Source organism: Thalassotalea sp. Sam97 (assembly GCF_041379765.1).
GTDB lineage: Bacteria > Pseudomonadota > Gammaproteobacteria > Enterobacterales > Alteromonadaceae > Thalassotalea_A > Thalassotalea_A maritima.
Window position 1 is genome coordinate 1,844,735 of the sequence record NZ_CP166919.1, and the last position, 230,686, is coordinate 2,075,420.

203 protein-coding genes and 3 rRNA genes are annotated in these 230,686 nt (G+C 43.5%); 70 read left to right on the forward strand and 136 right to left on the reverse strand.

Features of this window, described 5'->3' with window-relative positions; translation table 11 throughout:
* Positions 1 to 129: 129 nt before the first annotated feature.
* Positions 130 to 936, forward strand: coding sequence for an exodeoxyribonuclease III (gene xthA, locus ACAX20_RS08320; RefSeq protein WP_371185356.1), 807 nt, complete (start codon positions 130 to 132; stop codon positions 934 to 936).
* 48 nt (positions 937 to 984) lie between these two features.
* Positions 985 to 1,818, forward strand: a complete 834-nt coding sequence (gene rlmA, locus ACAX20_RS08325; protein ID WP_371185358.1) for a 23S rRNA (guanine(745)-N(1))-methyltransferase — start codon at positions 985 to 987, stop codon at positions 1,816 to 1,818.
* 140 nt (positions 1,819 to 1,958) lie between these two features.
* Here the strand turns inward: rlmA and yfbV are convergent, their stop codons facing one another.
* Complete coding sequence (yfbV, locus tag ACAX20_RS08330) at positions 1,959 to 2,396, reverse strand: terminus macrodomain insulation protein YfbV (protein ID WP_371185360.1); 438 nt, start codon at positions 2,394 to 2,396, stop codon at positions 1,959 to 1,961.
* 761 nt (positions 2,397 to 3,157) lie between these two features.
* Between yfbV and ACAX20_RS08335 the strand changes: the two genes are divergently transcribed.
* From ACAX20_RS08335 to ACAX20_RS08390, 12 genes are all read left to right on the forward strand, one after another.
* Positions 3,158 to 3,550: an ACT domain-containing protein gene (locus ACAX20_RS08335; RefSeq protein ID WP_371185361.1), complete on the forward strand. Its 393-nt coding sequence runs from the start codon at positions 3,158 to 3,160 to the stop codon at positions 3,548 to 3,550.
* A gap of 31 nt (positions 3,551 to 3,581) precedes the next feature.
* The gene (locus ACAX20_RS08340) at positions 3,582 to 3,932 is read left to right on the forward strand and encodes a Spx/MgsR family RNA polymerase-binding regulatory protein (RefSeq protein ID WP_371185362.1); all 351 of its coding nucleotides are present in this window, start codon (positions 3,582 to 3,584) and stop codon (positions 3,930 to 3,932) included.
* Positions 3,925 to 5,070, forward strand: a complete 1,146-nt coding sequence (gene dapE, locus ACAX20_RS08345; protein ID WP_371185363.1) for a succinyl-diaminopimelate desuccinylase — start codon at positions 3,925 to 3,927, stop codon at positions 5,068 to 5,070. The genes ACAX20_RS08340 and dapE overlap by 8 nt, the downstream gene beginning before the upstream one ends.
* A 35-nt stretch (positions 5,071 to 5,105) precedes the next feature.
* Complete coding sequence (locus ACAX20_RS08350; protein ID WP_371185364.1) at positions 5,106 to 5,837, forward strand: M15 family metallopeptidase; 732 nt, start codon at positions 5,106 to 5,108, stop codon at positions 5,835 to 5,837.
* A 29-nt stretch (positions 5,838 to 5,866) separates the two neighbouring features.
* Entirely contained in the window at positions 5,867 to 6,019 is a 153-nt protein-coding gene (locus tag ACAX20_RS08355) for a hypothetical protein (protein ID WP_371185366.1), read from the forward strand.
* Positions 6,020 to 6,144: 125 nt separating this feature from the next.
* Positions 6,145 to 6,942, forward strand: a complete 798-nt coding sequence (gene tcdA, locus ACAX20_RS08360; protein ID WP_371185368.1) for a tRNA cyclic N6-threonylcarbamoyladenosine(37) synthase TcdA — start codon at positions 6,145 to 6,147, stop codon at positions 6,940 to 6,942.
* A gap of 163 nt (positions 6,943 to 7,105) precedes the next feature.
* Entirely contained in the window at positions 7,106 to 8,356 is a 1,251-nt protein-coding gene (locus ACAX20_RS08365) for a M24 family metallopeptidase (protein ID WP_371185370.1), read from the forward strand.
* A gap of 18 nt (positions 8,357 to 8,374) precedes the next feature.
* Positions 8,375 to 9,040 (forward strand): sulfotransferase, encoded by a 666-nt coding sequence (locus ACAX20_RS08370; RefSeq protein ID WP_371185371.1) that lies wholly within the window; start codon positions 8,375 to 8,377, stop codon positions 9,038 to 9,040.
* An 80-nt stretch (positions 9,041 to 9,120) separates the two neighbouring features.
* On the forward strand, positions 9,121 to 9,672 hold the full coding sequence (locus tag ACAX20_RS08375) for a septation protein A (protein ID WP_371185372.1): 552 nt from the start codon (positions 9,121 to 9,123) through the stop codon (positions 9,670 to 9,672).
* Positions 9,672 to 9,974, forward strand: coding sequence for a YciI family protein (locus tag ACAX20_RS08380; RefSeq protein WP_371185373.1), 303 nt, complete (start codon positions 9,672 to 9,674; stop codon positions 9,972 to 9,974). The genes ACAX20_RS08375 and ACAX20_RS08380 overlap by 1 nt, the downstream gene beginning before the upstream one ends.
* A gap of 227 nt (positions 9,975 to 10,201) precedes the next feature.
* Positions 10,202 to 10,756 carry a YeeE/YedE thiosulfate transporter family protein gene (locus ACAX20_RS08385; RefSeq protein ID WP_371185374.1) on the forward strand — a complete coding sequence of 185 codons (555 nt, stop codon included), beginning with the start codon at positions 10,202 to 10,204 and terminating at the stop codon, positions 10,754 to 10,756.
* Positions 10,753 to 11,280, forward strand: a complete 528-nt coding sequence (locus tag ACAX20_RS08390) for a DUF6691 family protein (protein ID WP_371185375.1) — start codon at positions 10,753 to 10,755, stop codon at positions 11,278 to 11,280. Before ACAX20_RS08385 ends, ACAX20_RS08390 begins: the two co-directional genes overlap by 4 nt.
* Before the next feature lie 240 nt (positions 11,281 to 11,520).
* Here the strand turns inward: ACAX20_RS08390 and ACAX20_RS08395 are convergent, their stop codons facing one another.
* The 4 genes from ACAX20_RS08395 to ACAX20_RS08410 all read right to left on the reverse strand — a co-directional run bounded on the left by ACAX20_RS08395 (position 11,521) and on the right by ACAX20_RS08410 (position 16,547).
* Positions 11,521 to 12,291, reverse strand: a complete 771-nt coding sequence (locus ACAX20_RS08395) for a CPBP family intramembrane glutamic endopeptidase (protein ID WP_371185377.1) — start codon at positions 12,289 to 12,291, stop codon at positions 11,521 to 11,523.
* 242 nt (positions 12,292 to 12,533) lie between these two features.
* On the reverse strand, positions 12,534 to 13,517 hold the full coding sequence (glsA, locus tag ACAX20_RS08400; protein ID WP_371185378.1) for a glutaminase A: 984 nt from the start codon (positions 13,515 to 13,517) through the stop codon (positions 12,534 to 12,536).
* A gap of 8 nt (positions 13,518 to 13,525) precedes the next feature.
* Positions 13,526 to 14,971: a DcaP family trimeric outer membrane transporter gene (locus ACAX20_RS08405; protein WP_371185380.1), complete on the reverse strand. Its 1,446-nt coding sequence runs from the start codon at positions 14,969 to 14,971 to the stop codon at positions 13,526 to 13,528.
* Between the two features lie 505 nt (positions 14,972 to 15,476).
* Positions 15,477 to 16,547 carry an AI-2E family transporter gene (locus ACAX20_RS08410; RefSeq protein WP_371185382.1) on the reverse strand — a complete coding sequence of 357 codons (1,071 nt, stop codon included), beginning with the start codon at positions 16,545 to 16,547 and terminating at the stop codon, positions 15,477 to 15,479.
* A gap of 164 nt (positions 16,548 to 16,711) precedes the next feature.
* Here ACAX20_RS08410 and ACAX20_RS08415 point away from each other — a divergent pair, with 164 nt between their 5' ends.
* Complete coding sequence (locus ACAX20_RS08415) at positions 16,712 to 17,617, forward strand: TIGR01777 family oxidoreductase (protein WP_371185384.1); 906 nt, start codon at positions 16,712 to 16,714, stop codon at positions 17,615 to 17,617.
* A 165-nt stretch (positions 17,618 to 17,782) separates the two neighbouring features.
* On the opposite strand, the gene ACAX20_RS08420 is transcribed toward ACAX20_RS08415, so the two are convergent.
* Positions 17,783 to 20,293 carry an ABC transporter permease gene (locus ACAX20_RS08420; protein ID WP_371185386.1) on the reverse strand — a complete coding sequence of 837 codons (2,511 nt, stop codon included), beginning with the start codon at positions 20,291 to 20,293 and terminating at the stop codon, positions 17,783 to 17,785.
* Positions 20,293 to 21,015 carry an ABC transporter ATP-binding protein gene (locus ACAX20_RS08425; protein ID WP_371185388.1) on the reverse strand — a complete coding sequence of 241 codons (723 nt, stop codon included), beginning with the start codon at positions 21,013 to 21,015 and terminating at the stop codon, positions 20,293 to 20,295. Before ACAX20_RS08425 ends, ACAX20_RS08420 begins: the two co-directional genes overlap by 1 nt.
* Here ACAX20_RS08425 and ACAX20_RS08430 point away from each other — a divergent pair.
* From ACAX20_RS08430 to ACAX20_RS08440, 3 genes are all read left to right on the forward strand, one after another.
* Positions 21,014 to 21,628, forward strand: a complete 615-nt coding sequence (locus tag ACAX20_RS08430) for an arylesterase (RefSeq protein WP_371185390.1) — start codon at positions 21,014 to 21,016, stop codon at positions 21,626 to 21,628. The two genes, ACAX20_RS08425 and ACAX20_RS08430, sit on opposite strands and share 2 nt — an antisense overlap.
* Before the next feature lie 134 nt (positions 21,629 to 21,762).
* Complete coding sequence (locus ACAX20_RS08435; RefSeq protein ID WP_371185392.1) at positions 21,763 to 22,257, forward strand: DUF2306 domain-containing protein; 495 nt, start codon at positions 21,763 to 21,765, stop codon at positions 22,255 to 22,257.
* Positions 22,258 to 22,370: 113 nt separating this feature from the next.
* A complete protein-coding gene (locus ACAX20_RS08440; protein WP_371185394.1) occupies positions 22,371 to 22,805 on the forward strand; it encodes a hypothetical protein in 435 nt (144 codons plus the stop codon).
* Between the two features lie 28 nt (positions 22,806 to 22,833).
* On the opposite strand, the gene ACAX20_RS08445 is transcribed toward ACAX20_RS08440, so the two are convergent.
* From ACAX20_RS08445 to upp, 5 genes are all read right to left on the reverse strand, one after another.
* Positions 22,834 to 24,207, reverse strand: coding sequence for a DASS family sodium-coupled anion symporter (locus ACAX20_RS08445; protein ID WP_371185396.1), 1,374 nt, complete (start codon positions 24,205 to 24,207; stop codon positions 22,834 to 22,836).
* Complete coding sequence (gene nagZ, locus ACAX20_RS08450; RefSeq protein ID WP_371185398.1) at positions 24,201 to 25,241, reverse strand: beta-N-acetylhexosaminidase; 1,041 nt, start codon at positions 25,239 to 25,241, stop codon at positions 24,201 to 24,203. Before nagZ ends, ACAX20_RS08445 begins: the two co-directional genes overlap by 7 nt.
* Positions 25,242 to 25,253: 12 nt before the next feature.
* Positions 25,254 to 25,877 (reverse strand): TetR/AcrR family transcriptional regulator, encoded by a 624-nt coding sequence (locus tag ACAX20_RS08455; protein ID WP_371185400.1) that lies wholly within the window; start codon positions 25,875 to 25,877, stop codon positions 25,254 to 25,256.
* 417 nt (positions 25,878 to 26,294) lie between these two features.
* A complete protein-coding gene (locus tag ACAX20_RS08460) occupies positions 26,295 to 26,660 on the reverse strand; it encodes a hypothetical protein (RefSeq protein ID WP_371185402.1) in 366 nt (121 codons plus the stop codon).
* Positions 26,661 to 27,073: 413 nt separating this feature from the next.
* On the reverse strand, positions 27,074 to 27,700 hold the full coding sequence (upp, locus tag ACAX20_RS08465) for a uracil phosphoribosyltransferase (RefSeq protein ID WP_371185404.1): 627 nt from the start codon (positions 27,698 to 27,700) through the stop codon (positions 27,074 to 27,076).
* 282 nt (positions 27,701 to 27,982) lie between these two features.
* Here upp and ACAX20_RS08470 point away from each other — a divergent pair, with 282 nt between their 5' ends.
* Positions 27,983 to 30,337, forward strand: coding sequence for a sugar-binding protein (locus ACAX20_RS08470; RefSeq protein WP_371185406.1), 2,355 nt, complete (start codon positions 27,983 to 27,985; stop codon positions 30,335 to 30,337).
* Positions 30,338 to 30,423: 86 nt separating this feature from the next.
* Here the strand turns inward: ACAX20_RS08470 and ACAX20_RS08475 are convergent, their stop codons facing one another.
* A complete protein-coding gene (locus ACAX20_RS08475; RefSeq protein WP_371189623.1) occupies positions 30,424 to 31,062 on the reverse strand; it encodes an MBL fold metallo-hydrolase in 639 nt (212 codons plus the stop codon).
* 171 nt (positions 31,063 to 31,233) lie between these two features.
* Between ACAX20_RS08475 and ACAX20_RS08480 the strand changes: the two genes are divergently transcribed.
* Positions 31,234 to 32,136 (forward strand): phospholipase A, encoded by a 903-nt coding sequence (locus ACAX20_RS08480; RefSeq protein ID WP_371185408.1) that lies wholly within the window; start codon positions 31,234 to 31,236, stop codon positions 32,134 to 32,136.
* A gap of 290 nt (positions 32,137 to 32,426) precedes the next feature.
* The gene (locus tag ACAX20_RS08485; RefSeq protein ID WP_371185410.1) at positions 32,427 to 33,764 is read left to right on the forward strand and encodes a sodium-dependent transporter; all 1,338 of its coding nucleotides are present in this window, start codon (positions 32,427 to 32,429) and stop codon (positions 33,762 to 33,764) included.
* Positions 33,765 to 33,904: 140 nt separating this feature from the next.
* On the opposite strand, the gene rmuC is transcribed toward ACAX20_RS08485, so the two are convergent.
* The 3 genes from rmuC to ACAX20_RS08500 form a co-directional block, all read right to left on the reverse strand.
* Complete coding sequence (rmuC, locus tag ACAX20_RS08490) at positions 33,905 to 35,686, reverse strand: DNA recombination protein RmuC (RefSeq protein ID WP_371185412.1); 1,782 nt, start codon at positions 35,684 to 35,686, stop codon at positions 33,905 to 33,907.
* A gap of 236 nt (positions 35,687 to 35,922) precedes the next feature.
* Positions 35,923 to 37,947, reverse strand: a complete 2,025-nt coding sequence (locus ACAX20_RS08495) for a prolyl oligopeptidase family serine peptidase (RefSeq protein WP_371185414.1) — start codon at positions 37,945 to 37,947, stop codon at positions 35,923 to 35,925.
* A gap of 165 nt (positions 37,948 to 38,112) precedes the next feature.
* Positions 38,113 to 39,642 carry a fumarate hydratase gene (locus ACAX20_RS08500; protein WP_371185416.1) on the reverse strand — a complete coding sequence of 510 codons (1,530 nt, stop codon included), beginning with the start codon at positions 39,640 to 39,642 and terminating at the stop codon, positions 38,113 to 38,115.
* Between the two features lie 304 nt (positions 39,643 to 39,946).
* Between ACAX20_RS08500 and pabB the strand changes: the two genes are divergently transcribed.
* The 4 genes from pabB to ACAX20_RS08520 all read left to right on the forward strand — a co-directional run bounded on the left by pabB (position 39,947) and on the right by ACAX20_RS08520 (position 44,907).
* On the forward strand, positions 39,947 to 41,371 hold the full coding sequence (gene pabB / locus ACAX20_RS08505; RefSeq protein WP_371185418.1) for an aminodeoxychorismate synthase component I: 1,425 nt from the start codon (positions 39,947 to 39,949) through the stop codon (positions 41,369 to 41,371).
* 353 nt (positions 41,372 to 41,724) lie between these two features.
* Entirely contained in the window at positions 41,725 to 42,297 is a 573-nt protein-coding gene (locus ACAX20_RS08510) for a CoA pyrophosphatase (protein WP_371185420.1), read from the forward strand.
* A gap of 131 nt (positions 42,298 to 42,428) precedes the next feature.
* Positions 42,429 to 43,805 (forward strand): L-serine ammonia-lyase, encoded by a 1,377-nt coding sequence (locus ACAX20_RS08515; RefSeq protein WP_371185422.1) that lies wholly within the window; start codon positions 42,429 to 42,431, stop codon positions 43,803 to 43,805.
* Between the two features lie 250 nt (positions 43,806 to 44,055).
* Positions 44,056 to 44,907, forward strand: a complete 852-nt coding sequence (locus ACAX20_RS08520) for an ADP-ribosylglycohydrolase family protein (protein ID WP_371185424.1) — start codon at positions 44,056 to 44,058, stop codon at positions 44,905 to 44,907.
* A 124-nt stretch (positions 44,908 to 45,031) separates the two neighbouring features.
* On the opposite strand, the gene ACAX20_RS08525 is transcribed toward ACAX20_RS08520, so the two are convergent.
* The 3 genes from ACAX20_RS08525 to ACAX20_RS08535 all read right to left on the reverse strand — a co-directional run bounded on the left by ACAX20_RS08525 (position 45,032) and on the right by ACAX20_RS08535 (position 46,807).
* Positions 45,032 to 45,346 (reverse strand): DUF6693 family protein, encoded by a 315-nt coding sequence (locus ACAX20_RS08525; RefSeq protein ID WP_371185426.1) that lies wholly within the window; start codon positions 45,344 to 45,346, stop codon positions 45,032 to 45,034.
* Positions 45,347 to 45,456: 110 nt separating this feature from the next.
* Positions 45,457 to 45,798: a hypothetical protein gene (locus tag ACAX20_RS08530; RefSeq protein ID WP_371185427.1), complete on the reverse strand. Its 342-nt coding sequence runs from the start codon at positions 45,796 to 45,798 to the stop codon at positions 45,457 to 45,459.
* Between the two features lie 37 nt (positions 45,799 to 45,835).
* On the reverse strand, positions 45,836 to 46,807 hold the full coding sequence (locus tag ACAX20_RS08535; protein WP_371185428.1) for a hypothetical protein: 972 nt from the start codon (positions 46,805 to 46,807) through the stop codon (positions 45,836 to 45,838).
* 239 nt (positions 46,808 to 47,046) lie between these two features.
* Here ACAX20_RS08535 and ACAX20_RS08540 point away from each other — a divergent pair, with 239 nt between their 5' ends.
* Genes ACAX20_RS08540 through ACAX20_RS08555 form a run of 4 tightly spaced genes read left to right on the forward strand, consistent with a single transcriptional unit; the run spans position 47,047 to position 48,708 of the window.
* A complete protein-coding gene (locus ACAX20_RS08540; RefSeq protein ID WP_371185429.1) occupies positions 47,047 to 47,406 on the forward strand; it encodes a VOC family protein in 360 nt (119 codons plus the stop codon).
* 27 nt (positions 47,407 to 47,433) lie between these two features.
* Complete coding sequence (locus tag ACAX20_RS08545; RefSeq protein WP_371189624.1) at positions 47,434 to 48,027, forward strand: DUF2238 domain-containing protein; 594 nt, start codon at positions 47,434 to 47,436, stop codon at positions 48,025 to 48,027.
* A gap of 13 nt (positions 48,028 to 48,040) precedes the next feature.
* The gene (locus ACAX20_RS08550) at positions 48,041 to 48,388 is read left to right on the forward strand and encodes a 5-carboxymethyl-2-hydroxymuconate Delta-isomerase (protein ID WP_371185430.1); all 348 of its coding nucleotides are present in this window, start codon (positions 48,041 to 48,043) and stop codon (positions 48,386 to 48,388) included.
* A gap of 56 nt (positions 48,389 to 48,444) precedes the next feature.
* On the forward strand, positions 48,445 to 48,708 hold the full coding sequence (locus ACAX20_RS08555) for a hypothetical protein (RefSeq protein ID WP_371185431.1): 264 nt from the start codon (positions 48,445 to 48,447) through the stop codon (positions 48,706 to 48,708).
* A gap of 29 nt (positions 48,709 to 48,737) precedes the next feature.
* Here the strand turns inward: ACAX20_RS08555 and ACAX20_RS08560 are convergent, their stop codons facing one another.
* From ACAX20_RS08560 to ACAX20_RS08630, 15 genes are all read right to left on the reverse strand, one after another.
* Complete coding sequence (locus ACAX20_RS08560) at positions 48,738 to 49,541, reverse strand: tRNA-uridine aminocarboxypropyltransferase (protein WP_371185432.1); 804 nt, start codon at positions 49,539 to 49,541, stop codon at positions 48,738 to 48,740.
* A gap of 21 nt (positions 49,542 to 49,562) precedes the next feature.
* On the reverse strand, positions 49,563 to 50,042 hold the full coding sequence (locus ACAX20_RS08565; RefSeq protein ID WP_371189626.1) for a YcgN family cysteine cluster protein: 480 nt from the start codon (positions 50,040 to 50,042) through the stop codon (positions 49,563 to 49,565).
* A gap of 214 nt (positions 50,043 to 50,256) precedes the next feature.
* Positions 50,257 to 51,297 (reverse strand): lytic transglycosylase domain-containing protein, encoded by a 1,041-nt coding sequence (locus ACAX20_RS08570; protein WP_371185433.1) that lies wholly within the window; start codon positions 51,295 to 51,297, stop codon positions 50,257 to 50,259.
* 5 nt (positions 51,298 to 51,302) lie between these two features.
* Positions 51,303 to 51,593: a YcgL domain-containing protein gene (locus ACAX20_RS08575; RefSeq protein WP_371185434.1), complete on the reverse strand. Its 291-nt coding sequence runs from the start codon at positions 51,591 to 51,593 to the stop codon at positions 51,303 to 51,305.
* A 181-nt stretch (positions 51,594 to 51,774) separates the two neighbouring features.
* A complete protein-coding gene (gene rnd / locus ACAX20_RS08580; RefSeq protein ID WP_371185435.1) occupies positions 51,775 to 52,917 on the reverse strand; it encodes a ribonuclease D in 1,143 nt (380 codons plus the stop codon).
* 141 nt (positions 52,918 to 53,058) lie between these two features.
* Complete coding sequence (fadD, locus tag ACAX20_RS08585) at positions 53,059 to 54,714, reverse strand: long-chain-fatty-acid--CoA ligase FadD (RefSeq protein WP_371185436.1); 1,656 nt, start codon at positions 54,712 to 54,714, stop codon at positions 53,059 to 53,061.
* A 328-nt stretch (positions 54,715 to 55,042) separates the two neighbouring features.
* Complete coding sequence (locus ACAX20_RS08590; RefSeq protein ID WP_371185437.1) at positions 55,043 to 55,918, reverse strand: alpha/beta fold hydrolase; 876 nt, start codon at positions 55,916 to 55,918, stop codon at positions 55,043 to 55,045.
* Positions 55,919 to 56,072: 154 nt separating this feature from the next.
* On the reverse strand, positions 56,073 to 56,792 hold the full coding sequence (locus ACAX20_RS08595; RefSeq protein ID WP_371185439.1) for a M50 family metallopeptidase: 720 nt from the start codon (positions 56,790 to 56,792) through the stop codon (positions 56,073 to 56,075).
* The gene (tsaB, locus tag ACAX20_RS08600; protein WP_371185441.1) at positions 56,792 to 57,493 is read right to left on the reverse strand and encodes a tRNA (adenosine(37)-N6)-threonylcarbamoyltransferase complex dimerization subunit type 1 TsaB; all 702 of its coding nucleotides are present in this window, start codon (positions 57,491 to 57,493) and stop codon (positions 56,792 to 56,794) included. Before tsaB ends, ACAX20_RS08595 begins: the two co-directional genes overlap by 1 nt.
* Positions 57,494 to 57,658: 165 nt before the next feature.
* Entirely contained in the window at positions 57,659 to 59,644 is a 1,986-nt protein-coding gene (locus ACAX20_RS08605) for an ATP-dependent DNA helicase (protein ID WP_409351152.1), read from the reverse strand.
* A gap of 214 nt (positions 59,645 to 59,858) precedes the next feature.
* The gene (locus ACAX20_RS08610) at positions 59,859 to 60,641 is read right to left on the reverse strand and encodes a hypothetical protein (protein ID WP_371185443.1); all 783 of its coding nucleotides are present in this window, start codon (positions 60,639 to 60,641) and stop codon (positions 59,859 to 59,861) included.
* A gap of 52 nt (positions 60,642 to 60,693) precedes the next feature.
* Positions 60,694 to 60,960: a hypothetical protein gene (locus ACAX20_RS08615; RefSeq protein ID WP_371185445.1), complete on the reverse strand. Its 267-nt coding sequence runs from the start codon at positions 60,958 to 60,960 to the stop codon at positions 60,694 to 60,696.
* Between the two features lie 60 nt (positions 60,961 to 61,020).
* A complete protein-coding gene (locus ACAX20_RS08620; RefSeq protein WP_371185447.1) occupies positions 61,021 to 61,242 on the reverse strand; it encodes a hypothetical protein in 222 nt (73 codons plus the stop codon).
* 604 nt (positions 61,243 to 61,846) lie between these two features.
* On the reverse strand, positions 61,847 to 62,617 hold the full coding sequence (locus ACAX20_RS08625; RefSeq protein ID WP_371185449.1) for an ankyrin repeat domain-containing protein: 771 nt from the start codon (positions 62,615 to 62,617) through the stop codon (positions 61,847 to 61,849).
* A 138-nt stretch (positions 62,618 to 62,755) separates the two neighbouring features.
* Positions 62,756 to 63,139, reverse strand: a complete 384-nt coding sequence (locus ACAX20_RS08630) for a hypothetical protein (protein WP_371185451.1) — start codon at positions 63,137 to 63,139, stop codon at positions 62,756 to 62,758.
* 324 nt (positions 63,140 to 63,463) lie between these two features.
* Here ACAX20_RS08630 and ACAX20_RS08635 point away from each other — a divergent pair, with 324 nt between their 5' ends.
* The 10 genes from ACAX20_RS08635 (at position 63,464) to ACAX20_RS08680 (ending at position 72,138) form a co-directional block, all read left to right on the forward strand.
* Positions 63,464 to 63,766: a hypothetical protein gene (locus ACAX20_RS08635; RefSeq protein ID WP_371185453.1), complete on the forward strand. Its 303-nt coding sequence runs from the start codon at positions 63,464 to 63,466 to the stop codon at positions 63,764 to 63,766.
* A 555-nt stretch (positions 63,767 to 64,321) separates the two neighbouring features.
* Positions 64,322 to 65,224 (forward strand): ATP phosphoribosyltransferase, encoded by a 903-nt coding sequence (gene hisG / locus ACAX20_RS08640; RefSeq protein ID WP_371185455.1) that lies wholly within the window; start codon positions 64,322 to 64,324, stop codon positions 65,222 to 65,224.
* 2 nt (positions 65,225 to 65,226) lie between these two features.
* Positions 65,227 to 66,543: a histidinol dehydrogenase gene (hisD, locus tag ACAX20_RS08645; RefSeq protein WP_371185457.1), complete on the forward strand. Its 1,317-nt coding sequence runs from the start codon at positions 65,227 to 65,229 to the stop codon at positions 66,541 to 66,543.
* Positions 66,540 to 67,742: a histidinol-phosphate transaminase gene (hisC, locus tag ACAX20_RS08650; protein ID WP_371185459.1), complete on the forward strand. Its 1,203-nt coding sequence runs from the start codon at positions 66,540 to 66,542 to the stop codon at positions 67,740 to 67,742. Before hisD ends, hisC begins: the two co-directional genes overlap by 4 nt.
* Positions 67,739 to 68,833 carry a bifunctional histidinol-phosphatase/imidazoleglycerol-phosphate dehydratase HisB gene (gene hisB, locus ACAX20_RS08655; protein ID WP_371185461.1) on the forward strand — a complete coding sequence of 365 codons (1,095 nt, stop codon included), beginning with the start codon at positions 67,739 to 67,741 and terminating at the stop codon, positions 68,831 to 68,833. Before hisC ends, hisB begins: the two co-directional genes overlap by 4 nt.
* 8 nt (positions 68,834 to 68,841) lie before the next feature.
* On the forward strand, positions 68,842 to 69,471 hold the full coding sequence (gene hisH, locus ACAX20_RS08660; protein ID WP_371185463.1) for an imidazole glycerol phosphate synthase subunit HisH: 630 nt from the start codon (positions 68,842 to 68,844) through the stop codon (positions 69,469 to 69,471).
* Positions 69,471 to 70,208, forward strand: coding sequence for a 1-(5-phosphoribosyl)-5-[(5-phosphoribosylamino)methylideneamino]imidazole-4-carboxamide isomerase (gene hisA / locus ACAX20_RS08665; protein ID WP_371185465.1), 738 nt, complete (start codon positions 69,471 to 69,473; stop codon positions 70,206 to 70,208). Before hisH ends, hisA begins: the two co-directional genes overlap by 1 nt.
* Positions 70,190 to 70,966, forward strand: coding sequence for an imidazole glycerol phosphate synthase subunit HisF (hisF, locus tag ACAX20_RS08670; protein WP_371185467.1), 777 nt, complete (start codon positions 70,190 to 70,192; stop codon positions 70,964 to 70,966). Before hisA ends, hisF begins: the two co-directional genes overlap by 19 nt.
* 71 nt (positions 70,967 to 71,037) lie before the next feature.
* Positions 71,038 to 71,655 carry a bifunctional phosphoribosyl-AMP cyclohydrolase/phosphoribosyl-ATP diphosphatase HisIE gene (hisIE, locus tag ACAX20_RS08675; RefSeq protein ID WP_371185469.1) on the forward strand — a complete coding sequence of 206 codons (618 nt, stop codon included), beginning with the start codon at positions 71,038 to 71,040 and terminating at the stop codon, positions 71,653 to 71,655.
* Positions 71,656 to 71,676: 21 nt separating this feature from the next.
* Entirely contained in the window at positions 71,677 to 72,138 is a 462-nt protein-coding gene (locus ACAX20_RS08680) for a GNAT family N-acetyltransferase (protein WP_371185471.1), read from the forward strand.
* Between the two features lie 80 nt (positions 72,139 to 72,218).
* On the opposite strand, the gene ACAX20_RS08685 is transcribed toward ACAX20_RS08680, so the two are convergent.
* A complete protein-coding gene (locus tag ACAX20_RS08685) occupies positions 72,219 to 72,764 on the reverse strand; it encodes an energy transducer TonB (protein WP_371185473.1) in 546 nt (181 codons plus the stop codon).
* A 255-nt stretch (positions 72,765 to 73,019) separates the two neighbouring features.
* On the opposite strand from ACAX20_RS08685, the gene ACAX20_RS08690 reads away from it, so the two are divergent.
* Positions 73,020 to 73,421: an MAPEG family protein gene (locus ACAX20_RS08690; RefSeq protein WP_371185475.1), complete on the forward strand. Its 402-nt coding sequence runs from the start codon at positions 73,020 to 73,022 to the stop codon at positions 73,419 to 73,421.
* Between the two features lie 103 nt (positions 73,422 to 73,524).
* Here ACAX20_RS08690 and ACAX20_RS08695 read toward each other — a convergent pair whose 3' ends face one another.
* The 4 genes from ACAX20_RS08695 to ACAX20_RS08710 form a co-directional block, all read right to left on the reverse strand.
* Positions 73,525 to 75,207, reverse strand: coding sequence for a L,D-transpeptidase family protein (locus tag ACAX20_RS08695; RefSeq protein ID WP_371185476.1), 1,683 nt, complete (start codon positions 75,205 to 75,207; stop codon positions 73,525 to 73,527).
* Positions 75,208 to 75,711: 504 nt separating this feature from the next.
* Positions 75,712 to 76,356: an adenylate kinase gene (gene adk, locus ACAX20_RS08700; RefSeq protein WP_371185478.1), complete on the reverse strand. Its 645-nt coding sequence runs from the start codon at positions 76,354 to 76,356 to the stop codon at positions 75,712 to 75,714.
* A gap of 291 nt (positions 76,357 to 76,647) precedes the next feature.
* A complete protein-coding gene (locus ACAX20_RS08705; RefSeq protein WP_371185479.1) occupies positions 76,648 to 76,983 on the reverse strand; it encodes a YegP family protein in 336 nt (111 codons plus the stop codon).
* Positions 76,984 to 77,284: 301 nt separating this feature from the next.
* Positions 77,285 to 78,004 carry an SIMPL domain-containing protein gene (locus tag ACAX20_RS08710; protein ID WP_371185481.1) on the reverse strand — a complete coding sequence of 240 codons (720 nt, stop codon included), beginning with the start codon at positions 78,002 to 78,004 and terminating at the stop codon, positions 77,285 to 77,287.
* A gap of 193 nt (positions 78,005 to 78,197) precedes the next feature.
* Between ACAX20_RS08710 and ACAX20_RS08715 the strand changes: the two genes are divergently transcribed.
* Together ACAX20_RS08715 and ACAX20_RS08720 are read left to right on the forward strand one after the other, a co-directional pair.
* Entirely contained in the window at positions 78,198 to 79,307 is a 1,110-nt protein-coding gene (locus tag ACAX20_RS08715) for an HlyD family secretion protein (RefSeq protein WP_371185483.1), read from the forward strand.
* Positions 79,297 to 80,316, forward strand: coding sequence for a DUF2955 domain-containing protein (locus ACAX20_RS08720; protein WP_371185484.1), 1,020 nt, complete (start codon positions 79,297 to 79,299; stop codon positions 80,314 to 80,316). The genes ACAX20_RS08715 and ACAX20_RS08720 overlap by 11 nt, the downstream gene beginning before the upstream one ends.
* Before the next feature lie 110 nt (positions 80,317 to 80,426).
* On the opposite strand, the gene htpG is transcribed toward ACAX20_RS08720, so the two are convergent.
* The 3 genes from htpG to ACAX20_RS08735 form a co-directional block, all read right to left on the reverse strand.
* Positions 80,427 to 82,370: a molecular chaperone HtpG gene (gene htpG / locus ACAX20_RS08725; protein ID WP_371185486.1), complete on the reverse strand. Its 1,944-nt coding sequence runs from the start codon at positions 82,368 to 82,370 to the stop codon at positions 80,427 to 80,429.
* Positions 82,371 to 82,797: 427 nt separating this feature from the next.
* Complete coding sequence (gene recR / locus ACAX20_RS08730) at positions 82,798 to 83,397, reverse strand: recombination mediator RecR (RefSeq protein WP_371185487.1); 600 nt, start codon at positions 83,395 to 83,397, stop codon at positions 82,798 to 82,800.
* A 90-nt stretch (positions 83,398 to 83,487) separates the two neighbouring features.
* A complete protein-coding gene (locus ACAX20_RS08735) occupies positions 83,488 to 84,840 on the reverse strand; it encodes a GntP family permease (RefSeq protein WP_371185489.1) in 1,353 nt (450 codons plus the stop codon).
* A gap of 352 nt (positions 84,841 to 85,192) precedes the next feature.
* On the opposite strand from ACAX20_RS08735, the gene ACAX20_RS08740 reads away from it, so the two are divergent.
* Together ACAX20_RS08740 and ACAX20_RS08745 are read left to right on the forward strand one after the other, a co-directional pair.
* Positions 85,193 to 85,498 (forward strand): hypothetical protein, encoded by a 306-nt coding sequence (locus ACAX20_RS08740; protein WP_371185490.1) that lies wholly within the window; start codon positions 85,193 to 85,195, stop codon positions 85,496 to 85,498.
* A 37-nt stretch (positions 85,499 to 85,535) separates the two neighbouring features.
* The gene (locus ACAX20_RS08745) at positions 85,536 to 85,844 is read left to right on the forward strand and encodes a hypothetical protein (RefSeq protein WP_371185492.1); all 309 of its coding nucleotides are present in this window, start codon (positions 85,536 to 85,538) and stop codon (positions 85,842 to 85,844) included.
* Between the two features lie 86 nt (positions 85,845 to 85,930).
* Here ACAX20_RS08745 and ACAX20_RS08750 read toward each other — a convergent pair whose 3' ends face one another.
* Together ACAX20_RS08750 and ACAX20_RS08755 are read right to left on the reverse strand one after the other, a co-directional pair.
* Positions 85,931 to 87,289, reverse strand: coding sequence for a M17 family metallopeptidase (locus ACAX20_RS08750; RefSeq protein WP_371185494.1), 1,359 nt, complete (start codon positions 87,287 to 87,289; stop codon positions 85,931 to 85,933).
* 280 nt (positions 87,290 to 87,569) lie between these two features.
* Entirely contained in the window at positions 87,570 to 88,055 is a 486-nt protein-coding gene (locus ACAX20_RS08755) for a VOC family protein (RefSeq protein ID WP_371185496.1), read from the reverse strand.
* Between the two features lie 142 nt (positions 88,056 to 88,197).
* Between ACAX20_RS08755 and ACAX20_RS08760 the strand changes: the two genes are divergently transcribed.
* Complete coding sequence (locus tag ACAX20_RS08760; protein ID WP_371185498.1) at positions 88,198 to 89,097, forward strand: LysR family transcriptional regulator; 900 nt, start codon at positions 88,198 to 88,200, stop codon at positions 89,095 to 89,097.
* Positions 89,098 to 89,126: 29 nt separating this feature from the next.
* Here ACAX20_RS08760 and ACAX20_RS08765 read toward each other — a convergent pair whose 3' ends face one another.
* The 6 genes from ACAX20_RS08765 to ACAX20_RS08790 form a co-directional block, all read right to left on the reverse strand.
* Positions 89,127 to 89,468: a Fis family transcriptional regulator gene (locus ACAX20_RS08765; protein ID WP_371185500.1), complete on the reverse strand. Its 342-nt coding sequence runs from the start codon at positions 89,466 to 89,468 to the stop codon at positions 89,127 to 89,129.
* Between the two features lie 24 nt (positions 89,469 to 89,492).
* Positions 89,493 to 89,918, reverse strand: a complete 426-nt coding sequence (locus tag ACAX20_RS08770; protein WP_371185502.1) for a GNAT family N-acetyltransferase — start codon at positions 89,916 to 89,918, stop codon at positions 89,493 to 89,495.
* Between the two features lie 235 nt (positions 89,919 to 90,153).
* Positions 90,154 to 91,782, reverse strand: coding sequence for an AMP-binding protein (locus tag ACAX20_RS08775; protein WP_371185503.1), 1,629 nt, complete (start codon positions 91,780 to 91,782; stop codon positions 90,154 to 90,156).
* A gap of 10 nt (positions 91,783 to 91,792) precedes the next feature.
* Positions 91,793 to 93,490, reverse strand: a complete 1,698-nt coding sequence (locus ACAX20_RS08780) for an FAD-binding protein (RefSeq protein ID WP_371185505.1) — start codon at positions 93,488 to 93,490, stop codon at positions 91,793 to 91,795.
* A gap of 10 nt (positions 93,491 to 93,500) precedes the next feature.
* Positions 93,501 to 95,204, reverse strand: a complete 1,704-nt coding sequence (locus tag ACAX20_RS08785) for a class I adenylate-forming enzyme family protein (protein WP_371185506.1) — start codon at positions 95,202 to 95,204, stop codon at positions 93,501 to 93,503.
* 13 nt (positions 95,205 to 95,217) lie between these two features.
* The gene (locus ACAX20_RS08790) at positions 95,218 to 96,312 is read right to left on the reverse strand and encodes an MBL fold metallo-hydrolase (RefSeq protein WP_371185508.1); all 1,095 of its coding nucleotides are present in this window, start codon (positions 96,310 to 96,312) and stop codon (positions 95,218 to 95,220) included.
* A gap of 381 nt (positions 96,313 to 96,693) precedes the next feature.
* Between ACAX20_RS08790 and ACAX20_RS08795 the strand changes: the two genes are divergently transcribed.
* Together ACAX20_RS08795 and ACAX20_RS08800 are read left to right on the forward strand one after the other, a co-directional pair.
* Positions 96,694 to 97,446, forward strand: a complete 753-nt coding sequence (locus ACAX20_RS08795; RefSeq protein WP_371185510.1) for an electron transfer flavoprotein subunit beta/FixA family protein — start codon at positions 96,694 to 96,696, stop codon at positions 97,444 to 97,446.
* On the forward strand, positions 97,443 to 98,369 hold the full coding sequence (locus ACAX20_RS08800) for an electron transfer flavoprotein subunit alpha/FixB family protein (RefSeq protein ID WP_371185512.1): 927 nt from the start codon (positions 97,443 to 97,445) through the stop codon (positions 98,367 to 98,369). Before ACAX20_RS08795 ends, ACAX20_RS08800 begins: the two co-directional genes overlap by 4 nt.
* 153 nt (positions 98,370 to 98,522) lie before the next feature.
* On the opposite strand, the gene ACAX20_RS08805 is transcribed toward ACAX20_RS08800, so the two are convergent.
* The 5 genes from ACAX20_RS08805 to ACAX20_RS08825 form a co-directional block, all read right to left on the reverse strand.
* On the reverse strand, positions 98,523 to 98,942 hold the full coding sequence (locus ACAX20_RS08805; RefSeq protein WP_371185514.1) for a hypothetical protein: 420 nt from the start codon (positions 98,940 to 98,942) through the stop codon (positions 98,523 to 98,525).
* Between the two features lie 145 nt (positions 98,943 to 99,087).
* Positions 99,088 to 99,573: a hypothetical protein gene (locus tag ACAX20_RS08810; protein WP_371185515.1), complete on the reverse strand. Its 486-nt coding sequence runs from the start codon at positions 99,571 to 99,573 to the stop codon at positions 99,088 to 99,090.
* Between the two features lie 390 nt (positions 99,574 to 99,963).
* On the reverse strand, positions 99,964 to 101,166 hold the full coding sequence (locus ACAX20_RS08815; protein WP_371185517.1) for an acetyl-CoA C-acyltransferase: 1,203 nt from the start codon (positions 101,164 to 101,166) through the stop codon (positions 99,964 to 99,966).
* 15 nt (positions 101,167 to 101,181) lie between these two features.
* Entirely contained in the window at positions 101,182 to 101,637 is a 456-nt protein-coding gene (locus ACAX20_RS08820) for a MaoC family dehydratase (RefSeq protein ID WP_371185519.1), read from the reverse strand.
* A 2-nt stretch (positions 101,638 to 101,639) separates the two neighbouring features.
* The gene (locus ACAX20_RS08825; protein WP_371185520.1) at positions 101,640 to 102,422 is read right to left on the reverse strand and encodes an SDR family oxidoreductase; all 783 of its coding nucleotides are present in this window, start codon (positions 102,420 to 102,422) and stop codon (positions 101,640 to 101,642) included.
* A 222-nt stretch (positions 102,423 to 102,644) separates the two neighbouring features.
* Here ACAX20_RS08825 and ACAX20_RS08830 point away from each other — a divergent pair, with 222 nt between their 5' ends.
* A complete protein-coding gene (locus tag ACAX20_RS08830) occupies positions 102,645 to 104,024 on the forward strand; it encodes a DUF1329 domain-containing protein (protein WP_371185522.1) in 1,380 nt (459 codons plus the stop codon).
* 15 nt (positions 104,025 to 104,039) lie between these two features.
* Positions 104,040 to 105,677 (forward strand): DUF1302 domain-containing protein, encoded by a 1,638-nt coding sequence (locus tag ACAX20_RS08835; protein ID WP_371185524.1) that lies wholly within the window; start codon positions 104,040 to 104,042, stop codon positions 105,675 to 105,677.
* A 574-nt stretch (positions 105,678 to 106,251) separates the two neighbouring features.
* On the opposite strand, the gene ACAX20_RS08840 is transcribed toward ACAX20_RS08835, so the two are convergent.
* The 5 genes from ACAX20_RS08840 to ACAX20_RS08860 form a co-directional block, all read right to left on the reverse strand.
* A complete protein-coding gene (locus tag ACAX20_RS08840; RefSeq protein ID WP_371185526.1) occupies positions 106,252 to 108,420 on the reverse strand; it encodes a TonB-dependent receptor in 2,169 nt (722 codons plus the stop codon).
* A gap of 207 nt (positions 108,421 to 108,627) precedes the next feature.
* Complete coding sequence (locus ACAX20_RS08845; protein ID WP_371185528.1) at positions 108,628 to 109,725, reverse strand: Rieske 2Fe-2S domain-containing protein; 1,098 nt, start codon at positions 109,723 to 109,725, stop codon at positions 108,628 to 108,630.
* A gap of 94 nt (positions 109,726 to 109,819) precedes the next feature.
* A complete protein-coding gene (locus tag ACAX20_RS08850; RefSeq protein WP_371185530.1) occupies positions 109,820 to 111,178 on the reverse strand; it encodes a spinster family MFS transporter in 1,359 nt (452 codons plus the stop codon).
* A gap of 315 nt (positions 111,179 to 111,493) precedes the next feature.
* Positions 111,494 to 113,890, reverse strand: coding sequence for an RND family transporter (locus ACAX20_RS08855; RefSeq protein WP_371185532.1), 2,397 nt, complete (start codon positions 113,888 to 113,890; stop codon positions 111,494 to 111,496).
* 3 nt (positions 113,891 to 113,893) lie between these two features.
* Positions 113,894 to 114,871, reverse strand: coding sequence for a WD40/YVTN/BNR-like repeat-containing protein (locus ACAX20_RS08860; RefSeq protein ID WP_371185534.1), 978 nt, complete (start codon positions 114,869 to 114,871; stop codon positions 113,894 to 113,896).
* A gap of 182 nt (positions 114,872 to 115,053) precedes the next feature.
* Between ACAX20_RS08860 and ACAX20_RS08865 the strand changes: the two genes are divergently transcribed.
* From ACAX20_RS08865 to ACAX20_RS08875, 3 genes are all read left to right on the forward strand, one after another.
* Complete coding sequence (locus ACAX20_RS08865; protein ID WP_371185536.1) at positions 115,054 to 116,277, forward strand: acyl-CoA dehydrogenase family protein; 1,224 nt, start codon at positions 115,054 to 115,056, stop codon at positions 116,275 to 116,277.
* A gap of 9 nt (positions 116,278 to 116,286) precedes the next feature.
* Positions 116,287 to 117,318: a 2Fe-2S iron-sulfur cluster-binding protein gene (locus tag ACAX20_RS08870; RefSeq protein ID WP_371185538.1), complete on the forward strand. Its 1,032-nt coding sequence runs from the start codon at positions 116,287 to 116,289 to the stop codon at positions 117,316 to 117,318.
* A gap of 78 nt (positions 117,319 to 117,396) precedes the next feature.
* Positions 117,397 to 118,557: a helix-turn-helix transcriptional regulator gene (locus ACAX20_RS08875; RefSeq protein ID WP_371185540.1), complete on the forward strand. Its 1,161-nt coding sequence runs from the start codon at positions 117,397 to 117,399 to the stop codon at positions 118,555 to 118,557.
* Between the two features lie 122 nt (positions 118,558 to 118,679).
* Here ACAX20_RS08875 and ACAX20_RS08880 read toward each other — a convergent pair whose 3' ends face one another.
* The 7 genes from ACAX20_RS08880 to ACAX20_RS08910 are packed head-to-tail and all read right to left on the reverse strand — an operon-like array spanning position 118,680 to position 124,817.
* Complete coding sequence (locus tag ACAX20_RS08880) at positions 118,680 to 119,471, reverse strand: enoyl-CoA hydratase (protein WP_371185541.1); 792 nt, start codon at positions 119,469 to 119,471, stop codon at positions 118,680 to 118,682.
* 15 nt (positions 119,472 to 119,486) lie between these two features.
* Complete coding sequence (locus tag ACAX20_RS08885; RefSeq protein WP_371185542.1) at positions 119,487 to 120,254, reverse strand: SDR family oxidoreductase; 768 nt, start codon at positions 120,252 to 120,254, stop codon at positions 119,487 to 119,489.
* Between the two features lie 2 nt (positions 120,255 to 120,256).
* Positions 120,257 to 121,285, reverse strand: a complete 1,029-nt coding sequence (dmpG, locus tag ACAX20_RS08890) for a 4-hydroxy-2-oxovalerate aldolase (RefSeq protein WP_371185543.1) — start codon at positions 121,283 to 121,285, stop codon at positions 120,257 to 120,259.
* Between the two features lie 10 nt (positions 121,286 to 121,295).
* The gene (locus ACAX20_RS08895) at positions 121,296 to 122,213 is read right to left on the reverse strand and encodes an acetaldehyde dehydrogenase (acetylating) (protein ID WP_371185544.1); all 918 of its coding nucleotides are present in this window, start codon (positions 122,211 to 122,213) and stop codon (positions 121,296 to 121,298) included.
* Between the two features lie 15 nt (positions 122,214 to 122,228).
* Positions 122,229 to 123,020: a fumarylacetoacetate hydrolase family protein gene (locus tag ACAX20_RS08900; RefSeq protein WP_371185546.1), complete on the reverse strand. Its 792-nt coding sequence runs from the start codon at positions 123,018 to 123,020 to the stop codon at positions 122,229 to 122,231.
* 10 nt (positions 123,021 to 123,030) lie between these two features.
* Complete coding sequence (locus tag ACAX20_RS08905) at positions 123,031 to 123,828, reverse strand: SDR family NAD(P)-dependent oxidoreductase (RefSeq protein WP_371185548.1); 798 nt, start codon at positions 123,826 to 123,828, stop codon at positions 123,031 to 123,033.
* Positions 123,825 to 124,817 carry a flavin reductase family protein gene (locus ACAX20_RS08910; RefSeq protein ID WP_371185549.1) on the reverse strand — a complete coding sequence of 331 codons (993 nt, stop codon included), beginning with the start codon at positions 124,815 to 124,817 and terminating at the stop codon, positions 123,825 to 123,827. The genes ACAX20_RS08905 and ACAX20_RS08910 overlap by 4 nt, the downstream gene beginning before the upstream one ends.
* A gap of 262 nt (positions 124,818 to 125,079) precedes the next feature.
* On the opposite strand from ACAX20_RS08910, the gene ACAX20_RS08915 reads away from it, so the two are divergent.
* Both ACAX20_RS08915 and ACAX20_RS08920 read left to right on the forward strand, forming a co-directional pair.
* A complete protein-coding gene (locus tag ACAX20_RS08915; protein ID WP_371185551.1) occupies positions 125,080 to 126,519 on the forward strand; it encodes an aldehyde dehydrogenase family protein in 1,440 nt (479 codons plus the stop codon).
* 353 nt (positions 126,520 to 126,872) lie between these two features.
* Complete coding sequence (locus tag ACAX20_RS08920) at positions 126,873 to 127,076, forward strand: hypothetical protein (RefSeq protein WP_371185553.1); 204 nt, start codon at positions 126,873 to 126,875, stop codon at positions 127,074 to 127,076.
* Between the two features lie 15 nt (positions 127,077 to 127,091).
* Here ACAX20_RS08920 and ACAX20_RS08925 read toward each other — a convergent pair whose 3' ends face one another.
* The 21 genes from ACAX20_RS08925 to ACAX20_RS09025 form a co-directional block, all read right to left on the reverse strand.
* Positions 127,092 to 128,030: a LysR family transcriptional regulator gene (locus ACAX20_RS08925; RefSeq protein WP_371185554.1), complete on the reverse strand. Its 939-nt coding sequence runs from the start codon at positions 128,028 to 128,030 to the stop codon at positions 127,092 to 127,094.
* A gap of 166 nt (positions 128,031 to 128,196) precedes the next feature.
* Positions 128,197 to 128,679, reverse strand: a complete 483-nt coding sequence (locus ACAX20_RS08930) for a DMT family transporter (RefSeq protein ID WP_371185555.1) — start codon at positions 128,677 to 128,679, stop codon at positions 128,197 to 128,199.
* Positions 128,676 to 129,119 carry a DMT family transporter gene (locus ACAX20_RS08935; protein ID WP_371185556.1) on the reverse strand — a complete coding sequence of 148 codons (444 nt, stop codon included), beginning with the start codon at positions 129,117 to 129,119 and terminating at the stop codon, positions 128,676 to 128,678. The genes ACAX20_RS08930 and ACAX20_RS08935 overlap by 4 nt, the downstream gene beginning before the upstream one ends.
* On the reverse strand, positions 129,116 to 129,631 hold the full coding sequence (locus ACAX20_RS08940) for a VOC family protein (protein WP_371185558.1): 516 nt from the start codon (positions 129,629 to 129,631) through the stop codon (positions 129,116 to 129,118). The genes ACAX20_RS08935 and ACAX20_RS08940 overlap by 4 nt, the downstream gene beginning before the upstream one ends.
* Entirely contained in the window at positions 129,631 to 129,990 is a 360-nt protein-coding gene (locus ACAX20_RS08945) for a carboxymuconolactone decarboxylase family protein (RefSeq protein WP_371185560.1), read from the reverse strand. Before ACAX20_RS08945 ends, ACAX20_RS08940 begins: the two co-directional genes overlap by 1 nt.
* Before the next feature lie 717 nt (positions 129,991 to 130,707).
* A complete protein-coding gene (locus ACAX20_RS08950; RefSeq protein WP_371185562.1) occupies positions 130,708 to 130,947 on the reverse strand; it encodes a hypothetical protein in 240 nt (79 codons plus the stop codon).
* An 8-nt stretch (positions 130,948 to 130,955) separates the two neighbouring features.
* Complete coding sequence (locus ACAX20_RS08955) at positions 130,956 to 131,411, reverse strand: DUF3465 domain-containing protein (protein ID WP_371185563.1); 456 nt, start codon at positions 131,409 to 131,411, stop codon at positions 130,956 to 130,958.
* Positions 131,412 to 131,618: 207 nt separating this feature from the next.
* Positions 131,619 to 132,503, reverse strand: coding sequence for an SDR family oxidoreductase (locus ACAX20_RS08960; protein ID WP_371185565.1), 885 nt, complete (start codon positions 132,501 to 132,503; stop codon positions 131,619 to 131,621).
* Between the two features lie 16 nt (positions 132,504 to 132,519).
* Positions 132,520 to 133,674 carry an acetyl-CoA C-acetyltransferase gene (locus ACAX20_RS08965; RefSeq protein WP_371185567.1) on the reverse strand — a complete coding sequence of 385 codons (1,155 nt, stop codon included), beginning with the start codon at positions 133,672 to 133,674 and terminating at the stop codon, positions 132,520 to 132,522.
* A gap of 2 nt (positions 133,675 to 133,676) precedes the next feature.
* Positions 133,677 to 134,738, reverse strand: a complete 1,062-nt coding sequence (locus tag ACAX20_RS08970; RefSeq protein ID WP_371185569.1) for an acyl-CoA dehydrogenase family protein — start codon at positions 134,736 to 134,738, stop codon at positions 133,677 to 133,679.
* A 10-nt stretch (positions 134,739 to 134,748) separates the two neighbouring features.
* On the reverse strand, positions 134,749 to 135,912 hold the full coding sequence (locus tag ACAX20_RS08975) for an acyl-CoA dehydrogenase family protein (protein ID WP_371185571.1): 1,164 nt from the start codon (positions 135,910 to 135,912) through the stop codon (positions 134,749 to 134,751).
* Positions 135,913 to 135,921: 9 nt separating this feature from the next.
* Positions 135,922 to 136,671: an enoyl-CoA hydratase family protein gene (locus tag ACAX20_RS08980; RefSeq protein ID WP_371185573.1), complete on the reverse strand. Its 750-nt coding sequence runs from the start codon at positions 136,669 to 136,671 to the stop codon at positions 135,922 to 135,924.
* Positions 136,672 to 136,673: 2 nt separating this feature from the next.
* A complete protein-coding gene (locus ACAX20_RS08985; protein ID WP_371185575.1) occupies positions 136,674 to 137,798 on the reverse strand; it encodes an NAD(P)H-dependent flavin oxidoreductase in 1,125 nt (374 codons plus the stop codon).
* Positions 137,799 to 137,800: 2 nt separating this feature from the next.
* Positions 137,801 to 138,703 carry an enoyl-CoA hydratase gene (locus tag ACAX20_RS08990; RefSeq protein WP_371185577.1) on the reverse strand — a complete coding sequence of 301 codons (903 nt, stop codon included), beginning with the start codon at positions 138,701 to 138,703 and terminating at the stop codon, positions 137,801 to 137,803.
* A 14-nt stretch (positions 138,704 to 138,717) separates the two neighbouring features.
* Complete coding sequence (locus tag ACAX20_RS08995) at positions 138,718 to 139,521, reverse strand: CoA-transferase subunit beta (RefSeq protein ID WP_371185578.1); 804 nt, start codon at positions 139,519 to 139,521, stop codon at positions 138,718 to 138,720.
* Between the two features lie 12 nt (positions 139,522 to 139,533).
* The gene (locus ACAX20_RS09000) at positions 139,534 to 140,406 is read right to left on the reverse strand and encodes a CoA transferase subunit A (protein ID WP_371185580.1); all 873 of its coding nucleotides are present in this window, start codon (positions 140,404 to 140,406) and stop codon (positions 139,534 to 139,536) included.
* Positions 140,406 to 141,305, reverse strand: a complete 900-nt coding sequence (locus ACAX20_RS09005) for a VOC family protein (protein WP_371185582.1) — start codon at positions 141,303 to 141,305, stop codon at positions 140,406 to 140,408. Before ACAX20_RS09005 ends, ACAX20_RS09000 begins: the two co-directional genes overlap by 1 nt.
* A 401-nt stretch (positions 141,306 to 141,706) precedes the next feature.
* Positions 141,707 to 144,040: a TonB-dependent receptor gene (locus ACAX20_RS09010; protein WP_371185584.1), complete on the reverse strand. Its 2,334-nt coding sequence runs from the start codon at positions 144,038 to 144,040 to the stop codon at positions 141,707 to 141,709.
* A 607-nt stretch (positions 144,041 to 144,647) separates the two neighbouring features.
* On the reverse strand, positions 144,648 to 145,580 hold the full coding sequence (locus ACAX20_RS09015; protein WP_371185586.1) for a MaoC/PaaZ C-terminal domain-containing protein: 933 nt from the start codon (positions 145,578 to 145,580) through the stop codon (positions 144,648 to 144,650).
* 2 nt (positions 145,581 to 145,582) lie between these two features.
* Positions 145,583 to 146,794: a thiolase family protein gene (locus ACAX20_RS09020; RefSeq protein ID WP_371185588.1), complete on the reverse strand. Its 1,212-nt coding sequence runs from the start codon at positions 146,792 to 146,794 to the stop codon at positions 145,583 to 145,585.
* A complete protein-coding gene (locus tag ACAX20_RS09025; protein ID WP_371185589.1) occupies positions 146,794 to 148,641 on the reverse strand; it encodes a long-chain-acyl-CoA synthetase in 1,848 nt (615 codons plus the stop codon). Before ACAX20_RS09025 ends, ACAX20_RS09020 begins: the two co-directional genes overlap by 1 nt.
* A gap of 201 nt (positions 148,642 to 148,842) precedes the next feature.
* Here ACAX20_RS09025 and ACAX20_RS09030 point away from each other — a divergent pair, with 201 nt between their 5' ends.
* The 3 genes from ACAX20_RS09030 to ACAX20_RS09040 are packed head-to-tail and all read left to right on the forward strand — an operon-like array spanning position 148,843 to position 153,029.
* Positions 148,843 to 149,682 (forward strand): alpha/beta fold hydrolase, encoded by an 840-nt coding sequence (locus ACAX20_RS09030; RefSeq protein WP_371185591.1) that lies wholly within the window; start codon positions 148,843 to 148,845, stop codon positions 149,680 to 149,682.
* 17 nt (positions 149,683 to 149,699) lie between these two features.
* Entirely contained in the window at positions 149,700 to 151,817 is a 2,118-nt protein-coding gene (locus ACAX20_RS09035) for an FAD-dependent oxidoreductase (protein ID WP_371185593.1), read from the forward strand.
* Between the two features lie 24 nt (positions 151,818 to 151,841).
* A complete protein-coding gene (locus ACAX20_RS09040) occupies positions 151,842 to 153,029 on the forward strand; it encodes a dienelactone hydrolase family protein (protein ID WP_371185595.1) in 1,188 nt (395 codons plus the stop codon).
* A 410-nt stretch (positions 153,030 to 153,439) separates the two neighbouring features.
* On the opposite strand, the gene ACAX20_RS09045 is transcribed toward ACAX20_RS09040, so the two are convergent.
* Positions 153,440 to 153,997, reverse strand: coding sequence for a lipocalin family protein (locus ACAX20_RS09045; RefSeq protein ID WP_371185596.1), 558 nt, complete (start codon positions 153,995 to 153,997; stop codon positions 153,440 to 153,442).
* Positions 153,998 to 154,141: 144 nt separating this feature from the next.
* On the opposite strand from ACAX20_RS09045, the gene ACAX20_RS09050 reads away from it, so the two are divergent.
* Positions 154,142 to 154,654, forward strand: coding sequence for a DUF962 domain-containing protein (locus tag ACAX20_RS09050; protein ID WP_371185598.1), 513 nt, complete (start codon positions 154,142 to 154,144; stop codon positions 154,652 to 154,654).
* A 96-nt stretch (positions 154,655 to 154,750) separates the two neighbouring features.
* Here the strand turns inward: ACAX20_RS09050 and ACAX20_RS09055 are convergent, their stop codons facing one another.
* The 15 genes from ACAX20_RS09055 to ACAX20_RS09125 all read right to left on the reverse strand — a co-directional run bounded on the left by ACAX20_RS09055 (position 154,751) and on the right by ACAX20_RS09125 (position 174,163).
* Entirely contained in the window at positions 154,751 to 156,133 is a 1,383-nt protein-coding gene (locus tag ACAX20_RS09055) for an NCS2 family permease (protein ID WP_371185600.1), read from the reverse strand.
* 496 nt (positions 156,134 to 156,629) lie between these two features.
* The gene (locus ACAX20_RS09060) at positions 156,630 to 157,769 is read right to left on the reverse strand and encodes an acyl-CoA dehydrogenase family protein (RefSeq protein ID WP_371185602.1); all 1,140 of its coding nucleotides are present in this window, start codon (positions 157,767 to 157,769) and stop codon (positions 156,630 to 156,632) included.
* A 14-nt stretch (positions 157,770 to 157,783) separates the two neighbouring features.
* Entirely contained in the window at positions 157,784 to 158,971 is a 1,188-nt protein-coding gene (locus ACAX20_RS09065) for an acyl-CoA dehydrogenase family protein (RefSeq protein WP_371185604.1), read from the reverse strand.
* A gap of 9 nt (positions 158,972 to 158,980) precedes the next feature.
* Positions 158,981 to 160,147, reverse strand: coding sequence for an acyl-CoA dehydrogenase family protein (locus ACAX20_RS09070; protein ID WP_371185606.1), 1,167 nt, complete (start codon positions 160,145 to 160,147; stop codon positions 158,981 to 158,983).
* A complete protein-coding gene (locus ACAX20_RS09075; protein WP_371185608.1) occupies positions 160,148 to 161,332 on the reverse strand; it encodes a lipid-transfer protein in 1,185 nt (394 codons plus the stop codon).
* 1 nt (position 161,333) lies between these two features.
* Positions 161,334 to 161,768 carry a MaoC/PaaZ C-terminal domain-containing protein gene (locus tag ACAX20_RS09080; RefSeq protein WP_371185610.1) on the reverse strand — a complete coding sequence of 145 codons (435 nt, stop codon included), beginning with the start codon at positions 161,766 to 161,768 and terminating at the stop codon, positions 161,334 to 161,336.
* Entirely contained in the window at positions 161,752 to 162,858 is a 1,107-nt protein-coding gene (locus ACAX20_RS09085) for an acyl-CoA dehydrogenase family protein (RefSeq protein ID WP_371185611.1), read from the reverse strand. The genes ACAX20_RS09080 and ACAX20_RS09085 overlap by 17 nt, the downstream gene beginning before the upstream one ends.
* Positions 162,859 to 162,868: 10 nt before the next feature.
* Complete coding sequence (locus ACAX20_RS09090) at positions 162,869 to 163,846, reverse strand: OB-fold domain-containing protein (protein WP_371185612.1); 978 nt, start codon at positions 163,844 to 163,846, stop codon at positions 162,869 to 162,871.
* 41 nt (positions 163,847 to 163,887) lie between these two features.
* Positions 163,888 to 164,658, reverse strand: coding sequence for an SDR family oxidoreductase (locus ACAX20_RS09095; RefSeq protein WP_371185613.1), 771 nt, complete (start codon positions 164,656 to 164,658; stop codon positions 163,888 to 163,890).
* Positions 164,659 to 164,982: 324 nt separating this feature from the next.
* A complete protein-coding gene (locus tag ACAX20_RS09100) occupies positions 164,983 to 165,633 on the reverse strand; it encodes a c-type cytochrome (RefSeq protein ID WP_371185615.1) in 651 nt (216 codons plus the stop codon).
* Positions 165,634 to 165,638: 5 nt separating this feature from the next.
* Positions 165,639 to 166,952: a molybdopterin-dependent oxidoreductase gene (locus ACAX20_RS09105; protein WP_371185617.1), complete on the reverse strand. Its 1,314-nt coding sequence runs from the start codon at positions 166,950 to 166,952 to the stop codon at positions 165,639 to 165,641.
* Positions 166,953 to 167,716: 764 nt separating this feature from the next.
* A complete protein-coding gene (locus tag ACAX20_RS09110; RefSeq protein ID WP_371185618.1) occupies positions 167,717 to 168,877 on the reverse strand; it encodes an IS256 family transposase in 1,161 nt (386 codons plus the stop codon).
* 206 nt (positions 168,878 to 169,083) lie between these two features.
* Positions 169,084 to 169,198: ribosomal RNA gene (gene rrf, locus ACAX20_RS09115) — 5S ribosomal RNA — on the reverse strand.
* 176 nt (positions 169,199 to 169,374) lie between these two features.
* Positions 169,375 to 172,256 (reverse strand): 23S ribosomal RNA (locus ACAX20_RS09120).
* A gap of 367 nt (positions 172,257 to 172,623) precedes the next feature.
* Positions 172,624 to 174,163 (reverse strand): 16S ribosomal RNA (locus ACAX20_RS09125).
* The 16S, 23S and 5S rRNA genes sit together here, the layout of an rRNA operon.
* Before the next feature lie 1,161 nt (positions 174,164 to 175,324).
* Here ACAX20_RS09125 and ACAX20_RS09130 point away from each other — a divergent pair.
* A complete protein-coding gene (locus ACAX20_RS09130; protein ID WP_371185620.1) occupies positions 175,325 to 177,097 on the forward strand; it encodes an amidohydrolase family protein in 1,773 nt (590 codons plus the stop codon).
* A 55-nt stretch (positions 177,098 to 177,152) separates the two neighbouring features.
* Here ACAX20_RS09130 and ACAX20_RS09135 read toward each other — a convergent pair whose 3' ends face one another.
* The 3 genes from ACAX20_RS09135 to nhaA form a co-directional block, all read right to left on the reverse strand.
* Positions 177,153 to 177,503, reverse strand: coding sequence for a carboxymuconolactone decarboxylase family protein (locus ACAX20_RS09135; protein ID WP_371185621.1), 351 nt, complete (start codon positions 177,501 to 177,503; stop codon positions 177,153 to 177,155).
* 280 nt (positions 177,504 to 177,783) lie between these two features.
* On the reverse strand, positions 177,784 to 178,242 hold the full coding sequence (locus ACAX20_RS09140) for a hypothetical protein (protein WP_371185623.1): 459 nt from the start codon (positions 178,240 to 178,242) through the stop codon (positions 177,784 to 177,786).
* Between the two features lie 219 nt (positions 178,243 to 178,461).
* Positions 178,462 to 179,796, reverse strand: coding sequence for a Na+/H+ antiporter NhaA (gene nhaA / locus ACAX20_RS09145; protein WP_371185625.1), 1,335 nt, complete (start codon positions 179,794 to 179,796; stop codon positions 178,462 to 178,464).
* Between the two features lie 601 nt (positions 179,797 to 180,397).
* Between nhaA and ACAX20_RS09150 the strand changes: the two genes are divergently transcribed.
* Positions 180,398 to 181,780 (forward strand): lyase family protein, encoded by a 1,383-nt coding sequence (locus tag ACAX20_RS09150; protein ID WP_371185627.1) that lies wholly within the window; start codon positions 180,398 to 180,400, stop codon positions 181,778 to 181,780.
* A 536-nt stretch (positions 181,781 to 182,316) separates the two neighbouring features.
* On the opposite strand, the gene nagA is transcribed toward ACAX20_RS09150, so the two are convergent.
* Genes nagA through ACAX20_RS09170 form a run of 4 tightly spaced genes read right to left on the reverse strand, consistent with a single transcriptional unit; the run spans position 182,317 to position 186,900 of the window.
* Positions 182,317 to 183,516 carry an N-acetylglucosamine-6-phosphate deacetylase gene (gene nagA, locus ACAX20_RS09155; protein WP_371185629.1) on the reverse strand — a complete coding sequence of 400 codons (1,200 nt, stop codon included), beginning with the start codon at positions 183,514 to 183,516 and terminating at the stop codon, positions 182,317 to 182,319.
* The gene (locus tag ACAX20_RS09160) at positions 183,509 to 184,459 is read right to left on the reverse strand and encodes an ROK family protein (RefSeq protein ID WP_371185631.1); all 951 of its coding nucleotides are present in this window, start codon (positions 184,457 to 184,459) and stop codon (positions 183,509 to 183,511) included. The genes nagA and ACAX20_RS09160 overlap by 8 nt, the downstream gene beginning before the upstream one ends.
* Before the next feature lie 14 nt (positions 184,460 to 184,473).
* A complete protein-coding gene (locus ACAX20_RS09165; RefSeq protein ID WP_371185633.1) occupies positions 184,474 to 185,598 on the reverse strand; it encodes an SIS domain-containing protein in 1,125 nt (374 codons plus the stop codon).
* Between the two features lie 21 nt (positions 185,599 to 185,619).
* Entirely contained in the window at positions 185,620 to 186,900 is a 1,281-nt protein-coding gene (locus ACAX20_RS09170) for a D-tagatose-bisphosphate aldolase, class II, non-catalytic subunit (RefSeq protein ID WP_371185635.1), read from the reverse strand.
* 272 nt (positions 186,901 to 187,172) lie between these two features.
* On the opposite strand from ACAX20_RS09170, the gene ACAX20_RS09175 reads away from it, so the two are divergent.
* Positions 187,173 to 189,908 (forward strand): TonB-dependent receptor, encoded by a 2,736-nt coding sequence (locus ACAX20_RS09175; RefSeq protein ID WP_371185637.1) that lies wholly within the window; start codon positions 187,173 to 187,175, stop codon positions 189,906 to 189,908.
* A gap of 116 nt (positions 189,909 to 190,024) precedes the next feature.
* Here ACAX20_RS09175 and agaR read toward each other — a convergent pair whose 3' ends face one another.
* Positions 190,025 to 190,798, reverse strand: a complete 774-nt coding sequence (gene agaR / locus ACAX20_RS09180) for a transcriptional repressor AgaR (protein WP_371185639.1) — start codon at positions 190,796 to 190,798, stop codon at positions 190,025 to 190,027.
* A gap of 203 nt (positions 190,799 to 191,001) precedes the next feature.
* Between agaR and ACAX20_RS09185 the strand changes: the two genes are divergently transcribed.
* Complete coding sequence (locus ACAX20_RS09185) at positions 191,002 to 192,354, forward strand: sugar MFS transporter (protein ID WP_371185640.1); 1,353 nt, start codon at positions 191,002 to 191,004, stop codon at positions 192,352 to 192,354.
* Positions 192,355 to 192,669: 315 nt separating this feature from the next.
* On the opposite strand, the gene ACAX20_RS09190 is transcribed toward ACAX20_RS09185, so the two are convergent.
* A complete protein-coding gene (locus ACAX20_RS09190; protein WP_371185642.1) occupies positions 192,670 to 196,527 on the reverse strand; it encodes a DUF5011 domain-containing protein in 3,858 nt (1,285 codons plus the stop codon).
* Between the two features lie 407 nt (positions 196,528 to 196,934).
* On the opposite strand from ACAX20_RS09190, the gene ACAX20_RS09195 reads away from it, so the two are divergent.
* Both ACAX20_RS09195 and ACAX20_RS09200 read left to right on the forward strand, forming a co-directional pair.
* Positions 196,935 to 197,333 (forward strand): hypothetical protein, encoded by a 399-nt coding sequence (locus ACAX20_RS09195; protein ID WP_371185643.1) that lies wholly within the window; start codon positions 196,935 to 196,937, stop codon positions 197,331 to 197,333.
* Positions 197,334 to 197,614: 281 nt separating this feature from the next.
* Positions 197,615 to 198,178: a recombinase family protein gene (locus tag ACAX20_RS09200; RefSeq protein WP_371189628.1), complete on the forward strand. Its 564-nt coding sequence runs from the start codon at positions 197,615 to 197,617 to the stop codon at positions 198,176 to 198,178.
* A gap of 284 nt (positions 198,179 to 198,462) precedes the next feature.
* Here ACAX20_RS09200 and ACAX20_RS09205 read toward each other — a convergent pair whose 3' ends face one another.
* The 4 genes from ACAX20_RS09205 to ACAX20_RS09220 all read right to left on the reverse strand — a co-directional run bounded on the left by ACAX20_RS09205 (position 198,463) and on the right by ACAX20_RS09220 (position 201,918).
* Positions 198,463 to 199,449: an ATP-binding protein gene (locus ACAX20_RS09205; protein ID WP_371185645.1), complete on the reverse strand. Its 987-nt coding sequence runs from the start codon at positions 199,447 to 199,449 to the stop codon at positions 198,463 to 198,465.
* Between the two features lie 186 nt (positions 199,450 to 199,635).
* Positions 199,636 to 200,874, reverse strand: a complete 1,239-nt coding sequence (locus ACAX20_RS09210; protein ID WP_371185647.1) for a Y-family DNA polymerase — start codon at positions 200,872 to 200,874, stop codon at positions 199,636 to 199,638.
* Positions 200,871 to 201,275: a LexA family protein gene (locus tag ACAX20_RS09215; RefSeq protein ID WP_371185648.1), complete on the reverse strand. Its 405-nt coding sequence runs from the start codon at positions 201,273 to 201,275 to the stop codon at positions 200,871 to 200,873. The genes ACAX20_RS09210 and ACAX20_RS09215 overlap by 4 nt, the downstream gene beginning before the upstream one ends.
* Positions 201,276 to 201,405: 130 nt before the next feature.
* Positions 201,406 to 201,918 carry a hypothetical protein gene (locus ACAX20_RS09220; protein WP_371185650.1) on the reverse strand — a complete coding sequence of 171 codons (513 nt, stop codon included), beginning with the start codon at positions 201,916 to 201,918 and terminating at the stop codon, positions 201,406 to 201,408.
* Between the two features lie 1,026 nt (positions 201,919 to 202,944).
* Here ACAX20_RS09220 and ACAX20_RS09225 point away from each other — a divergent pair.
* Positions 202,945 to 203,232, forward strand: coding sequence for a hypothetical protein (locus ACAX20_RS09225; protein ID WP_371185652.1), 288 nt, complete (start codon positions 202,945 to 202,947; stop codon positions 203,230 to 203,232).
* A complete protein-coding gene (locus tag ACAX20_RS09230) occupies positions 203,232 to 204,515 on the forward strand; it encodes a tyrosine-type recombinase/integrase (RefSeq protein WP_371185654.1) in 1,284 nt (427 codons plus the stop codon). The genes ACAX20_RS09225 and ACAX20_RS09230 overlap by 1 nt, the downstream gene beginning before the upstream one ends.
* A gap of 139 nt (positions 204,516 to 204,654) precedes the next feature.
* Here the strand turns inward: ACAX20_RS09230 and ACAX20_RS09235 are convergent, their stop codons facing one another.
* From ACAX20_RS09235 to ACAX20_RS09260, 6 genes are all read right to left on the reverse strand, one after another.
* Complete coding sequence (locus ACAX20_RS09235; protein WP_371185655.1) at positions 204,655 to 204,981, reverse strand: YbaB/EbfC family nucleoid-associated protein; 327 nt, start codon at positions 204,979 to 204,981, stop codon at positions 204,655 to 204,657.
* Positions 204,982 to 205,123: 142 nt separating this feature from the next.
* Positions 205,124 to 207,523, reverse strand: a complete 2,400-nt coding sequence (gene dnaX / locus ACAX20_RS09240; protein WP_371185657.1) for a DNA polymerase III subunit gamma/tau — start codon at positions 207,521 to 207,523, stop codon at positions 205,124 to 205,126.
* A gap of 75 nt (positions 207,524 to 207,598) precedes the next feature.
* Complete coding sequence (apt, locus tag ACAX20_RS09245; protein WP_371185659.1) at positions 207,599 to 208,147, reverse strand: adenine phosphoribosyltransferase; 549 nt, start codon at positions 208,145 to 208,147, stop codon at positions 207,599 to 207,601.
* Between the two features lie 200 nt (positions 208,148 to 208,347).
* The gene (locus tag ACAX20_RS09250) at positions 208,348 to 208,731 is read right to left on the reverse strand and encodes a response regulator (RefSeq protein ID WP_371185661.1); all 384 of its coding nucleotides are present in this window, start codon (positions 208,729 to 208,731) and stop codon (positions 208,348 to 208,350) included.
* Between the two features lie 462 nt (positions 208,732 to 209,193).
* Entirely contained in the window at positions 209,194 to 209,595 is a 402-nt protein-coding gene (locus tag ACAX20_RS09255; protein WP_371185663.1) for a hypothetical protein, read from the reverse strand.
* A gap of 226 nt (positions 209,596 to 209,821) precedes the next feature.
* A complete protein-coding gene (locus ACAX20_RS09260) occupies positions 209,822 to 209,998 on the reverse strand; it encodes a hypothetical protein (RefSeq protein ID WP_371185664.1) in 177 nt (58 codons plus the stop codon).
* 1,218 nt (positions 209,999 to 211,216) lie between these two features.
* Here ACAX20_RS09260 and ACAX20_RS09265 point away from each other — a divergent pair.
* On the forward strand, positions 211,217 to 211,948 hold the full coding sequence (locus ACAX20_RS09265) for a transposase (RefSeq protein ID WP_371185666.1): 732 nt from the start codon (positions 211,217 to 211,219) through the stop codon (positions 211,946 to 211,948).
* A 266-nt stretch (positions 211,949 to 212,214) separates the two neighbouring features.
* Here the strand turns inward: ACAX20_RS09265 and galU are convergent, their stop codons facing one another.
* Positions 212,215 to 213,051, reverse strand: coding sequence for a UTP--glucose-1-phosphate uridylyltransferase GalU (gene galU, locus ACAX20_RS09270; protein ID WP_371189630.1), 837 nt, complete (start codon positions 213,049 to 213,051; stop codon positions 212,215 to 212,217).
* Between the two features lie 507 nt (positions 213,052 to 213,558).
* Here galU and ACAX20_RS09275 point away from each other — a divergent pair.
* From ACAX20_RS09275 to ACAX20_RS09285, 3 genes are all read left to right on the forward strand, one after another.
* The gene (locus ACAX20_RS09275; protein ID WP_371185668.1) at positions 213,559 to 214,431 is read left to right on the forward strand and encodes a universal stress protein; all 873 of its coding nucleotides are present in this window, start codon (positions 213,559 to 213,561) and stop codon (positions 214,429 to 214,431) included.
* Positions 214,432 to 214,531: 100 nt separating this feature from the next.
* Complete coding sequence (tviB, locus tag ACAX20_RS09280) at positions 214,532 to 215,806, forward strand: Vi polysaccharide biosynthesis UDP-N-acetylglucosamine C-6 dehydrogenase TviB (RefSeq protein WP_409351154.1); 1,275 nt, start codon at positions 214,532 to 214,534, stop codon at positions 215,804 to 215,806.
* A gap of 47 nt (positions 215,807 to 215,853) precedes the next feature.
* The gene (locus ACAX20_RS09285; RefSeq protein WP_371185671.1) at positions 215,854 to 216,963 is read left to right on the forward strand and encodes an SDR family oxidoreductase; all 1,110 of its coding nucleotides are present in this window, start codon (positions 215,854 to 215,856) and stop codon (positions 216,961 to 216,963) included.
* An 86-nt stretch (positions 216,964 to 217,049) separates the two neighbouring features.
* On the opposite strand, the gene ACAX20_RS09290 is transcribed toward ACAX20_RS09285, so the two are convergent.
* The 12 genes from ACAX20_RS09290 to ACAX20_RS09345 all read right to left on the reverse strand — a co-directional run bounded on the left by ACAX20_RS09290 (position 217,050) and on the right by ACAX20_RS09345 (position 230,493).
* Entirely contained in the window at positions 217,050 to 218,966 is a 1,917-nt protein-coding gene (locus ACAX20_RS09290) for a polysaccharide biosynthesis protein (protein ID WP_371185673.1), read from the reverse strand.
* Between the two features lie 884 nt (positions 218,967 to 219,850).
* A complete protein-coding gene (locus ACAX20_RS09295) occupies positions 219,851 to 221,017 on the reverse strand; it encodes a nucleotide sugar dehydrogenase (protein WP_371185674.1) in 1,167 nt (388 codons plus the stop codon).
* A 5-nt stretch (positions 221,018 to 221,022) separates the two neighbouring features.
* Positions 221,023 to 221,589 carry a sugar transferase gene (locus ACAX20_RS09300; RefSeq protein ID WP_371185676.1) on the reverse strand — a complete coding sequence of 189 codons (567 nt, stop codon included), beginning with the start codon at positions 221,587 to 221,589 and terminating at the stop codon, positions 221,023 to 221,025.
* 10 nt (positions 221,590 to 221,599) lie between these two features.
* Positions 221,600 to 222,487, reverse strand: coding sequence for an NAD-dependent epimerase/dehydratase family protein (locus tag ACAX20_RS09305; protein ID WP_371185678.1), 888 nt, complete (start codon positions 222,485 to 222,487; stop codon positions 221,600 to 221,602).
* Positions 222,488 to 223,234 carry a glycosyltransferase family 2 protein gene (locus ACAX20_RS09310; protein WP_371185680.1) on the reverse strand — a complete coding sequence of 249 codons (747 nt, stop codon included), beginning with the start codon at positions 223,232 to 223,234 and terminating at the stop codon, positions 222,488 to 222,490.
* Between the two features lie 20 nt (positions 223,235 to 223,254).
* The gene (locus ACAX20_RS09315; protein ID WP_371185681.1) at positions 223,255 to 224,640 is read right to left on the reverse strand and encodes a phosphomannomutase CpsG; all 1,386 of its coding nucleotides are present in this window, start codon (positions 224,638 to 224,640) and stop codon (positions 223,255 to 223,257) included.
* Positions 224,641 to 224,785: 145 nt separating this feature from the next.
* The gene (locus ACAX20_RS09320) at positions 224,786 to 226,186 is read right to left on the reverse strand and encodes a mannose-1-phosphate guanylyltransferase/mannose-6-phosphate isomerase (RefSeq protein WP_371189631.1); all 1,401 of its coding nucleotides are present in this window, start codon (positions 226,184 to 226,186) and stop codon (positions 224,786 to 224,788) included.
* A gap of 120 nt (positions 226,187 to 226,306) precedes the next feature.
* Positions 226,307 to 226,768, reverse strand: a complete 462-nt coding sequence (locus ACAX20_RS09325; protein WP_371185683.1) for a GDP-mannose mannosyl hydrolase — start codon at positions 226,766 to 226,768, stop codon at positions 226,307 to 226,309.
* Between the two features lie 13 nt (positions 226,769 to 226,781).
* Entirely contained in the window at positions 226,782 to 227,744 is a 963-nt protein-coding gene (locus tag ACAX20_RS09330; RefSeq protein ID WP_371185684.1) for a GDP-L-fucose synthase family protein, read from the reverse strand.
* A 1-nt stretch (position 227,745) separates the two neighbouring features.
* Positions 227,746 to 228,873, reverse strand: a complete 1,128-nt coding sequence (gmd, locus tag ACAX20_RS09335) for a GDP-mannose 4,6-dehydratase (RefSeq protein ID WP_371185686.1) — start codon at positions 228,871 to 228,873, stop codon at positions 227,746 to 227,748.
* Positions 228,870 to 229,982 carry a glycosyltransferase family 4 protein gene (locus ACAX20_RS09340; protein WP_371185687.1) on the reverse strand — a complete coding sequence of 371 codons (1,113 nt, stop codon included), beginning with the start codon at positions 229,980 to 229,982 and terminating at the stop codon, positions 228,870 to 228,872. The genes gmd and ACAX20_RS09340 overlap by 4 nt, the downstream gene beginning before the upstream one ends.
* Complete coding sequence (locus ACAX20_RS09345) at positions 229,972 to 230,493, reverse strand: hypothetical protein (RefSeq protein ID WP_371185689.1); 522 nt, start codon at positions 230,491 to 230,493, stop codon at positions 229,972 to 229,974. Before ACAX20_RS09345 ends, ACAX20_RS09340 begins: the two co-directional genes overlap by 11 nt.
* Positions 230,494 to 230,686 lie beyond the last annotated feature (193 nt).

Consider the following 230,686-nt stretch of genomic DNA (forward strand, 5'->3'; position numbering starts at 1 on the left):
TAGTGAATTGATTTATAAAGACTAAATTTATTTCCAAAAAAATTCATTATTTAACCCCAGTAAGAGCATTTTAGCGACCAGCAATACCTGTTAAACTCTTGCCATCTAAAGTAGACAAAAATAACAGTCATGAAAGTAATCTCTTTTAATATAAACGGGCTACGTGCTCGACTACACCAATTACAAGCGGTCATTGATAAACATCAACCAGATATTATCGGCTTGCAAGAAATCAAAGTACACGATGAAGCTTTTCCGCTCGAAGCGGTTGAGGCCATGGGCTATCACGTCTACTTCCACGGTCAAAAGGCTCACTACGGTGTCGCTATGTTATGTAAAAAGCCACCAATTAGCGTCCAAAAAGGCTTTCCAAGCGATACGGATGAGCACCAAAAGCGCATGATTATGGTGACAACACTGGATGATGATGGCAATAAAGTTACCGTCCTGAATGGTTACTTCCCGCAAGGTGATAATATTAATCACGAGACAAAGTTCCCATATAAACGTCAATTTTATCGAGATTTAATGACGTATCTAAACGACAATCACAACAAGGACGAACAATTGATTGTTATGGGTGACATTAATATTTCACCTATTGACTTAGATATAGGTATTGGTGACGTTAATCGCAAACGCTGGTTAAAAACGGGTAAGTGCAGTTTCCAACCTGAAGAAAGACAATGGTTATCCACGTTGCTTGATTGGGGGTTCATCGATACTTTCCGCCAACTCAATCCAGATACCATCGATCGTTATTCGTGGTTTGATTATCGATCTAAAGGATTCGATGATAACCGTGGTCTGCGTATAGACGTTGTCTTAGCAACGCCATCACTAGCTGAACGTTGTATTGAATCAGACATCGATTATGAGCTACGTGGTATCGAAAAGCCATCTGATCATGCACCTATTTGGTCTACTTTTAAATAACACGCAAGTGACAATCAAACGACACGACAACATAGTGAAATCACACTGATGACGGATGTAACACAGCCTTCTTTTACCGCACCGAACTACTTGTGCCCGATATGCCAAAGTGCACTTGAACAGCATGACAAACAATATGTCTGTGAAAATAGACATAGTTTTGATATTGCCAAGCAAGGCTATGTCAATTTATTACCAGTACAGTTTAAACACTCACTGAACCCTGGTGATAACAAAGACATGGTGATGGCTCGACGCGCCTTTTTGTCCGCAAATTTTTATCAACCTTTGCGCGACAGCATCGTAGCCCTGCAACAAAAGTATAAGCCAAATGGCTGTATTGTTGACGCTGGTTGTGGTGAAGGTTATTACACGCACGCTCACAAGAGTGCGACCACTCAAGTGTATGGGGTGGACATTGCTAAAGAAGCCATTAAATTAGCGGCCCGTAGTTACAAAACTTGCCACTTTAGTGTTGCATCCATAGCCCAGTTACCATTTGCTAATGGCTACGCCGATTGGTTATACAGTGTATATGCACCAATTAAAGCGGTTGAATTCCATCGCTTGCTCGCTGATGATGGTTACTTGTTAACGGTTACCCCTGGTGCCAAGCATTTGTGGGAGCTTAAACAATTGATATACCAGGATCCGCGTGAGCACAATCAAGAAAACCATCACATTGAAGGCTTTACGTTGTGTGATGAACAACACTTACGCTATGAAATGGCGTTTAACCACGGCGAGCAAGCGTTGACGTTGCTGGCAATGACACCATTTGCCTTTAAAAGCAGTGAACAACTGGTTGAGTCATTATCCAAAGTGAGTAACTTCCGCTGTCAGGCTGACTTTACTATCCGTTTATATCAAAAAACACCTTAGCAGATAATCATCAGGCGCTTGCTTTGCTCGCAGAGCGCCTCACCTGTGCATACGTTAAACAGTTCTCATCTATAGACGGCAAGAAACAATATCTCATTAAATCTAGGTCTACGATTAACCGCCACCTCATGCGCCAAGCTTTACGGGTGTTGGTTGTATGAATAATTGAGTAATTTCGCAAGATCGTAATAGGTCGGTCGACTTTGCTTAAGTTTGATGTGTTGTTGGCCTTTGTCTTTTATCTGCAGTTGCAGTTTTTCCAGGCCTTGTCGATACCAAATAGCAAGAGCTTGAGGCAAGCGCTGTTTAGCCTGTTTGGCCATCAGGAATACCGCTTGAACGGGCATCGAGGCGATAAACAATCCGTAAAATATCGCGACCCTTAACTGCTCTATACCAATAAACATTAATGGCAAGATCGTTGCCAGCAAAGCAAGCGAATAGGCATACTTTATGACAAAGCGACTCATCATCACCGCTTGATACTGCGAAAAATAGTTGCCAAGCTCAGGACGCTCCGGCCAGGCCTTTATATAGTCTCGACCTAGTTTGTACGTATCTGCTACGGTTGGTTGCATAACGATTACTCTTTTCAAATCTCTTCACTGATGACTGACTAAAAGCGAATCCAGATCGCTCACTGAACAAATACGCCCACAAGGTGCTGTATTGTAGGCGATAATAGACCCATATAGATAGCGCCATACTCTAGTACAGTATCTTATTAAAGATACCATAAACGAGGCTATTTCGAATAACAATATTGCCCCTAGTTTGTTACTTTGCGTGATAAATGTTTCGATAATTTATTTTGCAAATGTCTCGCTCAACGTATGTCCGCACAATTCTCGACCAAAAGATTTTAGTCGAATGGTTAAAATCCACCTAAAAAAAGATCTTTTTTAACCACTTTCACTGTCAAATTACGATAATCCCGTTCAACAATGTAAAAAAGTAAGAATAATGTATTTATACACAAACACCCCTGCAGGGTATTTTTTAACCACCCGTGAAAAACCCATTTAAATGAACAACTTACAAACATGAACATAGGATATGTACAATGTTATCCACATTTTGTGTGGATAATGGATCGATAACCCACACACCTAAACCTTAAAATAAACAAGCTTATTTTGTGATTTTTTTGTTTGTTTTATTAAAAACGTTCAAATTAACGATCCAACATCAAGAAATGGACAAAATATCATAACCCTATACAAAACCATTAAAGCCTGCGTTATAGTAGCCTAAATCGGTGAACAGCCTGCAAGCAACATGATCATGGATATACACTACTTTTCTGACGCAGGTAAGGATCAATAAACAAGGATAAACTATGGCCAATCAAACGCTCCAAGTGCTAGAACAAACGTTTTCGATTCACAGTTTTACACCACAAACCGCACTTCCAACCCAGGTGTTTAGCTCTGATGTATATTTCATCGCCAAAACACACGATGAATTGTCTATCGTGGTCCCTAGTGACAACACGTTAAATAGCCTTGAGCAAGAGCACGATTGGCGTGCGTTAGAAGTATTAGGGCCTTTAGGCTTTTCTTTAACAGGTATATTATCCAATATCTCTGCTGTTTTAGCAGACCAAGCGATCAGTATCTTTGCCATATCCACCTTTGATACCGACTATATTTTGGTAAAAAATGACACTTTAGAGCGTGCCATTAATGCCTTGCGCCGCGCTGACTATCTGGTTATCAACAACGATAAATGATCTTAACAAGTAACAATAAAACGAGAAGCCTATGACAATCATCTACGGTATTCACAACTGCGACACAGTAAAAAAAGCATTAAAATGGTTAGATAAAAATAACATTGACTATACCTTTCATGATCTTCGTAAGGACGGTTTAGATGCGCAATTACTCGATCGCTTTTTCAGCATGGCCGACAGTGATCAATTGATCAATAAGCGCAGCACGACCTACCGCGGCCTCGATAACGCAATAAAGAACAACCTGACCGAGGATGTGGCAAAACAGGTCGCTAAAGAGCAAGTCACGTTATTAAAACGTCCCTTACTTCTGCACAATGAGCAACTGCATTTAGGGTTTAAAGATCCATTGTATCAAGAGATTTTCAACAATGACTAAAGTCTCAGAAGTCGTCACCCTCACCGAAGAATTGATTAGCCGACCGTCTGTGACACCACTGGACGAAGGTTGTCAGCAATTAATGGCTGAGCGTCTATCGGCTCTTGGCTTTGATAACGAGTCCATGATATTTGCCGATACTACTAATATGTGGTCTCGTCGTGGCAACCAATCGCCAGTATTTTGTTTTGCGGGGCATACCGATGTTGTGCCAGTGGGTAATCTCGACAAATGGCATTCGGATCCATTTACGCCAGTCATTAAAGACGGTTGGTTGTACGGTCGCGGTGCGGCGGACATGAAAGGTTCTTTGGCGGCAATGATTGTTGCGACAGAGCGTTTCGTTACAGACTACCCTTACCATAACGGCTCGATTGCTTTTTTAATCACCTCGGATGAAGAAGGCCCATTTGTTAACGGTACCACCCGGGTGATTGACACACTCGAAGCGCGCAACGAGAAAATTGATTGGTGTATTGTCGGTGAACCATCAAGCACCGATAAATGTGGTGATGTAGTAAAAAACGGACGCCGAGGCTCAATTACCGGCGATTTAACCATCCACGGTGTACAAGGCCATGTCGCCTACCCACACTTAGTGAAAAACCCTATTCACCAGTTTGCACCTGCCCTTACTGAATTAAGTGAATATCAGTGGGATCAAGGTAACGCATACTTCCCGCCAACCAGTTTGCAATTTTCAAATATTCATGCCGGTACTGGCGCAACCAATGTGGTTCCTGGTGAACTGCATGCGGTGTTCAATTTACGCTATAGCACCGAAATCAATGATGACATCATCATCAATCAAGTCACCGAAATTTTAGACAGCCACCAGCTAGATTACGATATTGAATGGACGTTTAATGGTCAACCGTTTTTAACCGAGCCTGGTGCCTTGCTCAGTGCCGTAGTCAATGCCGTCAAGGAAACCAACGGTGTGATCGCGACCCCGTCAACGTCGGGAGGCACCTCCGATGGTCGTTTTATCGCGCCAACCGGTGCGCAAGTCGTTGAGCTTGGCCCGACTAACGCAACCATTCATAAAGTTAATGAATGTGTCAACGTTAACGACTTAGAGGATCTGGTTGAAATGTACTATTTGATCATGAAAACGTTATTGGTCGATCATACTTAACGTAAACACTATCTGATGAGTTAACCGTCGCTATCATGAGCAAACTACCCATTTATACAGAGAAACTCAAAAACAACCGACAACAGCAAGCGTGTGGTTTATGCGACGATCATATTGTTTATATTAACCAAGGCATTGGTATACATCGCGATATGCAAGCGGCGTTTTTACAAATGCAACAAGACGCCGCGCTAGACGACATCGACTTACAAATAGCCAGTGGTTTTCGAGATTTTACTCGGCAACTGCATATCTTCAATGGTAAACTTAGCGGCCAGCGTTCGGTGAAAGATCTCGACAACAACGTGGTTGATATACAGCAATTAATGCCAGAGCAAGCATTGTATGCGATATTGCTTTACTCGGCTTTGCCGGGAGGTAGTCGCCACCATTGGGGCTGTGATATCGACGTATTTGATGCAAATGCGTTAAATACAAACACCCTTGCACTTGAGCCTTGGGAATATCAACAAGGTGGACCCATGCATAAGCTATATCAATGGCTATGCAAGCATGCAAATCGCTACGGCTTTTATCACCCCTATCAATACTACCAAGGGGGCGTAGCAGCTGAGCCTTGGCACTTGTCGTATCAACCGCTCGCGAAACTCTATGAGGACGCATTAGACCTTGATACGCTAAGGCAGACAATCAGCCAGGCTGATATCTGCGAAAAACAACTTATACTCAACAACCTTGCGCACATTTACCAGCAATATATTTGCAATACCTGTGCCTTTGGAGACAACACATGGCCACCTGGCTGATTATCCTTGTTTGTGTTTTGGTGCTTTTTATGATCATCGGCAACATATCATTAGTAAAAAAAAGTGCGACCCCGCTGCGGAAACAAAGTCTCAATGACTTATCAGAAACCTTGCCTCGAGCAGGTGACAAACGAGCGCAAGAATTAGCACAGGCAAAACGTGAGCGACAACAACGTTATTAAGCACGGTTATGCTCTTACGAGGGGAATAACCAGCGCTTAGCAGTAATAAACGGCAAGCGAACAGTTTTTCTTTATCTGCATTATCGCTATAATATCCGCCCTTTTTATTTCTAGTTATTTACATTATGTCTGATTATGCGCTGCGATTTGGTGGTATTGAACGCCTCTACGGTAAAATGGCAATGGCCGACATTCAACAGGCCCATTTTTGTGTGATTGGCATTGGTGGTGTCGGCTCTTGGGTGGCTGAAGCGCTCGCCCGTAATGGTATTGGCCATATTACGTTGATCGATCTGGATGATATTTGCATCACCAACACCAATCGTCAAATCCATGCCTTAGCTGACACCATTGGTGAAAGTAAAGTTGACATCATGGCAGAACGTATCAAGCTTATTAATCCAGACTGTCAAGTAACACAAATCGATGATTTTGTTACTGAAGAAAACTTGCGTCAGTTAATTACCACACAATTCGATTACGTTATTGATGCCATTGATTCTGTCCGTGTAAAAACCGCCCTGCTTAACCACTGCAAGCGTCAAAAAATCCCAGTTATCACCATTGGTGGTGCTGGTGGTCAGCTTGATCCAACCAAAATCGATATCGTCGATTTAAGTAAGACATATCAAGACCCGCTGCTTGCCAAAGTGAAAAATCAGTTACGTCGTAATCATAATTTCCCAAAAGATAGCAAACGCAAGTTTGCCATCGACGCCGTGTTCTCGACAGAGCAATTACGCTATCCAGCCCAAGACGGTTCGGTATGTCACGCAAAGCAGCAACAAGATGGCGCCATGCGCCTCGATTGCAGTGGCGGCTTTGGTGCAGCAACGCACGTCACGGCGAGCTTTGCTTTTTTTGCAGTCGGCAGAGCAATGGATAAATATCTGGCAAAAAAAGCGCGTCAACGCCAAGCTTAATAATACGCCTGCAACGGTTAAATACGAGCGATATTTCGTTTTATTGCTCTAGGATACCGTGACAGGACGCTGTAGCATAACGCTTTATCGTGACAGCAAGCGACCGTCACTATACAGTACATGCCATTAAACCAATAACAACATCACAATACATGGGGTAAACATGCAGCAAAATAACCAATCGCTAACGCAACTTCACGATAACGGTATCGGTGGGTCGAGCGCCGAAGTCGAGCTCGCTAAACTGAATATCATGTGTGCCGATATTAAGCCTATTTCGGTTGAAGAATATCAATGTCGTATCAAAAAGGCGCAAGCAATAATGCAAGCCAACGGGATTGCTGCAACCTATATCAACGCAGGGACGAACCTATATTACTTTACCGGAACCCGCTGGTATGCCTCTGAGCGCCTTGTTGGCGCCATAATACCGGCATCTGGTGATGTTCAATATGTCGCACCGCACTTTGAAATCGATACCCTAAAGCAATATATGACCATCGATGGTAGCGTCAACGCATGGCATGAGCATGAAAGCCCCTATCAAACCGTCATCAATACCTTAGCCTCTATGGGGGTTGATGAAGGTCAGCTTGCTATCGATGAATCAACCGCGTTTTTTATCGCTAATGGTATTCAACTTGCTGGCACGCAGTTTACCCTCATTGACGCTAAGCCGATCACCGCGGGTTGTCGAATGCAAAAGTCAGATAGCGAAATTGCGCTATTGCAACGTGCTAAAGACATGACCTTAGAGGTACATAAAGCGGCAGCGCGTATTTTACGCGAAGGTATCACCACAAGTGAAGTTGAAGCGTTTATCGACCGTGCTCACAGGGCCCTTGGCGCACCGCAAGGCTCGTATTTTTGCATTGTATTATTTGGTGCAGATTCAGCCTATCCGCACGGTGTCGCTAAGCCTAAAACGCTAGAGCAAGGTGACATTGTTCTGATTGACACCGGCTGCCAAGTCGAAGGGTATAATTCCGATATTACTCGCACCTACGTTTTTGGGGAGCCAAACGAGCGTCAGCGTCAAGTATGGCAACATGAAAAGCAAGCGCAACTGCAAGCCTTTGCCGCGGCGCAAAATGGTGCACCATGTGCAAACGTCGATATTGCCGCGCGCGATTATCTTATTCAACAAGGGTATGGACCAGAGTACAACCTACCCGGTTTACCGCACCGCACGGGTCACGGTATCGGCCTCGACATTCATGAATGGCCATACCTGGTCAAAAGCGATCATACGCCATTAGCCAAAGGGATGTGTTTTTCAAACGAACCTATGTTGTGTATTCCAGGTGAATTTGGCGTTCGTCTTGAAGATCACTTTTATATGACAGAGCACGGCCCTAAGTGGTTTACTGAGCCGGCATACAGTATTGATGATCCGTTTGGCTACAACCGTTAAACGCAGACGAAACACCGCATGACTGCCATTGAAGCCAACCAAGGCAAAATATTCATCATCGGCTTACCACGTACGGCAACCACCAGCGTCTGTGTTGCCATGCTCAATTTAGGTTACCAAGTAGCACATACCTGCTATACCTCACGCTGCTTAACCAACGCCGAGGTCATTGCTGATACCCCGGTATTTAGTGAATATGCGCACCTAGATGCCATGTACCCTAATAGTCGCTTTATTTACCTAGAGCGTGAGCTTAGCCTTTGGGTGCCGTCAATCAAACAATTATTGGCACGCATGGCAACCAATGTATTACGCCAAGATGGCGGTTTAAATACCTTTATTAAACACAGCTTTACCAAGGTATTTAGTCCTTTTACCGAAGAAAATATCGCTGATGACACGTTTTTAAGCGATTGTTATCAACGACATCAAGCGGACGTGTTAGCATATTTTGCTCAGCGTCCGCATGATTTACTGCGCCTTGATGTGAGCGACGACGACGCCTACAGCAAGCTACTCAGCTTCTTAGGTAAAGCAGCGCCACAAGATGGTAACTTTGCACGCATTAATGTCGCAGGCAAAGTGATCGCATGGAATAAAGTACGTCATTCTGGCAAAATAGAGTCAACGGAAAATGGTCGAATCGATAAACATCTGTTTACAAAGCTTGTGACCGAAAACTAGTTTTTTCTGGTAAATTAAGGTAAAACGGCAACCCTCAATGGCGGTAAAACGTCAAATTTTTAATTACTGAACATAACGATATGATTGCTTTACTTGAATACATTCCTCTTATTGTCTTTTTCGTGTTTTACAAAACACATGATATTTTTGTCGCCACCGGTGCGTTAATCATTGCCAGTGTTATCCATATGGCAATTTTAAAAATTAAAAAACACCCAATCCCAACACGTCAGTGGGTCATTTTTTCGTTAATCGTTGGTTTTGGTTTACTGACCATCGCCTTTAATGATGATGCCTTCATCAAATGGAAAGTCAGCCTTATTAACGGTTTCTTCGCTATCGCATTATTGGTTGGCAAATACGTATTTAATAAAAACTTACTGCAAAGCTTTTTAGGGGAGCAGTTCCAATTACCAGAGCATATCTGGACTAAGTTTAATTTGGCGTGGGTAAGCTTTTTTATTATCTGTGCTGTCCTTAACTGGTACGTCGCGTTTAATTTTGATCAACAAACCTGGGTAAACTTTAAAGTATTTGGCTTAACCGCAATGACCTTTGTGTTTTCCATTGTCTCGGTTATGGCGATATACAAACACTTACCGACGGAAGAAAAAACCAAGGAAGATAACTAATGTTATATATGATTTACAGCGAAGACGTTGATAACTCCTTAGAAAAACGCCTTAGTGTGCGCGATAAACATCTGGCCCGCTTAAAAGACATGCAGCAGCAAGGTCGACTAGTAATCGCTGGTCCCTTACCGGCCATTGATTGTAACGATCCTGGTCAGTCGGGTTTTACCGGTTCGTTACTCGTCTTAGAATTCGATTCGCTTGCGGATGCAAAAACCTGGGCAGAGGCCGATCCGTATATCGACGCTGGTGTCTACAAAAATGTCACCGTCAAACCCTTTAAAAAAGTGTTAGGCGCGTAATAGCGACGATAACCACAACGAGCCAGAGCAAATGCTCTGGCTTTTTTGTATTGGTTTTCAGGTCCTTGTCATCAGCGCGGCCCTATTGCGTCTAACCCCTACCAATAACATGCTCTACACCTTATCCCAGCTAGACTTTTCAGGTTACGCAGTGCCGCTCAAATTAGACCTTATATCGCTTTTCAACCATACTTAACAGGCGAAACCATTTTCTATGGAGGTTGCTTATGACTTTAACATGGAAAAAAGGCGCCGTTGCTCTGGGGTTAGTTTTTTTAATAGCCATTGTGTTGATTAAACCCATCGGCGTATCCACCCAATTTGTTATTTTTGATGGGATTCTCGCTAGCCCTTTTAACGACGAATTAATTATCGAAGATAACAACAGCAAATCAGGTTACAGTAGCTCAAATGCCTACCTTGCCAAGTCCGATGGTAAATACGCACAAGCCATTGCCAACCCCATCAACTATGGCTTAGTGTTTGTCATTAGCATGATTTTTGGTGGCTTTTTAGCATCTCGCCACCATAAAGAGCCTGACTTACCCAAAGCCCATGTCGAGCGTTTTGGCCATTCCCCAGCAAGTCGCTACAGCATGACCTTTATCGGTGGCTTTATCGCCTTATTTGGCGCTCGTTTAGCCGGAGGCTGTACATCAGGCCATATGATGAGCGGTATGATGCAAACGTCACTCAGTGGCTACTTATTTGCGCTCACCGCATTTGCGATAGCCATTCCAACGGCAATCATCGTTTATAAAATGAAGGGGGATAAATCATGACTCTGATCCTCGCCATTGTCCTTGGCACCCTATTTGGTTATGCCTTGTATCGTGTTGGTGCCACCCATGCCGATAAAATTCTCAACATGCTCGCCTTAAAGGATTTAGGTCTTGCGAAAACCATTCTTGCAGCGATTGGCTTATCATCTGCCTTATTTTTCGCCGGTGTAGCTTTTAACGTCTTTGATGTTGGGCATATGAGCATTAAAACCATGTATTTAGGCGTTTTCGTTGGTGGTGCATTATTTGGTCTTGGCTGGGCGTTATCTGCTATGTGCCCTGGCACTAGTCTGGCGAACTTAGGCGCGGGGCGCAAAGATGCGGTATTTTTTGTCGTCGGTGGTTTGCTTGGCGCAGGCGCCTTTACCCTAGTTTATGAGTGGCAATCAGGTTTTGGTCTATTCGAACCGATATTTGGCGGAAAAACCTCGCTCGCTTCATCGCCAGAAACATTATGGATTGGTATTGCGATAGGTCTTGCAATGATTGTCGCTGCATTTTTACTCCCCAATCGATTACGTTAGCGACAGCATGATACCATCTTTGACCTTATAAATTAGGCTACTAGGTGCCGGTTGTCTGTGTGATGTCGCTGCTGTAAATTTCCTTATATTTACAGCAGCTCTTTCATAACATAGGTGATCTTTACCGTAAGGGTCACCCTACGGCTACACGTTCACAAAGGTGGCATGAGTTTATCAAGATCATAGCGATGATACCTGTATGACACTATCGCTTCACGTAATGCGTCAATGATTACAGCGTTATTTCTTTGAATGACAGAAAATTAGGCCTAAACCGACAAGCCAAACCAAAATAATAAGCATCGTAAACGGCATAATGGAGCCTGAAAATTCAGGGATGATTTTAAACACATTAAGCGAAAGATTGACGGATGTGTGAAACAAAACAGCCAGTAATACGCTGTTGGTTTTCTCATACAAGTAGCCCATCACCAATGCAGCCCCAACAACCCACATAAAAAACAGCTCGAACGGCAACCCTTCAACAACACCCGTATCAAAGTAATAGCCGGTTAGGTGCCAAATCGCCCAGACGCATCCCACTAACAAAGACGCAGCAAGTAAACCATATCGGCGGCGAAATAATGGCTGCAAATAACCACGCCAACCGAGCTCCTCGCCAATACTGATCAACGGAATAAATAGCAATTGAGCAATCGATAAACCACTGAACCACGTGCTATAAGTGATCTGTCCGCTTAGCTCAGTGACAAGCATGGTTAGGTAAATAAGCGCAGGTATTAGCAATGTCGCGAGCGCATAATGGCGCCAAGATGCCTTATAAGCAACATATTGACTAAGCAATTGTTTAACTTGCCGCCCGCCGCCTTCAAGGTAGCTAAACAGCACGGCAATAATTGCCGGTCCAAAGAGGCCAATTAACACCGCAGGCTTGCCGATTTCGCCCTGCTGAACGAAGTACAGTACCAACAGCATCAACAACATGGTCAATGCCAAAAATAGCAAAGGGGTTTTCATCGAGAAAGGCGGGTAAGCGATATTGTTATTCATCTTGTGCTCCAAAAGTATCTAGCATTACCCTGTTGAAGCAAGTTTTATTCCCATCAATAAATAGCCAATAAAATCAATGAATTATTTTGACAATTAAAGTGATATCGCACAGTAAACAACCCTAAGTTGGTGAATTAAGCGAGAAATTAGTCATATAGGCAATGGCATAACGGCAGGGTAAAACGGGCCAGATAACACCATATTCTAATAAGACAAAAGCCAGAGCATACGCGATTTGTTTATTAAAACACGTTGGCTCCGAGTTGCTCAGCAATATAATCAATCGCTTTTTGCGCTCTCACACTGTTACCGGCATCATCTAAACGAGGTGAAAACACCGCAATTGAAAACTGTCCTGGGGCAACAGCAATAATACCACCACCAACACCGCTTTTCGCTGGTAAGCCAACATTATAAGCCCAATCACCACTGGTCTCATACAAGCCGGCAGTGGTCATCACCGCTAATAAATGTTCGACATTATCTTCACTCATCAGTTGTTTGTTGCTGACTGGATGTTTACCGCCATTGGCAAACGGGGCAGCCATCATCGCTAAATCTTTCGCAGTTACCCCAACAGAGCACTGGCGTGTATATAAATCTAAATTCATTGCCACGTCTCCATAAAAGCGTTTATGCGCTTTTAACAGTTGAGCAATTGCCATATTACGATCGTTGGTTTTCGCTTCGGATTCATAAACCGACTGCAATACCGGTAGCTTGGCAATGGCAAATTGATTGTACCAAGTCGAGACGTCTTGCCATTTACTGCGCTCCTCACCATTGAGTAAACTCATCGTCGCAATCGCCCCAGCATTAACTAATGGATTCATACTGCGCGCTTTATTAAGCTCAATCGCTAAAATTGAGTTAAATGGTAACCCCGTGGCATTAACCCCTACTTTCTCAGCAACGACATCGGCACCTTGCTGCTCTAATGCCAACGCCAATGTGAATACTTTTGATATCGATTGGATCGAAAACCGCTCATCAACATCGCCATAGCTATAAAGCTTACCGTCTGTCGTGACTAAGGCGATGCCAAACAATTCGGGATCCACCTCGGCCAGTGCGGGAATATAGTCTGCATTTGCACCCGAGGTATCATTTTTGTATAGGTTATGAGCATCTGCTAGGACTTGCTCAATGTTTTTATCTTTACTGGTATTTGCACACGCCGACAAAGGCATAATGCAAATGATAATTAACAGCCATCTTGTCATCATATGAATTCCTAGTATTTGAATGCGAATGACGTCTGCAAACGCGTATTATCGTCATTGTTGCCAGCTTTACTCTCGACTTCGCCCCACTGCAACTCGATGCCAATTTTTGCCATCGAGATAGGCGACCATATAAAGTTTGCGGTGCTATATAAACTCTTATGAAATGCATTATCAAATTGACTGGCGATATTCTCAACTTCAACATAAGCAACGCCAACGGCACTGCTCATGCTCTCGTTCCATTGATGATCTAAATACACAAAACCACCAAATGCTTCAATTGCTTGCAGTTCACCCTCGCTGTTAACCCCTGCATCCGCACCACCGGTTTGCTCGGCATAAAAGTTACAACACGGATCATTAAGGTACTTACTTATGCCTTTACCATAGGCAAGTTGATATTTAATACTGTCCTGATCAGATGCTTGATAAGCACCTGTTAGGTTAATCCCCCAAGCGAACGTGCTATCGCTGGCGTTTCCGCCATCGCTAAACTCGGCTTGATAGCCCAGTTTTCGTAATACAAAGGAGCTTTTAACGTGACCGAAATCTCCGCTGTTATAATAAAAACCAGTAATATCTGGCCATTCATTAACTTCATCGTATTGATAACTGCTGGGATCAAGCGTATTTGGCAAGGCAAAGTCTGAGTCGGCTCGCTCTATCGATATCGCGATTTTTTCCGCATCACTCAATGAATAGGTATAACGAACTTGAGGCTGTCGTGCAAAGACCATGGCATTTGGCCCCCAATAATCAAGCATATTTGGAAACGAATCAATGTCCATAAATCCGGTAAATGTTTGCCCCGCACCGAGACTGCCAAGCTCGCCCCAAAGGTGCAACAGATTAAAACTCGCATTACCATCGGCCTGAAACATATCAAACTCAAACCTGGTTTTCATTTCACCATATGCGGTAGGAGTAATACTTTTCACATACAGTTTGGACTGACCTGCAGTTAATAATGTGTTGTCATCGACCGTATCGGCCTCGTAGGCAATTGAAGAGAGTTGAAAGCCTGCTCGGTTTGTCATTTCGCCATGATTGTAAATGGCATCCACCCAAATTTGCCCGCCAATTTGTAAGCGGGTATCGGTATCGCTTAAACGAATACTTCGTTCAGGTGTTTTATAGTTGTGGCTAGAGCGTTGTCTGAACGCTCGTACAGCACGAAAAGAAGTGGTGTTATTTTGAGCTTGCTGTCGATTTATCTTTTGCTCTTGCACTCGCTCTTGAACTTGCTCTTTTAAATCGTCTATTTGTGCATCTTTATCGACGATGATCTGCTCCAATAAAGCAAGTCGCCGCTCGAGGGCAGTTAAACGCTCATCGATGTCTTGCTCATTAGCGAACGCCGTTGCAGAGTATACGCTCAAGCTTACCGTCGATAAAACAAAACATACTTTCGCCTTCGCCAATGCGGACGATATGGGGGATGTGTTTATTACCATTAAATATCCTAGCGTCGCTGTTATTCGAATAGATTTATTCTTTGTGAATAAGCGTGCGATCAAGTTTAGGATACAGAAAGAAAACCCGCCAATAACAGCTTAACCTTATAAGATCAAAGTGTTGTTGAAACATTAAAGTGTTGTTGAAAAATCGTCCCCGCAGCCAATGGCGTAAGACGTCGATATGGCCCCAATTATTTTAACCTCCGTATCCACTATTCGTATCACTTTAACTCGATAGCAAGAACGAGACTAGCCCAATAAAGCTCAAGCAATACGAAAAGTCCCCAAAACCAAGATTTGTTTTTAATGGCTTTAAACATTAAAAATATGGTCAGTAAAAAGACACTGAATACAACAATCAAGATTTGATTTACCTTTACTACATTAACGGTCGTTACAATACATGGAACAAAAGCCCAGATGATTCGCCCAAGGCTCTATAATCAAACGTAACTGTTTCTATATCCGCGCCCTTTCAACAAACTTAGCTCAATTTCTCGGGCTATTGTTCTTGTTGCATAAGCGCCAGCTCTCGTTCGGTTTGCTGTTCGTCACCGAGCATAACCGATAGCCATTTACCCTCTTCCGACGTTTCAAGCGCAATTTTAATGATCATCGTCAGTGGCACACTTAATAACATGCCCACCGTTCCTAATAACCAACCCCAAAAAATTAACGACAGGAAAACCACCAAGGTTGACAACCCCAAACCTTTGCCCAAAAACCTTGGCTCTATCATATTGCCCATCACGGTGTTAATGGCCATATAACAACCGGCGACAATGATGGCGATGGTTGGGTCGAATTGAACAAACGCCAACAATACCGCGGGAACCGCTGCAATGATAGAGCCGACGTTAGGGATATAATTAAGCAGAAACGCTAACACGCCCCAGAGGATAAAAAAGTCTATACCGATGATCCAAAGCAGCAACGAAACTAAACAACCTGTAAGTAAACTTACCCAAGTTTTAATGGCAATATAACGATTGACCGATTCTAAAAAGCGATCAATGCGCTCGATTTTCATTTCTGGATCATCCCACGCCAAGTGCAATTTCGCTGGAATGGTGCTCGATTCAAACAACATAAATACCACAGTCAAAAGGATCAAAAACGTATTGGCCATGATGTTACCAAATCCAGACAGCATATCTGTAGCAAACCGCATCGCTACACCAGGATCTAAGTAAGTCATGAATACTTCAGATGATACATGAATATTGTAATCGGCGAGTTTATCAATCAAGCTGGCAAATTTAGTCGTGATTTGCTCGCGATACTCAGGCATTTTGTCATTGAGCTCGGTTAAAGAGTTACCAATCAAGCTCGCCAACGACATGCCGATACCAACAAAAACCACCAAAATTAAAATAATCGCGAGCGCCTTGGGTATGCGATATTTTTCCAATTTTGCCACGAGCGGATTACACATTATGGCAATAAACAATGACAGTAAAAATGGGATAAGTATATTGCTAGCGGTTTTTATGCCCGCCATTATGATCACCAAACAGGCCATGATCAGCAGAGCTTTTACACTCGTGGTCTTATTGATTGTTGCTAAGTTCATAATTATTATCAGTATTGTCAATTAGCATTACATTAACAAAGAAGTACGAAAAGGTACACTCAAAGACACCGTTTTCCGTTCACAAAGAATTGATTACGCGCACGATTTTATGCTGAGTGTTCTACACTGAATAATAACCTATCTATGGAGTCTCACTAACAGGCATGCAAAATGTATTGATCACTGGCGGTACAGGCCTTATTGGCTCAACGTTTATCGAACGATTCCACGCAAAATATCGGTTTTGGGTACTAACCCGACAACGTACGGCAGCCGATCGATTATTTTCTCATAGTGAGCATGTGACGTTAATTCACGATTTAAACGCGCTCGACAACCTTGATGATTTTGATATTGTTATTAATTTGGCGGGTGAGCCCATTGCCGAAAAACGTTGGAGTGTTAAGCAAAAGCGTAAAATTTGCCAGAGTCGCTGGGAGTTAACGCACGAATTGTCGCAAAAAATAAACGACAGTAATAGCCCGCCAACCGTGTTTATCTCAGGCTCAGCTATTGGCTATTATGGTCGCCAAAATAGTAACACCATTGATGAAGAGTGTGCGCATTGTTATAACGAGTTCAGTCATCGCTTATGCCAAACGTGGGAACAAAAAGCCCGCTTATGTGACGACGTCACTCGCGTTTGTTTGCTACGAACCGGGATTGTTTTGGACGCTGAACATGGTGCGTTAAAAAAGATGTTACTCCCTTACAAAATGGGCTTTGGAGGGCGGTTTGCCAGTGGCAGTCAATATATGTCGTGGATCCATATTGATGATATGGTTAGAGGCATAGACTTTTTGATCAATAACGACCAATGTCGCGGCGCCTACAATTTAACAGCACCAAACGCAAAAAGTAATCGAGCCTTCAGTAGAACATTAGCCAACGTATTAAACCGTCCAAATTTTACCACCATGCCCGCATTCATGCTGAAATTAATGTTTGGCGAAATGGCTGATTTATTTTTATTTGGCCAAAACGTCTACCCTAAGCGTTTATTAGATGCTGGTTTCAAATTTACTTACAGTGATTTAGAGCCGGCACTGGCATCGTTAGTAAAGAAATAACGGGTCCTCAGGTGCATCTGCAGGCTAAATCATTACCCTAAACGTTGCCACCTAGCTACGTTGACTTGTCTTAACATGTTGTTTTAAAGAGCGGTTGAAAGCAAAAGCCCGATAGCGTGCCCGGGCCTTTGATCATGGTAGCTTTTACCATGTTTTATGACATCGCTATAACGTGCGACGGATTAACGTAACACTGGTTAAGTTCAACAAGCGGTAACAACTGAATAGCCCCATCAACCCAACAAAGATGCCACCGGCGACAATACCGAGTAACCAATAACTTAAATGCCAGGTTGCTTGCATGTCAAATACGCGGGTTTGTACCACATATACCGCAACTTCCATCGCCACACTGGCTAACAAGCCAGCAATCGCGCCCAACACGACAAATTCGAGTAATGTCGCGGATTTTAATAAACTTCCGCGAGCACCGAGGGTGCGCAAAATAGCTAACTCACGCTCTCGTTCTTCCATCGAGGCTTGCACTTGTGCAATCAATACTAGCGATCCAGCGATAAGTACCAGCATTAAGATCAACTCAACCGCAATAGATACTTGGTCTATCACGTCACGTAATTGCAAAATAAGCGCTTCAACATCCACCACACTAATGGTTGGGTATTGACTCAAAAATTGTCGCATATCGCGCTTTTTATCTTCTGGTACATGAATAGAAGCGATGTAGGTTGCAGGAAAGTTTTGCAGTACCGAGGTCGAGAAGATCATAAAGAAGTTAGGCTGCATGCTTTGCCAGTTTACTTCACGCACGCTGGTAATCGGCACGGTTACCTCTTGGGCACCAATTTGAAAGGTTAACTTATCGCCAATACTCACGCCTAAACGATCCGCTAAACGTTGTTCTATGGATACTTCAGATTGCGGAGCGCTTGGGTCAAACCAACGTCCCGCGACGACCCTATTTTCTTTAGGCAGTTGATCATGCCAGGTTAAGTTCAATTCTCGACCAATACCTTGTCGACCACGATCAGAACGATTTTCATCTTCTTTGCTGGTACGTCGTGTTACCGTCTCATCATTGATGGCCGCCAAACGTCCACGGACGATAGGGTATAAATCACTGGCCACCATTTGGTTCTGCTCAAGAAACTGTTCAACCGCATCAACCTGTGGTCCGGTTACATTAACGAGAAACTGATTCGGGGTGTTTTCAGGTAGCTGCCCCTGCCATTCATCAAGTAAATCATTACGAACCACCAACATCAGAAGCAACAATTTGATAGCAACCGTAAAACTGATCAATTGCACATTATTTTGTTTTCCACGGCGTTTAAGATTGGCCATCGCCAGATGCAGACCTTGGCCAGCATGGGAGCCCACTTGCCGTCCTGCGTTAACCAATAAACGACCTAAAAATACCAACACCAACATAGCTAAGGCACCGCCGATCATTAGGGCTAAGGTCAGTACCACATCGCGACTAAATAGCCACAACAAGATAAACACGGCCAATACCGGCGGTACATTGCCTAAAATGCCACGATCTTTATCAAACGACGTGAAACCACGTATTACCGACAATACCGGCGTCGCGATCAACGATTGCATCGGCGTTATCGCAAACGCAAAGGCACACAATACACCGGTGAAAATCGCAACAAAAAACGGATAACTACCTAAACTGGTTACTGGCGCCGGTAAATACGGCTCAATAAAATATAAGCCCAAGGTTAACAACCCCGCCCCCAACAGCAAACCACAGACAATCGAAAACGCACACAAAGCACTCCAATGCAGTAGGTACAACCGTCGAATGTGAGGCAAACTAGCGCCCATGGCTTTAAATACGGCAACCATTGGCTGATGGCGTTGTCCATAACGACGCGAGGCGACGCTAACGGCAACACTCGCTAAAACAATGCCTAACATACTGCCCAACGACAGGTATTTTTCCGCTCGATTGAGCGCCTGTGCCAACGGAGACTGTTGCGAGGTGATATCGTACCAGCGCTGGGTCTCTAGCACTTGCGGTTTAAGCCAGTCGCTAAACTGATCGATATCGTCTTTGTTACCGGCAAATAAATAACGATAGGTGAGACGAGAGCCAGGTTGGACAATGTCCGTCTTCGCAACATCGTTCCAATTCATCATCACCCGCGGGCCTTGCGTAAATACCGAAAACGATGTGTCGGGCTCTTGTTCAATAACGCCCGCGACAGTAAAGGTGGCAACACCAATTTCTAACGACTGTCCTACTTGCAACGACAGTTTTTCAAGAAGCGATGTCCCAACCCATACCGTGCCCACATCAGGGGCAGACAGAGCTTGTGCCCCTTGCCCCTTGTCGATCAGTAACTCGCCACGCAGTGGGTAGCCTTCACTGACGGCTTTAACCGAGCCAAGCACCATCTCGTCGCCAGCAAATACCATGGATGAGAATAACAGCATCTTCGCACTGTTAAGTTGCATCTGTTGCGCCGTCGCTAAGAAGTCATCACTCACCGGGCGAGATGATTGCAACACCCGATCTGAGGCGATAAAACTGTTGCTTTTACTGATTAATGCTGAGCGGATCTGCTCACTAAACCCAGCCAGAGAGAAAACCGAAGCGACCGCCAAAATGATCGCGAAACAAATGATGGTTAGCTCACCACGGCGTAATTCGTGTCTGAATAAGCGCAATGAGTGTTGCGCCCACATTGGTAATGCGCTACTCACTATACAACCTCCGCCATCGCCACCACGTTGTCAACAAATTCGCCTGAGCGCATGGTTAATTTGCGCTGACAGCGAGCGGCAAGTTGATTATCATGGGTCACCAAAATAAGGGTTGTCCCTTGTTGTTGGTTTAATTCAAACAGCAGCTGATTAATGGTTTCACCCGTATTGGTATCAAGGTTACCCGTGGGTTCATCCGCAAATAAAATATCAGGTTTGGCAATAAAAGCTCGAGCAATGGCCACGCGTTGTTGTTCGCCGCCCGATAACTGCCCCGGATAGTGGCTAATACGATCACCCAAGCCTACTCGTTCTAACATCGCAATCGCCTCTTGCTTTGCAGTATCAGAGCCCGCAAGCTCAGCTGGCAACATCACATTCTCAAGTGCAGTGAGACTATTGATCAACAAAAAGGATTGGAAAATAAAGCCAACGTGTTGTGCCCGCACCTGACTACGCTGCTCTTCGCTGTATTGATGCAAAGGCAAGCCTTTTAAATAAATTTCACCAGAGCTTGGAACATCTAACCCGGCCAATAAAGATAATAATGTGGTTTTACCTGAACCTGAGGCGCCAATGATTGCCAAGGTTTCGCCAGGCTTGACTTGCAAGTCAATACCTCGCAAGATTGTTAACTCATCGTCCTTGCCAGAATGTTGGCGAGTATCAACTACTTTGGCCACGTTAAGGCATTCAAGTATATATTTGGATTGTTCACTCATGCTTAAAAAACTATCTCTTATCGTCGTTGTTATTATTACCTTTACGTTAAGCCAAACCGTTTTGGCTCACAATAGTATTTTACTACTAGGTGATAGCCTAAGTGCAAGTTATGGGATGGAACAAAAACAAGGCTGGGTTCACCTATTGAACCAACAACTCGAACAAGACAATGCAAGTTATCGTCTCGTCAATGCCAGTATCAGTGGCGAGACCACAGGTGGCGGTTTAGCAAGGCTAGACAACATTTTGGCCAGTAATGACATTGATGTTTTACTGATTGAATTAGGTGGTAACGATGGGCTTCGCGGCTTTCCACCGAAGCTTATCAAAAATAATTTGTTACAAATAATCAGCAAGGCACAGCAACAAAATATCCGTGTTTGGTTATCACAAGTAAAAATTCCACCGAACTACGGTGTTCGCTACAACCAAATGTTTGAACAAGTATTTGTCGATGTCGCTGAACAAACAGGCGTGACGTTACTGCCGTTTTTCATCGAAAGCGTTGCAACACAAGATGGCTTAATGCAAAACGACGGTATTCATCCAAACGTTGAAGCGCAACCGATTTTAGCCGACGAAATGCGATCAATCATCGAAGCGGCCTTATAAAACCAGCACCAAGATAGATGAGCTGGTAATAGCAAAGAATGAAGCCTTGGCCGATTTTTTCTGTCCATCGCCAATAAAAGTGAAATTGGTTTACTTAGGTTATGTGAAGGATCATCTAAACAGGATAATTAAAAATGGAGTTTTTCTTTCAAAGTACATTAGGTGGGTTTCATACGCTATCCGCTATCGTCGCCCTAATTACTGGTGCTATGGTCTTTTTACGCAAAAAAGGCAATGCTCAACATAAAGTCTACGGTTACACGTATGTAGTCGCCATGTTGGCGTTGAATATCTCGGCAATACCATTACAAAACTTGTTCGACGGTTTGGGGTGGTTCCATCTGTTTATCGTCATCAGCCTGCCCTATATTATCTGGGGTATGTATTACCCACTCTTTGCTCGCAGTAATCCCAACTGGATGGTTAATCATTTTGAAATATTATCCTATAGCTATATAGGGTTATGTGCTGCGTTTATTGCCGAAGTGGTTGTGCGATTGCCTTTACAGGCCATGGTCGGCAATGTTAACCAATTTATCATCGGTGTGTTTGTCATTGCGTTTATCTGCGCTGTTATGGGTTATCGGGTTATTCGCAGCTACAAAACAAAACACTTTGCACAGTCGTGAGTTCACAAAAGTCATTCAAATGATCATATTCAGTGTTGGCATAATTATCTTCTGGTGCTTTAATGAAATACATGTAAGCGCTTCATATTTAAAGCAAAAAAAGAGGAAAACTCATGACCAACCACTTAAAGCCCGCTCCGAAATGGTTTGTTCCTGTTGCAGCTATCGCTCTGGTATGGAATCTTATCGGTGTGATGGCGTTTTTTACTGGACCTGCCAATAACCAAGCTGCGCTGGCAGAGCTACCAGCCGTTCAGCAAGTGTTCTTTGCTTCAATGCCCACATGGGTATTAATCGCCTTTGCTATTGCCGTCTTTGCAGGCAGTGCTGGATGCCTTTTTCTGGCACTCAAAAAACGTTTTTCGGTGATTTTATTTGCGCTGTCTCTGCTAGGGATTATCGGCCAACAAATACACGCCTTTGTGTTAAATGATGGCCTCGATATCTTTGGTCAGAACGCCTTGATTATGCCGATATTAGTCTTGATTGTCGCCATCGCACTACTGCAACTTAGTCAATATGCGAGCAAACATCACTGGCTCGATTAACGCGAATTGATATGGCGTAAGATTGACATTAAGTCAGTAATAGATAACTCAATAAGGCAACAAGCGTTGATACCACAAAACTCAGCAATGCACCTTCAGTGACCATTTGCCTGATGCTGATCTGCTTAGTACCATAAGCAATCGCATTAGGTGCTGTGGCAACAGGCAACATAAAAGCACAACTGGCACAAATGGCTGCGGGGATCATCAATACTTTCGCATCAAAGCCTATCGATATTGCCGCGACAGCCAGCACAGGCATTAACAAGGTTGCTGTGGCAGTGTTACTGGTAATTTCAGTAAGATAGGTCACCACCCAGCACAGGATCAATAACATCGCTAATAAAGGTAAATAGGCTAACGATGCTAACCAATTACCAAGCATATCACTCAGACCCGAGGCAACGAACCCTTTAGCGATAGCGATACCTCCAGCAAACAACAGCAGCATATCCCATGGAATAGTTTTCGCGGTTTGCCAGTCGAGCAGTCGTCCGCCTTTGCCATTACTTATGGCAAACATCAACACCACGGCTGTTAATGCAACGGTACTATCACCAATACCTAAGACACCAACTAAGCCAGTCCAACCACCAAATGGCTCTTTACGAAATACCCAAGCAAGCGCAGTGAATGCAAATACCGTCAGCGCTCGTTTCTCTTCAACACGCCAAGCACCAGGTTTGGGCATGACAACAGGAGTTGACAAATGAACACCGCGACTTAACCATAACGCCATCAAAGGGACAGCCAATAACACCACGGGGATCCCGATTTTCATCCACTCTAAAAAACCAAACTCTATACCGGTTTGCTCTTCGTAAATACCCGCAAAAATAACATTTGGTGGCGTACCAATTAACGTACCGACACCGCCAACACTCGAAGCATAGGCAATACCTAAGATCAACGCGACTTTCAATTTGTCGTTATCAACGTGATTTAGCAGCGCTAACGCCATGGGTAACATGATCAACACCGTGGCGGTGTTGGATATCCACATGCTCAAAAAAGCCGCCGTAAGCATAAAACCTAAAATCAACCGTTTACCGCTATGAGTACCAATCCAGCGCACCATATATACCGCTAAGCGTTCATGAGCACCGCTTTTTTCCAGCGCCTTTGAGAGCATAAATGCGCCCATCAATAGCAAAATAACGTGCGAACCTAACGCCGAAGAAACGGTTTTATGATCGACCACCGAAAACATCGGTAATAGCGCAAAAGGTATGATAGAAGTCGCTGGGATTGGTAACGCTTCACTGACCCATAGGACAACAGTAAGTAGGGTGATCGCTGCAGTAACCGCGCTTTGATGGTTAAAGCCAAATGCTGATAACAGGCCATAACAGATCAACGCCAAAGCCGGCGCAATAAACAGAAAATGTTGACGTTTTAGCATGTAAACAACTTACCTCGACATGCTTGCCAGTGAGGATCCCTACGCAAACGTTGCCAATCTCGGCCATTTCGATTTAGCATGCTCTGCACTCGCTGAGTCGCTAGCGTATCGTCTGCATTTATATTCGCATTATTGATAGCCTCTATCGCACCTTGACGATCATTGCAAACCAACAGCATATCACAGCCAGCATCCGCAGCAGCTTCACAACGATCAGCGAAACTTCCAGCTGACGTTGCCCCTTGCATCGACAGATCATCGCTAAAAATCACTCCGTTAAAACCAAGCGACTTGCGCAGTACCTGCTGCAACCAATACCGGGAGAAGCCGACAGGTTTATCATCAACATCAGGATAGACCACATGCGCCGGCATCATCGCGGCTAACGCGCCCTCATCAATAAGGCTGTGAAACACCTGCATATCATGCTGAAATATCTCGGCTTTGCTGCGCATATCACGTGGCATGGCAATGTGTGAGTCTTCTTTGACGCTGCCGTGACCAGGGAAGTGTTTTCCCGTCGCTTTCATGCCCGCTTTGTTCATGCCTTGGATAAAAGCACGAGCTAAATTTGTCACAACTTTAGGATCTTTAGCAAAGCCTCTATCGCCTATCACATCGGAAATGTCATCTACATCGAGTACCGGTGCAAACGAGATATCAATACCACAAGCTTGTACTTCGCTGGCCATTAAAAAGCCAAATGCGCTGGCTAGCAATTTGCTATGCTCGAGTACGTAATGTGGCGTGCTCATATTAGATAGCTGTGACTGACTATGGCGATGAATGGCACCCATCGCTGGAATCGCGGATAAGCCGTCACGAAAACGTTGCACTCGCCCACCTTCATGATCCACCGCAATCAACAGGTGTTCATTAACAGCTTTTATTTGCGCTGTTAATTGGCATAACTGTTCAACACTGTCAAAATTTCGGCTAAATAAAATAAGCCCACCAACATGAGGATGGGCCAATAATTCTTTATCTTCAGCGGTAAGCTCTCTACCTGGAACGTCAATCATCAATAATGACATAATGTTTCACCTTTAGCGGATCGGTGCCCCCACGCCAGCGGCAATATAAGGAATAATGCGTTCAATCACACCTGCAACATCGACCTTGTTACCAAAATCGTTATCGGCAATATCAATCAGCGCTGCCGATGATGACATAGTGAATACAACCGTGCCCATGGTAAAGTGCAAGCGCCAAAAAATGTCTTCCGTGCTTAATTCTGGATACGCGCGATGCACGGCCGCGACAAAATTATTTAAAATACCTGGATAGTTGGTAGTAATGAACCAGCGTAAAAAGCCTTGGTTATCAACATAACTGCGACCGAGCAATTGTAAAAAGATGCTGGTACCGTTTTCTCTAAAATCGTTTAACGCTAATAATGGGGCAGAAAATGCGGTGAATACGTCATACAAGTCGGGTTTTTGCTGTTGTTCATTCACTTGCTTTAATGAGGCTACGAGAGGTTCAGAAAGCTCATCTAAGTAACGCTTCATCAGCGCTTTAATCAGTTCTTTTTTAGAGCCAAAGTGGTAGTTAACCGCAGCGAGGTTCACGTCAGCTTCACTGGTGATTTCTCGTAACGATGTTGAGGTAAAGCCATTCTCAGCAAACAAAATTTCTGCCGCGTTTAATATCTTCGTTTTTGTATCCATAACTTCTTGTACCACTAAAACCGAACATTTCGGAACATTTCAAACACACGTTTAAAATGACAGCTCACAAGAACTCTGTCAACCTTAAGTTATTGTCTATGCAGATAAAGATTCTATTGTGCTTTTTTTGTAATCAGCCATAGCAAAATCGATTAAAAAAAGTCACCTAAAATAACGGCAAAACGGCGGCACTCGTCCATACTTAATTGTAGAGACGCACATAACATTTCTCCCTGGACCCATAAGCTCGATCTGTCAACTTAGCCTGTGGGTCTTTTTTTATATACGCTTTGTTATATGAACTTTTTATCGGTATTTTCATGTACGCCGTTTTTTATAGCGGTATAGAAGAATGCTGCCACTTTACCGAAAATAAAAACAAAAACTGTAATATTCCAAGGCAAACTACAAATTTAGTTACAGCTCATGTACAACATGCAACTCGGGCATAAATACGTCGAATATAGCTTTATTATCACTCATCGTAAAACACCAAGAATCCTCTATAGCGTCACGCTTGCTAACCCCTTCAAAGCCATAATAACTCTGGTACTGCACGCCTATTTTCACTTTACCGACATCACCGTCAAACATTGAATCGGTTACTGCAAACGAGGCCATATCAACGTGCGCGCGGGAACAGATTTGATGGGCAGTTCGCGCCAACAATTCGTTAAATTGCACTTTATTCTCTAGTAATTTATGAATAACAAGCTGCTTCAACGTATCATGGCAGCCGTTATGTTCTTTTTGCAAGTCAAGTTCAACACGCATTTTGTCCATCGCAAATTCCCCTAAAATGTTGTTCTGTAGGCAACAGCGCTTATTTGGCGCTTTGATAGAAGGCATCATATCACCAACCACCACAACCTGTAACCACCTATGAAACATTTCATCGCGATAAACATAACGATTGTATCAAAATCATTACAACTGCTATGTTCTACACAGACAGGCATCTGCGCCGTAGGTGAGATAGTTCAAAACAAGGTCATCGAAAAATATAGGGATCATGCAAAAGGGTAATGTAATCGACTCATAGGCAAACGCTAACGTCATAGGTGTTACAAACCTAGGTAAGCGTATCAATAAACGTGCACTGCTAATTATCATCGTTAATCAACAATCTCAGCCGATGTGTCAACCAACTATCAGCGATATGACAAATCTACGTAATTCTTGGTAATTACTGGTAACTACTTGGTGCCAAATATCTTATCACCGGCATCGCCAAGGCCTGGGATGATATAACCGTCCTCATTTAAGTGACTATCGATTGACGCGGTATATACGGCAATATCTGGATGACTGCGTTGTAGCGCTTCAATCCCCTCTGGTGCGGCAACCAAAACCAAGGCGATAATATGGCGACAACCGCGTTGTTTTAACAAATCAATGGTTGCAACCATTGAGCCACCGGTTGCTAACATGGGATCAATCACCAAAGCAATGCGCTCATCAATCTCACCAACGAGCTTTTCAAAGTAAACCACTGGTTCAAGGGTTTCTTCATCACGATACATACCAACAACCGATATGCGCGCATTCGGTATCAGTTTAAGAACACCATCCATCATGCCAAGACCGGCGCGCAATATCGGCACAACCGTCACTTTTTTGCCTTTTATTTGCTCTACTTCGATGGGACCGTTCCAACTATTAATGGATATTTTTTCCAGTTCAAATTGCTTCGACGCTTCATAGGTCAGCAAGGCCCCCACTTCAGAGGCAAGTTCCCTAAAATCACGTGTACTGATGCTGCCCTCGCGCATTAATCCAAGCTTGTGTCGAATTAATGGATGATCAACTTCCACCACAGTCATGTCTTTCTCCATCGGCTATGTCGATTTACCCATAGCATTGAGTATGGTCCATATATGACAAAGTGTCATGAACAATGACGAATGTCTCAACAAACTCGGCATCGTCTTCAAACTTCCTCCCGACCAATTATGAAGCAATTCACCAAGGTAAAGTTAACGCCATGTTAATGCGAATTCTTGGTGACAAGATTAACCGTAACATACCCGTTATTTATCGCATTAATGTTGAGATCAATAACCAAGGCATAGACAATAGCGCCTTTTTTGTCAGCCTAAGCTCTTATGTTAAAAACAATAATTTCCTTAACAACGGCTGCGCTCGTATCTTTTCATAGTTACGCAGGTGCACATTACAGTGACGACGCCATCGTCATTCCTCAACAAACCGGCACCATCAATGTCGACGGAAACCTATCCGACCCCATTTGGCAACACGCTCGCCGAGTGAAAATGAATAACATAACGAGACCTTATAACAATATTAAAAACGATTTTGATACTGAAGCCTGGCTAATATCTGACGACTCGACATTGTATATTGCATTCGTGGCTGAAGACCCTGAGCCGAATGCCATTCGTGCCTTTTACCGAGACCGCGATCGCTCATGGGGTGATGATTTGGTAGGTATAAAAATCGACACCTTTAATGATCAGCGCCAAGCCTATCGATTTTTATCCAACCCGCTAGGGGTACAAATTGACGGCATTGAAAATGAAGTAACCAAACACGAAAGTGATTCATGGGATGGCATATGGGAAAGTGCAGGTAACATCACCGACAAAGGTTATGTTGTTGAAATGGCCTTGCCGCTGCGCATGCTTAATTTCAATGAAGACCTAACAATGCAAAACTGGGGCATTGAACTGGTTCGTTACTACCCTCGTGACGTGCAACTGCGCTTGTCTAATATCTATATGGATCGCAAAAACGACTGTGAAATTTGCCAACATGTCAGCGCGACAGGTTTTAAACAAGCCAAACAAGGCGCTAATTTAACGGTTGCGCCATCGCTTGTGGCGAGTTCAAATCAAACACGTGATGAGAATAATCAATGGCAACAGAGCGACGATTACCAAGCTTCGCTCGACGTGCGCTGGGGGATCACGCCAGACGTTCTGTTAAATGCGACCATTAACCCTGATTTTTCGACCGTAGAGAGCGACAACGCGCAGTTAAGCATTAACAATACCTTTGCTTTATTTAATCAAGAAAAGCGCCCGTTTTTCCTAGATAACGCCGACTATTTCGACAGCAATTACAATCTCATTTACACCCGTAATATTAATGCTCCTAATTACGGTATCAAATTAACCGGCCGCTCTGATGAGCATACCTTTGCGTTTTTCGTTGCTGATGACGAAACCACCAATATTTTAATACCAGGTAACCGCAGTTCATCGTTTGCTGTCCTTGACGCTAACTCGCAATCGGGCGTGTTACGTTATCGTCAAAACGTCAATGCCGACGTAACCTTAGGCTTGACCAATACCTTTAGAACATCGGATGATTATTACAACGTCGTTACTGGTCTAGATGCCGATGTACGATTTAGCACCGCAGATCGGTTAAAGGTACAACTGCTACAATCAGCAACTCACTATCCCGACGAACTGTTTGCCCAATTTTGTAACAGCGATGATCAACAAGACTGCCAACAAATGAGCGATACTCACTGTGATTTGAGCGGATGTGTATATAACGAGCAAGTACTGCGGACCAATAATAGCGACCGATTTACCGGTAATGCGGCGAAAGTCAGTTTTACTCACCGAAACCAACATTGGATGTATCGTGGCAATGTCGAGCGTCAAAATGCAGGCTTTCGTGGCGACCTAGGTTTCATTTCCCATGTTGACTTTAACAAAGTCGCATTTGCGGTCGAGCGTCGTTGGTATGGTTCACCAAATCAATGGTGGACTGAAGCAAAAATCTATTCTGATTGGGACATGACCCATAATGACAATCAGGAAATGATTGAACGTGAATGGGATGTTTTTGCGTCAGTGCATGGTCAATACGATAGTTGGTTGCAGATCGCATATACCCATCGCGATGTCGTCGGCTCTCGTCTAGACAAAAGCAACTTAGCCATCGATGGTAATACCACCTTATTCACGCAGGATGTATTGCGTTTTAATGCATTTGCACGTCCTATTTCTGGCATCTCCGTTGATACTGAGATCGTTTACGGCGATAAAATTGACTACCGCGATAACCGTGCAGGTAAAGGCATCGACTTTTTTAGCGGCCTAAAGTGGAACATCAACCGCCATATCGAACTGAAACTGCAGCATACGTTTAGTCAACTGGATGTCGCGGGCAGCAATAAATTTATTGCTCGCTTAACCGATTTGCGCGCCACTTATCAATTTAACGTACAAAGTTTTTTACGCTTAACCACAGTGTTCAACAATACCTCACGCAACCCTTATAATTATCTTTACGCCGATCCTGAAACCATTGATCGCAATAGCAAAAACTTAAGTCTGAAACTGTTGTATGGCTACAAGTTTAATCCGCAAACAGCGTTTTACTTTGGCTACAGTCAACAAAGTGTTGGTTATGAGCAGTTTTCAACACTTGAACAACAAGATAAAAGCTTATTTATGAAGCTCAGCTACGCCTACCTGCAATAACAAAGGCGGCTAATATTGAATAAAAAAGGAGCGAATCATCGCTCCTTTTTTATTGGTTTATTTGTCATGTCTGGGTTAGCACAAAATTACACACTATCACCAACATATGGATTGGATCGACGCTCTTCACCAAACGTGCCCATAGGCCCATGGCCCGGAATGAACTTCACGTCATCTCCAAGTGGCCATAGTTTGGTTTTAATCGCATTGATTAAGGTCGCATGATCACCCATCGGGAAGTCGGTACGACCAATCGATCCACGGAATAACACATCACCAACTTGCGCTAATTTCGATTTTTCGTGATAAAAAATAACGTGCCCTGGGGTATGACCTGGGCAAAAATATACGTTCAACGTCTCGTTACCCACGGTGACCGTGTCGCCGTCCTCAAGCCAGCGGTCAGTGCTGAATTTACGCGCACCTGGAAAACCAAACTGCTGTACTTGTTGCTCAAAAATATCGAGCCAAAACTGATCACCTTTATGTGGGCCTTCAATTGGCAGAGTGAGCTTATCGGCAATATCTTGCGTACCACCAGCGTGATCAACATGGGCATGCGTTAATAACAATTTGGTTAAGGTGATGCCAAGTGCATCAACTTCAGCAAGGAGCCTCTCGACTTCACCACCGGGATCAATAATCGCTCCTTGCATGGTCTCATCGCACCAGATGATGGTGGCATTTTGTTGAAATGGGGTGACGGGAATAATTTTAAACTGCAACATCGTATCACACTCTTACAGGCCTTATATTTGTGAATCCATAAAGGCGGTTTCGTTTTGCTGATTATCATAAAGAGCTATGCCGATTTACACCAGTCTTTTATAGGTAAATAATTGTTATTACGATATAATTACAAGACACTGATGATCAATTAATAACAACAAAAAGCTATGGACCACCCACTCTATCGTCTTGCCATTCTGATAACCGTTATGTTTGGCCTACTCATTCAACCAGCAGCGGCCAGCGACAGTGAGTCGTCAGTAACAGAGCAAGTCGACGCTAAGCCAGCATCTCGTTACGATACGCGCTACTTTATTCTTAAACCGCACAAGCGAAATTATGTATTGCCCATAACCGGCACCGATAATTTTCATGACGACGCATACGAAAATATCCCGCTATTTTCTGATAACTTTGAAGACATCGAGGCGAAGTATCAACTTAGTCTCAAATTCCCATTAATCGACCCGAGTTTTTTATTTGATAATGACAGTTTTCATTTTGGCATTACCATACAATCATGGTGGCAGATTTATGCTGATGACATTTCCAAGCCATTTAGGGAAACCAATTATCAACCTGAATTATTCTACCGTGCTCCGACTCCATGGCAGCCGTTTGGTGGTGATTTAGTTTTAGGTATTGGCTTAGAGCATCAATCTAATGGTCGTTCGCAAGCATTGAGCCGCAGTTGGAATCGTCTGTACGGTGAAGTACTTTTCACCAAAGGTAACTTTAAAACCTATTTTAAACCGTGGTATCGATTGCCTGAAAATGAAAAAGATAATCCAAATGATGCCGATGGCGATGATAACCCAGACATTCGTGATTATATGGGCAATTACCAGATTGAATTTGAATATTTATGGTATGACGTAGGTTTAGAGGTCATGTTACGAAAAAACTTCACTTCACATAAAGGTGCCGTAGAGGTGGGGGTAACCTTTCCTATATGGAGTGGTCTGCGTGGTTATATGCAATATTTCAATGGCTATGGTGAGAGTTTAATCGACTATAACCACAATCAACAAAAACTTGGCTTGGGGATCATGTTCGATACCTATTTTTAGGCTTAAACCATGCACCTTGTATCAATATGTACAACTCACCCTACAATGATATGCTAGTGATATGTTAGCGACATGTTAGAAACCCGACATGTCGCTAAAAAACTCCGATTTTATCCCCTAAATACAAAGTTTTACTTGCTTAACATCGCTAAATACGGTGTTATTAAAAGCTAGATTTATTTTGACGTTAACTGGTCCTGTACCTATCGACTTTGCTCGCTAAGCATCTCGATATTAATCACATTTTACATACGTCAAAGTCACTTCGATTCAAATAATAAGAGCATTATATGGTTTCATCAACTCGCGACTCATTTCATTCACGTATAGGTTTTGTGCTTGCAGCAGCAGGCTCGGCAATAGGCCTTGGTAATGTTTGGGGGTTTCCTACTCAAGCAGCGAATAATGGTGGTGGCGCGTTTGTTTTTGTTTACTTAATTGTTACCTTATTATTGGCATTCCCTGCACTGTTTACGGAAATTTATTTGGGCAATCAAGCGCAGAAAAATCCGGTTGGTGCGCTTGAAGATGCCTGTCAAAGTGTGTCTCGAAAATTAGGTCGATTTGCCGGCCTATTTGGCCTACTCGGTGCGGTATTGATGCTGAGTTTCTATTCTATTGTGGCCGGCTGGATGTTGTCACACGCCCTATCACCGCTTATGGCGCTACTCAATTTTGATTCGGTGTCGCAATGGTTAGCCAACTCTAGTACAGCAAGAAACATTGCCTTTACCCCTATTTTTATCATCTTAAGTGCGTTAATTATCAACCGTGGCGTACATCGCGGTATTGAGCGTTGGTCATCACGCTTAATGCCGATATTGTTTGTGCTACTACTTGGTTTAATTGCCTACATCTTGCAACAACCTGGTGCGCTTGACGGTGTCGCTATGTACCTTACCCCAGACTTTTCACAAGTGACGGATCCTAAGCTGGTGGTATCCGCTATGGGCCAAGCGTTTTTCTCGCTATCTATTGGTGTTGGTGGCATGATGGTATATGGCTCCTACATGAAAAAAGATGCCAATATTGGCCGTTTAGTGTTATCAATTGGTTTACTCGATACACTCATCGCTTTCTTAGCTGGTTTACTGATCATCCCAACCTTATTTGTTGCTCAGCACCTAGGCCAACAAGTTTTTATAGATGGTCAACTCGTTGGTGGTCCGCAGTTGATCTTTTCAACGCTACCAACCCTATTTGCCTCAATGGGTGAGATTGGTTTGTATGTGTCGCTAGTATTCTTTTTATTGATGTCGATGGCTGCATTAACATCAACGATTTCCTCAACCGAAGTTCCGGTATCGTACCTGGTAGAAGATAAAAAATACTCTCGCCTAAAAGCGACGTCCTTAGTGTCCTTCATTGTATTGGTCGCAAGTATGACCCTAGTATTCAACTTTGAACAATTGTTTGGCGCTGTCATTAACTGGGTTAATTCATTTCAGCTACCGATTATGGGCTTATTTTACTTTATCGTGGTGGGTTGGATATACAAACGTGGTAATAAACTCGCTGATCATGCCCAGCTCAAAGGCAATATGTGGTTGAAACTGTGGGCAAATTACTTACGCTTTGTTTGCCCAATTCTTCTGTCACTGGTATTTATTAACGTCATCTCAGGGTAATCTACCCCATAATTGGCCATATAAATAAAACACAAAAGCCACTTATTATCATTAATAAGTGGCTTTTTCTTTGTTCTGCTGCAGTGAGCTATCGCGATAAGAATCTCAATGGTGGCAATCCGTCGAGTGATCTGACGTCGTTATACGTTAACGACCTTTGGATCAACGCTGTTATACCCAGGTTCGTCATTTGCCTCGGTTTCCTGCGCAGTTGGCAACGCCGCGCTGATCTGTGGATGATCAGCACCTAACTCCAGATTGGCCTTTTCAACCAACGCCGCTGGTAGTTCACTTTGTACCGCAACACCTAATTCCTTAAACTCAGACGCCTGCTTGATCAAATTACCGCGACCACTATATAACTGGCCATAAGCCTTGTCGTAAATATCTTTGGCTTTATCGAGCTGTTTACCTACGCCATCCATGCTGGTTAAGAACGTATTGAGTTTGGCATAAAACTTCTCAGCCCGATTGGCAAGTTCTGCCGTGTGCTTATTCTGCTCTTCAAAGCGCCACAATTGACGAACTATATTCAAACTGGTCAATAACGTGGTTGGCGTGGCAATCAAAATATTGCGCTCAAGCGCCGTTTGGAACAAGGTTTCATCGGCTTTTAATGCTTCGACATAAGCGGATTCAACCGGAATAAACATGACCACAACTTCTGGCGAATTAAGTCCGGGTAATTTGTAGTAATCTTTATCTGCCAGTTCATTTAAACGATCACGTACCGCCTGTGCGTGCTCTTTTTTCGCCAGCGTACGCTCAGCATCATCTTCGGCATTAACAAAACGGGTATAAGCGCTTAATGAGGTTTTCGCATCAATAACCAAGTGCTTATTCTGTGGGAGATAAACCACTGCATCTGGACGTAATCGGCCTTCTTCCGTAGAAAAGGTTACCTCGCGTTTATAGTCTTTATCTAAACGTAGCCCTGAATTATCAAGCACGTTTTCTAGCATTAACTCGCCCCAGTTGCCCTGCACTTTCTTTTGTCCTTGCAAAGCGGTGGTCAGTTTGCTGGCTTGTTCGGTGATCTCTTTGTTGAGTTTTTGTAAATTCTCTAGTTCAGTACGCAGTTTCACGCGTTGCTCTGACTCTTTACTGTGGATGTCTTCGACTTTATTTTTAAAGCCTTGCAACTCTTGATGGATAGGCTGCAAAATATGTTGCATGCTTTCGGTATTCATATCCTTAAACGCTTTACCTTTACGCTCAAGGATATCATTGGCTAAGCGTTCAAACTCTTTCTTCAGTTCGTCTTTACTGTCTTGCAATAATTGTAATTGCTGATCAAAATGCAATTGTTTGGTTTTCATTTCGGTTTGCAGACGCGCATTGCTCTGTTCCACTTGATGATATGACTGTTGCAGTTCAATTAAGGTTTGTTTGGTCTGCTTAAGCTCGTCTTTTGTTGTCTGTTTATCGTCAGTAGTGGCAATGAGTTGTGCTTCTAATTCTCGTACATTGGCTCGCGCATCACTAAGGTCTTGTTGGCTGCGATTAAGTAGCGCGTTTTTTTCCATTAGCTCTTTACTGACCGTTGCATAGACCTCATTAACCGAAGCCAGTTTACTTGATAACCCAGCCTCGCGTTGTTGTGCTTGTTGTCGCTGCTCGCGCTCGTTGCTTAATGTTTCTTGGCTAGTCGTTAACTCCTGTGCTAATCGCTCTCGCTCAACCAACAAGGCTTGTTTTTCACTAACTGATTTGCCAAGTTGAACTTCTAGTGCGGTATTGCGATCGTTGAGATCCCGCTGTATTTGCTCCAACTCTGCTTTCGTCAGTTTTAGTGCTTCCAATTCCGTGTTCACAGAAGACAACGCCAGTTGATTTTTTTGATTCTGTCGTGTCGCTAACCAATACGTCAACACCATAACCAGTAGCAGCGCTAATAAAAAAGAGATATACAAAGTCGTCATAAATTACCCATAATAAAACCAAACCACACAACTGTATATAATCACAGTAACACATGAGGAATGCAAATAATTTTATTGAGTTACAGGTATTTATTTTACATGCGCCTGAATAGACTCAGCGGTTAACTTGCCCATTAACCGCCCCATAAAAAATCCCAGCGTGCCAATTAGCAAAACGCTGGGATTATCGTAAATAACCTTAAAGGGTTAGTCTATCACTTGGATGATGACCTGAGTTATTGCTTCAGGTACTTCTCCATCCAAGCAAATACTTCACGGTACCATTCTTTTAAATTATCAGGGTTACGAATATGGTGATCTTCATCTGGGAACATCACCAAACGTGAATCAATGCCTTTGCGTTGTAAGGTTGTAAAGGCGCCAAGACTTTGTCCGTACGGTACACGGAAATCCAGCTGACCTTGGATAACCAACATTGGCATTTTCCAGTTATCAACAAAGCGTGATGGATCAAATTTGTCGTAAGATTCTTTGTTTTTCCAATAAGGACCACCGAAGTCGTGCTCAGGGAACCAAAGCTCTTCGGTGACATTATAAAAACTCTTCATATCGAACAAGCCCGCATGGTTAACAATACAGTTAAAACCATCTGACCAATTACCCATGATCCAGTTCATCATGTAACCACCGTAAGAGGCCCCAAGTGCACAGGCTTTATCACGGTTTAGCCATGCTTCTTTGCCAACGATATAGTCCATACCCTTTTGTAAATCTTCTAATGGCTTACCCCCCCAATCACCGGTGATTGAGTCAGTAAATGCTTGGCCATAACCGGTAGAGCCGTGGAAGTCGATCATTACCACACCGTAACCTTGAGCGGCCCATAGTTGCGCATTCCAACGATAGTGGAACATATTACCAAAGCTGCCTTGTGGACCACCATGCACTAAGAACGCTATAGGATAGGTTTCACCAGCTTTAAAATTAGCAGGCTTTACCCAGTAACCGTGCACATCTTCGTTATTCCAGCCTTTGAACGTAAATTGCTCAAAATCACCCATAGTGACGTTTGCTAAGATGTCTTTGTTAACTTCTGTCAGCTGTTTTAACCCATAGCCATCTTTGCGAATACTGTAAATATCAGCAGGGCTTGCGAGATTATGACGAGTGAAATATACGGTATCAGCTGAAATTGAAACATTACCGGCATAACCGTCGTTAAATAGACTGGTCACTTCGCCAAAGTTCAGGTTGATTTTGAAAATCGATTTTTGGCCAACGTCTTGTGCCACCGCGATAACCGAGCGGTTATCGGTATCAAACTGGAAACTGGCAATCGAGCGGTCCCATAGCTCTGCGACTTTCTTTACTTTGCCGCTACGTAATTCTTTCACCGTAAGAGTAAATTTATCTGACTCATATACTGGCGTGCTCATGGCTTTCCAAGCTAAGAACTTACCATCGGCAGAATAGCGAGGCATCGCATCCCACGCTTTGTTATCGACCGTCAAGTTGGTTATTTCGTCGTTGTTTAAATCAAATTCAAAAATATCCCAATTCGTTTGCCAGGCATGATCAACACCCGGTATTTTTGCAGAAAAGGCCAGTTTATCACCACTGACATTAAACGAAACTTGCCCCATGCCTGCAAAGTCAGTATCCCAGTCAACCATAATATCTTTGGCTTTACTGGTTACTTTACCTTGCTCAAGATCAGCGATAAAGATGTGACTATTGTACTCATCAAGCCATTCATCCCAATGACGCACCATAAGGTTGTCGTAGGCACGCGTGTTATGCTTTTTCGCAGCATCAGCAGCTTTAGCATCTAAGGTACATTGAAAATCAGCGCACCCTGGTTTTACAGTAAACGCAAATGCGCCTTTCTTACCATCATGGCTCAGCTTGTATCCTTCAACAGCCAATGGAAAATCAGTCACTTGACGTGCTTCACCGCCGCCGACAGGTAAGTACCATAGCTGGCTTGTGCCTGAGCGAGATGATAAGAAATAAATGCCCTTACCGTCTTTGTCCCACGTGACGGCACTTTCACTCGCTGAGTGCGAGGTCAGCTGACTAACGGCGCCACTTTCAATATCACGCAGATATAAATGGTTGCTGCCTTTTTGCTGACCTTTTCGAATACCGTAGACCAAGCTTTGACCATTTGGTGAGATGGCCACATTATGTACTTGATTTAAACTGTTTAAGGTATCAACAGTTAATACCTCTGATGTATTTGCCAGTGCTGATGCACTAGTGCCCAGTGCGAGCGACATCAATAATGCTTTTTTATTCATATTCAATTCATTCCCCAAAGCATGCGACGGTTCACATGTTGTGATCTTTGTTTAGCTGTTTAATTAAACGATTAACGCTGAATGTCATCGATATTGGTCTATTTATGTCTGCCTTAAAATGCAAAACGCACCTATATTGAGGTGCGTTTAACAAGATAAGACGAATTATTGACTCAATTTCTCATCAAGCTCTGCAATTTTCGCTTGCCAAATAGCAGGTCCCGTTACGTGTGCTGATTCGCCTTGGCTATCAACCGCAACCGTTACAGGCATATCTTCTACTTCAAACTCATAAATGGCTTCCATACCCAGCTCTTCAAACGCAACAACGCGAGATTTCTTAATTGCTTTTGATACTAAGTAAGCCGCACCACCAACAGCCATTAAGTACACTGACTTGTGGTTTTTGATGGTTTCAACGGTTGCTGGTCCACGCTCTGCTTTACCAATGGTGCCTAGCAAACCTGTTTCCGCCAGCATCATCTCGGTAAATTTATCCATACGCGTCGCCGTTGTAGGGCCAGCAGGGCCAACCACTTCATCACCTACCGCATCCACAGGGCCTACGTAGTAAATGAATTTGTTTTTGAAGTCAACGCCTTCAGGTAAACCTTCACCCGATGCTAATAACGACTGAATACGCTTATGCGCTGCATCGCGACCGGTTAAGATCTTACCTGACAACAACACAGTTTCACCGGTTTTCCAACTGGCGATGTCTTCTTTGGTGAGATTATCAACGTTAACACGGCGTACATTTTCGCCAACTTCCCAGGTCACTTCAGGCCATTCTTCTAATTTCGGTGGCGTTAAGTTCGCAGGACCTGAACCGTCTAAGTGAAAGTGAACGTGACGCGTTGCCGCACAGTTCGGGATCATCACCACCGGCTTTGATGCTGCATGGGTTGGTACCGATTTGATTTTCACATCAACAACCGTTGTTAAACCACCTAAGCCTTGTGCACCAATACCTAACTTGTTCACACGGTCAAAGATTTCTAAACGCAATTCTTCTTCCGCGTTTTGTGGACCGCGATCAATAAGCTCTTGAATATCGACCGGATCCATCAAACTTTCTTTAGCAAGCACGCCCGCTTTTTCCGCAGTACCGCCAATACCTATACCTAACATGCCCGGTGGACACCAGCCCGCGCCCATGGTTGGCAAGGTTTTAACTACCCAGTCTGCAATCGAGTCGCTTGGGTTTAACATCACCATTTTGGTTTTGTTTTCTGAACCACCGCCTTTAGCAGCAACCATCACTTCTATTTGATCACCAGCCACCATGTCAATGTGCACAACCGACGGCGTGTTATCTTTGGTATTAATGCGCTTACCGGCAGGATCGGCAACAATTGATGCGCGTAATGGATTTTCTGGATTGGTGTAAGCACGACGAGTGCCTTCATCAACCATTTGTTGCACGGTCATGTCGGTTTTATCCCACTTAACATCCATACCAATTTTCACGAAACAGGTCACAATACCCGTATCTTGACAGATTGGACGTTTGCCCGTGGCTGACATACGTGAGTTAATTAAGATTTGCGCAATGGCGTCTTTCGCCGCTTGGCTTTGCTCTTTGTTATATGCGACTTCAAGCGCTTTAATATAATCTAGAGGGTGATAGTAAGAGATGTACTGCAACGCATCTTCAATACTGTCGATAAAATCTTGTTGCTTTATAACGGTCATAATCTTCTCGTTTATGCTTTTGTGCGACCTTCGTGTCACACAGACACCTGAAATGATCCGGGAAATGCTTTCTCTCATGCCATTGAATATGCGCCATACGACAAGGCACTATGAACATAAGCGACCGCAGATAGCCCGACTTTTTGACAAAAATTTGCAGGTATCATACCTATCTATCGGCGTTATCTCAATAACCTATATTCAATATGTTAACCATGAAGACAATGCCTTTTTGCTTAATTCAATGGCGATGTTCTGCTACAATGCGCTGCATTAAATCTAAATTAACTTAAACGTCTGATTCGTGAACGCAAACCGACCAAAAAACGCTCACAGCGCTAGTGATTTTCAGTTGCGCACTAGGCCCTTGCCGTTAGTGGCTGACATTGAACTTGTTGCTAAGGCTTTCGCCAACCAAGCTTGGACTATCTGGCTTGACAGTGGCCATAGTGAACATCGTGATAGCTTATATGACATTCTGGTATTTGATCCAGATGTCACTATCACCACCAGTATCACCAGCAGCAAAGTAGTAAATAACCGAACCGGTGATTTATTGGTTAATAACGATGATCCATTAACCATTATTGATGAGCAAATGGCTAAGTTGTTTGTCGATGGTTGCGAAGAACAAGCCGATTTGCCTTTTGTTGGCGGTGCGGTTGGTTATTTTGCTTATGACTTAGGCCGTCGCTTTGAAAACTTACCAGCGACGAGTTTAATTGACATCAGTTTGCCGGATATGGCAATTGGTATTTACTCCAAAGCGTTAGTCTACAACCGTAAAACCAAGCAATATACCTTGCTGAGCTGGCATGACGATTTAGCTGATTTGGCCAAGATGATCACCAACACTATCAAGGCTGTGGATTGCGCGGAACAAAATGATAATCGCTTTCGTTTGCAAACCGACTGGCGGGCCAACATGAGCGAGTCAGCCTACCGGCAAAAATTCTCCCAAGTACAAGAGTACTTGCTCAGCGGTGACTGCTATCAAATCAATTTAGCGCAACGTTTCTCTGCGCTTTATCAGGGGGATGAATTTGTCGCTTATCAAACATTAAGGCAAGCTAACAATGCCCCCTTTTCGGCGTTTATGCGCCTTGAACACGGCAGTATTTTAAGTGTTTCGCCAGAGCGTTTTTTAAAAATTTCTGAGCAACGCGTGGAAACCAAACCCATTAAAGGCACGCGCCCACGCTCACACGATCCAATTATCGATAAGCAAAATCAAGACGATTTACAGCATGCGCCGAAAGACCGAGCTGAAAACTTGATGATTGTTGACTTACTGCGTAACGATATCGCCAAAGCCTGCGTTGCGGGTAGTGTCAGAGTGCCATCATTATTTGCTATAGAAAGTTTCCCTGCGGTGCACCATTTAGTTAGCACCATCGAAGGTAAACTTGCCGCTGATAAGCACCCAACGGATTTACTGCGAGGCGCTTTTCCAGGCGGCTCCATCACCGGTGCCCCGAAAATACGGGCGATGCAGATCATCGAAGAGCTTGAACCACATAGACGCAGTGTTTACTGTGGCTCGATTGGCTATATATCGGCCTGTGGCAAAATGGATACGTCGATCACCATTCGTACCCTCGTTTGTGAGCACAATACCATTCATTGTTGGGCTGGTGGCGGATTAGTGGCCGACTCGCAAGTTGATAGTGAATACCAAGAAACCTTCGATAAAGTGGCTAAGATCTTGCCTACATTAAAACAATTGTAATAGCCCATAAACCAAGCTGTTCATAAAAAGGTCTTGCCACTGCGATTACAATAAGCATTCAAAGCGCTAGGGCTTGTAGACCTTTATTTAATGATTAAACGGGGAGATAAGTTCGGTTTAATCAAGGCTAAAAGATGGTGTTTAGTCATCTAAATGGATCCATGTTGACGCAGAGTAAATCGATTTTAGCCTCAGCCCAAAAGGCAATGGCTATTTTTGGGGATAACCAAACGTTGCTCACTCTGCTTTGCTATTACAAAAAATAGCTCATTGTAGAAAATACAAATAAAGGTCAACACACCCTTTACCTTTTGCTATCCTCAAGATAACAACCCATAGTATTGTTATGGTTTATGGATAAGCAGCAGTTTTTACAAAAGTTTAGTTTTCAATCCCTTAATAAAATCGACAATGCCTATGAGCATGCCGGTCATTTGCGTCAAGCCAGTGTGTTGATCCCTATCGCGGTGACAAACAGCGGGCTGCAAGTTATTTTAACCAAACGTGCAGCTCACCTAAAACACCACCCTGGGCAAATCAGTTTCCCCGGAGGAAAAGTTGAAGCGAACGATGCCAGCCCGCTTGCTACAGCCCTACGTGAAGCACATGAAGAAATTGGCTTAGCCATAAGTGATGTCGATATCATTGGCCAACTGCAAACGCATCACGTCACCACGGGGTACGCCATCAGTCCATTTATCGGCTTTATTCCTGATGATTACCCATTTGTTGTCGACCCTGGGGAAGTAGCCGAAGTATTTCAGGTGCCATTCGAGCATTTTGTTAACGAAGACAATCATGTTTCATTTTATGTGCAACGGGCAAATCGTACGCATAATGTCCATTTTATGCCATATTTACACTACAACATCTGGGGAGCGACAGCGGCTATATTGAAAGATTTAGTAACGCATCTGAAAAGATAGTAATATTTGATAGATAGCGTTAAAATCCGAACATAATTTCAATAATACGGCGCAATACGAACTAATATTCATCCAGATGTTTATGCTGACGTTCATTATAAGCGCTCCCTAACAATTGTTCAGGTAACAAGATGATCAGTGTATTTGATATGTTTTCTATCGGTATCGGCCCGTCAAGCTCGCATACCGTCGGCCCAATGAGAGCGGCCAATCGTTTTATTGAGTCGTTAAAACAAGCGCAACAATTTGACCACGTAACCCGCATTAAAGTGGAGTTATTCGGCTCGCTTGGACAAACCGGTATTGGCCATGGTACGGGTAAAGCCTGTATCCTCGGTTTACACGGCGAAGCACCGGAAACCGTTGCTGTTGAAAAGATCGATAGCATTTTAGAGCAAACGGTTGCTAGCGAACAAATCATGCTCAACAACGAACGCTTAGTCGCTTTTCCTAAGGACGATGCGATCATTTATCATCGTCGTAAAACTCTGCCAGCGCATGCCAATGCCATGACCATATTTGCTTATGCTGGTGACGATATGCTACTTGATAAAACCTATTACTCAATCGGTGGTGGTTTTATTGTTGAAGACAATGAGTTTGAAAAAGAAAAAGACAAAGCTTTGTCATTGCATAGCAATATCGAGCGCCCTTATCGATTCTCAAGCGCCGATGAACTGCTGGGCTTGTGCGATGAAACAGGTCTTAGTATCAGCTCCATTATGATGGCCAACGAAAAGTGTCTAAATGATGAAAGCTACATTCGTGACGAATTAATCAAAATCTGGCAATGCATGTATGCATGTGTTGAGCGCGGTATGAATACCGAAGGTACCCTACCAGGAGGTTTAAAAGTAAAGCGCCGCGCCCCGAATTTATACCGATTATTGGCTGTCGAAAAAAGTAACGACCCACTTAGCGCCATGGACTGGGTCAACTTATTCGCCTTAGCTGTGAACGAAGAGAATGCGGCAGGCTCGCAAGTGGTTACTGCACCGACCAATGGTGCGGCCGGCATTTTGCCTGCCGTACTTTGCTACTACGATAAATTCGTTAAGAAAGTATCAGACGAAGATTGTATTCGATACTTATTAACCGCCGCCGCCATTGGTATTTTATACAAGACCAACGCCTCAATAAGCGGGGCCGAAGTTGGTTGCCAGGGCGAAGTAGGTGTTGCTTGTTCAATGGCAGCTGGGGCTTTAACCGAAATTCTTGGCGGTAGCCCAAAACAAGTGGAAAACGCCGCCGAAATTGGCATGGAGCACAACTTAGGGCTAACCTGCGATCCGGTTGGCGGCTTAGTGCAAGTGCCTTGTATTGAGCGTAACGCCATGGGTGCAGTAAAAGCCATTAACGCGTCGCGTCTCGCGATGCGCGGTACCGGTACGCAGAAGGTCTCCCTTGATAAGGTGATAAAAACTATGTGGGATACTGGTCAAGACATGAAGACCAAATACAAAGAAACATCGCGCGGCGGTTTGGCCGTTAACATCATTGAATGTTAATCGCCACTATCTCTAAATAACATGAAAAACGGTAGCAGTCGCTACCGTTTTTATTTGCACGACCAAGCAACTGTCAGTCATGATCACGCCAACCATAACCCATGCACCTTAACGATGGTCGAATATTCTTCTCTCTGTCATTTCCTGCTTGTATCGCAAGAGCCTTTTAAACTTGAAATAAACGTTGAAAGTCACCATGTAACAATAAGTTAACAACAGGGAATAATCGTTCAAATTACTGGGAAATGTCATGCTCATTGAACTAGCCATCGCCGATGCCTATGCGGCCGCATTCGAATTTACCGACCTTGATTATATTGATCAGCACCATTGCATGGCGCAATACCTCCCCCACCCTATTGATTACACAGAGGCTGGTCACTATACCGATGATACGCAAATGAGCATGGCCATCGCCGAATTGTTATTAATTCATGATGTTTGGCACCCCATAACCATTGCCGATCAGTTTGTTAAGGTTTACCACCGCGATCCCATTGTCGGTTATTCAAGTGAGTTTGAATCATTACTTACTGACGTACCTGATGGTGAACAATTGCTCGCAAAACTTAACCCGCACAGCGAACGAAATGGCGCAGCAATGCGCTCGGTACCGCTTGGCTTGCTCAGTGACAAAGAAGAGCTGATTGAAAAAGCCGAAATGCAAGCGAAAATCACACACGATAGCGATGCGGGCATATTTTCAGCAAAAGCCATCGCCTTAGCTGCACATTATTTTGCTTACAATCTTGGTGAAAAATCACAGCTTAACCGTTTTCTTGAAACAGAATTGTTTATGCCGGTGGATAATAACAAAACAACACCGTGTGCATGCGATGGCTATGATACCGTCGATGCGGTGGTCACGGTACTCATGAAATCGCGCTCGCTAGGTGAAGTCATTGATATCGCGGTTCGCATGGGTGGCGATACCGACAGCGTCGCCGCCATCGCTTGTGGAATCGCATCGCTATCAAAGCAATATCACAACGACCTATCAGAGTTTTTCTATCAAGACTTTATTGGGAGTAACCATAGCCAATATGGGGCAAGTTACTTATTGGACCTAGATAACAAGCTGCGTAACAAATTCTTAGCTTAAGCATTTTGTCAGAAAACCAACAAAGCCTCATTAAAAAGCAATAAAATAACTAACGACATTTGACGACCGATAAGCGCCAACCAAACGTTAGACAGTTGTCTTTTATTTTTTATTGGTGAACGAATTACTCTATTGTTGTATTGTTTAATGAGTAATTCCATACCTTGTAGAAGTAGAAAGCGTAACCTAGCCCCAACGTCAGCAGAGAAATAACAATCCAAAGAATTACGTGACCTATATTCCCGAACATATCGGTATGGCATAGCATTTTTCTTGGATTTCCGTTCTCATCAATAACCATGGTACGATTGATAACGAACTTTGAAAATGAATATGGGAAAAAGAATACAGCAATCCCAAACGTCAATAGGGTCAATATAAACCAAATAATTAAGTGTCCTAAAATATCAATCGTTCCAACATCCGCTTGAATTCTCATTTTTGCTCCTTGCTATCATTATTCTTTGACGATTTCGTATCAGCCAACAGGCTGACGTTTAAGTTACAGTTTGCTTGGTGATTATTCACGACGCATGCCGGACCGTGAAATTAGGCCTGCTTGCTTATATGCTGTTGATTTTCTGACAAGTTTGAAGGGCATTGCTGCTGATATTCAAGCCAATGCACAGTATTTTTATATATAACAATGCTACCGGCATATAGCGTCGTGGTTATTGGTAAGGAAAGCCCCACCACAGCGAGACAGGCAAGCGCGGCTTCATTTTTCATACCGTCGCAAATGAGCGGTAGGTCCTTACCAGCTTTGTCGTATTTTATTTTATAGGTATAACTGGTGGTATCACATCCCTTATGCGCTTTATCGATAACAGGTTTAGCCACACAACCATTAAGCAGCAGGAAAGCCGCCAACAGCCAATAGTGTTTGGTCATTAATTTTAGCTCCGGCAGCGCTTACATCTTTGCATGCTTAATCTTCAACAGAGCACACGAACGCTAATTTATCGCCTTGCTCATTTACCGCTAAGCGGGTTACTTTACCGCGGCAACTTGCGCTCATATCGGCAAAGGGTTGCCAATTTTCTGACATATCTTGTGGTGTTATTGGCGATTTCCAATCGTTATTTTGCATAATAACGTTACCATGTGCTGATAATAAACGACCATCCGGGTGCCAAGCATAGTACATGTTATCATCAGGTAGCGTGGTATGCTCTGATACCGAATTGGTGTCTGCGTTATACACCTTTAACTGCCAGCGCCCTTGTTTCTCCTTGGTATAGCTAAAACCTTCCTGGTTCGGTACAGAGCGTAACGTACGGCCAATATTGGTATCAACCAAGGTACTTTTTCCTGTGCGTACATCCGCTCGCTCGAGTCGCATCGGTTCACCAAGCACAAATAACAACAACTCATCAGCGTTTAGCCACACATGATAGCCAACGTCATACACTTCGGGTAACAAGACTTCTCCCATCAAGGTTTTTCCTTGCGGATCGCCACTGTTATACGGATAGCGGTGCAATAATTGCTTGCCAGAGCGCCCTACTCTGATCACACTAAAATGCTCACCATCTGGGGTAATCGTTGGCGAATATTCACTGGCTAATGTGTTGGTTAAATTAATCGTTTGCTGAGTAGTTAAGTCAAAACGCATACTGTCGGTTTGCACTTGCTGTTGTTCACCGTTATCAATAGAACCAATGGTAAACATCGACGTATACAACAAAGCTTTATCAACTTTTGAAAAGTGTGGCTGATTATCATAGCCCACTCGATTCGTAATATTACGTACATTCGTCACCTTACCTTCGACGATGTCCGCTACAATCAGCTCATCTTCCACAGCCTTTGCCGTCAATGTAAACGAAGACAGCAAAGCACCAGAAACTAACAGCGTCTGTACACTGCGACACGCGATATGACGAGATAATGAACTCAAACACGGCAAGCTAAACACAACAAGACTCCCATTTTAGTATTATTTTTATTATCAAATTGCGATATATGCATTAACTCTCAAGGAATATCAACTTAAAGTCAATGGCTTAGCACATTTAAAGCATGACACTGGCAACTCATTTACCTATATTCCCTGAGCCAGTATGATGTGCTTGGCTAGCAAAAGTAATATTGCTATGGTAGAGCAATACACACTTAGCCCATAGAGAAACAACAACCGTGACACAACATCATAAGATCAACTATGTAGAGCTACCATCTCAAGATCTCGATAAAACCAAGCAATTCTTTAGCACTGTCTTTGCATGGCAATTTGAAGATTACGGTCCCGATTACACAGCTTTTGCCAATCAAGGTATAGACGGTGGCTTTTTTAAAAGCGCGTTAGCATCAACCACTTCGCAAGGGGGCGCGTTAATTGTGCTGTACAGCGACAACCTAGAGCACACTCTAGGGCAAGTTAAAGACGCTGGCGGACATATTATCAAACCGATTTTTGATTTTCCTGGTGGGCGACGTTTTCAATTTTTAGAGCCTGGCGGTAATGAGTTTGCTGTCTGGTCCAAGCCTTTGCGCTAAGGAAGCGGCATGTTTACAAAGCAATATATCAAGTATGTTTGGCTCGTCATTTTTGTAACTACGCTTATTTGGTCAGGGATCGATCCAAAAGATCAATTCACCTGGTTTCTCGAGGTACTACCTGCGCTAATCGCGGCTGTTTTAATCATCGCTACATATAAGTCATTTAAGCTAACGCCATTATTGTATTTTTTCATATTGCTTCACTGCGTGGTACTGATGATTGGCGGTCATTATACCTATGCCGAAGTGCCTTTTTTTGACGGTTTGTTGGGTAGTGAACGCAATAACTACGATAAAGTCGGTCACTTTTTTCAAGGTTTTGTTCCAGCTCTCGTGGCCAGAGAAATTTTAATTCGTAACTCGGTAATTAATGGAAAGTACTGGTGCCACTTTCTGGTGATTTGCGTATGCCTAGCATTCAGTGCCTTTTATGAGTTGATTGAATGGTGGGTAGCACTGGCCAGTGGTGAGGACGCCGACGCCTTCTTGGGTACCCAAGGGTATGTTTGGGACACACAATCAGACATGGGCTTTGCCTTAATTGGCGCGATATGCGCGTTATTAGCGCTATCTAAATGGCACAACCATCAACTAAAACACAAAACAGCGCATTCATAATACAAGGATCCCCATGCCACATTTTATTATTCATTGCTCAGACGATATTCTCCAATCGATGCCACAGAGTGAGTTCAATCAACACGTATATTCTGTTGCAGCTCATTCTGGCCTATTTGTTTCAGGCGACATAAAAGTGCGGGTGCAAGCCTTTTCGACTTACTTAGTGGGTGAGCAACAACAGTCTTTTATCCATGTGTTTGCCAGTATCATGCAAGGCAGAACCGTCGAGCAGCGTGCTGCTTTATCAAGGGCCGTGGTCACAAAACTGACCTCATTGTTTCCAGATACACCGAACATCGCGATGAACGTCGATGAGTTTGAAAAGGCTACCTATTGTAATAAAGCAATGTTAGGGTAAATGTTCTATGGTCTGCGTAGTCTGTCTATAACGTACAATAAAATAGGAAAAATAACATGTATGAAGCGCTATTAGTGCCCATCATTTGTATGTTAGCTGGTTCGTTCTTTGTTGTCCGTAATTTGCTACACATACTGCATCAAGACAAATTATTGCATTATCTCAACACAAGTCCTAAGGCAATTTGCTTGGTTAAACATGTTGGTATCGACAAAGCCGCCACGATCGCAAAACGTTATTTACTACCAATTGGTATGCTCGTCGGTTTGGCTATTTTGGGGGTAGGTATCACCTCTTTGACGGTGATTGCATCGGCGTAATCACCGTGCTTGGCTACACGCCGCTGTTTTTATGTTCGCGTCTCTAATTGCTCAATGAATGCCATGTAACGTTCAATCGAACTGGGATCGCCTCTATTGGTTTGCATCACGCCGCGCTGATATTGATAGCTGAACAATTCAAACCACAGGTTTAAATGACAAGCGGCCTTGTTTTGCTCAAACAGCGCCAATGCGACAGCAGCAACTTCAGCCGTGGCTAACTGCCCTTCTTGCACCGCTTTGCGAACCTGATACCGCGAATCAAATACTCGCTCAATGCCGACATTAGTCATGGCTTTTATATCGACAAGTTGCTCAGCCAAGGCATCGACATTAATACTTAACATAGGTAAGTGGTGTAAATACGCACTCTTACGATACATTTTTTTTGCTTGTCGCCAGGTAGCATCAAGCAAAATCAGTAATGGCGTTTTATCCGTATCGACAATAGCATTAAGCTGTTGCTGACTCTCAAGAACGAGTTGCCCTGGGTTGGCGTAGTCTTTTGGAAACACCACAAACGGCTGATATTGAGGATCGGATATTAACGTAAGTAAACCTTCATTAACGTCGGTGCGATGCCACAAAAATGCATGCGTATCGTCAATCACATCGGCAATTAAACGACCGGTATTGCTTGGTTTTAACACCTCATCGTCATACATCAATAGCGCAAAAGCCACCTTAGTGTCGCTTACTTGTCGCCATTGGCAAATACAATACTGAATATTAAGGCGACACAGCTCACAGCGCTGAGTTTTCGCACCACGGGCTTTAAACGGACGCGTGCTTATCGATTTTCGGTATTGATACAGTTGCTGAACCGCATGCATGGTTAAAGACTCTAACTCGGTTTAATCGATATCGTCAGTTGGCCAAGTGACGATGTGATCTTCATAATCTTGCAGATCAACATCATCATCTTTAAATACTTTGCCACGTACCGACATGCCTGCTGTATGCATCGCCGATTTTTTGCCTTTGTTTAATAACGGGTGCCAGCTTGGCATACCTCGACCTTCGTGCAAACGACGGTAGGTACAACTTTGTGGCATAAAAAAGATATCTTGCAGGTTGTCTTTGGTTAGTTTTACACAATCTGGCACCAGTTTGGTTCGCTCTTCGTAGCGCGAGCAACTGCAACTGCGATCATTAAGTAGATGACAAACAACGTTGGTATAAATTATCTCCTCGCCTTCACGAATATAGTCGGTAGGCACCTGTATACCTTCATCTGGAAGCTCAGCATCATCAGGATGCTCTTCTTCAATGATTTTGTGCAAACAGCACTTACCACAACCATCACAGAGCATCTCCCACTCTTGCTCGGTCATTTCTTCTAAGCGTTTAGTTTGCCAAAATGGCTCGATGGTTTGCTTGGCCGATTTTTTCGGTGCTTGGCGTTGGCGATTTTTTTTACTCATGGTGTGTCTAATCGTATCAGTGACTGTAAAAAGCTAGGCTATAAAAATTAGGCTCTTTGTGTGCTGAGCATAGTCATTCACAAAGTGCCTAAGTATACCACTCACATGGCCATATCCGCAGGGGTTATTTATCAAATTTAATGCGGTCTGCGAGGTGACCAACTGACGTAACAAAGTAATACGATAGGTTCCAATGCATCAAAACCTTGTAGTTATCGTACGCTAAATAAGCTCGGCCTCGCTCACCGTCAGGAAAGACCATGGCCGCTTTGATGTCGACTTTCGGTAAATCACCGCCATTGTATTTTCTTACCCCAAGCTGTTGCCATTCACTCAAACTTTTCTCAGTGCGTTGCCAATGCGCTAACCATTTTTTTCGGCCACCAGTACGTTGCGGGATAGCCAATGAATAATCAAAGTTTTCCGGCAATTTCACTTGCCTTGCCCAGGTGATCTCGTCATTCCAACCCACGGTTTTTAAATAATTGGCAATCGACGCAAAAACATCCGAGGTATTGTTCCAAATGTCTTTTTTACCGTCACCATCGCCATCGGCGGCATACGCTAAAAACGAGCTTGGCATAAACTGGTTGTGGCCCATGGCACCAGCCCAAGAGCCTTGCATATCGTCAATGCTGATATGCCCTTGCTCTAAAATGGTTAAGGCATCAAACAGTTGGTTTTTGAAAAAGGTTTCGCGACGACCATCATACGCTAAGGTTGCTAACGCAGAAACCACATTGAACTTACCGGTAAAGCTACCAAAGCTCGACTCTAAGCCCCACAAAGCAACGATAAATCGCGGTTGCACACCATATTGTTTACCTACCGCGGTTAATTCTTTGCGGTACTTTTTCATCATTTCTTTGGCTTTTTTAACGCGGTACTCTGATACGCGTTTAGGGATGTAGGTCTCTAATGTTTCAACTTTCTCTGGTTGACTACGGTCGGCTTTAACCGCGCGCTTATGGTAAGTCACATTAGCAAAGCTACTTTCTACCAACTGCTCACTAAACCCTTTAGCAATGGCTTGTTGCTTAAGTTGGTCAACGTATTGTTCAAAACTCATCTCTCGGCTTTGATGAGTAGGTGCCGCTGTTGCCATCGTTAATGGTAACAACGTCGTGCTTGCAATAAGGGAGGCAGCCAAGAGGCGTGATAACATAATGCTTACTCCATATCAGTATCTTCAACACCTAAGTCTTTGCGGTGTTGTTTCAATAAATCTTCTTTCGGCGGTGGTAATTGCAAATAAAAGCCATTATCGGCAAGTTCTACACGGACTTTATCAATATCTGCCATGCCCAGTTTATCACGCTTAGCAAGATTGACTAAGGTCACCAACATTGGCGTGCCAAACATTTGCATTAATGGTTCAGGCACCTTGGAAAAATCATCTCGCTTGGTGACAAATAGGTAAGTGTCCGCTTTTTTAGAGCTCTTATAAACAACGCAAATCATAGTAAAGTGTTCACAACATCTGAAGTGGGAATGGATCTCAATATACCATTAACGCCGAACCGCTAAAAGTCCGACTCTAGGATATTGAACAAGTTCAACCAGAAGTGGTTAAATTATCGAAACGTTTGCAGAGCCTACCACCAATCGCGGGAGCGGCTCAACAACACGATTACGTCGTTAGTTACAACGACGCTAAAAACGTTCTAAGTTCGTCACCAATAAGCTCATCGCGCCAGCCATTTAGCAGTTCAACATCCACTAACTGTTGGCCGTTAATTTGCCAATGCCACATAAGTAACTGATGAATTTGTTTTTTACCGGCTAGAACGGCAGCATCAAGTCCCTTTTGTTCAGCAAGATCTTGTAGCTTAGTCTTAATTAACTTAAAGGTTGCTTTGTAATTGGGGTAACTATCAATGCGGGTAAGCTGTGCGGGGTATTGACTCGCATCAAGTTGATTAACATGCCTGAGCACATTCAACATTGCTTTGCCTTTATGACGTACATCAAGAATTTCAATACCTTCAATGCTCGCCATCGCACCAACATTTTTCGGATTACGTTGCGCTAGTGCGAACAAGGTGGCATCTTTCGCCACAAACGTTAGCGGTAAATTTCGCTTTACCGCTTGCTCATAACGCCAAGCCATTAAGTGTTGCAAACACGCCAGTTGCAACGGCTTAAATTTCCATGCGGACTTATTGTCTAGATAAAACGTCATCGGCTCAACTGGGCGAAACTTCTTCTCGATTTGGTATTCGCTTTCCGCTAACGCTTGCTGATAGAAGCCCGCCTGCTTAACATCGTCAATTATGCGTTCACTGATCTCAAACAAATGCGCTACATCTGCTGCCGCATACTGAAGCTGTTTGTCGCTTAGTGGGCGCTTTAACCAATCGGTACGCGACTCACTTTTATCAAGCTCGATGCCTAAGTAATGTTTTATCATGGCGGCATAGCCCATCGATAATCCATGACCTAAAAATGACATGGCAACTTGGCTATCTAGCATGTTCATAGGTCGACAATTGCCGCTGCGCAAAAACACTTCTAAATCTTCAGAGCACGAATGGATAAGCTTCATTACCTTAGGGTCTTTCAGCAATTGCCAAAACGGGCTTAAATCATCGATTGCCTCTGGATCGATAAGGGATAAATGCTCACCATCGAAAAGCTGCAGCAAGCCTAAATTTGGAAACAGTGTTCGTGTTCGTACAAACTCAGTATCGACAGCAACCAAAGGTTTACTTGCAGCCTGAGTACAGCATTGCACTAAACGGTCAAAATCATTGATATAGGTATATTGCACGGTAAATCTCGGCATTATTGGTTGCGCATCAGTGTCGTCATTGTTCACTTTAATGTCAACCGGATTTCATTCAACAAACGGCCGTTCATCACCAATTGCTGAAATACTATACAAACAAAAAAGCCCGGCACAAACCGGGCTCAATAAAACCTTAAGTTAACGTAGTTCACGTCGTAAAATTTTACCTACGTTGGTCTTCGGTAACTCATCTCGAAACTCAACCAGCTTCGGTACTTTATAAGCGGTTAAGTTAGCCTTACAGTGCTGAATAATATCTCGTTCAGTAAGATTAGGATCACTTTTCACCACAAATACTTTGACAATTTCACCGCTCACTTCATGCGGGACGCCAACGGCGGCACATTCAATAACCGCATCATGCTCGGCAACGACTTCTTCAATTTCGTTCGGAAATACGTTAAAACCAGAAACGATGATCATGTCTTTTTTACGATCAACAATCGTGAAAAAGCCATTTTCATCCATCGTCGCGATATCGCCGGTTGCGAGCCAACCGTCTTGTAAAATCTCGTCAGTCGCATCGTCACGTTTATAGTAACCTTTCATGACCTGTGGGCCTTTGACTTGCATCTCGCCTGGCTCGTTAATACCGACTTCTTCGCCCGCATCGTTGACAATGCGCACATCAGTCGATGGGGCCGGAATACCAATAGAGCCATTGAAACCTTCTTGGTTATACGGGCTAATGGTTACCAGTGGTGAACACTCGGTTAAACCATAGCCTTCCAGTAAACGGGTTTTAGTAATTTGCTGCCAGCGATCAGCTACCGGGCGTTGCACAGCCATACCACCACCCAACGATACTTTTAATTTACTAAAATCTAAGTCTTTAAAGCCCGGTGTGTTAAGCAAACCATTGAACAAGGTGTTTACACCTGTTAATGCCGTGAACTTATACTTGCCAAGCTCTTTGATAAAACCAGGCATATCTCGTGGGTTGGTGATCAATAAATTACAACCACCTAACGTTAAAAACGTCAAGCAGTTGGCGGTTAACGCAAAGATATGATACAGCGGTAGTGCGGTAACAATAAGCTCCTCACCTGGCACAAGAAGTGGCTTCAACACCCCTTTGGCTTGCTCTAAATTAGCAACCATGTTGCGATGAGTTAGCATCGCGCCTTTGGAAACGCCAGTGGTTCCGCCAGTGTATTGCAAAAAGGCAAGATCATCGCCCGTCATGGTTACTTCGTTAAACTTACTGGCATCGCCACGCCTAAGTAGATCGTTAAAGGCTACCGTATTTGGTAAGTCATACGATGGCACCATTTTCTTAACGTAACGTACCACCATATTAACAACAAAGCCCTTAACGGCACCAAGTCGATCGCCAAGCGACGTTAAAATAACATGCTCTACTGGCGTATCCGCTAATACTTTTTGTAAGGTATGGGCAAAGTTCTCAATAATGACAATGGCTTTTGCATCAGAGTCGATTAATTGGTGCTTTAATTCCCGTGCCGTGTAAAGAGGGTTTACATTAACAATGGTAATACCGGCGATCAAACCACCAAATAAGGCGATAGGATATTGCAAGCTGTTTGGTACCATAATGGCCAGTTTATCGCCCTTTTTTAATCCAAGGGTATTTTGCAAATAACTGGCAAAGGCTTTTGCTTGTTGCTCAAGCTCAGCATAGGTAATAGAAACGTCCATATTAATGAACGCGGTTTTGTCTGCGTATTGTTTTGTGTATTTAAAAAACATCTGCGCCAACGAGTCATATTTGTCCGCGTCGATTTCAAACGGGACGCCCGCTGGATAGCTTTTTTCAAGCCAAATTTTTTCCACAGCATTTCTCCTAGAACTCGGGATTATCACTAAAAGACAACCAAATAAAGCATCAAATAATGTGACTACTCATGGTTGTATTATCCCGCTATTTTTTATTGTTTAACTGACCATACGCAGCGAAATTTACACAAACCGCTTTCATTATAGTCAAGTCTATCATTTTGGTTAACGGTGTATCTTTCCACATTAGCGTAGAAATGCAAGAGGTAAGACCAGGAAAAGCGGTTGCAACAACACCGTACGCTGAAAAATCAACCAAATCCATTAAAAAACAAACAATTCTTAGCGTACACGTATGCACTCATATGTGCAAATAGTGAGGTTGTTACCGCATTTTTGGCGGATGCTCTAAGGTATTTTCGAGCACATTTACCAACGACTTCACTGATTGCATATGACAATGATGACCGCCATTAATCGTGTGTTGCTGAAAATGACCAATGTGTGTGGCAAATACGTCGACAGCGCTTTTAATGCTATTAAAACCCGTGTCGCCACGGATCAAGGTGACATTTGCCGAAATAGAATGCATCACCTTTATGGCTTGATGGATGCCCATTCTCATTAACGAAACGGTCCGTAATCTAGGATCTGATCGCCAGCGATAACCACCAGATACCGCTTCTAATGAACGGCGAACAATTGTGCGCGCATTAATTTCATCTAAGTCTGACACTCTAACCCGTGCGAGTACCGCATCGTCAATGGTTTTATGGATGCCACTTTGTTTTTGTCGCTGTGCTTGCCTAGATAACACACCACGCTGTAACAGTGCCGCCGGATCTTCATCTTCGGTTAATAGCCCGAGCGCTTCGATAAGAATAAGGTTGCTGACTTTATTGGCGAACGCGGCGGTAAATAAACTGGCTACCATGCCCCCCATGGAATGACCTATGATACTGACTTGTTCATCTGACAAGGCCGTGAGCACTTGGTATAGATCATCGACATAATCGACGAAATGATAATAATTATCGTCGCCTCGATGACTTGATAAACCATGACCAGGCCAATCTAAGGCAATAAAGTGATAAGCATCTAATAACGGATGATGAGTCGCGCTTAGCTCTTCAAACAGTGGTGCAAAACTTGCCGCGTTATCTAACCAACCATGTAAGCACAGCACTTTGGGTTTGACTGGGTTGCCTAACTGCAAGCCTGATAGCGTTAGATGAGGTAGAGTTACGGTTATATTATCCATTGTTTGCTGCGCTCCATGATTTCAAGCATCAATGACAAAAATCGTGTTTAACATACATGACGTGATAGAAAAAGTCATCGATAAAAAGGACGCTAACAGAACCGTAGCTCAAGCCCTGTGCGCATCTATTAACACCATCGTAGCGAGTGTTGTACTAGCCCTTAGATCTTCGGTGTTGCGTTAAAACAATACGATATAGCGAAAACAAACCGATAGCGAACCAGATAAGTATCCAGACGGCTTCAGGGATCAACGTCATGTCTGCCAACGCAGCACCATCACCTCGCTGGCGATTATCAATAAGGTACAAGGGGGATTTAATGCTATTAAGCAAAACGATTAGCCCCATCAACTTAATCACGACCGATAAAACATGTGCTTGGCGCACTTTCAAGCTCAGCGCAAAAAACGAGAAAATCACTATGCAAATCAACAAGGTAAGAAAATCTCTCACCCATAACAGGGTCGAAATCACGACCAGCGCTAACAACAAATAGGTTAAATATCGTGACAGCTGTGCCTTCACATTGGCTATCGAGAATATCAATAAGCCCCACACGCTGGCACCAAAATAGCCGCTAAAGGCAATAATCGCGCCGATCCCGCCTAGCGTGGTGCATAAGCCACCGCCATTGGTGAATAGCTGAATTTGCTTGATGGCACCACCTGTTGCAAGAGCCGCGATGCCGTGGCTTAACTCATGAAAGTAGGTTTCTAACCAATTAAATGGCAATGCCACAAATGGAATTTGCTCTATCGCAATCGCAAAAATCAACAGAACATAGACGTTAGACGCCCAACGATACCAAGGTGATGCTTGCGCTGTCGACTGTGGCATTGATACACGATGTTTAGCTGGGCGAGAACTGGTCATTATTCGCGACCAGGTAATTTTTTCCAAGTCACGGTATCGCGCACATAAACAGGTTGTGCGTGTTCGGCATCCACACCTTCCCCGTTAGCAAACATACTCGCACCTAATTTCAACATCGCGCTGGCGCGCGGAAATTGTAATGCTTCATCAATATGCGGTTCTGCTAAGGCTTTTAATGTATCACCGTACGCTTGCCATGCACTACCAACACCGGCTAACGAGTGACCTTTTACAGCTTCGGCGATATGATCGCTAATGCTCGCTGGAGGCATCACCGCCTCTTCCATCAGAGGCTGCATCAAGCCATGTTCATCTGCCTGATAAACACCAACATAGGCCTCAGCCATGCGAGCATCAATCGCGCTTAGTACTAACGCACTGCCATCTTTGTCATACGCTTGCTGTGCCATAGTTTGCAAGGTTGATACGCCAACCACTTTTAAATTAGCCGCAAAAGCTAGCCCTTGTGCGACACCAATACCAATACGTACGCCGGTAAATGAGCCCGGACCTCGACCAAATACCAAGCCTTGCATATCTGCCAAAGTACAGTTCGCTTCGGCTAACAAAGCGTCGATCATAGGGAGCAACAGTAAACTGTGTGACTGCGGTGCTAATTCAAATTTTTCATACTGTTTGCCATTAAATGAAATGGCTACCGAGCAAGCTTCGGTTGAGGCATCTATCGCCAGTAAATTCACGTTCGTTCTCTTTAATGTTCGAGCATTAGCCCCTGCATAATGAGCATGTTATTCGCTTAATATTGGGCCAATACATAAAATGAAGTATGTGTTTTATTGTAACCGAAATCATATCAAGCTCTAAAGCCCATTGATAATAAATTATCGGTTAACCATCAATATGCATCAATCGCTGATGGTTGATTCTGCTGGCTGATGCAGCTGTTTTAAAAACTTAACCGCTCGATGCAATTCTCGTGTGCGTTGCATATTGGGCAATGACGAAATAAAAACTTGCCCATAGGGACGGTTGACAATACGTGTATCGCAAATCGCCAGTACACCTTTATCATTCACATCACGAATCAATCGGCCAACCCCCTGTTTTAAGGCAATCACCGCATCAGGCAGTTGAATTTGTTTAAATGGGTCGCCTCCTTGGCGGCGAACATCATCGCTTTTAGCTTGCAATAATGGTTCATCTGGCGAGCTAAATGGCAATTTATCGATAATAACGCACGTTAAATTATCACCACGTACATCAACACCCTCCCAAAAACTTGCTGTCGCTAACAACACGGCCTTGGGATCAGCTAAAAACTGTTCAAGCAATTCCGATTTAGCCATCTGTCCCTGAACCAGCAAGGCGTTATCCACATCATTCGCCAGTAACTCTGCCACTTCGTTGAGCATCCGATAGGAAGTAAACAAAATAAAGCAATTACCTTGGCTGGCTTTCACCAACGGTATGGCAATATTAGCCAAGGCTTGTGCTCGATTACGCTCATGACTTTCAGGCAAGTAGCGAGGCACTAATAATAAAGCTTGTTGCTGATAATCAAACGGGCTGTCAAGACACAAGCGTTTTGCGTCAGTTAACCCAAGTGTTCGAATAAAATGCTCAAAATCACCGTCAACCGATAACGTTGCCGAGGTAAAGACGAATGTTTGCTGATACTTTTTCATGTAAGCAATGAATTTGTCGGCCACCGACAACGGGGTTTGATGCAATACCACATGACGGCGTGTTGTTTCAAACCATAAACTGCTTCCCAATGCGCCAACATCTTGCATCAGCTCGTACTTCGCCAATAACTGCGTACAACGTTCAAAGCAGTTATCGATAACTTCGCTTCGCGACACACACATTTTTAAAACGTCATACAAAAATTTTAAGTCATCGTACAACTGCGCAAAACCCCGTTGGAACTGTGTGTATTGCAGTTGTTCCCGCCAATTGCCACGGCGCGGATCTTGCGGAAACAATAAGCGAAAATCCCCCGCTGCTCGCGATAGTTTTTCTGCCGCTTTTAATAACTGTTGTACATCAGTAAGCTCTAAACGATATTGCTGTAAACAATCGCTCGCTAGCTCCAATATTTGTCGGGTTGAAAAGCTTTGACCAAAATATTCGCTCGCGATATCACCAATTTGATGAGCTTCATCAAACACCACCAAATCGGCTTCAGGGATCAACTCACCAAAACCGGTATCCTTAAGCGCCATATCGGCAAAATATAAATGATGATTAACCACAATCACATCGGCTTCGATGGCTCGCTCACGCGCTTTTACCAAATAACAATCATCATATTGAGGGCAGTTACGCCCTAAACAATTATCAATTGTGCTGGTCACTAAGGGCAATACGATGGAGTCTTCGGCAACATCAACCAGCTCACCGATATCACCTTGCTTGGTACTGCTCGCCCATTGGCGCACTTTGACCAAATCTTGCAAGCCGTTGGCATCTAAGGCGACCGCCGATGCCCGCTTACCAGGCGTGGATGAAAAATTTTCTTCAAGGCGAAATAAGCACAGGTAATTTGAGCGACCTTTAAGCAGAGCAACTTTTGCGCCGGATTTTAGCGCTTTTTTGACAAGTGGTAAGTCTTTATGAAATAACTGATCTTGTAGGGTTTTAGTACCCGTTGAGACAATGACTTTTTTACCGCTGGCCAGAGCCGGTACCAAATAGGCGAACGTTTTGCCGGTACCAGTTCCCGCTTCGACAACGAGTGGCACCTGTTGCTGCAAGCTACCAACAATCGCATTAGCCATGTCTTGTTGTGCTTGGCGAGGTTGATAACCTTGAATAACCTCGGCTAATTCGCCATCTAATGACAGAGCGCGCTCAACTTGCAACGCAAGCGTAGACGTGTAATGAGTCAAAGCTGTCCCACAAATATTACAAAACGATCAAACAATTAGCGCATTATAACAAGCTCTGCAGGCAATGCATTGATTATCTCTTACTAACTCATCTAATGACCGAGCTCACTCGTTTGAGCAATAAAGGGAGAGCGATTGGTTAATCAGAGGTTCAACGGCTGAGTTGCTTCAAGTGCGGGGCTTGAACATAACAGCCCCGAACTTAATTGGCTCGTTAACTACTTTGATCAGCCTTAAACATGATTTGCGCGTAAACATAAGGAATGCCATTATCCATTCTTTGTATGTTTAGTGGTCTATTGCCGTCTGTGGGAAACAAGATATTAGGAAAAGAATAAAAGCCTTTATATATTTGAAACCAAGTATTGGCCTCTCGCTCTATCCCTATCACATCACAGATGAGTTGTTTGCATGAAATATTTAAAATTTCAAAGCCAGCGGCCAATTCATGTTGAGTAATATACGCCCTAATATCCTGCTCCATTAAATACGACCAATTCGCGTCGTCAATATCGTCTTGCCGTAAACTAGGCTCATTCAACATATGATTATTATTGCCAATAGCAGACTTCATCGTTGAAGCTATTGATTCCGGGATGTTGTCATCGATAATTTGATCGAGTTTTTCTTTATGTTCAACAGACCATTGTTTCAGTTCTTGCTGAGCATAGCTATTTTCAATGGCGTAGCTCTCGCTAATATCATTTGACGGTGTGCTCGTATCTTCTGGCATGTTAGCAGGATTTGAAAGTGCCTTACTCTCTTGAGCAATCCTAGGCTCTAAAGTCTCTACATCACTCACTTGACTAGGTTCATGAACGACACTAGGCTCTGGTGTCTCCAAATCAGCCTCTTGGCTAGCTTGAACAATGTTCGATTGTTCTGAGTGATTAACTTGACTTATGTCCTGCGTTGTCTCATTTAGTATGGGGTATAACTGGTACCCTAAAACAGCGGACACCAATACAATAACCGCTCCGTTTAAATAACTTTTCATTTGTCTTCCTTTATCATTATGTATTACTTAAATTAGGTGTCTGACGCCCATACTAGGGATCTTTAGTTGTTTGTTCGCTTAAGTCGCCTCGATAGTTTTCAATGTTTTTGTGTCCACAATTTGTACAGATCACATGTAATTCTCTTAATTCCATGAAACCAGCTGTAGCGCCTGCGCCCCAACCAGCAACAAAAGCAAAAAGAAACTCTTTCACTTTCTCTTTTCTACTTTTTGCTTCGTTAAGCTGAGGATTAACAATAACTCTTGCATGCTCAGTATTTTGATTGCATGCCATACAAAAGCGTACTTCATTTTCCATATCGATAAAACATTTCCTATGGCTAAGCTAACGCCGTTTTAAGCGACGAGTAATAGCTTGTTAGGTTTGGTGTTCATTAATTTCGTTGAACTTACGTTTTAGATATTTGATGTTCGCATTTAGCTCTTTGACTTCTAACCTAGACTCGCGAAACAAATCCCGCACTTCCTTGAGCCGCTTTGAAATTAGAAATATGAATACTGGCACCAATATCCAGAGAATGACTAAGGCTAAATAAAAGAGCATGCCCATTATGCCCACGCCACCAAAAATACTTTCCATAGAAAACTTCTCCTTTTTGAAAACCTAACAGTATATTATGTAGACGTCTAAGTTACGGATACCTATAAACATTTAATTAACATACCAAGAACCACAGCTAATTCAAACAGTTAAAAACAAAATATAGCCGCTGACTTTCCTATATCAGGAGATTACTTACGATTCTCCGTAATATTGAGGGCATCTATCTAACGCCTATACCTCGCTCGAAGTAGGAGATTGAGCTTCACTAGTTTTTTATAAATTCGCACCTGAATTGTCAGCACTAAAAATACTAGAGGCAACAAAAACAAAATTTCTGAACCATGGCTTAAGGTACCGCTTTCAATCAGCGATTCAATTGGATAATAGCTCAGTATTAATATATAAAGAGCAATACACGAGAAAGGGAAACAAACGATGAATGCAATCCATAAATTGGCTTGTTGCTTGTTATTTTTGAAGTGCTTTTTTCCTATATCTTTCATTATGTAAAGTTAGCTGTTTGACCGTATCTCCTTCGCTCGCAACAGATGCCATAAATCTACATACTAATCAACAACTTACGCCATAACCGTGACCGACGACATGTGCTAGCAACGGTCTGTGAAAGACTATTCAAAAATTATGTGTTGTTAATGAAATTTATCACTTCATTCATATATTTCTCAGTATTACTGCCAGAAATAAATGCGCCTTCATGCTCTTTCAGGTGATATTTTAACCCACGTCCTACTTCATCTTTAATATAAGGATTTGCACCAAGCTTTAGCAACTCTATCACATAGTCATACCTTGCTAAGGTTGCTGCAACAAGCAAAAGTGTTTGGCCATTTTCATTAGTCGCTTCAATATCCGCTCCATTGCTTATCAAGAAATAGAATGTTTCACTCGCGCCTTTATTTTTGCCGACTTGAACCGTTTCAAAGAATGCCGGTTCAGAAAACAGACTTGCCTTAATATTCGGGTTGCTACCATACGCCAAGGCGAGTTTAAGCTTGGTGATGTCATTTCTTCTCGTTAGCCAGTGGAATACAGTGCTACCGTCTCCGTATATAATGTTTGGATTAGCTCCTAGCTCTAATAATGTTTTAAATCCCTTTGTATTTCTCATTGCCCAAAACAGTGGAGTAGCATTACGGCTCCCTTTGCCATTAACATCGACACCACTCTTAACTAAGGTACGAACTTTGTTTATGTCACCTTTCCCCGCCGCCCGCGCCAACATCCTTATACTGTCATCGGGGAACATGGTTTCTAAATCCATATATATTAGAACTGTTTGAGATACTCTTTTTTGGAATTCTGCCTCACTTTCGTCTAGCGTTACCCAAGGTCCCCCTTTAGAACAACCAGCGAGAAGAATAAAAACAATAAGCGAGAGTATTCTAGGCATCTTTGGGTCCGTTTAATAAATAATTTAAAGGTGTAACTCGCTCGTCATAGCCAAACAAGACTAAAATCAATTCAATAACTTACGCTATAAATGCGAGTAACGCAAAAGACGCCGAGGTTATCTACACAAAGTAGTGCATCACCCGTAAAACACTTCTTTAACTATGCTTGGTGTACACCCCTCGCTAAAACTGACCACGATAAAATGCCTACGTACCATCCCTGCATTGATGTTATACCAAGCCACAAGTTGTTCACCTTCTTGAGACACGTCCAGTGGGGCAACGAATGATGGCTCTTCCACACTATCTGATACTAACCAAACTGAGTATAAACTCTGACCTTCAACAGTATTTGGGAGATTTATAGTCACTATGTATTCGGAATCATTTAATGCAGTTTCGACAGTTACTTTATGTTGATGCCTGTCATTGTACTCATGCGCCATTGCTTCAGTTATTGAACAAGAATCGGCAAAAGAGAAGAACGATAATGTCGCTAGAAAAACAACTATCAATTTCACAATCCGACTCCGATTAAGACAATAAAGCATGTTGTTTAAGGGAAAATTTCTAGAAAGTGAAGAACTCATGGTTGATCAAAATCAGCGTTGGGCGACTTTATAAATTGTAAATACACATTACATGATGTTATTGTTAAAAAACAATACCTTATTGACATTTTTAGGCTGTTACACGATATCTAGGGTCGTTACCATACATAAAGGTCACTCGAGAACATTAACCCTTTAGGTGTTACAGCGAACTCTCAATAAACAAACGATAAGGAAGATACCGTGCTATTCACAGTTAAAAATATCAGAAACACATTAATACTATGCGTTGTTATGGCAGTAACAATGTTTGTCATGCGCGCTTTTTATTCGGAAGTTGAGCTAACGCCAATTAACTTAGCTCCTTATTTAGTGTCGGGCTTGCTAGGGCTCGCTTTGGTATTTTTGTATTTGTATGCTCTTCCTAGCCAAAGAAAAGATAGATTTCTCACATTTTTCATTCCTGGCATGATGTTGTTAGTCGTATTAATTAAAAGTGGACTATCTAATTTATGGCTAATTGATGAGCTAATGTGTTTAATAAGTTTTATCTGTGGTGGTCAAGAGATCTCAAAGCCAGCCGAAAAATCGTTATAGCAAGTCAATTACGCTCGGCGTTATATTTTATCGACCACTTGTATGGTTTGTTTCGATTTAAGGGAAGTGAACAATCCCACGCGACAGCTTAATTTCATTACGATATAACTACAGGTTATAAATTATGCAGTTTTGTTAGTTGTGAACCATAATCAGGCTGATAAGGTAAGGTTATAAATATATTGCTAAATAGCTTTTAAGCGTTAGTTATTTGTGTCATTAATAATACATAAGCGCGCTATTTATCAACCCAGAATAATTTCCAAGTTGACCGCACCGTCACATTCGGCAACAACACACGCAAATATAAAGGTAAACGACCATGAATAACATTTGGCTACATCATCACCATCATACACGCGATTAGCCCTACTGTTATTCGCTGAGGGGCTATAGTTGGGCTCTTCAGTACGGTATCAATATACCTGCCCCGAAAGAGTCCTATCTTTCGGGGCTTTTTCTTTTAATAGCCTGAAAAATATAGAAATATCAACAATACTGAGCTAATGGTGTCGATAATACGTAGTGCACCACAAACAATAAAAAGGGAAGCAAATGACCTTAGATAGCAACCGATTAACCATTGCCATACAAAAATCAGGACGACTTAGTGATGAATCGCAAACACTGTTTAAGCTGTGTGGTATGAAGCTCAATCTAACCGATAGAAAACTACTTGCGCATGTTGCTAATATGCCGATTGACATCATGCTCGTGCGTAGCTCAGATATACCCGGCCTTGTTATGGATGGCGTTTGCGACCTTGGTATCGTGGGCGACAACACCTTGCAAGAACACGCGCTCGATCGTCAACTTACGAGCGAGCCATGTGACTATGAAAAAATCACCTCGTTAAAATTTGGTGGATGTCGACTGTCAATCGCCTTGCCCGATGAATACGATTACCAAGGGATCGGCAGTCTTAACGGTTTACGTCTTGCTACCACCTACCCTCGCCTATTAAATCGCTTTGCTAAAGAGAACGACATCCAGATAAACATCGCTACGCTTAACGGTTCAGTCGAGGTTGCACCACGCGTTGGTTTAGCCGACGGCGTGTGTGATCTCGTTTCAACCGGTACCACCCTAGAAGCCAATGGCTTAAAAGAAGTAGAAGTCATCTTTAAATCCAAGGCCGCCTTAATCAAAGGCCCGAACACCTTAAACGACAACAAACAAGCCACCTTAGATACGCTACTGCCACGCATTAAAGGCGTCTTGAAAGCGCGTGAAAGTAAGTACATTATGTTGCATGCGCCAACCAATAAGTTAACTGAGGTTGCGGCGCTATTGCCCGGCTCAGAAACGCCAACCGTATTACCGCTAGCGCACACCACCGAGCGTGTTGCCGTACACATGGTATCTAATGAAAATGTTTTTTGGGAAACCATGGAACAATTAAAAGCGCTGGGTTGTAACTCGATCCTAGTGATGCCTATTGAAAAGATGATGGGGTAACTATGATCATTTGGTCAGAATTATCAATGCTTGAACAGCAACAGTTATTGCAACGTCCTGCCATCGCCGATAGCGAAAGCTTGCAGCAACAAGTTGCCAATATCATTAACAACGTTCGCGACAACAAAGACAAAGCGCTAAAAGCGCTTACGCTGGCTTTCGATAAAGTCGAGATTAACGAATTACAAGTTTCTGAAGATGAAATTAATGCCGCTGAATTACGTTTAAGCGCTGCGCGAAAAGCGGCGATAAATACCGCATATCAGCAAATTCAGCGCTTCCATGCTGCGCAACTACCCAAAGATATTGTCGTTGAAACAACACCTGGCGTTGAATGTGTCTTAAAAACCGAAGCCATTAACAGCGTTGGTTTGTATATTCCAGCAGGATCAGCGCCCCTACCATCAACAGTACTCATGTTAGGCGTACCTGCGCAATTAGCAGGCTGTCATCGAATTGTTTTGGTTTGCCCACCCGATCAGCAAGGCAATATCGCCGATGAGATCCTCTACGCTGCCAGCCTTTGTCAGGTAAGTGAAGTTTATCGTGTCGGTGGAGCTCAAGCGATTGCCGCCCTTGCATTGGGTACCGAGTCTATTGCTGCGGTTCATAAAGTATTTGGTCCAGGTAATCGTTTTGTCACCGAAGCCAAATCACAGCTAGCGCAGAAAGTCCCTGGTTTTACTATCGACATGCCGGCAGGCCCGTCAGAATTACTGGTCATTGCTGACGATACTGCAAACCCTGCGTTTGTTGCCGCTGATTTGCTGTCCCAAGCCGAGCATGGCACTGACTCACAGGTCCTTCTAGCAACAAACAGTCGCCCCTTATGTGAGCAGGTTGCGGTGCAATTGCAAACCCAGTTAGCTGACCTATCTCGACAAGATATCGCCACCAAAGCGCTTGAGCAAAGTCGCTTAGTCGTTTGTGATTCATTGCAACAAGCCTGTGAGTTAGCCAATCGCTACGGCGCCGAACATTTGAGTATTCAAACAGCGCAACCTGAAAATGAATTGGCGTTTATTTCAGGTGCCGGATCAATATTTGTCGGTCACTACACACCAGAGTCAGCCGGTGATTACGCCAGCGGCACCAATCACGTACTCCCCACCTACGGTTATTCAAAAGTGTTGTCGTCATTGTCACTCGCCGATTTTATGCGTCGTTACACCGTGCAAACATTAACCAAGCAAGGTCTTGAGAGCTTAGCGCCAACCATTGTCGAGCTCACAGATGCCGAAGGACTTGATGCGCATCAACGCGCAGTAACGATTCGCCTTGAAGACAGCACAAAGTACAACGATGAGGAACGCCCATGAATAAGTTCGATTATCGTCAAGCGGTTAGCAAGGCTTCCAATAGCAATATCGGCCAGCGCTTAGTTCGAGATGATCTCAAAGACATGGTGCCATATCAAAGTGCGCGTCGAGAAGTCGCCGGAGGCATTAATCAACACAAAACTTGGCTTAACGCCAACGAAAGTGGCGGTAGTGACTCGCTCGATATGTCATTAGCCGATATAAATCGCTATCCTGATTTTCAGCCGCAAGCCCTAATTCAAGCATATGCGCATTATGCTAAGCTCGCCTCTGATCACATATTGGCAACGCGAGGCGCTGACGAAGGCATTGATGTCCTCATTCGTACTTTTTGTCGAGCAAGCGCTGATAACATTATCATTTGCCCGCCGACTTATGGCATGTATAGCATCGCTGCTCGTAGCCAAAACGCAGGTATTATTAGCGTGCCATTAAAAGAAACCGATTCAGGTAATATGGCGCTCGACATTGCTGGCCTTACAGAGCACATCAACAACGCAAGGTTGGTATTTATTTGCTCTCCTAACAACCCAACCGGTGGCACAGTTGACTTGGTCGATATTATCGAAGTACTAAACCTCTATCAAGACACGGCACTGGTTGTCATTGACGAGGCATATATTGAATATTGCCCAGACACTAGTGTGGTGAGTTTATTACAGCAATACCCAAATCTCGTGGTGTTACGTACCCTATCTAAAGCCTTTGCCTTAGCAGGTTTACGCTGCGGTTTTGTGTTGGCACACAACAATGTTATTGAGCAACTTAGTAAAGTCATTGCCCCATACCCTATTGCAACGCCTGTTGCCACTATCGCCAGCCAAGCATTAATGAACGTTGAGATAATGACACAACGAGTCGAACAAACCATTGACCAGCGCAAAACACTGGAAGCCTTTCTCGACCAGCAACCGTGGCTGATAAAGCGCTATCAATCAAACACCAATTACGTGTTATTCAAGGCGCAAGATGCCAGTACCTTATACCAGTACTTTCTTGAGCAAGGGGTTGTTATTCGAGATCAAAGTAAACAGCTTGGTTTATCGCAGTGTTTGCGTGTCAGTGTTGGTACAGCAGATGAAATGCAGCAATTTTATAACGCTTGCCTGCGCTCTGCTGGCGAGCAAGTTCTCGCCGCTCAATCGCCAAATAATATAATACAAACGCAACAAGATAAGCGTTCAACGGAGGATTCATGATCAGCGCATTTGATTCTATTAAGGAAAATAGCAACATTTTATTTATCGATCGTGACGGCACATTAATTGAAGAGCCAGTGATTGATAAACAAGTCGACAGTTTAGAAAAGCTAGTCTTTGAACCACAGGTCATCCCTTCGCTATTGCAATTGCAGGCTGCCGGTTTTGTGCTGGTTATCGTTTCTAATCAAGACGGCCTTGGCACCGACAGCTACCCACAAGGCGACTTTGATCTGCCGCACAATAAAATGCTGGAGCTATTTAGCTCACAAGGCGTGGTATTTTCAGATGTTTTACTTTGTCCGCACTTTCAAGACGATAATTGCCACTGCCGTAAGCCGAAGCTTGGTTTAGTCAGGGATTATTTACAGCAAGGTAAAATAAATTTTGCCACCTCTTATGTAATAGGTGATCGCATCACCGACGTCGAACTTGCCAACAATATGGGCTTAAAATCGTTTCAGTACCATCGAGACACCCTAAATTGGCAAGCTATTGTTGATCATTTATTACGCTCTGCACGGATTGCTAGCGTTAACCGCCGCACCTCAGAAACGGATATAGCTATCGATGTTAATTTAGACAAACAAGGTGGCTCAGATATCAACACTGGCATTGGTTTTTTTGATCACATGCTCGATCAAATCGCCACTCACGCAGGCTTTTATCTCAACTGCCGAGTCACGGGTGATTTACATATTGACGACCACCACAGCGTTGAAGATACCGCGTTGGCATTAGGCGAGGCATTACGAAAAGCGCTGGGCAACAAACGTGGTATCGAGCGGTTTGGCTTTGTCTTACCTATGGATGAATGCAAAGCGAGCTGTACCCTTGATTTATCCGGTCGACCACATATCGTTTTCAAGGCGCCATTCACCGATCGTCAGGTTGGCGGCATGTCGACACAAATGGTTGAACACTTCTTTAAAAGCCTGAGTGACAGCATGCGCATGACAGTACACCTAGAAACAAGCGACGGTAACTGTCACCACCAAGTAGAAAGCTTGTTCAAAGTATTTGGTCGAGCGCTTGGCCAAGCGATTAGTGTATCGGGCGATCGTTTGCCCAGCTCAAAAGGCGTATTGTAAGGTTGCTCATGAAAGACAAGCACGCATTAATTATTGATACAGGCTGTGCCAATATCAATTCTTTAAAATTTGCCTTAAACCGAGTGGGATTTAAGGCCCTCGTCAGTGATGATCCTGCGCAGATCTGCAGCGCCAACAAAGTATTTTTACCCGGTGTTGGTGCCGCAGCTTATGCCATGGATAACATTGCCAATAAACAATTAATCGACACCATTCAAGGTTTGCAGCAGCCGGTGTTGGGTATTTGCTTAGGTATGCAGCTGCTTAGCCAAACGTCACATGAAAATAACATTAATACCCCCTGCCTTGGCTTGATTGACGCCCAAGTGGTGCCGCTGCAAGTTGTGCCACTAAAGCCACAAACCACAAAGCCCGTTCGATTACCTCATATGGGCTGGAATACCTTGTACGATATCACCGACTCCCCCTTATTTCATGATATCACCAAGCAAGATTACTTTTATTTTGTTCACAGTTATGGCATCCCGGTTGGCCATGCCACCATCGCCAGTTGTCACTATGGACAAGCGTTTAGTGCAAGTGTGCAGCAAGACAACTTTTTTGGTGTGCAATTTCACCCTGAGCGCTCCGGCAATAGCGGCGCAAAATTACTGACAAATTTTATGGAGAATTGCTGATGATAATCCCAGCAATCGATTTAATCGACGGCAAAACGGTACGCCTATATCAGGGTGACTATGCGAAAAAAACAGAATATCAGCAACGACCTGAGCAACTGATTGAACTATATGCTCGTGACGGTGCACAGAAGCTGCACTTAGTAGATCTTGATGGCGCTAAAGACAGCGAAAAACGGCAAACAAAACGTTTGGGCGAAATCATTAGTGCCGCCTCTATTCCGGTGCAAGTGGGTGGCGGTGTGCGCAGCAAAACCGATGTACAAACCCTATTAGAGCTTGGTGCAAGTTCCGTGGTTATTGGCTCACTGGCGATCAAACAACCCGAGCTTGTGAAGACATGGCTTGTTCACTACGGGAAAGATCGCATCACCCTTGCTTTAGATGTACAAATTAACGAACACGGTGAAAAATTCTTACCGACCCATGGTTGGGTTAAACCGAGTGAGCAAACGTTAGAAGATCTCATCGACTTTTATGGCCTAAATAATATTGCCCAAATTTTATGCACGGACATCAGTAAAGACGGTACCTTGCAAGGCGCAAATACTGGGCTTTATCAACAACTCAAACGTACTTATCCGACCATCACGTGGCAAGCATCAGGTGGCATTGGCTCACTGGACGACATTCATCAAGTCGCGCAATCAGGTGCCGATGGCATTATTTTAGGTCGGGCGCTACTAGAGCAACGTTTTACCGTAAAGGAGGCGATACAATGCTGGCAAAACGCATAATTCCTTGCCTCGACGTACGTGATGGCGTTGTTGTTAAAGGAGTACAGTTTCGCAATCACCAAATCATTGGCGACATCGTCCCCCTTGCCAAGCGCTATGCCGAGGAAGGTGCCGATGAATTAGTTTTTTATGATATTACCGCTAGCTCCGACGCACGTGTCGTAGATAAACAGTGGGTCGAGCAAATTGCCAAAGTGATCGATATTCCATTTTGTGTCGCTGGTGGTATAAAAAGCGAGCAAGACGCGCAAACATTACTCGCTATGGGCGCCGATAAAATATCGATTAATTCGCCGGCACTTCGCGAACCTGAGTTGATTTCTCGATTAAATGCCCAATTTGGTCAGCAATGCGTGGTAGTAGGTATCGATTCATACTTTGATGAGCAAACGCAAACCTATCAGGTATATCAGTTTACCGGCGATGAGAGCAAAACAACCAAAACACAGTGGCAAACCAAAGAGTGGGTACAACACGTACAACAACTTGGTGCTGGCGAAATCGTGTTAAATGTGATGAACCAAGATGGTGTTCGCCAAGGCTATGATGTTACGCAGTTACGTAATATACGTGAAGTATGTGATATTCCATTAATCGCCTCCGGTGGCGCAGGTACCATGGCTCATTTTAAAGAGGTATTTGAACAGACCGACGTTGACGGTGCGCTCGCGGCAAGCGTGTTTCATAAAGGGATCATAGATATTCAGCAACTAAAACACTATTTAGCTGGCGAAGGCATACCCATGCGCACGGCTTAAAGCCCGCCAAAGGCGTACCTAACTAAACCGTAATCAAACAAAGTTAGATAACTTTAAATAAAGGATACTGGATGCGAATAACACAACAAGATATTGAACGACTGGCGTGGGACAAAATGGCAAGTCTTCTCCCTGCGATAGTTCAGCATGCCGACACTGGCGCGGTTTTGATGCAAGGATATATGAACAGCGATGCCCTCAAAGTCACTTTGGATAGCGGCTTAACAACTTTTTATTCTCGATCAAAACAGCGACTTTGGACCAAAGGTGAATCGTCTAAAAACCATTTAAACGTGGTAAACGTTTTTACCGATTGCGACAAAGACAGTTTACTTATATTGGCTCGTCCTGACGGACCGACATGTCATTTAGGCACAACAAGTTGCTTTGCTGACGAGCCAATAAGCGAGCAACATTTTTTATCATCGCTTGAGCAAATCATTGGTCAGCGCAAGCATGACAAGCCCGAAGATAGCTATACCGCAAAGTTGTTATCAATGGGCACGGCACGGGTAGCGCAAAAAGTCGGTGAAGAAGGTGTTGAAGTCGCCCTTGCTGGCGCAACAAACAATCGGCAAGAATTGTTGCAAGAGTGTGCCGATTTATTTTATCACACGCTGGTTTTGCTGGCTGAGCAAGAAGTTGATTTAAAAGACGTGATGAAGGTATTACAATCACGGCATCAATAATAAACTTGAATGGATGCCAATATGTCCGATTTTCACTGGCAAGCGAAAACCTTTGATCAACTAACCACTAATGAGCTCTACGACGCGTTGCAACTGCGCGTCGATGTTTTTGTCGTTGAGCAAGAGTGCTATTACCCTGAATTAGATGATTGTGATCGTCACCCACAAACCCACCATCTTATGGCATATCAAGGTAATACCTTAGCTGCCTATCTGCGAATATTACCAAAAGGTGTTTCCTACCCGGATCACGTTAGCATCGGCCGCGTCACCACCAAGCAAACGTTTCGTGGTCAAGGCTTAGGTAAAGCATTAATGGATAAAGCACTTGATTTGTGCAACGAACATTTCTCTGGTCAATCCATCAAAATATCTGCACAACAATACCTCGAAGCATTTTACCAAGAGTTAGGCTTTGAAACCGTATCAGATATGTATTTAGAAGATGGTATTCCCCACATTGCGATGATCAAAGCCGTTTGAGCTCGATAACAACAACTCAGTTTCCGAGCAGGACTAGATCGTAGCTAGCCCTGTTCGCAGCAGTACATTCCTGCTTTATCCTACTTTTTACCAAAGTTAATACGCACCGATAGTCCTTCTTGCTTAACCGCTTTGCCATCAACAATTTTTGCTTTGTACTTCCAACGCTTTAAGGCATCGATTGCTGCTTGCTCAAACACCTGCGGTGGCTCTGCGTCAAGTACAACAATATTTTCTATGCTGCCTAGCGTATTGACGGTAAAACTTAAATCAACCCAGCCTTTGATTTTGTTTTTTGCGGCATCAGTTGGGTAAATCGGCAATGCGCGATAAATTGGCATCGCAGTGTTATCTTTAGGCACAGATAAAGTAAATTGTTGTGGATCTAGGGTGGTGTTAATATCAATGTTAGGCATGTCGAATGAAAATGCTTGGGTTGTTGTTGAGGGGGTTTCAACCGTCAAGGTGATCATTCCCGAAGGTTTCTCCACAGGTTTTGGTGGTGGCTCTAATTGGCGCTGTTTACGAGCAACGTCCTTGTCTTTAGGTAAGTTGACGACCGTCACGGGGGTATCTTGTTTAGGCTCTTCTTTATAAACCTCAGGTCGATTTATTAACGATGCCATAAGCACAAAAAGTCCAAAGCAAATACACGCGCCCAACAACACGGGAATGATAAACTTCCCCCAACCTCTACGTTCACTGACTTTAACTAACACCGTAAATAACCAGTCCTCTTACCCTGTCTAAGTATAGCTTGTGTTCATCGAAACGAGCGAGGCGGATAAATCAGGATATAGTATTTCCTATGGTGGCGAATGTGTTATCTTACCTTAGTTTCTAATTTACTGTTTTATCTTATAAAAAGGTGCTAATCAACCATGACAACGAGTCCGATAATCATCACCGGTTTTTACGCCGGTATTTTAGCCATTTTATATATTGCGCTATCCATGAAGGTAATTAACCATCGCCGCCTAGAAAAGATAGGCATAGGTGACGATGGCGGTAACTGCCGTGAACTTGCTAAAGCCATTCGAGTACACGCCAACTTCATTGAATACGTGCCACTGGCATTACTGATGATGGCATTTTATGAACACAACGGCGGCCATGCAATGGCATTACATGTGATAGGCGGCTTGCTGGTGATGGCGCGCTTCTTTCATGCCATCGGTTTAGGCAAAACCACCGGTACATCGTGGCAGCGGTTTATTGGCACCATTACCACATTTGTCGTGATCCTTGCCCTCGCCGTAGTAAATATTATCGGTATATTTTAAATTAATCCTACCGACACATAACAAAGGGATCGTCAACGATCCCTTTCTCAATACATATCCCCAGCGCTAAGACGCCACGATTGAGTGCCCTATAACGGGAACACTAGTCGCCATCTAAACCATAAATATCCGGAAATATTTGTAAGCTACCATTATCCCTCACCCAAATGGTTTGATAAGCGATGAAGGTTGGAATGGTTTCTTTTAACGCCACCCATTGAGTGCTGCGTCGATTTACTCTCCTTGTCAATTTCCGCTCAACATCAGCAGATACGGCATTATATTCTGCGGTACTCACCCACGCCCCTTGCTCATCACTTGTTGAAAATTGCATATCAGACTGGCTCGTCACTTGGGCGGTATTGTTGTTGGCATGATAAAGCGCATCATGTGTGAGTATGTAATTGGCAAATTTACGCGCATTCTCTAAACGAATGCAACCATGACTTAACGCCCTTACGTGACGGTTAAACGCTCTTTTCGATGGTGTATCATGTAAAAAAATGGCTTGGCTATTGGGGATATTAAAGCGAAATTGTCCGAGAGCATTTTTGCGACCTGCAGCTTGCACAAGACGATATTCACCGAGCATTTGTTGTAATGGTAAACCAGGTCCAATGCGCAACGTTTGTTTTGCGTTGCCTTTTTTAACTAAGTGAAAGCCACGATGATGCAATGACGCAGGGTTGCGACGATATTGTGGCATTAGCGTACGTTTTACAATACTTTGTGTCGGTGTCCAAGTTGGATTCACGGTAACTTCTTTAATGGCGCTAACCATAGTCGGTGTAGGCCAGCCTTTCTTGCCAACAACCACCTTCATTTCTAATTGTGACTCTCCCTCTTCAATCACCCGCAATTGGTACTGTGGAATGTTTACATACACATAGTGCTCTGGCTCTTGCCTTGGTAATAAAAACCAGCGCTGCAAGTTAACTTGTAAGCGACGCAAAATATCTTGTGGCGACAGTGCCAAGTTGGTCATGGTTTGCGGTCCAGCGACACCATCGACGATTAATCCATTGCGTTGTTGAAAGCGCTTTATTGCTGCCACGGCAACCGCATCATAGACATCGGGCGACGTATTATCAGCGTTATTTTCTTGCTCTGATAAATCACCATAAAGCACCAAGGTATCTCTGATCATTTTTATTTGCGGATGTTGTTGTCCATATTGAGGACGAAACGCTTTGTTTACGCGTGTCCATTCACCAGAGTAGTTTTGGTATCTATCGATAGCTTCGCGTAGCAAAGCGATTTGTTGGTACTTAGGGAGTGCATTGTTGACAAAATCTGCCAACTGATATTGGCGAGCAGCGTCAATAAAGGCGAATTCAACGTCAGAAAAGTCCGGTTCCGGATCAAGGTCAGTCGCATCCGTCACGATACCTTCAACATCAGTTTCTGACTCGTCGTTGTTATCTGATCTCCCGCGTTGTGAAATAGGTTGTCCTAGGTTGATAAGATCAAACAAGACTTGGGTTAGCTGGTAATCAAACTGTGCGGCGTCGGATGTGGCCAGTGGTGCCAGTTTGCCAACCGGAGTTAGACCAAGATCTTCAATAAGATCGATCAAAATCAAGGCTGCATCGCTGGGCAATTGCTGTGCTGACCAAAAAAAATCTCGCTCGGATGCCGCTAGCATACGCAAATAGTGCGCTTGTTGCTCACTTTGAGGTTTTACATTGGGGTTTAACGATATCGATGCCAACGGTTTTTTGGACGGCGTAATATGGCCAACAATCCCCGTATGGTGTGCTGATACAACAAAAGCTGTAAACAGCAACGAAAAAAACAGTAAAAGCCTAACGCTACGATAACTCTGAGATATGCTAGAAGTAGCATTAAAAAATTTAAAAAAACAGTTGCTAAAAAACGCGTTGCGATAAGTTTGCATGGTCGATCATCATCCTGCTAAATATAACTGCTAAGCGCTATGTCATCGATGAGTCGACCTGAAATGGCGAACTAACACTGACATATCAAGCGCTTACTATTGAAATCGCTGATAAAATCAATACCCTCTGCACAGAGTTCGCTATTGTTTTTGTTGGTAAGTCAAAATGTAGTGAGTATTTAACAGATAGACCACAGATAGTACGGCTGTCAAACGCTAAGGATCATTTTCAATACTTAGCTAGATGGGTAATGACGAAAATTTCTTTATCTAAATCGCTGGAATACAACGCTGGTGATTATGGCTAATAACATCAACATCAAGGCAGTTTATTCGTCGATCAAAAAAGCCGCTCAATGAGCGGCTTTTTCATCAATCATACCGACTAGGTAATTACGCTAATTGCTCAGCAAGCTCCGCGCTTACTTTTTCAACAGGCTGGGTACCATCGATAGTGATGTACTTACAGTTACCTGCCGCTGCTTCCGCTTGATAGTAATCAACTAGTGGCTTGGTTTGCTCGTGGTAAATACCTAAACGCTTACGAACCGTTGCTTCTTCGTCATCAGCACGGATCACAAGCTCGTCACCTGTTTCATCGTCTTTGCCTTCCACTTTAGGTGGGTTGTAAACGATGTGGTATACGCGACCTGAACCAGGGTGAACGCGACGACCTGCCATACGCTCAACAATCACTTCATCAGCAACGTCAAATTCAATCACTGAATCAACATTTACGCCATTTTCTTTCATTGCATCAGCTTGTGGGATCGTACGAGGGAAACCGTCTAATAAGAAACCCGCTTTACAATCGTCTTGAGCAATACGCTCTTTTACTAGACCAATGATTAACTCATCAGAAACCAACTGACCAGCATCCATAACTTGCTTAGCTTGCTTGCCTAATTCCGTACCTGCTTTAATCGCTGCACGTAACATATCGCCAGTTGAAATTTGTGGAATACCATATTTGCTCATTAGAAATTGAGCTTGAGTGCCTTTACCCGCACCCGGTGCACCTAGAAGAATAATGCGCATAACAAGACCTTAAATGTCGTTAACCGTTACAGTTCAATGTTTATATTTATAAAGACGTCATAATACTTGCTGGCAACAATGCAAACAAGGGCTTAATGAAAATTGTTATGGAAAAAACGGTGTCGCAATATATTTCCTTGAGTTTCGACCTAGCATCGCAACATCTTTAACAAGAGAGCGTAATCAACCCCTTGCAGTCATCACGCGTCAATAATCAGGCTGCTACCCTATCAACAGCAGAGCAACAGCCTAAGTAACCAGCTTTAGGCATGCGTTAAACCAAGCCTTCGATTAAGCTGTTAAATCAACCAAAATCGCATCAGGTGCGTTGTTCATGACCGACGAGATACCACCATCACGTGAAGACTCTGCTTCATACGATTGGCTGGTGCCAATCACCTGATGATTAGCCGCTCTTAAATTGAACGAAAACTTACCCGATGCGGTTGTTTTACGTTCAAACATTGCATCGTCCTGCGCGTTCTTACGTACCGACTCGATACCATTTAGACAGCTTGCTTTGGCTTTATAACCTTCACTGGCGAGAATATTTTGCCCGTTTCCGGCTTTTAAACGAAAACGAAATTCTTCTGCTTTATCCCTATAAACTTCAAACTTTCCAGACATAGTACACCTCCTTCGGTGCTGTTGCTAAAAGCTAACGTTTATATTTTTAGGCACCCAATCCATGACCGTATGTTATACCCTCATTCGGACTGGCGTTGCCCCTAACATTGGGGTTTCCCCCTTATTACATTTTTCGATTGTTAAAAAACGCCATACTGATTGCAAACAGTGGCGACACGGTGTCACCTGCAACGTTGTGGGCTGACAACGAAAACGAACATAAAGTATAGTCACATTGCACAAAAAAGTGAGTTAATCACTCACCTTGCGTTACAAACATAGTCAATTTTTTGTGGCCTAATCAATCAGATAAATAATACTCAATGGTTGATACCACACGAATCTTCTTAATATGAGGATTATTTTTATCACGGTCGGAAATACTAAATTGCCCCTGTGATGCACGTTTGATTTTTCCAAGAATACTATCTGAGTCAGCGGCAAACTTTTCTGCCACAGCACGGGCGTTGCGAGTCGCTTCTTCTATCATGGCGGGCTTGATATCATTAAGGCCCGTAAATATGTACTCGATTTGTGCCTGATAATTCGCTCCCGTTAACACGATCCCCTGTTTACCAAGGCTTGACATCTGAGTCATGACAGAGCGAACCGTGTCAATTTGCTCAGAATAAACGGTAACCGTTTGTACCCCAGTGTAACGAAACTCCGTTTTACCCGCACTGCCATACTGTTGCGCTAATTTGTCCGTGATCACCGGCGACGTTGCAGATATTTCATCACTTTGAATGCCATTTATAAGCAAGAACGCTTGGATTTTTTCGGTGTTTTTCTCAATAACTTGATACAGCTCTTGCACATCATTGGCTGCTTGCGAAAACTGAATAGGCCAAATAACCACATTAGCTTGTTGCTCTCGCTCTGCTAACCCCTTAACAACAACGCTACGTTCATATTGCTTAACACTTATCGCCGCGTCCGCCAAAAAATAACCTAACAGTGCTAAGCCAAGCACGATACTGCTACCCAAAATAAATGCACCGACGCTATCCTTTGACTGCATAACTTTACCTTTATCCGCTATTGATAGGTAACTTATATGACATTTTTTGCATAAATCAACCCGTTAACTCGGCGGGCTAAATCCCATATGAAAAAGACTATACTTAATTTGCATGGCAAGTGCCTTCATTTAACCGCTAGGCTTATGTCATGACAACTAACGCAACCATTCATTGCCTATCAAGGAGCGTGACGTGTCCGATACCGAGACAAACACCGAGCAACCATCGCAAGATACCAGTCATATAAAACAAGCGCGATCATTCACCCTGATTTTATTACTCGTGATTTTATTGTTATGGGGCTATACGCTGTGGGCAGATCGTGTTACGCCAATGACTGACCAAGTGCGAGTCAATGGCCAAGTTATACGTATTAGTCCTGAAGTGTCAGGACCGATATCTGAAATTCATGTTCTGGATAATAGCCTAGTGAATGTTGGTGACACCTTAATTTCTATTAATCCTGCGCCATTTGAACTGGCCGTAAAAACAGCGCGCTTTGAACTGCAAAAGGCGGGCCAGTCATTTATGGCTGATACTGCGGCAATTAATGTTGCCAAAGCCAATGAAGTGGCGGCGCGTGTTAAAGTCAATAATGCCAAAAAAAACGTCGAGCGAAATCGTCAATTGGTTAAAAAAGGCATCATTAGCCAAGCAAGTATGGATGATGCCGTTACCGAATTAGAAACCGCACAAGCAAACCTTGAACAAAACAAATCCGCATTAGAAAAAGCCAAGCAACAATCTGGCCCTCGGGATAAGGACAATCCAGCGATACAAGTTGGTTTGACCAAACTCGATCAAGCGTTGCTCAACCTCAGCAACACCAAGTTACTGGCACCAACCAACGGCGTGATCACTAATATGGATATTGCTGTGGGTGATTTTGCGGCAGCGGGACAGCCGATAATGACCTTGATAAATACCCGTTATTTATGGCTCACGGCCATGGTTAGAGAAAACTCCATCGGTCATTTAAAGCAAGGCGATAGTGTTAAAATCGTTTTAGAGTCTTATCCTGGCGAGATATTTATTGGTACTATTTCATCCATTGGCTGGGGCAGCAGTGGTAACGGTAATTTTGCCGTTGATACCGGGAACGGCCTAATTAACTCGCCAACCACAGGTCCTAAAGCCCAACGTTTTCCCGTTAATATTGAATTTTCAGAGCTACCTGATCACGTTACCTTACGCTACGGTGGCAGAGCAACCGTGGCGTTTTATCCCAACAAAAGTGGCATTGGTGAAACATTGCAAGACTTTTGGATTTGGATGTGGAGCTACATAAGCTATGTTTCGTAGTGCCGCCAACCCACTCATAAGAGTTGCACTATTTCCGGTATTACTGCTATTTTGGCAGCACGTTTTTGGTACCGACTTACCACTGCTTGCGCCAGCTATGTGCGCGGTATTTTTAACCACAACACATCAGCCTCCGCCGTTTATTATGGTGGTATTGATGGCGGCTGTGTTATCTGTCACCGCGTGGCTACAAGTCGCTATCGATAATCGGTTTGCTGACTACCCGCACCTGTACTATCTGACCTTATTCGCCGTGTTTTATTGGTGCATGGAACGCACTAAGAAAAACCCACAAGATGTCTTTGCTATTTTGCTTATCGTCTCTACCGCGATGATTGCCACCTTTTCTCGACAGCAAGGTATGAATGTCGGTGATATTCCACAAGCGCTATGGAGCAATATCTGGGTGGGTGGCTTTGTCGCGTACCTTGCCTATTGGCTATTTCCCGATGGCACGCCTCTCGCACCACAAAAAGCTTCGCCAACGTCAAATGTGCAATACCTATTTGACTGGCAAATATTCGTTAAAGCGCTGGTGCTATTGGTGGTTTTAGTGGTGTGTATGAATTTCGAGCTAGAGCAAACCACCATTATTACCGTTGTCGTTGGTCTTATCATTAAAGACGTCGACCCGGTGGTTGGCCATGATTACGGCGCACGGCGATTTTTGGCGACATTTGCCAGTGTGTTGTACGCCATTCCAACGCTTATCGCCTGTATTTTACAAGTAAACCTTATAGGTACACTAGGCATCACCTTAGTCAGCGCCATGTATATGGGCATTCACGCCCAGCAAAAACAAGCGAGCTATAACTCGATTCAACTGATGTACACCAGTTTTGTGGTGTTGATTTTTTATCCCGTGACAGCAACCAGCATCAGCGCACTTGCTGACAACACAGAGCGATTCGCCTCTATATTGCTCGCCGTCATCATAGGTTGGTTAACCCTACTCATGTTATCCAGCCGTAACAGCCTGATAAAAGCTGATCGGGACAACTCAAATTGAAGATCATTTACAGCGTCAGATCAAAAAAGGCGTTTACAAGTGTATCCTCATAAACGCCTTTACCAATAATGTGATGTGTACAATGAGACTACATCAGTTACCTGAGCTGATTACTTAGTCAGGCTTAGCATCAACTTGTTTAACTTGCCAACAAATGATGCTGGATCTTTCAAGCTACCACGCTCGGCTAATGTCGCTTGCTCAAATAATACGTCAGTCCATTCTGCAAATTTGTCATCGTCTTGCTCGTCAGCAATGTGTTTAACTAACTCATGCTCGGCGTTGATTTCAAAAATAGGTTTAGACTCAGGTACTTCTTGGCCAACCGATTGCATCAGCTTAATCATCTGCGAGCTCATATCGTGCTCGTCGGTAACGATACATGCAGGTGAATCCGTTAAACGATGAGTAATACGCACATCTTTCACTTTTTCGCCTAAGCTGCCTTTAATGCGAGTGATCACCGAATCAAACTCTTTCTCAAGTTTTTCTTGGGCTTCTTTGGTTTCGGCATCATCTAGATCGCCTAAATCCAAGTCACCGCGGGTAACAGAGGCAAATTGCTTACCATCGAAATCCGTTAAGTGACTCATTAACCACTCGTCAATGCGATCGCTCATTAGCAGAACTTCGATGCCCTTCTTGCGGAACACTTCAAGGTGCGGGCTGTTTTTCGCCGCAGCAAAGCTATCAGCAACCACGTAGTAAATCTTATCTTGGCCTTCTTGCATGCGCTCAATGTAGTCAGTTAATGACACATTTTGCACGCTAGAGTCGGTGTGTGTTGAGCTAAAGCGCAACAGTTTGGCAATGGCTTCTTTATTGGCCATATCTTCCGCAGGGCCTTCTTTTAGCACTTGGCCAAATTCATCCCAGAAGCCTTGGTATTTTTCAGCGTCTTTCTTGCCAAGTTTATCAAGCATACCAAGTACTCGTTTCGTACAACCTTTACGCATTGCTTGGGTGACTTTATTATCTTGTAAGATTTCACGTGATACGTTTAATGGTAAGTCGTTTGAATCAAGCAAACCTTTCACAAAGCGCAGGTACGTTGGCATAAACTGCTCAGCGTCATCCATGATAAACACGCGTTGTACGTATAATTTTAAGCCATGTTGACGCTCGCGATTATATAAATCAAATGGTGCCTTGCTTGGTACGTAAAGTAGTGAGGTGTACTCGTTGGTACCTTCTACTTTATTGTGCGCCCATAATAGCGGCTCTTGGAAGTCGTGCGATACGTGCTTGTAGAACTCTTGGTATTCTTCATCTGTGATATCGGCTTTTTCACGAGTCCATAGTGCTTCAGCTTTGTTTACGCTTTGCCATTCAGCTGGTTTTGCTTCAATTGCAGGGCGAATAACGTTGCCTTCTTCATCTTTCTCTTCGTCTTGTGCGTCAACCGCAGGCGTAAGCATTTCAACTGGAATAGAAATATGATCAGAGTATTTGGTCACAATCGACTTTAAGCGCCAATCGTCTAAGAATTCTTGCTCTTCTTCTTTTAAGAATAAGATGATGTCAGTACCACGGCTTGATTTTTCAATGTTTTCAACAGAGAAGTCACCTTCACCGGCTGAAGTCCACTCAACCGCTTCACTCGCTCCTGCGCCAGCAGCACGAGTACGCACCACAACTTTATCGGCAACGATAAATGCAGAATAAAAACCGACACCAAATTGACCGATTAATTGTGAATCAGATGCTTGATCACCAGATAAACGCGAGAAGAAATCTGCTGTACCTGATTTAGCAATCGTACCTAAGTTAGTGATCACCTCATCACGGGTCATACCAATACCGTTATCAGAAATGGTAATGGTATTGGCGTCTTTGTCAGCTGACACACGTACTCGTAGGCTACCATCGCCATCGTATAAGTTGGCATTTTCTAATGCTTTAAAACGTAATTTGTCCGCCGCATCAGCCGAGTTTGAAACTAACTCTCTTAGGAAAATTTCCTTATTGCTGTATAACGAGTGGATCATTAATTGCAGAAGTTGTTTTACTTCCGTTTGAAAACCATGAACTTCTTTATGACTTTGTTCAGACATAAAAAATACTCCTAAAAAAATATCAAATTACGAAATGAGGCGCTAACGAACTGTGCGTTTTAAAACATCTAATGCGCCGCTGATAAATGAAAAATGGGGATGTAAAAATCAATTTAAAGGGCTTTTTTTAATTTTTTGCAAAAAATAGACTTAAAAATCAAAGTCAAGTTTAAATTTTAAACAAATGTTGAATACCAGCGTCCATAACTCACGTTGCGCTAAAAGGGGTTTAACGGCTTTAGATGGCGGTCTGCGACGAGGTCTAGCAACGACTAACATGTCGCTGTCTATGAATGACTTAGGATAGCTGCTATTTACTCAAATATAGGGAGCGAAAAATACACCGAATACCGACAGTAATGACAATAGCACCACGAGTTATGTCATTACTGTCCACGAAAAAGATCAAATATTAGCAATTAAAACATTAAATAACTTTACGGCCTGAAAATGCGTGTGACAACGTATTACCGTCAACGTATTCCAGCTCGCCACCCACAGGGACACCATGAGCAATACGCGATGCTTGAATATCGTAGCGTTTCGCCGTATCGGCAATAAAGTGCGCGGTTGCTTCCCCTTCAACCGTTGGGTTAGTTGCTAGAATCATTTCATCAAACTGACCTGATTGCAGATGACGTTCTAAAATATCTAAACCCAGCTGCTCTGGACCAATACCATCAATAGGCGATAAATGCCCCATCAAGACAAAATAACGACCAGTAAATTCACCGGTTTGCTCTATAGCAATAATATCCGATGGTGATTCAACCACACATAACACGCGCTTTTCAGCTCGCTTAGGACTTTGACAAATATCGCAGTACTCTTTTTCGGTAAAGGTTCGACAACCTTTACAATGGCCAATATCTTCCATCGCAATGGCCAACGCCGTGGCTAATTTACTGCCGCCAATGCGGTTACGTTCAAGTAAATGAAATGCCATACGTTGTGCGGACTTTGGACCAATGCCAGGTAAACATTTTAAGGCATCAATCAGATCTTGAACCATTGGGCTTAACTTCATAATCGCAACTCAATTCAGGTAATTTTTGTTAAAAACACTAGGGCGCTATAGTCCCATTATTTATAACGCTTTGCAATTATCTAAACGTTATCAAGCCAGTGCCCAAATAGCGCCAATGGTACAAATAAGCGGCACCACCATGGTCATTTTCGCTAACGCCAAATACGCCGTATTGTGCGACTCACCACAAATAGCCCGAACTAAGGTAACCACGTAACCATTGTGCGGCATCGAATCAAGCACACCGGATGATAACGATATGGTGCGGTGCAAATGCTCAGGATTCGCGCCAGCATCCAAATATATTGGCCCTAAAATAGGTAAGGCAATACTCTGCCCACCGCTGGCTGAACCAGTAATCGCCGCAATGAGCGTTACCGCTATCGCCGCCGACACCAATGGCGAGCCGGGAATACCGGTAACAACATCAACAGCAATGGCAAATGCAGGGGTTGCTTTTACGACGGTGCCAAAGCCGACGACAGCCGAGGTATTCGCACCAGCAATCAAGGCCCCAAGCGCGCCCTCGCCCGCAACGGCTTTCAAGTGCGTCTTCACCTGTGACCAATAACCTACCGCCAGCACCAAACAACCGGCTAATAAGGCGATTACTAAGGCATTATTTTTGTACTCCTCATGATACATAAAGGCAGTGACAAACACCGCCAGCAATGACGCAAATGCGATCGCTGGACTGAGCGGTTTGTTATCGTCACTGGCCTCATCGAGCGATGCTAAAATAGAGCCTTCAGGTAAGCTAAATACCTCACCATTAGCGGACGCTGAGCGGATCATTTTGTTTAACCAAACAATACCCAATACAGCCATAACCAAAGCGGTGACTAAGCTCACTTCCCATGCCGCATAAGGCGTTGTTCCCAAGTAAGGAGCAGGTAGCCAGTTTTGAATTTCCATAGAGCCAGCGCTGGTCATGGTGAAGGTGACCGAGCCAAGCGCAAGTGCCGCGGGAATAAAGCGATGCGGTAAATTGGCTTGTTGAAACAAGTTAGCGGCAAGCGGATATACCGCAAATGCGGCAATAAAGGCGCTGACACCACCGTAAGTTAAAATACCGGTTGCCAACACCACCGCTGTAACACAGCGTTTGATGCCGATTTTATGAATAATCCAATAGGCAATCGCACTTGCACCACCAGAGTATTCCATTAACTTGCCATACAAAGCGCCCGTTAAAAAGACTAAGTACCATACGCCTAAAAAGCCGCTAAAGCCGTTAAGGTAGCTATCGGAAAAGTTTGCCGCTTTTTCAATATCCGCGCTTTGAAATATCGGCAGGCCGTTAGTCAGTGCCACTAATAAGGCACAAATGGGCGCCGCAATCAGCAGATCCATGCCGCGAAAGACTAAAATCGTCAGTAAAACCAACGAAGCGATAAGCCCCAAAATACCAAAGTTAGCGCCGATATCCATGCTAAAATCCATGCGTCACCTATTATTATTTTCGTCTTTTATTCTGCTCTCTGATTAAGCTAACAAAAAACAGACAAAAAGCACAAGATAAACAGAGACATGACGAATTGCAGCAGTGTCATCATTGACGCGAGACATTAATTGCATTTCACCAACGTCAATGTATTCGAAACAAACTTAAGAACATCATCTGCCCATAACGCCCTTCCGTTCTAAGGGAATATTAATGCACAGTAAATTAACGAAAAATCCATATGTAGCAAAGCATTAACTTGTGTGTTAAAACTGGTGTGATATATCGCGCTATTAAATTCTTAATAGTGGAATGGCGCCACTCAATTTTTTTTAAATTACGGAGATAATAGTGAAAACATCGCTGTTAAAAGCAATGCGCCGATTTAGAAAAGGAATGCGTTTTACTGGTATGTGGTTCGTCATTATAGGTGGATTTATGTTTTATCAATTTCTCGGGTTCTATTTAGATCCTGACGCCTCTATTGTATATAACGGTGTGCCAACAAATGATGAATCAATTAAATTTAATGCCCTTATCTTTGTAAGCTTTTTTGTGATTATGGGCTTATTTTTTACTTTTGCTTCTAGCAAAATATTAAACAAACTATTCATTTTAAAAATGTCTCTCAAATCAGCATTTGCTTTTAAAAAGTAATTCATAAAAATAAGCTGAACATAAAGGAAGTGTAGAGATGCTCGAAGGAATAATTTCAATATTCATCTTCATTATAGAGAGTTTAGTTAGTCTAGTTACAGCCTTACTAGAAGTCGTCGCGAGTCTCTTCGTTCCAGCGGGAAAGACACTTACAGCATTAGATCTTTTTGCTGTTTTATTGGTGTTAATTACCGAAATAATATTTTGGGTGTTTTTGTGGTTAAAAGAACTTGTATTTGCTGCACTAAATTGGCGCAAACCACGTTGCATAAATAAACCGGTGTTATGGCGACCTAAAGGGAAAGTAAAACAAGATAAAAACCTAACAACAGATAAAGGCAAATAGCATCAATAACTCAATCGCCATACACAAAAAAGGCGCTAACGCGCCTTTAACGAACAATTAATGGGTGCCTGTACAGCGCTTGTTTATCAACCGTATTTTTGCTTAAGGTGTTTAAATACAGCACGTACGCCAAACGCTTCACCGCCTTTCGGACGACCAGGTAAGGCACGGATATTAAAGGCCATAATATCAAAGTGGCACCAGTCAATGTCTTCGTTAACAAAGTCTTGTAAGTAAAGCGCTGCGGTAATTGCGCCACCAAATGGGCCACTTGCGCAGTTGGTCATATCAGCAATATCACTGTTTAACATATCACGATACGGTTGATATAACGGCATACGCCATACCGGATCGGTAATGCCTAAGCCTGCAGCCGTAATGCCGTGGGCGGTGGCATCATGGGTTGCAAAAAAGCCCGGTAATTCGGTACCTAGGGCAATGCGCATAGCACCTGTTAAGGTTGCAAAATCAATGACCATGTCAGGCTTGTCGTTCATCGCTTCATCTAACGCGTCACATAACACCAAACGCCCTTCTGCATCGGTATTATCAATTTCAACCGTTAAGCCTTTGCGGGTGGTTACCACATCACCTGGGCGTAGCGCGTTACCGGCGATGGCATTTTCAACGGCAGGAATTAGTACGCGTAAACGCACATTTAAGCCAAATGCCATAATCAAACGTGCTAAACCTAATACGTGCGCCGAGCCACCCATGTCTTTTTTCATGTGACGCATGCCAGCAGCCGGTTTCACGTCTAAACCACCACTGTCAAAACACACACCTTTACCCACTAAGGTAACTTTTGGTGCATTGTCAGCACCCCAACGTAAGTCCAATAAACGTGGGGCATGACAGCTTGCACGGCCAACCGCATGAATGGTTGGGTAGTTTTGTTCAAGTAACTCATCACCCACAACTTCTGAGAACTCTGCGCCGAATTCGTCAGCTAACGCTTTGGTCGCAGCAGATAAATGTTGTGGCATCATATCGGCCGCAGGCGTATTCACTAAATCGCGTACCAATGATGTCGCCTTAAACTGTTTGATGGCATCATCCACAAGCGTTTGGTTATCAATAGCCAATACCGCTAATGTTTTGTCGTTGTTTTTATAGCGGTCAAACTGATATGCGCCCATTAACCAACCAAAGGCAATCGCTTCGTGATCAACGACATCGGCATTAAGCTGATACTGCCCTGCCGGTAATTGATTAATCAAATCACCACAAGCAAAGTAATCACTTGTATCTTTTACCACCATCAGCGCTTTAACAATGGCACCATCAGTCCCTGGTAGTAGCGCTAAACCTTTGCCTTTATATTGGCTTTGCGTTAACCAGTTTTTATGAAAATCCGATTGGTTTTCTAACCAAGTTGAATACTGTGATTCATTGAGGATAGTTAATGGTGTGCCAGTTGAACCAGCGATTAGAAGATCAGACATAGTCACTCTCTACAATTGATAGGATTTATTATGCTTTTAGATATTGGGATAGATTGACGAATTACAAGCGTTTACCTTCGCATAAAAACGAATGCCATTCAAAGAGACCATGGATGATGTACTAACGTAGAAGCATTCATTGATATGTATTAGATGAGACAAACAAAAAACCGACACTATCGATAAGACAATGTCGGTTTTTATGACAATATACATTACTAAGCAGATCAACGATGCGACGACATCACGTTGTTTAGCTACTTTGTATTAGTACAGCAAATTACTCGTAGTCTGTCGCGTACGTTTCTTCGTAAGTGTGCGAGTAAAGCTCGAACAAGTTACCAAATGGGTCTTCTAAATAAACCATTTTTGCTGGCTTTGTATCGTCTTCTGGGTGATAACGCATCACATCCATACGCACTTTGCCACCGAACTCTTCCGTCTTACGCATTACGGTTTCAAAATCATCCGTTTGCAAACAGAAGTGGAAAATACCTAAGCGGCTAAAATCAACCACGTGACGGTCTTGACGGTCTTTCATTTCAAAAAGCTCAACACCGATACCATCCGTTGTTACTAAGTGAGCAATATTGAAGCCTTTAAAGCCTTCACCGAATACGGCGATACACATACGGCCGATAGCACTTTCACGCTCTTCAACAACTTTGGTGTTACCCATAACTACTCTAAGGCCAAGCACATTGGTGTAGAACTCAACCGCTTTATCCATATCACCAACCATGATACCAACATGATTCATTTTCATAATATTTTGCTCCAAATAAGAAATCGTTAATTCATACAATTTGTTGATGGGTGTATTCTAGATAAAGATAACAATTAGCTGAAATTATGATTTATTGTTAAAATGATAATTTTTACTTATAAGTAATCTTTAAGGTACGGCGATGCTCAATCCAGTTTGGTTAAAAACCTTTGTTACATTGGTCGATACAGGCCACTTTACCAAAACAGCTGACAAGCTATTTATGACGCAACCAGGTGTTAGCCAACATATCGCAAAACTTGAAGATGCATGTGGTCACGCCCTACTTGCACGGGATAAAAAGAGTTTTGAGATCACCGAAAAAGGTCGTTTGGTTTATCAATATGCAATGCAACTGGGTAAAAATGAACAAACCTTATTGGCAGAATTAGCGATTGATGAGCCTTATAAAGGCAAGTGCTCGTTAGCATGCTCTGGGGCGTTGGTACTTGTCCTTTACCCCAAGTTACTCGACTTACAAAGCAACTATCCTGAGCTTATCATCCATGTCAAAGCCGCGCCAAATCATCAAATTCTCAGCGACATTCAAAACAATGTGATTGATATTGGTATCGTTACCGATATAACCAATAATGGCTTATTTGAGGTGCAAAAACTTGGTTTAGAAGAGCTGTGCCTAGTATTGCCGAAAAATACCAAGATAAACCACCAAAGGCTCAGCGAAACATTAAAAGCTGTGGGGCTAATAGCTCACCCTGATGCCAAACATTATTTATCGTTGTTTTGTTCGTTGAGTCAAGAGCCTGATTTAGCAGATCTCAACATTGATGAGCTGCCGGTGACTGGCTTTGTCAATCAAATCAGCCAAATTTTACAGCCTGTTGCCAAAGGACTGGGGTTTACGGTGTTGCCACGCAGTGCTGTTGATAGTTTTGAAGCGCGTCAGAAATTGCAAATTTTTACGCCAACCAAGCCGGTCATTCAAACCCTTTATTTGGTGCACAAGCGCAATCGACAGCTCCCCGCGCGCTATCAAAGTATTGGTGACGTCATTCACAACGCAATGTGCCCTAGTAGCTAGACGTTAGTGGTTAGAGATAAGATTAGCGGCTAAGCCAATCGTTTCGCCCAATTACCGTTGTGCTGCTCAGCGCAATTTTCTTCGCTATCATAAACGATGTGCTTAGCGATATGTTTAAGGGCAATGCCCAACGCATCAAATTCTCCTTTGATGCGACTTTGCAAACGCTGTTTGTGCTCAGATGACAGATAACGCTGTCGATTTTCATTCGTATCGAACACGCAGACAATCCGTAAACTGCTCGGAAAATTTGAAAAATTCACCGTATGTGTCAACCACTGAAACCCATGTATATCCTTTAACGACATTTCACAGACATCGGTTAGCACCTGGCGAAGCTGGTTATCGATTTTTTTATCTGATTTGCGCATACCTGAACCTTAAACGAGTTGTCGTTATAATTTGAGCGACATATAGTAAAAGCGCTCTTCTTCGGAATCAACGCCAAAGCCCATTCGTGTATATAAGTGATGCGCTGGGCTGATTTTAAATACACGCATGCGCAGCGCCGTCACGCCGGCGCTTTTTGCCAACCTCTGACATTCCAACAGCGCTTTTTCACCAATACCTTTATTTTGATAGCCGGCATCAACTTGTAGATCGCGAAGATAACACCCCGCATCATCAAACGCTAACCGAATTGCGCCAATCACCTGCCCATTGATAACAATATCCCAGTTTTGTAACCCCTTGATTTGCTCAATAATGTGAGCATGTTGCCAATCGACACCGTAATGCTGGTAATACGTTCGCATATTGTCATAGGTAAGTTGCGCTGACGCTGCAAAATTACTTGTTAGTTGGTATGAGATATGTGTCATGATTGTTTTCTCAGGTTTTTATTGTTATTTCTGAATGCGCTTTGGACGATGTCATCTTTTAATGCCAGCGACAAGAGCAGACGATAACGCACATAATGACATAACCCTATGTTATTTGCAGGCTCGAATAAAAATATAAAACGTACAATATGGACAAGGCTGAAATAGAAAAGCCCAAAATAGACAAGCCGAGCGTTGCTCGGCTTGTCACATACTCATGTTTAGTAACGAAGTGTTACGCGGATTTTCGCTCTTCGCTAAACAGCGTTTCCAAGTCCGCTTTAAGCACTTTATTTGAGGCGTTAACCGGCATTTCGCTAATTTGGCGACAGTATCTTGGCGCTTTGTAATTTGCCATATTGGCGCGACACCATTGAATAAAATCCACTTCACTAATGGTTTTACCGTCTTTACCCACCACAAATACACAACCGACTTCACCCATACGTTCATCTGGCACACCGATAACAGCGACTTCACGTACGTCCGGGTGGGTTTGCGCAATCGCTTCTATTTCCGCTGGATAGCAATTAAAACCACCACAAATGAACATGTCTTTTAAGCGGCCGGTAATGTGGAGATTACCTTGCTCATCGAGCATGCCTAAATCACCTGTGTGCAACCATCCATCAGCACAAATCGTATCCTGTGTGGCTTGTTCATTGCGCCAGTAACCTTGCATAACATGATAACCACGTAAGCAAATTTCACCAATTTGACCGTGTGTTAATGGCTCGCCTGCTTCGCTAAAAATAACCAGCTCCGTCCCGGCTATCGCTTTGCCACTGCTATTGGCAATCGTTTCGGCACTATCATTGGGTGAACACATGGTCGCTAAACCACCACATTCGGTTAAGCCGTAGGCTGTCACGACGCGCTCAATACCTAGGTCGTTTCGCATTTGCTCAACCAAGTGCGGTGATACGGACGATGAACCGGTTACGGCTGTGCGCAAGCTCGACAAATCTGTCGTTGCAAACGCCTTATCGTGTAGCAATGACGTATATAAGGTCGGCGGTCCTGGCAAAATATTGATGTTATCGTCAGCGATGCGGCTTAAAATTCGGCCTGAATCAAACACTTTCTCTGGCAAAATAGTGCAGCCTGCCAACAACGCACTTACCCAACCCGCCTTGTAACCAAACGCATGGAAAAATGGGTTGATGATCAAATAACGCTCACCCGGCAAAAAGTCCATATTGGCACAATATGCGCGAAACGCCGTTAACGTCGCGCCATGGCCACAAACAGCACCTTTGGGTTTACCTGTTGTCCCTGAGGTAAATAAAATATCGGCAGCATCTTCTGAACTTACATTAGCCATCTGCGCTTGCCATTTTGCATCCGTTACGTTATCAGCAGCGTCTAGCCACTCATTCCAACGAACAACATCGCGTGTTGATGCCGACTGTTCATTGGCCATCAGTACAATACTCAAACGAGTTGAAATTGGCTGGTCGTCTAGTTGCGCTGGATAATCAACTTTTAAAAATTCACCGACCGTAAACAACAATCGACAATCACTGTCGTGAAGCACTTGCGCGGCCTCTTTACCTTTCATGCGAGTGTTAATTGGCACCAAAATCGCACCACAACTGTGAACAGCTAAAGCACACAACACCCAGTCAATGGTATTTGGTGCCCATATCGCCACTCTATCACCTTTGTTAATGCCATTCGCAATCAATGCTTTGGCAATCGGCGCAATCGTTACGCTAAGCTGTTCATAGCGAATTTGACGATACTCGTCTTGCAACGCTACGATGCCGTGGTACGCCTCTGGTACCTTAGTTGCCAGTTCGGCGATTGTTTTTGCCGGATGGTTCGGCGCAAAACACGCCGACTTTTGTGTCACTACGTCCATGCTTTATCCCTTACTGGCCCGCGATATGATGCGCAGCAATATAACCAAAGGTCATTGCTGGTCCCAAGGTTGACCCCGCTCCAGGGTAGCTTTTACCCATAACCGCAGCAGAGCAATTACCAATCGCGTATAACCCCTCAACAGGCGCTTTATCTGCGTCAAATAACACTTGGCCAAATTCATTGGTTAGTAAGCCACCTTTAGTACCAATATCGCCCGCTTGGATCGGCACCGCATAAAACGGGCCTTTTTTAATTGGTGCTAAACACGGGTTCGGCTTAACATTACGGTCACCATAGTAGCGATCGAACACGTTACCGCCACGAGCAAAGTCGTCGTCTCGACCCGTTGCCGCGTAATGGTTTACCTTATCCACTGTATCCGCTAACGCAGACGCATCGACATTAATTTGTTCAGCTAACGCATCGAGTGAGTCTGCTTTATAGTAGACCGTATCTTTCCAAGCTTCTGGAAGACGTCTGTCTGGCATAATTTGCCCAGGCATTAATGGGCCGATGGCGTAATTAAAGCGAAAACTGGCGTCAAATACCGCATACGAAGTGATGTTGCCAGATAAGTTTTTTTGGTGATCTTGATACATGGCTTCACCAAACTCTAAATACGGCCCTGCTTCGTTAGTAAAACGTTCACCACGGTCATTGACCACGATAACACCAGGGAAAGCACGTTCAGCAAACAAGCCTCGCGCTTTATCTTCTTTCGGTACCAATACGGTTGGTGCCCACCAAGCACATTCAAGTAAATCGGTCGCCATGCCATGCTTAATGCCCGCTTCTAGCGCGTTACCAGTGTTTTCACCAACTGGGGTTGCGCTCCATTTCACGTCAGTTGGCTGTGGTAGGTACTTCTCACGTAATTGTTGGTTTTGTTCAAAACCACCGCTTGCCATGATCACACCTTTTGACGCTGTTAAGCTTAGCTCTTGACCAGACTGCATCACATTAACACCAGTAATGCGATTACCGTCTTTGATAAAATCAACGAACTCTGTGTTAAGCCAAAGTGGTATGTCGCGATCCATTAACGAAGCGCGTAATGAAGCAATTAAGCTACTACCCAAACCAACACGGCGGTCACGTTTGGTATTGTGCTTTTTACGCCATTTTGAATCGAATTTATAACGCATCATGCGTTTTAAAATCATAAACTGCCAACCAAATTTACGACTAATCGCCAAATGCGCATCACGTGCCGTCCAGCCAATTTTACCCATTAACAAGGTTGCTGGTGATGCTTCACGAAGCTCGCTCATATGGCCATTTAATTTACTGGCATCAAATAACTCAGGATCAAGCGTACGACCGCCAGCTAACGAGCCCGGTAAGTGCGGATAGTAGTCTGGGTATTCTGCTGCTACTGCGTAGCGCACTTGTGAGTTTTCATGCAGGTAATCGACCATCTCTGGGGCAAACTTTAAGTAAGCGTGCAAACGTGACTCGTCGACATCACCTTGGGTTGAAGCACGCAAATACGTTAACGCTTTATCGTAGTCATCTTTGCCGCCAAGCTGTTTAAATTGGCTATTATTTGGGATCCAAATACCGCCACCCGATAGCGCTGATGTTCCACCAAACTTATCGGATTTTTCAATAACTAAAACATCTAGGCCTTTATCTTTGGCAGTAAGTGCCGCGGTCATAGCACCAGCGCCAGAGCCGACAACAATCACATCATATTGAGTTTTCATGCTCGTCTCCTTACGCTAGCGCACTAATGAAATTAGATTTAAGCTCGACTTTTAATAGCTTACCGGCAGGGTTTCTTGGTAATTTTTCTTCAGTCAAGATGACTTTAGAGGGTACTTTAAAGCATGCTAAACGTTCAGCACAGTACTTAATTAAGTCTTCTTCGCTAACATTGCTACCACTGCGTTGACTTACCACCGCAACCACCGCTTCACCTAGGTCTTCGTCAGGAATACCGGTTACACCCGCCTCTAAAACGTCATCATGGTGTAATAAACAACACTCGACTTCAGCTGCAGAAATATTTTCGCCTGCTCGGTTAATCACGTCTTTTAAACGATCGATAACAAATAAATAGTTGTGCTCATCCACATAACCAATGTCGCCGGTGCTTAACCAACCGTTGTCATCTGCTGGGTTACAAATACCGTGTTCAGCATCCATGTAACCACTCATTAACGTAACACCCTTAAGTTGGATTTCACCCACCCCGCCGGCTTCAGCAATAGAACCATCTTCGCGAACAATACGCACTTGCATAATTGGCGAAACAATGCCTGATGCGTTAGGATGAGCATTAAAAATAGCGCCTGAGCCAGCCGCTCCAACCCCATTGGTTTCGGTCATACCATAACCGATACCAATCATTTTATTGGGCATTTTCTCGAGTACTTCGCTGATCAGCTTCTTCGGAATACCTGCGCCGCCAAAACCAAGGCCGGCTAGTTGATGCTGAATTTTTCCTTCGCTAAACTCGTGATGACGCATCATTTGCATGATCATCGCTGGCGCACCGTTAAATACTGTTACTTGCTCTTGTTCAAGCAACTCTAGCGCATTTTCGGTATCCCATTTATGAATAAATACCAACTTACGGCCTGATAACAAGCCATTAAGTAATTGCGCATGCAAACCACTAACGTGAAACAATGGCACCGCTGTTAATGCCACAGGCGGCATTGCCTTTTCTTGAATAGCCGCTATCGCTTCTGGTGAACTCATCGCAGAAATCGCGGTGATGTAATTAATGTTATATAGCGCCTGACAAACCGCTCGATTGGTTGACAATGCCGCTTTCGCCCGACTTGTTGCGCCGGAGGTAAATAAAATTAATGCTGGGGAATCTCCGTTAATATTAGGTTTGCTCCAAACAGCATTGTCTTGGTTTATCACCGATTCTGCGTCAATCACATTAGCATCATGTTGTGCAGGATCGGTGATCAAGTCATGTAAACAAATAACTAGCTTCGGCAGCTGTGTTGCGCATTCGCTAATTCTTCTATAGCGCGCATCATCACATACTAATACGTCTGGTTTTATGTCATTAATTGCTGCATTAAGCTCTTCGCCTAAGCCAAAGCTATTTAGCGGCGCTGGTACCGCACCAACAAATACAGCTGCGACAAAAAATACCGCCCATTCAGGGCGATTGCGCATCGCTATCGCTAAACGTTGACCAGGTTCGATCCCCGAGCTTTGCAGATACGCGGCTGTGCGATCAACCGCTTGATAAAAACGACGGTAGCTCCAACGGTCATCACCGTAAACTAAAAACACGCTATCGTCTTCTCGACGCACGGCTTGTAACATGTCCGCTAACACGTCAGGTGCTTGCTTAAAGTACGGTACTTGTTGCTCTGGACATTGCGCTAATTCAAATGGCGCACCAGGTTGGGTTAACTTTTGTTGAATTGACGCTAATGTTTGATAAACCATTATGCTAACTCTCCTAAAATGTGCCTGCTCTTGTTCTTGTTGTATACATGAGGACATGCTGATTTGAGGGCACTCGTTTTATTTTATTATTAGTGCAGAGATAATTGAGGTGAGCTAACGTTTCGCTCTGAGCCAACATACTATCTACTGCGTTTTTTATCTGAGGGAATAGCCAGTTCATTGCTTGATAAGCATTAAACTGTTCAATTTTGTTCGCTTCCTGCAAGATAGTTTCCAGCAAACTTTGATGATGTTGCTGCAACTGCTCAACCCTTGCGTGTAAATTAATAAATGCTTTTCCATGAGAAGGCAACACTAATGTGTCGGTTGGTAATAATTGCAACGATGACAACGAAGCGAACCACTGCGATAAACTATCGGCAAATGGCTCGGTATCTGATACAAATATGTTGGAACTTATGTCGGGTAATACTTGGTCGCCGGCAAGTAATAGATTCTGCTCACCAGCACTGAATAGACAGGCATGCTCTGGAGAATGTCCTCGGCCAATTTTCACCGTCCATTTACGACCACCAATGACAAAGGTTTGTTGTTCACAAAGGCGATTAAAATGACTTGGGACGAAACTAACAAAAGGATCGTGACGACATGTCTTAGCGACTTTGTCCACCATATCGTTTGGCATCCCCTGTTTTAACAAAAACTGAGTTTGTGCCTGTACACGTTTTTCTCTATCTTCCACCGCCAAAGAGCGCAACGTATAGTATTCGCCCATGGTCATCCACACTGGCGCATCAAACAGCTCCATTAAAAAAGGCGCTAAACCGGCATGGTCGTAATGAAAATGGGTACAAATAATGCCTTTGACGGGGCGATTGTTAAAAAAAGTGTTGGCAAGATGTTGCCAATATTGTCTGCTCTCTTGATTTGGTAACCCAGTGTCGACAATGTACCAGCCATCACCGTCAGCTAAGAGGTAGACATTAATGTGTGACAACGCCATTTTCAGTGGCATTTTCAACTGATAAACGCCTGCCACTAACTCTGTTGGTTGACCCTCTTTGATCTCACCAAAATCTGGAAACTCAAGCTCAGCACGCTGTTTGCGCTTAAGCTCTCGCCTTAATTCTTTATTTTGAGCGACCATCAACGAATCCACAACCTCATTTAGTGTGCAATAGCTAGCCAATGTAAAGTTAATTTACACGAGCGTAATACGTCCATTAGGACGATACGCAATAATAAACAAACCGCTACACGCTATTTTATCTGCGACAACGCAGAGCTACATTACTTTGCTAAAGCCCCCCTTTTTGCGGTTTAAGACGGTATTTTTTGCTGTTCCAGATAAACACACAGATCAACTGCGACGTTATTTGATTGTTGCTAAAACCCGTATCGTTAAGCTAATCCGTTTGAGGGAGGACATATTTTGCGCACCAGATTACCGTATCAATGAATTTACGACATAACTCTTTTGGACTATAGCGCCACGTGACCACCAAAAGATAACCACAACGAGGTATTCATGAAAATTCTTGTGCCGATAAAACGCGTTGTTGATCACAACGTCAAAGTAAAAGTTAAATCTGACCAATCAGGCGTCGATTTAACCAGTGTTAAAATGGCGATCAATCCGTTTTGCGAAATTGCTGTTGAAGAGGCGGTTCGTTTAAAAGAAGCTAACATCGCTAGCGAAGTGATTGCTATTTCCATTGGTGACAAAGGTTGCCAAGAACAGCTTAGAACCGCCTTAGCGCTAGGTGCTGATAGAGCGATTCATGTCCAAGCAGATAACGATTTAGAATCACTACATGTGGCTAAGGTATTAGCAAAAATCGTTGCCAAAGAAACACCTGACTTGGTTATTTTAGGTAAGCAAGCGATTGACTCTGATAACAACCAAACGGGACAAATGCTTGCGGCATTATGTGACTTGCCACAAGGTACGTTTGCATCTGAAATAAAAATTGAAAACCAACACGTTACCGTAACGCGCGAAGTGGACGGTGGCCTACAACAGGTTGTGCTAAACCTGCCTGCCATTGTGACGACTGACCTTCGCTTAAACGAACCTCGTTACGCCTCATTACCAAACATTATGAAAGCAAAACGTAAGCCGTTAGAGCAATTCACGCTTGCTGATTTTGGCATTACCTTAAATAAAACCCTGACCACCATCAAAGTCGAAGAACCCGCGGTACGCAGTGGTGGCGCCAAGGTGGCCGATATTAACGAGCTAGTCGAAAAACTTAAAACCGAAGCGAAGGTGATTTCATGAGTATTTTAGTGATTGCTGAACATCAGCAAGGTAAGTTAAAAATTGATACCTACAAAACAGTCGCTGCCGCGCAAAAAATCGGTGGCACTATCGACCTACTCGTTTGTGGTCATGAATTAGGCAACGTGGTATCTGCAGTCGCAACAATTGATGGCGTTAGCCAAGTATTGGTTGCTGACAACCCCTGTTACGCCCACCAGCTTGCGGAAAATACTGCTGATTTGGTTGTATCGTTGGCGAGCAACTACTCGCACATTTTGGCATCGGCGACCACAACGGGTAAAAACTTCACACCTCGTGTGGCCGCGCTATTGGATGTTTGTCAAATCTCCGATATTAGCGACGTGATTGATGCGGACACCTTTAAGCGCCCTATTTACGCGGGTAACGTGATTGCCACGGTGCAATCAACCGACACAGTTAAAGTGATGACTGTGCGTAGCTCATCGTTTGATGCGGCTAAAACCGGTAATACCGCGTCTATAACAACATTAACAACGGCTGTTGAAAGTACTAAATCACAATTTGTTAGCGAAGAGTTTAGTGAGTCAGAGCGTCCTGAGCTGAGTGCCGCAAGCGTCATTATATCTGGTGGCCGTGGTATGCAAAATGGTGAAAACTTCAGTCTACTTGAAGGCATTGCCGACAAACTTGGCGCGGCTGTTGGCGCATCACGTGCCGCTGTTGATGCAGGCTTTGTTGCCAACGATATGCAAGTTGGTCAAACAGGTAAAATTGTTGCTCCAGACTTGTACATTGCCGTTGGTATCTCAGGTGCGATTCAACATTTAGCGGGTATGAAAGACTCAAAAGTGATTGTTGCTATCAATAAAGATGAAGAAGCGCCCATTTTTCAAGTTGCTGATTATGGTTTGGTGGGAGATTTATTTACGGCATTACCTGAACTCGAAAAAGCACTGTAAATCGCTCTACTGACACGTATCATTAGTGATTAAGGGACATTCATCATCGGGTGAACGTCCCCTTTTTATCGCCTAGGTTATTGCCGAGTCATTGATTTGCCACCCACCTTTTGCTTTCGCTTACGCTAGCAATTTCTCGCTAAGATAATACGCTTACTGCATGTTCTCATGATGTCGTTTATCGAGCATATAGCTTGCAACAACAGGCCACAATACAAGCAACGCAGGTTGAAAATAAAGCTTATAGTAACCCCAAAGTTCAGTCGCTAATATCAGTTGAGCGAACAACCCCACTATCGTTAAACATAAAAATAGCGCAATAAAACTTTGATTTATGCCACGCCATAATTGCGAAGCGAAACCTAAGCGCTTTGCAAAAATCACATGCGCTAACCCTTTGGGTGTGACAACGCTAAACAACATGGCGAAAAGCGCCGCTAATAGCCAGAAGGCACTCGGTTGATAGCGCTCCTGTTCAACCAACAACAACAGCGCCAACTGTTGAGATGCAAAAGCCGTAAGAATAAATACAAAGATAACGGCGAGTAAATACCGCCATGTAATTGACCACATGGAGTGCTCCTGGTTAATTAGCTTAGGGAGAAAATTTTCGTCGCTCAGGCTGACGCTTGGTATTTGAAAACCAGCCGTCAGCCTATCAAGACCATAATAAAATGTTCAACGCTACTAACGTCGTGAAGATTGACGTGTTGCAACGCTAGCTGCGCCCCCATGCATCTGCGATGGTCACTTGGCATTGACTGTAAGCTTCAGCACTTTTCTGAGCAATCCCACGAACCCTAAAATTGGTTGAGGTGTTTGACGCTAGTTTAATTTCTTCATCTGTTATTGAAAAGGTATCAACTAGTTCTTCACTGGGAGAGAACAAATTGACATGATACTTCACATCTTCAAAGCTGAAATCAGATTTATTGTTTATTTCACCTAAACACGCGACATAAAGTCCATCTTGTTCAACTTTCGTACTTAATTCTGCTACCGTAACTTGCAATTCTTTGAGTGCTTTTTCCTCTAATTCCTTTACATAAAAGGTCTCATAGTAAGTAAAAGAAAATATTCCAAGAATGAATAGCCCTACCAAACCAATCAGTATGGGGCTATTTTCCAAGTTTGAAAACTTCGCTTGTAATGATGTGCAATGAGGACATTTTTTGGCACGACTGTCTATCTCACTGAAGCACATTATGCATTCCTTATGATTGACCATAACGCTCCTTAATTCTCTATCCGTTTAAAAGTTCATAAGTTACTCATTTTGATTGCTAATACATTAGTATCAAACTTAGTAACCTTTTGCTAGATATAGAAATATTTGATTACCCTGAACCATTTCAACAACGCTATAAATAGAAAAAAGGAAACCTACAAACAGGTTTCCTTTTTATAAAGACTATGACAACGCTTGTATACGTGACAGAGGGAAATCTTGGGGGTAAACAGTGTTTTGTTGTCGTTCGTCGTTATTTATTTTCTCATAAGGGCTACAGGCATTTGTTTATGGTTGGCTTAGCGACTCATTAACGTGTATTTGTATCAATCGCTCGCCAACCACTGCTGTTACTGCTTAGTACAACTAAGCGACTTCAAATAAGCCTGCCGCGCCCATGCCGCCACCAATACACATGGTCACAACAACGTACCTGGCGTTACGGCGCTTACCTTCGAGTAGCGCGTGACCAACCATACGCGAGCCTGACATACCAAATGGATGACCAATGGCAATTGCACCACCGTTCACATTTAGCTTGTCCATTGGAATACCTAATTCACGTTGACAGTGTAATACCTGACATGCAAACGCCTCGTTAAGCTCCCACAGGTCAATATCGTCTACGGTTAAACCGTGACGTTCAAGTAACTTAGGTACGGCGTAAATAGGACCAATGCCCATTTCGTCTGATTCACAACCGGCAACCGCAACACCACGATAGTAACCTAGTGGTTCAATGCCTTTTTGTTTGGCAAGCTCTGCATCCATTACCACACACGCTGACGCACCGTCAGATAATTGTGATGCGTTACCCGCTGTAATGAACTCACCTTGATTGATCACCTCACCACCAGACCATACTGGCTCTAGTTTGGATAAGCTTTCTTGTGTCGTCGTTACACGGTTACACTCGTCTTTTTCTAGGGTAACCGTTTCATAACTGGTGGTTTTGGTTTCTTTATCAAACACGGCTTTGGTGGTCGTAAACGGTACGATTTCATCGTTAAACACGCCTGCTTCTTGTGCAAATGCAGTACGCTGTTGGCTTAACAAACTGTACTCATCTTGCTCTTGACGGCTAATACCGTAACGCTTTGAAACCACTTCGGCAGTTTCAATCATCGGCATGTAAGCATGCGGGTCGTTTTCTTTAACAATTTTTGCTTGGTTACGGTAGACGTTTTTATGCTTGTTTTGTACTAGCGAGATAGATTCTAGACCACCGGCAACGGCAATATCATACTCGTTACAGATAATGCTTTTAGCCGCCGAAGCAATCGCCATTAAGCCCGATGAACATTGGCGCTCAATTGCCATGCCCGCTACTGAGCTAGGTAATCCTGCGGCAACGGCACACAAACGTCCTAAGTTATAAGATTGGGTACCTTGTTGTGCTGCTGCGCCCATGATCACGTCGTCAACCTCGTGCGGTGCGATATTGGCTTTTTCTAATGCATGCTTTACTACATGGCCGCCCATTGCTGGGGCTTCGGTATCATTTAACGAACCGCGGAACGCTTTGCCAATGGCGGTGCGAGCGGTTGATACGATAACTGCTTCTCTCATAATGAATCCTATTAACTATGGATAATATCTGGAAATGGTGTCGACCACACACGCAGGGCGAGTCTCACCTTCAACTAATACGCTGACGCGAATGGTGGCTTGGATACCGCCTTTAACTTCTGCGACATCTACGATTTCGCCATGGCCTGATACCTTGGCTCCAACTTTTACTGAGTTAGGAAAACGCACCCGATCACAACCGTAGTTAACGCCCATGCTTGCGCCTTGCACGTCTATCAGTTGTGGTAAAAAGTAGTTCACTAAGCTCAGTGTTAGGTAACCGTGTGCGATACAAGCACCGAACGGACCTTTGGCAGCCTTTTCTGGGTCAACGTGGATCCATTGATGATCGCCGGTGGCTTCAGCAAACAAATCGATTCGGGACTGCTCAATGTCCAACCATTCGGTTTGACCTAAGTCTTTACCAATGTGCTCTAACAATTCTTGTGGTTTAGTAAATACAACAGTCATTGTTACGCCCTTTGACTGCTTGCCGATACGACTTCGCCGGTCATGTAACTGCTGTAATCACTGGCTAGGAACATCATAATATTGGCGATTTCCCAAACCTCAGCAGCACGACCAAACGCTTCTTGCTGACTCAGTTTATTCAACAATGACTCTGGTGCTGATTTTTTCAAAAAGTCGTGCATCGCAATACTCGGGCTTACCGCGTTAATGCGAATGTTCGACTCAGCAACTTCCATTGCGACACAGCGCGTTAATGCCATAACACCCGCTTTGGCAGCGGCATAATGACTTTGCTCTTGCTGTGCTCGCCAGCCTAATACCGATGCATTGTTTACAATCACACCACTATTACGACGTTCCATGTGCGGTAGTATGGCGCGCATCATCCGCATCGTACCAGTTAGTGATACATCAATAACTTTGTGCCATTGTGCGTCGGTCATATCGACAAGTTTTGTGCTACCACCTAAACCGGCGTTATTAATAAGCACGTCAATACCACCTGATTCTTTTTCCGCAAACGCAACTAACTCATCCACTTGCTCTTGTTGGGTAACGTCACAACAAAAGCCTAAAACCGCTTCTAAGCCGGTTTCAGCTTTAATGGTTTCTACAGATTGTGCTAAGCGCTCTGGGTGAATATCACTGATGATAAGGTGACGGCAACCTTCTTCGGCTGCTTTTTTTGCGGCCGAAAAGCCGATACCAGAACCCGCTGCGGCGGTAATAAGAACACTCTTGCCTTTTAATAGGCCATGACCTTCTACATATGATGGGGTATGCATAATGACTCCTCTTGTTTTGCCGTCATTATTACAACGCATTAAAGATCCACTCATCGTCAACTCGGACTAAACCCTTCTAACCTAGTCCTGTTAGACGATTCGTCTAAAAATAAACCATTCAGAATGAGCTTAGGTTGCTAACAGTTTATATATCGCATTATTCAAATACTGATAACAAATAGCGGCATGTAACGCAGCCAAGCATATTCAAAGGAGACTCAAGTGAAATTCAACAAACTCATTATTGCACTTGCTGTAGCGCCATGTTTTATGAACACCGCGGCTGCACAAGCGAGCAAAGAAGACATAAGTAAGTTAGGTAATGAGCTAACGTGTGTGGGTGCAGAAGCTGCAGCCAACGCCGATGGCACCATTCCAGCATATACCGGTAAGTGGCTAGGTACCCCTGAAGGTATCGAATACACGCCAAATGTAGGTCAACACCCGGTTGACCCATATGCTGACGAAAAGCCTCGTTTAACCATTACGGCGGCCAACTACAAAGAGCATCAGGATAAATTAACCCCTGGTCAAGTTGCCATGTTTGAGCGTTATCCTGAAACGTTTGAAATCCCTGTTTACCCAGGACATCGCGATTTTCGCTACCCAGATGTTGTCTGTGACGTAGCTAAGAAGAATGCCCAAGAAGCCGTTCTTGTTGATAATGGCTTTGGTTTCACTGGTTACATGGGTGCGGTACCGTTCCCTATTCCTGATCCAGCACAACCAATGCAATTGCTAGCCAACCATAACTTCCCATACCGTGCATTTTCATACTATGGTGTGCGTGATGTTGCTCTAGTTGATTCTGATGGTGATATCAGTTGGGGTACTCAAGATTTCAAAGGTATTAACTTAACCCTGCGTCCTGAAGACATTGGCAAGCCTTACGGCGAAATCATGGCAAAAAGTATCACTAAGGTTATCCGCCCTGCTCGTAACCGTGGTAACGCAACGGTTTCTGTTGAGCCAAATAACTTTGCACAAAGTAAGCGTCTAGCATGGACTTATAACCCAGGTACTCGTCGCGTACGTCAGTTACCAGAATACGGTTTTGACACCGCACTAGGTTCAACGTCAGGTAAAATGACCATCGATTCAGATCGCTTAATGAATGGTTCGCCGGAGCGTTACAATTGGTCTTTCGTTGGCAAAAAAGAAATTTATATTCCTGCAAACGCATTCAAAATTCATGAAGAAAAAGTGACATTGGATGATGTGTTAGGTAAATCTCACGCCAATCCAGAGCTTATGCGTTATGAGTTACGCCGTGTGTGGGTGCTCGAAGGTAAGCTTAAAGAAGGCTACCGCCACCGTTACGGACGTCGTACTTTATACCTAGATGAAGATAGCTATCATGCGATCATCTCAGACTTTTACGACACTCGTGATGAGCTAGTACAACACGCTTACATAAACTACTACTACGCATTTGATGCAGAGTCTTACGAAGCGGGTAGCTCTTTCTACCACGACTTAGTAAATGGCGGTTACGTAGGTTATGCACTAACCCAAGATCAAGAACGCGGTAACGTGTTAAACACTAACGATCTTGATGAGAAAATCTTTACGCCAGCGTCACTGCGTCGTATGAGTCACTAATAAGGGATTGCTGTAATGAAAAACTATAATAAGACATTAGTAGCAGCCGCGCTTAGTAGCGCCATATGTGCTCCCGCGTTTGCCGGCGAACCAATTGAGATCGCAGATGGTCTGACGCTTAGCTACAAAGGTACATTAAACTATTCTGTTGCGGTACGCTCTGGTAGCCCAGATGAAGACAACCTATCTTCTGGTAATGCCAATTTTGATAAGCGTGATCTGGTCAACAACAGCTTAAGCTTTTTGTTTGAAACTTATTTACAAGGCGATGGCTACGGTGTGGTATTAACCGGCTCGACCTTCTACGATGACGTTTACCACGACGATAAGTTCTCTTCGGAAACAAAACGTTATCACGGTGGCTATTCTCGCTTACTTGATGCGTATGCTTACACTAACTTTGCCGTTGGTGACGAAGGCTTCATGGATATCCGTGTTGGTAGCCACGTAGTAGCATGGGGTGAAGCGTTGTTCTTCCCGAGCATGTCGCTTGCACAAGGCCCATCAGATGCCATTAAAGCGTCGGTTCCAGGCACCGAAGTACGTGATATCTTGTTACCTGAAGAACAGATTTCTGTTCAATATGAGGTAAACCAGGACCTTTCAATTTTGGCGCATTACCAATTTGATTTCCATGAAACCTTAGTATCAACGCCGGGCTCTTACATGAGTACCAGTGAAGCGGTGGGTAACGGTGCATACTGCTTGCAACCAATGTCGGCTGAAACATTCGGTTTTCCAGCAGAGCTAGGTGTTCCTGCTGAGTTTTGTGGCTTTGCACCGCGTCAAGCTGACAAAAAGCCTGACGGCGGCCAATGGGGTGTTGGCGTACGTTACCGTCCAAGTTTAAGCACCGAAGTCGGTGTTTATTACTTGAACTATGACTCGCGTATTCCGTTACCCGTTATTGAGCCACTTGGCTTTACCGGCGAAACTTACCCGCAGCCATTACCTATGCTTGGCTTCCCTGAGTATGTACCAGGTTCATACGCAGTGAATTACTTCGATGATATTGACCTATATGGTGCAACCTTTACCACCATCACAGGCGCGGCATCAATCGCTGGTGAGTTTACTTTAAAGCAAGGTGCACCGACCATGGTTAACACCTTTATTCCAGCGATGAGTGCCGATGAAGATGCGACGTATATCCCAACGCCTGTGCGTTCAGATATTCGCCAGTTCAACCTCAACTCTATCTACAACTTTGGTAGTATGCTAGGTACGGCGAACACCACCCTGACGTCTGAAGTATCGTACGTACAAATCGACAATGTTGAGAACGGTACACTCGATCCACAAGGTTTGACAATGGGCTTTATTCCGGAAACAAACAAGCTGTTTTATACCGACAAAGGCATCGCATTTAGTGCATCAGTAAACTTCGCTTACCCTGCGATTACTGATAGTTGGGATTTGTCGATTCCTGTGGCTTATTCAAACCAGCTCAAAGGCCGCACCATCACTGGTGGTGTTGGTGGTAAAGGTGATCAACGCTTTAGCATTGGTGCAACCTTCACTCACCCGGTATCGGAAGTGCAAGTTAGCATAAAATACCTAGACTACTTAGGTAGCACCGGTATGAACCCTGTAGAGCAAAAACCACTATCAGATCGTGACAACTTGTCACTATCGGTTAAGTGGTCGTTCTAAGCTAAGGGTTAATCGCTATTAGCGACACAAAAGGCTACGCAATTGCGTAGCCTTTTTCTTTAGCCGCTATCTAGAGCGTGTTGATCTTTCAGGGTTAAATTTTGTTCGAATTAAATGCATTTTTATCGCGGCACTTGTGATACGCATAGTTATTCTACGCACAGAGCAAGTAACAATGAAAAAATGCATTTAAACGAATCCAAAGGACAGCTTTTATGGCACCTTTCTACTCTGTTATCAATTACTTATGTGGAGTAGGCTCTAGTTATTAGCCTATGCTCTCATCATCGCTATAAGACCCTATAAAAGACCGTATGTAAGCTCATATTGCTATGCCCTATCGAAATTTACCCACTTCGCATCAGGGGTTATCAATGACTCAACTTGCTCCTCACATACAAAAGTAGCCGGTGCAGAGCACATCGATGACATTAAGCAGACATAAAAAAGGCTATGCAATTATGCATAGCCTTTTATCTGTTTGTGTCTCGTCCTAACATAGGTTTACGTTTACAGTATCTGCTGTAAAAGCATCAATCGTAGCCTATCCTACAGGACCCTATCCGCTATTCGCTTAGAAACCGTAACTGAGCTCTAAACCATACGTTGCTGGGTTACCATAGTAATTAATACCACCAATAAAGGTACCTGTTGCATCGGCCATCGGCACACCATTAATGCGGTATTCTTCGTCTAAGATATTTTGCCCCCACAGTGATAACGTAAACGCGCTACCGGCAATGTCCTCTACGGTTATGCGAGCATTGGCGATGCGATAGCTTTCAATTCGAGTGAAATCCGCCGATGGTTGGTTATGAAAGGCAAAATGATCACCAACATAGCTGTAATCGACCGATGCACGTAAATAACCGAATTCCACATCTCGCTCGTAGTTTAACCCTAGCGACCACTTTTGCTCGGGGCTGTATGGAAACTCAGCGCTATCGGTTACATCATTTGGCTCACCGGTAAATACGTTATAGGTAATAAACTCTTGATAATCTGAGCTTAATAAACTGAAGTTAAAGTTAGCCGTTAGGTTATCCGTTATCGCCAATATCGTCTCAAGCTCAACGCCTTTAATTTTCGCTGAACCCGCATTTTGAATATCTGAATAAGCACCTAAGAACTCAGACATTTGTAAGTTAGTTACATCGTTATAAAAAGCGGCTATATTGGCTTGCAAACGCTCATCAAATAATCGTGACTTGATTCCCCATTCGTATGCGACAACTTCTTCGTCTTCATACGGCTTAGTGGCAAGCTCAGGGTTGGCTGCTTCGCCGTTAAAACCACCCGCTTTCCAGCCTTGTGATACTTTCACGTAGGTTTGCGCATCACGATTCAACTCATACGACACCGACGCCATACCTGACACGTTGGTCCAAGTATCACTGGCTGTGGTGTATGGTAATGGGAAGAACCAAAACTGGCTAAAATCATCCGGATGTTCAACATAGAAATCTTTTTCTTCTTCAGTCCAGCGAATACCGCCGGCAACCGTGATTTTATCGCTGATCTTATAATCGGCATGAACGTAGGCAGCAATCGACTGTGCATCAATACCATAGAAGTTGTTCACCGTACCAAAACCTAAGATAAACGGGTTAGATACGTCTGATTCTTCATCAAGGTAAAATAAGCCACCTACATAGTTAATACCTTGGTAGTTCCCCAACAGTTGCAGCTCTTGCGAAAACTGCTCGTGCTCTACATCTCGTAAGGTATGAAAACCTAACAAGTCAAAGCCATCATAATCATTACCATCGGCGTAATCGATATCACGGGTTGCAGAAATCGACTTTAACGTGACGCTATCATTTACATCCCAACTGATGGTCAACGCATGACCAGAGCTTTTTGAGCGATCGTACTGAACGCCATCGAGAGCCGCACTATCTTTACGCTCTTTGCTGTCATCAGGCATGATTGCAGGAATATTGACTTGCCCCATCGGTGGCGTTAGGTCTTTATCGCTGCTGTCGAAGGTATAATGCAAGGTCAAATCATCGCGAGGTTCATACAAGGCCGCAAAACGCAGTGCCGTAGAGTCCAATTGTTTAAACTCATGTACCTCTGAGTTCATTGACAGGTTGTCTTGAAAGCCATCACGCTGTTTTTTATTGGCGGTAATGCTAAAACTTAAGTTGTCATTAATCGTCGCAGAGTTTGCCGTTAGATAATAATCTTTAAGGCCATAATTACCAACACCTAAGCGAACTTCACCTTCAAATTCGCCACTTGGTTGACGGGTAACAATATTAATCGCCCCGCCGATGGTATTTTTTCCGTAAAGTGTGCCTTGTGGGCCACGTAAAATTTCTACGCGATCAATGGCTGCCACATCAAATAAGCCACCAACATTTTTTGACACGAATACGCCATCAACATAAACGCCTACCGTGGGCTCCCAAGTAATCGCGGGATTAATGGTTACCGAGCCACGAATAGCGATGGTTGCGGTATTACTGCCACCCGGCGCTTCTGAAATTTGCACATTAGGTGCAAACACACTCAAATCTTCGACATCGGTAACACCTTTTTCAGCAAGCGAATCACTATTAAATACAGAGACCGCCGTCGGTAACTCTTGCAAGTTTTGCACGCGTTTTTGTGCCGTTACTTCAATCACTTCAAGCTTACCGTTTTCATTGACCGGCGCCTGCTCCTCGTTTGCGTGGGCCATTGTCACACTGCCAAGGGCAAGTGCCACTGACAAGCTCAACACATTATAGTTATGCATAGTATTTTCCTACTTTCCCCATGAATGTTTTATCCCTGTTACCAAGGCATAAATACCGAATAATATTTATTCAATTAACCATGTTATTCGTGCAGGTTTTAATCGACATACTACAAATGCATTAGTTAAGTCATTGTTTTATTTAAACAAGGCACAAAAAAGCCAAGCTTAAGCTTGGCTTTTACATCTAAACGGTAGCGTTACGAATTACTCTTCAATCGTATACGGCTCTGCGCCTCTTGGTACGTATACGCCTTCACATTTATCCAAGAACTCTTGTTGACGAGCACGTGGGTTATAGAACTGTTTGTACCAAATACGTGCTTTCATAAATGGCCCGTCACTTGGTAAGAACAAACCGTTTAAACACGCTTCTTTGTTGGTCCACACTTCAAAATCTTGTGCAAATGCTAAGCGACTTGCTTCTTGGAACTGTGCCGCTGCGATCTTATCTTGGGTGGTCACTTTCGCACTGCCTGATGGTGATTTGACCAACAATGCATGCCATACGTGTACTTTGCCATCTGTTACAGGGGTATGACAAATCATCAGAACCGACTCATAATAACCAGTTAAATCAGAAATCAGTACACCTGGACCGTTGTAGGTGGTGATGGTATGCAAAATTGGACTTGCGCCGTCTTCACCCACTAACGTACGGTGTGGACCACATTGACGTTGCGTTGCATAAACACCTTTAAATTCGTTTTCGTAACGCTGTACGGTCGAACCATGAATTGGTGATAAATGACCATAATCACAAATATTATCAATGACTTCTTGTGGGTGATGCTCTAGCTCACCTAAATCGTCAAACGTCCACTGAACCCAATCTGGCTCATCCCATTGCGCTAATGTTGGGTGATCGTAGTCTGGCGCACCACCTTCAGGATCATGCCAAATCCAGATCGCACCAAGGCTTTCTTCAACAGGCCATGTTTTTACACACGCCGTTTTTGGAATTGGACCATCGTGGTATGGGATATCATCACACTCGCCTTTGGCGTTAAACCGCCATGCGTGATATGGACAACGGATACCGTCGCCTTCAATGTTCGTACCGCCGCCATCAATGATAACGTATGAGGTATCGTTAGGCGCCGCTAAATGCGTTTTCATGTGCGGGCAATAAGCGTCCATTAAAATGGCTTTACCACTTTCTTGACCACGGTATAAACAAAACTCGCGACCGAAAAACGTTAACGCCACAGGTTTGTGGGTATTAATTTGTTCAGAGGTGGCAATCATGAACCAGCCTCGAGGATAGGTGAACTCCCCAAGATTATAATCTTTGGTTGTAGCCATTGGTTATCTCTCCTATTGATATTCTGTCGTCCATTCTGCGTGAATTCATTAATAACCACATAGTCAGTATGGACTATTTAAAATTTTACCGATTTTACTGCTGTAATTGCTTGATACGCTGGACGTAACCACGCACGCTAACGGCATAGCAGATAGCAGCAACTAAAAAGAAACATAAGGTGATCGCTAAGCCGATTGCTAATCCTTTTGCCTCACCATGTGATGAAAACACATCACTTAACACACCTGTTAAAAATGGACCTAACCCGGCACCACATAAGGTCACAAACAAGTTCAATAGCGCTGCGCCTGTCGCGCGTTGATCGTCCGTGGTTAAATGACTCACGGCAGCGTACGATAAGGTTGGCCACCAGCTATTAAAGAATGAAAAGACACCCACTAAGAAAATCGCACCCGGGATAGCAAGGCTACCGACTTGCCACATTAAATCCGCCGGCGCGAATAAAAAGGCAATACCAAATGGAAAACTCACCACAATACCGATGATCGGTAACAACATCTGCCAACGCTGATCTTTACTGGTGCGCTTATCACAATACCAACCAGAAAAAATCGAGCCACAAGCAGCAAAAACACCACTGGCTAAACCGAATGATAAACCGGCGATAGTAAGCGAGACGTCCCAATGGCGCACCATAAACGTTGGCACCCAAATACCAAAGCCATAGCCAGCAAGGCCAGCAAAACCACTGCCCATACAGACCCAAAACATGCCTGGAATTTTAATAATATTAGCGAGACGTTGATGCAGCGGTGCTTGTTCTACGGGTTTAGTTTCGCTAACCGCTTGCTTGGACGCTTGACGAGGGTCTTTGGTAAAGAAATACAATAATGCGGCTAATAAAATACCCGGGACACCGAAAACAAAAAACACATAACGCCAGCCATAGGTTTGGGCAATGTAACCACCAAGCACCATGGCGGCTAACAAACCAATGTGAGGCCCTAGCATCATCACACTGATGGCTAACGAGCGACGATTTTTCGGATATAAATCTGACACCATAGACACAGAAGGAGCCATCCCCCCCGCTTCACCAACGGCAACGCTCATACGTGCAATCACTAACTGCCAAAACTGGGCAACAGCACCACACGCCATGGTCGCTAAACTCCATAGCGAACAACACACGGCTATGATATTACGACGATTAACCCCTTTGTCAGCCAACTGTCCCATTGGTAAGCTGATCAAGGCATATAAACTCGCAAAAGCAATACCAGATAAAAAGCCCATCACCGTATCAGATACACCAAATTCTTGGCGAATGGGCTCCATAACAATGGCGATAACATTACGGTCAATAAACGAAAAGACATAAATTAAGGCAAGTAAAGCAAGGGTGAAATGGGTGCGCCAGTTAACTTTTGGGGTATTGTCTAACAATCCCGCGGCTTCGTCTGGCGTAGAAGCTTTGCTGTATGAGTTCATAGTCGTTCTCACTGTTATTTGGATTATGCCAGAATGAAGACTATTGCTAGCACTAACATCGTCCTAATGGACGAGGTAAAAAACAGTCAATGCGACATCGAATGAACCACTAAAAAACCCTTATTATTCAAGGGTTATGGAAAGACCACGCAAAATTTAAAATAAGAGTATTTACTCAAATTTAGAACATCAGTTTTATAAAAAAAGCGTAAGTGGCAACAACCAACTTACGCTTTTATCTTACTGTTTTATACTGTGGTTTTAATGTGAAGCTTAGCGTCTATACGCGCTACTCTACATTATTGCGCTATATAATTAAGACGCAGCCTGCGCCGTTTGCACATTTGCTTCTTTGGCGTTTTTCGCTACCGTCGATTTTGCGCCTACTCGCAAGAAGTACGCCAATGCCGGTAACAAGAATATCGCACCTAATACGTTCACCAAGAACATAAACGCTAGCAAGATGCCCATATCGGCTTGGAACTTCAGTGCTGAAAATGCCCAAGTACCAACACCAATCGACATGGTAACCGCGGTAAATACCGCTGCCGTACCACGCAGACGCATCGCTTCGTAGAACGAATCACGTAATGCAAAACCTTGACGCAGTTTATATTGCATGGTTTCGTACAGGTAAATACCATAGTCAACACCAACGCCAACTCCTAAGGCTATCACTGGCAAGGTCGCAACTTTTAAGCCAATGTCTAAGGTTGCCATCAAGGCATTACACAAAATACACACTAGCATCAGTGGCGTGATAACACATAATACGCCACGCCATGAACGGAATGTGACTAAACACAACAAGGTGATGGCGGCAAAAATAGAGATTAACATCTGCGCTTCTGCTTTCTCTACCGCAATATTGGTTGCAACGGCGACACCGGCGTTCCCCCCAGCCAGTCGAAATGTCACACCCGGCACATCAATTTGCGCTAAAACATGGTTGATTTCGCCAACAACGTGCTTCAAGGTCGCATCTTGATGATCGTTTAAAAACACCATCATATTGATGACGTTACAGCTGCTATCATTCAGGCCATTATCAGGTGATGCCGCTCGCGAACCCGCTTGCAAGGCATTTTGGTCGCGATGCAAGGTACTCCACAATGGATTACCTTCATTGTTACCACCAACAAACAGTTTCGCCATACCCGCAACGGTTTGTACCGACTGCACACCATCAACACCACGCATGTAAAAGTCAAAGCGATCGACCGCATTCATGACATCCCAATCTAAGCACGCTTGTTCGCGATCACCCGTTTCAACATAAACCGACAACACATCCATGCCAATTGCGTACGACTGAGTTATTTTGTCGTTATCTAAGTTATAGCGCGAATCACTGTGTAATTCTGGTACACCGCTACCAATATCACCGGTTAACAAAAAACGTGACTGCCAAGTACCTAGTGCGAGTAAACATAACATCACCGCTATCGAATAGCTCGCGGCCCGCGATTCAGTCAATGCAGATAAGCGCCACCAAATGGGGTGTTTATCATGATCTTTTGCGTCTGCTTTGCGAACCTTTGCCTCAAGAGTTAAGTGAGATAACAAAATCGGCATAAACATTTTGTTGGTGATGATCATCAACGCCACGCCTAAACACGCCGTTACCCCTAACTCGTGAACAATCGGAATATCGATGATCATGATCACCATAAAGCCAAGCGCATTGGCAAGCAATGCTACAATACCCGGGATGGCGAGCTTTTTAAATGCGGTTTCTGCCGCTTGCTGTGAGCTTTCGCCCATCAACACATCATGCTTCCAAGTATTGGTCATTTGAACGGCGTGTGAGACGCCGATCGAGAAAATCAAGAATGGCACCAGAACCGACATTGGATCGATACCATAGCCAATCACAGGTAAAATACCCAATAACCAAATAACCGGTAATAAGGCGACAACAATTGCTAGGCTGGTTAATTTTAATGACTTTGAATACCAAAGCAGTAATAAAAAAGTGATCACAAACGCTAGCACGAAAAACATCAGTACCGATGTTAAACCTTCCATAACATCGCCCATCACTTTAGCAAAACCAATAATGTTCACTTCAATATTTGCGCTTTCAAATTGACTGCGGATATTTTCGAGATGACTGGCAACTTCAGCGTAGTCAATACGCTCACCAGTTTTCGGGTCTACGTCGAGCAACTCCGCTTGAATCAAGGCTGAACGTACATCATTGCCAACCAATTTACCGATTTGACCTGATTTATAGACATTAGAACGAACTTGCTTTAGACCCTCTTCATCAGCAACAAACCGCGATGGGATCACCACGTTACCAGTAAAACCAAATTCGTTGATTTCAATGTAACGGACCTCTGGGGTATAAATAGAGCGTACCGTGGTACGGTTAACACCTGGTGTGAAGAACACTTCGTCAGTAGCTTTTTGCAATGCCTTCATAAATTCAGCATTGAATATATCGCCTTCGCCTTGCCAAGCTAGGTTGATTAATACCCGGTTACTGCCGGTAAATGTATTACCGTGATCTTGGAACGCTTTCATGTAGTCATGACTTAGCGGAATGAGCTTATTGAAACCTGTACTAAAGTGGGTATTGAGCGCTGAATAGCTGGCAAGGATTGTCACCAGGGTGAATAATATCCCTAAACTTTTACGAAAACGTAATAGTTGAAACGCACACGCATCAATAAAACGACTTAATAATGATGATGTTTGGTGATCCATAACTTACCCCGTAATGTGAGCCAAGGCTTGCGTTAACGACACGCGTTTTACGCCTTCATTGGTTGCTAATAAAAACTCGTTTGAGCCAAGCGGCAACATGCCAGTGATACTCCAACGCTTGCCACCGTGAATCGGTTGCAACTTTTCGCCATGTGCTGAACTTAAGAAAATGGTTCCACCCTGCCCTGCAAGTAAAATGTGGCCAGACGGCAGTACGTGATGAGCAAATAGTGAAACAGGAATTTGATTTTCTATGGTGCGCCAGTTTTGACCATTGTCATCGCTGATAAAGGCATTGCCGCGCATACCGTAGACTAAAAATGTATCGTCACTAAGATTAAGACCACCATATAGTGAACCGTTGTAGAATGGGTCTATTGATGACCAATTGCCTTGTGCCTCTTTTAAGAAGGCAACACCTTGTTCACCAATAAGCAGCTGCTTGCCAATTTCGCCTGTATTAATCAGCGCATTTAGATGCCAATCGGTGTTTTCTGGTGCAGAAATAAATGACCAGTTGTGACCTTGATCTTGTGATTGGGCAAACATACCAAACGCACCAACGGCTGTAAGCGTACCATCATTATCCAATGATAACGTTAACAATGGATCGTAACGCTCGGCATCAAAATGCACCTCTTGCCAGTTTTTGCCACCATCTTCTGTACGCAGTATCCAGCCTTGATGACCAACGGCTACACCGACGTCGGGCGTGATAAATAACACTTCGGTTAACATTGCAAAACGTGGCTTATCCACATTTGCTTGTTGCCATTGTTGACCGCCGTCATTTGAATACAGTATATGACCTAACTCGCCAATAACGACGATACCGGCGCTACTTTTGGTAATATCGTTAAGACGCATAGTGTTTACAGGTAAGGTGTATGAATCAAGTGGCTGGACGTGTCGAGGGGAGAATGAATAAATCCCGGCCAGTGCTACTGCTGTACAGATGAGTAGACCATACAATAACCGCATAAAATACCTCTAGTATGTGTTGTTACAATTCCTTAACGCACTATCTAGAACTTACCACGCAGCGACATCGTCCATATGCGCTAGAGCAAACACTCAACAAAAAAGGGCTAGTCCGAATTGACGATGATAACCACAATAAATGGCGGAGAATTAGGCATACTTTACTTAAAGAGGAAGCCAGCATGGGTACGTTACCAAATCCAGCAATATTTGATCATATATCAAATGAGTACATGTCTGCTGAAGCACATGAATTGATTAACAAAGCTAAGGCGTTAGCGCCATTATTAAAAGAAAAAGCACGCTTTGCCGATGACAACGGCGGCGTATGTCCTGAAGTCATTCAGGCTATCTCAGATGCCGGATTGTTCCGTATTTTACAGCCCAAGCGCTGGGGCGGTTATGAAATGGACCCGCGCGTTTTCTATCGTTGTCAAATGGAACTTGCCAAAGCGTGTATGTCTACCGCATGGATTTACGGCGTTGTTGGTGTACATTACTGGCAATTATCGCTATTTCCAGAGCAAGCGCAGCAAGACGTATGGAAAGACGATCCTGCGACCTTAATTGCTTCAACTTACATGCCAGTTGGTAAAGCTGAAAAAGTTGATGGCGGTTATCGTTTTTCAGGTCACTGGCGCTTTTCAACAGGCGTTGAACATTGTCAGTGGATTTTCTTAGGTGGTTTATTGCCAAAAAAAGAAGGTTCAGATGAATTGCAACACGTCACCTTCTTATTGCCTAAAGGCGACTATACCGTTAAAGAAAACTGGGACGTATTGGGCCTACGTGGTACCGGTAGTCATGATATCATCGTCGACAACGTGTTTGTTCCAGAGCATCGTACCAACGCCACCAACGATCACAGCGATGCAGCGTGTCCTGGGCGTGAATTAAACGATAACTGGTTGTACAAAATCCCATTTGCTCAAGTATTCCAACGTGCGGTCTCTTCAGCTTGTATCGGTGCGTTAGATGGTGCGGTCAACACGTTTAGAGAATACGCGGCAAGTCACGTTGGTGCTCACGGTAGCGCAACTGCGCAAGATCCAAATGCACAAATGGCGGTGAGTGAAGCGATGATGTTAACCGACCAATTAAAGCTTGTCCTATACCGCAACTACGAGCAAGTAGTACAAAGTGCTGCCCTTGATCAGCAAATGCATGTGGAAGAGCGCCTGTTCCAACGCGCACAATCAGCCTATGTTGCCAAGTCGTGTGCCGAAAAGGTTAATGAAATTCTACGTGCTTGTGCTGCTTCAGGTATGTATAAAGACAACCCTATCGAGCGTTTTTTCCGTGACTTAACGCAAGCACGTGGCCATATTGCCAACAACGCCGATGCCTACCTACGCGCACACGGTGCGGTGATGCTAGGCTTACCAAACCAAGATCCGTTCGTTTAAGGAGTTGGTATGTCTAGTGGCATTTATCAGTCGTTAGAGGTTATAGGAGTTCGGCACGAAAGTGCCGACGCCTGCAGTTTTACCTTTGCAGTACCTGAATCTATGCAACAAGATTTTCAGTACCAAGCAGGGCAATTCCTTACCCTCAAAGTGCCTCATCATGAAGGCGAGTTATTACGCTGCTATTCAATGTGCAGCTCTCCTGTCGTTGATAAGCAGCTGCAAATTGCAGTGAAACGTGTTGTCGATGGTCGTGCCTCTAATTGGTTATGTGACAACCTTGCGGTTGGCAGCCAGCTTGAAGTGATGCGCCCTGCCGGTGTTTTCACGGTAAAAGATTGGAGCAAAGATTTACTGTTATTTGCCGGTGGTAGCGGTATTACCCCAGTATTTTCGATTCTTAAAACCGCGTTAGTACAAGGTAGCGGTAAGGTGCGTTTGGTGTATGCCAATCGCGATGTCGATAGCATTATCTTTAATCACGAGTTAAATGCCCTACGTCAACGTCACCCTGAGCGCCTTGAAGTGATTCACCTACTTGACGCACTGCAAGGTGTACCGTCGGTTGGCTTGCTGCAAGCGCTGTGTTTTGACTATCAACAAGCCGCAGCTTACGTATGTGGCCCAGGTCCTTATATGGATGCCGTTGAAACAGCCTTACACAATGCTGGCGTCAACAAAGATGATATTCATATTGAACGCTTTATTTCGTTGTCATCTGCGCCCAAAGCGGTTGAACCATCAATAAGCACTAACGAGAATGAAAGCGACATTATCGTTGATATTGATTTGTATGGTAATCAGCACACGATTTCTTGTACGGATGGAGAAACCGTATTAAATGCGGCACGTCGTCAAGGCATTGAGCTACCTTTTTCCTGTGAAGTAGGTATGTGTGCCTCTTGCATGTGCGAAATTAAAGAAGGTAACGTTGACTTATTAGAGAACGAAGTCCTGTCAGAACGAGACCTCGAGCAGAAGTTAACACTCAGCTGCCAAGCTGTTCCGACCAGTAAACAGGTAAAACTTCGCTTTACCTAATTGAATTAACCTGCCATTTACCTTATTGTTACCCTGTCGCGAGACATCATAATTATAATGACAATCTGGAAAACAAAAATGGCAGGAATTAACCTACGTATCGAAGAATACGACGATATCATTGGGTTGCTGTATGATGCTGCAATTGATGAGTGCTCATGGGGCGAGCCACTTAATAACATCCGTCACGCGCTACAAGCGAACTATGTGACGCTCATATTAAAGGCACCGCAACCGTTTGATGATAATGACGATTTAGGCCTAATGGTCTTTGTTGGTGGCAACGACGATGGTGATGGTTTCGTAAAATATCAACAATATCAACACACCTTAACTCCGTTTAAAGACAAACAACCCGATAAAATCTATACCGTCAGTGACATCATGTCCGCAGACGAATGGGAAAACAGTAATTACTTCCAACACTGGGTACCTGATGATGTCTATCACGTCATGTCGGTAGATATCGCCACTGAGAACAACGGTCGTTTAGGGTTTCGAGTCACCCGACCACCGGGCACTGAAGATTTTAATGAGCAAGACAAAGCTCTTGCCTATCAGTTGATCCCACACCTGCGCCGTGCACTGAGTATTCACAACCAAATTGACCGCAATTACTCGCTTGGTGTCATGTATTCGCAGGCCATCGGCCGAATGTCGACAGCAACTTTGTTGATTGACCGCAATGGTAAGATCCTCGATAAAAACGTCTATGCGCAAGAAATATTAGACCGCAAGGACGGTTTAAAAATAGTAGGCGGCTCTTTAGAAGCCACCTACCCTAGCGACAATAAGCGTTTACGTGAATTGATCAAGCAAGCCTTTGCCGACTCTATTTCACAACAATCTGCAGGCTTACCGGAAGCGATGTCAATTACCCGCACCTCCAGCGAAGTCAAACTTGGTGTGGTGATCGAACCTATACCGGCAACATCATGGGCTGTCGGCTCTGGCGAACCTACGGCGGTCATTTACATCCGTGATTCGGTGAGTAAAGCCCACACCAGTGCAGATATTGCCAAAAAATTGTTTGACTTAACGCCTGCAGAAACTGCTTTATCGATGCAATTAGCCAATGGTTTATCGTTAGAAGAAGCAGCAGAGGCTTTGGGTGTTAGACGTAACACAGCACGTGCGCATTTGCGTTCGATTTTCTCAAAAACTGGCGTTAGACGACAAACTGAGTTGGTGAGAATCTTCTTGAATTCTGTTGCGGCACTAGGTTATCACGAGGCCTAATAGCCAACGCTGATCACAAGCGCAAATACCTGAATTTAGGTTGGGAGATGGTAACGGTGCCATAATTACATAGTACCGTTACCTAATTTGACAACCGATAATCTTGCCGTCTTTTCGACGAATTACTTACCAGTAAATTTTGGATGCCGTTTTTCGATAAATGCCATCATACCCTCGGTTTTATCCTGGGTGGCAAATAATAACGCATTAGCACGACGCTCTAACGCCATAGCGCTCTCAAGCGAGGCGTCTAAGCCGTGTAAAATCACTTCTTTGATTTGCTCTGCCGCAAGCGGTGGCATATGAGCAATACCTTTGGCCAACTTCAACGCATGCGCTAAGGTATCCTCATCATCACATAACTCGCTAACAAGTCCTGCAACCCAGGCCTCTTCAGCCGTTATAGGCTTACCCGTTAACGCCATATGCATGGCCTTGGCTTTACCTACCGCTCTGACTAAACGCTGTGTACCACCAATACCCGGCATAATACCGATACGGATCTCTGGCTGGCAAAAGCTTGCTGAGCGACCGGCAACGATGATATCAGCCAACATGGCCAGCTCACAGCCACCACCAAACGCATAACCATTAACGGCCGCAATCACCGGCTTAGGGCACTGTTGAATAGGCGCCCAAAGACGTTCGGTGTGACGTTTGTAGATATCTATCGCGGTGGCTTCCACCATCGAGTGAATATCACCACCGGCGGCAAATACTTCTTCACCGCCGGTTAAGATAATACAACGCACATCGTCACGGTTGCCAAGCTCTGTAAACTGCTTTGATAAGGCATTTTGTAAAGTCAAACTGAGTGCGTTAGTGGCATGTGGTCGATTCAGTGTTAGCTGGGCAACACCTTCAACCGGAAAGTCCAATAACAACACCTCAGATTCGATCTCGTTTGCTTCCATGACTTATTACCCTAATTAGAATGATTTAGGACGGATCATGGCGTCCATACCGCCATCGACAAACAATACACTACCATGCACAAACTGCGCATGCTCAGACTGTAAGAATGTCACCGCGTTGGCGATTTGTTCAGGCTCGGTATGCGCCCCCAATGGTGCGACAAAGTTTTTCACCGCGCTGCCAAATACCGGATCTTCTAATGATGCTTGGTGTAATGGCGTTGACACCGCTCCTGGTGCAATCACATTTAAACGCACGCCAAGTTTGCCAAAAGCAACCGCTTGTTGGCGGCAATACGCGGTAAGTGCGTATTTTGACGCCGAATAAGCAATGTGTGGCCCTTGGGTGTCGGTTTCAAGTAAGGTGGCAATACGCTCACGGTCTTGCTCAAGCAGTGCTAAGCTCAACGCATCTGGCGCGGCTAATTGCTGGCTGGCTGCAAACGAGCCAATCACGGTAACCGCTGGCTTATCGCTTTGGGCTAAACGCTCTTTTAAGCCGTCGATTAACGCCACTGCCCCAAAGAAATTTACTTCGGTGATGATGTCATAACGTGGTGCAGTAACACCAACGCCTGCACAGCACACTAAACCGTCGATACGCTCAGCTTTAGCTAATACTTGCTCAACCGCTAACTTGCGACCCGCTTCGGTGCTTAAATCTGCAACCACATCCGCTTCTTGGCGATCAACACTGATCACTTGATGACCTTGTTGTTCTAATTGTTTCTTAACGGCCGCACCAATACCTGATGCTGCACCTGTAATCACTGTTGTTTTCATTATTATTTTCCTTGTCTCGCCTTAGCCATGGTCATTGCCGTATCGTCAATCATATCTTCTTGACCACCAACGGTTTTCATACGACCTAACTCGACTAAGATATCACGTGCTGACACACCATACTCCTTCTCAGCGCGTTGCGCAAATAACAAGAACGATGAGTACACGCCGGCATAGCCTAGTGTTAAGGCATCACGGTCAACACGAATTGGCTGATCCATCATCGGCGTCACTAAATCTTCAGCGACATCCATGATCTTGTATAAGTCAACACCATGGTTTGCGCCCATGCGCTCTAATACCGCAACAAATACTTCTAACGGTGTGTTACCCGCGCCAGCGCCTAGGCCTGCGGCAGAGCCGTCAATACGATTAGCACCGGCATTAACCGCCGCTAATGAGTTAGCGATACTCATGCCTAAGTTATGGTGACCGTGAAAACCAATTTCAGTGTCTTTTGATAGCTCACTACGTAATAAAGCAATGCGTGATGTTACGTCATCAGGCAGCATGTAACCCGCAGAATCGGTACAATAAATACAGTTTGCACCGTAAGATTCCATTAATTTTGCTTGCTCTAGTAATTGCTCTGGTGTCACCATGTGGGCCATCATTAAAAAGCCCACTGTATCTAAACCAAGTTTGGCTGACGCGTTAATGTGTTGTACTGATACATCCGCTTCCGTACAGTGGGTTGCCACACGAATGGTGTTCACACCCAAATCTTTTGCCATGTGCAAGTGATCAACGGTACCGATACCCGGTAACAACAACGCCGATACTTTCGCTTGTTTCAGTTGAGGAATAACCGCTGATAAATATTCTTCATCGGTGTGCGCAGGGAAACCGTAGTTTAATGATGCGCCGCCTAAACCATCACCGTGGGTAACTTCAATGAGCGGTACATTCGCGTCATCTAAGCCTGTTGCCACCGCAACCATCTGCTCAACTGAAATTTGATGACGACGCGCATGCATGCCATCACGTAATGACATGTCGTGCAGGATCACTTTTTTATTTGTAATATCCATGATTAATTCCTTAGTTGGCAACGTTAAGTGCGGTTGAAACCATGCCTTGTTGGAGCATTTCGCCGTACATTTCTGCCGTACGTGTTGCTGCGGCGGTCATAATGTCTAAGTTACCGGCATATTTTGGTAAGTAGTCACCTAAGCCTTCCACTTCCATAAATACCGACACTTTATTGCCGTCAAATACTGGGCCGTTTTTCAATTTGTAGCCTGGTACATAACGCTGCACCTCTTCCACCATGTCTAATATCGAGCGCGTGATAGCGTCTTGATCCGGCGTATCTTTGGTTAAACAGTGAATGGTGTCTCGCATAATCAGCGGTGGCTCAGCTGGGTTGATGATGATTATTGCTTTACCTTTATCAGCACCGCCTACAGACTCTACAGCTCCTGCGGTTGTACGGGTAAATTCATCGATATTTTGACGTGTACCCGGACCGACTGAACGCGATGACACGGTTGCCACGATCTCGCCGTAACTTACCTCTTGCACGCGTGATACAGCCGCGACCATAGGAATGGTTGCTTGCCCGCCACAGGTTACCATGTTTAAGTTTTTCAACTCGGTCATGTTTTGCTTTTGTAAGTTCACTGGTGGTACACAGAATGGACCAATCGCCGCGGGTGTTAAATCGATAACGAAAATACCGTGCGCGTTTAATTTCGCTGAATTCTCTTCATGTACGTATGCCGAGGTGGCATCAAACGCGATTTGAATGTCACCTGGCTTAGTGTTGGCAATTAAACCGTCAACACCATCAGCGGTAACATTAAGGCCTTTGTCTTTAGCGCGTTTTAAGCCATCTGATTCAGGGTCAATACCCACCATCCAACTTGGTTCTAATACCTCACTGCGCAGCAGCTTGTACATTAAGTCGGTACCGATGTTGCCCGAGCCAATTAAGGCGCATTTAATTTTTTGTGTCATGTTAATACCTACTTGTTACGCAACAAAATTAATGCTGCAATCCCCTAACTCTTCAATGGTCATGGTAAATTTATCACCACTGGTTACTGGTATCAGTGGCGCAAGTGCACCGCTGAGAATAATGTCGCCGCGGTTTAGCGTGATCCCGTATTCACCAAGCGTATTGGCAAGCCATGCCACCGCTTGGGCTGGATGACCCTGTACCGCATCACCACGACCAGTGGCAATCAGCTCCGCGTTTTTGTGCATTTTCATCTGCACAGCGGCCAAATCGATATCGTTTGGTGTGATACGTTGCTTACCAATAACAAAAATGCCACACGAAGCATTGTCAGCAACGGTATCAACAATGTTGATTTTCCAATCGTTAATGCGCGAGTCGACAATTTCATAACACGGTGCTACCCATTCCGTTGCCGCTAATACGTCTTCTTTGCTAATGCCCGGACCGTTTAGGTCATGTGCTAAACAAAAGGCAATTTCACCTTCGGCGCGTGGCTGAATAAGCCCCATTTCTGACAAGCTGACACTGTCACCATCAGTGACCACCATGGCATCGGTTAAAAATCCAAAATCCGGTTGGTGAACATTCAGCATGTCTTGTACAGCTTTACTGGTTACGCCAATTTTTTTACCAATGACGCGTTCGCCTTTGTCGTTGCGATGTTGTAAAAACGCCAACGAGATCTGGTATGCGTCATCAATGGTTAACTCAGGATGACGTTCGCTAATGGGTGATAATGGTTGGCTATGTTGTAGCGCTTGGTATAGCTCATCGGCTAAAACTTGGTGTGTGCTTTGCTTCATAACGATTCTTTTAGTTAAAAATAGGTTGTTCGGCGCCACCGTCTACCGCCAAAATTTGGCCGGTGATCCATGACGAAGCATCAGTGGCAAAAAAGCATGCAGCATTGGCAATGTCTTCAACATTACCTATACGCTGCATTGGGGTTCTTTCAGCCATTTGTTCTAACATAGCTTCTGGTGCTACATCCATCAACGCTTTGGTTGCAATTGGGCCTGGCGAAATGGCATTTACCCGAACTTCTGGGGCCAACTCTTGGGCGATATTGCGGGTAAAGTGATCTAATGCTGCCTTAACTGCCGCATAAGCTGAGAAGTTTTGTTGAACAAGCTTTGCCGCAGCAGAGCTGATGTTAATGACATTACCACCACCGCTGTTGATCATGTGAACTTGGCATAGCTGAATAAGGTGTGCCGCTGTGGTCACGTTTAAATCAAAGATATTGCTTAACGTGTTGGTATCAATTTTTGTAAATGGGCATGGACCGCCACCACCGACGGTATTAACCAAATGGGTAATGCGATTAAATTTTGCTAAGGTAAAATTTACCAACGCTTGGCGATCATCTGCATGACACACATCCGCCTGAAATGGCACGGCTAAGTGACCAGTGGCGTTATCGACTTGACTACCAGCAAATTCACGGTTGATCTCATCACATGTCGCTTCAATGTCGGCTAACGTGCGTGCCGTGCACACCACATGACACCCCAGGGAAGCAAATGCTTTTGCAATTGCCTTACCGATGCCTTGACCCGCACCGGTAACTATCGCGACCTTGTTGTCTAATGACTGGTTGGTGATGTTCATTGGTTTACTGCCTTAGCTACATCCCACAAATCGGGTACGCCCGGATCTGTCAGTTTAATAACCTTTTTAAGTAGCAACTTAAGCGCTTGTAACTCACCTTCGCCTAGCGTTTCTTTAATTGACTCTTCTAAACCTTTGGCTGTGGCGATATGCGAAATAGACTCTTGACGACCATCATGTGTTAGTTGGATTAACGCGCCGTCTTCACCTAAGGCAATTAACTGCCGTGCAAACAAGTTGCCTAAATCGTCCATGCTCAGCTCGATATCGGTGTAACGTAAGTATTCATTAAGCTCTGCTAGCGTAAGCTCGCTTTGTACACCCAATACCGACAACACATAAAACTCAAGATCGCTCAATTGTTTTTCACCTGCGCGATCTTTTAAGCCGTGTAGTAACTGAAAGTGACTGCGACCTAACAAATACCCCAATAAGTTTTCGTTATAGGCCGCACTTGAAAGCTCTTCAACGGTTGACGATGACAACGCAACACCTTCATATGGCTTGCGCGCTGTTAGCGCATACTGGCCGCCAACGAACGCCAACGGCGCACTGTCGGTTGTATCAAAAGCCAGTACTTCACCAACAAAGATAATGTGATCACCACCATCGTATTGAAACGCATTACGACATTGCAAACGTGCGGTACAACCAGCCAACAATGGCGCATCGGTAATACCGTGTTCAAGCTCCACGTCAGCAAACTTATCGGCACCTTTTGATGCAAACTTGTTCGACAATGGCTCTTGCTCAACCGATAAAATGTGTACGTTCCAATGCTCAGCGTCGTTAAAAACCGGCACGCTCGCCGCGGTTTTTGCTAAGCTCCATAACACCAACGGTGGCTCAAGTGATACGGAATTAAAACTGTTTGCTGTTAGACCCACTAACTGACCATCGCCAGCCTTTGTGGTAATGATGGTAACACCCGTTGCAAAGCTGCCTAAGGCATTACGAAATGCGCGGGTATCAAAGCTGTTTGCCGCCATAATATACTCCTTTTAGATATAGAATCATTGTCGTTCGTGAGGGTGAATTCTCATCGTTCAAATGGACTAACGGGGATTTTCATGGTCCAAAAGGACGAGGAAAGTAGACAGCAAGGGGGTAATATCGGTAGGCTAGAGCCGCACCGTAACTCAAGTTAGAGACACTCTTATGTGACCTACTTAGTGACCTAACTCATCGAGATGCTTATTTATGCGCTCATGACTTGGTGCCAATGATAATAATAAAGAAAAGAGAAAACGCATGGACACTCATTACAATCAAGATAAACCGGTAACCCCTCTTACAAAACGAGTGACAGAATTAAAAGCGCTAACCCGTGCTGATCTTGTGGTCAGTGTTGCCGAGCGTAAACAACGTATTCAACAAGTTATTGATATGCTTGTTGAAGAAAAGCAAAATTTGGTTGATGCCATTGAGGCCGACTTTCAAGGTCGCCACAAAGCATTTTCAACCATGACCGATATCTTAGGCTGCTTGGCGTCACTTAAGTACACTCGCGATAACTTACATAAATGGGTTGAGCCACGAGAAAAAGAAATGATCGCCCCATACGATCAAATGGGCGCAAAAGCCTATGCCATGGCGCAACCTAAGGGCGTGATTGGTATTCTCGGCACCTGGAACTACCCGCTGTTTACCGTACTGAGCCCACTCGCCTGTGTATTAGGTGCGGGGAACCGCGCGCTATTAAAAGTATCGGTTGCCACGCCACGTACCGCCGAAGCCTTAGCAAAAGCAGCGAAAAAGCACTTAAACACCGATATTGTTGATGTTGTTACAGGTGACTCACAAGTAAGCCGTGATTTTACTAGTCAAGCGTGGGATCACTTAGTATTCACCGGTGGCGTAGCAACCGGTAAAAAAATCATGGCTTCAGCGGCGCAAAACTTAGTACCAGTAACTTTAGAGTTAGGTGGTAAATCACCAGCCATCGTTAGCCAAAGCGCCGACATTAAAGAAGCAGCGCGTCGTTTAGCCATCGCTAAAGGCACCAACAGCGGTCAAATTTGTGTTAACCCTGACACGGTATATGTACCTGAGTCGGCAAAACAAGAATTCATCGATGCCTTTATGGCAACTTACCAAGCACTGTATCCAACCATTACCGGTAACGTCGATGTGGTGCCAGTGATCAATGAAGCCAACGTAGCAAGAATTCAAGGTTACATTGCTGAGCTTAACGACAAATCGGTTGAGCTTTATTACTCTCACGATGTTACTGAGTTTAATGATAACCGCATGCCGATGACCTTAGCCGTGAATCCACCACTGGATACGCGTGTTGCTCAGGAAGAAATTTTTGGGCCAATGGTTATTGTTAATACCTACCAATCCATTGAACAGGTAGTGACGACGTTACAGCAACAAGCCAAACCGTTAGCGCTTTACTACTACGGCCACGATGAAACAGAAAAACAATACGTATTATTAAATACCACCTCAGGTGGTGTCACCGTTAACGATGCGTTAGTACACGCTGCACTGCATGATGCGCCGTTTGGCGGTGTAGGTAATTCAGGTATGGGTCATTACCACGGTGAAGACGGTTTCTGGGAGTTCTCACACAAGCGTACCGTATTTGAAGCACCAGACTACGATTTTCGAGGTGACTACGGCCTACTGCCACCGTACAACGAAAACTTTGCGGCAATGATGGACGCACAAATCACCAAAGACTAAACCCGTCTTCGGCCAAAGCCGTTAACCGATAAGTTTTCAATACGTTAATTAGCACGTGCTCGTCGCAAGCTAATCGCAAACAAAGCCACTGAACGTTATATAATGACTGGAAGTGGCTTTTTTATATGCGAATATCGATCATTGTCCTGTATCACCGTGGCGAATGTAATCGACTTACTACCTGCCTCTAAAAATCACTACTGTATAATCATCAAATAAAAGCCCCAGTTATAACCTTTGCAAAACCTGCATAACTGATAGTTACAAGCGCTGATTAATCTGCCTGTAATAACACGATAAAATTTATCTATTGTTTATTTTTATTACTTTATTTCGGCTTTTTTATGAATCCCATGAGAGAATTTTGTCAGGTTCTGGCGGTTATTTTTCCGTTGACGCTTATTGTTCCTAAACTGATGCAACCTTTGCTTGATATGCTGAGCGTTCAAGCGAGCGACGCCGTAGGCGTATTCCTCGTAGATGCGGTCATAGTGGCCTGTGCGGTCTTTGTATTTCTTCCTTGGTTAAACAAACTCGTAGACCGTTTCAAAGCCTAAACTTACAACCCGAGCCTAAACTTCATCCCAGTAGCATACGTTACTATCGCTTGTGCTACTGAACTTTTCAGCAAGAAAATCAATCACGACTCGCACTTTTGCCGCAAGATTTTCGGTCTCTAAATAAAGTGCAGTGATCAATTGATCCTCTAAACTTGTCGATACAAGATAATCTTCCATCAGCGCAACTAATTTACCGCTTTTTAACTCTTCGCCAATCAACCAAGTGGGAAAAAGCACGATGCCACTGCCAAGTATGGCACTCGCCACTAGGGTATCGGCATTATTACTGTAGAGTGAACCTGCAACCTCATACGGCTCTAACCTATCCTTGCCAATAAACCAGCGCTGTAAACCTTTAGTGCCCTTAAACACTAAACAGTTATGTGGTTTTAGTTCGTCAGGGGTAACGGGTACTCCATAAGATCTCAGATAACTTGGACTTGCCGCCATCACATAGCGTTGCTTAGCAAAACGCTTCATCCGTAACGACGAATCTTGTGGTACACCTATGCGGATCAGCAAATCAATGGCTTCAGCAGCAGGATCGACAAACGTATCAGTCTGTTGGATTTCAACCTTAAGGAGTGGGTAACGCTCTAATAATTCAGGTAGGTAAGGTGCTATGTGAAGTCGGCCAAAAGCAACAGGAGCACTGATGGTTACTGTACCACGCGGCGTGTCTGCACGCTGCTCAATACGCTCAACTACACGCTCATATTGATTGATGATTTCTGTGCAATGTTTACTGAATGCAACGCCTTCTTCGGTCAATGAAATAGAACGCGTGTGACGATGCAAAAGCTTAGTGCCCACTTTCTCTTCGAGCTGCGCCATTTTGCGGGATACCGACGATGGCGTCATATCTTGGCGACGCGCCACTTCAGAAAAACTGGCAAACTGGATCGTCATCAAAAACAGTTTTATTTCCAATAACGACACATCGTAATTCACAATCTTGCTCCTCAGCTGAACAGGGCACGTTTATCTGTGACATACGTCCGGTACAAATCGATACGCCTCCCCTTATTAGCATTAGTCTTAGGTTGAAAACATAAAAAAGGCAAGCCGATAAATGGTTTGCCTGAATTTTGCAAATGCATTTCGCTAAGTATTCGTTTTACTTTGAGCTTGCTGTTTGTGTTGCTTCGGGCTTTGCTAATGTTTGCCGACTTGCTAAATAGATACAAAGCAACGCACAAGCAATACAAACCATGGCCGCGACACGCCAATAATTTAGCTCGAGCGGGGTATTGCCAAGCCAGCCTTGGGTATCAATGACTAAGCTCATTACCATCTGACCGAGAATGGTTGCTACCGTTGCGATGGCAACACCAACCTTGGGTACTGCCGCAACCATCACCATCATATAAACAATACCAAATAACGCGCCGGCTAGTTGCCACTTGGGAACCGTTAACAGCGTTTGCTCATAACTTGGCTCAAAGAAAAATACCAGTAAGCCAGTAATGACGGTGCCCATACTGAATGTCAAAAGAGAGCTTTCAACGACGCCGACTTTTGCGCCTAGCTGGCCATTTATTGCCGCTTGAGCGCTAAGCGCCATTCCAGCTACTATCGCCAGGAGCATAACTAATGTCATGACAATGTCCCTAAATAGGAGAAACAAAGCGCAAGAAAAATAAGCGCTAAACCAAGCAAGCGCAATGGATTGGTATTTTGCTTAGGCATGGCAAACCAACCGAAGTAGTCGATTGCAAAGCTCGTGGTTATTTGTCCAAATAGAATACAAATCATGCTCATCGCAACGCCTAAAATGGGTGTAGCGAGTGTAAGTACTACCACATAAAGGGGGCCGAGTATGCCGCCGATTAATTGCCATTTAGGAATAGATTGCCAAGCCGTAAACTTCCCTTTGCCGGTAAAATGGCGAATCAGCCAAAGCAATGCCGTGCCAACAACAAAGATACTGAGCGTTGCCCATAAATGACCAACTTTCTCACCTAACGGTCCTAAAAGGCCTGCCTCGAAAGACAGGCCCATACCGGCAACCACAATTAAAGCAATAAAAATCACGTTCATCGCGGGTCAAACAATTCAACCGAAGACTGACGGGCATATGCTTTGCCATTAGGATATGACACAAGCTCTAGTTGCATCCCCCAAGGCGCCATAAAATAAACCCAAGATTCACCTTCGGTTGGTCCTTCGGTCATGGTCGTTGGCTCGCCCAGAACTTTAATACCTTGTTGTTTAAGGTAAGCAACGGCGTCCCCCATATCCTCAACGTAAAATGCAAGATGGTGGCCACCAATGTCGGCATTATTAGGCGCTATTTTATTACGCTCTACGGTATCGGCATATTCAAAAATTTCTAGGTTTATCCCTCTCGCGTTCATCACCGCAATTTTTGTGATCTGTGCACGAGGATTCACGTTTAAGTGATCTGCCATCCAGCTGTCTTCTGCTGCGAATGGGCCGAACTCATAAGCCAGTTCAAAGTCAAAATGATCACGGAAGAAACTCACAGCTTGCTGCAGATTTGGAACAGTGAAGCCGATATGGTCTGGTTTTTTAAGTCCTGGAATAGCCATTAGCTGTCTCCTCGCTCGTGACGAATTTTGTTTAGCGCAGCCATGGTGGTTGCCCCTTTATTAAAACCTGTGTATACCGATGTAAAAACGATTAACTCTTCAAGTTCTTGATACGTTGCACCTTGCTTAAGCGCCATATCAATGTGAGCCGCAAATGGGTTCCCCTCACCCGTCACATTAAGCGCCAATTGATCGATAGCAATCGTGATAAACGCTTTGATTTTCTGATCGATAAGTGGCATACCCCATGCCTCGCCTGCAACGCGAACCGTAAAGTCGCCCCATACTGGGTTAATGGATTTAAGGCCGTCAATCAGGGCTTGGTCATCTCGTACTGCATTGTCATATTTGGTCGTCATACTCAACACTCTCATTTGTAAATTTTGTTCGCTGTTGCGAATGACGAGTATTATAAAGAGCCGTGGATTTAGAAAAACCAGCAGCGCAGCACAAGACTTGTGCAAATTTTGCATAGGTTTTCTACAAGAGTGGGAAGTTCACGGTAAGCCAATTTGCCTAATGAGCAATAGTAACACCGTCAGTATCTAACAAGCGTTTCATGGCAATAAGCGACGCGGCTTCATCGGGATTGATGCCTTGCAGGGACAATAAAAACGCCTGAAAAGAAATGGACTTATAAGAAAAGTTACAGGTATCGAGTGTGTGCCGGGAGTTTTTAGTAAAGATAAAATTTTAACTAACTGCTAGCGTATACGCTTTACTTGGCTAGTCAGCCACCAGCATGGCTCGCCATTATCGAGATATTCAAAGAACAACATCACGCACTTAGGATGCGCTTTGACGATGATAAAATACGCTTTATTTGTATTCCGTCGCGAATATGAACATTACATAAACGTTCTGATCCATTACATTATGATTTGAGCCAGTTGACCTAATATCGCCTAATACTCCCTTAGATTAATAACAACATAAGATAACCCAAATTAGTAATTTACTCACCAATAAACGAGCATAACCCTGAAATTACCACACCGCGAAGAGTAAACTCGATAACATAAAATCTCATCCGTTATTACAGGTTTTAGTTTGGTAATTAAAACTGCCACCAGCGTCTAAACCTTATCGACTTGCACATAGTTGAACACATTAATGGCAATTATATACACCAACGTCCAGAAAACTAATCCAACAAGCACAACTTTATAGCCATCTGGATCTATGTTTTTAGAAAATGGTCGACATATTAAGTAACCGGTACCTTTGAGTAAAAATTCCAACAAGACTTCGCTGACAATGCGAAACAACAATCGCAAAATACCTGTGAATACATCAGCTACTATTTCAAATACCATATTTTAAACTACTGATACGTTTTGCCGTTATGTTTCAACCAACCACCGATATGCCGACCTTTTGGATCGTGATGTGTCCAATGAATGACTCCACCTTTATTATTCCATTCGTATTCACCAAAAAATTCTACCGTATCCCCTTTAGCAAGAGTGTCTATTCTAGGCGCAAGGTCAATATTATGAGCCACCAACACAGTTTGCCCCGATGGCAAGCGTAAAATAAACCGCTGGTGCCGAGAGCCGTCATTATCATCAGCTAACACTTTGATCACAATACCAGAACCTTGAACTTGAATGTCACTTTGCTGTGTTTCGAATGCTCGGCTAAGCGCTCGCTCATATTTAGTTTGATCGAGATTTGACGCTGGGGCAGTTACTGTCGAATCTAACTTTGTTATATCAACAGATTGAGACGACAGGTAAATACCTGCAACCAATAACATACCAACAACGATTTTTTTCATCTGTACCACCTCCGTGAGCTTAACACTAGCCACTTATGTCGCTCTTTAAGCCATGTACCGCTAAAGCATTGTGTTTACATTACCAGCAAACTGCAAATATAGAATCAAGCATAGTTAACTTTTACACGTAAAAAAGCCGTTGCTAACATGTATAGTCAGCAACGGCTTTTCAATTTAGCGTTGGCGCTTGTTAGCGTCTATGGGCGATTAACTGCCCCACACTTTTTGTGCTGGTAAAGCGCTTTCAATCAGCTCATCAATCACTGGTGCTAGCGCATTGGGGTCCCACTGAGCGTCTTGGCTTACGCCCTTGGTGGTGCGCCAACCATCAGCGATACAAATGCGACCGCCTTCTGACTCAAACACTTTACCGGTTACGTGGCTTGCTTTGTCACTGGCAAGATAGGCTAATAGTACCGACACGTTCTCTGGTGCCCAGTAATCAAAGCTGTCGTCTTCTGGTTTCGCCATTTGCTGTGCCATTGACTCAACCGCCATGGTCATACCGGTACGCGCCGCTGGTGCAACCGCATTAGCCGTTACACCGTAACGAGCAAGCTCAGCTGCTTGGTTTAAAGTAAGCGCAGCGATGCCTGCTTTAGCCGCCGCGTAGTTTGACTGACCAATCGAGCCTTGCAAACCGGCGCCTGAGGTGGTGTTGATGATACGCGCATCAACTTTCTCGCCAGCTTTGGCTTTATCGCGCCAGTACTGTACCGCGTGTGAGGTAATGCAAAAATGCCCTTTTAAATGCACCTGCATAATTGCATCCCAGTCGGCTTCGGTCATTGACGCAAACATTTTGTCGCGGTTAATACCGGCGTTATTCAATACGATATCAATGCCACCAAACTCACTGATTGCTTGCTCAACAATACCTTTACTTGCTGCGTAATCGGTAATGTCTGTAGTGTTAACTACCGCTTTACCACCTTTGGCAGTGATTTCTTCGACCACTGCTAACGCCGCGTTTAAATTGACGTCATTTACCACAACCGCACAACCGTGCTCAGCAAATACTTTTGCGTGCGCTGCGCCTAAACCGCCGCCTGCGCCGGTGATAATTGCCACTCTTCCTGTTAATAACGACATAACAACTCCTATCCTATTAACCTAATCGTTCAATGATGGTGACATTGGCTTGACCGCCACCTTCACACATTGTTTGTAAGCCAAATCGGCCATTGGTGTCTTCTAATTGATGCAACATGCGCGTCATTAAACGCACACCACTCGCACCTAATGGGTGACCAAGCGCAATGGCACCACCGGTTGGGTTAACCAACGCCGGATCCATATCAAGCTCTTGCTGCCATGCCATAACAACCGAGGCAAACGCTTCATTAACTTCCGCAACCGCTAAGTCTTGAATGGTCATTTGTGCTTTTTTCAAGGCATGACGGGTTGCTGGGATTGGCGCACGCAAGTGCCAAATTGGATCATCACCCAACACACTCATGTGATGAATGCGCGCACGTGGCGTTAAGTTATATCGCTTTAACGCCGCTTCTGATACCACTAACATGGCTGCTGAGGCATCACATACTTGGCTAGATACCGCCGCGGTAATGCTTGGGTACTTAGCAAATACAGGCTCTAGTTCGGCCATTTTTGTGTAGTTTGGTTGACGCGGGGTTTCATCAATCGCCAACTTCTCATGAGCAATGATCTCACGCTCAAACTTACCATCAGCAATGGCTTGAATGGCACGGTCATGACTGCGACCAGCAAAACGTTCCATATCTGCACGGCTAAAGCCCCAATGATCGGCAATGCGTTGCGCTGCATAAAACTGATCAACCGGCTGGTTCGGATAGCGTTTTTGCCAGCCTTCACTTTGCGCAAATGGCGTGGTAAAGCCAAGCGGTTGACCCGCTAACATCGCCGATGAAATTGGGATTTGCGTCATGGTTTGTACACCACCCACCGCAATAACGTCTTGAGTACCGCTCATCACCGCTTGCGCTGCAAAATGCAACGCCTGCTGTGACGAACCACACTGACGATCAACGGTGGTACCCGGTACGTTATCTGGAAGGCCTGCGCCTAACCAGCTGGTACGGGCGATATCGCCAGCTTGTGAGCCGATGGTATCAACACAACCGAAAATCACATCATCGTACTCATCGGCAGGAATGTTATTACGCTCTACCAAGGCTTTTAGAATGTAGCCACCTAAATCAATGGCATGAACATCGGCTAAGCTGCCTTTACGCTTACCCGTAGGGCTTCGAACCGCATCAACAATATATGCTTGAGCCATGATTACACCTCACCAAATGTTGCTGTTGGGCCAAGTTCTACGGTATCTGCCATTAAATGCTCGAAAACTACACCTTGATGATAACCGTCTGTACCCCAGCTTGCTTGCAAGGCATAACAGCGCTTCATAAACATTTGTAAGTCCACTTCCCAGGTGTAACCCATGGCGCCATGTGCTTGAATGCCGTGTTTTGCTGCCAGCATAGCCGCAGGGCGACATAACAACACCGCTTGTGATGCATGTACTGCGGCTAGTTCATGATTGTTTTCCATACTGTACGCCGCGCGGTATAACGCCGGTTTGGCAATTTCAATTTTGCTCGCGACATCCGCTAGCTTATGCTTTAACGCTTGGAAGCTACCAATAAGCTTACCAAACTGCTTGCGTTGATTGACATAATCAATACTTAAATCCAGCATGCGTTGCGCCAAACCTAGCATTTGTCCCGCATTAGCTAAGGTACCTTGTACCACAGCTTTTTGGGCTAATGCTTGGGCGTCTTCTTTAGCTAACAATAACGGCGCTTCGGCGTTTTTAACAGTTAACTGATATAAACGACGTGAGCTATCGATGCTTGGGTTTAGGGTTAGTTCCACCTCATCGGCCGTTAAGGCGTATAAGCCATCATCGCCAAAGTGCAGAATAAGATCGGCGTTTTTGGCATCAGCAACTAAGGTATTAGCTGGATGCGATACAGCAACGCGCAATTCACCACAGGCGATTTGCTCTAACCACTGTGCTTTACGTGGCTCGCGATCAGGTAGCGCTGAAATAATACCCGTCGCAATATACGCGGTACCCATCATCGAATCTGGGATGGCGTAATAGCCCATTTCTTGGCTCATTAACGACCATACTAAGTCGCCCATGCCTAAGCCACCAAACTCTTCAGCAATCGATAATGCTGTTAAGCCTTGCTCTGCCATTGCCTGACGCAATTGCGGTGAGCGACCGCTGTCTTGTTGCCAAATTTCTCTAAGAACTTCGGGTGCCGCTTCGGTCATTAAGAAACGACTGATGGCCTCACGTAATGCCAATTCATCTTCTGTAAAAGTGAAATCCATGAGTGCCTCCTTATCGTGGTAAATTTAATAAGCGTTCAGCGATGATATTGCGCTGAATTTCGTTGGTGCCCGCGTAAATTGGGCCCGCTTGTGCAAATAAAAAGCCTTCTAACCAGTCGTGATCGCTGTACGCACTTGGTGCGGTTTGTAGCAATTCGGCCTGACCAGCTAGGATTTTCATTGCGGTTTCGTGAATAAGTAAATCAAGTTCAGACCAAATCACTTTGTTGATACTTGATTCGGCACCAATTTTTTCACCACGTTGTAAACGACCGACGGTATTGTAGGCTGACAATGAATAGGTTTGTGCCAAGTTCCAGCACTCGATTACCGCAGCGCGAATGCTTGGATCTAAATCCGCTTGTTGCTGGTACTGCTTGTAAAGCTGCACCAACTTCTTCGCGGGTTGCTGGAAACGCGCAGGTGAGCGTAATAATAAACCACGTTCAAAACCAGCGGTTGCCATCGCCACGCGCCAGCCTTGGCCTTCATCACCAATGCGGTTTTCAACCGGTACACGCACTTCATCGAAAAAGATTTCCGCAAAGGCGTCTTTACCGTTTAAGGCTTTGATCGGACGAATGGTCACACCTGGTGCATCGAGTGGCACCATGATGTACGACAAACCATGGTGACGACTTGATTCTGGATCAGAGCGGAATAAACCAAAGGTCCAGTCAGCAAAGGTCGCTCGTGTTGACCACGTCTTTTGACCGCTGATCACATACTCCTCACCATCACGAACAGCTTTAGAACGAATTGCTGCCATATCAGAGCCAGCATTTGGCTCCGACCAACCTTGCGCCCACATCTCTTCAGATGCGGCCATTTTCGGTAAGAAACGCTGTTTTTGTGCTTCGGTACCAAATTCCATTAAGGTTGGGCCAAGCAATAGCTGGCCATTTTGGTTGACACGCATCGGTGCATCCGCTGCGTAATACTCTTCTTCAAAAATAAGCCATTCAATTAAGTCACAACCTCGACCACCTAAGTGCTCCGGCCATGTCACCATTGAGTAACGGGCATCAAATAACACTTTTTCCCAAGCGCGGTGTTGCTCAAAACCTTCTTTGGTATCGTAGCTAGCCAGCTTTTGCTTTGGCTTATTCTCCGCTAACCAAGCTCGTACTTCTTGGCGAAACTGTTGCTGTTGTTCGGTAAATTGCAGTTCCATAACGCCCCCTTAGAATTTGGTATCACGTTTTTCAACAAACGCGCGACGTGTTTCTGCAGAATCTGGCTTGGTGTACGCTTCTAACGTAAAACCTTGCTCCCAGCGGTATTTCTTCTCAAGATCGCCATCTTCAATGCCGTTTAACGCTTCTTTAGCGATACGGATCATAGCTGGACTCTTAACCGCAATTTTCGCGGCAATCTCTCTTGCCGTTTCAGCAAGTTGATCTTTTTCAACCACTTGCTCAATAAAGCCGTATTGTGCTGCGTCTTCTGCGCTTACCGCTTCACCGGTAAAAAACATGTAACGTACTTTTTGTACTGGGAATAGACGCTGTAAATGCGCACCACCACCCATGGCGCCGCGATCTACTTCTGGTAGGGCGAAGCTGGCACACTTTGATGCAACAACGATATCTGCCGCACCGGTCATACCGATACCACCACCTAATACATAACCATGCACGGCAACAATAACCGGCACGGGACTTAGGTGAATCGCTTTGAACGTCGCGTAGTTGCCCGCATTAACGGCAACAATGCGCTCTGGGTATTCATCAAGCTCTTTAATGTCAACACCGGCACAGAAGCCACGACCTTCAGAGCGGACGATAATCACACGTACGTCTTGGTTGCTACCTAATTCATTGATGGTGTCGGCTAGTCCATACCACTCTTCGCTATTTAACGCGTTAACCGGTGGCTTGTTGATCACAACTTCTGCGATGTGATCATTTAATTGTGTTGTAAATGCATTCATCTTTACATCGACTCCTCTTGCAACACATCGCCCGTTGCATCCATATTCCAAGCAACGTTAGGCGAAAATAATTTGTTTAAACACGCTTCAGCGTCATTAACGATTTGCTTTATCAGCTGCTCAACGCTGATCACTTCATCGATGGTGGCGGCAACTTGACCACTTGGCAAAATGCCTTGCTGTGGTAAGCCTTTAACCATGGATTTTTCCAACAATACCGGCTGATTAGCGGCCATAACCACGGCCGATATCGCTTGTGGATCGTCTTTAATGCCTTGCCACAACATATTGAACATGTGACTAACTTTCATATTGGTTGCGCTTTTCCACTGCCAAGCACTGCTTAGAGCTGACAACAAGCGGCGCAGGCCACTGTATGATTCAAACTTGCGAATAAAGTCATTGCGGATCATGCGATGACGCATACCATCAAGAGCCTTAGTAACTTTGATTTCGGCGGGGTTAGTCACCTTGACGTATTGCTCTAAGGTCACTTTTGGTGTTGGCGACTCTTTGGTCATCATAAAGCGCGTACCCATGGCAATACCGGCGGCGCCAGCGGCCAGCGCTGAGGCTAAACCACGACCTGTAGAGTAACCGCCAGCAGCAATTACTGGCACATCAACAGCATCCAACACTTGGTTTAATAAAATAGCGGTTGGGATCTCACCGGTGTGGCCGCCACCTTCACTGCCTTGAATGGTGATCATGTCAGCGCCAAGCTCTACCGCTTTAACGGCGTGTTTTAACGCGCCAACGGTTGGGATACACAACACCCCTGCCGCTTTTAAACGAGCAATGGTTTGTTTGTCTGGACCGCGACCGTAACTTACCGCTTTAAGCTTGTATTTGATGGCAAGTTCAACACATTGCATGGCATTGGGTTGGAACATATGAAAATTCAAACCAAAGTTACTGCTACCTGTGCGCGCAATAATGTCGGTGATTTGCCCTTCTAGCTCTTCTTCGACGATGGTGGCACCGGCTAAAAAGCCAAAGCCACCGGCTAATGTGGTTGCCGTCACAAGGTTGGCATCAGATACCCACCCCATCGCGGTTTGGATAATTGGATATTGACAACCTAAACGCTTGGTTAGCTCAGTGTTTAATGCAGGATATTCAGCCATGATCAGTCCTGCTCCTTTGCTTGCGCTTTATTAGCCTGTGCTTTATTTGCCTGAGCTTTATTAGATTGGGCCATAGCCTTACCATCAAAACCGGCTAATTTATCGCCCGATACTAATTCGTTTTGCACGTGGGCAAAATGATGATAGCCAAATACCATATCCATGGTGCTGCGCTTACCCATATTATCTTCTGCGGTATTGATCACTTGCTTGGTTAACTGCAGGCCTAAACGTGGCATTGCCGCGATGCGCTTTGCCATCGCCATGGTTTGCTCGAATAACTCATCACGTGGTACCAATCGGTTAACCATACCAACTTCGTAAGCACGTTGCGCTGGCATGCGCTCACCTAGGAATAAAAACTCTTTGGCAATGCGCGGTGGCATTTCGTAACAATGAGCAAAATATTCCACACCTGGAATGCCCATTTTCACCACTGGATCTTGGAAGAAGGCATCGTCCGAAGCGACAATCAAATCGCATACCCACGCTAGCATCAAGCCGCCTGCAACACAGGCACCTTGCACCATCGCAATGGTCGGCTTTGGTATGTCACGCCAGCGGCGACACATACCTAAATACACTTCTTGTTCACGGGCATATAAAAATTCGCCGCCAGGCTTGTTAGTGTGATCGTACCAAAGATGCTTACGTTCAAAGCTTTGATCAACATCACGACCTGGTGTACCAATATCGTGACCCGCCGAGAAGTGCTTACCAGAGCCGGCAAGAACGATGACTTTGATGTTGTCATCATTCACAGCTTTAGCAAAGGCATCGTCCATGGCGTAGGTCATTTTTGAGTTTTGCACGTTGTGATAACGAGGGCGGTTCATAGTAATAACCGCGATCTCATCATACGTGTCATAGCCAACGATAACGTCGTTATCTTGTTGATTTTCCATAACCTGCTCCATGATTAACGACGGATACCCGGTGGGTTATCTTTTAACTGCATGGCGCGTAAGTTGTGTGGATCCATAGCACGGATAATTTCAAGCTGCTCTGCCGTTGGTGCTTTGGTCTCGCCAAGGTTGTCGATTTTATGCAGTGGGAATGAGGTGTTGTCTTGTACCTCTTCAAACGTCACACCAGGGTGTAAGCTGATAACGCGCAACTGATGATTCGGACCTTGCCAATCCATGACACATAAGTCAGTGATCACCAAGCGAATATCGATATCACTTAGCTCATAACCTTTTGGCAAACGCTCTGGGTTATAACCAATAGAGCACACCACGTCACATTCACCGTCTAAGAACACTTTTTTGTTATGTGATGGTACAAAGAACGAGTTTGCATGTGAGATTGAATTGCCCGGTAAACCGCGCACACCTAGCATTTGCACTTTCGGGGCATTGTAATCTTTACCAATCGCCGAAATATTACATTGACCAAAGCGGTCAATTTGCGTTGGACCAATCATCGCATGACGCTGACCACTCCACACGTTATCGAAGATACGCGCAAAGCCAATCCATGACTCATTTGCTTGTACGAATTCTGCAGGACGCTTACCAAGTGGGTTGGCTTTCTCTAGCATGTAAGCTTCTGAGTCGGTCATCATCAAATCTTGGTTAAAGGTTGCTTTTGCTAAGCTTGCCGCCAAACGTGGGATCACGCCAATGCCAGTAGCCAGTTTTTCACCGTCGTGGCGAAACGCTTCAGCAGCAGCACAAATCATTAATTCAGCAAGTGAAAATTCTTGAATATCGGTTGTCATAATTACCTCTTATTAATACACCGGCTGTGGTAATGATTGAATGTGCTCTAGACCACCAACAATTGCTTGGTATTCGTCTTCAGAGCGATTTAACACGTATTGCTCTGCATATGCTTGGAAACCACCCTCTTTGGCAGTTTTTGCATACGCTTTAAAATGATCAACGTCAAAGCCGTATTCTGGTTGACAAGAACTTGGGTGTGCACCACCTGGGATATGAATCACACCGGTTGTGCAGTTACGCTCCCACAGAACTTTATTTGCTTGTGCTGGATCGTAGAAGTATTCGCTATCAACCACTTCTTCACAGCTCACGAATGCTTTATCAGCAGCACGAACAAACCATTCGTCCATAAAGCAGTCTTGGGCGTTAATTTGACATACACCGCGGGCATCGGCTTTATTTACATGTACCAATGCCATGTCCAATTTGATCGCAGGCATCGCCACCCAATCTTTGTTGTCGTATGGGCTTGAAATCACTTCGATATCGTTGTGACGAATAACGTCGGTACCTAAGCCAACCGCGGTTGGAATAAACGGACAACCCCATGCAGCTGCGCGCAGACCATGCAATAGCATGCCTTCGTCAACTTCCATTACCTCAAGGCTACCGGCTTGGCGCGCCTGACGAAAATAAGGCTCTAACGGCATGAAATCTAATGATACAAAAGCAAAAATAAGCTTTTTCACTTTACCTGCAGCACATAGCATGCCGACATCGGCACCACCGTATGAGACAACCGTTAGGTCTTTTACATCTGAGTTTAAAATGGCGCGAATTAACGCCATCGGCTTACGTCTTGGACCCCAGCCGCCAATACCGATGGTCATACCATCTTTTAAATTGGCTACCACATCTGCGGGGTTCATTAATTTGTTCATTATTCTTGCTCTCCTTGTTGGCCAACGCTGAAGTCGTGTCCCCACAAGCTGACGCGAGTAAATTCAAATACAGAATGTTCATCCCAATCAACTTGCAAACCCCCGTAGCCGTATTCCATATCAAAGCCCGATGGGGTTTTCATGTAGAACGATACCATTTTGTCGTTAAGGTGCTGGCCAAGTGTTGCCGACAACGCGACACCGTGCTCTTGGAAGCGGTCATACGCACGACCGACTTCGGTCATGTTTTCTACTTCTACCATGGTGTGTACACAACCTGACTCAACAGGGAATGCACAAATCGCTAAGCTATGGTGACGCGGGTTTGCACAGTGCATAAAGTAAATTGGCAGCGGATCCATATCCGGTGCTGGTTTGAAATTGAAAATGTCACTGGTTTCAAAACCTAGCACGTCTTGTAAGAATGCGAGTGTTACATCAAACTCTGGCGCAGGTAATACCGTGTGACCTAAGCCCATCTCACCGGTGACGAACTTATTGACGCCTTGTGGTGATACAAACGGTAAACAATCAGAGCGATGGCCCCAGTAAAGTTCATGGGTGTTGCCTGATGGATCTTGTAAAATCGCAAGCGCTTGCACACCACGCTGATCGCACAGAGCGGCACTACCCATTTCCCAAGCAACGCCTTTTTCATTTAATTCTTTGGTCGCTTGGTCAAAATCAGCTTTCGATGCTAATTCCCAACCTGATGATAGGTAGCAGTCGCGCTCGCCTTCTAAAATCAAAAAGCGAAACGGACGCTCATCCATTTTCACGTATAAACCGCCGTCAGGCGCCGTTGAAGTCATCATGCCAAGTACGTTTTGGGCATAATCTTGCCATTTTTTTAAATCGGTTGTTTGCGCTACAAAATAGCCTAACGCTTGAATGTCCATAAGATTCTCCGGTTTTCTAGTTGTTAGCCATTATTGATAAACCCCGCTATCGACTCATCGTCCGTAAAGACTAAAGCTGACAGCGAGAAAAAAACTGCCCCGCGAACACCACCACTATCCGTTACGAATAGGGTATTTTTAATAACCTTCATACAAACGGTGAAGCAGAAAAAACAGTCAGTTAATAAAGAACTTAACGTTCTGTCGGTATTAAAAGGTAAATTAACTAAAGGTTGCTGATATCAACACAGCAGGTGTTGCTAACGCGTTATATACAGATACGTTGAGCAGTTGGGAGCGCAATGAACACGGACAAAAAAGCGGGCATGCTACAAACGACATGCCCGCTTCATTCATGCTAACCAAGAATCGATTTAACCGAATCTCTAAGTACTCACGTGTTAGAAGTCAAATCGTACATCGATACCATATGATGCAGGCGCACCATACGTTTGCGCGTCAAAAAATGACATATTCGCACCATGAACAATATACTCTTCATCGGTAATGTTACGACCCCAAGCCGCGATATTTAGACTTGAGCGATCACCCACATCGATGTTAGCTAGGCTGATGCGTGCATTAAGTAGCTCGTACGCATCGGCAATCAGGGTTGGATCAGAAACCGAGAACTGATATTCATCAACTAACACGTAATCGGCGTGAAACAGAACATCGCCCCAATCAAGCTCAGCTACTGTCCAGTCCATCGCTAGCGTCCCGGAGTATGTGGTTTGGTCAGTGTATTCTGGATCGGTATACTCAGTGTCCTGATAACCTAAGCTAACCGTGAATGATAAGTCAGGCGTTGCCAAGAATTGGGCATCCACTTCGACACCTTTAGTTTCGGACTCTCCGGTATTACGTGATACACGAATAGTGCCATCAAGCTCGGTTTTTTGCAGGTTGGTGTTGTCATTGAAGAACAACGCGGTGTTAACCATCAGACGATCATCAAGCGTAATCGACTTCATACCTATTTCATAAGCGGTGGTATCTTCTGGATCCGATGGCGTTAATGTTCCTTCAAAGTTTGCTTGGCCGGTTGATAAAAAGGCAAAACGATCGATTGAGCCCGGGTTATAAACACCCGACGCGTAACCTTGCTGAATACTTGCGTACAGCGTGAGATCATCATCATAGACATAATTGGCCAAGATTGAGCCAACGGTTTTTGACCAACCTTTTTCAGAGGTAATATCGTTTGCTAACATCACATCCGGTGCTGACAAATTGGTCAGTGTTCTATCGTCTTGGGTATAGCGTATACCGGCGATGATATTTAACTGATCAGTCAGTGCGTAATCGAAGTTGGCAAATACCGCTTCCGATTCCGCGCTAACATGATAAAAATTACCAAAGGGCAGTGGATCAGCAAATAGAATATTCGCGCCTCGGCCTGTAAATATACTGAGCGCCCACGGATTGATTTCTTCGCCTTCTTCTTCAAAGTAGTAATAACCCGCGACGTATTTCAGCTGACCATTGATAAAATCACCTATCAATTGGAATTCTTGTGATTTTTGATCTTGCTCTTTGGTGCCGCTAAAGTGAAAGCCCGGTAGGGTAATAAGATTACTATAATCGAGGCTCGGTGGCATGGTCGTAAAATCGAGCGCCGCCCCCATATAGGCACCACCATCTAAATCAACACCATCAAGAATATGCGACTTATAATCACGATAGGAGCTTATTGACTTAAACATGTGATTTTCCGCAAAATCCCACTCTATAGTTAAGTTATGACCCTCAATATCCACTTTTTCAGGACCATGATTATCGAGAGAGAATTCAGTTTGTCGGCTCGCATCATGCTCGTTAGCCGCCATCATGGCAAAAACATTGCCGGCATATAGAGTGTTGTTACCAAGATTTAGAGTTGGTACCGTTGGATCCGCAAAGTATGGGCGGACATTACTGATTTGCGTCGGAATAGACACTGCTTCACTATCGGTACTGTCGTAGCTGTAATCTACCATAAAGGTATCGCCTGTATAACGCAGCACAAAACGCATGGCATCAAGATCTTCAGAGCCTAAGTGTTTTTCTTTTGCGCCTTCAAAGGTATTGGTTGCCCAACCATCTTGTTCGCTGTGCAAATAGGTAAATTTGGCAGTAAAATCCCCAAATGCACCAGTATCAATGGATGTCTTGGATTTAAATTGATTGAACGAACCCGCCGTAAAAGTTTGACTAAATTCAAACTCATCTGAAGGCTTTTTAGTCACCAAACTCAGTGCACCACCCGTGGTGTTTTTACCCCATAAGGTACCTTGTGGACCACGCAATACTTCAACGCGCTCTAAATCGACAATATTAAAAATAGCACCAGCATTGCGTGCTAAGTAAACACCATCGAGATAAATACCCACTTTCGGATCAATTGCCAGTGATGGTTCACTAACACCCAAACCACGTATATTAATACCAACGTTAAATGAGCTGCCTATTGCCGGCGAAATTCTCACATTCGGCGCTAATGAATTGATATCACCAATATCTTCAATGCCATAATTTTCAATCGCTTCTGAGTTTAATGCGGTAATCGCGATGGGTGTTTCTTGTAAAGAACTAACACGTTTTTGCGCGGTTACTTCAATACGCTCAATGCCCTTTTTATCGGCTTCTTCTCCCTGCTCCTGCGCATAAGCTACTGATGATAATGCGCTGACAATAGCAAGAGCTATCGGTGCAATCGCAAAGCGTCCCTGTTTGTTACTTGTTGTTTTGGTCATATTAGGTGGTATCCATCTTTATAATTTTGTTTATAACGTTTGTTTTCCAGGTCTTTTGTTGTCATTTTTTGTACAGACCTAACTCGTTTGTATAGATATTAACCACACCACTCATCGTCCATTTGAACTAAGCAGGCTTTTAACAGAGATGATAATGCGTTGATTAATTGAACATAAAAAACGTTAAAGGTTTACTGATGAACGGTATTGCTGCTAGCGTCACCACAACTGAAAGCCCAATGCTAAACGCAGACAACGAATAGCAAGCACAAAAAAAGGCCACTTGCCGTAAGACAAGTGACCTTTATCACGCCTGGTTGGGAGTGGCGAGAACCGGTATATACCAATCACATTAAGTTATTGCTCACTCAGTGAGAATTTAAAGGCTTTTAGGCAAGGCTTTGATGCAGAGAATGGTTACTCCATTGTCAAAATCAGTTACGCAGCATAAAAACCTTTAAAACTCACCCGAAGGGAGTTTACCAGAGGCCCATTTACGGCCCTATATTTCACTAATATAGAATGACTATATCAATGAAACCTATGTTGTAACTGAACCTCTGCCCTAACTCTGAGTTGGGCACAAACTTAGTGTAATTGGTATTCATTAACGATAGTAAATCACTAATTCATTGATAACCGATGGGCGCTCATTATCCACTACGTGAATATGCACCTCTAAAATAAGTTGAACACCTTTAGGGCTAACGCTGACATCTTTGACTTTTGCGCGGGCGTGCACCACAGAATCAACGGGTACCGGAGCTGGGAAACGCAGCTTGTTCGAGCCATAGTTAACCATGGTATTAAAACCTGTCACTTCGTAACCTAATGGAATTTGCAGTTTTGATTGCAATACCTGCACAAGTGACCCATGAGCAATGGTGGTACCATACGGACTTTCGGTTTTAGAACGCTCAGGGTCGGTGTGGATCCAGTAGTCATCACCCGACAAAGCCGCAAACTCATTGATGATATCTTGGGTAATGGTCAGTTCATTACTCCAGTCGGTGAACGGTTCGTCGGCGAGTGCCATAAGCGCTGCTTGGTTGGCAAGTGGGACAATCACTTGGCCTTTATCATTGCGCGTTAAACTCTCTAGTGGGTTAGCATAGGCCTTGTTACCATAATCAGAATCAACTGATGTAAAACGTACTAAGGTATCGCCTGCTTTTGATACATGATCAAATACTGGCTTTAATGTCATGCCGATTTTTACATCTTGTTCGTTAACACCAACAATGGTGCTGTTCATGCGAATGCCTTCCTCGAACTCAACCACAGCTAATATCTGTAGCCCTTCATCAGCAAATTCAGGTAACGTCGGAATACGGGCAATGGTGAAGCTATAAAGTGTTGCTTTACCTTTGACTTCTTGCCACTGTAAAGAATGCGAAAAACAGTGCTGACAATGTTTACGTGCGTAAAATGTCCAGCCACCACAATCATCACATTTAAGTGCTGTTAATTTGTGTTCAGCTAAGTTTTTCCAAAATGGCTTAGAAATATGGGTAGAAATTGGTAATGGTTTTGCGCTCATGATTATGCTCCCTGTAACACTAAGGCACCTTGTTCACTCATAACACCGCCGGTACCGCTAACAAACACATTGTCACAAGTACCCAGTTGGCGATCGCCCGCTCGTCCAGTAATTTGGTGGAAAGCTTCGATAATTTGCGACATACCACCGGCTGCACCAGACTGACCAAAGCTCAGTTGACCACCATGGGTATTTAATGGGAAATTACCTTTGAAGGTTAAATCGTTCTCCATCAAGAACTTCATACCCTCGCCTTTTTTGATAAAGCCAGCATCTTCCAACGACAGTAAAACGGTGATGGTATAACAATCATAAATTTGTGCTGCGTGCATATCGGCCGGTGCTAAGCCTGACATTTCAAACGCTTTTTTCGCTGCGGCAGCAACCGGAGTCACTGTCATGTCTTTCGCGTACGACGGTGATTTAAACGATAAACGCTCACCAAAACCTTTGATTACCGCTGGGCGATGGTTGGTGCGCTCAAGTAGTTCTTTGCTGGCAACAATCACCGCAGCACCACCTGCTACTGGCATCACGATTTCCAATACGTGCAGGGGGTCGGCAACCATCTTAGATTCTAGTACGTCTGAAATACTGAGAGGCTGGTTGTAAAATATCGCATTAGGATTGCTTAGAGCGTTGGTGCGCTGATCGACAGCCAATTTAGCCATCGCTTCTTGATTGTAACCATACTGGGCAGCGTAGCGCTGAGCAATCATCGCATACCCGGTATTTTGGCCCATATGGCCATACGGTAGATCGAATTCAGCCTCTGGTGCACCAAAGCGAGTACTATGGCCACCGTATTTCATTGCCTCAAATAACCATGATGGATCTTCATTTGGCGCAAACGGTGCCATGCGTGCAGGGATCACACACAGCACCGCTTGACATAAACCCATCTCAATGGCGGCCGCAGCACGCCACATCATGCCAACACCGGTACATCCACCTAAGTCAACCACTTCGGCAAAGTTTACTTCAATACCAAGGTATTCAGCGGCCATCGCCGGTACGAACACTTCCGCTTCATGAAATTGCGCGCCATTAACCACAATACCGTCTAGGTCGCTTGCTTCTAAACCCGAGTCTTGCAACGCTTGATGAGCAAGATCTGCCACCTGCTCCAGATGGAACATTTGCGGTGCCGTTTTGTACTTTTCCGGTTTATATTGAGCAGCACCAACAATGGCCGCTTTTCCTGTAAGACTCATTAAGCCTCCTCCTTGTTAAATTTTGGTACGCCCAAATTCGCTAATGCCTGCTCAGAATAAGGAACATAATCTTGGGCTTTGTCATCTTTGATGAACAATTGATCTTTACAAAGCTCTGGAGAGTAACCTTGGCGTTGTAAATCTACTTTACGTAGCTTAAATGTTGTTGTCATATCCGCCTGCTCACTCACTCGAACAAATAACGGCTCAGCGTAGTGTGGTAGGTTATTATGACAAATTTGATAAAATTCTTTACTGTTAAATGACTTGCCTGGTTGCATAACCACGTTCGCCATACCGGCGCGACCTTCATGCTCTGGCACAAGTACACCGTATACGTTGATAAATTCTGCGTCACTGTACTGTGCTAACACCGTAGCCACTTCTTGTGTTGACACGTTTTCACTCTTCCAGCGGAAAGTATCACCAACGCGGTCGACAAAGTAGAAATAACCATTTTCGTCGTACTTAAGTAAGTCACCTGAGCGCCAATACGCATCGCCTTGCTGAAATACATTGCGAATGATCTTGCTCTCGGTGTCGTCGGCATTGGTGTAACCTTCAAAGCGTCCGGCACCAACATCAGGATGATCAACAATAAAACCTAAGCCTTCACCGACTTCGCCAGGTTCACACAAAATACAAAAACCGTTTTCGTCGCGCACGTAATCATCAGCTTCAACATCAAATTTAACCAAACGGAAATTGGTTTTTTGCCAATCCGGCACGCGGCCACATGAACCGATAAAGTTATCTAAGTTAATTAAATTGGTATTTGATTCGGTTGATCCCCAACCCTCAAAAATATCCATCTCACCGTAGGCGTCAAGCCAACGTTGCCATGACTCGGCACTTAGCCCTGCCCCCATCATAGCGCGTAACTTATGCGCTGGTGCAGGAATATTGCGATTTAATAAGTAGCGACAAATCTCACCAATGTACTGGCATACGGTAATGTTGTGCTCAGCAATTTCTAGCCAGAACTTGGAGACGCTGAACTTACGACGTACCACTATTGACGCACCACTGGCCAAGGCCGTTGACGTCACTGACGTTGCCGCCGCACCATGATATAACGGCAAGCAGCAATAAAACACGTCGTCTTGCGTCGCATTGATGGTTACTTGCATAACATCACCTGAGCACAACCAGCGCAAATGGCTATAAATCGCCGCTTTCGGCAAACCGGTGGTACCCGAGGTAAAAATCAACAGCATTGGGCTTTGGGCAACAACATCTGCGCGAATCGTGCGGTCAAATGGTGTGTCTGCAATTTCTGGTAAGGTGGCAATCAATGCATCCGAAAATTGACTAGTCTGCGCGCTATCGGCAGTTTTTTCTGAATCCGTTAAACGCCAAAAATTCGTCGTTGCTAAGTCTTCGGTATCGATAAAATTTTGTAGACACTCATCACCGACAACCACAGCCTTTGCATTGGTACTTTCAATCGCGTGTTTTAATGGGATACCCGATACATGAGTATTTAAAAACGCCGTGACAGCGCCAATTTTGGTTAACGCAAACCAAGTGATAAAAAATTCAGGGCGGTTTTCTAAGGCAATCGCACAGGTATCGCCTGGGCGCACGCCTAAGCTATACAATGCGCGGGCATATTTATCCGCTTGCTTATTTATCTCAGCATAACTGTAGTTTTGCCCTTGATAAATAATAAAAGCGCGATCTGCATATTGGCTTGCTTGCGCTTCTAATCTGTCTGCTACCGAATACGATTGTTTCGGGTGGATTTTCATCGCCGCAGCACTGCGTGCATCCATTTTCGCTTGCGTTACTTGCCTATCGACAACGGTACGCTCGCTCGGCTCTTTCATCATTACATTGGTTGTCATAAAAACATCACTCGATCTGGCGTTAAACATCGTTACTTCTTAACGCTAGAGACTATGCCTGCGCTGGGCTATAGAAAAATCGTCCATTTTGACTAATAGCTCTAGAAATCTGCCGATTCAGGAGCATTGGTCTAAATGGACGATGAGCTGACATTGACCGCTCCCTAGAATCAAGAGAAAACTAGTAAAGGAAATATGACAATGACATTCGATCCCTACGAACATTTGCCTGAAGGGCACTACACCACACTTAGCAATGGCATTACAGTACACCATTTAGATGTTGGTACTGGTCCAACGGTTATTTGGTTACACGGCAGTGGCCCAGGCGCAAGTGGTCACAGTAACTTTAAAGGCAACTACCCGGCGTTTGCAGAAGCGGGTTTTCGTAATATCGTGCTTGACTTACCTGGCTTTGGTCGAACCGACAAGCCAGAAAACGTTGCCTATAACCTAGAGTTTTATGTAGAGTGTTTGAACCTATTTATCCAAGCACGTGATTTAGGTCCGGCAATTTTATTAGGTAACTCATTAGGTGGCGCGATAGCCCTTGGCCAAACATTAGCACACCCAGAAACGGTATCACGTTTAATTTTAATGGCACCAGGCGGTGTTGAAGAGCGCGAAACCTATTTTGAAATGGAAGGCATCAAACGCATGGTTGAGGTATATAACCAAGGCCCTATGACCATTGACAAGATGCGTGAAGTAATGAAACTGCAATTGTTTGATGCATCAGCGTTAACCGATGATATCCTACGTGAGCGTGTTGGCGTAGCAGTAACCCAACCAGCGAACCTATTCAGCACCATGATGGTACCAAACATGACCGAACGTTTGCATGAAATCAACGTTGATTGTCTTGGTTTTTGGGGTGTTAACGATGTATTCAACCCACCGATGGGCACTCATAAGTTTTTAGATAATATGAAAAATGCCAAATTTATCATGCTAAATAATTGCGGTCACTGGGTACAAGTAGAACACACTGACTACTTTAACCGCATGTGTATTGATTTTCTTACTCACCCTGAGTCATAAGAGGCGCAGTAATTGTTATGACAACATTCTCTCACCTTTCAAAGCCAGGCAAAATTGGCTCACTTGAACTAAAAAACCGCATGTTAATGGCACCAATGGGCTCAAACTTTGCGGAAACCGATGGTACCTGTGGCGAGCGTATTCAAGCCTTTTATGAAGAGCGCGCTAAAGGCGGTGCGGCAATGCTCACCATGGGTGTGGTATCAGTCGCTTATCCACATGGTACTGCCGAGCCTTATCAGGTTGGTATTTCCGAAGATAAGTTTATCCCTGGCCTTAAACAGCTGACTGACCGTGTACATCAACACGGCACCAAAATTGCCATCCAGTTACAACACGCGGGTAAAACAGCGGTTCGCGACCTAGCTGAAGGGCGAGATTTATGGGTACCCTCTATGCCAGCGCCACACAAGACTGATATGATGAACGACTTAACCAAGTCAGAATTATCTCGTTTCATTCGTACTGCCGGTACTTCTGCTCCTAAAATCCGTGTGATGGATAAAGACGATATCCAGCAAATGGTGCAATGGTTCGCCAATGCCGCGGAACGCGCTGTAAAAGCAGGCTTTGATGCCATTGAACTGCATGCTGCCCATACCTATATTATTGCTGGTTTCTTATCCGGGTTTACCAACAAACGCGATGACGAATACGGCGGTCCGATTGAAAACCGTGCCCGCTTATTACTTGAAGTGATAGCGGCGGTTCGTGAAAAAGTCGGTAACGACTTCCCGCTTTGGCTGCGCCTTGATGCACAAGAGCTGCATATGCCAGGCGGTATCACCATAGACGATTGTCGCACGGTGGCGAAAATGGCTGAACAAGCGGGTGTGAATGCGGTGAGTGTGTCAGCTTACGCTAACCCAACTAAAGGTGAAGCGTTTACCGAAGCACCATTAGTACACAAACCTGGACAATTTATCGATTGGGCGAAAGCGGTAAAATCGGATGTCAATATACCGGTTATTACTGTCGGTCGATTAGAGCCGGATGCCGCCGATAAAGCGATCAATGATGGTGTGTGCGATTTTGTTGCCTTTGCCCGCAAATTATTAGCCGATCCCGAACTTCCGAACAAAGTACTAGAGGGTCGTCCACAAGACATTCGCCCATGTATATACTGTTACGCCTGTGTAAGCCAAATTTTTGTTAACGAGCGCGTTAAGTGTGCTGTTAACCCATTTACTGGCCAAGAAGCAGAGCTTGCACTGACAGCAGCAGAGCAAAGCAAACACGTTGTTGTCGTCGGTGGTGGCCCTGCGGGTATGGAAGCGGCGCGTGTTGCGGCATTACGCGGTCATCGCGTCACCTTATGTGAAAAAAGCAGCTACCTTGGCGGTACGCTATTTTTTGCAACCCTTGCTTACGGTGAGAACGGCGCCCTACTCGACTACCTGGTTAACGCCGTAAAAAATAATGACAACATTGATATTCGCCTTAACACCCAAGTTGATAGCGCTTTGCTAGAAGAGCTAAATGCCGACGAAGTCATTATGGCTATTGGTGCCAATCGCAACGCGCCAGACATTGACGGCGCCGATCAAAACCACGTTTGGTCAGGTGATGAATTGCGCTTACTTATGACCGGTGAAGGCGAAGAAATCGCGCAGCGCAAATTAAGCTTTAAACAACGCATGATGATGAAGTCTGGCTCGTTAATTGGTATCACCAAAAGTACCGATGCACTGCAAAGCTTGTCTAAGCTTTGGATGCCACTCAACAAAGATGTGGTGATCATTGGCGCTGGTCTTGTTGGCCTTGAATTGGCGGAGTTTTTAGTTGAACGCGGTCGTAACGTCACCGTTCTTGCCGAAGATGAGATTGGCGCTGAGATTTCCATCGTCCGTCGTTGGCGGGTACTTGCGAACTTAAAACAGCACAGCGTTAACATCATCAAATCGGCAAGCGTATCACAGATTAGCAAAGACAACGTTATCTACCAAACAGCAGATGGTGAAACTAAAACCGTTGCGGCATCGTCGGTCATTATTGCTACCGGTGCACAAGACAACCAACAGGCGGCACAAACCCTAGCTGGTGATATCAAGGTGCACAATATTGGCGACTCAGCCTCTGTTGATTACATCGAAGGCGCATTAAAATCGGCAACACGATTGGCTGTCACGTTATAAACCGGAAAATAAGGATGTAATGATATGAAAAAATGGCTTATTGGCACATTGGGTGTTGCCGCTACCATCATTGGTGCTGGCATCTACCATGTAGAAACCGAGTATGCAGGTATTGGCTTGCCATGGAACGACCGCGTCGATTTACCGGTATTGCCACACTATGACAATCTCAAGCAACAGCTTAGTGCCAGCGATCACGGCGAACTCTACTTTGCCTCGAAAAGTCCTTATGATTTTTCGGTGTTGCTGAATAATTTTGAGCAAGCACCTGTTACAACCGGTATGGGCACCTTGTTTTTGCCAGATAATATCGAACAGCTAGGTGCGGTGCCAGCGATGATTATCATCCACGGCAGTGGCGGTTTGAAACCTGAGCGTGAAAACGGCTACGCCAAATTATTCAACGAGCTTGGTATCGCTGCGTTTGTGCTTGATTATTACCAGCCGCGAGGGGTAACCAGCGATCACAGCTATCTGCAAAAAACCTTAACGGCATCGGAAACCGACATCGTCGTTGATGCATACGCTGCGCTTAAGCTGTTATCGACGCATCCGTACATTCAAGCAGATAAAATTGGTGTGACTGGCTACTCATACGGCGGTATGGCGACTCGCTATACTATGGATGCCCGTGTTAAAAACATTTTAGCACCAGAGCATCCTGGCTTTGCGCTACACGCCGATTTTTATGGCCCTTGCCATCAAACGTTAGGCAGCAATGAAACAACCCAAGCGCCTTACTTGGCTGTGTTTGGTGATAGTGATAACAGTGTTAACCCTGCTGCCTGTAAAATCGTGCATAAAGCATTAGCCGATGCCGGTAGCGACGTTGAAGTCCTTATGTTAGCAGGCGCCGGTCATGCTTGGGAAAACGTTATTGAACGTAAAGAATACGATTTCCCGTACATCAAAAACTGTAGCTTTAACTTTCAACCAGAGACTGGCTTACCCATGATCAACGGTAAAGTAACCAGCTACGCTGATGAAAATGCCGATCGTGGTCAACGCGCTTACGCTCGCGCCAAAGTAATGATGGACGCTCCTGAGTGTATTGGTAAAGGTTATATCGTTGGTCAAGACGACAATGCCGATCGCCAAGCCAAAACGGCGTTAACTGCCTTTGTTAGCCGCCACTTACTTAGTGAGCAAACCGTGAAAACGGCTGAGACAAATGGCAACAGTGAAGCAGATAACACCGAGGCAACTAACTAATCCTATTCTGTATTAGTACTCACCTTATACCAATTACACTAAGTTTGTGCCCAGCTCAGAGTTAGGGCAGAGGTTCAGTTACAACATAGAGTTCATTGATATAGTCATTCTATATTAATGAAAAATAGGACCGTAAATGGGCCTCTGGTAAACGCCCTACGGGTGAGTTTTAAAGGCTTTTATGCTGCGTAACTGATTTTGACAATGGAATAACCATTCTCTGCAATCAAAGCCTTGCCTAAAAGCCTTTAAACTCTCACTGAGTAGGCAATAACTTAATGTGATTGGTATTAAGCCCATGTGTGGTTCACATTTGGGCTTTTGTTTTACATGTGGCTTGGTTTGTCCATATGTCCCGAGTCGTTAGCTTTACCCTACTTATGTTCACCCCACTACTTATGTTCACCCCACTACTTATGTTCAACATGGCTCTGTACATCCACATCAGGTTCAACCCCGTGGTCGACATAAATCAGCTCGCTGACATCAAAGCCACGTTCCTTGGACATTTGCTCAAACTTATCTTTTACCGTCTGACTTACCTCAGGGCTTCTTGCTAACAGCCAAAGATAATCGAGATTTGGACCGGAGACAAACGCATAGTCATAATTAACCGGCTCAAGCTCAAACACCACGTATGAGCCATAAAATGGACCGAAAAACGATACCTTTAAGTAACCTTGATCTGTGCTATCAACAAAATACGCTTTACCTTCAGCCTGCTCCCAGATTTGTTCATCGGCGTTAAATCCGCGGTTAATGACCCTTACCCCGCCGTCACCACGTAAACTATAGTTTGCCGTCACATTGGTTAAACCATGCTCAAACGAATGATCTAAGCGGGCAATTTCATACCATGTGCCCAAGTATTTGTTGAGCTTAAAATTGTCCACCGGTTTTATTGACTTTGGCATGCCTATGCAACCAAATAAAGCACTTAACATAGCCAGGATTAAGGCAATTCGCATAACGTTCTCCTTTAACAGCGAAACCACAAGAAAACAAAAGTCGTTGTATTCTCAAAGCATAACCCTTAAATTATGTTGAGGATACTGCCTGGAGCAAAATGCTTCGTCATCCTATCAAAGATAAATCAACCTTAGAGCGTAAAAATGAAGTCTGTTGATCACTTACTAAGTATCTATAAAAGCGTACATTTAAATAAAAATAATATTATTACCCACTTTATTGGTATTCCATTAATCTTGTGGTCCGCTGCACTGGTATTTGCAACCGTGACATTTGATGTTGCTGGCGTGAGCACCAATCTAATGCAAGTGTTAGCAGTGGTTATTTTTGCCTATTACCTGGTTCTCGATATAAAACTTGGCCTAGTAGCCATTGCCTTAATTGCCCCCATTTGGCTACATGCACAAAGTGTCGTCGAGATGCAAAGCCCTTATCTTATCGCTGCGATTGTATTTGTCATTGGCTGGTTATTTCAATTTATTGGTCACTTTTATGAAAAAGCCAAACCGGCTTTTTTTGACGATTTAAAGCAGTTGCTAATTGGTCCACTGTTTTTGGTTGCTGAAGTTTGCTTTGCTCTTGGCTTGTTTAACAAGCTAGAAAAACAGGTAACAGCAAAAGCGCTAGAACTGCGCAAGAAAATGACGACCGAATAGCCGGTTAGTCGACGAACAAACACAAAAAAACGCTCGTTCATTGAACGAGCGTTTTCATAAAATTGAGACGAATAGTTAATTCGCCAGCGACACAAATTAAATCGCCCAACCGCCTGCGTAAAAGGCAACTAAAGCAACGGTGATTAACACAGTACCGATATTTAGTTTTCGCCATTCGCCCGCCATAACTCTGCCGCCTACCAAACAAACAAAGCCCAGCATGATACCCGTTACGATATTCGACGTAAGCACGATAAACACAGCACAAACCAAGCCAGCTAATGCACCGACCAAGTCATCAAAGTCTAACTTGGTTACATTACTCAACATCAATAAGCCAACATACATTAACGCTGGTGCGGTGGCGTAATTTGGTACCAAGTAACTAATAGGCGATAAAAATAGCAACAATAAAAACGCTAGGCCAACCACAACCGCGGTCAAGCCCGTTTTGCCACCCGCCGCTGTGCCAGTTGCCGACTCAATGTATACCGCAGCAGGTGAACCGCCAGTAAAGCCCGAAAAAATACTACTGACCGAATCAGCCGTTAGCGCCTTACCACCGGAAATAATATTACCTTTGTCATCAACCAAATTAGCCTGGCCCGCTACCGCTCGTATGGTACCGGTCGCATCAAAAATCGCCGTCATAACCAGTGCTAGCACGCTTGGTAAAATAATCGGGTTAAGTGCGCCCATAATATCCATTGAGCCAATCAATGACTGTTCACCAGTAAAGGTTGGCAGGGCAAATACACCTTGGAAAACCACATTAGGGTCAAATACTAAACCTAATAATGAAATGATCACGATAACCAATAAAATACTGCCCGTTACGCGTCGTTTCTCAAGACCAATAATTGCCGCTAAGCCAAATACCGACATCAGCACAGGAAACGAAGTAAAATCACCTAATTCAACTGGTAACCCAGCATGCGGGTTCTTAACAACGAGTCCTACCCCATTGGCGGCGATGAGCAATAAAAACAAACCGATACCAATGCCAGCGCCGTGAGCGATACTTGACGGTAAATTAGTCAAGATCCATTGACGTAGCCCCGTCACCGTAATAGCGGTAAAAACAACGCCCATTAAAAATACCGCGCCTAACGCCACAGGAATTGAAACGCCTTGGCCTAAAACCAAACTGAATGCGGTAAATGCCGTTAACGAGATAGCACAACCAATCGCCAATGGCAGCTTTGCCCATAAGCCCATTAACAACGAACCAAATGCAGCAACAAGACAGGTGGCAATAAACACCGCACTTTGATCAAAACCAGCCGCACCAAGCATGTTAGGAACAACGATAACGGAATACACCATAGCTAAGAAAGTCGTCGCCCCCGCCAGCAATTCTTGGCGAACAGTGCTACCCCGCGCAGAGATTAAAAAGTAATTATCAAGCCAACGATTATTAGCCGTTTGACCAGTTACTCGACTGTTATTTTGTTGGGACGTAGAAACAGATTCGGACATTATGTTTACCTTTTACGTATATATGTTAAAGCATCAGTTGCGTGAATTACGCACCGATATGTTTAACATTTAAATTATTTGAGTGGTTCACACATCCGTGGTGAACAGTAACGTAGGAATCGCTTAACAAAGCGTATTGGATAAACCTACCCATATGATTGGATCACGGAGAATATAGGGCTAAGCGTATTTTAGCAATAAAGAGACTAAGCAATGTTGCCGTTCTAAGGCAAACTGTGACGTTTTAGATACATTTGTTACAACTGTGAAGATTAACCTAGGTTAGCTCCGCTACACCTTACTTCTGTCACTAACACAAATCACAGGGGCACAAATCAAATTGTCAGATCAATCTATTTGATGACAAAGCCGTTAGATCAAAAAAGCACATCCTGCTACTGATAGTAGCTTTAGAGATGTGCCTTTTTATCTACAATCTGCTCTTACAATTAGCGCTTACATATATGCGGTTATATTGAACACATAAAGTAGGCGATTACAACACGATTTGAGCGTAACGCTGTTGATGGTACGCTCTATCGCCTAGAATGGCTTGAGCAACGCGTACGCGCTTTAACAACAGACCAATGTCTAGCTCATCAGTCACGCCAATACCACCGTGCATCTGTACTGCTTCAGATGATACCTTATCAGCCATCACTGACACTTTGTACATAGCAAGGCTCACTGCTTTGGCGAGTTTTTCAGGGCTTAGCTGCTCAGCTTTGGCTTTATCAATGCTTTCTGCGGCGTGTAAGACACAGCTACGCGCGACTTCTAATTCACTGTACAACCACGCTGCGCGGTGTTGTAGCGCTTGGAATGAGCCAATCGGTGCGGCAAATTGCACGCGGGTTTTCAAATACTCCACTGTTGTGTCAAATAGATTTTGACACGCACCAAGAATTTCTGCGGCAACACAACAACGTGCGACATCTAGGCTTTGCTGCAAATCGTCAAGACTTAGCTCTGCTGACGACAGCAACGCTGATTTGGCTACGTTAACATCAGCAAGGCTAACTTGGGCATAATTGCGGCTATCGATAAGCTCACGTGCTGATAAGTTTATGTTGGAAGTATCCGATGCTAGATAGAACAATCGATATGCGTCACTGTCTTTAGCTCTGGCCACAACCACAAAACCATCGGCGCCATTTGCGTCGATGACCATGGTCTTGGTACCCGATACGGTATAACCAGCCTCGGTTTCTTCAAACGTGGTTTGAATGTTCGCAGGGTTGTGGTGTGCACCTTCATCTAATGCAACGGCAAGTCGTAATTGACCGCTAATAATCGATGGCAACAGCTCTTTTTTGTGCTCTTGTGTCGCATGACGTTCGATTAAACCACCAGCAAGTACCACAGAGCTAAGCATAGGCAACGCACAAAGGTTGCTACCTAATTGCTCAAAAATTACCGCTAAACCTTTGGCACTAAAATCAAAGCCTTCGTACTCTTCAGCAAACGGCATTGCCGGCCAACCCATTTCAATCACTTGTTGCCATACGTTTTGGTCAAACTTGTCGGCATTAGGGTTATCACGTAATTCGCGTTGCGCAGCAATAGGGCTTAAATCTTGAATGAACTCTTTGGCAGAGTCCGCTAACATTCTTTCTTCTTCATTTAATACTAACATGATGAATTAACTCCCTATTTGCCATCTGGTAAGCCAAGCACACGTTTGGCAATCACATTAAGCTGAATTTCTGACGAACCACCGGCAATGGTCTGAGTAAAACTGTTTAACCATGCTTTGGTCATAGCTATTTGGCGCTCGCTATAGCCATCACCTTGATGACCTAGGCCGTTAAAGCCAGCAAGGTCGAGTAGCAACTCAAATTTTTGTTTTTCTTGCTCGGTATGCAACAACTTCATGATGGACAATAAACCCGGGTTATGCTGACGGGCGATCATTTCATCTTTCATGCGTTGCGAGGTTACGTGAAACGCTTCTTCTTCCATCATGCAGGCAACGGCTTCTTGAACAAGGCCACTGTCTTTGCTGGCGCCAATATCTTGCATATATTGACCGATGGCTGGTTTTAATGAGAAATGCGTCGGTAAGGTAAACTCACCAAACTTTGACATCGCCATACGCTCGTGTTGCAACAATTGCTTAGCTAACGCCCAACCTTTGTGCTCTTCACCAATTAAGTGATCAGCTGGCACTTTAACGTTATCAAAGAACACTTCACAAAACGCAGATTTTCCAGCAATTAAGTCAATAGGACGCACCGTCACACCTGGGCTGTTCATATCAAGCACGAGTAAGCTGATACCGTCGTGTTTTGAATCTGATTTGCGAGTACGGAATACACCGTACATCATGTCAGATTTATCACCGTAAGAAGTCCAGATTTTGCTGCCATTAATGACATAATGATCGCCTTGGCGTTCTGCTGTAGTGCGAATATTGGCTAAATCTGAGCCAGCATTTGGCTCACTAAAACCTTGACACCAGCGTACTTCACCGCGGGTCATTGGCGTTAAGAATTTTGCTTTTTGCTCTTCAGTGCCGTGTTCTAGCACCACCGGACCTAGCATCCAAATGCCTAGGTTAATTTGAGGTGGGCGACATCCTAAACGACGCATTTCGGTTTCAAGTACTTTAACTTGTTTGGCATCTAAACCGCCACCACCGTACTCGGTCGGCCAAGCTGGGCAAAACCAGTTTTTGTCACGCATGGCGTTAAACCATTGACGTTGCTCTTCGTTAACAAATTCGACCTGACTACCACCCCATACGAGTTCACCGTCAGGGATTGGCGTGCGCATGGCTGGTGGGCAATTTGCCTCAAGCCATGCACGGGTTTCTTGTTGAAACTGTTCAATACTCATCACTACTCCTTAACGTGTACGAGGCAGATTCATACCTAATTGCGCAATTAATTCACGCTGTATTTCATTGGTGCCACCACCAAAGGTTAGGGTCACCGACGCTCTTACTTCATATTCTAATTCGCCAAGTAAGAACGAGGCAGCTGATCCATGCTTAACCAATGAGTTACCGCCAACAATATCAATCAATCGGCGAAGAATTTCAATAGCCGATTCACTGCCATAAACTTTCGTGGTTGATGCTAAACCAACATCCATTTGCCCGCGCTCTAGATCGGCTGCAATACGGAAGTTGATTAAACGCATCGCTTCTAAACGGCTGTAACATTCAGCCAGCGCTGATTTCACCCACGGTTTATCGATGGCGCGCTGACCATTTTCATCTTCAGTTTTTGCCCATAATAAAACACGAGTGTACAAACCAACGACCTTATCAGACCAAGAGCCTAAGCCTAAACGCTCATGATTAAGTTGAGCGGTGATAAGTTTCCAGCCTTTGTTTAATTCGCCAACCAGCATATCTTGAGGCACGCGAACGTTATCGTAGTAAGTCGCTGTGGTGCTGTTTGAACAAGTTGGGATCAGCGTATGTGAGAAACCTTCGGCTTTGGTATCAACGATCATGATTGAGATACCTTTATGACGCGGCAAATCTGGATCAGTACGTGCTGCTAACCAAATGTAATCCGCTTCATTAGCACCTGACGTCCATAACTTGTTACCGTTTACGACAAAATCGTCACCGTCTAACTTGGCGTGGGTTTTTAGCGTTGCTAAGTCCGAACCAGCACCTGGCTCTGAGTAACCGATGGCAAAATGAATTTCACCTTGGGCAATACCCGGTAAAAACATTTCTTTTTGCTTTTCACTACCGTGCGCCATTAACGATGGTCCCACCGTGCTGATGGTTACAAATGGCAGTGGTGCACCAGCAATATTAGCTTCTTCAAAAAAGATCAATTGTTCAGTAGCTTGATAGCCTTGACCACCGTGCTCTTTTGGCCAGCCTACCGCTAACCAACCATCTTTACCCATTTGACGGATAACGTTGCGGAATGTATCGCCGCCTTCGCTACCGCGCAGAGCTACCTTTAATTCAGGCGTCATTAAATCGGTAAAGTAATCGCGAATTTCTCTACGTAGTTTTTTTTGTTCTGGGGTTAAATCAACAAACATTTACACGCCCTCATTGGTACTTAAAATTAGACCGCTGGTTGGCACACCTGTGCCCGCCGTCACCAGTACATTTTCTACATTCTCGACTTGGTTTGTCGCACTTCCGCGCACTTGTCGAGCACCTTCTGCAATGCCGTTCATACCGTGAATATAGGCTTCACCAATTTGCCCACCGTGGGTGTTCACTGGCAAGATACCATCGCGAGTATGTTGCCCAGAGCGGACGAAATCTTTGGCTTCGCCTGGTTGACAGAAACCAAATTCTTCAAGCTGAGGTAATACAAACGGCGTGAAATGATCGTACAACACGGCGGTTTGGATATCGTTTGGTGCCAGCTTAGACTGCTTGTACAAGGTTTTAGCAACCACGCCCATTTCTGGTAAACCAGTAATATTGTCTCGATAGAACGAGGTCATTTCTTGTTGCCCTGGGGCAATACCCTGTGCTGCACCGCGAATATACACCGGCTTTTGTTTTAAATGCTTAGCAACATCGGCGCGAGTAATAACCATAGCCACCGCACCATCAGACTCTTGGCAACAATCCAATAAGCGCAGTGGTTCACAGATCCAGCGACTTTTTTGATGCTCTTCTAGCGTGATCGGTTGTTGGTAGAAAAATGCATTTGGGTTGGTTGCCGCAAAATCGCGTGCCGCCACTGAAATGCGACCAAAGTCTTCCGTTGTTGCGCCGTATTCGTGCATATAGCGTTGGGCAAACATACCAATCCATGCTGCTGGCGTATGGAAACCGTGTGGCATATACCAACCATAATTAACATTCTGAACGATTGGCGTATCATTAAAGCCATAGTTACCGCTGCCAAAGCGGTACCAAGAACGCTCGTTCATGGCACGATAAACAACCACGGTATTGGCGGCGCCACTTATAATCGCCATTGCCGCATGCAGCAATGGTGCACACGCTGCACCACCACCATGTGGGGCTTGCGAGAAGAAGTTTACCTGCTTACAGCCCAATAGACGGGCAATTTCGTATTCTGGTACTTTATCGACCGAGTAACTGGCAAAACCATCAACGTCTTTCGGGTCAATACCCGCATCTTCAAGTGCCGCCAATGTTGCTTCTAACGCGAGACGCAATTCAGTACGACCAGAGTTCTTTGAAAATTCTGTTTGACCAATGCCGACAATGGCGGTTTTTCCTGCGATTTGATCCGTCATATTAGGCCTCCATATTTGTTGCAAAAGTAAGGCTAACTTCACTGGTGACGTGATTACCCAAACCATTGTTGCCTTTGACTAATACGTCAAGTTGCTTGTTAGCCACATCGATTGCGGTGATTTGCCCTTTAAAGACCATGGTATCGCCTGGGTAGTTCGGTGCGCCAAGTTTTACCTTAATGTCGTTAAAACGAACACTAGGGCCAGCCCAATCTTCAACAAATCGCTGTACCAGCGCCGACGTGGTTAAGATGTTCATAAATACGTGTGGCGAGCCCAATTCTTGCGCTGCATCTTTACAGTGATGGCCAGGGAAATAATCACGCGTAGCGATAGCGCCCGAGGTGATTAACGTTGTTGTAATAGGCACTTCCACACTTGGTAAATCATCACCAACCGCTAAGGCTGCTAAGTCAATATTATTCTTCCAGATCATACTTCCATCCCAATACATCATTATCGCTTAACCAATCACCCAGCTCTTCAAGGATGGCTCTGCTACCGCCAAGACTTACACTGATCTCGCGGCTCCAATATAAAAATCGATAAATTGGATAACTGATATCCACACCAAAGCCACCGTGTACATGCTGCGCTTTATGACCAACGATGTGACCAGTTTCACAAGCATGATAAGCCGTTGCTAGCGCTTCTGATGTGGTGCTTTGTTTGGCATCAATACGGTAACATAATTGCCATAAACAACTGCGCAGCGCTTCAACAGCAATATGGCAGTCTGCTAATGACATTTGTACTGCTTGGAACGAGCCGATTGGACGCTCAAATTGCACACGCTCAGATACATACTCGACAGTACGCTCTAATTGACGTTCACTGACACCTAATTGAATTGACGCTTGGCATGCGATCGCTAGCGTGTTTAACTCTAACCAAGCATCTTGATCAAGTATGGCTAACGGTTCAACCGCATCACACTGAATGTCGGCAACGGTGCCACCGTGGTTCATTTCACCATGCTCTAGTTGAATTTGCGATTGCGTTAAATCAACTAACACTAATACCGTTTCGCCATTTTTCGCCGCTGGTAACAAGGCGTAGCGTGATTTATCAACATCGGCAACAGCCACTGAAACACCCGAAGCTAAACCTCTCTCATCAACAGATAAGGCAAACCCTTGCGACTGTATGTGCTGTGCAGTTGCAACGGTGATCATATCTTCACCTGCCGCGGCTTTTTCCAATAGCGGCGCTAAGCTAGATGGCAATTTCTCACCTAGCAAGGCAATTGCCACTTGATTGCGCCATAATGGAATTTGCACTAAGTGACGACCTTGTGCTGTTAATACCACCATCAGGTCTTGCATGCCAAGACCACTACCGCCTAATTGCTCAGGCACGAATAAATTTGTCAGCCCCGTTTCTGTTGCCGCCGTCCAAGCATCATCCATAAAGGTTTTGCCGGCTTCGGTAAAGGCTAACAGTTGTTCATCAGAGCAAAAATCGGCAAACAAGCCATTGGCCATATCGCCAATGGCGACTTGTTCTTCAGTTAATTGAAAATCCATCGTTTTCCCCTTAATCTTTTGCTACGGTAAACATTGGCAGTGTTAATTCACCATCGTCATACGTTTCAAACGACACTTCTACTGCCTGGCCGATGCTTAAATGCTCTTTTTTCACACCAACTAAGCCTGCAACAATACGCGTCCCTTCTTCTAGTTCAACCAACGCAATTGGATTTGGGTGATCAAAAGGTGGGACTTCTGGGTAATGCATGACCACAAATGAATATATATGGCCCTTACCCGAGCTCTTGATATAGCTCATGTCCATGTGCTGACAGGTGCTACAAATTGGACCAGGAGGATGCTGCAGTGTTTCACAGCTTGGGCATTGCTGAATGCGCAACTCGTGCTTAGCGACACCGTCCCAGAAGAACGCGTTATCGTCGCTGATCACCGGCTTAGAGCGCTTGATCTTTGGCACCGCTTGCGCTGATTCTTGTTTCACCGGCTCTGGCTTTTTATGCGGACGGAATTTAAATACGCGGAACAACAAGGTACCGACTGGCTCATCACCTGTCGACTTTTCCGAAAAGAAGCTCAAAGTTAACGTTACAAAATAACCGGTGCCTAGCGCGGTGACTTTTTCGTCACCAACTTCGGTTAATTTGGTCGTGTAGTAAAGAGTTTCACCAACGGTAACATAGCGCTCAAAACTCAGATCTGAGTTTACCGCGACCACCGATTCAAAGCCTTGTGCTTCAAAGTGCTTTAGCGCCTCATACGGATTTTCATCTGTTGAACCCGGTGGGTAGTTATTCATGTGCAAGCCTTCCATACACCATGCTTGCAACATAGCTGGAGGGGCAACAATTGCTTTATATTCTGATTGCTCGGCGAATGCTTGGTCTGTGTATAATGGGTTAGTTACTCCCATCACTTCGCACCATTGCCTGATCATCGCAGGGTTTACAGCATCCCAGGCATAGACCTTGCCATACTGCTTTCCTACCATACTTTTAATTTCATCTAACCATGTAGTATCTGCCACGGTTTTTCTCCCATTGCGTTATGGTTGGCGTTGATAGTGTATTAGTTATCGTTAGAACCTAAAAATGCAGGTTTTTCACCACCACCATGTAAAATGATGTTAGAGCCTGAGACATAGCTCGCTTGCTCTGAACTTGCGTATAAACACGCATTCGCCACATCTTCTGGTAAGCCCATGCGCTGTAGTGGAATGGTTTGCTCCACACGCTTGATGCCCTCTTCATCACCGTAATGAAGATGCGATAATTCGGTTTTTATAAGGCCAGGGCTGATTGCAACAACACGTACTTTTGGTGCCCATTCAACCGCTAATGTTTGCACCAGCGACAACACCCCCGCTTTCGCTGCGCCGTACGCAGCTGTGCCTGGGGATGGACGTACGGCACTGATGCTACCGATAAAGACGATTGAACCGCCTGATTCTTGTTGCTGCATTAAGCGGTTTGCCGCTTGAGCAACATGAAGAGGCGAAATCAAATTTAGTTTGATAATACTTTCATGAAAACGTGGCGAAACTGTCGCGGCATCTGCAACAGGCGCACCACCAGCATTATTAACAAGCACATCAAGACGGCCATATTCTGCCTCGATGACAGCAAATAATTGCTCAATATCTTCACTAACTTTCAAATCTGCGGCAATAAAATGAGCAACGTTATCGCCCACTTGCGGTAACGCTTCAGGCTCTTTACGAGCACAAACAACGACCTTATCGCCGTTTTCTAAGTAAGCTTGACTAATACCAAGGCCGATGCCTTTAGTACCGCCCGTTACGAGGACTACACGAGCGTTGTTATCATTATTATTTTTCATTATTCAGCTCACATTCTATTAGACAGTGCTTGAGTGTAAGGTAGACAGTAAATAGATAACTCGTCTAAATGGACGATTACTAAATCACTATGACTCGACAGTGCTAAGCATTAATTCATCGACCATCGTCAGTTTTCATAATGGAATGTTGCGAAGAACGTTCGGGCTAATTAATAAGGCATTGAAAAGGTTAATAATATTAAGATGGGAATTAAATTATCGGATCGATATGAACTGCCTGTTACTTCAATTTTTTATAACAACATGATGTCAAAAAGGTTGGCTCTGGGCAATCAATAAACGAACATCTTTCAAACACCAAACTTACAGGCCGTAATGTGTCGAAAGATAATCTAATACAGCTTGATAATCATCAGGATCAAGTGGCTCCATGCCTTGTTCATCAATCATCCATTGCAAGGTTTCGTCCCAACTATCGCGACTAAGTCCTTGCTGAGCGACCAAATGCAGAGAATGACATGACGAGCAAGCACTGGCAACAAGACCCATATTATCACCGGATTTCAAAACCCCCTCACCCGCCGACAGAGGTGTTTGCTCTGCTTCAGATGTGCGCCAATTAATAGGGTTAGGATTACTCGTACCAAGCCACGCTATGATTGCCGCGCGAGTGCCCGCATCTTTAACACCTGAAAACAGCATATTGGTGCCGGGAGCATAATTCTCGGGCGCTTTTAAAAACGCATCGAGGGATCCTGCATCCCAACGGCCTTTAAGTTGTGTAAGTGATTCGCTGTAATTAAAACCTTGATAACTTGCAATATCACGCTCAGCTAAGCCCCATAATGGCGGACCAACTAACGACTTACCATCGGCGTTAAATTGATGGCACGTTTTGCAAACGAGTGCTTGTTGTTTACCTGCCTCTATCAAGGCTTTATCAACCGCTTCGGCATGGCTGTTCGTAATGCATAAAGTAGCGAACAGCACTCCTGATACAGCAATATACTTCATGTTACTTATGCCTTGACCATCAAGGCGATGCGGTGGAACGAGTTATTTAAATACCCCTTAGGGTTCCAGGCAATCGCAAATGGTTGAGATACGCCTTGATCATCGGTCGCTTTCGCCCAGACTTCATAGTAACCAGATTGCGGAAACTTAACGTTAGCATTAAAGGTTTGCCACGCACCAGTATTCTTCGGTACAGACAATTTCGCATCAATCCATGTTGCACCAAAATCGATTGATAACTCAACTTTTGTCACTCTGCGATCACCAGACCACGCGTGACCTCGTACAGCGACTTCCTTACCGGAAATTTCACTGTTTGTTTGCGGTGACGTGATCAGCGATTTCACAGGCATACGCTCAATGATTTCAAAGTCTTCTTCCGCGACTTTCTCACCCGGCGCTACGGGTCGATTGGGCACTCGATACGCCTTACCAGTCATCTTCGCACCATCGTGTACTTGGTCACGAACTTCAATCCTCGTTAACCATTTTTGCGAGCATGAACCTGGCCAGCCAGGGACCACTAATCGCAATGGTGCGCCGTTCATCGGATGCAAAGGCTCACCATTTTGGGCAAAAGCAATAAGGTTTTCTGAGCCTAGCGCTTTAGCGATCGGTAAACCTCGAGATATAGGTAATTTACCCTCTTTACCTGATAGGTGTTTATCGGCGCCATAGTGAGCGGTGTAGACTGCCTCTGATTTTACACCAGTGGCTTTCAACACATCAGCTAGTCTTACCCCAGTCCAATTAGAACAAGCTACCGCGCCATAAGTCCATTGATTACCTTTAGCTTTCGGTTCAAAGAATGCACGGCCATTACCACCACACTCAATCAATAATTGTTGCTCAACCACCTCAAAATTCTTTTTTAAATCAGCAATCGACAAAGTCATCGGTTTATCAACAAACCCATCAATGGTCAGTGTCCACGCGTCTGGATTGACGTTTGCTGGTGGAATGCCGTTATTACGGATAAAGTGCCTTTTTGTCGGCGTGACATCATCATTAAGTAAATGTGGTGGGGTTTCGGCGTTGACGGGACGATCGTTAAGTACCGTTAAACCATCTTTACCCGTTATCGTCACATCACCAAGACCTTCAGCAAACGCGGCAGGGATCATGCCTGCTGGCATATTACGATGAAATGGGATTGCCCCACCAAGTACGGCGGCCATGGTTGCTAAACCCGCGCCCTTTAAAAATCCCCGTCTATCAGGATAACTTTTTCGACCAAAAATATATTCATCAGCCAATGACGGGTTATTTTGATAATACTTATAAATGCCTTGAGCCTTAGAATTATCGTCGTCTTTCATCTAGGTTTCCTTTATTTAGCTGTTCTAATTAAGCGATTTACAAGGAGATATCTGCCAATTCATAAAGAAAGCAAGCAAGCAAGCAAGCAAGCAGATAGTAAACTACATGTTTATAAAGGTAGACAATGCAGACAGAACAGCCAACTGAGAAAGTGCGCAAACACTGAACTCAAAGTTGAAGTAACAGATACATTTACGAAAGGTACAGGATAGGAAATCGTGTGGTCGGATTCGTTATAGCTCGCTATTGTGACAGAAGCTCCGAGCCAAAAACATGCTGGGATGACGTACATGGATGTACGAATGCCGCGAGCGCAAGGAAGCGCAAGAGCGGTGACGTACATGGATGTACGAATGCCGCGAGCGCAGCGATGCACAAGAGTGACGAGGGTGCTATTTTCTAAAACAGATAAACGTCATCCCGGAATCGCGCAGCGATGTCCGGGACCTCGTTTAGTGTGCAAAGGCTTCGTTACACCCACACTTTTACGACAGGAGGTTCCAGCCTCCGCTGGAATGACGGCACCACTTTTCTAGAAACAGATTAACGTCATCCCGGAATCGCGTAGCGATGTCCGGGACCTCGTTGAGCGAGCAGAGGCTTAAAAAATATTAATATACGGAAAGCAAAAAAACCGTCACGAGGACGGGTTTTCTTAATTGGAAGCCTAGCGATAAGCCGCATGGATGTGGTGAATATCGAAAATGCATGGTACCGTCCCAGAAAGTGTGTCTCTCTTATTTTAATTTCAGTTTCAAATTACCTAGTTAAACAAGTTACTTTTCTCAAAGCGACTTATCGGGTATTGGTAAGTCGTTTTATTCATATCCAGTGCTACCTTACTTAGAATGGTTAATACAGAATCAACACTTGGCATGGAATTCCTTATTTTTAACGTTCGTTTGAATGATTTATTTAATCGTTCAATCCAGTTGGTAGTATAAATCATATTGCGGATGATCGGCTCAAAGTCCAAGTATGTGGCGTAATACTGCAAGTACGGCTTATCAATAAACATCTTAAAGTTAGAATATCTCTTACCCCACTTCTCATATAACCACCGAGCGCGGATCATAAGTTCTTCACGGTCATCTGATTGATCATCTAAATTAAAGACAAACCTCAAATCATCAGCGACTTCACCACGATGAGACTTCTTCACTTTTTTTAAGATGTTGCGTTTCATATGTAAGACGCACTTTTGAATTTTACATTGATAATGCCGTTCAATGGCCGAATCTAAGCCCGATAGGTTATCAATCACAGCAAGGTCGATTTGCTTGAGGCCACGCTCCTTTAAATCTAACAAGATGTCATCCCAATTGGCTGCTGATTCGGTCGGTGCATTGTAAATACCAATCACTTCACGAGTCATGTCGTGCTTTACCGCTAAAACGATATAGTAGGCTTCGCTAGAAACCGTTTCACGCTTTGTTTTGATAAATGTCGCATCGAGATAAATGATGGGGTAATAATCGCATAACTTCTGTTTTCTGAAGTCTTCCATTTCCTCATATAGGCTCTTAGTAATGCGCGATACGGCGCTTCGAGTGAGCTTTTGGCCATAGATAGATTCAGTTATTGATTCAATTTCTCGAGTTGTAAGCCCCTTGGCATAAAGCTCAAAACAAAGTTCGTTCAGTGTATCGCTTTGCTCTTTCATGACATTGAGGATCCAAGGCTTGAATTGATTTAATCGATCACGAGGTACCTGTAAAGATAGAGCATCACCTATACCTAAGCCTGCCACAGGTCTATAGCCATTGCCTTTGTTACCTTGAGAAGATCTTAGGTATTCCGTTCGCTCAGCTTTCATAAATGAATTAAGGGCGAGCTCTAATACCTGATTTAGACCACCTGGCTTTTGGATTAAAGAATCTAATGCTGCTTGAATTTGCTTACTATTCAGCGTTAAATTAGTCATAGTCTCTCTCCGTTTGTTGTTGATTGTTTTTTGGTCGAAACTTTCAACTAAACTAAGAGAGACTTTTTTATTTGTCTAGTGGGACACACTTTAGTGGGACGGTATGAAATGCATAGATGCGATTTTTCGATGACTACGACGTAGGTCGAGCCAATACCTTAAACGAGAAAAGCCCGTTCCTTTGAACGGGCTTTTCAGAATTGGAAGCCTGGCGATGACCTACTCTCACATGGGAACTCCCACACTACCATCGGCGCTACTTCGTTTCACTTCTGAGTTCGGCATGGGTTCAGGTGGTTCCAAAGTGCTATTGTCGCCAGACAAAAAACTTTTATACATGGATGTATTTATGTCGCGAAGCCATGGATGGCTAGGAGCGACGATTCCACGTATTTAATAATCTGGAAATCTGATATTTAACTTTTTCTTTCAATATGAATGCTTGAACTTTTTTATGTCAGACCACATACACCTGAGGAAAACCTCTTGGGTGTTGTATGGTTAAGCCTCACGGGCAATTAGTACAGGTTAGCTCAACGCCTCACAACGCTTACACACCCTGCCTATCAACGTCGTAGTCTCCGACGACCCTTTAGGGGACTCTAAGTCCCAGTGAGAACTCATCTCAAAGCCTGCTTCCCGCTTAGATGCTTTCAGCGGTTATCAGTTCCGAACATAGCTACCCGGCAATGCCACTGGCGTGACAACCGGAACACCAGAGGTTCGTCCACTCCGGTCCTCTCGTACTAGGAGCAGCCCTCTTCAATTCTCAAACGCCCACGGCAGATAGGGACCGAACTGTCTCACGACGTTCTAAACCCAGCTCGCGTACCACTTTAAATGGCGAACAGCCATACCCTTGGGACCGACTTCAGCCCCAGGATGTGATGAGCCGACATCGAGGTGCCAAACACCGCCGTCGATATGAACTCTTGGGCGGTATCAGCCTGTTATCCCCGGAGTACCTTTTATCCGTTGAGCGATGGCCCTTCCATACAGAACCACCGGATCACTATGACCTACTTTCGTACCTGCTCGACGTGTCTGTCTCGCAGTTAAGCTGGCTTATGCCATTGCACTAACCGTACGATGTCCGACCGTACTTAGCCAACCTTCGTGCTCCTCCGTTACGCTTTGGGAGGAGACCGCCCCAGTCAAACTACCCACCAGACAGTGTCCCCAGCCAAGATAATTGGCCCAGGTTAGAACATCACGCATACAAGGGTGGTATTTCAAGGATGGCTCCACAGATACTGGCGTACCTGCTTCAAAGCCTCCCACCTATCCTACACATGTAGGAGCAATGTTCACTGTCAAGCTATAGTAAAGGTTCACGGGGTCTTTCCGTCTAGCCGCGGGTATACGGCATCTTAACCGCAAATTCAATTTCACTGAGTCTCGGGTGGAGACAGTGTGGCCATGATTACGCCATTCGTGCAGGTCGGAACTTACCCGACAAGGAATTTCGCTACCTTAGGACCGTTATAGTTACGGCCGCCGTTTACCGGGGCTTCGATCATGAGCTTCGCTTGCGCTAACCCAATCAATTAACCTTCCGGCACCGGGCAGGCGTCACACCGTATACGTCATCTTTCGATTTTGCACAGTGCTGTGTTTTTAATAAACAGTTCCAGCCACCTGGTTACTTCGACCGACCGGTGCTTACTCCGCAAGGGATTCACACTAGCCGGCGTACCTTCTCCCGAAGTTACGGTACTATTTTGCCTAGTTCCTTCACCCGAGTTCTCTCAAGCGCCTTAGTATTCTCTACCTAACCACCTGTGTCGGTTTGGGGTACGGTTCCTTATAATCTGATGCTTAGAAGCTTTTCCTGGAAGTATGGCATCAACAACTTCAACTCCGTAGAGTCTCGTCTCGTATCTCAGCCTTAGGAGTCCGGATTTGCCTAAACTCCCAGCCTACATACTTTCACATGGACAACCAACGCCATGCTTGCCTAGCCTGCTCCGTCCCTCCTTCGCAATTATAAGAAGTACAGAAATATTAATCTGTTTCCCATCGACTACGCGTTTCCGCCTCGCCTTAGGGGCCGACTTACCCTGCCCTGATTAACATGGGACAGGAAACCTTGGTCTTTCGGCGTGGGGGTTTTTCACCCCCATTATCGTTACTCATGTCAGCATTCGCACTTCTGATACCTCCAGCATGCTTTACAACACACCTTCAACGGCTTACAGAACGCTCCCCTACCACTTGAACCTAAGTTCAAATCCGCAGCTTCGGTGCTATGTTTAGCCCCGTTACATCTTCCGCGCAGACCGACTCGACTAGTGAGCTATTACGCTTTCTTTAAAGGATGGCTGCTTCTAAGCCAACCTCCTAGCTGTCTGGGCCTTTCCACATCGTTTCCCACTTAACATAGACTTTGGGACCTTAGCTGGCGGTCTGGGTTGTTTCCCTTTCCACGACGGACGTTAGCACCCGCCGTGTGTCTCCCGGATATCACTCACTGGTATTCGGAGTTTGCAAAGGGTTGGTAAGTCGGGATGACCCCCTAGCCTTAACAGTGCTCTACCCCCAGTGGTGTTCGTCCGAGGCTCTACCTAAATAGATTTCGGGGAGAACCAGCTATCTCCCGGCTTGATTAGCCTTTCACTCCGACCCACAGGTCATCACCGCATTTTTCAACATACGTGTGTTCGGTCCTCCAGTTGATGTTACTCAACCTTCAACCTGCCCATGGGTAGATCGCCGGGTTTCGGGTCTACACCTTGCAACTAAACGCGCAGTTAACACTCGCTTTCGCTACGGCTCCCCTAATCGGTTAACCTTGCTACAAAATGTAAGTCGCTGACCCATTATACAAAAGGTACGCAGTCACCCGAAGGCTTCCACTGCTTGTACGTATGCGGTTTCAGGTTCTATTTCACTCCCCTCACAGGGGTTCTTTTCGCCTTTCCCTCACGGTACTGGTTCACTATCGGTCAGTTAGGAGTATTTAGCCTTGGAGGATGGTCCCCCCATATTCAAACAGAATTTCACGTGTTCCGTCCTACTCGATTTCACGGTAAGGTCATTTTCGTGTACGGGACTATCACCCTGTATCGTCAAGCTTTCCAGCTTATTCCACTAATTCACAAACCGCTTAAGGGCTAATTCCCGTTCGCTCGCCGCTACTAAGGAAATCTCGGTTGATTTCTTTTCCTCGGGGTACTTAGATGTTTCAGTTCTCCCGGTTCGCCTCGTTAAGCTATGTATTCACTTAACGATACCTGCCTTATGACAGGTGGGTTTCCCCATTCGGAAATCTGTGCTTATAACGCCTTTTATCGGCTCAACACAGCTTATCGCAGATTAACACGTCCTTCATCGCCTCTAACTGCCAAGGCATCCACCACATACGCTTAGTCACTTAACCATACAACCCCAAAAAGTTTCGAGTGCCTTGGTGACAAAACCAAGACCAAATGTATGTCTGACATGTTCACGCATTCATAAATGAATGTTCCAAACACGGATGTTTGGATGTCGAATTGTACATGGATGTACTAAATTCGACCTTGAAAGAAATTGATTTTAAAAATCAATTTTTGAAGAATTTCTTCTTCGTTTTGGTATTTCACATTTTATTGAAGAACTACGCGACATAGTCTTCTATGAAATACCGGGTTTAATATCAGCTTTCCAAATTTTTAAAGAGCATCATGTCTAAATCTATGACTTAGGCATGCGAATGTTATCATTCAATTTGTGTGAACACTCGACAAGGAATGTTTTACTTAAGGTAAGGAGGTGATCCAACCCCAGGTTCCCCTAGGGTTACCTTGTTACGACTTCACCCCAGTCATGAATCACAAAGTGGTAACCGTCCTCCCGAAGGTTAAACTAGCTACTTCTTTTGCAACCCACTCCCATGGTGTGACGGGCGGTGTGTACAAGGCCCGGGAACGTATTCACCGTGGCATTCTGATCCACGATTACTAGCGATTCCGACTTCATGGAGTCGAGTTGCAGACTCCAATCCGGACTACGACGGACTTTCTGGGATTCGCTCCACCTCGCGGTCTTGCTGCCCTCTGTATCCGCCATTGTAGCACGTGTGTAGCCCATCCCGTAAGGGCCATGATGACTTGACGTCGTCCCCACCTTCCTCCGGTTTATCACCGGCAGTCTCCTTAGAGTTCCCGCCCGAAGCGCTGGCAAATAAGGATAGGGGTTGCGCTCGTTGCGGGACTTAACCCAACATTTCACAACACGAGCTGACGACAGCCATGCAGCACCTGTCTCAGAGCTCCCGAAGGCACCAAACTATCTCTAGTAAGTTCTCTGGATGTCAAGGGATGGTAAGGTTCTTCGCGTTGCATCGAATTAAACCACATGCTCCACCGCTTGTGCGGGCCCCCGTCAATTCATTTGAGTTTTAACCTTGCGGCCGTACTCCCCAGGCGGTCAACTTAGCGCGTTAGCTACGCTACCCACAGATCAAGTCCACAGACAGCTAGTTGACATCGTTTACGGCGTGGACTACCAGGGTATCTAATCCTGTTTGCTCCCCACGCTTTCGTGCCTCAGCGTCAGTATTTGTCCAGGTGGCCGCCTTCGCCACTGATGTTCCTTCCAATCTCTACGCATTTCACCGCTACACTGGAAATTCCACCACCCTCTACAATACTCTAGACAGCCAGTTCGAAATGCAGTTCCAAGGTTGAGCCCTGGGCTTTCACATCTCGCTTAACAATCCGCCTACGCACGCTTTACGCCCAGTAATTCCGATTAACGCTCGCACCCTCCGTATTACCGCGGCTGCTGGCACGGAGTTAGCCGGTGCTTCTTCTGTAGGTAACGTCACAGATAGCCGATATTAGCGACTACCCTTTCCTCCCTACTGAAAGTGCTTTACAACCCGAAGGCCTTCTTCACACACGCGGCATGGCTGCATCAGGCTTTCGCCCATTGTGCAATATTCCCCACTGCTGCCTCCCGTAGGAGTCTGGGCCGTGTCTCAGTCCCAGTGTGGCTGATCATCCTCTCAAACCAGCTAGAGATCGTCGCCATGGTAGGCCATTACCCCACCATCTAGCTAATCTCACTTGGGCTAATCTAAAGGCGAAAGGTCCGAAGATCCCCTCCTTTGGTCCGTAGACATTATGCGGTATTAGCAGTCGTTTCCAACTGTTATCCCCCACCTAAAGGCATATTCCCAAGCATTACTCACCCGTCCGCCGCTCGACGCCTTCTAGTAAACTAGAATCGTTTCCGCTCGACTTGCATGTGTTAAGCCTGCCGCCAGCGTTCAATCTGAGCCATGATCAAACTCTTCAATTAAAAATTAAATCGTGATTCCGAAGAATCGACTCAATGAATTACGCTTGTTGGTATTGCTACCAACTTGACATATGTCGTTTTGCGTGTCACTCATCAAGTTATGTCTTAAAGACAATATGGTAAAACCATTTTCTTGTGAGTGCTCACACAAATTGCATGATAACTATTTGTTAAAGAATTGAAGTAACAATCGCATTCGTTATTACTTGAACTTCATCGGCGTTTGCCGTTGAAGTGGATGCGCATTTTACGCATCTCAGTTTCGATGTCAACACTTTTTAAAAATTAAATTTCAAAAGTTTTTGTTGACCGTTAAGGCTCATATTGAACAACTTAACTTATCAAAACACCCCGTTGGCCTTTGCCGTCGAAGTGGATGCGCATTTTAGTGATTTTTGCGCGGACGTCAACACCTTTTTTGAAAAAGATTGAAATTACCGAACAAATGTTCAAATAACGTACAAACCATACATTTAAAGCTCCCTCGCTCCCTAAATAAGCTTTTAACCAATGAAATAAAATGTCTAATTAAAGCTGATCGAAACGGCATCAGAATAAATATAACAAGGTAAAATAAGTCGCTTAACAAATTTTTAACTTATCGATACAGTAAAGATATTAGCAAAAGAACAGTAAAGCCGAAAAACAAACGCTTTACCCGAAACACGCTTGCCTAATTAAGAACATAGTTATTTGCTTAATCAATGTTATTTCATTGCACTGGAATACGAATTTTTTACGTCATTTATAGAATTTGCCGGTTCATGACTAATTGCTTTGATATTTTTGATAATCCATCGATACTGATAATTCGTGCACATCCAAAGTGTCCCTTTTACCATGAGCTATTCACATTACTCCCTATTGAATCTGCCCCTCACGTGAAGTTATCGGCTATTTTGATATTACCTCCCCTGTTGATGCTCTAGCATCAGTTACAAAACCGCATAAGTACGCACAGACAGACAATAAGACGACGTATTTCATTTTTCACTCCTCAATTTAAGAGTGTCGTTCAAAGGTAAAGAATTAAGTTACTAAACTCATGCTTGCGCAAAAAACAAACCACTTGCCATTATTTGAAGGGCTGTTTAGTATTTCTCTAGCGCTTAAATAAAAGATAAATAAAACAATAAATTAATACTCTTATAGGGATAAATAATGGACCATACGACGCGCAAGGCTGGGTCTTCTCATTACGATACTATTATCCTCGGTGGTCTTTATTTCGATGGTAACGGTTCAAAGCCACGCTTACGTGATATTGCCATTAAAGACGGTAAGATAGCCAAGGTATGTGAGCCTGGTGATCTCAACAAAGATGCTTACCACAATACAATCGATGCAACGGGGCGCTGGGTAATGCCTGGCTTTTTGGATACCCATACGCACTATGATGCAGAAATGATTGTTTCCCCATCACTTAGCGAATCCGTGAGGCATGGTGTAACTACTGTTTTAGTCGGTAGCTGCTCACTCAGCATGATTTGCAGTGACGCAGAAGATGCGTCTGACATTTTTACACGCGTAGAAACAGTGCCTCGTGAAAAAGTACTCCCCATACTAAAGCAAAGCAAAACATGGCGCACACCCAAAGAGTGGAAAGCGTTCGTAGCCAACCAGCCACTCGGCCCCAATTTGATCTCGTTTGTAGGTCACAGCGATCTTCGCACCGCGGCGATGGGACTATCGCGAGCCACGGATAAGACCGAAAAACCAACTCGGGAAGAAATGCAATGGATGCTAGATACACTGCAACAAGCCGTTGACGAAGGTTTTTTGGGATTATCGTCGATGTGTTTAACATGGGATAAAGTCGATGGTGATCGTGAGTGGTCAAAAAGTCTGCCGAGTACTTATGCTCACTGGAGCGAGATTTCCGAGCTCAACAAGATCCTGCGTAAGCATAATCGCATTCATCAAGGCGCGCCCAATGCCGCAATGCCACTACAGATTGTTCAATACTTAAAAGAGTCAATGGGGTTCTTTGTTAGGAAACCATTAAAAACCACATTGATATCACTGTTAGACTTAAAAGGTAACAAGACCGTAAAGCCATTGGCCCAATTATCTTCGAAACTGGTCAATTGGTTTAACGGCGACTTTCGTTGGCAGCTATTACCGACGCCGTTCACGATTTACGCTGATGGCATTGATGTTGTTTTTTTTGAAGAGTTCGGTGCGGGTGAAATGGCGTTGGACTTAAAAGATCACATTGAACGTAACGCACTACTGCAAGATGAAAACTACCGTCGTACTTTTAGGAAGTTTTACGGCGAAAAGTTGAGCCCGCGCGTATGGCAACGGGACTTTGGCGATGCCATTATTGTTGAATGTCCTAACCAAAGTCTTGTGGGTAAGAATTTCGCCGAAATAGCGCAAGCGAAAAATATCCATGTTGTTGACTTGTTTCTCGATCTTGTCGTCGAGTACGGCCGTAAGTTACGTTGGTATACCACGATAGGAAATCATCGCCCCGATGTGCTTGCTAACATGGTCAAAGATAAGAACATACTGATCACTTTCTCAGATGCTGGGGCACACATTCGCAATATGGCGTTCTATAACCTGCCTTTGCGATTTTTAAAGATGATTTACCAGTCGCATCAACAGGGTAAGCCAATCATGTCGATGGAAAAAGCTGTGTGGCGTTTAACCGGTGAGCAAGCCAACTGGCTAGGTATTGAAGCTGGGCGAATCACTGTCGGTGACCGCGCTGACTTGGTCATCATTAACCCAGACATGTTTGACCAAGATCTTGAGCGCATGCATTGGGCCGATATGGAAAACTTTGGTTTAAAACGACTCGTTAATCGCAATCCTGGGCTCGTCGACTATGTACTTATCAACGGTAAGATTGCGCTAGAAAAGGACACACTGAGCCCGAATCTTGGTAAAGATAAAGGGTTTGGTCAATTCCTTGCTGCTCAATAACACCTCATAAAAGCGTGAATAAAGTCATTGGGCTATGCACTCCAAAGAACGTTAGCTACTTAACATTCTCAGTAAATTCATCAAAAGCTTGAAGAGCATCAGCTGCATACATAAGCGAGGGGCCGCCGCCCATGTAGATTGCCATCGCAAGGGTTTCTTCGACTTCTTGTCGAGACGCGCCTAGCTCGACTAAGGCTTTGGCATGGAAACCTATACAACCGTCACACCGTGTTGATACACCAATAGCAAGTGCAATTAGCTCTTTTGTTTTCTTATCCAGTGCACCATCAGCTGTTGCCGATTGAGCCATGGCTGAAAAGCCTTTCATGGTATCCGCTATATTCGGGCGAAGATTTCTGAGGTTAGCAGACAAAGCTTGGGTAATATCGATATATGATTTACTCACGCGAAACTCCTTTGTATTAAATTACATAAACTAAATAAGTACTCATGGGGATATACCTGTAGACATGAATGGCCATTTCCGTTGTTAAAATATCCAAATATTTATACAAGCACATTCAATTATTAGCGTAAGCACAAACGAACAGCCAGTTTTTATGCTTCCCATTGTTTGTAGTTTTTATACTTATTTGGCTACATAAGGTGTGAATGACTCAAGTGCTATATCAGTAAAAGTGAGTTTGTCACTGCTATAAGGTTTTTCGTTTTAAATTGAGGTTCTATCAAGAGGCTTTGTTTTTCGGGCAAAAAAATAGCGCCGCATCAAGCTTGGGGATTCCTGCTAAAGTAGTCATATTATTTACGGCTTTTTCGAGAGTCAAAGTGCTCCCAGCCAGTGATCCCGATAATGTACGAGCTATACCATTGGATACATTGACATCTAACATTCCCAATTTATATTGACCATCATCCAATCCTCCTGCGACGATGCAGTCGCTGATGAGCCCCATTTTTTCGGAACCTTTCAAACGGTAAATTAAATCTAAAAATCCCTGATGTAAGTGAACTCCATCTGCGATAACCTCAACATAAGCGTTTCGGTCTAGTAATACGGCGCCGGCACAGCCCGGATCTCTATGATGAATGCCTCGCATTCCATTAAAAACATGTAGACCACCGCAAGCTCCTGCGTTTAGTGCATCACACGTTTGTAGACAATCGGCGTTAGCGTGTCCAATCATAGGTTTAATATCGTGTTCAGCAAGATATTAAATACATTCTGCAGAGCTTTCTAGTTCTGTATCTAGAGCGACAACTTTCAGTGAACCTGCAATTGCGATTCACTTATTTCTGTCTATGAAAATAAGGTCGATTCAAACGCCTTGTTACCGCCTATGATGATACGAAAGTACTCAATGTCACTGAAGCTTGCAAGTATGCATAGCTTCATTTGTGACAACTCAAGGAATTTTTTCTCGTGCGGGTAAATACATCAACAGTAAAAGTCCAGCCAAAGCGGAAAAAACAGATGCTAGGAAAATCCCCATTTTTGCGTTGTTTAAAATAGTCTCGCTAAAAGCTATATCCGCAATAAACAGCGCCATGGTAAAACCGATCCCGGCGAGTATGCCACCTCCGGCAAGCAACCTCCAACTGAGTTCCGGTGGGAGAGTTGCAATGTGTAAACGTACTGCCAACCAACAGAACAACAAAACACCGATAGGTTTACCTAGCACAAAGCCTAAAAATATTGTTACGGTAACCGAGCTAGTGATGTCGCTTAATGTGAGTGGCAAGCCAGCGTTAGCAAATGCGAAGAGAGGCATAATGATAAAACCCACCCAAGGATGTAAGGTTATCTCCAGACGTTCCACTGGAGACAGTGATTCACGCGCGGCAATCTCGGCCATCTGCAATGTTTCTCTACCTTTCGTGTCACTACTGCTTTCGCTACTCGCTGGATGCGCAATAACCTGATCCAATATCAAGTACAACCGATCGTCACTTACCCATCGGCGCGCTGGCGTCATTAAGCCGAGTATAACACCTGTGATAGTGGCATGGATCCCAGACGCATCGACTGCGAGCCAAATGAGCACACCTACCAATATGTAAAGAGAGAAGCTGCGAAAGCCAATCATTGCCATGAAGCGTGAAATCAGTACGCCAAGCGCAGCTACCGCCAGCGGCCACCAGACAATATCACTACTGTAGCCAATAGCGACAACAAGGATGGCGCCGATATCGTCAACAATCGCCAAAGATAGCATAAATATCCGTAAACTGTGAGGTATACGCGAGCCAAGAAGCGCTAGGCAACCTATAACAAACGCCGTATCAGTTGCCATTACAGTGCCCCAGCCAGAACTACCAGGTTGGCCTGATTGCAGTGCTAGATAGATTGTCGCAGGGACAATCATACCGCCGAGAGCGGCTGCTATTGATAGCGCAGCCATGCGAGGCTTGTTTAACTCACCGAGAACTAATTCTCGTTTGAGCTCCAATGCGACAAGAAAGAAAAACAACGTCATTAAACCTTCGTTGATCCACTCGCGCAACGAACGAGTAAACTCGAACGTGCCAAAAGTAAATCCCAACTGTATCTCCCAAGTATGTTCGAACGCGTCGACCCACGGTGAGTTGGAGAGAACCAGAGCAACTATAGTAAACAAGAGAAGCATTGCCCCTCCAGCCGACTCAATGTGCAAAAAACGTACAAAGAGGTTCCTGTACCGATCAATAAATTCCTTCGGAAGTCGGATGTTATTTGGATTAGCTTGCTGGTTTCTACTCATAAAAACTTCGTTCCCATTGTCAATCGATAACGCCCTGTCTTTCGTCCTAGTGGAATTAGCTTTATAAGAGTATACAGTTATTTAATGAAGCAGTTTATCTAACTAAAATTTACATCCCTTAAGACAAAGAAATAAATTCCTAAAAAGCAAGCTCAACAGAACGTAGTAACCTATTCTTAATATTGCTCTAGTGGCTTGTTTATTATGAATTTAATCGCGTCTTTGAATCGATTGATGTAAATTTCTGATGGTTTTTGAGTATCGCATATTTAAAGACTTGCTTATCAACTAATGGGAATGCCTTTGAGTCGACCAGATTTTCTTAGACACAAATACGTATTTGGATTGTTCTGCGCAACTAAATCAGCTCATAACAGCGTCAGCACAGTTGGAAAAACTGCGTTTTCATGATCTGCGTCACAACGAGTGCCATTAACACCTAAATGCGCAATCACCGCTGATAGCGCTTAAAAAACTAGGCGATTGGAAACTATCGAAATGGTAATACCCTCCGTTTAAAAAAGCTCATACTGGTAACAACGTTGACTAACAGTGCGTTGGCTATAATGAGGTGACAATCACCTAATAACCGAGACAGTTAATGGACGAGTTACCGTCGCCGATACTTTGGGGCAAACAAACAACACTATCATTAAAGTATTTTGATATTGGTGAGCACAAGTTTTCATCCGATTTCATCTATGCACTGGTTGAAATAAAACGGGCTTGCGCCGTCGTTAACTGTGAGCTAAATACTTTATCAGCAAAGCAAAACCAAGCGATAGTTAAAGCATGTGACGAGGTATTAGCCGGAAGATTTAACGAACAGTTTCCTTTACGTGTCTGGCAAACCGGCTCTGGTACGCAGACGAACATGAACGTCAACGAAGTGCTTGCCACTATAGCAAATCAGTTGTATCAAAGCGGCGACGCCGATAACGCTCATCACAATACTGAGCTGTTACATCCGAATGATCACATCAACCGTTCACAATCGTCTAACGATGTTTTTCCAACAGCCATGCACATTGTTGTTAGTCAATGGACAGAAACAAAGTTACACCCCGCAATTCGCGAATTGCAACAGCAACTGCAACTGAAACAGCAAGAATTCACCCATGAATATACTGTCGCGCGAACTCACTTAATGGATGCTATACCCATCGATGCAGGTGCCCTATTATCAGCCTTTAATAGCCAACTTGAAGCGGTAAAAGTAGCAATAACGGACAGTTTGCAATACATCAATCAGCTGGCCATTGGTGGCACTGCCGTTGGTTCAGGTGCCAATGCACCAAATGGGTTTGGCAAGATGGTCACCTGTAAGCTTGCAGAACGTTTACAGCTTCCATTTAAACAGGATGAAAATCTTTACGCAGCCGTTAGTGGCGAAGATGCCATGATCCGCTACAGCGGTGCGTTAAAACAATTGGCTGCTGTCTTACTAAAAATCGCGAATGACTTTCGCCTGCTTGGAAGTGGACCTCGATGCGGTTTGAATGAGTGGATACTACCCGCCAACGAGCCTGGCAGCTCAATAATGCCAGGGAAAGTAAATCCAACTCAATGTGAAGCTCTGAGCATGGTTTGTTTTCAAGTTTTCGGCAATGACCTTACAACGTCTCTAGCAGGCGCCAACGGTCAGTTACAACTTAACGCCTGTCGGCCGGTAATTATCCATAATGTCATGGAGAGTATCTCATTGCTAACCGATGCCATATCATCGTTCGCACACAACGCAGTTAAGGGATTAACGCTCAACAACGCACAAGTACAGCATAATATGCATAAAAACTTGTCGGTTATTACCTTGCTTACCAAACAGCTAGGCTATGACATGGCTGCGAAAATCGTTCAGAAAGCACAGCGTGATGATACACCTTTAGCGGTAGCAGCCGAGTCACTAGGCGTATGTTCAATAACAGAGTTTGAGCAGTTGATAACAACCAAGCTCAAAGAGCTAAAGTTTATTGATGATACCTAACTGATAGCCATGAATTAATACGCCACTTATCTTCCCCATAGTTACTGTGGTGTTGCAGATAAAGTTAGGTGCTAATCACGTATGACTTGCAAAACAGATAGGACATAAACCGCACCATCTACGGTAAATGGTTCGATGAAGGCCGTGATGAAATCAACAAGGTTGCAACCAACTTAAATCTGTTATAAAACTCATTATTAAGCCACCCTTAAAGCTCAAATCAAATATTTGCGCTTTTTTTACATCTACAGTTTGGTATCCTCAATTTTCAGACAAAAAAATAGCGCCGCTGATATTAACTATCAAGAGCGCTATTTCTAAGAGGGATCTTTATTAAAACGGCATTTTCATGCCGACTGAAAAAGTATTAGTGACAAGTTTGTCAACAAATCGAAGTGCTTATTTTTAATGCACTCTAGAGCAGTTAAGCTTTAAAAGCCATCCTTAAATGTTAAGTTTTTGTCCCATATTTGTCCCAATAAGCTCGCATCATTAAAGAGCTAAAAATTCTATAATTATTGGGCGGCTCGTAGGTATTAGTTAGGGTTACACAAAGGCTTAAGACATTCTGATATTGCGTCTGATGAATAGACAAGTCGCCCATCGATAATAGTAGCTTCTACATCGCCTTCACGGCTCATAATTGCAAAGCACGCTCTTTTCCCTGGCGTAATACTTCCCATTGAATCTTCTATGCCTAGAAATGTTGCAGGCTGTAAACTCGCCATATTCACCGCATCAAGCTTGGGGATTCCTGCTAAAGTAGTCATATTATTTACGGCTTTTTCGAGAGTCAAAGTGCTCCCAGCCAGTGATCCCGATAATGTACGAGCTATACCATTGGATACATTGACATCTAACATTCCCAATTTATATTGGCCATCATCCATTCCACCTGCGACAATGCAGTCGCTGATGAGCCCCATTTTTTCCGCCCTCTTTAAACGGTAAATTAAATCTAAAATGCCGTGATGTAAGTGAACTCCATCTGCGATAACCTCAACATAAGCGTTTCGATCTAGTAATACGGCGCCGGCACAGCCCGGATCTCTATGATGAATCCCTCGCATACCATTAAAAACATGTACACCACCGCAAGCTCCCGCGTTTAGTGCATCACACGTTTGTCGATAATCGGCGTTAGTGTGTCCAATCATAGGTTTAATATCGTGTTCAGCAAGATATGAAATACATTCTGCAGAGCTTTCTAGTTCTGGAGCTAGAGCGACAACTTTCAATGAACCTGCAGAAGCTCTAATTAATGCATCAATATTATCTTTATTTAATGGAAGAAAATATTTTTCATCATGGGCACCTTTATGATCTTTAGTGAAGAACAATCCCTCGTTATATCCTCCTAAGACTCTTGCTCCACTTGGTTGATTTTCATAACAGTAGGCAATATTTTCAAACGCTTTCAGTGTTTGCTCCCAAGTCGCCGTAACAGTCGTCGCTAAAAAACCAACGACGCCATGCTTCACTAGGGAATTTGAAATAGTGTTGATCGCATCAGGAGTAGCATCCATAACATCAGCTCCTTCCCTACCATGAATATGAAGATCTAACAGACCTGGCCAAATTGAAAACCCTGTCAAATCAACAACACGTATCCCTGAAGTAGGAGACGAGTCAATTGATATAATCATGTCTCCATCAACTAGGATGTAATGGTTTTTTAGTATTTGTGAGGGCGCATATACTTCGGATGCATAGAGATAAAATTTTTTATTATTCAACCAGTTGTTTCCTCAAAATTGCAGCTCCACGAATACCGCTCGAATCTCCAAAGTTAGCGCGTTTAATTGGCGGACAATAAACACCTGAAAATAAATGCGCATTAACCGCTTCTTCTAATTTGAATATGACTTCATCTATTAGTGAAATACCACCACCGACAACAATTACATCAGGATCATATGACAAGACAATCGACGCAAAGGACGCACCTAATATATCCATGTAACAATGAAACGTCTCATTTGCTATAGAATCATTTTCTCTTAACTTTTTAACAAAGTGCCTCGTATCTTGGCTCTTTGAGCCAAAGTGGTGATATATTCGACCTAGGCCTGGTCCGGATATGTATGATTCATAGCAACCTACTAGACCACACCCGCACTTCCACAGGGGCAAGTTATATTTATTAATAAGGTAAGCTGATGCCTGCTGATGTCCATACTCTCCTGCAAACCCGTTTTTACCAAGGTACAGCTTTCCACCTATACACAAGCCACCCGCAGCGCCCGTGCCAATAATTGCGCCATAACAACGTTCAAAGCCTTTTGCGGCACCACCGTTACTTTCAGACAGCGCAAAAAGCCTACAATCATTACCAATTGATATGTTGGCCTTTAATAAGTTTTCCAAATCATGAACTATGTTTTTACCTGTTGCACATGGTACATTCGCTGATACGACAGAATTATTTGAGTCAAGAATACCAGGCATCCCTATACCTATAAGACCTTGTTGCAAATATTTATTGTTCGCATCAGATACCAACTGCACTATAACATCCAGCAACTTCGAATAGTTTGTCGACGGCGTCGGAACTCGCCATTTATCTTGCAATTCAAGATCTTGAGAAAATACCCCAATTTCAATTTTTGTACCTCCAATATCAAGGCCATAAATTAATGGTTCCGTATCTAGCTGTATTGATAATGCGTGCCCTTCCATCTGTCCATTAGCTCCTAGTTGCACTGCAAAGGGTATATTGTCACTCCTTGAACTACTCGGTTAACTTCACCTGTAGGACATGGGTTATCAGGACTTATATTAGCGTTTAATGACTTAAAGAATGCATATGACTGACAGTAAACGATGTACGGTAAAGCCGCCCAAACGTCATCGACAGAATCCTTCATTGCAAATGTACTGGCATTTAGCGCTGTAACATTAGATGCTTGTGCGTCATTTACTAACTCCTTGATTAAGTCATGTTCATATCGAGATGTATATAAATCAGATGAGGTTAAGCAAATGATTTCTGTGTATTTATTTACTAAAGATTTCGGTCCATGACGAAAACCCAGCGGGCTCTCACAATAACTTAATACATTGCCAGCCGTTAACTCAAGCATTTTTAAAGCGGCCTCTCGTGCAAGACCTTGCAAGCCACCAGAACCAAGAACCACAAAACGATCAATTCGACGAGAAGCATGAGATTTCAAATCACTTATACCATTATCCAAAAATTGTTGTGTGGCCGCCGTCACTTTTTCAAGTTGCTCAGGTGAAGGAGAAAAAATAGTTAAAGCAGTTACTACCATAGAAGTAAAGCTACTGGTCATCGCAAAACTTTGATCTAATGTCCCATCAGGCATAATCAACGAAAAGACATTCGGCAAATCTTCTGACTTTGCCGCAAGTTCACCATTCGGGTTGCAGGTCAAGACTAAATGAGAGCAATCCCCTACGATAGCGTTAGCTAACTCTACTGCTGCAACACTTTCTGGGCTGTTTCCAGATCGGGCACAAGATACGAGTAACGTCGGATTACTCTCTATCAAATATTGCTGAGGATTGCTCACGATGTCTGTTGTACTTATCGCTTCAAACTTCCGTCCAGATACTTGAGTTAGGTGCGGAACTATTGTCTCTCCAACATATGCAGAAGTACCTGCGCCCGTGAATATAATTCTTAAATCATCTTTTGCCATGATAGGCTCAAGCCAATCACTTATTTCTGAAAATTTAGATGCAACGTTCGCAGCTGCTTGTCGCCAAATTTCAGGTTGCTGACAAATTTCCTTCGCAGTCCAAAGTGCGTTATTTTCGTTCAGGTATTCGTCGCTATATGTTAACCATGTCGACATAAGTTATTCCTTTTATTTAAATTATTGTTTCCAACAAGCGATAGCGTAACAACTCAATACCTGCTTAATTTTTGATTTTATAAGCGCCATTGGGCTAGGTTCCAGTTTTCTCACCCTTATCTCTTTATATTGCTCGGGTAGAAATTGACTGATCAAAGGTAACGGAATGTCCTGAGCAGATAGATTATCCAAAAGTACACAAACAGCTTTTTGAATCGAGGGCGAATGCCAGTAATAACGGATGCGGTCACTGTAACTGTATCGACGGAAGAATAATCCTTGCGATGGCGTCTTGGGGTAAAACTTTTGCCAACTCTCAGGTTGTTCTAACATTTCACGCTCACATACATCACGTAAATAAGATCGGCTTTCTATTGGAATAAGTTGATCTTCAATATAGCTTAATGCGAACAATGCCTCTCTCATAGCAAATGTTAGTTGAGGACCTACTTTTAAAATTGCAAAGTGATGATTCACTAAATGTTTATATGCATCTTCAAGTTGATAATCAGAAGAGTGAGCTTCGTAAACAATATTTGGATACCCTTTAATAAACGATGTTAGTTCAGTTACAGCTGTCTGATCAAAATCGAATATGTGAGTATGGTCAAATTCAACACCGGGCTGCACAACAAGTCCGACAACCCTTTCCCAAGTATTTTGTAAATTTAGTTTTGCAAATTCCTGCTCATGCAACTTTAAAGTTGTCTCAACACGACAAACTGGCGTTGGCGTCAATGTATCAATTTCTTCGCTCGCACCACCAGGAGGAGGAACTTCCGTACCGATAATGAACAATAAGTCAGACGTACCAAAACTAGATAGTGCAGTTTCTTCCGCTACTTTGCACAACTCAGCAGCTCGGTATGCAACGATCGCATCTGGTAACGGTGTTGGGTCACCAGAACAACTCATACTCGTGTCTAAATGGAGCTTTTTAAATCCAGCTTTCACATATTCTGCAACAAGAACTTTAGCTTTACTCATCGCCTCTTCGGCCGTTTCATGAGTCCAACAAACGGGTCCTAAGTGATCGCCACCGGTGATGATCTTTGATACCGGGTAGTCAACTTGGTCCGCTATATCCGTTATGAACTTAATAAAATCGGCAGGTTTCATCCCTGTGTACCCACCAAATTGATTCACTTGATTAGCCGTAGCTTCTATAAGAATAGGTGTTTGATCTTGCTTTGCTTGTTCAATAGCAGCTTCCAAGACCACGGGATGCGCCGAACAAATGGAATAAATCCCTTGTGGTTCGCCCTGTTTATTGGCCTCTAATAATGCCTTTAATTGTTTCATTATTAATACCCTCAATAGTTCATTTCCATAATACACAACTTTCACAAGCTTTCAAATAATAGTTTCACACATAAAACGCAATCAAAAAAAAGAAAAAGAAAGTTCTTGAAAGTGCATTGTGTTTTTAATATAAATAATGAGAGATGCTCGATAGACGATTAGTATTTATGGGCAGTACGCTATTCTGTCTACCGGTGGATACACTAATAACTACAAAGGTGAACAACATGAAGTGTCCCAGTTCGAAGTTACTAAAGTTAAGCGCTTGTATAATGCTAGGTTTAGGTACTTTGCCTCTAAGTACTGCCTATGGAAACGATAATGACGAAATAATAGACGATATCGAAAAAATCGAAGTTAGGGGTGTTCGAGGCAGTATTAACAGATCTTTGGCTGAAAAGAGATTAAATACAGGAATTGTCGATAGTATCAGCGCGGAAGATTTAGGTAAATTTCCTGATACTAATATATCAGAGTCACTGCAGCGTATTCCCGGTGTCACCATCGAACGCGAGTTTGGTATAGGTTCAACCATTAACCTGAGAGGATTAGGTCCCGAGTTTACTTTGGTACAGATAAATGGAGTTTCATCAACATCATCAGGCTTTAGTGGACAACTGGATGAAGAAGGCGGCCGAGAATTTGATTTTAGTCTTTTAGCTTCTGAGTTATTTAACCAAGTTACCATTCACAAAACAGCATCAGCTAAAAATACCGAAGGTGGCCTAGCAGGTGTTGTTACTCTAGAAACACCACGTCCGTTAGCATTTGATACTAATGACACAAAATTCTCCGCTGCGCTACAAGCAAGTGAAGGTAGCTTATCCGAAGACACAACGCCTCGCGCATCATTATTTTTTAGCAAGAATGTCGATGACATTTGGGGGGTTGCCGCTTCCGTTGCATTTTCAGAAGTGGACACCGTCGTGAATGAAAGTGGTACATGGAAATACGCCAAACTAGGGCAGAACATTGAATATCGCGCTACGGGGGGCGATGTCCACGAGGCGCCTAAATATGGCCATGCTATGCTCCCTGACGATCCACGCTATTTAAGAAATGATGTAAACAGAGAATCATTAGGAACAACCCTAACATTCCAGTACAACGCTTCTAATGACTTACAATTCACCTTCGATAATATATATGTGACCTCAGACAGCTTAAGAGAGTACAACCGTATTGACGCTACTCTAGAGTGGGACATTGGTGGTGAACCGGAAACAGCAGTCATTGAAAATATTAATGGCCAGGATTATATAGTAAGCGCAGCTTTCCCACGCGTTCGAAACCGTGTAGGTACCCAAAATATAGATAGAGACGAAACCTTTGCGTCTCATGTCTTAAGTGCAGATTGGTCGGTCAATGACAACCTCACCGTGACGCCTCTATTAGGGTATACAAAACGAACAGGTGATGAAGAGACCTATTTATACTCTTTCTATAATCGTATAGCGACTCAGGTACAACGAGCTGGTGCTGGTTACGAGTTTTATCCTGTGGGTAGCTCTGCTGAATATTATGCTGACATTAATAATGCAGAAAATTTCCTATTTAACGTAGTCTTTAGTAAAGACAGAGCAAATGAAGATGATGAGCTTGTTGCAAAAGTTGATTTTGAATACGTAACCAATCTAGATAATCTTGTTAGTATTGATTATGGTGTCTCATTTAGTGATAGAGAAAAAACTCGTGACTATGACTATTGGGTTATGGGCGATAACGCTGTTAAGCATATGAACCCCGAACACTATGCTAACAATATGGATGCTTGGAATAATTTTTGGGGTAACGGACCAGCTCAAGGCCAAGATGATTTATTATCTGGAGCGGGAATGACTCTTGCCGCGGTACTTGGCGACAACCGAAGTTTCCACGTTGACGGTATCAATGGCCCCAGCTCTTTACTTTATGCAGATCATGATTTAATGCAGGCAACCTACATGCAAGGCATGCATGGTAACGATGTCGCTAATAATATTTATAAAGCAGTAGATAGTGCAGCTGGTAGCTATGGCATCACAGAAGATACTCTCGCTGGTTATGTTCAAGCAAACTTCGAAACAGACAATTCTGTTTTTGATATAGGACTTAGGGTTGTTAAAACTGAAATCGAATCTTCAGGCAGCTTATTGCAAGATGGTAGCATTGAACCTGTCAACTACAAGAGTAGTTATACAGAGTTCCTTCCTAGCTTTAATTTAAGCTATGAGTTAGTGGAAGATTTGTTCCTTCGAACAGCGTACTCCAGAACAATGACGCGCCCGCCATTATCAAGTTTGTCGCCGTCGACATCGATCGACTCCTCTCGGCTAGAAGGTAAAAAAGGAAATGTTGACCTTCTTCCATACACTTCCAATAACATTGATCTTGGGGCTGAGTGGTATTTTGCGGATGAATCACTCATTGCAACAGCATTGTTCTATAAAAAAATTGATGCACTTATCGAAAGTAAAGTGGTTCCAGAAGTAGTAACCTACCGCCACCAAATATCTAATGCCAGAGTAACTGGTCCGATTGAATTTACGCAACCGGAAAATGGAACAGATGCGTCGGTGCGTGGTGTTGAGGTTAGCTTCCAAAGCCCTCTGTCTTTCATATCTGAAAGTTTGAGCGATTTCGGTACTATTTTGAACTTTACTTACACAGATAGCGCTGCATCTTTTGCGGATGAAGGAGATGTTCGCAGTACGACATTGCCTGGACTATCAAAGAATAGTTATAACGCGGTAGTTTACTACGATAATTCTGTCTTCGATGCGCGACTGTCTTATGCATGGCGTGGTGAGTATGTTTATTACTTTCCGGAAGCCAAATATCAAGATGATTATGGGCAATTAGATTTCTCTTCAAATTACAACTTAACAGATAATTTCTCTGTTCAATTTGATGTTCTAAATATTACGGAAGAAACGGTTACCAAAATGCAATCAAACAACCTACTACTCCCGATAAGTTTAGAGCAACTAGAGCGACGCGTGATGGTTGGTGTTAGATATTCAATGTAATACAACAACGAAAAAGGCGGTGCTCTAGCACCGCCCTTTCTAATTTAAAAAAGCACATTTAAAGACTAAACAGTTTGCTCCTGTCAGGAATACTCCAAAAGCAAACCTTCTTGCCCCTATGCATCAACCAAAATAAGTTTTTTATGATTCTGACTAAAGTATTCAACATATTCGCGAGGAATATTACTATCGGTAACTAGGATATCTACCGATTCTAAAGGCGTGATAATATGAAAGCCTGCTTGATTAAACTTAGATGAGTCGGTGACCGCAATAATTTGTTTAGATCTTTCGCACATTATTCTATTTAACGCAGCCTCATACTCAAAATGAGTACTTATGCCTGCGGAAAGTTCGATACCATCAACGCCTAGAATAACTTTATCGAATCGCAGGTTATCTAAACTATGCTCAGCTTGGCGACCATAGAATGAAAGAGATTTATTTCTTAATGTCCCGCCCGTCATTAGTACCTTAATGTTATCTATTTTTGATAGTTCAGATGCAATGTTTAATCCGTTAGTCATGACCACTAAGTTTTCATGCTTAAATATAGCTTTAGCAACTTCTTGCGTTGTCGTACCTGAGTCAATAATGATTGAGTCACCATCTTTAATAAGAGCGGATACTGCCTTGCCAAGCTTTTCCTTAATAGCTTGATTTTCAGTATGCTTTTCTTTGATTGAAAGCTCTCTAGCGACTTTATTTATGGCTACTGCGCCGCCTCGGGACCTTACAAGCATGCGCTTTTTATGAAGATCGTTTAAATCGGTTCTAATGGTAACTGTCGATACCGAAAACTCATCAGCAAGAGACGGGACATCAACTTTCCCAGATTCATTCACTTTATCGACGATCGCTTGGCGCCTTTCAATAGTACTCAACATCATTTAGCTATACCGTTTGTGGGTCATACTCTCAATCATAACAGTAAATCCCAGCCCTCTCAACGAAAGAAATTGAAACACAAAAGCAACACAAAAATGAACATAAAAACCAAACCAAAACCATTCGAAAGACTTTGAAACCCTTTAAATTTAAATTTATTTATGCAATATTGATTAATAAATCACTAACAAAACTTGGATCACCAATGAACGATTTTAACAATATCAATAAATCTAATAAATTATCGGTTGCCATTATCGGCCTACTATTCTTTATATTTGGTTTTGTAACATGGTTGAATGGTGCACTAATTCCGTTCTTACAAACAGCGTGTGAATTAAGCCATCACGAGGCTTATTTGGTTACAATGACATTTTATATTGCCTACACAGTGGCTGCTCTGCCCTCTTCCGCTATTTTAAAAAAGGTCGGATATAAAAACGGTATGGTAATGGGGCTATGCATAATGGCAATAGGGTCATTAATATTTATACCTGCCGCGGTTGAACGAATGTATCCCTTATTTCTGACAGCATTATTTGTATTAGGGGCAGGCTTAACAATATTGCAGACAGCTGCAAACCCTTATATTGTCCTCCTCGGCCCTCAAGAATCTGCGGCCGCCCGTATTAGTATTATGGGCTTAATGAACAAAGGCGCAGGTATATTAGCACCTATAGTCTTTTCTGTTTTACTCTTTAGCGATATCGCTATGTTTAGCGAAGAAAATATGAGCCTTTTGAGTGCTTCTGACAAAGCATTACAACTGCAAGAGTTGTCGATGCGTCTAATACAACCTTACATCGTGATGGCTTCTATTTTATTTGTATTAAGTCTGTTCGTTTATAAATCCCCATTACCAGAGATTGGTAAAATTACTGATGAACGTGATGACCGATTGGATATCAAAGCAACATTACGCTTTCCACAGCTAACTCTTGGTGTGATAACGTTATTTTTATATGTAGGAGTGGAGGTAATCGCCGGCGATACAATTGGGCTATTTGGTAAAGAAATGGGGGTAATAAACTACGCCACTCTTACCTCGTATACAATGTTCTTTATGGTGATAGCTTATATTCTTGGTATGGTTTGCATTCCCAGGTTTATTAAACAGGAAACAGCTTTGCTTGCCTCGGCAATATGCGGTCTAGCCTTAACTTTTATGATTATATTTAGCCCGTCAGAGACTTATTATATTTCCAACGCAATATTGAGCTTCATGTTGAACGAACGGATACCAGATGTCGTGTTATATGTAACTATGTTAGGGTTTGCCAACGCATTAGTATGGCCGGCACTATGGCCGATGGCACTTAATGGTCTCGGTAAGTATATGAGTACAGGCTCAGCGTTGCTAATTATGGGTATTTCCGGCGGTGCCATTCTGCCGTTTGTATATGGCTTGACTTCAGATTTTACCGGTGATGTACAATCATCATATGTTGTGATGCTACCGTGCTATGCCTTTATACTCTTCTATGCATATAAAGGTCATAAAATAAGCTCATGGTCTAGCCCTAAACTCCATCCCTCGATTATAAATCAAAGTAAATAAAATTAGAGCCGATAATATAATTTAAACAGCGAAAAGGGAGCATAAAAACTCCCTTTGACCTTTAACATTGTGCCTCTGATAGTTAACAATTGATCACCACCCGCTATCGCCCTTTAAGTCAGTTCGCTCAAAAGGCAACGGATTTTGAACTTGACCAAGCTAGTAGGTAACGATTCAACCTATTGATTTAATTGATGATGATGCAATTGTCACTGTGTCATCATCCTGTCACTTGGCAAAAATTCGTCTCACATAGTTTACCTGAAAATCAATGCTCACATATTAAATAGGCTTTACTCAGAGTGTAAAGAGTCATTACCGCTCATTTACAGCCATAGGCACAAACCAGATTTCACCATCAGAACCAACATCACGAACCATATCACCAAAATTTGCCCCCTCAAAATAGTTAATTAAAAAGTACCGTTGACCCAACTCTTCACGCGAAGGATCAGTGATAGCCAGCAATGCAGTGGTTTGACGTATTGAATATCCTTCAGGGATGTTACTGTCAATTGTTGAATTACTATACATCACTAAATAGTCCATATCACCCGCTTGCTCAATATACCAATTAAACTTAATTGTTCCTTTGCTTCCAATAACAAAAGCCCCGCTATTCGGCTCCTCTTTGGTCCCTTGACCATCGTCATTAAAGCCCCAGTCTTCGGTTCCAAATGGAAAATTTTCATTAAAGAAGGCTTTACCTGCTATATTTTCATAGTTAAGCTCAAGTGCGCCTCCACAGTCGGCTAATAGCGCTTCAAAGTCAGCAAAGCTATTTGGGGTTATTGGCGCCCCTAAGCCATTGTCTGCATCACTGTCCCATCCCGATTCGTAGCCACAAACCAGCTGTGGATTTCGCTCTTCAATTGCCCCTAAAGTCATCGTTTCAAGACTTATTGCGCCATCGCTATCTGCATCGCGGTCCATATCACCAAAATTTGAACCCTCAAAATAGGTTATTAGAGAATAGTCAGCCAACTCCACTCCCTTCGCCCCGGTAATCGAAAGAAGTGCTGTAGTTTCACGCATCGAATATCCTTCGGGGAAACTGCTATCAATTGTTGAGTCAGAATATATTACCAAATAGCTTATATCGCTCGCCTCCTCAACATACCAATGAAATAGGAAGCTTCCTGAACCAGTGCTGGGTTCGGCCTCAGTACCTTTACCATCGTTGTTAAAGCTTAATAAATAACCATCCTCTGAAGATATAAAAACCTTACCGGCAAAGTCCTCAGCACTAAACGCTAAACCGCCACCACAATCAGCTAATAGTGCTTCAAAATCGGCGAAACTGCGTGGGGTGAAAGGCCTTCCTAATCCGGTGTCTGCATTCTCATCCCAACCAGATTCGTAACCACAGGTTAGCTCAGGTTGTTCACCCGTTAGGTTGAATTGATAGTCGGTAGAATGGTATTGGGTTGCTAATGGCGCCCGTGCATATATTCTGATGAGCATGGTAATATCATCAGAATAAGGGTCAAAATAAGGATTATCGACCATCAGTTGTGCTATTTCGTCAGCTGAAACCGCTATGGTGGTTGCTGTTGGTGAGAGTAACTCCCTCGAAATTTCAATTTGGTTGCCCGCGCCATCAGTCAGTTCTACCAGTACTTCATCACTTACCGTGCCGGTCGTTAAGACCCAAGTCAATGATATGCTATCGCCTAAAGTGTACGTGTCCAGATCTGCTAGCGTTTCAGGAGTAAGTTCAGGATATAAGCCTGTTACTTCGGGGGAAAATAATATAGGCACACTATAAGTCGCAATTTCATTACCTATGCTCACGACTGGCATCGAGGGTACAGATAAATCAAGAGGTTGGGTATAAATGCTGTAACGTACAATATCATTGGGAGCGAAAGTAGTTGACGCTATTGCTCCTGCCGCGCTGCCAAAGGAGCGCCAGTCTCCTTGAAATTCAGCAATCCCTTCGTTGTATACTTGTAACTCACCGGCTGGGGCATTTTCTGAGGTTCCTAAATAAAACTGCGCTTTAATGCTTTCATCACTACCGTCTAAAATCGTAACGGATGCAGAGGAAATAGCCTCTCCGCCAGTTCCGTTATTGGCGAAATTTTCATCCCTGATTGCGACATTTATTCCACAGCTGCCCGCTAATTCATCAAAGCCATTAGAGTCGTTACAATGGTAGGTTATCGCATCTAAATCGACTATCCGTTGATCTCCTCGTAATTGCCAACCTAAAGTTTCGTCTTTACCCACCAGCCAAAATATTTTTTCTGGATCTATTTCACCATCAATCATTACATTAAAACTGACATTTGCGCTACCCATGACAGAATCAAGCTCTGTTACCGCAATGCTCGCAAAATCTACCCTTGTATATGTCGGATCAGTCGTTATCTCTGATATAAATGTTGACTTATCCTGATCGTGTTCTAAGAAATCATTAGAAAGAATACGTAAAATGGAACTACCACTTTTGAGACGTGATGAGAGGTTACTGAAAGTCGAAGTAATTGCCTGAATATCAGATACAGCGTTATTTAGATTGTCTTTATCTACCGATAATGATTCATCATTATCATCACCGAAAGTAATATCATCTTGTATCGATGTGCCATCGATTAAATTAGTGATTTGCACAATAGTTTCAGAAATATTTTCAATTTTTATAATATCTAGAACAGCATCTAAACCGGAATGATCTGCATTAAAGCTCGTGTTAAGTAAGTCAATGGCGGGATCTACCCCTAAAGCATCTAAAATATCCTGAAGTTTACGCTGTAACGCTGTTTCTTGTGCGTCAATCTCTTCTTCATCTAGTGAGGTGTTTTCTTCGGACTCAAAAAAGATTTCGGTAGCTTGCCGCGCGGCATTTGCAATTATCAAGTCAGTAAATGGAGTAATATTGATGGTATTTCCTAAATCTGCTTCAGTAGCGTAAGAATGTAGTTTATAGGCTTGCTTGCCTACAGTGCCTGTAGCGCGAATGCGAAACGGTGCTACTAACCCACTAACATCTATTTGATAATTGCCGTCGGCCTCAATTGCGGTTGAGACTGTTTTCCCTAAAGAGCCTTTTACAGTTACCGTTCCAACAATCGCAGCCCCAGCAGCAGCAGTACCACTTAAGGAAGCCTGCTTGACATGTACGGTACGACTACTATTACTTTCATTACCTGCGTTATCAATGGCCGTATAATTGATTGTGTAGCTCCCCTCTGTTGACGTATCAACAGTACCAGAGGGTGTGACTGCAACGTTTCCATCTACATCATCAATAGCCGTCGCCCCAAGGTCAATAAAATCACTATTAACCGCGATGGTAATAGGATTATCTCCATTAATTACAATTACTGGCGGACTTACATCGATGACATTGACTGTACGCTCAACAGAACTTTGATTTCCAGCCTTATCTGTCGCTGTATAAGTCAGTGTATAACTGCCAATAACTGACGAATCGACATTGCCCGATACTTCCACTGTAACATCACCATCTACATCGTCGATAGCGGTAGCACCTGGGTCAGTGAACGTTTCGTTAAAAGCAACAGTAATCGGATTATCTCCAACGATAGTTATTATTGGAGGAGTAACATCGACGACATTGACTGTACGCTCTACAGAACTTTGATTTCCTGCTTTATCTTTTGCTGTATAAGTCAGTATATAAGTGCCTATAATTGACGAGTCGATGTTGCCCGATACTTCTACAGTAACGCTGCCATCTACATCATCATTCGCGGTAGCTCCAGGGTCGGTATAAGTTGCATTTTGTGCAATTGTCGCTGGATTATCGCCAACGATTGTTATTTCTGGAGCGGTTACATCGACTACATTAACTGTGCGTTGTGACGTACTTTTATTTCCTGCTTTATCAGATGCAGTGTAAGTTAGTGTATAAGTTCCGATGACTGATGTATCCACATTACCGGAAACTTCTACTGTAACTGTGCCGTCGATATTATCGTTGGCGGTAGCACCAGGGTCGGTATATGTTTCATTTTGAGCAATCGTTACAGGGTTGTCTCCAATAAGAGTGATTACAGGGGGGATCTTATCAACAGCACTATCATCTTTGTCGCTGCTATTGACTTTATCGCTATCGTGAAAACACCCCGTTAAAACTTGTGATAGAGTAATAAGGAGTATATAAAAAATTATACTTTTATAGGTTCCTGGAAAGCCCGTTTTCATTGTTCATATCCTACATACAAATAATAAATCTATCCGCGCCTCAAAGTATCAAACAGAATGAACAGCAACAGTGACAGCATCGGCTTGAAATGGGGTAAGCATAGTCAACAATCTGCTTCAATCAAGCGTAATCACTGGGGTTAGAGCCGTACTTGAGATTGTCTATTACCGAAAAAGTTTGTAACGGCATGATTTCATATGAGAATTATTTTCGTATTTTTCTTAAAAATTACTAACACCCTAAAATGAGCTTTTAAGCTCAAATAAAAAACAACGACATCAGTAACGAGGGCACAAAAATTGTAAATGGTATTTGAAACCACATAAAAATGACTGGACAGCTCCTAAACCTAATTTACCGTATCAGTACCTCTCGTTTATTCCACTTCACACAAGGTAATGACACTATGACAAAACAACTATACGAGTCTGTCTCACAGGCACTTCTTCGTTCAAAAGAGTTTTCAAGTCTTGCGACTCAGTTAAAGCTGTCGCCAAAAGAACAAAAAGCAGTAGTGGATGTGTTAACTCATAAACAGAATACGCCAGTACCAGGAAGGGTCACTCTGAAACGAGCGATTGATACAGTGACGTCGATGTATCATGAGATTGGGAATCTTTTAAACATCGTTTATCGAGATTTTGATGGAGATTGTGCAATTGCAATTTTTCGTCGCGAATATCGGATAAACAATGGCTGTGATCCTATAACTCACTTTTGCAACATAAATCGACAAGCAACCACCGACGACCGCTGCAACGAATTGATCCAATCCTTTTACCGGTTGATGACTTCGAGCAAGTAACCAGTCAAACTTATAACCCTATAAATAAACGAGAGCTTTTAGCAACAAAGAAAAGGTATGTTGCGTCTTTTCTTCTACAGCTAGTCGTCGCGCTAAGACTAGCCTTGCCCTAATCTTTCAATAGTAACCAAGTCCCCCTTCCCTGTTCAAAAAGGTGTACCTTACTGGACAGCTTTCAAAAATGCAGTAACGTTGTTCAAAAAGTATTGATTCAGCTTTCGTGTACTGTACATGCTAAGCGTCCATACTTAATGAACAATAAAAAGGATATCTAAGATGAAATCGGTTACGCCCGCGTCAGTAGCAGCGACCAAGATCTGCAATTACAAATCAGTCAACTCAGCAATTTGGGATGCGAGAAAGTCTTCGCGGAAAAAGTCTCTGGAAAGTCGCTAAATAGGCCAAAACTCAACGAGCTCATGAGTTTCGCCAGAGAAGGCGACACCGTAATAGTCACAAAAACCGACCGCTTGGCAAGAAATACCATTGATGCTCTCAACATTGCCGAACAACTCAAAACAGGCGGTATCGGTCTTAAACTACTCGATCTAGGTGATATAGATATTAACAGCGATCTTGGCCATGTAATTTTCACCGTCATGTCGACATTTGCCGAGCTTGAACGAAAGCGCATAAACCAACGCCGGCAAGAAGGCCAAGATAAGGCTAGAGCCGAAGGCAAGCACCTTGGCCGACATAAGAATACTGAACTAAGAAGCGAAATAGAAAAGTTGCTCAAATTAGGTCTATCGAAAAACAGCATAGCCAAGAAACTGAACTGCAGCAGAACTACTGTGTACAGCGTTGCAAAGGGACTTTCCCAGGAAGAGACCATCTTAGATTAGCCTATGTTTAAATTGTTATACCATGATATCAATTACCTTAAATGCTTAAGCGAAGACATGCTTTAGGCGGGGGAAAAGTGTAGCAAAGCAACCGGCATGATGCTTTAGAAAGAGCTACGCATACTTTGAGTTGTATTAGTTCAGACTAGATCTGACACTTAAATCATCTACAACGGGGGATATCGATCTCCCCCATTTTCATAGACACACTACATTTGAAAATAGAGAGATATTTATGAGCGAATCCTTTACAGCATGACTTAAATTAGCTTATGAAACTTCAGTCAGTAAAACTTTGACATACCGGATGCTTTTTGTGAAATACCACTCGCTTCAGCTTCTTTCTCACCGTACCTAATAATGTCTTCTAGAAGTTGACTAAATTGCTGAGGTGAGCGTTGCAATTGCATGCCAAAATAAGTTCCGTTAAAGTTAAGGCTTTCTTGAATAATTTGCTTCGTGTGCCCAACGATTCTAGCTGTACTACTACCTAAAACAAACCACCCAAAACTAGATGCTAATTGACTTAATATATATAAACCAAATCCAGAATTATCATAAACATTGTTAGCTTGATTAATATTCGTAGTACTTGATATTCCTGGCTTGATTGCCATGAAAAGAGCTTCCATATCATTAGCAACTATGTGTGACCTCCTCAAGGAGTTTGCAATTCCAATCCCTTCATCAATAACAGCAATTTCGACTTTACCATTTCGCCAACGTTGGCCACACACATAACACTCTGTTGCATTTGAATGTTCGAATACGTTTCGAATGATCTCACGAAGAGCATAATTATAAAGTCGGTTTTCTTCGGTATCTTCTACTGTGCCAGAAACAACTCTCGCAAGACCTCTTACACTTGACATGATATTGTCATACCAAATTTGAAGTTCTTGAGTGTTTGCATCATATGCGGGCTTTTCTATTTTAGTGATCGGCAAATAAGCTGATGAACCAGGTGCTTGGCCAACTTGGTTACCCCCTCCCATCAAGATAAAGTTAAAAAAACCTAGATGCATTAAATAAGAATGAACATTAGTTGAACGATCATGCCCTGATTTTGTCGTTCTAATATTGTTCTGTCGCCGAATTCTGACCCAACTTCTTAGCTTAGAACCTGCGACTAGCATCGCTGTTGGGTAAGAATACCTTAGTGTAGAACAGTCAATACAAACATCCGGCGTGTTTTGATGATAATCCAATTCATCGAAGAAAGGTGCAAGAGTATCTCTATCAAATCGTTCAGGAAAGTATATTTTGGTCATTACTGCTCCTTGTTGAAGACTAAATATGCATTAAGTAGACTGTTCAGTAATTCTCTCTTGGGGAGTACTGATTGACTGTTTAGCGGCCATCCTTCCACTTTCCTTCATTAATTTACGGGACAATAAGAAAAAGTCAAAGTAAATACAGAAAATCATATATTTACCTGAAAAAGGGTTCTTTAAAGTCTAGCATTTTATCCTCGGTACATCATGCCAACGTGTTGTGTAATGTGGTGATAAATACTCTCGCCGCATGTGCCACTTGCTCTGTTTAGTTGATGCAGTATGCAACGCGCCGGCGCCATAACGGTTGTTAATCGCGTCTAGGCAACTCATTAATGCAGGGCTATCTTTGCTCGGGCTTAACAGATCTGTTTGAACAAAACCGGTTTGCAACTCCACCGCGCCAACGCCGCAGCGAATAAAATCAACGCCTTCCATAAAAACGCTAGTGAGACCACGGCGAATAGCGTTATTAATCACAAGCGTATCGTTTGAAGGACTCACTAAGTCAATAGATAATGTTTTCGCATAACGCTTTTCCTTAAACGGGGACGATGCAGCAAAGATTATCAAGCGCTTAATATACGAGTCTTGCTGTCTCGCTTTATAGGCGACAGTGGCACCATGTGTTGCAAAGGCGCTCGCTAATTGATCTATATCTCGAATAGGCTCACCAAACGAACGGGTACTAAATATTTGTTGTTTTGGTGCCTTAACGTCGTCCCAGTCTAGCGCCTTTATACCGTTTAATTCATTTACGGTACGTTCGAGTACAACAGAGAATTGTTTACGGATATCTTTTGGTGGCTGCCTTGATAAATCCAATGCACTTGTCAAATCTAACAGCTTTAATTTCTTCGCTAACCTGCGACCAACACCCCACACGTCAGCGACGCCCATTTTTGATAAAACTTGAATACGGTGTTGCTCATCATCAATAACGCAAATACCTCGGTAACCATCAATTCGCTTAGCCGCATGATTCGCCGCTTTAGCAAGCGTTGCAGTATTGGCAATACCTACGCCAACAGGTAACTTCACTTCACGCCAAACCGCCTTGCGGATCTCTAACGCAACTTGTTGATAATCAGCATCGTCAGGCAAGGTGATAAAGCTTTCATCAATACTGTATATGTGTTGTCGCTGCGCGAAGCGGCCGATCACTGTCATCATGCGTTCAGATAAATCGGCATATAACTCATAATTACTCGATCGAATGACAACGCCTGCTTGATCTAAAAACTTGCGAACTTTAAATAAAGGTTCAAATTTAGGGACACCTAACGCTCGTGCTATCGGACACATCGCCACGATACAGCCGTCATTGTTGCTCACACAAACCACCGGCTTGTTGCGTATCTGAGGGTCATAGACCTTTTCACAAGCACTATAAAAGCCAGTTGCATCGATAAGACCAATCACGCCTTTAGCTCCCTTGGTTGACGGTGCAGGCGTATCGATGAAACCACGACACCTTCAATTGAAAAGCTATCATCAGAGGTGACGGTTACCGGCGCATATTCAGCTGACGCCGACAATAACTGAGCTTTTTGCTTATGAATAATTTTGCATACGAACTCACCGTTAAGAGCAGCAACAATCACATCGCCCGTATTAACATCAACAGAGCGATCAACGATGAGTAAATCACCATCAAAAATCCCAACCTGCTCCATAGAACGACCTTGCGCTATACCAATAAATGTGGCGTTGGGATGCATGATAAGCAAACTATCTAACGATAACCCTATCTCTTTATACTCAGTCGCAGGACTTTCAAAGCCACTGATCCCAGCTTGAATATAATAAGGACAAACTTTCATTCACTTTACCACTGTACATTTGTACAGTTATAATATATCAACTACCCTATAACTCACAAGCTCAAAATAATTGCCGTTAATACAAGCAATGCTTGGTTACGTCATTTAGGCCAAACGTCTCCATTAATATTTAAACCTCATGTGCCGTGCCATTATCTTGTATAAGATCCAGCGACGCTTTAATTTCTCCATGCAGTCCACTCGTTGCTCTGATACTAACCGCAACGCTAACAGATACACTACAGGTTGCAGATGTTAATTCCCGGTCAGAATCTTCAACCCTTTTTCCAGCAGACAATGGGGGTGGCGTAATCATTTCCTCGGACTGAGATGACTCGTCAACTTTTGTTTCGTCTGCTACAGGCTGCGCGTCAACTTGGTCTTTAGACTCACTTAGACATACCCGCTCCCCTTCTTCACTTTCATGGGCAGAAATAATATTTTCTCCAGGGCCATCTGCACTCACAGATTGTTTAGAAACTTTGGATGCCGCATTGAGTAACTGGTTATCATCTGGCATTGATTTTAGCCAAGATCTAGCTCTTCCTTTAGAAATGCCAAAGCTCTCAAGTTCCTCTATTGATATCGCTCCTGTAGCTAATAAAAGTGTCCATGCCGCTCGTTGTAAATAATCGCATTTCATTGTATTTGTCTCTAATTAAACTCTTTTGAGCAACGTAACGCTCAAAACAATGGCGAAGTAATAGAAACACGCGATATTTTGAATAAGTTTCCCCATAGTCTGCAGATTTCTGCATAAACAAAGATTGATTAAATTTATTTGACTGAAAATATCTTTTGTAGATATCTCACCACGACAAATCCACCCGGGATAATAAACCGAGTGTAATTGGGTAAAATGGCTCTGTTATTTAAGCCTTTGAGAGTGTTGCCCCACCTGAATGCGGCGGAGCAACAACTTCAAAACAAACCTCCTATTATCAAATTAAAATCATGAAGAATTGGGTCGACCCAATGGTGGTACATTGATTAAACAAACACTTAAACCTTCCTCGTGATGACACCGCGGTTATCCTTATATAATCATCAGCTGTTTAAGTTTTGTGTTAATCCTTGTCCCCTCCTCCATTGAGCTTTTTGTATGCTTCCAAAATAGAAAACTCAAATAGTTTCTTTTTGCACAAAATTATTTGCGTTACGAAAGTAAATTCACACCAGCGTATTATTCCTCGCAGGAACCGCTACTTCCTGCGGTATAAAAAGATTTTACATTGGTTGCATTGCCTGCGATATATCGCAGAAAAATCAAATAGCTAAAAAATTTTAAAGTGGGAATGCCTGCGAGTTCTCGCAGAAAGTGATGCATGTTCAAAAGTTGCCTGAACGGCACAACGATAAAGCTCTGCGATAACCTCGCAGGAAAACACTTCAGCTACGTTCACAAACTAAGAATGTCAACAGTGTTTCTGTTTTGTCCGACATTAATTTTTCGAAATTTTTTCGACCTTATTTTGCCCTGTTGAATCCTTAGATTTGACTGTTCTTAACAGATATTTAATTGAGGGAAAAAGTAAAAGCTCTTTTAATTGGCGAAAGAGTTTTTGCAATAGCTGACGAGGCTATAGCGGTTAGCTTTGTAAAACTCTGGACGAATCTGCTTTATGAGGCAGGATAATAATTAAAGATCTTAATTGTGGAGATACAATCAATGCAGTTATTTACCACTGATGTAAACGAGAATTACATCACCTTAGTTGAGACCATTAATGGGCTTATCGAGCGCGTAACCTCGTTAGAGGCTCAGCTTAATAACGCTGTCCACGACCATTGGATGGTGATAGATGATGCTGCCAAGTTACTTGGTCAATCGGTGTCAGCTGTTCGGCAGCGACTAAGGCATCCCACAAAGCCGATGCCGCAAGGAAAAGTTTGGAAGCAAGATGGCAAGGGCTGTCGAATCTATGTCAATCCTAAAGCATTTAGGAAATATATGTAATGGCCGCGTTGTCAGTACAGATAAAGCTAGCGCTCTCCAGCGCTAGCGGTATCCATGTCCGTTCCGGTAACCTTTATGTGCAATTTAAATTGCCTGATAAGGTCAAAGCTGTCCGCAAAGCTATTGGATATCCGGCAACACTTGAAAATATAGAAGCGGCAAAGCTCACCCTCGCTAATATCAAAAGGGATATAAACATTGGCTTATATAAACATGACCCAGATACTTTCTGGGAAAGACACTTTCCGACCAATACTGCTGTTCACGGTTTGGTAAATATTAGCTTGCGTGAATGTTTTGCTGAGTACAGAGAAGAAAACAGTGGTGCTTTGACTGATCCCAGTAGTGATAAAATGACCACAGCGATTAACTGGATGAACCATTATAATTACGCAGACAAAGCCGTAAAATTTCTAACGAAAGATGTTTTAGAAAAAGTTCGCAAAAAAACTGTTGAAGGTGATAAAAAAGCAAAATTTTCTGGATGCGCGACAAGTACTGTTAACGAGTACACCAAGACCGTAAAAAAGGTCTTAGATCATGCTGTAGACAAAGGGTATATCAAGATCAACCCAGTACCGCAATTGAAAAAGCTTCCAAAGGACGATTTTAATTCCGATGCTCATGATGACGATGTTCGCCCGTTTTCACAGGCGGAATTAGACTCTCTACTCAAAGCTATTCACGTTCACCGCATTCGACTAATGGTAACGCTATTAGCATGGACAGGAATGCGTCATGGTGAACTGAAAGCTTTAGCATGGGAGGATATAGATTTCGATGGCGGTATTATTCACGTTAAATACAATTTAACGCGCAAAGGCAAGCTCAAAGTTGCGAAAACTCAGGCAGGGATCAGAAAAATTGAAATGTTGCCTATTGTGCAAGGAGTATTGCTCGAACAATTTAAAAAGACTGGTCATGCCGAAAAACGCTTAGACGTTATTCACTACAAAAATCACAAGACTAAAGTACTGAATCGTCGTCGCGTATTTCTCCATAGAGACAATCAACCTTACCGTCGTCCAGAGGTCACGACAAAGTCTGGCCAATGGGAGATATGGCTCAAAAAAGCGGATATCCCATATCGTCCGGCATATCAATTGCGACATACATATGCAAGTCGTTTGTTAATGGCCAATGCCAAGCCTACTTGGTTAGCACAACAAATGGGTCATAAAGACTGGAGTATGATAAGTACTATTTACGCTAAGTGGATTCCTGCTCAAGAACCAAATTACATAAACACGCTTGCGAAAGCGCTCGGGCAAACAGCTTCTTAACTTAATAAACAATTAGTACTAAAAGCAAAAAGCTCAGACAATAGGTCTGAGCTTTCGTAATTTGCCTGCTTCTTTTGTCCCACGCTTGTCCCATGGAACAAAAAAAGACAAAATTCTTAGGAATTTCAGTATTTTATATCTAGAACGGCATTTTCATGCCTGGTGGCATTTGCATGCCGCCGGTTACCGCCGCCATTTTTTCTTTCGATGTTTCTTCTACACGGCGTACCGCATCGTTAAATGCTGCAGCCACTAAGTCTTCAACCATGTCTTTGTCGTCTTCCATTAAGCTCTCGTCAATTTCAACACGACGTACATTGTGGTTACCAGCCATAGTTACTTTTACCATGCCAGCGCCGGCTTCACCGGTGACTTCCATGTTAGCAATCTCTTCTTGCGCTTTTTGCATTTTCGCTTGCATTTGTTGGGCTTGCTTCATGATATTGCCCATGCCGCCTTTAAACATCTTACTCTCCAATATGCTTGAATATCTCGCCTATTATACCCTGATTTGGCTACAAACGGCGTACTAATTTAATCATTTATATGGTGCCAACAAGCCTATTATCAACACCGATAAAAATATTTATCTGCTCATATCCGATTTTTTACAGTGGCACAACCGAGTTTTCATCAACAAACGCCGCAAACTCTTGCTGTAACGTTCGCACTAATTCGTCGCTAGCGATTACCTGTTTTGCCCAATTTAAGCGGATGTCATTAATAATGTGCTGAATGGCAAGTGGCGTAAACTGCGGTTGTTCTATACCGTTAATTGTCACCTGACATGGACGCTGCTTGAGCTGGCTATAACTATCTACAATCGCTTGATACGCCGCTTTCGAGTTAAGGTGTGCCCATTGATTATCTACGTGAATAATCAAATGCTCATCAGTAGATTGACTATCTAACAGTGAGTTCAGCGCTAATTGCCTGACGCGTCCTGTCAAGCTCATGGCATCAATCATATGTGCCCAGGTATCTACTTGATTGGCATCCCGAATCAAGGTCGGATCAATATCATTGGCATTAAACTCGCTAGAGTGTTTTAGTACTGGTTGCTGATATACCGCTTGCTGGTTGTTCCGGTTTGGTGCCTGATGAGTCGGAGTTTTATCGTCTACCGTAGTCTGCTCTGACGGTGGCGTATTACTCGGCACATGCGACATATTCTGCTCAACTAACAGCTTGTTGTCAGCGCTTAGTTCAGGCTGAGATGTTTGACTATTAGCTTCACGCTCAGTCAATGGTAAATCAGCGCTTGCAGTCTTATCGCCGTCTGTTTGCGCAGCATTTGCTTCGTAAGTCGGCGCTGTCGAGCTAGCAGGTTGCGGCTCTTGAGGTTCAATCGCCTTCGCTGTTGGGGTTAGCGACTTTTTTACACTACCCTCCGCGGCTTTTTTTTTGCTGCGAAGTAAATTGCGTGTCGCTACCATCTTTGCTAATTCAGGGCTTAAGCCACCCTCACCCGCACTGCTTTCAGCTTGTGGCGACTCTTGTAACGGCTGTTGCGATTGCTCGCTAGCTACATTAGCTTGACTGGATGCTTGTTGTTTTTGCACTGACGCCATCGCTTCAAGCTGCTCTTGTTCGGCCATTAAGGCGCGTTCATCAGTTGCTTGATTACGATCGATAAACACATTGGCCTTTGATGGTGTGTTTGACGCTTGGTTCGACGATGCAACATCAGGCAATTCTGACTCTACCGCTTCAGCTTGCACATCAGTGCTTGGCTGGCTCACATCAGGAGCTTGTTGCGGGATTTGCGTCGTGTCTTGGCCCTTAGTGTCTTGGGGGGTGCTTTGTTTACTCGTTGTCGTACGTGGCGTTACGGCTACATGAGCGATAGCACTTTCGCTATCACTTACATTGGTCACCGCCGATAAAGGTGTGTTTTGTGGAACAGAAATCGTATCTGCAATCGACGCCGGCTTAAACGCTAGCATTCGCAACAAAATCATATCAAAGCCGGCTTGTTCATCGCCAGCATAGGCGATGTCTTTACGACCATTAACGACAATTTGATAATACAATTGCACGTCTTCTGGTGCCATAGACTTGGCAAACTTGTCTATAAGTTGACGTTTTTGTTCATCTAGATCAACGCCATTTGGCACCAATTGGTACAGCGCCACTTGGTGCAACAGTTGGACAAGTTGAGCTAGTAAATTATGGTAGCTTGGCGCATAACTGGCGATATGCTGGCTAAGGTTTAATAACTCTTGCGGATCTTGCTTAATCAAAGCAATAAGTATTTTATATACCCAGTTTTGATCAACGCCACCAAGCATCTGCAAGACATTGTCACTAACAATATGACCTTGCCCTTGAGCTATCGCTTGATCCGTTAAACTTAGGCAGTCACGCATTGAACCACGAGCAGCTTTAGACAATAGCGCAATAGACGCATCGTCATAGGTAACAGACTCCGCATCAAGAATTTGGCTCAGCTTTTCAGTGATTTGCTGTTGCGTAAGTGCTTTTAAGTGAAATTGCAAACAACGAGAAAGTACGGTAATCGGCAATTTTTGCGGATCGGTCGTCGCAAGGATGAACTTAACGTGCTCTGGCGGTTCTTCCAGTGTTTTTAGTAGGGCGTTGAAACTGCTTTTTGATAACATATGGACTTCGTCAATAAGGTAAACCTTATAACGACCACGCGTTGGTGCATATTGAACGTTATCTAAAATTTCCCGGGTGTCATCAACCTTGGTGCGAGATGCTGCATCGACCTCTAATAGATCGACAAAACGGCCAGCATCGATGTCTTGACAAACATCACACTGACCGCAGGGTGTAGCAGTCACCCCTTGCTGACAATTAAGACTTTTAGCAAATATACGAGCGATGGTGGTTTTACCCACGCCACGAGTACCGGTAAATAAATACGCATGATGCAGTCGCTGCTGACTTAATGCGTTGGTCAATACGGTCACTACGTGTTGTTGTCCGATCAGCTCGGAAAAATCTTTAGGTCGCCACTTTCGCGCCAGAACCTGATAACTCATGGTATAAATGCCTTATGAACTTATTGTTATTGTCAGCAGTAAGGGATGCTGTTGCGCTGAGTTACGCAGCGCGTATTATTCGTCGTCTGAGTAATTTACCATGGCATAAACGTTAACGTTAAGGTTATTTAAACGTTCATGACCTTTTAAGTCAGGTAAGCCAATGATAAATGCGGCGTCTGTGACGGTAGCACCCACATTTCGAATTAAATGGGTTGTCGCTTCAATGGTGCCGCCTGTCGCTAATAGATCGTCGATCATCAATACTTTATCTTCAGGAACTAAGGCATCTTGATGAATTTCTAACGTATCCTGTCCGTACTCTAAATCGTAAGTTTGACTAAAGGTGGCCCTAGGTAACTTACCTGGCTTGCGCACTGGAACAAAACCAACCCCTAGCTCTAACGCTAATGGTGCACCAAATAAAAAACCACGAGCTTCGGTACCAACGACTTTGGTAATACCTTGGTTTTGAAATTTTTGTTTCAAATGTTCAATACAAAATTGAAACGCCTTGGCATCATCTAAGATCCCCGTGATGTCACGGAACATAATGCCATCGATAGGGTAATCCGGCACGTTCTTAATAATGCTCTTTAAATAGATAATCTCTTGTTCAGTCATAGATCAACAGTCTCAAATTGTTTGCTTAAAGGATAATAGATTTACCCATTTTTTTATAGTCTTATTCGCCATTGGCTAGCGATAATTACAAAACTTAACGTTAAAGTTTCATAAGTTAATAAATTTTGCCTACAAAATGTAAAAAGCCCGAGCAACGCCCGAGCTTTTTAACAGATTCGTATCACTGAGTGGCAAATTACTTAAGCAATCTTGCTCGACTCTTCAAGTAACGAATAGATCACCCCGATAAAAACCTCATCTTCGATGGGTTTGCATATCAAGGTATCGGCAAATTGTACTTCAGGTAACTGCTCTACCGAGCGCAAGTCTTGAGTTGACATAAATACCGTAAACGCTGGCTTATGCACTGTTAACTGCGATATGTTTTTGAGTAACTGGCGACCGTCCATTAGCGGCATTAAATGGTCAATAATACAGATGTCATAAACATGCTGCTGTACTTTATTAAACGCATCTAAACCATTACTTGCGGTTGTAACATCAAAACCATGCTCAGTTAAAACCCGCTGCAATTGCTTTGCAACGCTTGGATTATCTTCAACTAACAAAACATGCAAACTCATCGAATACTCCTTATCGATAACAATCTGCGCAAATCAAATGATTATAAGAAAGTGTACCAGCCCATTAGCATCGGCAATAATGGCATTGCAACTAATGTTACTAATGCAGCAAACAGGTGGCGTTTAGAAGATTGTTCTTTAAAATTATCGTGTGACATTATACTGCTCTCCGTCAAAAATCTCTGCGCGGATAATACACGATTCAAAAAAACTTTGATACAGATCAAAAAAAATTATTTTCGTATTTAACATATGACTAACAACGAGATTACTCCGTATTGTTAACAAGCCTTGGTATTAAAACAATTAACACCCAAAAAATTCCGGCACAAGACTTACATAATATCAATTAACGGGAAGGGTTTGGCTTAGTCGACAAAGTACGTATGTTTCATTATATATGCATTGGCGCATAAAAAACCGGCTTACGCCGGTTCTTGAATTCGAACAATGTGATGACAATTATTGGCCTTCGCCACACTTGCCTTTTTTACCCTCACCACATTTGCCTTCGCCGCACTTGCCTTTTTTACCCTCACCGCATTTGCCTTCGCCGCACTTGCCTTTTTTACCTTCACCGCATTTGCCTTCGCCGCACTTGCCTTTTTTACCTTCACCGCATTTGCCTTCGCCGCACTTGCTTTTTTTACCTTCACCGCATTTGCCTTCGCCGCACTTGCCTTTTTTACCCTCACCGCATTTGCCTTCGCCGCACTTGCCCTCTTTACCATGGTCATGGTCAAACTCTGACGAGGCGACAACATTTTGTGCATCAAATGGGTTAAATTCAGCCTTCGCTGACACAGCAGTTAACATCAATGTGCTAACGACAGCGGTAATAAAAAAGTGTTTTAATAATTTCATTATATTGTTCCTAAAGTTTATCTTATTAAAATACCAGCAATAACAGTACGCCAGCAAAAGTAATTGTTCACCAAATCACGTATTGGTAATCAATACGACCTTGGTAGCTAACAAATAATTTCATTGAATGTATAAATTAGCAAGTCATAGCTGATATTTTACAATCACTTATACTAAATAACGAACCAAGTGCTTGATCGTTATTGCTAATCAGGCAATTGGTTTACTAATCGGTGTGATATAAAAATACCTTAAGTGCGACTATGGTGCTTACAGTTAACCAAGTTACCGCATCTATAGAGCTAGTGGTTGCCAGCCATGCGGCGTTAGTAACCAGCCATACGCTAAGTAAACAGCCGACAATAAATTGAATGCGCTTTTGCATGCGTTTTGAAGTCCACATGACAAATATCCTCTCAACAGTCCAAAGTAAAACAAAAAACGTGTCCGAGCCTTGTGAATAGGAATTTATGGTTAATAGGAAAACTCGGATATGTATAGCAAGTTTTTTATTATTAGAGTTGATTAACAACTTATTTAGCGCATTGTTAATCGTAGATCGCAAATAAGGTTTGTCAAAAACTTTTAAGCGAAAATGAGCAAAGCGCATTTGGCTCTTAAGCAAGTGATATTTAGATGAAAAATTTTAATCTATGAAGCGATTTTTTACATTGTAAATGGCTGTTATTTTTACTCCGGCTACAATATTTTTCGGCTCAAACGTATTAAAAACATTAAAAATTGAAAAAATAAAACCAAACAAATTCAATGACTTAAATAATTAACCATGATTTTTTTAAGCACTTGTACTTGCCAATTAAAATATTTTTTCAATACTGAAATTATACGACTCGTTGAGTTAGCAAACATTCGTCAATTGATAAAAAACATGTGTAAAGTCAGCAACATAGACTAGCATTAAAATATCATAACCGAACTATTCTCAATGTCGCGTTATTATAAGTTGCAGTGAACAAGCAACGCTCTGGTTATTATAAGTTTGTTCGTTTCGGTTACCGAGCAGTTAAGGTCACCATACAGGGATCAGTAAATTCGCTTCAAGAATGATGATGTTCTATCCCATGATAATAATCCGCCATTAGCACGAGATAGCGGTATATCATTTCTTCAATTTTTATTTCGTAAGTCGTTATCAAGTCTCGATATTCAGTTGTTTTAGTAATCACCTGCACCATTTTAGGGGGTTATTAAGATTTAAAGTCATGGATTGACTTTATATGGAAGCCCGCAAGGGAATGCCCAACGCACTGATGCGTTGGAAACATGGATGTTTGCCAGGACGGCAAGGACTGATACGCACGAAGGTGCTCGTATGTATCATTTGGACATGGATGGGTCGCTCCTGCTATATCATCTTGGTATATGCAGGCGCCCATCACATGACCATACGCAATTACCCTACCTTGCAATTACCTGTTAACTCACTGTCATCCTGAACAAAAGTCACTAGGTATTTAGCAAGAAGATGTACGTAGCAACCTACGTACAACCCATTAACACAAGGAGAGCCACACTCAGCAAAAAGTCACCCATATAGCACGTTCGTGTTAGCAACTCTGTAAAAGAATAATACACAAAGGGACATTAAACAGGAGTTACTATGCCAAGAAAACCCAGATTATACCTCGCTAAACATCCATACCTTATTAGTCTGTGTGGTAACAACGCTCAGTCAATATTTTTTACTCAACAAGACTACCAACAATTTGCCCGTTATTTAAATCATGGACTCGATAAATATAGGCTGCAATTGCATGCATATGCATTATTAAACAATCGCATACTGTTATTGCTAACCCCGTTAAGCAGTGAATCTATTGCCAAGCTCATGCAATATATCAATGGCAGTTATGTGAGATATGTGAACAGACGACATAATCGTACCGGCGGATTATTTCAGGGCCGGCATAAAGCTAGCCTCGTTGAGCATGATAGTTATCTTATGTGGGCGATGTATTATCTTGATGGTATCGGACAGCAAAGCACGCAACATGATAACGCCATTGATGCCTACACCAGTTATGCTGAGCATACAGGTGACCATCAACGTAAAGCACCGTTTAATCTGCAATTGATTGCGCCAACAAGTTACCTAAAACTTGCCGATTGCGATGAACAACGGCAAGATCGATATCGGCAACAGTTGTTTCTCGAAGAAAATCAATTCTACCGACAGTTTATCGAAGCTAAGCTTCATCAAAACTTTCCAATTGCCAGCCAACGTTACATCAATACCCTTAGCTTCGAAGCGCAGCTGTTGTTTACTCAAAATAAACCTGGACGCCCGCGAAAAAACAAACACGGGCTATATCAGTGGCTGATGAATGTATGACGAGCTGCCGTTATGCTGGCGATATAAAATAGTAAAAGCCAAATTAGCCGTTTTTGATCAAAAAAGCTTACCAGATAGCGCATCATAAACATAGATGACACATATCGTCGGTAAGCTTTAATATTTTAGCTAAGCTCTAATATTTTAGCTAAGCTCGAATCTCTTCGCTAAGCTTTGATTTAAGCAGGCCTTTATACAAAGTTATCCCTAGATTATCTGCTAGGCGTATAACGGCTTTTTATTGGTTCTTGGCAAACTACCGCTGATTATAAAGACTTTAAATAGGCAGCAAAGTCATCTTTTAGCGCTGGATGACGTAAACCGTATTCCACATTGGCTTTCATGTAACCTAACTTTGAGCCACAATCGTGTGATTTACCGGTCATATGGAATGCTTCTACAGGCTCAATTTTCATCAAGCTTGCGATTGCATCGGTTAACTGAATTTCGTTGCCTGCACCAGGAGGTGTAAACTCAAGCAATTCCCAAATCTGTTTTGATAATACGTAACGACCAACAACCGCTAAGTTTGACGGAGCTTCGTCAACGTCTGGCTTTTCAACGATAGCCGTCATAGGATGAGATTCGCCGGCGGCTAATTGTTCACCATTGCAATCAACCACGCCGTAACTACTCACTAACTCTTGCGGTACTGGCTCAACCATAATTTGGCTTTTACCGGTTTCTTCAAAGCGCTTAAGCATAGCAGCTAAGTTTTCAGTTTTCGGGTTACTCGCAGCATCATCAATTAATACATCCGGTAACACAACCACGAATGGTTCATCGCCTACAATTGGTTGTGCTTTTAATACCGCATGGCCAAGACCTTTAGCCTCGCCTTGGCGCACATGCATAATGGTCACGTCTTTTGGACAAATAGATTGTACTTCTTCCAACAATTGACGTTTAACACGATTCTCTAGCGTGGTTTCCAATTCAAAATGCTTATCAAAATGGTTTTCAATGGCATTTTTTGACGAATGCGTTACCAACACAATTTCTTTAATACCAGCGGCAATACACTCATTAACAATGTATTGAATGAGTGGCTTATCCACTACCGGTAACATTTCTTTAGGGATAGCTTTGGTTGCAGGTAGCATGCGCGTACCTAAGCCGGCTACAGGGATAACGGCTTTTTTTACCTGAGATGTTGACAAAGACACGTGTCAATTTCCTTATTTACGACAAATTGCTGCACGACAATATAAAAGACAAACGACAAGCGACAAGCGACAAACATTTACTAACGCGCAGATTATTATTTTTAATAACTTAGCCGATAATCGACTGAAAGATGTGCCTATCATGGCAAAATTCATTAAACATTTCACCTGTTATTTTTTAACCTATACGATAACTGTTCTAGCACTTGTTCATTACATACCGCTGTGAAATACGCTGGTAATAGCGAGTGCTTTTATTGCGCACGTAGCAGTATCATTAAGATCATGATCTTCATACAAATTATTTGCATTTAACATATGTCGATTAAAAATATTTATACGTGTTTTCATATGCTCGGCCAATAAACATCAAAACAGCTACGCGAAAAAATACTATGCTAAAAATAAAGTACAGAGTGCATTAGAGCAGATTGGAGTGCATGAATGAAAACAATCGTGGTTATCGCCGATCATTTTGGCTTAACAACAAACGCTATAGAGCAAGCAAGTTATTTATCTCTCGCCATACAGGCAAAATTACATGTGGTGTTTTTTCACTATGAAGATATCACTGACATGGGCAGTAAAGGTGAAGCATTTAAAGATGCGCTTATGCAACGGTTAACCGAAAAAGCAACGCATTTACAGAACGAACTCTCTCACCCGCTCCCCTACAGTAGTGATGTTGTCTGGCAACAAGATATCACTACTTGGGTTAATCACTATGTTACGATTCACGATGTTGCTATGGTGGTAAAAACCGCCCATTGCACCGACGCTTTATTTTACACGCCGACCGACTGGGCGTTATTGCGAGAATGCCCAGCGCCCATTTTAATCGCCAGTAAAAAACACTGGCGACGTAGTCACGATATTCTAGCTTGCGTCGACTTACAAAGCAAAGATGAGTCCAAACAACAACTCAACCAACACATTTTATCGTCTGCATGCCATCTTGCAAAGCGACTCGACGTCAAGGTACAGGTGCTGTACGTTCCGCCCTTCTCTTCCGTATTACGAGATTTAGGGGTACAATTTAAAGACGAGATAGAGATAAAAGCAGAGCATGCCCTTGCTGATCAAATCCACACCCTCACTAAACAATACCAACTGAGCGAACAACAATTTTATATTCACGCAGGCAAACCTTGGCAAGTGATCCCATCGATAGCGGCTAAGGTGCGTTGTCAATTAGTGGTGCTGGGCACCGTTGGCCGACGCGGTATCGGGCAAAAAGTGTTAGGCAACACCGCCGAAAAAATTCTCCGCAGATTAAAAACCAACGTGCTTGCCCTAAAGCCATCTTACCCCCCATAAAAAACAATAAAGCACATTCTTTACAGACAGTTACCGAACATTTGCGAAATAGCACATGGCGACTATACTTGCTTTAAACAACAAAAACAGTGCGCAAGTCATGGATTTAAATACAACAAAAGTAGCCGTAATAGGCTTAGGTTACGTCGGTTTACCTTTGGCTGTCGAGTTCGGTAAACAATTTCCCACCGTAGGTTTTGACATTAAGCAACATCGTATCGATCAACTTAGGGATCACATCGATACAACCTTAGAAGTCAGTAAAAAACAATTCGAACAAGCTGAAAACCTGACCTTTACCAGCCATCAAGACGATCTTAAGCAATGTAACTTTTACATTGTCACCGTGCCAACCCCCATCGATAAATACAAACAGCCCGATCTGACACCATTAATCAAAGCCAGTGAAATGATTGCAAGTGTCATCAATAAAGGTGATGTGGTGGTATATGAGTCAACCGTTTACCCTGGCGCTACCGAAGATGACTGTATCCCCGTTATTGAGCGCCACAGCGGTTTGGTGTTTAACCAAGACTTTTTCGCTGGCTATTCGCCGGAGCGCATCAACCCTGGCGACAAAAAACACACCGTCACCAAAATTTTAAAAATCACCTCAGGCTCAACGCCCGAGGCGGCAAAGTATATAGACCAACTTTATGGCAGCATCATTAGCGCCGGCACGCACATGGCAAGCTCGATAAAGGTCGCCGAAGCCGCCAAAGTCATTGAAAACACTCAACGCGATGTCAACATTGCTTTGATCAATGAGCTGGCGATTATTTTTAATAAGCTTGATATTGATACGCTTGACGTATTGGAAGCGGCTGGCACTAAGTGGAACTTTTTACCATTTCGCCCAGGTTTAGTCGGTGGCCACTGTATTGGTGTTGACCCTTATTACTTAACTCAAAAAGCCGAGCAAATTGGTTATCACCCTAAAATGATTTTGGCGGGGCGGCATTTAAACGATGACATGGGCAAATACGTAGTATCGCAACTTGTCAAAAACATGATGAAACAAGATGCCCACGTTGAGCACGCTAATGTCTTGGTAATGGGCTTAACTTTTAAAGAAAACTGCCCCGATTTACGCAACACCCGTGTTATCGACATTATTGATGAGCTCAACGAATACAATATGAGTGTTGATGTATACGATCCCTGGTGTGACAAGCAAGAAGCGAAAGCGCTATATAATCTTGATTTACTTGAGCAACCAAAAGAGAACCATTATGACGCGATTATCTTCACTGTCGCTCATAAACAATTTATGCAGCTCAGCGAAACACAAATCAGAGAATGGGGTCGTCGCGGTCATTTTATTTACGATTTAAAGTACATTCTGCCACGCGAATCGGTTGATCTGCGTTTATAAAACGCGTCATAACTCGTTAACCACAACAGCAATACAGGAGAGTATCGGTGAGCTCACAAGCAAAACAAGCGAGTAAATATGAGCAGGTATGTACTCAATTAACGCAAACCCCTGCTACATGGCTTGTCACCGGCGTTGCCGGTTTTATTGGTTCAAACTTACTCGAAACCTTACTTAAACTTAATCAGCGCGTAGTTGGCTTAGACAATTTTGCCACCGGCCATCAAGCGAATTTAGATGATGTACGTGAACAAGTTGGCGAAGCGCTTTGGAGTAACTTTACCTTTATTGAAGGTGACATCACCAATAATAAAGATTGCCAACAGGCCCTTGAAAACGTTGATCATGTATTGCATCAAGCCGCTTTAGGCTCGGTGCCAAGGTCAATTAACGATCCGCTAGCCACTAATGAGGCTAATGTGACTGGCTTTTTAACTATGTTACGAGCAAGCCAGCAAGCCAATGTAAAAAGTTTTACTTATGCGGCGTCGTCATCAACCTATGGCGATCACCCTGCTCTGCCTAAACAAGAAGATAATATTGGTAAGCCTTTGTCACCTTATGCGGTGACCAAATACGTTAATGAGCTGTATGCCGATGTGTTTGCCAAAACATATAACTTTTCGTGTATTGGTTTGCGCTACTTCAACGTATTTGGCAAACGCCAAGACCCAAATGGTGCCTATGCCGCGGTTATTCCTAAATGGACCGCTGCCATGATAAATAATGAACCCGTGAAAATTTATGGTGATGGCGAAACATCAAGAGATTTTTGTTTTGTCGATAATGCCGTGCAAGCCAATATATTGGCAGCGATGGCACCAACACAAAGTAAAAACCAAGTCTACAACGTAGCTGTAGGTGATCGCACCAGCTTAAATCAACTGTTTCAAGCCATTGGCGATAGTTTACAGCAGTGCGATATTGATTATACAAAACAAGCCAGTTACCAAGATTTTCGCCAAGGCGACGTACGCCATTCACAGGCTGATATTAATAAAGCTCAAACACTATTAGGATATGAACCACAATTTAGTGTTAAATCAGGGTTAGAAAAAGCAATGTCATGGTACATGAATGCTCTGTACACAGATTGCTCGGCTGAGTCTGGGACAGTTCATTGCGATATTAAGAGAAACCGACCCAACACAGTTTGATATAAAATCATCCAAATACAAAAATGGCGCTTTAAAAGCGCCACTTCAAAAAATAGTAAACCATTCAAAATACTAACGTCAAATGTTTAACTGTTTATAGCCTTAGCTGGCACCTCATTAAGATGACTTTGGTGATACAATAAATCACAAATATCATCTGCTGGCGTAAATGCCGTTGGTGCACTCAATAAAAGCTGACGAATAGTTTGTTGATCAAACGTTTGGCAAGCATCATTTAATTGCATTAATAACGGTTGTAACTCTTGCCACGGTAAAAATATTTCGTGAGCCGTCATGATCCGTTCGTTACCTGTTACTTCAACATCATCACCAATAAGTAATTCTTCATAAAGTTTTTCACCAGGACGCAAACCTGTTTCAATGATTTCAATATCACCGTTAGGGTTCCCCTCATGCTTCAGACGCAACCCTGATAAATGCACCATTTTATGTGCCAAATCATAAATTTTAACTGGATCGCCCATGTCTAGCACAAACACATCACCGCCCATACCCATAGCACCAGCCTGTATAACTAACTGAGCTGCTTCTGGGATCGTCATAAAATAACGCGTGATATCTTTATGGGTAAGCGTTATTGGGCCACCTTGGCCGATTTGTTTTTTAAATAAGGGAACCACCGAACCAGAGCTACCAAGCACATTACCAAAGCGCACCATGCAAAAACGAGTATGGTGCCCCCCTTTTGCCGACAAAGCTTGCAAGCAAAGTTCTGCCATACGCTTTGTGGTGCCCATGACATTCGTCGGACGAACAGCTTTGTCGGTAGATATAAGTACAAATGTTTCAACACCTGCATCTATAGCCGCTTGGGCACAGCGCAAAGTACCAAATACGTTATTTTGCACGCCTTCAATCACATTATATTCAACCAGCGGTACATGCTTATAAGCTGCAGCATGGTAAACCGTATTTACCGCAAATGACGACATAACTTTTTGCAAACGTGATTGCTCGGTTACCGAACCAAGCAGCGGATACAAGTCAACTGTTAAACCTTGCTCTTTTATAAATACTTCCAATTCTCGGTGGATGGAATACAAGGCAAATTCAGTAAGTTCAAACAGAATTAATGTTTGTGGCTGTTGATTGATTATTTGGCGACATAGCTCACTACCAATAGAGCCACCGGCACCAGTTACCATAACCACTTTATTTTTTATATCGGCATGCATTAACTCGACATTTGGTGGCACAGGATCACGGCCAAGCAAATCCTCAACGGAAACTTCCACTAAATCATCAATTTTTGCTTTACCTGATACTAAATCCGCCATAGCAGGGATGGCCTGCATTTCGATACGAAACTCTTCGAGCTTATTTAAAATTACCGCACGTTGAGATTGTGATGCTGATGGTACAGCTAGTAGGACTTTATTTACGCCATACCTTTCAATTAACTTAGCTAACTCTGCCTGAGGATAAACCTTGACACCATTGATATGTAAACGATGTAGCATGACATCATCATCTATAAATGCGATACATTGATATTCTAAACTGTTACGCAAGGCATTATTAAGTTGAATACCCGATGCTCCTGCACCATAAATTATCACGTTTTCTTGCTGTTTACGCATTGGACGCCTAGCCATATAGCGCACTGCTAATCGCGAACCACCAACAAACAATAACAAAAAACACGCATAAATAAATGGTACGCTCCGAGGTAGATCAACGGGCATTGACAAACCGGCGACTGCGACAACGATAGAGGATATAACTACACTGCCACATACAGCAGCTAACGCAACTGGGCCTAAAAACCTGATCACGGCACGATATAGACCTAAATTGATGTTAACAAAAACTGTAACGACAATAACTAAAACGAGTAAAAACCAATAACCCGCTGATTGCTGAATATCAAAACCCAAGCGAATAAGCATCGCGAGCCAAAACGCTACGACGATAAACAGCGAATCGACCAAAACACTTATAATCCGCTTTACGGGACGAGAAATTTGGAAAATTTTATCCATCAAGATATGTTCCCTGAAATACTTAAAATTCTTAAATAATTACTATAACCAAGCAAAAAATGAAAAATGGATAGTTTGATCAGCAATAGTTGGTATCACCGCTGAGAGAATTATCTCTTGCAAGAGTATACCGACTTCCCGGATAATTCAATATATTCAATGAATGTGAAGGTCTTTCTATGGCGAATTCTAAAGCAAGTTTTCAATATTCTTTCAAAGGAAATAGTTCCTATGCTCAGCTATTTATTTAACACTATAGTATTAACGCTATGCTATTAATCATATTTTCTATAAATAATAAAACACGGTGTTGAACTCTCTTGCCCTTATGAATAAAATTAGTTTATCCACTTACCCTAGATTAAAAATCCGAAAAACCGGGTTTTTAATATAAATTTTGTAATGTTCTCGATACCACATTACAAAGCGTTCAACTCATTCAGGGATCGATACTCAGGTCTAAATCCAGTCACCTCAAACAACTCTTAAACTTCGGCATACGTCTGATATAAATCACCGGGTTGCATCTGCATAAAGTTATTTTCCGCCTCTGCACCAAGCGATTCCACGAACTCTAACAATTTAATAGGGTTACCGTTACCTATTTTAAATACACTATAAAGCGCCGAACTGGATAATAGCCCCTATGTCGGTAAATCGATTTTCGTAAAAAAGACCCGATTCAAAAAATAACCGATGGCCGGATTAATAAGAATAGCTATAAGCGATCACACACCTAAAGTTTATTAGCAACGATTAAAGGAAAACACTATCATAATCTGTTATAAAAATAGGCTAGTTACATAAGTAGTCTATTTTCCTTCCCTTAAAAGTAAACACCCTAGCCTCAGTCTGCCTATCAAAAACTGAGGTTTATAATCAGGTTAGTCGTTACCAAATAAGTCGCGCGTATAAACTTTTTCAGAGACATCATCCAGCTCATCGTGCATGCGATTAGATACTATCACGTCAGACATCGCTTTAAATGCTTCTAAATCGCGAATAACCCGAGAGTGATAGAATTCGTCTTCTTCAAGCACAGGTTCAAACACAACCACTTCAATACCTTTGGCTTTGATGCGCTTCATCACACCTTGGATAGATGAGGCTCTAAAATTATCGGAACCCGATTTCATAATCAAGCGGTAAACACCAACCACTTTCGGTTGACGTGCAATGATGGAGTCAGCAATAAAGTCTTTACGAGTACGGTTTGCATCAACAATCGCTGCAATCATGTTATTTGGTACGTCTTGGTAGTTTGCCAATAACTGCTTAGTATCTTTGGGTAGGCAATAACCGCCGTAGCCAAAAGATGGGTTATTATAATGCGAGCCAATACGAGGGTCTAAACTCACACCTTCAATAATCGACTTGGTATCTAAGCCATGCACTTCAGCGTATGAATCCAGCTCATTAAAGTACGCCACACGCATCGCCAAATAGGTATTCGAAAACAGCTTAACCGCTTCTGCTTCCGTTGAGCGAATAAACAGCACATCGATATCTGATTTTTCAGCGCCTTGCACCAATAAATTTGCAAAAACACGTGCACGCTGGGAATCTTCACCTATTATAATACGAGACGGATATAGGTTATCATATAAAGCTTTACCTTCACGCAAAAACTCAGGCGAGAAAATCAAACCATCACAACCAAGCTCCTCACGAATCCGGCGCGTATAGCCTACAGGTACAGTAGACTTAATCACCATGCATGCTGACGGATTTATCGCCATAACATCCCGAATAACGGCCTCAACCGATGAAGTATTAAAGTAATTGGTTACGGGGTCATAATCTGTTGGTGTTGCTATAACAACGTAATCAGCACCTGAATAAGCCGATTCTTTATTAAGCGTCGCACGAAAATTTAAGTCTTCACGCTGTAAGAACTCTGATATCTCGCTATCAACAATCGGAGACATCTTGCCGTTTAATAAGTCAACTTTTTCTGGAACAATATCAACAGCAACAACTTCATTATATTGAGCCAATAACATCGCATTTGAAAGGCCAACATAGCCCGTACCAGCAATTGCAATTTTCATATAAATTAATCCTTTATAACTCGATCACCACTGCCCTTGCCTGTGACAGTCTGCAATATATACTTAAAATAGGTCGTCAATGATAACGACGAAATCATCTTCTCGTCTGTCTTTGCGAGTAACTCTGGCATAGACATATCAATTTCATTAACCTGAGCGAGTCCCGTTATACCGGGGCGAACATTGTATACCCCATGAGCATCACGAAATTTAATTAGTTCTTTTTGATTGTATAAATTTGGGCGAGGTCCTACTAAACTCATTTGTCCACAAAGAACGTTCCAAAGTTGCGGTAATTCATCCAACTTCGTTTTTCTTAGAAAGTGACCAAATGGGGTTATAGAGGATGACGACGCTAAATGGCTAGCAACTGACGCTGTACCAACAGTCATGGTGCGAAACTTTACCAATTTAAACGATTTCTTATATCGCCCCACTCGTTCTTGTATAAAAATTGGAGCACCTGTATCGAAATATCCAATAACCAATAACAAAATAAGGATTGGAAAACCGAAAATTAGTCCTAAAATCGCGAACGCAATATCTATCGTGCGGATAATAAAATTAGTCATATACTTTACTTTACTTTAAGGTATTTAATAAATTAAAACGAGGAGTCCAGCCTAAAATACGTTTAGCTTTAGACGAATCGATTTCAAGATTATCTAATAGTTGAGTAGCTAAACTTGTTTTTCCCAAAAGCGTAAACATTTTACGAAAAACTAACACAGGTACTGGTACCATAAAAGATTTAATATTCCGAGCCACCCAAATATTTCGAATCAACTCATTTAGCGAATATGTTTCATCATCGGACACTAAAAACAATTCGTTAGCTGCTGATGGGTGCTCCGAGCAAACTACTATAAATTCACAGAGATTTTTAACCGAGATGTAGCTGCGAGAGTTATTGATTGCCCCAAAAGGAAGAGGACACTTCGTTAAAGCCAATTTGACTAACTTTGAGAAATTACCCGGAGCATTAATTCCGTAAACAAGTGGCGGTCTTATAAGAACCAATTCAAAATTTAACTCTGCAGACATTTTTCGTAAAGCCAACTCGGTTTCATATTTTGATACCGCATAATCAGAGTGCGGTGTCACATCACATAGTTCTGTAAAAGGTGCATCCTTAGTTGTATTACCATTTACACCGATTGTACTTACATACACAAATCTTCGAAGTCCATTCGAAGCTGCCTGCTTAGCCAAAGCAATTGTCGAGTCCCTATTTATTCTTCGAAAGTCAGCAAGAGTTTTCGAGTTATCATGAGCAAGAGCTGCTAGATGAATAACTACTTCGAACTTTTCTTCAATAACTTGATTCGAAATAAAGTTTTCTAAACTACTTTGAATACAGTTTGGACTCAATTTTTCTTTACGTGAGAGCTGATAGATATCATGACCGTTTAACATAGGTATCAATTCACTTCCAATGAAACCGGTCGCTCCAGTAACAAGTATTTTCATTTAAGACTTCTTAAAAAAAGTTAATAATTTAAAAGGGAGTTTAAATAGAATAAGAAAAATACTGGTGAAGATCCCATTCTCTTTGCAAGCACGAGATATCTCTATATTTTGGTGTACTCGCCATAGTAAACCGCTAGAACTTATTCCACCTTCACGCATTTTAACTAGGACATGGGGAACTCGCTTAAGCTTTATGCCTTTAGAGATGTGCCTCGCTATTAGTTCAAAATCCGCAGCAACTCGATAGCCTAACTTGTATGTTCCAAACTCATCATATTTCTTTCTTCGAATATAATATGTGGGGTGTGGCAGCATGAAGCCAAAACGAATTTTCTTTTTAGAAAAACGCTTCGAAGAATATCGACGAGTTATTTTATCCGGATTATGTTGATTCACATAAACCAAATCGCCATATACACCATCCACCTCATCAGAAAAACTGTTAACAATATTACCAATACTGTTCTCTGTCGAAAAGAAGTCATCTGAGTTCAAGATTCCAACAATATCGCCTGTAGCTGCTTTGACCCCTTTATTCATAGCATCATAAATGCCAGAATCTTTTTCTGAAATCAGTATATCAATAACGTCTGTATACTCATCGACTATTTCTAATGTTTTATCAGTTGATTTCCCATCAACGATTATATATTCGATATTCTCATAGTTTTGCTTCTTAACAGACTCTATGGTATCTCTTATGGTTTTTTCACTGTTAAAGCAAACTGTTATAATAGAGACTTTCAACTCTAACCTTCCTTGTACACTTATGATCTCAACAAAGACAAAATTTCGTTAGTTTTTGACTTCATTAACTCAACATCAGTTCGTGATTCTACATTCAAGCGTACTACGGGCTCGGTATTAGATGAACGTAAATTAAAGCGCCAATCAGCAAACTCTAATGAGATACCATCTGTTTCATCAACGATTAGTGCATCCCCCTCATAAGCTTGTCGAACTTTTGAAATAGCTTGCTTAGGGTTTTCCAACTTAGAGTTGATTTCTCCCGAAGATGGGTATGCTGCAATGCGCTCAGAAACAAGCTCAGATAAAGGTTTACCTGTTACAGAAAGTAATTCAGAAACCAATAACCAAGGGATCATACCTGAGTCGCAGTAAGCGAAGTCTCTAAAATAATGGTGAGCACTCATTTCGCCACCATAAATGGCGTTTTCACTACGCATGCGTTCTTTAATAAAGGCGTGACCAGTTTTACTCATAATTGGCTCACCACCGGCTGCTTTTACTAAATCAATGGTATTCCAGCTTAAACGAGGATCGTGAATTATTTTCTCACCGATATTTTGGACCAAAAAGGCTTGCGCTAATAAACCAACGATGTAATAGCCTTCGATGAACTGGCCTTTTTCGTCAAACAAGAAACAACGATCAAAGTCGCCATCCCAAGCAATACCCATATCGGCATTATGTTCAAGTACCGCATTTGCCGTGTCTTCTCGACACTCTGGTAGTAATGGATTTGGAATACCATTTGGAAAGTTACCGTCAGGCTGATGGTGCACTTTAATAAATTCAATATTTGCACCAGCAGCGAGTAACACTTGTTCAATAGCATCTAGCGCTGGGCCTGCTGCACCATTACCTGAATTAACAACCAACTTTAACGGTTTAAGCTTGCTTACATCAATAAATTCAAGCATACGCTTTGCAAACTCATCCTTTAAATTACGCGAGATATATTGCCCGCGCTCTTTATTATCTTCTACAGTAATCTCTTGATTAATTATTTTTTCAGCGGTTGCTTTTATTGCATGTAACCCGGTGTCGCCGGAAATAGGCTTTGATTGCTCACGAACAAGTTTCATGCCGTTGTAATTCATTGGGTTATGGGATGCTGTCACTTCTACTCCACCACATACACCTAAGTATGATGTAGCGTAATAAATTTCTTCGGTACCTGTCATACCTAAGTCGATAACATTGACACCTTCGTCTTGCAAGCCGTTAGCTAAAGCAAGCTTTAAGCTATCAGATGTTAAACGAATATCGCCACCGACAACAATGTCTTTAGGCTTAAGTTCTAAAGCAAAGGCACGACCTATAGCGTAAGCAATTTCATCGTTAAGCTCGTCACCTAACTGACCGCGAATGTCATATGCTTTGAAGCACGTTAATGATTTTGAGGACATAATATTACAGCTGTTATAAATTTAAAGGGGTAACGTGAAGATTTTTTTGAAACAAGGCTAAGTATTAATTTACTTAGCCTTAGATGTTTTGAGTTAAGTATTAAATTATATAGTACTTTCTCTTAAAACGTTAACTACTCGTCAACTACGAACGACCATAACGGTCTTCAAAGCGAACAATATCATCTTCGCCTAAGTAGTCACCGACTTGTACTTCAATAAGTTCAAGCGGAATAACACCCGGGTTTTCAAGTGCGTGCACTTGGCCAACAGGAATATACGTCGACTCGTTTTCACGAACTAAGAATGTTTCTTCACCGTTGGTTACTTTAGCGGTACCCGACACAACAACCCAGTGCTCTGAACGATGATGATGCATTTGAATAGACAACTTCTCACCCGGTTTAACGGTAATACGTTTAACCTGATCGCGACGACCAAAATCGATTGAGTCGTAATGTCCCCATGGGCGATACACTTGACGATGTAAATTAGCTTCTGAACGATCAGACGATTTTAATTGCTCGACAATCTTCTTTACGTCTTGAACCTTATCTTTGTTAGCAACCAAAATGGAATCTTTAGTTTGCACCACAATAGTGTTTTCCATGCCAACAGTCGCAACCAGTTTACTCTCGGCAATCACTAAATTGTTAGTACAGCCTTGAGTGAGGACATCACCTTTTAGAACATTGCCGTTTTCGTCTTTTTCTTGGATATCCCAAATGGCAGAAAAGCTACCAATATCGTTCCAATTTGCATCAAGAGACACGACCACCGCAGCATCGGTTTTTTCCATTACAGCATAATCAATAGAATCGTCAGGGCATTCTGCAAATGCATTTGCATCAATTCGAACAAAGTCCATATCCGCAGCTGTATGTTTAATTGATGCTTGGCATGCTAAATACATATCAGGATTAAACTTGTTAAGCTCCTCTAAATAACGAGACGCTTTAAACATAAACATGCCTGAGTTCCAGTAATAGTCACCTGAAGCTAAGTATTGCTGAGCTGTTTCAAGATCAGGCTTTTCAACAAACGAATCGACGACAATACCCGAGTCTTTTTGTTGTCCACGTTTAATATAACCATAGCCTGTTTCAGCATGCGTTGGTACAACACCAAAAGTTACCAACTTACCAGCCTCTGCTAATGCTTGTGCATTAACGACAGCAGAATGAAATGCTTCAACATCGGCAATAACGTGATCGGCTGCCAAAACAAGCATCACCGGATCATTGCCAGCGTTTACTTCATTAAATGCGGCTAAAGCAATAGCTGGTGCCGTGTTACGGCCAACTGGCTCAAGAATAATACTACCTAATTGGTCTATTTCACGTAACTGCTCTGCAACAACGAAACGGTGTTCTTCATTACAGATTGTCGTTGGCTCTGAAACCTGTAGTCCTTTTAAGCGCAATACCGTTTCTTGGATCATGGTATTGTCAGAGGCTATTTTTAAAAATTGTTTTGGTAGTAACTTACGAGACAGTGGCCATAAGCGTGAGCCTGAGCCTCCTGCCATAATGACTGGTTTAATCATATTATTCATTCTTAATCTTAATCTTAATCTTAATCTTAATCTTAATCTTAAATCGCACGATAAGTTGAAGTTTTCGATTAGCTCAACCTATCTTGTGTACGCTTCTTGCTTTATTTTTTGCTAATAGCTGGCTTTATTGAAATACCATTTGCTATGACAGTGTACTGACTCATCGGCTAACAATGTTTCGACGTCGAACCATTTATAGTTACTGTGCTGTGAAGTAGGTAAGGCATCGACTTTGATATCTACTTCAATTTCGTATGCCAGTACCACGTAGTGGGTACTTATTCCTTCACCAAAAACATAGTCATCGTAAAAATGGTCATATACACCTAACGACTTAGCTTGTGACATTGTCATATCAACACCTAATTCAGCTTTTACTAGGCGTGAAAATGCAGTGTCGACTCGCTCGCCTTTTAAAATTCTACCACCAGGTACAAACCAAAAGCCGCAAGCTGGGCGGTTGGTTCGGTAGCCTAAAAGGCATTGACCCTGCTTACTTTTAATAACAAGATCAATGCTTACTAACGGCGTACTTTCAATAACGGTGGAGAAAACATCTTTTGGTAAAAACATTTTCTCGCCTTAGTTATTTGCGGTAGTTATCTTGGTTTGATAAAAACCAATCATAAGTGGTTGCTAAGCCATCACGCAGTGAAATTTTGGCCTCATAACCTAGTTCACGTAAGCGAGAAACATCCATTAATTTGCGAGGCGTACCATCAGGTTTTGTGGTATCAAATACCAATTCACCTTCAAAGCCAATCACATCGGCTAACGTTTCGGCCAACTCACGAATAGTACAATCAATGCCAGTACCAACATTAATGTGCGACATCATTGGCGATGTATGTTGTTCGTACTGTGCTTTATCAAGCTCTAATACATGAATTGATGCTGCAGCCATATCGTCTACATGCAAAAATTCGCGCATTGGCTTACCAGTACCCCAAACAACAACTTGCTTATCGCCACGTAATTTGGCTTCATGGAAACGACGCATCATGGCCGGAATAACATGTGAGTTTTCTGGATGAAAGTTATCGTTCTCACCATATAAATTCGTCGGCATAACTGAACGGTAATCAACACCATATTGACGATTGTAGCTTTCGCATAACTTAATACCGGCAATTTTAGCAATAGCGTACGGCTCGTTAGTTGGCTCTAAATAGCCTTTTAACAGCTCTTCTTCAACCATTGGTTGCGCAGCAAGCTTAGGGTAAATACACGATGAGCCCAAAAAGCACAGCTTTTTCACTCCCGCTAAAAATGCTTGATGAATAATATTCGCCTCAATCATCAAGTTTTCGTAAATGAACTCAGCAGGATACGTATTATTAGCGTGAATACCACCAACTTTAGCCGCTGCTAAATATACTTGATCGATATTCTCTGTAGCAAAAAACTCAGCGACGGCTTGTTGCGACGTTAGATCTAGCTCACTACGAGTACGAGTGATGATTTCATAACCACCTTTTGCTTGAAGGTTACGAACAATCGCCGAGCCAACCATACCACGATGGCCTGCAACGAATACTCTTATAGCCATATTAGTTTTCTACCGCGATAGCAACATCGTGACCATGTGCTTTTAATAAAGCGTGACGTCGTGCTTTATCAAGGTCAGCATTAACCATTTCTGCACACATTTCTTCAACGGTGATCTCTGGTACCCAGCCAAGTTTTTCTTTCGCTTTGGTTGGATCGCCAAGTAGTGTTTCTACTTCTGCTGGACGGTAGTAACGAGGATCAACACGGACAATAACATCACCAACATTTAATGCGGTTACTTTATCACCAGTGATAGCAGCAACAGTTGCAATTTCTTGCTCGCCTTCACCACTAAATTCAAGTTCTATACCTAATTCTTTAGCAGATAAACGAACAAACTCGCGTACTGAAATTTGCTTACCAGTAGCAATAACGAAATCTTCAGCTACGTCTTGCTGAAGCATCATCCACTGCATACGTACATAATCTTTAGCATGTCCCCAGTCACGTAATGCATCCATGTTACCCAGATATAAACACGGCTCTAAACCTTGAGAAATGTTCGCCAATGCGCGAGTAATTTTACGAGTAACGAATGTTTCGCCACGGCGCGGTGATTCGTGGTTAAACAAAATACCGTTACACGCGTACATACCGTATGCTTCACGGTAGTTTACTGTAATCCAGTAAGCGTACATTTTTGCCACAGCATAAGGAGAGCGTGGGTGGAACGGCGTCGTTTCTTTTTGCGGTATTTCTTGCACTAAACCGTATAGTTCAGAGGTAGAAGCTTGGTAAAAGCGAGTTTTCTTTTCTAGCCCTAAAAAGCGAATAGCTTCCAGTAAGCGTAGTGTACCGATTGCATCAACATCAGCCGTGTATTCTGGTGATTCAAACGATACTGCAACATGCGACTGTGCACCTAGATTGTATACTTCGTCTGGTTGCACTTCTTTTAAAATGCGAGTTAAGTTAGACGTATCTGTTAAATCACCGTAATGTAGGAAAAGATTAGGATTGTTTTCGTGACGATCTTGATAAATGTGATCAACACGTTCGGTGTTAAAAGAAGAAGCACGACGCTTAATGCCATGAACTTCGTAACCTTTTTCTAATAAAAGTTCAGCTAAATATGAGCCGTCTTGACCTGTTATACCAGTAATTAAAGCGACTTTACTACTTGTCATTTTTCATCCTTAATGAAATTAATAAATCTCTTGGCCATATCATTTGTGTTAAAGCTCTGAGATACAGTCTGATATGCATTTTGAGCATATATTTTTAAAGTTTTCTTATCATTCATACAATGCTTGATATTCTGGGTCAACGAAGTAACATCCCCTTCGGAGAATGTTAAGCCATTAACTCCAGGAGAGAATGCCCCGATTTCAGGCATGTGATTATATCGATTATCATGAAGAATTGCAGGCAACCCCAATGCAAACGCATGAATTAAACTTAAACCAACAGCGCCAGGGTAAACAAAAATATGGCAGCCTTCTAATACAGCTGAAATCTCACTTTCATTCCACATTTCTCCATAACAAATTAAATTTAAGCTTTCTGCTAATGGATGTTTTTTTACAATATCATCTCGATTAAAGTTACCTATTATATGTACATTTACATTGGATTTTGCATTGCTATCCAAACCAATAACTGCCTGAATCAAATGATCAAATTTTGACTTTTCTGTATTACGTCCAATAAACGCTATATTTAAGCCATCATCATCATCATACTTACTGAAATTGATCTTCAATTTTGCTCTAATAGCTTCGATATCTAAACCATTATTCAATGCCACTACAGGTTTATTTATCAATCCTTTGGTTAATTTAATTTCTTCATCAGTATAAAGAATAATATTAAAAAAGTTCATCAACCTAAATCGAATCATGCTACCTAATCTTGAGCTAGTAGAGGACCATGCATGTCCCCACCAATAAATATCAGCACCCCGTAATTTGGCAATTAAACTTACAATTAAACTACTAATAAATCGTGGGTTTCCGTTTATTACTAATGCATCACCTTTGGTTAATTTTAATTTAGTGATTTCTATTACTAAACTTTGCCAGAAGAAAACTCCAAATAACGAGGTCAAATTAACTTTACGATACACTATGGAATTGTCGATGGTCCGCATTGATTTGACACCTGAATTATCTACAGGTGAGCAAAATATAGAAATATTAAACGTATCATTTAACTTTACAAGACTATTAATAAAGCCTTTTCGATATCTACCTAGTGCTGGCTGCACAATAACAAGCTTACGTTTTTTATTTGCCATATCTGCTTCTTAACATCTCTTTATGATTTTCCATTTGTTTGTCGTTGAATCTTCGTTTAATGACTCTAGCAGGATTTCCAGCGACTATTGAATATTCAGGTACATCATTTATAACAACAGAACCTGCTGCGACTATAGATCCTTCGCCGATTGTTACACCGCCAAGAATTGTTGACCCATAGCCAATCCATACGTCATCTTTAATGACTATTAACTCAGATCTAGCGCGAGGCCCTTCGAAAATTGTTTGTTCTGGTACATCATAAGTATGTTCACCTCTGTTTATAAGGCCACACCTTGGCGCTATTAACACATCATTACCAATTTCTAAATCACTAATAATTAACGTGCCAGAGTTGATTCCGATATTGTCGCCAAGCTTAACTTTTTTATTAGGTGAAAATATTTCGACATTCCATTGTACATGCACATTATTTCCATAAGAGACGTAAGAGTGGCGTAAATTAAAATTAAGTATATTTCTAACAGAATTAAGGAAAGTTTTTAACATATGAATCTCTTAATTTTGAACATCAAAATTGCTACTTGAATGTTCAACAGACAGTATATTCCAATTTACTTAACCTAAGTAGTTGGATGACTACAGGCTTCTTCAATATTATGGATACCATCAATTCCAGGTTTTGTAAGCACGTTCGCTCTGATTGCAGTAGTCAAGTTGAGTTGACCACGGCTCTATAATA

Bases quoted from the DNA above. Each gene is read 5' to 3' on its own strand.
- xthA (WP_371185356.1), top strand. From the start codon at position 130: ATGAAAGTAATCTCTTTTAATATAAACGGGCTACGTGCTCGACTACAC.
- rlmA (WP_371185358.1), top strand. From the start codon at position 985: ATGACGGATGTAACACAGCCTTCTTTTACCGCACCGAACTACTTGTGC.
- yfbV (WP_371185360.1), bottom strand. From the start codon at position 2,396: ATGCAACCAACCGTAGCAGATACGTACAAACTAGGTCGAGACTATATA.
- ACAX20_RS08335 (WP_371185361.1), top strand. From the start codon at position 3,158: ATGGCCAATCAAACGCTCCAAGTGCTAGAACAAACGTTTTCGATTCAC.
- ACAX20_RS08340 (WP_371185362.1), top strand. From the start codon at position 3,582: ATGACAATCATCTACGGTATTCACAACTGCGACACAGTAAAAAAAGCA.
- dapE (WP_371185363.1), top strand. From the start codon at position 3,925: ATGACTAAAGTCTCAGAAGTCGTCACCCTCACCGAAGAATTGATTAGC.
- ACAX20_RS08350 (WP_371185364.1), top strand. From the start codon at position 5,106: ATGAGCAAACTACCCATTTATACAGAGAAACTCAAAAACAACCGACAA.
- ACAX20_RS08355 (WP_371185366.1), top strand. From the start codon at position 5,867: ATGATCATCGGCAACATATCATTAGTAAAAAAAAGTGCGACCCCGCTG.
- tcdA (WP_371185368.1), top strand. From the start codon at position 6,145: ATGTCTGATTATGCGCTGCGATTTGGTGGTATTGAACGCCTCTACGGT.
- ACAX20_RS08365 (WP_371185370.1), top strand. From the start codon at position 7,106: ATGCAGCAAAATAACCAATCGCTAACGCAACTTCACGATAACGGTATC.
- ACAX20_RS08370 (WP_371185371.1), top strand. From the start codon at position 8,375: ATGACTGCCATTGAAGCCAACCAAGGCAAAATATTCATCATCGGCTTA.
- ACAX20_RS08375 (WP_371185372.1), top strand. From the start codon at position 9,121: ATGATTGCTTTACTTGAATACATTCCTCTTATTGTCTTTTTCGTGTTT.
- ACAX20_RS08380 (WP_371185373.1), top strand. From the start codon at position 9,672: ATGTTATATATGATTTACAGCGAAGACGTTGATAACTCCTTAGAAAAA.
- ACAX20_RS08385 (WP_371185374.1), top strand. From the start codon at position 10,202: ATGACTTTAACATGGAAAAAAGGCGCCGTTGCTCTGGGGTTAGTTTTT.
- ACAX20_RS08390 (WP_371185375.1), top strand. From the start codon at position 10,753: ATGACTCTGATCCTCGCCATTGTCCTTGGCACCCTATTTGGTTATGCC.
- ACAX20_RS08395 (WP_371185377.1), bottom strand. From the start codon at position 12,291: ATGAATAACAATATCGCTTACCCGCCTTTCTCGATGAAAACCCCTTTG.
- glsA (WP_371185378.1), bottom strand. From the start codon at position 13,517: ATGATGACAAGATGGCTGTTAATTATCATTTGCATTATGCCTTTGTCG.
- ACAX20_RS08405 (WP_371185380.1), bottom strand. From the start codon at position 14,971: ATGGTAATAAACACATCCCCCATATCGTCCGCATTGGCGAAGGCGAAA.
- ACAX20_RS08410 (WP_371185382.1), bottom strand. From the start codon at position 16,547: ATGAACTTAGCAACAATCAATAAGACCACGAGTGTAAAAGCTCTGCTG.
- ACAX20_RS08415 (WP_371185384.1), top strand. From the start codon at position 16,712: ATGCAAAATGTATTGATCACTGGCGGTACAGGCCTTATTGGCTCAACG.
- ACAX20_RS08430 (WP_371185390.1), top strand. From the start codon at position 21,014: ATGCTTAAAAAACTATCTCTTATCGTCGTTGTTATTATTACCTTTACG.
- ACAX20_RS08425 (WP_371185388.1), bottom strand. From the start codon at position 21,015: ATGAGTGAACAATCCAAATATATACTTGAATGCCTTAACGTGGCCAAA.
- ACAX20_RS08435 (WP_371185392.1), top strand. From the start codon at position 21,763: ATGGAGTTTTTCTTTCAAAGTACATTAGGTGGGTTTCATACGCTATCC.
- ACAX20_RS08440 (WP_371185394.1), top strand. From the start codon at position 22,371: ATGACCAACCACTTAAAGCCCGCTCCGAAATGGTTTGTTCCTGTTGCA.
- ACAX20_RS08445 (WP_371185396.1), bottom strand. From the start codon at position 24,207: ATGCTAAAACGTCAACATTTTCTGTTTATTGCGCCGGCTTTGGCGTTG.
- nagZ (WP_371185398.1), bottom strand. From the start codon at position 25,241: ATGTCATTATTGATGATTGACGTTCCAGGTAGAGAGCTTACCGCTGAA.
- ACAX20_RS08455 (WP_371185400.1), bottom strand. From the start codon at position 25,877: ATGGATACAAAAACGAAGATATTAAACGCGGCAGAAATTTTGTTTGCT.
- ACAX20_RS08460 (WP_371185402.1), bottom strand. From the start codon at position 26,660: ATGGACAAAATGCGTGTTGAACTTGACTTGCAAAAAGAACATAACGGC.
- upp (WP_371185404.1), bottom strand. From the start codon at position 27,700: ATGACTGTGGTGGAAGTTGATCATCCATTAATTCGACACAAGCTTGGA.
- ACAX20_RS08470 (WP_371185406.1), top strand. From the start codon at position 27,983: ATGTTAAAAACAATAATTTCCTTAACAACGGCTGCGCTCGTATCTTTT.
- ACAX20_RS08480 (WP_371185408.1), top strand. From the start codon at position 31,234: ATGGACCACCCACTCTATCGTCTTGCCATTCTGATAACCGTTATGTTT.
- ACAX20_RS08485 (WP_371185410.1), top strand. From the start codon at position 32,427: ATGGTTTCATCAACTCGCGACTCATTTCATTCACGTATAGGTTTTGTG.
- rmuC (WP_371185412.1), bottom strand. From the start codon at position 35,686: ATGACGACTTTGTATATCTCTTTTTTATTAGCGCTGCTACTGGTTATG.
- ACAX20_RS08495 (WP_371185414.1), bottom strand. From the start codon at position 37,947: ATGAATAAAAAAGCATTATTGATGTCGCTCGCACTGGGCACTAGTGCA.
- ACAX20_RS08500 (WP_371185416.1), bottom strand. From the start codon at position 39,642: ATGACCGTTATAAAGCAACAAGATTTTATCGACAGTATTGAAGATGCG.
- ACAX20_RS08510 (WP_371185420.1), top strand. From the start codon at position 41,725: ATGGATAAGCAGCAGTTTTTACAAAAGTTTAGTTTTCAATCCCTTAAT.
- ACAX20_RS08515 (WP_371185422.1), top strand. From the start codon at position 42,429: ATGATCAGTGTATTTGATATGTTTTCTATCGGTATCGGCCCGTCAAGC.
- ACAX20_RS08520 (WP_371185424.1), top strand. From the start codon at position 44,056: ATGCTCATTGAACTAGCCATCGCCGATGCCTATGCGGCCGCATTCGAA.
- ACAX20_RS08525 (WP_371185426.1), bottom strand. From the start codon at position 45,346: ATGAGAATTCAAGCGGATGTTGGAACGATTGATATTTTAGGACACTTA.
- ACAX20_RS08530 (WP_371185427.1), bottom strand. From the start codon at position 45,798: ATGACCAAACACTATTGGCTGTTGGCGGCTTTCCTGCTGCTTAATGGT.
- ACAX20_RS08550 (WP_371185430.1), top strand. From the start codon at position 48,041: ATGCCACATTTTATTATTCATTGCTCAGACGATATTCTCCAATCGATG.
- ACAX20_RS08555 (WP_371185431.1), top strand. From the start codon at position 48,445: ATGTATGAAGCGCTATTAGTGCCCATCATTTGTATGTTAGCTGGTTCG.
- ACAX20_RS08560 (WP_371185432.1), bottom strand. From the start codon at position 49,541: ATGCATGCGGTTCAGCAACTGTATCAATACCGAAAATCGATAAGCACG.
- ACAX20_RS08565 (WP_371189626.1), bottom strand. From the start codon at position 50,042: ATGACCGAGCAAGAGTGGGAGATGCTCTGTGATGGTTGTGGTAAGTGC.
- ACAX20_RS08570 (WP_371185433.1), bottom strand. From the start codon at position 51,297: ATGTTATCACGCCTCTTGGCTGCCTCCCTTATTGCAAGCACGACGTTG.
- ACAX20_RS08575 (WP_371185434.1), bottom strand. From the start codon at position 51,593: ATGATTTGCGTTGTTTATAAGAGCTCTAAAAAAGCGGACACTTACCTA.
- rnd (WP_371185435.1), bottom strand. From the start codon at position 52,917: ATGCCGAGATTTACCGTGCAATATACCTATATCAATGATTTTGACCGT.
- ACAX20_RS08590 (WP_371185437.1), bottom strand. From the start codon at position 55,918: ATGGATAATATAACCGTAACTCTACCTCATCTAACGCTATCAGGCTTG.
- ACAX20_RS08595 (WP_371185439.1), bottom strand. From the start codon at position 56,792: ATGACCAGTTCTCGCCCAGCTAAACATCGTGTATCAATGCCACAGTCG.
- ACAX20_RS08610 (WP_371185443.1), bottom strand. From the start codon at position 60,641: ATGAAAAGTTATTTAAACGGAGCGGTTATTGTATTGGTGTCCGCTGTT.
- ACAX20_RS08615 (WP_371185445.1), bottom strand. From the start codon at position 60,960: ATGGAAAATGAAGTACGCTTTTGTATGGCATGCAATCAAAATACTGAG.
- ACAX20_RS08620 (WP_371185447.1), bottom strand. From the start codon at position 61,242: ATGGAAAGTATTTTTGGTGGCGTGGGCATAATGGGCATGCTCTTTTAT.
- ACAX20_RS08625 (WP_371185449.1), bottom strand. From the start codon at position 62,617: ATGCCTAGAATACTCTCGCTTATTGTTTTTATTCTTCTCGCTGGTTGT.
- ACAX20_RS08635 (WP_371185453.1), top strand. From the start codon at position 63,464: ATGGCAGTAACAATGTTTGTCATGCGCGCTTTTTATTCGGAAGTTGAG.
- hisG (WP_371185455.1), top strand. From the start codon at position 64,322: ATGACCTTAGATAGCAACCGATTAACCATTGCCATACAAAAATCAGGA.
- hisD (WP_371185457.1), top strand. From the start codon at position 65,227: ATGATCATTTGGTCAGAATTATCAATGCTTGAACAGCAACAGTTATTG.
- hisC (WP_371185459.1), top strand. From the start codon at position 66,540: ATGAATAAGTTCGATTATCGTCAAGCGGTTAGCAAGGCTTCCAATAGC.
- hisB (WP_371185461.1), top strand. From the start codon at position 67,739: ATGATCAGCGCATTTGATTCTATTAAGGAAAATAGCAACATTTTATTT.
- hisH (WP_371185463.1), top strand. From the start codon at position 68,842: ATGAAAGACAAGCACGCATTAATTATTGATACAGGCTGTGCCAATATC.
- hisA (WP_371185465.1), top strand. From the start codon at position 69,471: ATGATAATCCCAGCAATCGATTTAATCGACGGCAAAACGGTACGCCTA.
- hisF (WP_371185467.1), top strand. From the start codon at position 70,190: ATGCTGGCAAAACGCATAATTCCTTGCCTCGACGTACGTGATGGCGTT.
- hisIE (WP_371185469.1), top strand. From the start codon at position 71,038: ATGCGAATAACACAACAAGATATTGAACGACTGGCGTGGGACAAAATG.
- ACAX20_RS08680 (WP_371185471.1), top strand. From the start codon at position 71,677: ATGTCCGATTTTCACTGGCAAGCGAAAACCTTTGATCAACTAACCACT.
- ACAX20_RS08685 (WP_371185473.1), bottom strand. From the start codon at position 72,764: ATGGCATCGTTAATAAATCGACCTGAGGTTTATAAAGAAGAGCCTAAA.
- ACAX20_RS08690 (WP_371185475.1), top strand. From the start codon at position 73,020: ATGACAACGAGTCCGATAATCATCACCGGTTTTTACGCCGGTATTTTA.
- adk (WP_371185478.1), bottom strand. From the start codon at position 76,356: ATGCGCATTATTCTTCTAGGTGCACCGGGTGCGGGTAAAGGCACTCAA.
- ACAX20_RS08705 (WP_371185479.1), bottom strand. From the start codon at position 76,983: ATGTCTGGAAAGTTTGAAGTTTATAGGGATAAAGCAGAAGAATTTCGT.
- ACAX20_RS08710 (WP_371185481.1), bottom strand. From the start codon at position 78,004: ATGCAGTCAAAGGATAGCGTCGGTGCATTTATTTTGGGTAGCAGTATC.
- ACAX20_RS08720 (WP_371185484.1), top strand. From the start codon at position 79,297: ATGTTTCGTAGTGCCGCCAACCCACTCATAAGAGTTGCACTATTTCCG.
- htpG (WP_371185486.1), bottom strand. From the start codon at position 82,370: ATGTCTGAACAAAGTCATAAAGAAGTTCATGGTTTTCAAACGGAAGTA.
- recR (WP_371185487.1), bottom strand. From the start codon at position 83,397: ATGAAGTTAAGCCCAATGGTTCAAGATCTGATTGATGCCTTAAAATGT.
- ACAX20_RS08735 (WP_371185489.1), bottom strand. From the start codon at position 84,840: ATGGATTTTAGCATGGATATCGGCGCTAACTTTGGTATTTTGGGGCTT.
- ACAX20_RS08745 (WP_371185492.1), top strand. From the start codon at position 85,536: ATGCTCGAAGGAATAATTTCAATATTCATCTTCATTATAGAGAGTTTA.
- ACAX20_RS08750 (WP_371185494.1), bottom strand. From the start codon at position 87,289: ATGTCTGATCTTCTAATCGCTGGTTCAACTGGCACACCATTAACTATC.
- ACAX20_RS08755 (WP_371185496.1), bottom strand. From the start codon at position 88,055: ATGAAAATGAATCATGTTGGTATCATGGTTGGTGATATGGATAAAGCG.
- ACAX20_RS08760 (WP_371185498.1), top strand. From the start codon at position 88,198: ATGCTCAATCCAGTTTGGTTAAAAACCTTTGTTACATTGGTCGATACA.
- ACAX20_RS08765 (WP_371185500.1), bottom strand. From the start codon at position 89,468: ATGCGCAAATCAGATAAAAAAATCGATAACCAGCTTCGCCAGGTGCTA.
- ACAX20_RS08770 (WP_371185502.1), bottom strand. From the start codon at position 89,918: ATGACACATATCTCATACCAACTAACAAGTAATTTTGCAGCGTCAGCG.
- ACAX20_RS08775 (WP_371185503.1), bottom strand. From the start codon at position 91,782: ATGGACGTAGTGACACAAAAGTCGGCGTGTTTTGCGCCGAACCATCCG.
- ACAX20_RS08780 (WP_371185505.1), bottom strand. From the start codon at position 93,490: ATGAAAACTCAATATGATGTGATTGTTGTCGGCTCTGGCGCTGGTGCT.
- ACAX20_RS08785 (WP_371185506.1), bottom strand. From the start codon at position 95,204: ATGGTTTATCAAACATTAGCGTCAATTCAACAAAAGTTAACCCAACCT.
- ACAX20_RS08790 (WP_371185508.1), bottom strand. From the start codon at position 96,312: ATGGTCGCTCAAAATAAAGAATTAAGGCGAGAGCTTAAGCGCAAACAG.
- ACAX20_RS08795 (WP_371185510.1), top strand. From the start codon at position 96,694: ATGAAAATTCTTGTGCCGATAAAACGCGTTGTTGATCACAACGTCAAA.
- ACAX20_RS08800 (WP_371185512.1), top strand. From the start codon at position 97,443: ATGAGTATTTTAGTGATTGCTGAACATCAGCAAGGTAAGTTAAAAATT.
- ACAX20_RS08805 (WP_371185514.1), bottom strand. From the start codon at position 98,942: ATGTGGTCAATTACATGGCGGTATTTACTCGCCGTTATCTTTGTATTT.
- ACAX20_RS08810 (WP_371185515.1), bottom strand. From the start codon at position 99,573: ATGTGCTTCAGTGAGATAGACAGTCGTGCCAAAAAATGTCCTCATTGC.
- ACAX20_RS08815 (WP_371185517.1), bottom strand. From the start codon at position 101,166: ATGAGAGAAGCAGTTATCGTATCAACCGCTCGCACCGCCATTGGCAAA.
- ACAX20_RS08820 (WP_371185519.1), bottom strand. From the start codon at position 101,637: ATGACTGTTGTATTTACTAAACCACAAGAATTGTTAGAGCACATTGGT.
- ACAX20_RS08825 (WP_371185520.1), bottom strand. From the start codon at position 102,422: ATGCATACCCCATCATATGTAGAAGGTCATGGCCTATTAAAAGGCAAG.
- ACAX20_RS08835 (WP_371185524.1), top strand. From the start codon at position 104,040: ATGAAAAACTATAATAAGACATTAGTAGCAGCCGCGCTTAGTAGCGCC.
- ACAX20_RS08840 (WP_371185526.1), bottom strand. From the start codon at position 108,420: ATGCATAACTATAATGTGTTGAGCTTGTCAGTGGCACTTGCCCTTGGC.
- ACAX20_RS08845 (WP_371185528.1), bottom strand. From the start codon at position 109,725: ATGGCTACAACCAAAGATTATAATCTTGGGGAGTTCACCTATCCTCGA.
- ACAX20_RS08850 (WP_371185530.1), bottom strand. From the start codon at position 111,178: ATGAACTCATACAGCAAAGCTTCTACGCCAGACGAAGCCGCGGGATTG.
- ACAX20_RS08855 (WP_371185532.1), bottom strand. From the start codon at position 113,890: ATGGATCACCAAACATCATCATTATTAAGTCGTTTTATTGATGCGTGT.
- ACAX20_RS08860 (WP_371185534.1), bottom strand. From the start codon at position 114,871: ATGCGGTTATTGTATGGTCTACTCATCTGTACAGCAGTAGCACTGGCC.
- ACAX20_RS08865 (WP_371185536.1), top strand. From the start codon at position 115,054: ATGGGTACGTTACCAAATCCAGCAATATTTGATCATATATCAAATGAG.
- ACAX20_RS08870 (WP_371185538.1), top strand. From the start codon at position 116,287: ATGTCTAGTGGCATTTATCAGTCGTTAGAGGTTATAGGAGTTCGGCAC.
- ACAX20_RS08875 (WP_371185540.1), top strand. From the start codon at position 117,397: ATGGCAGGAATTAACCTACGTATCGAAGAATACGACGATATCATTGGG.
- ACAX20_RS08880 (WP_371185541.1), bottom strand. From the start codon at position 119,471: ATGGAAGCAAACGAGATCGAATCTGAGGTGTTGTTATTGGACTTTCCG.
- ACAX20_RS08885 (WP_371185542.1), bottom strand. From the start codon at position 120,254: ATGAAAACAACAGTGATTACAGGTGCAGCATCAGGTATTGGTGCGGCC.
- dmpG (WP_371185543.1), bottom strand. From the start codon at position 121,285: ATGGATATTACAAATAAAAAAGTGATCCTGCACGACATGTCATTACGT.
- ACAX20_RS08895 (WP_371185544.1), bottom strand. From the start codon at position 122,213: ATGACACAAAAAATTAAATGCGCCTTAATTGGCTCGGGCAACATCGGT.
- ACAX20_RS08900 (WP_371185546.1), bottom strand. From the start codon at position 123,020: ATGAAGCAAAGCACACACCAAGTTTTAGCCGATGAGCTATACCAAGCG.
- ACAX20_RS08905 (WP_371185548.1), bottom strand. From the start codon at position 123,828: ATGAACATCACCAACCAGTCATTAGACAACAAGGTCGCGATAGTTACC.
- ACAX20_RS08910 (WP_371185549.1), bottom strand. From the start codon at position 124,817: ATGGCGGCAAACAGCTTTGATACCCGCGCATTTCGTAATGCCTTAGGC.
- ACAX20_RS08915 (WP_371185551.1), top strand. From the start codon at position 125,080: ATGGACACTCATTACAATCAAGATAAACCGGTAACCCCTCTTACAAAA.
- ACAX20_RS08920 (WP_371185553.1), top strand. From the start codon at position 126,873: ATGAGAGAATTTTGTCAGGTTCTGGCGGTTATTTTTCCGTTGACGCTT.
- ACAX20_RS08930 (WP_371185555.1), bottom strand. From the start codon at position 128,679: ATGACATTAGTTATGCTCCTGGCGATAGTAGCTGGAATGGCGCTTAGC.
- ACAX20_RS08935 (WP_371185556.1), bottom strand. From the start codon at position 129,119: ATGAACGTGATTTTTATTGCTTTAATTGTGGTTGCCGGTATGGGCCTG.
- ACAX20_RS08940 (WP_371185558.1), bottom strand. From the start codon at position 129,631: ATGGCTATTCCAGGACTTAAAAAACCAGACCATATCGGCTTCACTGTT.
- ACAX20_RS08945 (WP_371185560.1), bottom strand. From the start codon at position 129,990: ATGACGACCAAATATGACAATGCAGTACGAGATGACCAAGCCCTGATT.
- ACAX20_RS08950 (WP_371185562.1), bottom strand. From the start codon at position 130,947: ATGGTATTTGAAATAGTAGCTGATGTATTCACAGGTATTTTGCGATTG.
- ACAX20_RS08955 (WP_371185563.1), bottom strand. From the start codon at position 131,411: ATGAAAAAAATCGTTGTTGGTATGTTATTGGTTGCAGGTATTTACCTG.
- ACAX20_RS08960 (WP_371185565.1), bottom strand. From the start codon at position 132,503: ATGTCGTTATTAACAGGAAGAGTGGCAATTATCACCGGCGCAGGCGGC.
- ACAX20_RS08965 (WP_371185567.1), bottom strand. From the start codon at position 133,674: ATGGCTCAAGCATATATTGTTGATGCGGTTCGAAGCCCTACGGGTAAG.
- ACAX20_RS08970 (WP_371185569.1), bottom strand. From the start codon at position 134,738: ATGGATTTCACTTTTACAGAAGATGAATTGGCATTACGTGAGGCCATC.
- ACAX20_RS08975 (WP_371185571.1), bottom strand. From the start codon at position 135,912: ATGGAACTGCAATTTACCGAACAACAGCAACAGTTTCGCCAAGAAGTA.
- ACAX20_RS08980 (WP_371185573.1), bottom strand. From the start codon at position 136,671: ATGAATGCATTTACAACACAATTAAATGATCACATCGCAGAAGTTGTG.
- ACAX20_RS08985 (WP_371185575.1), bottom strand. From the start codon at position 137,798: ATGGCTGAATATCCTGCATTAAACACTGAGCTAACCAAGCGTTTAGGT.
- ACAX20_RS08990 (WP_371185577.1), bottom strand. From the start codon at position 138,703: ATGGAAAATCAACAAGATAACGACGTTATCGTTGGCTATGACACGTAT.
- ACAX20_RS08995 (WP_371185578.1), bottom strand. From the start codon at position 139,521: ATGACAACCGATATTCAAGAATTTTCACTTGCTGAATTAATGATTTGT.
- ACAX20_RS09000 (WP_371185580.1), bottom strand. From the start codon at position 140,406: ATGAACAAATTAATGAACCCCGCAGATGTGGTAGCCAATTTAAAAGAT.
- ACAX20_RS09005 (WP_371185582.1), bottom strand. From the start codon at position 141,305: ATGGACATTCAAGCGTTAGGCTATTTTGTAGCGCAAACAACCGATTTA.
- ACAX20_RS09010 (WP_371185584.1), bottom strand. From the start codon at position 144,040: ATGACCAAAACAACAAGTAACAAACAGGGACGCTTTGCGATTGCACCG.
- ACAX20_RS09015 (WP_371185586.1), bottom strand. From the start codon at position 145,580: ATGAGCGCAAAACCATTACCAATTTCTACCCATATTTCTAAGCCATTT.
- ACAX20_RS09020 (WP_371185588.1), bottom strand. From the start codon at position 146,794: ATGAGTCTTACAGGAAAAGCGGCCATTGTTGGTGCTGCTCAATATAAA.
- ACAX20_RS09025 (WP_371185589.1), bottom strand. From the start codon at position 148,641: ATGACAACCAATGTAATGATGAAAGAGCCGAGCGAGCGTACCGTTGTC.
- ACAX20_RS09030 (WP_371185591.1), top strand. From the start codon at position 148,843: ATGACATTCGATCCCTACGAACATTTGCCTGAAGGGCACTACACCACA.
- ACAX20_RS09035 (WP_371185593.1), top strand. From the start codon at position 149,700: ATGACAACATTCTCTCACCTTTCAAAGCCAGGCAAAATTGGCTCACTT.
- ACAX20_RS09040 (WP_371185595.1), top strand. From the start codon at position 151,842: ATGAAAAAATGGCTTATTGGCACATTGGGTGTTGCCGCTACCATCATT.
- ACAX20_RS09045 (WP_371185596.1), bottom strand. From the start codon at position 153,997: ATGCGAATTGCCTTAATCCTGGCTATGTTAAGTGCTTTATTTGGTTGC.
- ACAX20_RS09050 (WP_371185598.1), top strand. From the start codon at position 154,142: ATGAAGTCTGTTGATCACTTACTAAGTATCTATAAAAGCGTACATTTA.
- ACAX20_RS09055 (WP_371185600.1), bottom strand. From the start codon at position 156,133: ATGTCCGAATCTGTTTCTACGTCCCAACAAAATAACAGTCGAGTAACT.
- ACAX20_RS09060 (WP_371185602.1), bottom strand. From the start codon at position 157,769: ATGTTAGTATTAAATGAAGAAGAAAGAATGTTAGCGGACTCTGCCAAA.
- ACAX20_RS09065 (WP_371185604.1), bottom strand. From the start codon at position 158,971: ATGAGTATTGAACAGTTTCAACAAGAAACCCGTGCATGGCTTGAGGCA.
- ACAX20_RS09070 (WP_371185606.1), bottom strand. From the start codon at position 160,147: ATGTTTGTTGATTTAACCCCAGAACAAAAAAAACTACGTAGAGAAATT.
- ACAX20_RS09075 (WP_371185608.1), bottom strand. From the start codon at position 161,332: ATGACGGATCAAATCGCAGGAAAAACCGCCATTGTCGGCATTGGTCAA.
- ACAX20_RS09080 (WP_371185610.1), bottom strand. From the start codon at position 161,768: ATGATCTGGAAGAATAATATTGACTTAGCAGCCTTAGCGGTTGGTGAT.
- ACAX20_RS09085 (WP_371185611.1), bottom strand. From the start codon at position 162,858: ATGGATTTTCAATTAACTGAAGAACAAGTCGCCATTGGCGATATGGCC.
- ACAX20_RS09095 (WP_371185613.1), bottom strand. From the start codon at position 164,658: ATGAAAAATAATAATGATAACAACGCTCGTGTAGTCCTCGTAACGGGC.
- ACAX20_RS09100 (WP_371185615.1), bottom strand. From the start codon at position 165,633: ATGAAGTATATTGCTGTATCAGGAGTGCTGTTCGCTACTTTATGCATT.
- ACAX20_RS09105 (WP_371185617.1), bottom strand. From the start codon at position 166,952: ATGAAAGACGACGATAATTCTAAGGCTCAAGGCATTTATAAGTATTAT.
- ACAX20_RS09110 (WP_371185618.1), bottom strand. From the start codon at position 168,877: ATGACTAATTTAACGCTGAATAGTAAGCAAATTCAAGCAGCATTAGAT.
- ACAX20_RS09130 (WP_371185620.1), top strand. From the start codon at position 175,325: ATGGACCATACGACGCGCAAGGCTGGGTCTTCTCATTACGATACTATT.
- ACAX20_RS09140 (WP_371185623.1), bottom strand. From the start codon at position 178,242: ATGATTGGACACGCTAACGCCGATTGTCTACAAACGTGTGATGCACTA.
- nhaA (WP_371185625.1), bottom strand. From the start codon at position 179,796: ATGAGTAGAAACCAGCAAGCTAATCCAAATAACATCCGACTTCCGAAG.
- ACAX20_RS09150 (WP_371185627.1), top strand. From the start codon at position 180,398: ATGGACGAGTTACCGTCGCCGATACTTTGGGGCAAACAAACAACACTA.
- ACAX20_RS09160 (WP_371185631.1), bottom strand. From the start codon at position 184,459: ATGGAAGGGCACGCATTATCAATACAGCTAGATACGGAACCATTAATT.
- ACAX20_RS09165 (WP_371185633.1), bottom strand. From the start codon at position 185,598: ATGTCGACATGGTTAACATATAGCGACGAATACCTGAACGAAAATAAC.
- ACAX20_RS09170 (WP_371185635.1), bottom strand. From the start codon at position 186,900: ATGAAACAATTAAAGGCATTATTAGAGGCCAATAAACAGGGCGAACCA.
- ACAX20_RS09175 (WP_371185637.1), top strand. From the start codon at position 187,173: ATGCTAGGTTTAGGTACTTTGCCTCTAAGTACTGCCTATGGAAACGAT.
- agaR (WP_371185639.1), bottom strand. From the start codon at position 190,798: ATGATGTTGAGTACTATTGAAAGGCGCCAAGCGATCGTCGATAAAGTG.
- ACAX20_RS09185 (WP_371185640.1), top strand. From the start codon at position 191,002: ATGAACGATTTTAACAATATCAATAAATCTAATAAATTATCGGTTGCC.
- ACAX20_RS09190 (WP_371185642.1), bottom strand. From the start codon at position 196,527: ATGAAAACGGGCTTTCCAGGAACCTATAAAAGTATAATTTTTTATATA.
- ACAX20_RS09195 (WP_371185643.1), top strand. From the start codon at position 196,935: ATGACAAAACAACTATACGAGTCTGTCTCACAGGCACTTCTTCGTTCA.
- ACAX20_RS09205 (WP_371185645.1), bottom strand. From the start codon at position 199,449: ATGACCAAAATATACTTTCCTGAACGATTTGATAGAGATACTCTTGCA.
- ACAX20_RS09215 (WP_371185648.1), bottom strand. From the start codon at position 201,275: ATGAAAGTTTGTCCTTATTATATTCAAGCTGGGATCAGTGGCTTTGAA.
- ACAX20_RS09220 (WP_371185650.1), bottom strand. From the start codon at position 201,918: ATGAAATGCGATTATTTACAACGAGCGGCATGGACACTTTTATTAGCT.
- ACAX20_RS09225 (WP_371185652.1), top strand. From the start codon at position 202,945: ATGCAGTTATTTACCACTGATGTAAACGAGAATTACATCACCTTAGTT.
- ACAX20_RS09230 (WP_371185654.1), top strand. From the start codon at position 203,232: ATGGCCGCGTTGTCAGTACAGATAAAGCTAGCGCTCTCCAGCGCTAGC.
- ACAX20_RS09235 (WP_371185655.1), bottom strand. From the start codon at position 204,981: ATGTTTAAAGGCGGCATGGGCAATATCATGAAGCAAGCCCAACAAATG.
- dnaX (WP_371185657.1), bottom strand. From the start codon at position 207,523: ATGAGTTATCAGGTTCTGGCGCGAAAGTGGCGACCTAAAGATTTTTCC.
- apt (WP_371185659.1), bottom strand. From the start codon at position 208,147: ATGACTGAACAAGAGATTATCTATTTAAAGAGCATTATTAAGAACGTG.
- ACAX20_RS09250 (WP_371185661.1), bottom strand. From the start codon at position 208,731: ATGAGTTTGCATGTTTTGTTAGTTGAAGATAATCCAAGCGTTGCAAAG.
- ACAX20_RS09255 (WP_371185663.1), bottom strand. From the start codon at position 209,595: ATGAAATTATTAAAACACTTTTTTATTACCGCTGTCGTTAGCACATTG.
- ACAX20_RS09260 (WP_371185664.1), bottom strand. From the start codon at position 209,998: ATGTGGACTTCAAAACGCATGCAAAAGCGCATTCAATTTATTGTCGGC.
- ACAX20_RS09265 (WP_371185666.1), top strand. From the start codon at position 211,217: ATGCCAAGAAAACCCAGATTATACCTCGCTAAACATCCATACCTTATT.
- galU (WP_371189630.1), bottom strand. From the start codon at position 213,051: ATGCTACCTGCAACCAAAGCTATCCCTAAAGAAATGTTACCGGTAGTG.
- ACAX20_RS09275 (WP_371185668.1), top strand. From the start codon at position 213,559: ATGAAAACAATCGTGGTTATCGCCGATCATTTTGGCTTAACAACAAAC.
- tviB (WP_409351154.1), top strand. From the start codon at position 214,532: ATGGATTTAAATACAACAAAAGTAGCCGTAATAGGCTTAGGTTACGTC.
- ACAX20_RS09290 (WP_371185673.1), bottom strand. From the start codon at position 218,966: ATGGATAAAATTTTCCAAATTTCTCGTCCCGTAAAGCGGATTATAAGT.
- ACAX20_RS09295 (WP_371185674.1), bottom strand. From the start codon at position 221,017: ATGAAAATTGCAATTGCTGGTACGGGCTATGTTGGCCTTTCAAATGCG.
- ACAX20_RS09300 (WP_371185676.1), bottom strand. From the start codon at position 221,589: ATGACTAATTTTATTATCCGCACGATAGATATTGCGTTCGCGATTTTA.
- ACAX20_RS09305 (WP_371185678.1), bottom strand. From the start codon at position 222,487: ATGAAAATACTTGTTACTGGAGCGACCGGTTTCATTGGAAGTGAATTG.
- ACAX20_RS09315 (WP_371185681.1), bottom strand. From the start codon at position 224,640: ATGTCCTCAAAATCATTAACGTGCTTCAAAGCATATGACATTCGCGGT.
- ACAX20_RS09320 (WP_371189631.1), bottom strand. From the start codon at position 226,186: ATGATTAAACCAGTCATTATGGCAGGAGGCTCAGGCTCACGCTTATGG.
- ACAX20_RS09325 (WP_371185683.1), bottom strand. From the start codon at position 226,768: ATGTTTTTACCAAAAGATGTTTTCTCCACCGTTATTGAAAGTACGCCG.
- ACAX20_RS09330 (WP_371185684.1), bottom strand. From the start codon at position 227,744: ATGGCTATAAGAGTATTCGTTGCAGGCCATCGTGGTATGGTTGGCTCG.
- gmd (WP_371185686.1), bottom strand. From the start codon at position 228,873: ATGACAAGTAGTAAAGTCGCTTTAATTACTGGTATAACAGGTCAAGAC.
- ACAX20_RS09340 (WP_371185687.1), bottom strand. From the start codon at position 229,982: ATGGCAAATAAAAAACGTAAGCTTGTTATTGTGCAGCCAGCACTAGGT.
- ACAX20_RS09345 (WP_371185689.1), bottom strand. From the start codon at position 230,493: ATGTTAAAAACTTTCCTTAATTCTGTTAGAAATATACTTAATTTTAAT.